Genomic DNA, 227951 nt, shown 5'->3' with positions numbered 1-227951 from the left:
GGCCAAAGGTGGCGCGTAATTCGCCGTCCACGAAGCGCTCGCCTTCGGCAAAGCACTGCGCGATCAGCGCCCACGGCAGGCCGGTCCACGCGTTGTACCAGGGCATCAGCAGCGGGTGTTCGCACAGGCCTTTTTTCTTGATGTCGCGCGCCTGCTTTTCGACGGTGGCCCAATCCCGCGGGTAGTCGGCGGCGTTGGCGGTGCCTTGGAAACCGGCTTCGCCCAGCATCTTCTCGTTGCGGAACAACGCGAAGGGCCCGCCGTTGTAATACGTCAGGCCCAGGTAGCGGCCGTCGGTGGCACGGGCATCATCGACGATGCCGGGAAACATCTGCTTCTGGATGTCGGCCAGGCCGGGCATGTCGTCGATGGCGCGTATCCATCCCGCCGCGTACCAGCGCGACGCCTGGCCGCGCTGCGCATAGAACATGTCCAGCGGGGCCTTGGCTGCCAACTGCGTTTCCAGCACGGCGGCGTAGTCGCCGGGGATGGGCGACAGGTTCACCGGCACTCCGCTTTCCTGGGTGAAGCGCGCAGCGCCCTGCTGCACGATTTCGCTGCCCCACGGCCAGAAGGCAAAGGTCAATGGCGATACGGGTTGCGCCAGGCCGGGCAGGGGCCAGCCGGTGGCGGCAAGCCCGGCCGCGCCGGCCAGACCGGCGGCGCCGCGCAAGAGGAAGTCGCGGCGGGCCGGGTCGGCGCTGCCATCAAGGGGAAAACGCTGGGGCATGCTGGACTTCCTTGTTGTGGGGACGACGACAAAGAGAGGGTGCAGCGACGACGGTGAAGAGGGGTTCCAGGCTAGATGTGACTACGTGGTCACATTGTGGTGATCAAGATATTGCTTTCGGCCCGGAGGCAGCAAGGGGGGAGTTTCCCTAGGGGGCCACGCAGCGGCGCTGCAAGGGCCTGGGTAGCGCGACGCCGCTGCGATCGAGGCGCCATGCAATGAAAAACGCCGCGCCGTGGCAAGCACGGAACGCGGCGTCTGGATGCCACCAGCCGAAGAAAAGCGGCGCGTTAGGTACCGGGTCCGTTTCCGCCGGCCAGCCGCGTCAGATCACGCCGCGAATGCCGGCGATACCGTGCGCGCCATGCCGCAATGCTTGGGACACGGTGCTGGTCGACTGGCCGCCCAACGCAAACACCGGGATGCCCGCATCCCGGTTGCCTTGTACAAAGCCTTCCCAACCCAGCGTGGCCGCGCAGGGGTGGCTGGGCGTATCCAGCACGGGCCCCAGCACTGCGAAGTCCGCGCCAAGTTCGCGCGCGTGCACCACCTGTGCGTTGTCGTGCGCCGACACGCCGACGAGCGCACCCGCCGGCAACTCCGGGCGCGCATGCAGGCGCGCGGCATCTGCCGTGCGCAGGTGCACGCCGTCCGCCTCTTTCCACCACGCCGCCGGGTGCGCGCTGTTGACCAGCAGCCGCGCGCCGGCCGCGCGGCAACGCTTCTTTACCTGATGCAGCACTTCATGCAGCGAGGCCGCGCCGGGGCCGTCGGGCCACTGCGGTTCACGGAACTGCACCAGCTTTACGCCGCGCGCCAAAGCGGCTTCCAACCGGCCCAGGAAGGCCGGCACGCCCGCGCGCGATTCGATGGAGCTGATGCCGTAGGTGGTGGGCAGTTGCAGCCAGCGCAGCGGCGGCAGCGTGGCGGGCAGCAAGTCGCCGACCGATGCCGCGTTGGCCGGGTCCACCCATTCCAGGCGCTGGTTTTCCAGCCCCCGCGGTTCGCCTTCCCAGGCGGTGACGTGGCAGAACGCCAAGCGCACCGTGGTGTGCGGATAGACGTGCACATACGTGACCCACGGGCGCGACTGCGTCACGCGGATGCCCAGTTCTTCCTGCAATTCGCGGGCCAGCGCTTGCAGCACGGTTTCGCCGGGCTCCAGCTTGCCGCCCGGCAGCTCCCACCAGCCCGACCAGGGCTTGCCCTCGGGCCGCTGGCCCAAAAGCAGCATGCCGTCGGGACGCAGGATCAGGCCCGCCGCAACGTCAACGATCTTTTCAGACATGGCGGGCCGCCCAATCGCGCGCGAACTGATAGGCCACGCGCCCCGAGCGCGACCCACGTTCGATCGTCCATTGCAGCGCCTCGGTGCGCGAGGGCTCGATGTGCGCCTCCGGGCAGCCCAGCTCGCGCAGCCAGTGGTAGACGATGTCCAGGTAGTCGTCCTGCTTGAACGGATAGAACGACAGCCACAGGCCGAAGCGTTCCGACAGTGAGATCTTTTCCTCGACGGTTTCGCCGGGGTGGATTTCACCATCGGGCTGATGCTTGGCCTGAAGGTTCTCGCTCATGTATTCCGGCATGAGGTGACGCCGGTTGGACGTGGCGTAGATCAGCACGTTGTCGCCCGAAGCCGACACCGAACCGTCCAGCACCGACTTCAACGCCTTGTAGCCGGGCTCGCCTTCTTCAAACGACAGGTCGTCGCAGAACACGATGAAGCGTTCGGGGCGCGACGCGACCAGTTCGACGATGTCGGCCAGGTCGCCCAGGTCGGACTTGTCCACTTCGATCAGGCGCAGGCCCTGGTCGCCATAGGCCGCCAGCATCGCCTTGACCAGCGAGCTCTTGCCGGTGCCGCGCGCGCCGGTCATCAGCACGTTGTTGGCCGGCTTGTTGGCCAGGAACTGCTGCGTGTTGCGGTCGATGGTGGCCTTCTGGCGCTCGATGTGCTGAAGGTCCTGCATGTCGATGCGCGCCACGTGGCGCACGGCGTCCAGCCAACCGCGCGAGCCGCGCTTGCGCCAACGGAACGCGTGCGCGCTCCAGTCGATCTCGGGCGTGGCCGGCGGCAGAAAGGCCTCAAGCTGCGCCAGCACGCGCTCGGCGCGCTGGATCAGGGTGGTGAACTCGCTAGCGCTCATGGCCGATCACGAACGGTAGTCGGCGTTGATGGACACGTATTCGTGCGAGAAGTCGCAGGTGTAGACGGTGTCAGACACCTGGCCGCGGCCCAGCGCGATGCGCACCAGGATTTCGGCCTGCTTCATCACGCGCTGGCCATCGGCTTCCTGGTAGTCGGGGTTGCGGCCGCCGTTCTTGGCCACCAGCACATCGTCCAGCCACAGGCGGATGTTGGACACGTCCAGGTCGTCGATACCGGCATAGCCCACGGCCGCCAGGATGCGGCCCAGGTTGGGGTCCGACGCGAAGAACGCGGTCTTGACCAGCGGCGAATGCGCCACGGCGTAGGCCACCTTCAGCGCTTCTTCGGTGGTGCCGGCTTCTTCGACGCGGATGGTCATGAATTTGGTGGCGCCTTCGGCGTCGCGCACGATCTTGGTGGCCAGTTCCAGCGCGGCGGCGGTCAGCGCGTCGCGCACGGCGGCGTAGGCGGCGTCCGATTCGCTGTTGACGTTCACGCCCGACTTGCCGGTGGCGGCGATGATGAAGGAATCGTTGGTGGACGTGTCGCCGTCAACCGTGATGCGGTTGAACGACGCGTCGGCGATTTCACCGGCCAGCTTGCGCAGCAGCGGCTGGGCGATGCCGGCATCGGTGGCCAGGAAGCTGAGCATGGTCGCCATGTTGGGGCGGATCATGCCGGCGCCCTTGCTGATGCCGGTGAAGGTGACGGTCTTGCCGTCGATCCGCACCTGGGCCGACGAGATCTTGGGCAGCGTGTCGGTCGTCATGATGCCGTGCGCGGCGCTGGACCAGTGGTCGGCGCCCAGGTTGGCGATGGCGCCCGGCAGGCCGGCGACCAGGCGGTCCAGCGGCAGCGGCTCCAGAATGACGCCGGTGGAGAACGGCAGGACTTCAGAGGCGGGCACGCCCAGCAGCTTGCCCAGCGCTTCGCAGGTGTCCTGCGCTTTCTTCAAGCCTTCCTCGCCCGTGCCGGCGTTGGCGTTGCCGGTGTTGATGACGAGCGCGCTGATGGGGCCGCCGGCGGCCAGGTGGGCCTGGCAGACCTGCACCGGGGCGGCGCAGAAGCGGTTGCGCGTGAACACGCCCGCCACGCTGGTGCCTTCGGCCAGGCGGAACACGGTCAGGTCACGTCGGTTGGCTTTGCGGATGCCGGCCTCGGTGACGCCGATTTCAACACCGGCTACAGGAAAAATTTCGGACTCGGAGGGGATCTGCAAATTAACGGCCATGACTTCGTCTCTTGAGTAGGCAGGACAAAATCGCCGCCGGTCAGGCGGCGCGCGGGGGAAAGCTTCGTATTATCCCACCGGTTTGCGGCAGGGGTTTGTCAGGCGGCGGTCAGGGGGCACGGGCGGTCACGGGGCACGGGCGGTCAGGGGGCCATCCGCATGGCCGCCACGTCCAGCACGCCGGCCTGGCGGTTGGTCAGCACGCTGCGCACCGTGCCGTCCGGCGCTTGCAGCACCGAGTTGCCGGCGTCGACATCTTCACCCCCGTTGCGGCGCGCCGAGCGCCCGCGCGACGGCGAAAACAACAGGTCGCCTGCTTGCGCACCGGGCAGGCGCGGGTTGGCGGCCAGCACGCGGGTGCCGGGCGGGTAGGTCATGGCGCCCAGCGTGGTCTCGCGGGCCAGCAGGCCTTCAAAATCCAGCAGGCGGCGCTGGCTGTCCAGCCGCATGTCTACCTTCAGCAAGGGCAGCTGGCGCAACGCCACCGCGTCGCTGCCCTCGGTACGCAGCAACCAGCGCGGCGTGCTTGCACCCGTGTCGGGCGCCGTGCCGCGCGCGGCCTCGTCCACTTTCAGCCAGGCGCCCGGGGGCACCGGCTGCTGGTCCAGCGTATTGCCCACCGCCAGATGGCAGCTGGCAAAGCGCGGCTGGCCGCCTTGCAACACGAATTCCAGCCGATGTCCGTGCGCGCACAGCCAGCCTTCCTGCGCCTGGTCGCGCGCAATTTCCACGGACAGGGTCTCGGGTTGCTTGGGCGTGGCGGCGTAGCGGAACAGGCGGGTGGCGGACACCCCCAGGATGGCGGCGGGTTGCGCGTCGGGGAAGACGGCGCGGTCGAACGAGGCCAGTTCGCCCGGCCGGGTCAGGCTGAGCACGGTGCCGGCGGGCATGTCCACGCCGGACAAGCGCGTGGCGTGGGCCAGCGTTGTCTTGCGGCCGGCGTCGGCCTCGGCGTCGCGGTGCGCGGCAAACCACAGGCTGAACTGCTGATAAGGAAAGATGGCGCCGACCAGCGCAAGTATGGTCATCAAGGTCGTGCCGAAGCGGCGGTGGTCGCCCAGCCACAGGCGCGCGCTGGGCGTGGTCGCCAGCACGGCCAGCCAGGTCAGCAAGGTCGCCAGGCAGGCCAGCGACGCCGCCATCAGCACGTAGAAATTACCGCCAGGAAGGGAAACCGGAATCATGGCGGCAATTATGCGCCAAACCGGGGGCGGTTTTCAGCGCCGGCGGCAGGCAAGGCGTGGGCTTATGGCTTGGCGGATTCCGAGCGGGTGGCCACCACTTGCAGCTTCAGTTCACCCAGCGCCTGGAACAGCGCGTTGCGGGTGGATTCGGGCAGGTCGCCAAACATGGACTTGACCCAGGTTTCATGGGCGCGCGCCATCCGGGCAAAGCTCTTCTTGCCCTGGGGCGTGAGCTTGATGAGCGAGCTGCGGCGGTCGGACTCGACCTTGGTGCGCACCACCAGCCCTTCTTTTTCAAGCTGGTCGGTAATGCCGGTGATATTGCCGTTGGTGACCATCATGTGCCGCGAGAGCTCGCCCATCTTCATGCCCTTGGGCGCGCGCTGCAATTGCGCCATCAGGTCAAAGCGGGGCAGGGTGGTGTCGAACTCGTTACGCAGGCGGCTGCGGATCTCGCTTTCGATGAGATTGGCGCAGGTCAGCATGCGCAACCAGAGGCGCAACGCATGGTGGTCGTCGGGCGCGGCGCGGGATTCGAGATCAGGGGCGTCAGTCATCGGCGTTTTCTTGAGGTTCGGCAAGATGTCGGGTACTGTCGCGCGTGCGCCGTACCCAGCGTGTCGTCGAAGTGGTCATCGTTGATGGGGGGCTGGTAAACCCGCGGTAGAAACCCCGCTGGTAAAAACCCTAGTCTTGTTTTGAAGAATACTTTAAACCTAAACTATGAACCGCGCCAGCTTTCCCTATGCCGCGCGCAGAAGTCATTCGAATCGCACCCTCAATAAGAACACCCTCTGCGCGGGCTCGCGCACGGAGCACACCACCATGCGTTTGATCACTTCCCTTATCGCCGCCGCCGCGCTGGTTCCGGCCGTGGCCATGGCCGACGCCGTCAAGGTCGGCATCGCCAACGATATCTCCGGCCCGTTCTCGGCGCTGGGCGCCGAAGCGCGCGACGGCTTCAACCTGGCCATCAAGCAATTGGGCAGCAAGCTGGGCGGACAGCCCGCCGAATTCGTGCAGACCGACATGGGCGGCAACCCCGACCAGGCCCGCCAATTGGTCACGCGATATATCCAGCGCGAAAAAATCGATTTCTTCACCGGCCCGATCGGCTCGAACGTGGCGCTGGCCGTCGGACCCGCCTTGTTCGCCGCCAAGGTGCCGTACCTGTCGAACAATCCGGGCCCCAGCCAGTTCGCCGGCGCCCAGTGCAACAACTACTGGTTCGGCACGTCGTACCAGAACGACGCCTTCCACGAAGCCGCCGGCAAGGTCGCCGCCGACCGTGGCTTCAAGAAAATGTTCATCATGGCCCCGGACTATCCGGCCGGCAAGGACGCGTTGACGGGCTTCAAGCGCGGCTACAAGACCGCCCCGGGCGACGAGGTCTACACCAAGCTGGGCCAGATCGACTACGCCGCCGAGATCGCGCAGATTCGCGCCGCCAAGCCGGACGCCGTCTACATCTTCCTGCCGGGCGGCATGGGCATCAACTTCGTCAAGCAGTTCGTGTCGGCCGGGCTGTCGCAAAGCGTCAAGCTGATCGGCCCGGGCTTCTCGGCTGACGAAGACGTGATCCAGGCCGTGGGCGAACCCATGCTGGGCATGTACAACACCGCGCAATGGGCGCACGACCTGGACGTGCCGCAGAACAAAGTGTTCGTGGACGCCTTCCGCAAGGAATACAACGGCCGCTATCCGTCGGTTTACGCCGCCCAGGCGTACGACGTGATCATGGCCATGGACGCCGCCGTCAAGCAGGCGGGCGGCAAGGCCTCGGATCGCGCGGCCGTCATCGCCGCCCTGGAAAAGGCCGACTACCCATCGGTGCGCGGCAGCTTCACCTACGGCAAGAACCACTATCCGATCCAGGCCTATTACCTGCGCGTCGTCGACAAGGACGGCAGCGGCCGCATCACCAACAAGCTGGTCGGCAAGGTGTTCGACAAGTACCAGGACGTCTACGTCGGCGAGTGCAAGCTCTGAGGTAAGACGCCCAAGCGCGCGTCAGCCGTGGTTTCCGGCCCTGCCGGATGCGGCCGGCGCGCGCCGCCGTCCCATGTAGGTTTGAATCGCACGCGCACCGCCATCAAGGCGCGCGGCAGGGGGAAGTGTTCATGACGTTTACGCTGATCGTCGAGCAATTGCTGAACGGTCTGCAGTTTGGGTTGATGTTGTTTTTGATCGCGGCCGGGCTGACCCTGGTTTTCGGCATCATGGACATCATGAATCTGGCTCACGGCTCGCTCTACATGGCCGGCGCCTATGTCGCCGCCGAAACCATGCAGCGCACAGGTTCATTCACCGCCGCCGTCCTGGTGGCGGCCGTCGCCACCGGCCTGGTCGGCGTGGTGCTGGAACTGACGCTTATCCGCCGCCTTGCGCTGCGCGACCATCTGGCACAGGTGCTGGGCACCTACGCCGTCATCCTTATCGCCAATGACCTGGTCAAGATGATCTGGGGCCCGGCGCCCGTCATGCTGAACATGCCGGCTGTGTTGTCAGGTCCGGTGCGCCTGCTGCCCGACTTGCTGTACCCGGCCTATCGGCTGATGATCATCGTGTTCGGCGTGGCCGCCGCCGCGGGGCTGTACTGGTTCGTGACGCGAACCCGCGCCGGCGTGCTGGTACGGGCCGGCGCGTCCAACCGCCAGATGGCCACGCTGATGGGCGTGCGCGTGCCCTTGCTGTTCCTGGGCGTGTTCGTGCTGGGCGCCATGCTGGCCGCCGTGGCCGGCGCGTTGCTGGGGCCGATCACGTCGGTGCAGGTCGGCATGGGTGAGGAAATCCTGATCCTGGTGCTGGTGTGCATCGTCATCGGCGGCATCGGATCCATCCGGGGCGCCTTTGTGGGCGCCTTGCTGGTGGGCATGGTGGACACGGCGGGGCGGGCCTTCCTGCCCATGCTGCTGCGCCAGGTCTTTTCGCCCGCTGTCGCTTCCAGCGTCGGTCCGACGCTGGCCGCCATCGCCATCTACGTATTGATGGCGGCCGTGCTGGTGTTCCGGCCCTCGGGCCTCTTTCCGGCGCGGGGTTGATGATGAAAAGCACACTCTGGACCGTGGTCCTGCTGCTGGCGCTGGCGGCATTTCCGCTGGTGGCGCCCGCGTTGGGGCTGGATTTCTACATTTCGTTCGTGCGCCGCGTGCTGATCTACGCACTGGCCGCGACCAGCCTGAACCTGATCCTGGGCTATGGCGGCATGGTGGCGCTGGGGCACGCGGCCTTCTTCGGCGCGGGCGCCTACGCCGTGGGCATCCTGGCGATGTCGGGCATCACGTCGGCGTTTATCGTCTGGCCGGTGGCGATGCTGCTGGCGGCCGTGCTGGCGGCGATCACGGGGGCGATTTCGCTGCGCACGCGCGGCGTTTACTTCATCATGATCACGCTGGCGTTCGCGCAGATGCTGTTCTACATCTTCATTTCGCTACGCCAGTACGGCGGGGAAGACGGGCTGAACCTGCCCGGCTATTCCACCTTGCCGGGCATCGACCTGGCCAATGACGTCAGCTTCTATTACCTGGTGCTGGTGCTGTTTGCGCTGTTGATGTGGGTGTTCAGCCGCGTGGTGTCGTCGCGCTTCGGCACGGCCTTGCAGGGCATCCGCGAGAACGAATCGCGCATGGAATCCATGGGCTATCCCGTCTACCGCATCAAGCTGGTGGCGTTCACGCTCAGCGGCGCGGCGGCTGGCCTGGCCGGGGCGTTGCTGGCCAATCACAATCTGTTCATTTCCCCCAGCCTGATGCATTGGACGCAGTCGGCCAACCTGCTGATCATGGTGCTGGTGGGCGGTATCGGGCTGCGCTGGGGCGGTGTGGCCGGCGCGGTGGTGATGCTGACGCTGGAAGAGGTGCTGCGCTTGTGGACGGAATACTGGCATCTGCCGCTGGGCGTGTTGCTGCTGTGCGTGGTGTTTGGCGCGCCGCGCGGCCTGGTGGGCCTGTTTGGCCCGATGTTCGGCGGCCGCGCCGCCGCCCAATCCGGCAAGGTGGGATCATGAGCCTGTCATCCATTGCACAAGCCGCCCCGGCGAATACGCCCGCCTTGCAGGCCACCGGCCTGGTGCGCCGCTTTGGTGCGCTGGTGGCCACCGACAACGTGTCGCTGTCCCTGAACCCGGGCGAAATCCACGCCTTGATCGGCCCCAACGGCGCGGGCAAATCCACGTTGATCCATCTGCTGTCCGGCACCTTGGCCGCCGACTCCGGCACGCTGACCGTCGGCGGGCGGGACGTGACCGGCCTGAACGCCCACCAGCGCGTGGCGGCCGGCTTGTCGCGGTCGTACCAGATCACCAATATCTTCAAGCAGTCCAACGTGCTGGACAACCTGGTGCTGGCGGTGCAGGCGCACGCGGGCAGCAGCTTCCGTTTCTGGAAGCCGCGCGCCGCCGAAGCCGCTCTGTACGAACAGGCGCGAGAGCTGGCGCGTGAATGCGCCATCGACGCCAGCCTGCTGGACCGCCCGGCCGGCACCTTGCCGCACGGTGAGCAGCGCAAGGTGGAATTTGCGTTGGCGCTGGCCGCGCGTCCCAGCGTGCTGCTGCTGGACGAGCCCATGGCCGGCATGGGGCCGGACGAAACCGTCCGCCTGACCGAACTGATCGAAAGCCTGCGCGGCCGCGCCGCCATGCTGCTGGTCGAACACGACATGCAGGCGGTGTTCCGCCTGGCCGACCGTTTGTCGGTGCTGGTGTATGGCCGCGTCATCGCCACCGGCACCCCTGACGACATCCGCGCCAATCCCGAAGTGCGCCAAGCCTACCTGGGCGACGAGGAGACCGCATGATGCTGACCATTGAATCGGCCAAGAGCGGCTACGGCGCCAGCCAGGTGCTGTTCGGCGTGGACCTGCAAATTGGCGCGGGGCAGGTGGTGACGCTGCTGGGCCGCAACGGCATGGGCAAGACCACGCTGCTGCGCACCCTGTTCGGCCAGTTGCCATTGCGTGGCGGCAAGATCCACTTCGCGGGCCAGGACATCAGCGGCTGGAGCACGGACCGCATCGCGCGTGCCGGCGTGGCCATCGTGCCGGAAGGTCGCCAGTGCTTTCCGAACCTGAGCGTGCGCGAACACCTGACGGCGTTCGTGGCGGCCCGCAATCCCGACATTACCGACCCCTGGACGCCCGACCGCGTCTTCGACCTGTTCCCGCGCCTGCGCGAACGCGCCCGCAACATGGGCAACCAGCTGTCGGGCGGCGAACAGCAGATGCTGGCCATCGGCCGGGCGCTGGTCACCAATCCGCGCCTGCTGATCCTGGACGAGGCCACCGAAGGCCTGGCGCCCAAGATCCGCGAGGAAATCTGGCACTGCCTGGCGCGTTTGCGCGAAGCGGGGCAGACCATCCTGGTCATCGATAAATATGTCGAAAGGTTGCTCAGCCTGGCGGATCAGCACGTCATCCTGGAACGCGGCAAAGTCGTGTGGACGGGTGACTCGCCCGCGCTGGACGCCGACCGTGGCCTATGGGAACGCTATCTGGGCGTGTAGTAATAAAGCCGCACCTTGGCGGGTGAGCGTGAACAAAATAAGAAAAAAGTAGGAAATAAAACGCAATAAACCGCCATTTTCATTTCTGCGTTGAAACACAAGGTGTCTGGCTCGATTCCAGACGTTTGCAGCTGTTTCAATTGCCCCCGCTGTTCTCTACACTTGTCGCGCCTGTCCCCATCGCGTGTGCCTGCCGAGTGGGTACGCACGTGACGCACGTTATGTCTTATCAAGCTGTCAGGAAGACTTCGCATGGCGAAATGGGGTTTGCGCAAAAAATCATTGATGGCGCTGTTGCTGGCCTGCGTGGTCGCCTTGGCGCCTGCCGCCGTCATCGGTTGGTTGGTGCTGGACGGGGTCCGGGACCACTTTGGACGGGCCTTCGCCGATAACTTCACGCAGCTGAACCGGCAGCGCATCCTGGCGCCGGTGTCGCGCGAGCTGGCCTTGTCCTTGCGGCTGGCCGACAGCGAGGTCACCCGCCGCTGGCTGCGTAACGAAAACGATCCCGCAGCCCGCGAGCTTTTCTTTCGTGAGGCCGACGGCTACCGGCGCGACTTGCTGGGGCGCGCTTACTTCATCGCCAGCGCCGCCTCCGGCAACTACTACTTCAACGATGAGCAGCCGCTGTCCGAAGCGCCGCGCTACACGCTCAGCCCCTCGGCGGCGGACGACGGTTGGTTCTACGCCACGCTGAAGTCCCCGGCCAAGTACAACATCAACGTCAACCCCGACCTGAAGCTCAAGACCACCAAGGTCTGGATCAACGCGCAGGTGCGCGACGGCGACAAGGTGGTGGGGCTGACCGGCGCGGGCCTGGATGTGGGCGGCTTCCTGCGGGAATTCGTCAACAGCGGGCAACCCGGCGTTACGCCGATCATCGTCGATGAAGAAGGCGCCATCCAGGCGCACATGGACCCCACGCTGATCGCCTACAACTCGGGCGCGGGCGGCGGCGCGGCGGATCGGGGGCGGGTCTTCAGCCTGCTGGACGCAGGGCCGGGCCGGGACGAATTGCGCGCGGCCATGCATGCCGCGCAGGCGGACCCGCAATCGGTGCAGACGGCGTGGGTCGTCATGGACGGCGCGCGCCAGCTGGTGTCGGTGGCGTATATGCCCGAACTGCACTGGCACGTGCTGACCCTGGTGGACCTGGGCGCCGCGCGCGTGCTGGACACCGACTGGCTGTGGCCGGCCGCCATCGGCCTGGTGGTGTTGTTCGCCGCCATGCTGCTGTGCTTCGGCTACGCCATTGAACGCTTGATGCTGCGGCCCTTGCGCCGCTTGCAGCAATCGGCGCGCGCCATCGCCGACGGCAGTTACGACGTGCGCCTGCCCCCGGGCGGCCAGGACGAAATCGGCGACCTCAGCCGCGCGTTCGGCGTCATGGCCGACAAGGTCCGCCAGCACACGGCCGAACTGGAAAGCAAGGTGCGCGAACGCACCTCCGCGCTGGAAGACGCCAACCGCGCCATGGCGGCCGCGCACAAGAAAATCGGCGATTCCATTGATTACGCCAGCCTGATCCAGCGCGCCATCCTGCCCGACCGCCAGCTGACGCAATCGTTGGGCGCACACCACTTCGTGCTGTGGAAGCCGCGCGATGTGGTCGGCGGCGACTTCTACGTGTTCCGTTCCGATGGCGCCAACTGCCTGCTGGGCATCATGGACTGCGCGGGCCACGGCGTGCCGGGCGCGCTGATGACGATGCTGGCGCGCGCCGCGATCGATCTGGCGATTACCGAGGTCGGCCCCGGCGATCCGGCCGGGGTCCTGACCCGCACCGACGGCGCCATCCGCGCCATGCTTGCGGATGCGCAATTGCCCCGCGCGCTGGCCACGAATACGGACGCGGGGCTGGTATATATTGACCGCCAATCCGCGCGCCTGCGCTATGCCGGCGCGAAGATCAGCCTGTACGCCAGCGACGGCGAGAGCCTGCTCGAAATCCCGGGCGGCAAGCGCGCGCTGGGCGACAAGCGGGTGGGCGTTTATGAAAACATCGAGGTGCCGCTGCAACCGGGCTGGACGTATTACCTGGCCACCGACGGCTTCCTGGACCAGGCGGGCGGCGAGCACGGATTTGGTTTCGGCAACACGCGTTTCGCGGAAATGCTCAAGAGACACGCGCAGCAGCCGTTAACCGAGCAAGCCGCCGCGTTTTCGCAGGCGCTGGCGCAGTACCAGGGTGGTCGTCCCCAGCGTGACGACATCACCCTGCTGTCTTTCCGTTTCGAATAAACGTTATCAGGGCGGTAACCCCCTATGAATGCCTCCGATCTCTACGCGCTGGGCGAAAGGTTCAACCAGAACCGGACCCTGCTTTGCTTTAACGGGCCGATCTCCCGCAGCCTGATCGAAGAAATCGGCAACGCGCTCAAAAATTACCTGAACGCGGAACATGCACGCCCGGCGGAAGCCATGGACGTCTTTTCGGTCTATATCGAAATGATCCAGAACATCCGCCAATACGCCGCCGCCAATGGCGATGCCGAAGCCTGCGCCACGGTGGTGATTGGCCGCCGCGACGAAAGCCGCTACGTGGTGTCGGCCGGCAACCGCGTCAAGGCCGAGGACGGCCATGCGCTGGTCGCGCGCATCCGCGAACTGGCCGCGCTGGACAAGGCGGCATTGAAAGCCGAATACAAGGCGCAGCTGCACAAGCCGCGCGCCCAGGGCGTGGCCTCGGGTGCCGGCCTGGGGCTGATCGATATTGCGCGGCGCGCGGGCGCTCCGCTGGAAGCCAGCCTGACGCCCACGGCGGGCGAGGGCATTGCGTTCTTCAGCCTTAGCGTTGTGATTTGAAGGCGCCGCGCGCATCCAAGAATCATTTTCGGAGTATCTGATGAAAGACCTGAACATTCCCGGGACGCAGTCCACGCCCGCCATCACCGCCGACGTCGCCGCCGGCGTGCTGGCGATGCGCGGCGACTCCTACCCCGAGAATTCCTTTGAACTGTTCGGTCCGGTGATCGAATGGGTCGAAGCGTACCTGCTGGGCGCGGCCGCCCCGCTGAAGCTGGAGCTGGAACTGCTGTACCTGAACACCAGCAGCATCAAATCCGTCATGGACATCTTCGACTTGCTGGAAGCGGCCCATTGCAAGGGCCAGCCGGTCAGCGTGACGTGGTTCTACGACAAGCGCAATGAGCGCGTCGGCGAGCTGGCCGAGGAATTCAAGGAAGACTGCACCTTTCCGTTTTCGGTGGTTGGCCGCGAATGAAACCGGGCGCCGCCGAGCTGGATCGCCGCATCGCCGAACTGCTGGCGGACCCCGCCCATACCGGCCACCCGCTGCGCGAGGCGCTTGAAGCGCTGTGGCGGCACACGGCCGAACAGATGGCGCGCATTGAACGCGTGACCCAGTTGTCGGACGCCTACCAATCGATGGCGCACGAGCGCGAGCTGGGCCTGTGCGACCAGTTCGACCGGCAACTGCGCCGATTGACCCGCATTGCCCGCATCTCCGATCACTACCAGAACATGATGCGCGACCTGAACGCGGCGCTTGAGGAAACCTCCAGCCGCGACCCGTTGACGGGTCTGTTGAACCGGCGCGCGCTGATGGACATGATCAAGCAGGAAGTCGGCCGCGCTTCGCGCAGCAACGAAAGTTTCGTTGTCGCCATGCTGGACGTGGACCATTTCAAGGCGGTCAACGACCGCCATGGGCACGAAACCGGCGACCGCGCGTTGGTGGAACTGGCCGGCGTGCTGCGCGAAAGCCTGCGCGTAGGCGATCTATGCGGACGGTGGGGCGGCGAGGAATTCCTCGTGATGTTGCCCAACACGCAACCCGAAGCCGCCCAAGGCGTCATGGACAGGCTGGTCGGCGCGGTGCGCGGGCTGGCGGTCGCGGCGGGCGAGAACGACGTATTGAGGCTGACGGTCAGCATCGGCATGGCGCACTACCAATCCGGAGAAACCTTTTCCGAAACGCTAAGCCGAGCGGACCAGGCGCTGTACCTTGCCAAGCAGGACGGACGCGATCGCGTCGCCCTTGGTTTTCCAAAGCGCTGAATGAAACCGGATCTGCTGTTATCCGGTATGGAGCCCCTTATGCTTGACACTCAGGCAAGCGTTTCAAGCGCGGGCCCCCAGGGCGCCGCGTGGCATACCCAGAACTACCTGGCGTCGATGGATCGGGCGCTGTTGCTGTTCGATTTTGACGTCGATGGCGCGCTGTTGACGGTCAACGCCAATTTTCTGACGGCAGTTGGCTATACCCGCGAAGAGGCGCTGACACTGCGCCACGACATGCTGTGCGACAGCATGGACGAAGGCAAGGGCATCGCCAGCGGCGAACGCATCTGGTCGCGCTTGCGTCGGGGCGAACATTTTTCGGGCACGTGCCGCTACCGCATGAAGGACGGCGCCAGCCTGTGGATCGAAGCGACGTACCTGCCCTTGCGGGACGAGCATGGCGAGGTCACCCGGGTATCCGTCGTGTCGCGCAAGTCGATCGCGGATGCGGAACGGCAGGAAGAAGTGCGCCTGCTGCTGTTGGGCATCAACGAAACGGGCAACGCGGTGGCGGTGTCCGGCTGCGACGGCCGCATCGTCTACGTGAACGACGGCTTTCAGCGCATGCTGGGATTTTCGCGCGGCGACGCGCTGGATCAAGAGCTGGGCGAGCTGCTGGCGGGCGGCCGCCCGGACGGCGGCACGCGCGAGGAACTGGACCGCCGCATCGCTTGCCGCGAAGGCTTCCATAAAGACGTGCTGGTCTATGACCGCTGCGGCAAGCCGTTGTGGGTGTCGGTCATGGCCAACTCGGTTTTCGATGACCGTGGCACGCTGGTGAACATCGTGGATGTGCTGACCGACATTACGCCGACCAAGGTGCACGAGGTGCTGCAACGCCGCGTGCTGCAAGCCATGGTGAACGAGGCGTCGGTGGTCGAGGTCATGAACATGGTGTGCCGCGAGGTTGAGCGCCTGGCGCCCGAAGTGGCGGCCACGGTGTTGCGGGTGGACGATACGGGGCATCTGCGGCCGCTGGCTTCGCCCAGCATGCCGGATGCTTACTCCAGCGCGCTGGACGGGGTGAAGATCGGCCCGAATGTGGGCGCCTGCGGCACGTCGGCGTTCCTGGGCCGACCGGTGATCGTGCCGGATATCGCGACGGACCCGCTTTGGGACGACTACCGCCATCTGCCGTTGCCGGAAGACATCAAGGCGTGCTGGTCGTCGCCCATCAAGTCCAGCGACGGCCGGGTGATCGGTACGTTCGGCTTTTATTTCCGTGAACGCCGTCTGCCGGATGATTTTCATCATCGGCTGGTGGATGTGTGCGTGTATCTGTGCGCGCTGGCATTGGAGCGCGAGGAAGCGCGCGCGCGGATTCGCCAGTTGGCGTTCTATGACGAGTTGACGGGCTTGCCGAACCGGAATCTGTTGCTGGCGCAGGCCGAGCAGGCGATTGCGCGGGCGGAGCCGGAACGCAAGCGGGTGGCGGTGCTGTTCCTGGACCTGGACCGGTTCAAGCAGGTGAACGATACGCTGGGGCATCCGATCGGCGATGCGTTGCTGCGGGATGTGGCGCAGCGCTTGCGCCGGCTGGCGCGGGCGTCGGACATCGTGGGCCGCTTGTCGGGCGACGAGTTCGTGATGTTGATGCCGGACTTCGAGCATGGCCGTCTGACGGCGGCGGCGGAACATATCCTGGTGGCGTTGGCGCAGCCGTTTTCGGTGGGCGGCGTGACGTTGAATCCGTCGGTCAGTATCGGGATCAGCGTGTTCCCGGAAAATGGCCGCGATATGGATACGCTGCTGCGCCATGCGGACATGGCGATGTATCAGGCGAAGACGGCGGGGCGAAACCGCATCTCTTTCTTCAGCGCGGAAATGAACCGGCAGGCGCAAGAGCGCCTGGCGCTGGAAGCGGCGTTGCGGGATGCGTTGGAAGCGAAAGCGTTACGGCTGCACTATCAACCGCAGGTGGGTTTGAAGAACGGCAGTCTGTATGGAGTTGAGGCGCTGGCGCGCTGGCGCCATCCGACGTTGGGCGATATTTCGCCGGCGCGGTTTGTGCCGCTGGCAGAGGAATGCGGGCTGATCGGCGACCTGGGAGACTGGGCGTTGCGCGAGGCGTGTTCGCAGTTGGCGATCTGGCGCAACAACGGGTTGCGGGTGCCGTCGGTGTCGGTGAACTTGTCGGCGACGAATTTCCATAATCTGAATCTGCCCAGGATGATTGCGGCGACGTTGGCGGAGTTTGGGCTGGCGCCGGCGGATCTGATGCTTGAGATCACGGAAGGGGTGGTGCTGGACGCCACGGCCGGGACGTTGCGGACGATTGCGGAGTTGCATCGCCTGGGGGTGCGGCTGTCGATGGATGACTTCGGAACCGGGTATTCCAGCTTGGGGCACTTGCGGCGGCTGATTGTCGATGAGCTGAAGCTGGATCGCAGCTTTGTGCAGGGGCTGGAAAGCGATGATGCGGCGCGGGCGTTGACCAGTGCGGTGATACGGATTGGTGAAAGCTTGAGCCTGCCTGTGGTGGCCGAAGGTGTTGAGAATGAAGAGCAGCGACGGTTTTTGATCGAGCAGGGGTGCGCGGCGGGGCAGGGGTTTTTGTTTTCGCCTCCGTTGCCGGCGGGGGAGTTGGAGGAGTGGTTGCGGGGGAGGTAGGTGGCTGTTTTGGGTTTTGGGTTGGCGTTGTTGGGCGGGTGTTGAGTGCTTGGGGCGGGTGTTGGGTTCTTTTGACGCCCGGCGATCGGGCATTGTGATCGGTCGCTGGGGCGGGTGGGGTTCTTAAGGGTGTAGCCACGGGTGGGGTGGGGCGGAAGGTCTTGCGGGGCTCGCCCCAGGCCGGCCGCGCGGGCGGCCTGGGGCTTACGCGCTTTTGTGCGTCGGTGGGGGGCGCTCTCGCGCTTTGGGGGGCGGATCTTGCGTGCGTTGCCGCGCTGACTCTGGCTATCGTTCTCTGCTTCTCTCCCCTGCTTCTATTCCTTTCTTTCAATTTGCCTTGCTGGCTCCGGCGACGGGTACGGCACTATTTTGTGGTCCGTGCGGTTTGTCTTTTCCGCGGTGACGTTCGTTGCCGTGTCCCTTTTTTCTGGTTTTCCTAATAGCTTTCCCGCATTTGCGCACCCCTCACTTCAGGTATATATTTCAAGCCTAAACTATCCAGACCTAAATATCCGCGGCGCCCCGCTCCGATACACGAGCGACTGTCGCGTACCTCGGAGCGTATACGGCAATGAAAATAGTCTGCATCGGCGGCGGTCCCGCCGGCCTGTATTTCGGTCTGCTCATGAAGTTGCAGAACCCCGCGAACGAAGTGACGGTCATCGAACGCAATCGTCCGTATGACACCTTTGGATGGGGCGTGGTGTTTTCGGATGCCACCATGCAGAACTTGCGTGAAGCCGATCCCGTTTCCGCTCAGACCATTGGCGACGCGTTCAACCATTGGGATGATATCGATATCCATTTCAAGGGCCGCAGCATCCGCAGCAGCGGGCATGGCTTTATTGGGATTGGGCGCAAGAAGCTGTTGAATATCTTGCAGGCGCGCTGCGAGGATGTGGGCGTGAAGCTGGTGTTCGAGAACTTTGTTCAGGACGATCAGGCCATCGCCCGCGAGTACGACGCGGATCTGGTGATTGCGTCGGACGGCATCAACAGCCAGATCCGGACGCGTTACGCGGATACGTTCCACCCGGACATCGATCAGCGCCGTTGCCGCTTTGTGTGGCTGGGTACGAAGAAGGTGTTTGATGCGTTCACGTTTGCGTTCGTGCAGACGGAACACGGCTGGTTCCAGGCGCATGCGTACCGCTACGAAGATGGGATGTCGACGTTTATTGTCGAGACGCCTGAAGAGACGTGGCAGGCGGCGGGCATTGAGCAGATGAGCCAGGAAGAGGGCATTGCGTATTGCGAAAAGCTGTTTGCGCCTTGGCTGGATGGCAATGCGCTGATCAGCAATGCGTCGCACCTGCGTGGCTCGGCGATCTGGATCCGTTTCCCGCGGGTGATCTGCAACACCTGGGTGCATTGGAATACGTTGGAGACGTCGCGCGGACAGCGTCGGGTGCCGGTAGTGTTGATGGGGGATGCGGCGCACACGGCGCACTTTTCCATTGGCTCGGGCACCAAGCTGGCGCTTGAGGATTCCATCGAACTGGCGCGCTGCCTGAGCGGCGCCGAGGGCAGTGTCGAGGCGGGTCTGAAGCACTACGAGGAAGTGCGTAGCGTGGAAGTGCTGAAGATTCAGAACGCGGCGCGCAATTCGACGGAATGGTTCGAGAACGTTGAGCGTTACGCGGAATTGGAGCCGGAGCAATTTGCGTATTCGTTGCTGACGCGTTCGCAGCGCATCTCGCATGAAAACCTGCGTTTGCGCGATCCGGCCTGGCTGGAAGGCTTTGAGCGTTGGATCGCGGAACGTGCCGGCGCGCAGGTAGCGCCGGGTCAGCGTCCGGCCATTCCGATGTTGACGCCCTATCAGGTGCGCGGCGTGCGCTTGAAGAATCGCATTCTGGTGTCGCCGATGGCGATGTATTCGTGCACGGACGGTGTGCCGGGTGATTTCCATCTGGTGCACCTGGGCGCGCGCGCCATGGGTGGGGCGGGGCTGGTCATGGTCGAGATGACTTGCGTGTCGCCGGATGGGCGCATCACGCCGGGGTGCCCGGGCCTGTGGAACGACGAGCAGACGCAGGCGTTCAAGCGAATTGTGGATTTCGTGCATGGCAATAGCGATGCGCGGATCGGTGTGCAGCTGGGCCATGCGGGCCGCAAGGGTTCGACGCAACTGGGCTGGCAGAAGATCGATCATCCGTTGGCGGAAGGGAATTGGCCGCTGTTGTCGGCGTCGGCGCTGCCGTACATCGAAGGGGTGTCGCAGACGCCGCGCGCGATGACGCGTGCCGACATGGACGATGCGCGCGACAACTTTGTGGCGGCGGCCCGCCGCGCGCAAGCGGCAGGGTTCGATTGGCTGGAGCTGCACTGCGCGCACGGCTATCTGCTGTCCAGCTTCATTTCGCCGCTGACGAACCATCGCGAGGACGAGTACGGCGGCAGCCTGGAGAACCGCTTGCGCTTCCCGCTGGAGGTCTTCAAGGCGGTGCGCGAGGCGTGGCCGCGGGACACGCCGATGTCGGTGCGGATTTCGGCCAGCGACTGGGTCGAAGGCGGCATCACCGCCGACGACGCGGTGGACATCGCGCGTCACTTCAAGGCGGCGGGCGCCGACATGATCGACTGCTCGTCGGGTCAGGTCAGCAAGGAAGAAAAGCCGGTTTACGGCCGCATGTTCCAGACGCCGTTCGCGGACCGCGTGCGCAACGAGGCGGGCATTCCGACCATTGCGGTGGGCGCCATCTTCGAAGCGGACCATGCCAACGGCATCATCGCGTCGGGCCGTGCGGACCTGTGCGCGCTGGCGCGCCCTCATCTGGCCGACGCCTCGTGGACGCTGCGCGAAGCGGCGCGCGTGGGCTATCGCGATGTGGCCTGGCCCAGCCAGTACTTCGCGGGCAAGCGCCAACTGGAAACCAACTTTGAACGCGCCGCGGCGATGGCGCAACTGGATATCAAATGATGAGTCTTGCGCAATCGCTGGCGGGGCGCCATGCCTTGGTGACGGGTGGCGCGCGCGGCATCGGGCTGGCCAGCGCGCGTGCGCTGCTGGCGCGTGGCGCACGCGTGACGCTGCTGGGCCGTGATGGCGCGGCGCTGGAAGCGGCCACGGATAGCCTGGCCGCGTTGGGGCAGGTGCAGTCCGTCAGCGCCGACATCGCGGACGAAGCATCGGTACGCGCCGCGTTTGCACAAGCCGAGGCGGAATTCGGGCCGGTGCTGGTGTTGGTGAACAACGCGGGCCAGGCGGTCAGCCAGCGGTTTGACCGCACCGACGCGGCGCTGTGGCACCAGATGATTGCGGTGAACTTGACCGGCACGTTCCACTGCATCCAGGCCGCGTTGCCGGGCATGCTGCAAGAAAAGTGGGGCCGCGTCATCAACGTGGCCAGCACGGCGGGCCTGATCGGCTACGGGTATGTCAGTGCTTACTGCGCCGCCAAGCACGGCGTGATCGGGCTGACCCGTTCACTGGCGCTGGAAACCGCGCAAAAGGGCGTCACCGTGAACGCGGTGTGCCCGGGCTATACCGAGACCGACATCGTGCGCGGCGCGGTGGCCAATATTGTGGACAAGACCGGCATGACGCCGGACGCCGCCCGCGCCAAACTGGCCGAGCGCAACCCGCAGGGCCGCCTGGTGCAGCCCGAGGAAGTGGCCGAAACGGTGGCCTGGCTGGCGTTGCCGGCCTCGGCCTCGGTCAACGGGCAGGCGATCGCCGTGGACGGCGGCGAAGTGATGACCGGCTAGGCCGGCGCCCCATCAACCCCTGGATAACGAACGGAGACACCATGAGCAAGCAGTCCGAAGAGCACACCATGAAGCACCATAAGCGTCCGCTGGCCGGCTATCAGGCCCAGACGTTTCTGTGGGAGGTGTCGGCCGACGGCAAGATCGGCACGGTTACGCTGAACCGGCCCGAACGCAAGAACCCGTTGACGTTCGATTCCTACGCCGAACTGCGCGACCTGTTCCGTTCGCTGGTGTATGCCACCGACGTGAAGGTGGTGGTGGTGACGGGGGCGGGCGGCAACTTCTGCTCGGGCGGCGATGTGCATGAAATCATCGGGCCGCTGACCAAGATGAGCATGCCCGAACTGCTGGACTTCACCCGCATGACGGGCGACCTGGTCAAGGCGATGCGGGCCTGCCCGCAGCCCATCGTGGCAGCGGTGGACGGCGTGTGCGCGGGCGCGGGCGCCATGGTGGCGCTGGCCGCCGACATGCGCTTGGGCACGCCTGCCGCGCGCACGGCGTTCCTGTTCACCCGCGTGGGTCTGGCGGGCGCGGACATGGGCGCGTGCACCTTGCTGCCGCGCATGATCGGCCAGGGGCGCGCGTCTGAATTGCTGTACACCGGCCGCGCCATGACGGCGGATGAGGGCGCAAGCTGGGGCTTCTTCAACGCGCTGCATGATTCCGCCAAGCTGGCCGAAGCGGCGCAGACGCTGGCGGCGCAACTGGCCGCCGGCCCGACGTTCGCACACGGCGTCACCAAGAAATTGCTGCATCAGGAATGGAACATGGGCGTAGACGAGGCCATCGAGGCCGAAGCCGAAGCCCAGGCCATCTGCATGCAGACGCGCGACTTCCATCGTGCCTACGAGGCCTTCGTGGCCAAGCAAAAGCCGGTCTTCGAGGGGAACTGATGATGCGTGACGCAAGCTGGCTGGACTGGCCCTTTTTTGACGATGCGCACCGCAAGCTGGCGCACGAGGTGGACGCCTGGTGCGAGGCGTCGCTGGGCGACGTTGACCATCACGACGCGGACGCGGCGTGCAAAAAGCTGGTCAAGGCCATGGGCCAGGCCGGCTGGTTGCGTTACGCGGTGGCGGGCGGCCCGGGCGGCGCCTGGGGCGGCGCGTTGCCCGAAGTCGATTCGCGCGCCGTGTGCATCCTGCGCGAAACGTTTGCGCGCCACGAAGGGCTGGCGGATTTTGCCTTTGCGATGCAAGGGCTGGGCAGCGGCGCCATCTCGTTGATGGGCTCGGACGAATTGCGCCAACGTTACCTGCCGCGCGTGGCGCGGGGCGAAGCCATTGCCGCCTTCGCGCTGTCGGAACCCGATGCCGGTTCCGACGTGGCCGCGCTGGCTTGCGAAGCCACGCTGGACGGCGAGCATTACGTACTGAACGGCGCCAAGACGTGGATCTCCAACGGCGGCATCGCGGATTTCTACGTGGTGTTTGCCCGCACCGGCGAGGCCCCGGGCGCGCGCGGTATCAGCGCCTTCGTGGTGGATGCCGACACGCCGGGGTTCGACGTCAGCGAACGCATTGAACTGATCGCGCCCCACCCGCTGGCCACGATCACGTTCGACAACTGCCGCGTGCCGGCCTCGCATCGGTTGGGCGACGCGGGCCAGGGCTTCAAGCTGGCCATGATGACGCTGGACATTTTCCGCGCCTCGGTGGCGGCGGCCGCGCTGGGCTTTGCGCGCCGTGCGCTGGACGAAGGCCTGGCGCGCGCCAAGTCGCGCCGCATGTTCGGCCAGACGCTGGCCGACCTGCAACTGACGCAAGCCGCGTTGGGCGACATGGCGACCGCCATCGACGCCTCGGCGTTGCTGACGTATCGCGCCGCGTGGATGCGCGACGTGCAAAAGCTGCGCACCACGCGCGAAGCCGCGATGGCCAAGATGACGGCCACGGAATCGGCGCAGACCGTGATCGACCGCGCCTTGCAGATGTTCGGCGGCGCGGGCGTGGTGTCGGGGATGCCGGTGGAGAAGCTTTACAGGGAAATCAGAGCGCTGCGTATATACGAAGGCGCCACCGAAGTGCAGAAGTTGATCATTGCCCGTGAATTGTTGAAGTCGTAAGGGGCCATCGAGCCCTCGCCTTCCAGCAAGAAAAAACCACACCGCACCGCATCGCACATCAAGGGGAATTTCATGGAAGTATCCGCCCACATCGACACCTTTGCCCGGGACAATCTACCCCCGGGCGATCAATGGCCTGAATTCCTGCTTGATGGCCCCGACGTGGCCTACCCCAAGCGGTTCAATTGCGCTGTTGAACTGGTGGATGCCATGGCCGACCGCGGCTTTGGCGATCGCGTTGCGCTGCGCTGGCGCGACGGCGACAAGCAGGCCACGATGAGCTATCGCGAATTGGCCGCGCTGACCAACCGCATTGCGCGCGTGCTGACCGAGGACATGGGCCTTGCGCCCGGCAACCGTCTGCTGCTGCGCGGCCCGAATAACCCGATGATGGCGGCGGCCTGGCTGGCCGCGATCAAGGCGGGGCTGGTGACGGTGCCGACGATGCCGCTGCTGCGCGCCAAGGAACTCAAGCAGATCATCGAAAAGGCGCAGGTCCAGGCGGTGTTGTGCGATGCGCGCCTGAAGGAAGAAGCGCAGTTCTGCGCGCAGCCGGACCACGAACATCATTGCCCGCAGCTGACGCAGGTGATGTTCTTCAATGATGCCGCGCCTGATGCGCTGGACGCACTGGCCGCCGCCAAGCCGGACGATTTCACCGCCTGCGATACCGCCGCCGACGACGTGTGCCTGATCGCCTTTACCAGCGGCACGACCGGGTCGCCCAAGGGCTGCATGCATTTTCATCGCGACGTGCTGGCGATGTGCGACTTGTTCCCCAAGCATGTGATCAAGCCCGGCCCCGACGACATCTTCTGCGGCACGCCGCCGCTGGCCTTCACGTTTGGCCTGGGCGGGCTGCTGTGCTTTCCGTTGCGCGTGGGCGCCAGCACCGTGCTGGCGGAAAAGCTGTCGCCGGAAACCCTGCTGGAACTGATCCAGGACTTTCGCGCCACCATTGTTTTCACCGCGCCTACCTTCTATCGGCAGATGGCCGCGCTGGTCGGCAAGTTTGATTTGTCGTCGCTGAAGAAAAGCGTGTCGGCGGGCGAAGCCTTGCCGGACGCTACGCGCCAGCTGTGGAAGCAGGCCAGCGGCATCGAAATGATCGACGGGATCGGTGGCACAGAAATGATCCACGTGTTCGTCTCCAGCCCGCCCGACGCCGTCAAGCGCGGCGCCATCGGCAAGGTGGTGCCGGGCTATGTGGCGCGGGTCGTGGACGATGACATGAACCCGGTGCCCAACGGCACGGTCGGCCGCCTGGCCATCAAAGGCCCCACCGGCTGCCGCTACCTGGCCGACGAGCGCCAGCGCCGCTTCGTGCAGCAAGGCTGGAACCTGCCGGGCGATACCTTCATGCAAGACGATGAGGGCTATCTGTACTATCAGGCGCGCAACGACGACATGATCGTCTCGGCCGGCTACAACATCGCCGGGCCCGAAGTCGAAGACGCGCTGCTGCGCCACGAAGCCGTGGCCGAATGCGGCGTGGTCGGCGCACAGGATGACGAGCGCGGCCAGCTGGTCAAGGCGTTCGTCGTGCTCAAGCCCGGCTACACGGCCGGCGATGCGCTGGTGGCCGACATGCAGGCGTTTGTAAAGGCCAGCATCGCCCCGTACAAATATCCGCGCGCCATTGAATTCGTGGCCGCATTGCCCCGAACCGAAACCGGCAAGCTGCAACGCTTTGCCTTGCGCAAGATGGCTTGAGCGCGAAGTCGGGAAATCAGGAAATCAGAGAAACTCAGGAACTCATCATGGCCGCCGCATTCACCAGCCAGGTAGAAGTCCGCTTTCGTCATTGCGACCCGGCGGGCATTGTGTTCTACCCCCGCTATTTCGAAATGATCAATGACTTTGTCGAAGAATGGTTCGACAAGGGCATGGGCCTGCCTTTCCATGCCCTGCATGTGGACCGGCATATCGGCACGCCCATGGCCTCGGTGACGTGCGATTTCAGCGCGCCCAGCCGCTGGCATGAACGCCTGCGCCAAACGCTGGAAGTTCAGCGGATCGGCGGCGCATCGTTCAAGGCGCTGGTGCGCTTTGAAGGGCCGGACGGACAGTTGCGCCTGTCGGCCACGCTGACGATCGTGACGGTGGATTTACGGACGATGAAGTCCATGCCCATGCCTGCGGACCTGCGGGAACGCATGCAGGCTTATCTGGTTCCCGCGGCCTGACGCCGCGAGACCACCCTGTCGTTTGTTTTTTATAAATAGGATGAGACGTTATGAAGATTCTGCAACCGCCGGATTGGATGGCGCCCCGGGGCTATTCGAATGGTGTGCTCACCGAAATGACGGTGGGCAGCAAGCTCGTGTTCGTGGGCGGGCAGGTGGGGTGGAATGGGCAGCAGCAGTTCGAATCGGATGACCTGGCGGACCAGGTCCGCCAGACGCTGTCGAACATTGTCGCCATCCTGGCCGAAGGCGGCGCCAAGCCCGAACACATCGTACGCATGACGTGGTATGTCACGGACAAGGAAGCCTATGTGGCGGCCTATCCGGCCATCGGCAAGCATTACCGCGAATACATCGGCCGGCACTTCCCGGCGATGACGGCGGTGGAAGTGGCGGACCTGGTCGAAGACCGGGCCAAGGTTGAAATCGAAGTGACGGCGGTGGTGCCGGCCGCCTGAACCGGGCGGGGTGCGGCGTCTTGATAGCCGGGGGCCTTGCCCCCGCGCCGCGTTCTATCCTTGCCCACGCCGCGTCTCGCGCGGCAGTTCGCCAAACCGTTCCCGGTAATACTCCGAGAACCTGCCCAGATGTCCAAAGCCCACGCCCAGCGCCACGTCGGTGACGCTGGCGTGGGCGTCTGTCTTGAGCTTTTGCCGGGCCGTATCCAGCCGCAACGCGCGCAGCGCGATCATGGGTGTGGTGTCCCGATGTTCCTGGAATAAGCGGGTCAGCGCCGTGGCGCTGGCGCCGGCGTGGCGGGCGATGTCGGTCAAGGTCAGCGGGGCCGAGAGGTGCTCGCGCATATACGATTCCGCCAGCGTCAGGCGGCGCGGCAGGCGCGGCGATTGGCCTGCTTGCGATTGCCAGCTGTTGGGCTGGTTGTACAGCAGGTGCAGCACCAGCGTGTCTTCCAGGTGTTCCAGCCATGCCGAGGGCGGGCGCAGGGCGCCGTCATCCAGCGTGGGCAGCAGGTGAATCATGCTGGTGACCATGCTGCGCCAGGCCGCGCCCACCGGGTTGTCCAGGCGCAGGGCGGGGCTGAAGTCCAGCGGCAGGGTGGCGGCGTCGCCAAAGGCGCGGCGGCCGATGGCTTCGAGCTTGCCGCGCGGAATCTTCAACAGCAGCTGTTCGCAGCCGGCTTCCCAGTGCAGCCGCAGCGGGCGATTCGGCGCGATGACGGCGGCGCAATCGGGATGGGCGTCCACGCAGTCGTCGCCGCATTGGATACGCGCGCGGCCACGCAGCGGCACCTGCACCAGCATGAAATCCTGCAAGCGGTCGGGTTCAATATGCACTTCGGCGCCGTAGCGCAACGTACAGACCGTCAGCGCGCCAAACCGGCCCCGGTTCAGCTCGGCGTCCACGCGGCCACCCTTCCAGGTCAGCCGGTGTTCCTTCAGCGCTTCGGACACGCGCGTGCGTGTCTCGTCCTGTTGCGTGGAGCTGAACACGCGGCGCTTGAATAGCGGCGCAAGTTCTAGTCGTGACCAGCCGTGCATGGAAGCCTCCGGAACGGGAACGCTCCCGTATCTGGGGCCAGAATAAATTAATCGTCCAGGGTTTGGAATTAAGTGAATCCCGGATAAGGCTGGGCGGAATCGGATAGAGCGGGGCGGCCGGGCGGCATACGCTAGCCCAAGCTCTCTTGCGGGTCTTGGAGGGCGTCGTCACGGCGCGTAAGCTTGGCGACTTCGATCGGCGGCATGCGTGTACCGACGGCAGACGGGATCTGTCAGCTTTGCGCCAGCGTGGCTGGCGGCGAAAACGGGGTGGCCCATGATTCAACATCTTTGGAGCCGGCGCGCGCTGGCGGCACTGGTCTGTATGTCCGCCATGGCAAGCGCCGGGGCGGCGGACAAGGTCAAGGTGGGGTTGCTGACGACGTTGTCCGGGCCGGGGTCGGCGCTGGGCAATGAGATCCGCGACGGCTTCAATCTGGCGCTGCAACATACCGGCGGCAAGCTGGGCGGCCTGCCTGCCGAAGTCATCGTGGCCGATGACCAGCAGAAGGCGGACGCGGGCCGCCAGGCGGTGGAACGCCTGCTCAAGCGCGACCGCGTGGACGTCATGACGGGCATTGTGTTCTCGAACGTGCTGCTGCCGGTGATGCCCGCCATCCTGCAATCGAACACGGTGTACCTCAGCACCAACACGGGCCCCGAGAACTACGCGGGCGCCGGCTGCAACCCCAACTTCTTCGCGGTGGCCTGGCAGAACGAGGACATCCCCGCCGCCATGGGCAAGTACGCCATGGACCAGGGCTACAAGCGCGTGGCGTTGATCGCGCCCGACTATCCCGGCGGGCGCGAATCGCTCAATGGCTTCAAGCGTCTGTACAAGGGCGGGCTGTCCGAGGAGATCTACACGCAGCTGGGCCAATTGGACTACGGCGTAGAAATTACCCGGCTGCGCGCCAGCAAGCCCGACGCGGTGTTTTTCTTCTTGCCCGGCGGCATGGGCGTGAACTTCATCAAGCAGTTCAACGGCGCGGGCCTGTCCAAGGACATCGCGCTATTGGCGCCCGGTTTCTCGGGCGACGAAGACACCATCGCCGCCGTGGGCGCGCCGATTGCGGGCATGCGCAACACGTCGCAGTGGGCGGCCGACCTGGACAACCCGGCCAACCAGAAGTTCGTCGAAGACTTCAAGAAGACCTACAAGCGCACGCCCACGCTGTATGCCTCGCAGGGCTATGACGCGGCCATGCTGCTGGACAGCGCCGTGCGGCAAACGGGCGGCAAGCTGGAAGCCGACGCGCTGCGTCCGGCGCTGCGGCGCGCGGATTTCAAATCGGTGCGAGGCGACTTCAAGTTCAACCGCAACCAATACCCCATCCAGAACTACTACCTGCGCGTCGTCGAGGCGGGCGCGGACGGCAAGCTGGCCAACAAGCTGTCGGGCACGGTGCTGACGCAGTACCAGGACCCGTTCGCCGCCGCCTGCCAGATGAAATAGGCGGCCGCGCGCATGGACCGTCGCGCACGGACTTTGCAACCCAGGCATCTTGCAACACAGGAGAACCGCATGACCCAATCCATCACGACGCGCGAGGTGACCGTTCCCTCGCACGACGGCAAGACCTTCAGCGCCTATCTGGCCGTGCCCGCCTCGGGCCATGGCCCGGGCCTGGTGCTGTGCCAGGAAATCTTCGGCGTGAACGACTTCATGCGCCGCGCCGCGCAGCTGCTGGCCGAAGAGGGCTACGTGGTGCTGGTGCCCGACCTGTTCTGGCGCCAGCAACCCGGCATTCAGCTGACCGACGGCCCGGCCGACATGCCGCGCGCGTTCGAGCTCTATCAGGGCTTTGACGTCGAGCAGGGCCTGAAGGACATTGCCTCTACCATCAGCTTGCTGCGCGACTTGCCCGAGCAGCAGGGCGGCGTCGGCGTGCTGGGCTATTGCCTGGGCGGCAAGCTGGCCTATCTGGCCGCCTGCCGCACCGATGTGGACGTGGCCGTGGGCTATTACGGCGTGGGCATCGAAGACAGCCTGGACGAAGCCGCCAACCTGCGCGGCCGCCTGGTGCTGCACATTGCCGAGCAGGACGGCTTCTGTCCGCCCGCCGCGCGCCAGCGCATCCTGGACGCGCTGGGCGGCAAGCCCGGTGTCGAGTTGTACGTGTACCCCGGCATGGACCACGCCTTTGCGCGCACGGGTGGCGATCACTACGACAAGCCCGCCGCGTTGATGGCGCACCAGCGCAGCATGGCCGCGCTGCAACGCGCCATCGGCCCCGAGTTCGATTATTCGTATTTGTGGGACAAGCATTGCGAATACGAATTCGGCACGCGCGACGTGGCGGCCACGATGGCAACGATGGTGGCCGAGCCCTACGTGAACCACATCCCCACCATGACGGGCGGCGTGGGCCACAAAGAGCTGTCGCGTTTCTACCAACACCATTTCGTCAACGGCAACCCGCCCGACACGCGCCTGATCCCGCTGTCGCGCACCGTGGGCGCCACCCAGATCGTGGACGAACTGCTGTTCTGTTTCACGCACACTACCGAGATCGACTGGATGCTGCCCGGCGTGCCGCCGACGGGCCGCACCGTGGAAATTCCGCTGCTTGCCGTGGTGAAGTTCCGCGGCGACAAGCTCTACCACGAGCACATCTATTGGGACCAGGCCAGCGTGCTGGTGCAGGTGGGCCTGCTGGACCCGACCGGCTTGCCGGTGGCGGGCCGCGAGACCGCCGCCAAGCTGCTGGATGAAACCCTGCCGTCCAACACGCTGATGGCGCGTTGGAAAGACAGCGAGAACAAGTAGGAGCGCCTGATGTCTTACACCGACCAACAATTGTCCGAGATGGTGCGCGGCGACAGCGTGCACCGTGGCGTCTACACCGATCCGGCTATCTTCGACCTTGAGATGCAACGCATCTACGGCCGCGCCTGGATCTACGTGGGCCATGAAAGCCAGGTGCCCAAGACGGGCGACTATCACACCACCCGCGTGGGCGATCAGGACGTGCTGATGGTGCGCGCGTCCGACGGCCGCGTGCACGTGCTGTACAACCGCTGCCCGCACAAGGGCGCCAAGGTGGTGGCGGACGGCGAGGGCTGCGTGGGCAAGTTCTTCCGCTGCCCGTACCACGCCTGGACATTCAAGCTGGACGGCAGCCATCTGGGCGTGCCGCTCAAGCAGGGCCTGGAAGGCACGTCGTATGACCCCACCGCCCCGGCGTTCTCGATGCGCCGCCTGGCGCGCGTGGAAAGCTATCGCGGCTTCGTGTTCGCCAGCCAGGCCAAGGAAGGCCCGGCGCTGGTCGACTTCCTGGGCGGCGTGCGCTCGTCCATCGACAACCTGTGCGATCGCTCGCCGGTAGGCGAGGTGGAAGTGGCCGGCGGAATTTTCCGCGTGATGCAGCGGTCGAACTGGAAGGTGTTCTACGAAAACCTGCACGACACGATGCACGCCCGTGTCACGCACGAATCGTCCTACGCCGCCGCGCGCGACGAGGCCAAGGAAATGGGCGAAATGCCACTTGAGCTGCACATCATGGACGGCAACGGCGAGCCCTACGAATTCTGGGAAAAGCTGGAGCTGCGCGCCTACGACAACGGCCACGGCTATATGGAAGGCATCTTCAACCCCGGCGCCGCCGAACGCGACCCCGTATCGCGCGCGCACTTCGACACGCTGAGCGCCGCGTATGGTGAAGACCGCGCGCGTGAAATCCTGGGCATGAACCGCCACAACACCGTGATTTACGGCAGCGGTTCGCCCCACACGGTGTTCCAGCAATTCCGCGTGATCCGCCCCATAGCCGTGGACCGCACGCTGATCGAAATCCAGACGTTCCGCTGCAAGGGCGCGCCCGACGGCGTCTTCAAGCGCGCGATGCTGTACGCCAACGTCATCAACTCGCCGTCGTCCAACGTCATGCCCGACGACATCGAACTCTACAACCGCTGCCAGGAAGGCAACGCCACGCGCGGCGGGGAATGGGTCAGCATGCACCGCTATCACGGCAGCGACCGCAGCGACGCGGACGGCATGGTGTCCGTCAACGGCACCAGCGAACTGCCCATGCGCAACCAGTTCCGCGCATGGAAGACTTATATGGAAGCCGGCGCGACGTCTAACGCGCCCGCCACGGGAGAAGGCGCATGCTGCTAGACCTGGATTTTGATGTCGGCACCACCGACCTGTCGCCCGCCGAGGTGCCCGCCGACGCCTATCACCGCATCGCGCAATTCCTGTATCGCGAGGCCCGGCTGCTGGACGAGCGCCGCTATGACGACTGGCAGGCGCTGTGGACGCAGGACGGCATGTACTGGATGCCGCGCGTGCATGGCCAGCAAAGCCCGTACGACCATATCTCGCTGTTCTGGGAAGACCGCATGCTGCGCGATGTGCGCATCCGGCGGCTGGAGCATCCGCGCAACTGGTCGCAACAGCCGCCCACGCGCAGCGTGCGGCTGGTGGGCGGCGTGCAGGTGGAAGGCGTGGACGCGGTCGGCAACCTGGTGGTGCACTCCGCGTTCCAGATGACCGAATGGCGCAAGCGTCAGCCGCGCCAGCTGGCGGGCCGCTACACGCACAAGCTGGCCGCCCAGGGCGACAGCTGGCGCATCCGCATGAAGCGCGTGGACCTGGTCAACTGCGACGACGTGCACGATGTGTTCGAGGTGTTCGTGTGATGCCCGCGGATACCGCGGTGCTGGCGCTGCACTACCAGAACGACGTGTTGCATCCCGACGGCAAGATCCGCGTCGGGCTGGACGCGGACAACGGCGCGCGCCAGCGCCTGCTTGATAGCGCGGCGGCGCTGCTGGACGGCGCGCGGGCGCGGGCGCTGCCCATCGTGCATGTGCGCATTGCGTTTCGTCCGGACTACGCCGACCTGCTGCCCAACTGCGCCATCTTTCGCAACGTGGCGTCCATCGGCGCGGTGCCCGAGGGGCAGTGGGGCAGCGAGTTCTACGACGGGCTGCAACCCGTGGCGGCAAGCCCGCGCGAGTTCGTGGTGAAGCACACCCGCATCAGCGCCTTTTACGGCACGCCGCTGGAGGAAACGCTGCGCGTGATCGGCGCGCGCCGGCTGGTGGTGGCGGGCGTGGCAACGCATTCGGTGGTGGAAGGCACGGTGCGCCACGCCGCCGATATCGGTTTTGACGTGATGGTGGCAGAAGACGCCTGCGCTTCCGCCGACCTGTCCGTGCACGAGGCCTCGCTGGCCAGCATGCGGCTGATTGCACAAACGGGCTCGGTGGCGGAAGCTGTGCGCTGGGCCGCCGCGCCGCACTGACCAAGGATTCTTCATGGACTTTTCTGGCTTTCCCGGCTTGACCGGCAAGACCGCCATCATCACCGGCAGTACGCAGGGGCTGGGCGCGGACATTGCGCGCGGCCTGGCGGCGGCCGGCGCCAACGTGGTGCTGGTGGGGCGCAACGCGCAGGCCGGGCAGGCGCTGGCGCAAGAACTGGACGGGCGCGCGCTGTATTGCGAAACCGACATCGGCGTGGATGCGCAGATTCAGCGCTGCATCGACGCCGCGCTGGCCCGCTTCGGGCGGCTGGACATATTGGTGAACAACGCCTGCCAGTACGCCGACCACGGGCTGGCGTCATCGCGTGAGCAATGGCATGCCACGCTGGACACCAACCTGGTGTCCGCCGCCATTTTCACGCAGCGGGTCGCGCCGCATCTGCCGCGCGGCGGCGTGGTGGTCAACATGGGCAGCACGGGCGGCAAGTTCGGGGCGGCCGGGCGTGCGCTGTATCCGGCGTCCAAGGCGGCGATGCTGCAAATCACCAAGAACTTCGCGGTGGAATTGGCGCCGGCCGGTGTGCGGGTGCTGGCGGTGTCGCCGGCGTGGACGTGGTCGCCCTCGGTTGAACAGCTGTCGGGCGGATCGCGCCAGGCGGCGGACGCCGTGGGGGCGCATTTTCATCCGCTGGGCCGGGTCGGGTCGGGCGACGAAATCGCCGCCGCCGTGTGCTTTGCGTGCTCGGACGCGGCCTCTTGGATGACCGGTGTGGACATCCCGGTGGACGGCGGCTTTTCCATCCTTGGCCCCGACCGCGGCATCTCGCCGCGGGTGTGGTTCAAGGAACTGGCGCCCTGAGCCAACCTAGCGGATAACGATTTCGCCTTCTTCAAGACCCGCCTTGCCGCCCACCTGGTCTTCCAGGAATTCCTGCACCTTGTTGCCCAGCTGAATCTTCGCGCCGCTGCAAAAGCGGCGTGTGGCGGTGACGGTGGCGGTGTGCAGCGGTTGCAGGTCGCGCACGAGTTGCCCTTCTTCTTCGTCCAGGGCGATCAGGTCGCCGCTGAGTTTGACGTGGGTGTTGCGCGCGCGCTCAACCACGTCGCCCGGGGCGCGCTGCGGGTTGGCCTGCAAGAACATCAGCAGCTGTTCCAGCTTGGCCTTTTCCTCGTTCATCTTCAGGCGCTTGCGCGTCAGCGCGGAACGCTTGATGTCGGCGTGCGGGTCCAGCCCGGCTTGTACCAGGGTGGGAATCCCGGACGGCGAGCCGATGGTGCCGGCGCGCACGGCGTTCAGCGCGCGGATCTGGCCGCCCGTGATGGCGCTTTGCTGCGTGTTGGGCGGCCCGACGTGTACGCTGCCGCCCGCTGCGATGCTGCTCTGGCGGATCTCGCGTTCCACGTCCACATCCTGTCCGGCGCTGATGATGGCGTTTTCAATGAACTTGGCGCGCAGCATGCCGCCACAGACGATGTGGGCGGTGCGCGCGGTGGCGGACGGGTCCTGCAAGGCTTCCGCCATGCCGATGATGCCGCCCTTGACCGTGACGCTGCCGCCGGCTTCCACCAGGGCCGCTTCGATGGTGCCGTTGACGACGACGTCGCCCGTCACGCGTACTTCCATCGTGGCGGCGATGTCGCCACGCACCTGCAACGAGCCTTCGAACGTGATGTTGCCGGTGGACAGGTTGACGGCGTCCACCTCGACCATCGGGTTCACCTGCACGCCGTGACTGATCAAGGTGGGCGTGCCGGCAATGCTGGCCCGCAGCAGCAGCGGGTCTTCGGGGTCGACCTCGACGCCGGACAGATCCCTGGAGAAAGGGGTGTCGGGCAGTTCGTCGGGCAGCACCGGTTCGCCCAGCACGTTGACGCCGTCCACGCCGGGCAATGGCGGAATGCGGCGCATCAAGGGCGTGCCGGGCGATACCAGCAACAAGCTGCCCAGGTCGCGGTAGTCCACCTGCGCCAGTTCGTCGATTTCCTGCGCGCGCGGTTTCAGGCGGTCCAGCAGGCTTTCAAAGCGGGTTGGGGTGCCGCGCGTGGGGGGCGTGCCCTGGGCAATGACCACCGTTTCGCGCGTGCCCTTTTCAACGGCCTCGGCCAGCGCCTGCTCCAGCACGCCGTGCACAATGCCGCGGTCGGCCACCGCCTGGCGCAGTGTGTCCAGCGTGACGGGCTGCCCGCCCTTGGGCGGGTGCAGCGTCAGCAACGCGGTCATGCGGGTGGGGTCCAGTTCCAGTTCGAACGCGCCGTCCACCACCATGCCCACGGGGAAGTGGACGGGCTCGGTGGCGCTGCGGCAGCGGTCGATGAAGGCCAGCACGGCGTGGTTGTCCAGCGCTTCGGCGCCCCAGCCGTTGGCGACGGCGGCGGCGGTCAGCGTGTCCCAGCTGGGGATGTCGGTATTGAAGGGCGGGGCGGGCTCGGCTTCGACGGCCAGGTCGGCGTCGGCCTGCTGCGCATCGCCGTCGCCGTCGGCGGAGTCGGAGCGGGAGCTGGAGCTGGAAACGGAATCGGCGGACGGCGCCGCGCTGTCGGTGGGAGAGGGGTCCGGGCGTGGGGGCGGCGTATAGGTTGCCGACAGGACGTTGGTGCTGGCTTCCAGCACCAGCTGGAGCGTGTTTTCTGCGTCCATCTTTGCCTCTCCGTGCCTGGCACGACCGGCCAGGTTCATTCATTTGGAAAATAATCGAAATATTACGACATATTGAGCGTCGCGTCCGCCGTATGTCCTAGGTATGTCCCCCAGGTTCCCAGCGGGCGCGCCTTCGGGCAAGGGACTAGGGCGTAGGGCCTAGCGACAAACCGGGTCGACCGCCGCAGCATAGGGGCTCGCCAACGCGTCTTCGGACGCCGCCGGAGCCCCAACCATGGACCCTCGACACCGACCCACTCCGCTGGCCTTCAACGCCTTTGTGGCACGTGCTGGCGGCATGGCGGTGCTGATGGTGATTGCGTTGGGCGCTCTGGCGCTGGCGCCCGCGCGGCCCGCCCAGGCGGCGGAGATCTACCGCTACAAGGACCCCTACGGCGTCTGGCGCGCCATGAAGGTGCCGACCGGCTACGCCAAGCATTACAAGCGGGCGCAGACGCGGGCGGCGTGGCGGGGCAATGGACTGAAGGTCTGTCTGGACTGTGCGCCGCAAGCCGGCGACGGCGCGCGGCTGGCGGCGCTGGCGCCGACGTCCCGCGCGCTGCGCTGGGGCGAGGCCAAGGTGCCCACCGCGCACGATGGCCTGATCGAACGGGCCGCCCAGGATTCGGGCGTGGACCGCGCCTTGCTGACGGCGGTGATCGCGATTGAATCGGGTTTTCGCAGCGATGCGCGTTCGCCCAAGGGCGCGCTGGGCTTGATGCAGCTGATGCCGGCGACGGCGGCGGCGGTGCTGGCGGTGGACGACATTGAGCGCGCGTTGGTGGACCCGGCAACGAATGTGCGGGCGGGTTCGCGACACCTGCGCCGCCTGATCGACCAATATCCCGGCCGGTTGGATCTGGCGCTGGCGGCGTATAACGCGGGGGAAGGGGCGGTGCGCAAATACGATGCGGTGCCGCCGTATGCCGAAACGCAGGCGTATGTGCGGGACGTGACCGCCCTGTACGAGCACTACAAAACGCCTTGAAAGAAACGGGCGGCAGGCTTGCCGCCCGACGCCCGTGCCGTCTGCATGCCTAGATGGCGGCGAAGACCTTTTCAGCGATATCCAGGGTGGACTGGATCACCGCGTCGTCGTGCGTGGCCGACACGAAGCCCGCTTCGAATGCTGACGGCGCGAAGTGCACGCCGTGATCCAGCATGGCGTGAAAGAAGCGGTTGAAGGCGGCGGTGTCGCATTGCGAGACTTCGGCGAACGACGTCGGGATCGTGTCGCTGAAGTAGATGCCGAACATGCCGCCCACCGAGTCAGCCGAAAACGGCAGGCCGGCGGCGCGGGCGCGCTCTTGCAGGCCCTGGGCCAGCTTGGCGGTTTGCGCGGACAGCTTGTCGTAGAAGCCGGGCGCGGCGATCAAGCGCAGCGTGGCCAGGCCGGCGGCCACGGCCACCGGGTTGCCCGACAGCGTGCCCGCCTGGTAGACGCCGCCCAGCGGCGCGATGTGCTTCATGACTTCGGCGCTGCCGCCGAAAGCGCCCACCGGCATGCCGCCGCCGATCACCTTGGCCAGCGTGGTGATGTCCGGCTTGACGCCGGTCAGCCCCTGCACACCTTGCGGGCCCACGCGGAAACCGGTCATCACTTCGTCAAAAATCAGCAGCGCGCCGTGCTGGGTGCAAACTTCGCGCAGGCCTTCCAGGAAGCCCGGCGCGGGCTTGATCAGGTTCATGTTGCCGGCAACCGGCTCGACGATGATGCAGGCGATGTCCGCGCCGTGCTGGGCGAAGGCTTCGCGCACGGCGTCCAGGTTGTTGTATTCCAGGGTCAGCGTGTGCGACACGAATTCCGGCGGCACCCCGGCCGAGCTGGGGTTGCCGAAGGTCAGCAGGCCCGAACCGGCCTTGACCAGCAGGCTGTCGGAATGGCCGTGATAGCAGCCTTCGAACTTCACGATCTTGGCGCGGCCGGTGGCGCCCCGCGCCAGCCGGATCGCCGTCATGGTGGCTTCGGTGCCCGAGCTGACCAGGCGCACCTGTTCCAGGGAGGGCAGGCGCGAAATCAGCACTTCGGCCAGGTCGATTTCGGCTTCGGTGGGGGCGCCGAACGACAAGCCGTTGACGGCGGCTTCCTGCACCGCGCGCACCACTTCAGGGTGCGAATGGCCCAGGATGGCGGGGCCCCACGAACCCACGTAATCGATGTACTGCTTGTCGTCCGCGTCCCACACGTACGGCCCTTGCGCGCGCTTGATGAAGCGCGGCGTGCCGCCCACGGAGCGGAAGGCGCGCACGGGCGAATTGACGCCGCCGGGAATGCTGCGGCAGGCGCGATCGAAAAGCTGTTCGTTACGGGACATGGCGTTCAAGGCTTGCGAAGAGGGTTGACGGAATAGGGCGCGGAGCAGGCCGCCGCGGCGGCTCGGATGCTGGGCGCTTCGAAAAGGGCGGTGATGACGGCGATGGCGTCGGCGCCGGCCTGGGCAACCAGCGGCGCGTTGTCTGGCGTGATGCCGCCGATGGCGACCACGGCGGGCCGGGGCGCATCGCGCTCATCGACCAGGCGGCGCGCTTCGGTCAGCACCGACAGCGGCGCGCGCACGGTGTCCGGCTTGACGGTGGACGCGAACATGGCGCCGAAGGCGATGTAGTCGGCGCCGGCGTCCAGCAGTTCGCGCGCGCGGGTCAGGTCGTCGTAGCTGGAGCCGCCCAGGATCAGGTCGGGGCCGGCTTCGGCACGGATATGCGCCAGGCTTTCGTCGTCGCGGCCCACGTGCGCGCCGTCGGCGCCCACGTCCAGCGCCAGGCGCCAGTCGTCGTTGATCAGGAACACCACGCCAAGCTCGCGGCACAGCGGCGCCAGGGCGCGCGCTTGCGCCGCGCGCACGGCATCAGGCACGTTCTTGCGGCGCAATTGCAGCGAACGCATGCCGCCTTCAGCGGCTTTGCGCACGGCTTGCAGCAGGCGGTCGGTGTCGTCCCATTCGGGCGTCACGCCATACAGGCCCGAAGGAAAGCGCAGGGGTTTCATTGCGGTTGGATCCGGTTGGGAATGCGCCGGCCCATGCCCGGCAGGAAGCTGGCGGCCACCGAGGCATCGGCATGCGCCAGGCCCTGGCGCACGGCTTCGGGCATGTCCAGCCCGCGCGCCAGCATGGCGGTGATGGCCGTGGCGGCCAGGCCGCCGGCGTCGCCGTTGCGGTCGGGCGGCGTCTGCCAGGGCCAGGTGTGGGTCTGGCCGCTGGGGCCGAGCAGCACGTTGGCAAAGTGCCCGGGCCGCTGCGGGCTGCCCAGCACCAGCACCCACTGCGCGCCGGCCGCCACCAGGGCGTGCATGGGCGAGGGGGCGTCCCCGATATCGATGTCGCCGTCGGCGTGCCACTGGGCCAGGCGCAGGTGCTCGATGACCAGCAGATTGGTTTGCGGCAGCACCAGTTCCAGCGTCGCGGCCAGCAGGTCGTCGGCGTCGTCTTCATCGGCCGCGTCGGCGGGCAGCGGGGCGCGCTGGCCCAGGTGCAGCACCAGCGGCACCTGGCTGTAGTCGGCCGCCACCTGCGCGGCCACGCTTGCCGTTTCCGCGGTGTATAGTCCGCCCACCTTGATGGCCTGCACGGACATATCTTCCAGCAGGCAGCGTGCCTGGTCGTCCAGCAGGTCGGGCGAAACGGGATGGATTTCTTCGATGCCGGCAGTGTCCTGCACGGTCAGCGCGGTCACGGCCGCCAGGCCATGACAGCCCAGGCGGGCGCAGGTAACGGCGTCCGCGGGCAGGCCGTCGGATCCCGAGGGATCAAACGGGCCGAAGACCAAAACGAGAGGGGGGGTAACGGGGGCCACGTGGACAGCGCTTGAGCTTTGAGCGGGGTACCCGGACTCATTTTGAGGTGAATCAGGGGAACCCCTATTGGGTTTCGGTAAGATTGTCCCCATTCTAATGGAAGCCCCCCACCTTTGCCCCACCACGGGGAACCGGGTCGGGATTTGATGTAAGAGAGAACTATGCGTACTTGGATGTGTCTGATTTGCGGCTGGGTCTATGACGAAGAGGCCGGCCTCCCCGACGAAGGTATCGCGCCCGGCACCCGCTGGGAAGACGTGCCGCCGAACTGGGTCTGTCCCGAATGCGGCGCCCGCAAAGAGGATTTCGAATTGATGGAAATCTGAACCCGACCCGCTGACCCATTCCGCCAGGGCTCGTAAGATGGGGCATCGCCCCATCCACCGCAACCGACGACGGTCTGCCGACAGGCAAGAAGGCCACACTGCCGTGTGCCACGTCGACGGTTCTTTCAGACTACCCAAAGGGGTTGCCATGACGGAAAAACACCACGAATCCGCCACCACGCAGGCGGCCAACTTTGCCAACCAGTTCCTGATCGCCATGCCCGGCATGGTCGAGGGCAGCCTGGCCGGCTCGGTCATCTACGTGTGCGAACACACCGAGCGCGGCGCGCTGGGGCTGGTCATCAACCGGCCTACCGACCTGACGCTGGGCACCTTGTTCGAGCGCATCGAACTGACGCTTGAAATCGGCCCCGTCAAAGACACGCTGGTTTATTTCGGCGGCCCGGTCCAGACCGACCGCGGCTTTGTGCTGCACGCGCCCGCGGGCGACTACAGTTCCAGCATCAAGATGGGCGCCATGGCGCTGACCACCTCGCGCGACGTGCTGCAAGCCGTGGCCGACGGCAACGGCCCCGAACGCATGCTGGTCACGCTGGGCTATGCCGGCTGGGGCGCGGGGCAGCTGGAAAGCGAGATGGGCCAGAACGCGTGGCTGAACGTGGGCGCCGACGATCACATCATCTTCGACGTACCCGCCGAAGACCGCTACCCGGCCGCGCTCAAGCTGCTGGGCATTGATCCGGTCATGCTGGCGGGCGATGCGGGCCATGCCTGAAGAAACCCTGCTTGGCTTTGACTTCGGCGAAAAAAAGATCGGCATCGCCATCGGCAACACGCTGACGCGGCAGGCGCGCCCGCTGGAAATCATCTTCAGTGAAATCCGCGATGCGCGCTTTGGCCGCATCGCGGCGTTGCTGCAGGAATGGCAGCCGCACCGCGTGGTGGTGGGGCTGGCGTTGGATGCCGATGGCGGCGAACAGCCCGCCACCGCGCGCTGCCGCCGCTTTGCCAATCAACTGCACGGCCGTTTTGGTATTGCCGTTGAACTGGTCGACGAACGCGGATCCAGCATGGAAGCGCAGCGGCTGCTGGGCACGCACGCCGCCGACGACGCGATGGCGGCGGCTGTTATCCTGCAACGATATCTGGATACCCTGCCAGCGCCGTGATACGCGCGGCCCGGCCTCTTCTATGCTCAATCCGCAACTTGATCGCCGCGGCGAACTCATTCATCTGCTGACAACGGAAGGGCTGCCCAAGCGCCACGTCCAGCGCTTGCTTGACGAGGCGCGCGGCTATGCCCGGGTGGCCGAGACGGCGCCGACGCTCTCCGCGCCTGACCCGGCCACGTCCGTCCCTGCCACACCCGTCCCTCCCACGCCCGACACGTCCGTCGCGCCATGCCCCGTGTTCCTGTCCCCGGGTGATGACCGCGAGGCGTACGCCGCCTGCGCGACGCGCCTGTCGCTGCTGCCCGTAGCGCTGGACGCGCAAGCCGTGGACGCGCACGCCGGCGACCCCCTGGCGCAGACCGTGGCCGGTTTGCAGCCGGGCGTGCTGGTATTGCGTCACGCGGCCAGTGGCGCGGCGCATTGTGCCGCCGCGCATGCCGCGCCGGGATTGCGCGTCCTGAATGCCGGCGACGGTACGCATGCCAACCCCTTGCCGGCCTTGGCGCTGGTGCAGGCGATGCTGAACGCGAAGTCGGACCTGACGAACCTGGCCGTGACGCTGGTGGGCGACGTGCGCCATTGCGGCGTGGCGCGTTCCGTCATCCACGCCATGACCACGCTGGGCGTGCCCGAAGTGCGCGTGGTGGCGCCGCGCACCTTGCTGCCGGAAGGCCTGCCGCAGTTGGGCGTGCGCGAATGCGGCAGCCTGTACGAAGGCTTGCTGGACGCCGACGTCATCATCGTCTTGCCGTTGAAGGTTGAGCAGATCAGCGGCGCGCTGCTGCCGTCCGCACGCGAATACGCACACGGCTATGGCCTGACGCCCGCCGCGCTTGCCGCCGCCAAACCGGATGCGCTGCTATTGCCCGTGGGCGCGTTGACGCCGGGCGTGGAGGTGGACGGTGACGTGGCCGCCGGCCTGGCGCCCGTGCAGGCGCAGTTGGCCGACCTGGAACAGCATCTGCGCCTGGCCGCCTTACGCCTGCTGGCCGGAGACGCGCCATGAGGCTGCATATCGCGAACGGCCGCTTGATCGATCCCGCCAATGCGGTGGACGGGCGGCATGATCTTTACCTTGCCGATGGCCATGTGGTCGCGGTGGACACCGCGCCCGACGGCTTTCACGCCGACCGCGTATTCGATGCGCAGGGCTTGGCCGTGTTGCCCGGGCTGGTCGACCTGTCGGCCCGCGTTGCACAGCCGGGCCACGCCACGGGCCTGGCCTTCGCGCCCGCCGAATTGCGCGCGGCATTGGCGGGCGGCGTGACGCGTCTGGTGATGCCGCCGGATGCCGACGCCGCGCCGGACGAACCGGGCAAGGTCGACGCGCTGATGCGCCAACAGGAAGCCGGCGAACCGCGCATCCACCCGCTGGGCGCGATGACGGTGGGGCTGGCGGGCCAGACGTTGACGGAAATGGGCTTGCTGGCGCAGGCGGGTTGCGTGGCTTTCGCACAGGGCGAACACGGCATCGCGGATACCCGGGTGCTGTGGGGCGCGATGCGTTATGCCAGCGGCCTGGGCCACACGCTGTGGCTACGCCCGCAAGACCCGTGGCTGGCGCCGGATGCCGTGGTGGCCAGCGGCGCCTATGCCGAACGGCTGGGGCTGGAAGGCCTGCCGCCGCAAGCGGAAACGATCGCGCTGAATACGATTTTTGAATTGCAACGGGCGACGGGCGCGCGCGTGCACCTGACGCGGCTGTCCACGGCGGCGGGGCTGGCGCTGCTGCGCGCGGCCAGGCGCGAGGGGCTGGCGGTGACGGCGGACGTGTCGGTTCACAACCTGCACCTGACCGACGTGGATATCGGTTTCTTCGACACGAACTACCACCTGCAACCACCGCTGCGCGGCCAGCGTGACCGCGACGCCATCCAGGCAGCGTTGGCCGAAGGCCTGGTTGCGGCGCTGTGTTCGGACCACGCGCCCGTCGACACATTGGGCAAGGCGGCGCCGTTTGCGTCGTCCACGCCCGGTGCAACGGCGTTGGAACTGCTGCTGTCCTTGACCTTGAAGTGGGCGCGCGACCATCGTGTGCCGCTGGCCGACGCGCTGGCGCGCGTCACGTCGGGCCCCGGCGCCGTGTTGAGCAACCTTGGCGCAACGCAGGCCGGGCAACTGGGCATCGGCGCACCCGCCGATGCCTGCGTGGTGGACCTGGACGCCGAATGGCTGGTGGCGCCGTCGGCGCTGCAAAGCCGCAGCCCGCACACCCCGTTCGCGGGTATGATGCTGCCCGGTCGGGTACGCGCCACCGTGGTCGGTGGCCAGCTGGCCTGGGAGACTTCAGTTTGAAGCTGCTGCGCTTTGTCCTACGGCTGGCCCTGGTGCTGCCGCTGATTGTCTATGGCCTGTTTTGCGTTGGCCTTGTCTACCCCTTCATCCGCCCTGCAACGCGCGCCTGGCTGAACCGTTCATGGTCCCGCGCGTTGATGGCCGTATGCGGCCTGAAGGTTACCTTCAAGGGCGATCCCCGCATGACCGGGCCCGTGCTGCTGGTGGCCAACCATGTGTCGTGGATCGATATCTTCGTGCTCAATTCCGCGCGCCCCACCTCGTTCGTCGCCAAAAGCGAGATCCGCAAATGGCCGGTGATCGGTTGGCTGGTGGCGGGCGCCGGCACCTTGTTCATCGAACGGGGCCAGCGGCACGCGGTGCATGCCATGGGCGAGGCCATGCAGGCGCGTTTCAAGCTGGGCGATGCGGTGGGGCTGTTTCCCGAAGGCACCACGACCGAAGGCTTCGACCTGCTTGGGTTTCATGCCAGCCTGTTCGAACCGGCGCGTTCGGCGGCCGTTGAAATTCAGCCGGTGGCGCTGCGCTTCTTGCGGCACGGCAAGCGCGACGGCTTTGCCGCCTTTGTCGGCGAAGAAAGCCTGGTGGCCAATCTGTGGCGCGTGTTGGGCGCAACGGGGCTGGCCGTTGAAGTGGTGTTTCTGCCGCCCCTGGCGGCGCGGCATCCGGACGGCAGCCTGCCCACGCGGCTGGAGCTGTCGCATCAGGCCCGCGACGCAATCCTGCGCGTGTTGTAACGCCCGCGCTAGACCCGCCGGCGCGCTTCAGATGCCGCCGGAAAACTCACAGCAACTCTCGGCCAGCTCGGCCACGCTTTCACAAAAGGCCACGTCCGCATCGCGCCGGAACATCGCGCTGTAGACCGATTGCGGCGGCGCGGTGCTGGTGCGCGCGATCACCAGCTGCTTCTTGCTGACCATGTCCGCAAAGTAATCGCGCGGCAGGCAGCTGACGCCAAAGCCGGCGGCCGTCAGCCCGGCCATTGCGATCAGGCTGTTGATCGTGAAGATGTTGCTGTCCGGCGTGTGCGGCCGCAGCCACCCGTCATAGATCATGTTCAAGCCCGATTCGCGGCTTTGCCGCAGCAGCGGCAGGCGCGCGATGTCGGCGGGCGTGTAGACGCGGCTGGCGTCGATCAGGTCGGGGCTGCCCATCCATGCGAATTCCAGTCGCTGTAGCGCGACCACCTGCAAGTTGGGTTCCGCGAATTCGCCATGCAGGAACGCCATGTCCAGCTGCCCGGCCTGCAAGCGCTTGAGCAGGTCGGCGCCCAGGTCGATGTGCGGCTCAAGCGTGATGCGCGGATAGTGCGCTCGCAGCAGGCGGATCAGCGCGGGCAGCCACGTCATCGCCGTGATCTCGGTGATGCCGAAGCGGAAGGTGCCCGTCAGTGTGTGCTGACCTTTCAACCGCACCAGCAAGCGGTCGCGATGCCCCAGCATGTCTTCGGCCAGCGCATAGACTTCGTGCCCGCGCGCCGTCAGTTCCGCGCGGTGGCCCGAACGGTCGAACAGCGCCACGTCGAAGTCCGCCTCCAGTTCCTGGATGCGCTTGGTGATGGCCGATTGCGTGGTGTGCAGCTTTTGCGCCGACGCCGAAAACGTGCCCAGTCGCACGGTCCAGTACAGCGCCTCGATCTGCTTGAATGTCAGCATGTCGCGCCCCGTGCAAGGGTGATGTTCATTCCGAAATTTCCGCCTAGGGCTAACCCGTATATTCCAAAAAGAGATAAAGCTCGTGGAAATTTAATCCCTTTTTCTGAAAACGAAAAGCTCGCAACATGCGATCTGAACCCACCCCGGCCGCCCGGCATCCCGAAGCCTTACACGCTTGCCACCGGCGGCTTTCGATAGAGGACGTTGCAGATCGTCATGGCCCAGATTCTTACCGGCGCACGCCAATTGCCGGCTTCCCCCGTTGCTCCCGCCGCCATACTCCAAGCCCTGGCCGGCATCGTCACGCCGCACCTTAGCGACAACCTGGCGCGCCGCGAAGGTATCTCGGGCCTGCACCGCTACAACCGCGGCGGCAAGCTGGTCGGCACTGCCCTGACCGTCAAGACCCGCCCCGGCGACAACCTGATGATCTACAAGGCCATGATGCAGATCCAGCCCGGCCACGTGCTGGTGGTGGACGCGGGCGGCGACTTGTCCAACGCCGTGTTGGGCGAAATCATGAAGCGCTATCTGCAAGTGCACGGCTGCGTCGGCGTGGTGGTGGACGGCGCGATCCGCGACGTGGCCGCCTTCGAGGCCGACAGCTTCCCCTGCTATGCGCGCGGCCACATCCATCGTGGCCCGTACAAGGACGGCCCCGGCGAAGTCAACGTGCCCGTGTCGATCGGCGGCCAGGTCATCCAACCCGGAGACATCCTGGTGGGTGACGAAGACGGCCTGGTCAGCTTTCCCGCGTCCGACGCGCAAAGCCTGATCGAGGCCGCTCACGCGCATGCCGCCAAGGAAGAACGCATCATGGCCGAGATCGCCAAGGGCGATAAGACGCAAAGCTGGATGCAGGCCGCGTTTGCCGCCAAGGGGCTGGCATGAGCGCCGCCGACACCGCCTTCCTGGCTGACCGCGCCCTGGCCATCAAGCCGTCGCCCAGCATGGCCGCCAAGACACGCGTGGACCAGCTGCGCGCGCAAGGCCGCGACATTGTGGACTTCACTGTTGGCGAACCCGACCTGCCCACCCCCGCGCACATCGTGCAGGCCGGCATCGACGCGCTGAACAGCGGCGACATCCGCTACACCGCATCCGTCGGCGCCAAGCCACTGCTGGAAGCGGTGCGCGCCAAGTTCCAGCGCGAGAATGGCCTGGACTACGGCCTGGACGAACTGATCGTGGGCGTGGGCGCCAAGCAGCTGATCTTCACGGCGCTGGCCGCTTCCGTGCAGGCCGGCGACGAAGTCATCATCCCCGCGCCGTACTGGGTGTCGTACCCGGACATGGTGCTGGTCAACGATGGCAAGCCGGTGGTGGTTGCCTGCCCCGAAGCCGACGGCTTCAAGCTGACGCCGCAAGCGCTGGAACAGGCCATCACGCCGCGTACGAAATGGCTGCTGCTGAACACCCCCGGCAACCCCACCGGCGCGATGTATGGCGAAGCGGAGCTGCAAGCGCTGGGCGAGGTGCTGGCGCGCCATCCCCAGGTGTGGTTGCTGACCGATGAAATCTACGAACACCTGGCGTACGGCGATGCGCGCCATGCCTCGCCGGCGGCCGTGGTGCCGGCGCTGGCGGGCCGCGCGCTGACGATCAATGGCGTGTCCAAGGCCTATGCGATGACGGGCTGGCGCCTGGGGTACGCGGGCGGTCCCAAGCCGCTGATCCGCGCCATGGCGACGCTGATCTCGCAAAGCACCAGCTGCGTCAGCGCCATCAGCCAGGCCGCCGCGCGCGTGGCCCTGACCGCCGACCAGCGCTGCGTGGGCGATGCCGCCGCTATCTTCCATGCGCGCCGCGACCGCATCGTGGCCTTGCTGAACGCCGTGCCGGGTCTACGTTGCCCGCAACCGCAGGGCGCGTTCTACGTGTATCCGTCGGTTCAAGGCTTGCTGGGCAAGCGCACGCCGGCCGGCCGCATGCTGCAAAGCGACCTGGACGTGGTGATGTACCTGCTGGATGACGCGGGTGTCGCGGTGCTGGACGGCGCGGCCTATGGCTTGTCGCCGTACTTGCGCCTGAGCTTTGCCACGTCGATGGAAAACATCGAAGAAGGATGCCGCCGCATCGCCCAGGCTTGCGCGGCGCTGGATTGACCTACATACCGATACTCAAGGGGAATAATCATGAAGACCACCATCGCCAGCATTCTTGCCGCCGTCGGCGTTGCCGCCACGCTGGCGCCCGCCGCGCACGCGGACACGTTGCAGGACATCAAGGCGCGCGGCAAGTTCATCTGCGGCACCATGGGCACCGCCGAGCCCTTCAGCTTTCAGGACCCCAAAACCCGCGCCGTGGTCGGCTATGAAGTGGACATGTGCCAGGCCGTGGCCGACAGCCTGGGCGTACCGCTGGAGCTCAAGCTGATCGCCGTCGAGGCCCGCATCCCCGAACTGATCGCCGGCCGCGTCGACGTGGTGGCCGCCAACCTGGGCTGGAGCCCCGAACGCGCGCAGCAGATCGATTATTCGCACCAGCATTTCGTCAGCCTGCAAAAGATCCTGGCCCGCGATGCCGAGAAAGACCTGAAGGCGCCCGCCGATCTGGCCGGCAAGCGCATCAGCGCCGTGCGCGGCTCGTCGTCCGAGCAAGGCGCGCGCAAGAACATCCCCAACGTAGACCCCGTGACGTTCAAGGACCCCAGCGGCGCGTTCCTGGCCTTGCAGCAAGGCAAGGTCAGCGGCTTTGTCGGGTCAGAGCTGATGCTGGTCAAGCTTCAGCATCAGGCGGCCACCAGCGCGGTGCCCGTCAAGATCCTGGAACCGGCGCTATTCGTCGAGCCCTGGGGCATGGGCGTGCGCAAGGGCGACACGGCAATGCTGAACCAGGTGAACAAGGTGCTGGACGGCATGGAGGCATCGGGCCAGGCCGGTAAGGTGTTCGACAAGTGGTTTGGCGCCGGTACGCAATTCAACATGAAGCGCGACTTCCGCATCGAAGCCATCAAGGGTTGACGCGCGGCGCGCGCTGGAGCCTGTCTCGATGCATTACGTCTTCGACTTCAACGCCATTTTCCAGGGCGAGTATCCGACGTGGCTGTTCAGGGGGTTCGTGACCACCCTGGCGCTGGCGGGGCTGTCCTGGGTCCTGGCGTTCTGCGTGGGCAGCCTGTTGGCGGTGATCCGCCTGACGGGCTCGCCCGTGGCCAACGCGGTGATCGCCACCTATGTGGCGTTTCACCGCAATGTGCCCATGCTGGTGCACATTCTTTTCTGGTACTTCGGCGTGCCGGCGCTGTTGCCGCAAGGGGTAAGCGACTGGCTCAACAGCCACGGCAGTGAATTCATCATGTCGTGCATCGCCATCGCGCTGGTGATGTCGGCCTACATCTGTGAAGACCTGCGCAGCGCCGTGCGCGGCATTGCGCCGGGGCAGGTCGAGGCCGCGCGGGCGCTGGGCCTGGGCTTTCTGCGCACCATGCGCTGCGTGGTGCTGCCGCAGGCGTTTCGCATCGCCATCCCGCCGCTGCTGAACCAGACGCTGCTGCTGTTAAAGAACACCAGCCTGGCAATGGCGATCGGGGTGACGGAGCTGACGGCGGCCGGGCGCGAAATCGAGAACTACACCTATCGTACGTTCGAGGCCTATGCGGTGGTGACGGTGATTTATCTGGTGCTGTCGTTCCTCATCATGGGTGGCGGCGCGATCTTGCAACGACGGTATCGTCCGCTGGGGGCGCGCTGATATGTGGGACATCCTGAAAGACAACTGGTTGCTGCTGCTGATCGGGCAGTATCCGCACGGCCCGGTGGGCGGCCTGGTGGCTACGCTGGGCCTGGCGGCAATCAGCCTGGCGTTGGCGCTGCCCTGCGGCGTGCTGCTGGCGCTGGGGCGGATCAGCCCTTACCGGATCTTCTATTGGCCGTCGTCGGCCGTGGTGTACCTGGTGCGCGGGCTGCCGCTGCTGATGTTCATTTTCTGGGCGTACTTTTTCGTGCCGCTCATCATCGGCCGCCCCGTGGCGGGCACGACCACGATGGTGGTTGCGCTGGTGTGCTACGAAAGCGCTTACCTGGCCGAGATCATCCGCGCCGGCATCCAGGCGTTGCCGCCCGGCCAGCAAGAGGCCAGCCGGGCGTTGGGCCTGTCGTATATGCAGACGATGCGGCGCGTGATCCTGCCGCAGGCGCTCTACAACATGCTGCCCAGCATGCTGAGCCAGTTCGTCTCGACGGTAAAGGAAACGTCGCTGGCCTACGTGATCAGCGTGCAGGAGCTGACCTACGCCGCCAACCAGATCAACAGCGTCTTGCTGACCAAGCCGTTTGAAGTGTTCGGATTGCTGGCGATGACCTATTTTGTTTTGAATTTTGGCCTGAGTTCATTGGTGCACCTGACCGAACGGCGTATCGGCAGACGGCGCGCCGGGCTGGGGGCCGCCCCTAAAGTGGTGCCGACATGATCCGATTTACACAAGTGCAGAAGTGGTATGGCGATTATCAGGCGCTGGCCGACGTGACCGAAGAGGTCAGGCAGGGCGAAGTTGTCGTGGTGTGCGGGCCGTCGGGGTCGGGCAAATCCACCTTGATCCGCACCATCAACCGGCTGGAACCCATCCAGAAGGGCCTCATTGAAGTGAACGGCCAGGACATCTACGGGCCGAAGGTGCACCTGGATCAGCTGCGCAGCCACATCGGCTTCGTGTTCCAGCAATTCAACCTGTTCCCGCATCTGTCCGTGCTTGAAAACCTGATGCTGGCGCCGCTGCAATTGAAACGCGCGCGGCGTCCCGAGGCGCGCGAGCGGGCGCTGCAATTGCTGGAACGCGTGGGCCTGTCTCACAAGGCGGATGCGTATCCCGCCCAGTTGTCCGGTGGTCAGCAGCAACGCGTGGCGATTGCGCGCGCCCTGGCGATGAACCCGCCCGTGATGCTGTTTGACGAGCCGACCAGTGCGCTGGACCCCGAGATGGTGGGCGAGGTGCTACAGGTGATGAAGGGCCTGGCCAAGGACGGGATGACGATGGTGTGCGTAACGCACGAAATGGGTTTCGCGCGTGAAGTCGCGGATCGGGTGTGGTTCATGGACGCGGGGCGCATCGTGGAAACGGGCACGCCCGACGTGTTCTTTAACCGGCCGGCAACGGTGCGGGCGCAAAAGTTCCTGGCCGAAATCCGTCACTAGCGCGCGGCGGCGTCAGTCCGAATGCGGGTCCTGGAATTGCGAGCACTTCACCTGGACCAGCTTGCGGTCTTGCAAGCGCAAGGCCGTCAGCGCACCGCCCCAGACGCAGCCCGTGTCCAGGCAGATCACGTCGGGGCGCTGTAGCAGCCCCAGCGTGGACCAGTGCCCGAACACCGTGGTGATGTCGCGCGTGGCGCGGTTGGGCACGTCGAACCAAGGCACCAGGTTGGGCGGCCACGCGCCGGGCGCGACCTTGGTGGCAAATTCCATGTGGCCATTGGGCGTGCACAGGCGGATACGCGTCAGCGCGTTGATGATGACCCGCATCCGCTTGCCGCCCTTGTGGTCTTCTTTCCACGTGGCCGGTTCGTTGCCGTACATTTTTTGCAGCGCCTTGTGCCAGTTCGGGCCGCGCAGCGCGTCCTGCACTTCGCCGGCCAGCGAAAGCGTCTTGGCCACGTCCCACTTGGCCAGCGTACCGGCGTGCACCAGCAGATGGCCTTGTTCAAAGTGGGCCAGCGGACGAAAGCGCAGCCAGTTGATCAGTTCGGCGGCGTCGGGCGCGCGCAGGATCGGATCCAGCGTGTCGGACTTGGACGGCTTGCGCACGCCCGCGGCGGCGGCCAGCAGGTGCAGGTCATGGTTGCCCAGGACCGAGGTCGCGCGCTCGCCCAGGTCGATGATGCGGCGCAGGGTTTCCAGCGATTGCGGCCCCCGGTTGACCAGGTCGCCCGCGAACCAGAAGCGCGAACGGGGGTCTCCGACCAGGTCGGGATGGGCCAGCAAGCGGTCCAGCGGCGAGCAGCACCCCTGCACGTCGCCGATCATCCAGATACTGCCGTTCATGCGGGACTCTTGCTCCAGGGCCAGCGTTGTTGGACCACGCGCGTGATGGTGTGGCGGTATTCCATGTAGCTCATCGCGCCCAAGGCCAGCGCCATGGCGCCGATGTTCGGACCCAGCGCCGTCAGCCAAGACGGCCATTTGCCCAACATGCCGACGTTAAGCGCCAGCTGGTTCAGCATGAAGAAGCCCACGCCCAGCAGGATGCCGATAAACACCTTGGCGCCGACGCCGCCTCGGCGGGTCTGCATCAGGCCGATCGGTGCGGCAATGGTGATCATCACCAGCAGCGTGAACGGATACGCCAGTTTGCGCCACAGCGCCACCACCTGTCGACCATATTGCAGCTGGTTGTCGCGCAGGTACTGCACGTAGTCCAGCAGGGTGACGATGGACATGCGTTCAGGTGTCAGTACGCGGGCCAGCAGGCGCTCGGCGCTAAGCGTGGTGTCCACCGTGCGCTCGGGCACCTTCGCGACCGAGGCGGGCGGGTTCTTGGGCTGGCGCGCGTTGGCCAGCGCTTCGGCCGCGTCGTCATCCAGGCGGGTTTCCGAGACGTCTTTCAGCACCAGGTCGCCATGCGCGAACAGGCCGGTGGGCGCCGTGGACAGCACGGTCAGCGTCTGGTCTTTCTTGAATTCGTAAAGGGTGATGCCGGCCACCTGGCCGTCGCCTTTGAGTTCGGCGATGTTGATGATGCGCATGCCGCCGTTGGCGGTGGGTTCCTTGAACCAGTAGCCGCTTTTCAGGCGGTCTCCGCCGGCCTTGCCGCGAAACATCAGGTTGGCTTCGCCGCTTTTGATTTCAGCCCAGGGCGTGACGTATTCGGACAGCAGGGCGGCGCCGATCATCAGCGGGATGGTCACCACCCACAGCATGCGCAACAGCCGCATGCCGCTGACGCCAGAGACGCGCAGGATGACCAGTTCGTTGCGCTGGGCCAGCCCGGCCAGCGCCAGGATCGCGCCGATCAACAGGCCAATGGGCAAGAGATCATACAGACGGGTGGGAATGGCCAGCGCCTGCATGTAGAGCAGGGCCATCATGGAGAACTTGTCGCCCACGTTGTCCAGGTCGTCTACCAGCGCGAAGAATGTGAAAAGGCCGAGCAAGGCCATAAGGACCACTGCACAAGAGCGATAGATTTCGCGGGCCAGGTAGCGACGGGCGGTACGCATGAAAATGTGGGGAAGCGCTAAACGTGAAAGCTTAACAAATCCCACCGCCCAGGGTGCGAAGAGTGCGGTGCGGGCGGCGGGTTCGGGATGTCAGGGGGGGTAAGAAAGTGCCGGGGGCATCTTTGGGGAAGGCACGGCGGATCAGGGGATGTCCACCATCTGCATCCGGCGCGTCAGCACGCCCACGCGGGAATTGAGGTAATTGGAGTTGCGCCGGGTGTCGTAGAAGCGGGGGTTGGGCAGCATGGCGGCCAGCCGCGCGGACTGGCTTGCGCTGAGGTTGGCCGCCGACGTATTGAAATAGTGCTGCGCGGCGGCTTGCGCGCCAAACACGCCCACGCCCCATTCCGCCACGTTCAGATACAGCTCAAGAATGCGTTCCTTGCTCATGACGTGTTCGATCATGTAGGCCAGCACCAGTTCCTGCCCCTTGCGGATGTAACTGCGCGAGCTGGACAGGAACATGTTCTTGGCCAGCTGCTGCGTAATGGTCGAGCCGCCCCGCATCTTGCTGCGGCCGGCTTCTTCCTGGCGCTGGTTGTATTCCCAGGCCTTGCGAATGGCGTCCCATTCGATACCGTCGTGTTCGGTGAACTTGGAATCCTCGGACGCCACCACCGCGCGCTTGAGGTTGCGGCTGATCTTGTCGTAGGGCACCCATTCGTATTTCAGCTGGAAGGCGGGGTTGCCTTCGCGCAGGCGCGAGCGTTCTTCGCGCATGATCGCGCTGCTGCCGGGGTCGCGGTAGTTGTACCAGACCACCTGTGAGAACAGCCAGAATTGGTACAACAGCACCGCGCACACCAGCGCCATCAGCACGCCGGTGATGATCCGGAACCAGGATCGGCCCTGCTTGCGCGTCGCCATGCCGCTTAGTGTCCGGCCACCAGGGCCTCGCGCAGCGCGGCCAGCACCGGCGCCGGGTCGGGGCGCACGCCATGCCAGATCAGAAAGCTCTCGGCGGCCTGGCCCACCAGCATGCCCAGGCCGTCTGCCGTCAAGCTGGCCCCGTCGGCCTCGGCCTGCTTCATGAAGGCGGTGGGCTTGGCGCCGTACATCATGTCGTAGGCGGCGGCGCCCGGCGCGTACAACCCGGGCGGCATGTCCGGCGCGGCATCCTGCAAGCCGCTGGCCGTGGCGTTGATGACGAGGTTCCAGCCGCCGGGCCGCGCGGCGTCGGCCAGGCCGCCCGCCGTGACGTGGGTGGCGGGCGACACGCCGGTGGCGCGCCAGGCATCGGCCAGTTCCAGCGCCTTGGACGCGGTGCGGTTCACGATATGGATGCGCGCGCAGCCGGCTTGCGCCAGCGGTTGCAGCACGCCGCGCGCCGCGCCGCCCGCGCCTACCATCAGCACGGCGGCATCGGCCAGCCGCAGGCCCAGGCGTTGCAGGTCCGACACCAGGCCCACGCCATCGGTATTGCAGCCGTGCCAGGCGCCATCGCGCCAGGACAAGGTGTTGACGGCGCCGGCCAGGCGCGCGCGGGCGGACAGGTGGCCCGCCGCCAGCGCGTACGCATCCAGCTTGAAGGGCACCGTGACGTTCAGGCCCAGCCCGCCCTCTGCCACGAATGCGGCCACCGCGTCGCCAAAGCCATCAACCGGCGCCAGCAGGCGCTCGTAGCGCAGCGGCTTGCCGGTCTGCTGGGAAAACATGGCGTGGATCTGGGGCGAGCGGCTGTGCGCGACGGGGTTGCCGATGACGGCGTAGCGGGCAAGAGGGGTCGCCTCGGTCATGGGGCTTGGGTTTCCAGGGTGTCGTTGACGAAATGCCACGTGCGGGTGATGACCAGCACGTCGGTATCGCGCGCGATATCGGGGGGGAAGGGCGGAAAGGGCGCGGCCAGCTGGACGATGCGGCGGGCCGCCTGATTCAGTACGGCGTGCGGGGACGGCTGGTCGATTTCCACATTGGCGATGCTGCCATCGGCGCGCACCGACACGGTGATGCGCAACGATCCGTAGATACGTCCGCGCGCTTCGTCCGGGTAATGCTGGGTGCCGACGGTTTCAATGCGGGCGCGCCACGCGTCCAGGTAGGCGGCGTAGCGCGAGGCTTCGGCGGACGGCGCCACGAATTGCTTGCGGGGTTCGTTGCTGTATTGCTGGACGCGGGCAGCCAGCGCGGCAACCTGGGCGTTCTGGATCACGCTGGCCTGGTCCTCGGCGTCCTTGCCCTGGTCGGCGCCGTCGGGCCACGGGTTGACGGCCTGGCGTTCGGCGCCGGCCTGTTGCGCCGAGCGCAATTGGGTCATCAACCGGGTCTGTTCGGCTTCCAGCTGCACTTGGCGGCGGCGCATGGCTTCCAGCACGATGGTCTCGGCGGCGGCACCGGTCTGGGGCAGCGGCGTGGTGGTCATGCCTTGTTCGGCATTGCCTCCACCCGTCATCTGGTTCTGTGCCTGGGCGCGCGGCGCCTCGGGCGGCGTTTCGCTGCGGGCGTTCAGCAGCACCACTTCCAGGCTGGTTACGGGCGGCCGGGTAAGCGCGGGCACGCCGAAGCGCCACGCCAGGGCGCCGGCGTGCACCAACAGCGATATTGCAATGCCGATGCGCAGGTAATGCTGGGCGGGAGCGCCCAGCCACCGCAGATAACGGCCTAGCGGGGAGGAGGAATCAGGGCGTGGCACGGACGCATTGTAAGGCGAGTCCGCGCCGCCCGGACAGGCCGGCCAACGGCTTGTAACAGCTATTGGACGGCATGCCGGGAAGGCGGGTGGGCGGCCGGCGCCCACGCCGCCCCGGTCGGATCAGGCCAGCTTGCGGGGGAACACCCACACCTTGCTGGCCGGCAGGGCCAGGCGGCTGGGACCGGGTTCGCGGCCTTCGGGACCATAGGCGCGCAGGGCCAGCGTGTTGGCCGGGTCGGCGTCGGGCGTGCGGAACAGGTATTCCCAACGGTCGCCCAGGTACATGCTGGTCAACAGCGGCATGTCGATGTGGTTGCCGTCGGGGTCGTCCGCCAGGCGCACTTGTTCGACCCGGATCACGGCGGTGCCGTCCTGGCCGGCCGACACGCCTTCGCCCGCCTTGCCCCACAGCGCCCAGCCACGGCCCTCGATGCGCGCACGGCCGTCGCGCACTTCAGTGACCTTGCCTTCCAGCCGGTTGTTGCTGCCCATGAATTCCGCCGTGAACAGCGTGGACGGCGAGCCGTACATTTCCTGCGGCGTGCCTTGCTGTTCGATCTTGCCGTTGTTCAGCAGCAGGATGCGGTCTGAGATGGCCATGGCTTCGCTCTGGTCATGCGTCACCATCAGGGCCGACAGCCCCAGGCGGATGATCAGTTCGCGCAGGAAGGCGCGGGCTTCTTCGCGCAGCTTGGCGTCCAGGTTGGACAGAGGCTCGTCCAGCAGGATGACGGGCGGGCTGTACACCAGCGCCCGGCCGATGGCCACACGCTGTTGCTGGCCGCCGGACAGCGCGTGCGGATGGCGGTGGCCCAGCTTGCCCAGCCCCAGCTGGTCCAGCACGGCCTGCACGCGTTCGCGCACTTCGGCCGACGGCACCTTGCGCAACTTCAGCGGGTAGGCCACGTTTTCAAACACGGTCTTGTGCGGCCACAGCGCGTAGGACTGGAACACCAGCCCCAGGTTGCGCTCTTCGGCCGGAATTTCTTTGCGCGCGCCGCCGTCATAGACGATGCGGTCGCCGATGGTGATGCGGCCGCGCTTGGGGCCTTCCAGCCCGGCCACGGCGCGCAGCAGCGTGGTCTTGCCGCTACCCGAGGGGCCCAGCAGCGACACCACTTCGCCCTGGCGCAATTGCATCGACACGCCCTTCAGCACGGGGTTGTCGCCGTAGTCCAGGTGCAGGTCTTCTACAGAAAGCTCAATCATGAAGTTTGACTCCGAATCGCAGGGCGATGCCCAGGCCGATCACGACCAGAACGATATTGATGAAGGAAAGCGCGGCCACGATGTCGATGGCGCCCGAGGCCCACAGCGACACCAGCATGGAACCGATGGTTTCCGTGCCGGGCGACAGCAGGTAGACGCCGGTGGAGTATTCGCGCTCGAAGATCAGGAACATCAGCAGCCACGAACCGATCAGGCCGTACTTGGCCAGCGGTACCGTGACGTGGCGCGTGACCTGACCACGGCGCGCCCCGGCGCTGCGGGCGGCCTCTTCCAGTTCGGGGCCCACTTGCAGCAGGGTCGATGAAATCAAGCGCAGCCCGTAAGCCATCCACACCACCGTGTAGGCCAGCCACACGCTGAAGATGGTGCTGCGCATGGCGCGTAGCCATTCAATGAAGTTCTCGCGCAGCCATTCGGCGAACGGCAGCGCCGACAGCCAGCCGTTTTCGTCCACGTCCAGGGCGTTGTCCAGCCACATCGGCACAAACAGGAACACCCACAGGAAGGCCAGGCCGGCCAGCAGGCCGGGCACGGCGCGCGGCACCAGCACGCTGTAGTCCATGAAGCGCGTCACGTTGTCGGGCTTGCGGTGCATGGCCAGGCCCACGAACATGTAGCACATCACTGCCAGCGCGCCGCCGAATACGCCGATAGCCACCGAGTTCACAATCGCGCGGATCAGGTTGGGCTGCGCGAAGACCGTACGGAAGGCGTCCAGCGACAGCACGTCGAACAGTGACACGCCCATGCCCCAGTTGGACACGAACGCGCGCAGCAGCACGCCCAGCAGCGGCACCACGATGGTGACCGCCAGCCAGAACGCCACGACCGCGCCCGCCGCCCAGCGCCACTTGCCCAGCGGCAGCGGGCGGGCGCGCGAGGCCTTGCCCTTGACGGTGACGAAGCGGTTCGCGGTGCGCATCAAACGGCGTTGCAGCATCACCAGCGGGATCGTCATGCAGATCAGGATCACGGCCACGGCCGCCATCAGGTGATACGACGGAATGCCCAGCTTGTTGGTCAGCTTGTACAGGTACGTGGCCAGCACCAGGTTGCCTTCCGGATCACCCAGCACCAGCACCAGGCCGAACACTTCCAGGCCCAGGAAGAACAGCAGCACGGTGGCGTACAACATGGCCGGGCGCACCATCGGCAGGCTGACCGACACCATCACGCGCAGCGGCGACGCCCCGGCCACGCGGGCGGCTTCTTCCACATCGGACCCCATGCTGCGCAGCGCCGACGAGATGTACAGGTACGCGTGCGGCACGTGCGTCAGGCCGGCGATGATGACGATGCTGGTCAGCGAATAGACGTTCCAGGGCACGAAGCCCAGGATGTTCTGCGCCCAGATCGAGAAAAAGCCCACCGGGCCGGCGGCCACGACGTAGCCAAAGCCCAGCACCATGGGTGACACGAACACCGGCACCAGGATCAGCGGTTCGATCCAGCGGCGGCCGGGCAGGTCGGTGCGGATCATCAGGAAGGCCAACATGCCGCCCAGCGGGATGGCGATGATGGCCAGCCCGAAGGCCAGGATGAAGCCGCTTTTCAGCGCCTTGTAGAAATCCGGGTCCGCGAAGATGAAGCGGAACGCGTCCAGGCTGAAGACCTTGGACGGGGCAAAGAAGGGCGCGGATAGAAAGCTCTGGATGATGATGAACGACAGCGGCACGTAGATAGCCAGCGCTGTCATCAACACCACCACGCCGCGCGGCAGGGACTGCCATTTTCTGCGCAATGACTGCATGGGGAAATCCTGTGTTCAAAGTGACGCGACGGTCGCGCCGCCCGGGTAGGGGCAGGCCCGCCCGGGGGGCGGTCAAGCGGGCGGCAGGCCGCCGTCCGCTACGCGTATGGGGCGCCGGGGCGGGCGCGCCGCGCCCCGGACCCGCGCGGCCTTACTTGCCGGCCGCGGCGCGCCAGTCCTTGATGAACTGAAGGCGCTTGGTCTGCTCAAGGTAGTCCAGCAGCGTTTCGTTGACCGGAATCGGCTTGAGCGAGGCGCCCAGCTTCTTAGTCATGCCGTCCACATCGTTGTCGCCGTCGATGTCATCGCGCACCGAGGCCAGGTCGGCCTGGTTGGCCATGATTTCCTGGCCCTTCTTGGACAGCAGGTAATCCATCCACAGCTTGGCGGCGTTGCGGTTCTTGGCTTTCTTGCTGATGAACGCCACGCGCGACAGCACCAGCGCGTAGTCGGTCGGGTAGGCCACGCCCAGCGACGGGTCGGCCTTGGCGCGGGTTTCGGCGTACGAACCCAGGATGTTGTAGCCGATCAGGTTTTCACCCGAGGACACGCGTTCCATCATGGTGCCGGTGGACGATTGCACGACCAGGCCGCCCTTGGCGATGTCTTTCAGCGTGTCGAAATACTTGGGGTCGTTGGCCTTGTCCTGCACTGCCAGCATGAAGCCCACGGCCGACTTTTCAATGTCGTAGGTGGTGACCTTGTTCTTGAATTTGTCGGGCTGGCTGGCTATCAGCTTGGCCAGCGCGCCGTGCGTGGTCGGCACTTCGGCGGCGGGGATCAGGCGCTTGTTGTAGATGAACACGGCGGGTTCGTAGGTCGTGCCGTAGGCCGAATCCTTCCAGACGGCCCAGGCCGGCAGCTTGCCGGCTTCGGGCGATTTGTATTGCAGCGCGTAGTCGGAGGCCAGCTTCAGGGCCGAATCCATCGACGAGCTCCAGACGATGTCGCCGCTGCCGCCGCCCGCCGCCTGTTCGCTGATGTAGCGGTTGTAGAGCTCGGTGCTGTTCATGTCGTTGTATTCGACCTTGACGCCCGGATACAGCGCTTCGAAGCCCTTGATGATGGGGCCGGCGGCCTTGGTGTCGGTGGTCGAATAGATGACGACCTTGCCTTCCTTCTTGGCGCCGTCCAGGATCTTTTGATAATCGGCCGGGTAACCCGCCGGCACGGCCTGCGCGAAGGCGCTGCCGGTGGCGATGGCGAAAGCTGCGGCGCAGGCGGCCGCCAGTTGGGACTTGGCAAGCATGTGTTCGTCTCCGATTGGAATTGGTCTGTAGCGGGATCTGGGTCCAGCCTGCGGCCATCTTAGGAGGCGGCGTCTGTCGTCGTCCTGTCATGGAGGCGGCAAGCGGCTAGGGGTAATCCCTGGGCCTGCTGCGCCCCGCCTACGGCCGCTTCGGCGTGTCCGTGACCAGCCGCACCCAGTTCTGAACGAAGCGCGAATGCCGCCGCTGGTCCAGCCCCACCAGCAACGCCGGGCTCAACACCACCGGCTGCACGATGCCCTGCGACCGCGCCAGCACCGCTTCGGAGGTCCAGCGGCCCGGCGTGTCTTCCATGATGGAACCCAGCGCCGCGTGGCTGGAGGCCACTTGCTGGCCGGCCGGCGACAGCAGCCAGTCCACCAGGGCGCGCGCCAGATCGGGGCTGGGCGCGCGCCGCGAGATCAGCACCGACCGCGCCAGCACCAGCACATAGTCCTGCGGAAACACCACGCCGATCTTGCTGCCCGCGGCCTGGCGCGACAGGGCGTATGAACCCAGGATGTTGTAGGCCAGGTCCAGTTCGTCGTTCTCGATGGCGTCCAGAATCTGGGCGCTGGTGGGCGACAGGCGCACGCCCACTTGCCCCATCGCGTTGGCCAGCCCCCAGAAGTTCGATGACACCAGCTCGTCTTGCTCGGCCAGCAGATAGCCCAGGCTGCTGGCGGCAATGTCATAGGTGCCCACGCGGCCTTGCAGGCTGGCTTGCTCGCGTTCCAGCAGGCGCAGAATGTCTTGCCGCGAGCGCGGCACGGAGGCCTCGGTAAAACGTTTGGGGTTGTAGACGATGACGGCGGGTTCGAACGTGAAGCCGTAGACCTCGTTGCGCCAGACCGCCCACGACGGCAGCTTGGACGCGTAGGGTGACGAGTACGCCTGTGCATAGCCGTCGTTGGCCAGCCGGATCTGCAAGTCCGACGCCGAACTCATCAGCACGTCCACATTTTTCAGGCGCCCGTCCACGGTCGCTTCGTACAGGTCGCGGCTGCTGATTTCGCGATACACCACCGACACGTCGGGCCGCAACGATTGAAAGCCCTGGATCAGCGGCGCGACCACGGGCGTGTCCGTGGGCCCGGCGATGACCAGCGTGCGCGACGTGGGTTGCGGCGCGGGGTAGCGCGTGACGATTTCTTCCAGCTCTGCCGCGCGCGTGTCCTGCGGCGCGGACACCAGCAGCATCGCCGCCGTGCACGCCGCGCCCAGCCACGCCGCCAGGCTGCGTCCGGCCGGCTGCTGTTGCAGCGGCAGGATGACGCGCGCGGACAGGCCGCCGCCGGGCCGATCATGCAGCCATAGCGAACCCCCGTGCGCCGTGGCCACCGAACGCACGATGGCCAGCCCCAGGCCCGATCCCGGCTGCGACTCGCCGGCCCGCCCGCGCGTAAAGCGCTGCTGCACGGCTTCTTTTTCGTCGTCCGAAATGCCCGGCCCACGATCCGACACCGTCAACGCCACGCGGAAACCGGCTACCGGGGTGGCCTGGATGTCCACGGTGCCGTCGGGCGCATAACGCAAGGCGTTGTCCACCAGGTTGCGCAGCATCTCGCGCAAGGCCACCCGGTCACCGGCCAGTCGCGCGCGGCGCACTTCCGGCGCGATCTCGATGCGCAGCCGTTCGGCTTCCACCGGGCCGATGCGCCGGCGCGTTTCGTTGATGGTCTCGGCCACGCCCACGGATTCCGGTGGGCCCTTGCCCAGCCGGTGCGTAATGGTGGCGTCCATCAACAGTTGGTTGATCAGCTGGCTGGCGTGCGTGGCGTTCTGGTGGATGCGCACGATGCGCTCGCGCAGCCGCTTGGGGTCGGTCTCGTCCAGCGCCACTTCGGCCTGCGCGCGCAGCGAGGCTAGCGGCGTGCGGACCTGATGCGTGGCATCGGCCACCAGCGTGTTCAGCGTGTCCATGATGACGGATAGGCGTTGCATGAAGGCGTTCAGCGCTACGACCAGGCGGCGTACTTCGCGGGGCACGGGCGTGGTCACGGGCGTCAAATCCTCGGGCGCGCGGGTGCGCAGGTCTCGTTCCAGCACGGCCAGGGGCGCAAACGCGCGCTGCACGCCAAACCACAGCAGGCCCAGCGCCACCAGCGACACCACCACCAGCGGCAGCACGCCGCGCCCCAGGATCTCGTCGGCCAGTTCATCCCGCGACCCCAGCGTTTCGGCGACGCGCACCGTGACCCAGCCGGCATGCTGGCTGGCCGACACCAGCCGCCCCACGGTCGCCACGCGCACAGGCTCGTCGTGGTAGGTGACGTAGGCGTAGACCGGCGTGGCGGCTTGCGCCAGCGGCAGGTTGGGCGCCAGGTCGCCATAGCCGGTGATCAGGCGGCCATTGGACGTGCGCGCTTCGTAGAAGACCCGCTCGCCGCCCGAGAGCATCGCCAGCGACGACACCGGCGGCTCGACGGTGACGCCTTCGTCATCGATCTGAACGGACCCGGCAATGGTCAGCGCCGATGCGGCAAGCAGGCGGTCGAATGCCTGCTCGGCGGCGCGTTGCGCATAACCGCGCAGGAAGAAAACCAGCCCGATCAGCGCGCAGGCCAGCAGCGCGGCGCCCAAGGTGAAGACGCGGCGCCGGATCGAGGCGCTTTCAGGGATGTTCATGGCTGCGGGCCTGATAGCCGACGCCGCGCACGGTGATGATGTCGATCGACGCGCCCGCCAGCTTCTTGCGCAGCCGCGAAATCAACAGTTCCAGCGCGTTCAGTGAACCGTCGTCCAGATCGAACAGCTGATTCATCAGCCGCTCTTTCGCCACGGTCTGGCCGATGCGGCCCACCAGGATTTCAAGCAGGCGGAATTCGCGCCGGCCAAGTTCCAGCGGTGTGCCCGCCAGCGTCACGCTGCGTCCGGCCAGGTCCAGGCTTAGATTGCCGTAGGCGGTGGTGCTGCTGGTTTGCCCGGCCGGCCGGCGCATCAGCGCGCGCAGCCGCGCCTCAAGTTCGCGCAGGTCGAAGGGCTTGACCAGGTAGTCGTCGGCGCCCAGGTCCAGCATGTCGATCTTGTCTTCGATTTCGGCGCGCGCTGTCATGACCAGCACCGGCGCTTCCAGCCCGGCGGCGCGCAATTCACGGATGACCGAGAAGCCGTCCTTGCCGGGCAGGTTGATGTCCAGCACCAGCGCGTCCCAGGTTTCGTCCAGGCCCCAGCGCAAGGCCGCGACGCCGTCGCGCACCCATTGCACGCTGTGGCCGGCCGACCGCAGCTTGCTCTCCACCGCATCGCCCAGATCAAGGTTGTCCTCGACCAGCAAAATGCGCATGTTGCGTCTCCGTCTTGTTATGGTCCTCTGCCGGGGGCAGCCCCTCTTGCGCGATGGCGAAAGGGGTTGCCCCCGGCAGGGACGTTTTTTTGCTTGCTTTGCTTTGCGCTAGCGCGCTGGATGCATCCTACGTGCTTGCCGGCTCGGGAGCCAGCTGGCCGACATACCGGCAATCCAGCTCCAGCCCCAGTTCATCCATGCCCAGGATGTCGATTTCCACCGGGGTGCCGCGTTCCAGTTCGGGCATGCCGCCCACGCGCGTCACCAGCGGCGCGTTGGCGAATCGCACGAGGTCGTCGCGCAGCACGTGCGCCACCGTGCGGGTAATGCCGTTCTGCTTCAACCAGCGCAGGCACCAGTAGCGTTCCATGGCGCTTTGGAATTCGGCCCAGGCCGCGTACTGCGCATCGAACGCGCCGATGATGGCGAACAGGTCGGCGTCGCGCGGCTTGAACGGCGCCACCAGACGCGCCGACACGCCGTGTTCCACCGCGGCGATCAACTGCCATTGGTTGACCAGGTCCACATAGCGGCGCAGCGGTGACGTGCTCCACGCATACTGCGGCACGCCGATAGCTTCGTGCGGCAGGGCCTGCGTGCTCATGCGCACGCGGCCGGCCTGCTGCGACCGATAAATACCCGGCACGCCATGTTGGTGCAGCAAGCCGCCCCACAGGTTGTTGGCCAGGATCATGTATTCGGCCACCATGCGGTCCAGCGGCGCGTTGCGCTGGCGCGGCACCAGGCGCACCGGCGTGTCCGGGTCGTCGGGGTTGCCGTCCAGGTAGAAGCTGTATTCCACGCGGGAATTGTTTTCGGGCTTGCCGCGCACGTTTTCGCGTTGCGCCGACAGCGCCTGCGCCAGCTTCCACAGCGGACGCAGCCAATGGCCGTAGGGAATGTCGGCCGACGGATCGGCCAGGCTGGCCTCGGTGACTTGCGCGTCCAGCATGTTGTGGCGCAGGTTTTCGCGCACCACCACACGTTCCAGGCGCGTGTCGGATTCGATGATCTCGCCGGTTTCCGGGTCGGCCACCACGTACAGCGACAGCACGGGCACTTCGCGCCCGGCATCCAGCGAGAACGCCTTGATAACGTTGTCCGGCTGCATCGGGATCTTGTCGCCCGGCATGTACACCGTGGACAGGCGGGCGCGCGCCAGCTTGTCGAATTCGCTGTCGCGGGTCACGGTCAGGCCGGGGGCGGCCACGTGCACGCCCACGCGCAGGCGGCCGTCGGGCAGCGTCGTCACGGACAGCGCGTCGTCGATCTCGGTCGTGGTGACGTCGTCCACCGAATAGATTTCGGCGTCCGACAACGGCAGTTCGCGGTCGATGGGCGGCAGTTCAAGTTCCGGAAATTCCAAGCCGCGCGGGAAGTTGACGGCCAGGAAGCGGCGCTTATGCAGGGCCAGCGCATGCGGCCATGCGCCCAGTTCCAGCAACAGGCGGTCGGGGCTTTTGCCCAGCTTGGCGCAGGCGGCGTCCAGCGCCTTCCATTGCTGCGAATTCTTGTCCGGGCGGATCAGCAGCGTTTCAGCAACCTGGGCAATGGGTTCGGGCAAACGGCCGGCCGCCATCTCGTCGACCCATTCCTGTTGCTGCTCGGCCTGGCGCTGCTTCTTTTCCAGCGCGGCCAGCGCGGCGGCCAGGATGTCGGGCGGGGCAGGGCGGTAGCGGCCCTTGCCACGGCGGTGAAAGTACGCGGGCGCGCTGTGCAGGCGCATCAGCAGCGCGGCGTGTTCCACCGGCGTGGGGGCGTGGCCGAAGTAGTCGGCGGCCAGCGCGGGCGTGTCGAATTCTTCTTGCGGCGCGCATTCCCACAGGAATTGCAGGTCCAGTTCGTCGGCGGCCGCAGCCGCCTGGCTCATCAGCGCCGCCGGTTCGGGCGACGCAAAATTGAACAGGGTGTTGGCGCGCTTGATCTTGCTGCGCTTGCCCGACTCTGACTCCACCTGCAAGCTGGCGTCGGTTTCGGACAGGATGTTGCCGGCCTTGAAGCTGCCGTCATCTTCGTAAAACACATACATGGTGGGGATCTTCCTGGGCGGCGCGTACGCACCGCCTTGCGCGGCGAAATAGAGTGTTGATGTCTGGTACTGATTATTGAGGGCTAACCTGCTTGCCGCCAAGGGCGAATTCAAGCACCTCGGGCATCCAACGTTCGAAGTCGGACAAACCGTGGTCGCTGCCTTCGACGATACGCTGCCGGCAACCCGCGTAGCGATCGCGCATTTCACGCCAATCCAGGACCTCGTCGCCCGTGGCCGCCAGCAGGAAGTACCGGTCGGGATGGGTGATGCGGGGCGCGTGGATGGCGGCCAGTTCGTCTACATATTCAGGCAAAAAGACGAACGGCGCGTCGGAATGATACATGTGGTGCTCGCCCACCTGGGTAGCCAGGTCGCGCGCGGCTTCGACGGCCGGGTTCAGCAGGACCGCCTTGCAATCCAGTTGTTCGGCCAGCCAGGTGGCGTAGAAACCGCCCAGCGACGAGCCCACGATGGTCAGCGCGCGGGGGCTCGCCGCGCCCTGCAATTGGCCTTGGGCGATGTCCATGGCCAGCGCAATGGCTTGCCGGGGGCTGGCGGGCAGTTGCGGGCAGGCCCACTGCGCGGCCAGCCCAAGCCCGGCCATGGCGTCGGCCATCTGCCGGGCTTTGGTGGAACTGGGCGAGGAACGAAAACCGTGCAGGTAGAGAATCATTTCGTGCTCGTCCAATAAAGGGGGATCAGCCGCGTGCCCGCAGCGCGTCCAGCAGCTTGCCGTGGATGCCGCCGAACCCGCCATTGCTCATGACCAGCACCTGGTCACCCGGGCGCGCGGCGGCGGTCACGGCCGCGACCAGCGCATCGATGTCATCGTAACTGGAAGCCCGGTTGCCCAGCGGGGCCAGGACCTCGGCCGGGTTCCAGCCCAGCGCATGCTTGCCGCTGTGGGCGCCGAAGCAGAACACCAGGTCGGCATCGGCCAGCGCGTCGGGCAGGCGCGCGGCCATCGTGCCCAGCTTCATCGTGTTGGAACGTGGCTCAAGCACCGCCAGGATGCGGGCCGACCCGACTTGGCGGCGCAGCCCTTCCAGCGTGGTGGCGATGGCGGTGGGGTGGTGGGCAAAATCGTCATAGACCTTCACGCCGTCGACCGTGCCGCGCAGTTCCATGCGGCGCTTCACGCCCGCAAAACGCGTCAGGGCCGCGATGCCTTCCAAGGCCGGGACGCCCGCGTGCTCGGCGGCGGCCAGCGCGGCCAGGGCGTTCATGCGGTTGTGCTCGCCGGTCAGGTTCCAGCGCACGGTGCCGATGTCGACGCCGCCGCGGATCACGGTGAAGGCGCCGTCGTCATCGGGCGGCGATGCCTGCCACGCGCCATCCGCGCCGAACGTGACGGTTTCGGACCAGCAACCGCGCGCAATCACGCGGTCCAGTGCGTTGCAATGGGCGGGTCGCACGATGCGGCCGGACGCGGGAATGGTGCGCACCAGATGGTGGAATTGCGTTTCGATGGCCGCCAGATCCGGAAAGATGTCGGCGTGGTCGTATTCCAGGTTGTTCAGGATGGCGGTGCGGGGGCGGTAATGGACAAACTTTGACCGTTTGTCGAAGAACGCCGTGTCGTATTCGTCCGCTTCGATCACGAAGGGGCGGCGCGCGGGGTCATAGCGGGCGGATACATGCAGGTCCGCCGCCACGCCGCCGATCAGGAAGTTGGGGGCCAGGCCGGCCGTTTCCAGGATCCAGGCCAGCATCGAACTGGTCGTGGTCTTGCCATGCGTGCCCGCCACCGCCAGCACGTGCGCGCCGGGCAGGATGTTGTCGCCCAGCCATTGCGGACCGGAAACGTAGCGCGCGCCGGATTCCAGAATGGCTTCCATCAGGGGGTTGCCGCGGCTGACGACGTTGCCGATCACGTATAGGTCGGGGGACAGCGCCATCTGGTCCACCCCAAAGCCTTCGATCAGGTCGATGCCTTGCTCGGACAGCTGCGTGCTCATCGGCGGGTATACGCCCGCATCGCAACCAGTGACCTTGTGGCCGGCGGCCCGCGCGATCAGCGCCAAGCCGCCCATGAACGTACCGCAGATGCCAAGAATGTGCAGGTGCATTGAAAACTCTCCTGTCCGGCATTGTATATATAGCGGCCACTGCTCATGCCGACCGGGCATCGCGCAAAATTCCCGGCAGCGGTTATGATCGCGCCATGAATCGACGCCTACTTCTATCCGCCGGCGTGGCCGTGGCCGCCACGGTCGCCGGGGGCTATACCCTGTTGGGGCAGAAGTCCCGCACGTCTTCCCCGCCCGCCGACGCCGGCGACCCTGTTGCCGCATTGATGCAATTGCAGTTGCCCGACTTGCGTGGCGCGACGCAGTCGCTGGCCAACTGGAAGGGGCAACCCATGGTGGTCAATTTCTGGGCAACGTGGTGCGCGCCGTGCGTGCGCGAGATGCCGGAACTGGATGCCTTGCAGAAAAAATATCCGAATGTCCGCTTTGTCGGCATCGGCGTTGATTCCGCTGCCAACATGCAAAAATTTGTCGAGAAAGTGCAAGTTTCATACCCCTTGTGGGTTATCGGGGCAGGCGCGATCGACACTTTGCGCAAGCTGGGCAACCCCAGCGGCGGCTTGCCTTTTACCATCGTGTTCAACGCTGATGGCGCGATTAACCGGAAGATACTGGGCGAAATCCAACCCGACGACCTGAATCAAACCCTATCCGGTTTGAAGGCATAAGTCTGTTGGACAAATAGTAGGAATTGGCGTAAAAAGCTGGTTTATCGGCTGTTTTGCCAACAATTCCACCGTTGGCAATCCACTCATTGGCAAGCGCATGGCGCAAAACATACTGGTATTGCATGGCCCGAATCTGAACCTGCTTGGCACCCGGGAACCTCATATCTACGGCAGTTTGACGCTGCCCCAGATCAATGAGCGACTGGAGCTGCTTGCAGGCGAACTGGGCGCCAAGCTGGCTGCTTGGCAAGGCAATCACGAAGGCGCGCTGGTTGACCGCATTCAAGCGGCCCGGCAAGACGGCACAGACTTCATCATCATCAACGCGGCGGCTTATACGCACACCAGCGTCGCTATCCGCGATGCGCTGGCTGGGGTCGCGATCCCATTTATTGAAGTACATTTGTCCAATCTGTATAAGCGAGAGCCCTTCAGGCATCACTCTTATCTGTCCGACTTGGCGGTAGGCCTTATCTCCGGCCTGGGCGCGGACGGCTACGAGGCGGCTCTGCGTTACGCAGTGCGGCACTGATCTCGCACCAAACTCACGGCTTTTACATCTTATACGGCGCGGACCCCACGCTGGGACGCCGCCGACACTATCTCGGGAAGCAGCTTCTATGGACCTTCGAAAACTCAAAACCCTGATCGACCTGGTGGCTGAATCGGGTATCGCCGAGCTGGAAATCACCGAAGGCGAAGGCAAGGTACGCATCGTCAAGTTCTCGCAAACCTTGCAGCCGGTGGCCTACCACCAGCCCGAAGCCGGCGTGCCCGCCGCGCCGGTTGCGCAAGCCGCCGCGCCTGCCGCGCCGGCCGCCGAAGCCGCCCCGGTCATTCAGGGCCACGTCGTCAAGGCGCCGATGGTCGGCACGTTCTACCGTTCGCCGAACCCGGGCGCCGCCCCGTTCATCGACGTGGGCGCCACCGTCAAGGAAGGCGATCCGCTGTGCATCATTGAAGCCATGAAGCTGCTCAATGAAATCGAAGCCGACAAGTCCGGCGTCATCAAAGAAATCCTGGTCGAAAACGGTGAGCCCGTCGAGTACGGTCAACCCCTGTTCGTCATTGGCTGATAGCTGAAAATGTTCGAAAAAATCCTGATCGCCAATCGGGGCGAAATCGCCCTGCGCATTCAGCGCGCTTGCCGCGAGCTGGGCATCAAAACCGTGGTCGTGCACTCCGAGGCTGACCGCGAGGCCAAGTACGTGCGCCTGGCCGATGAATCCGTGTGCATCGGGCCCGCGCCGTCGCGTGACAGCTACCTGAACATGCCGGCCATCATTTCGGCCGCCGAAGTGACGGATTCCGAGGCAATTCACCCGGGTTACGGGTTCTTGTCCGAAAATGCCGACTTCGCCGATCGCGTCGAAAAGAGCGGCTTCGTCTTCATCGGCCCGCGTCCCGACACCATTCGCCTGATGGGCGACAAGGTCAGCGCCAAGCGCGCCATGATCGAAGCGGGGGTGCCGGTGGTGCCCGGTTCTGAAGGCGCGTTGCCCGAAGATCCGCAGGAAATCATCCGCATTGCGCGCGAAGTCGGTTACCCGGTCATCATCAAGGCGGCAGGCGGCGGCGGTGGCCGTGGCATGCGCGTGGTGTACACCGAGGCCGCGCTGTTGAACGCCGTTACCATGACGCGTTCGGAAGCGGGCGCCGCGTTCAACAACCCGGAAGTCTATATGGAGAAGTTCCTTGAGAACCCTCGCCATGTGGAAATCCAGGTGCTGGCCGATGGCGGCCGCAACGCCGTCTGGCTGGGTGAGCGCGACTGCTCCATGCAGCGACGCCACCAGAAGGTCATCGAAGAAGCGCCGGCTCCCGGCATCGCCCGCCGCGCCATCGAGCGCATCGGCGACCGCTGCGCCGATGCTTGCCGCAAGATGGGCTATCGCGGTGCGGGCACGTTCGAGTTCCTGTTTGAAAACGGCGAGTTCTATTTCATTGAAATGAACACCCGCATCCAGGTCGAACACCCGGTCACCGAACTGATCACCGGCATCGACCTGGTGCAGCAGCAGATCCTGATCGCCGCCGGCGAGAAGTTCACGCTGCGCCAACGCGACATCGCCTTCAAGGGCCATGCGATCGAATGCCGCATCAACGCCGAAGATCCGTTCCGTTTCGTGCCCAGCCCCGGCCGCATCACCAACTGGCATACGCCGGGCGGTCCTGGCGTTCGGATTGATTCGCACGCCTACAATAGCTACTTCGTGCCGCCGAACTACGATTCGATGATCGCCAAGGTCATCACGTATGGCGATACGCGCGACCAGGCGTTGGCGCGCATGCGCATCGCGCTGTCGGAAATGGTGGTGGAAGGCATTTCGACCAACATCCCGCTGCATCGCGAATTGCTGCAAGATGCCCGCTTTATCGAAGGCGGCACCAGCATCCACTATCTGGAAAACAAGTTGGCTCAGCGTCCCTGACCGACGACCCGGGGCCTCACGGCCCCTTTTTACGTTTTATGGTCTATCGGGCCGCGGCGCGAGCCGCGGCCCGATGGCCAGATGGAAGAATAATCATGCGTGAACTCGTGCTCCATTGCCTGGAGGCGCAGGCCGAAGCCCTGTCGGATGCGTTGCTGGAAGCGGGCGTGCTGTCGGTGTCCGTGGAAGACGCCGACTTCGGCACCGATGACGAACGCCCCTTGTTTGGCGAACCGGGCACCGAGCCCGACGTGCAGGCCTGGGACCGCAACCGCGTCGTGGCCTTGCTGCCCGATGGCGCCGACCCCACGCAGATCATGGAAGAAGCCGCGTCGGCCGGTGAACTGGACCCGACGCTGTTTGCCGGCTGGACGCTGCGCGATGTGCCGGACGCCGACTGGGTGCGCCTGACGCAATCGCAGTTTGGCCCGATCCACATCGCCGAGCGCCTCTGGATCGTACCCAGCTGGCACCGCGACAATCCCGACGTGCCCGGTCTGGACCCCACCACCGCCGAAGAGGGCGCCATCCATATCGAGCTGGACCCGGGCCTGGCGTTCGGCACGGGCAGCCACCCCACCACGCACCTGTGCCTGGCCTGGCTGGAAGCCGAATTGCCCGCCGGCGCCACCGTGCTGGACTACGGCTGCGGCTCGGGCATTCTGGCGATTGCCGCGCGCAAGCTTGGCGCCGGCCCGACCTTGGCCGTGGACATCGACGCGCAGGCAGTGCAAAGCACGGCCTATAACGCCGAGGTCAACCACGTAGAACTGCAAGCCATGCTGCCCGACGCGCTGGCCGACGGCACGTTTCAGGTGGTGGTGGCCAACATCCTGTCCAACCCGCTGAAGGTGCTGGCGCCGATGCTGGCCGGCCGCGTGGCGGATGGTGGGCATCTGGTGCTGTCCGGCGTGCTGGAACGCCAGGCCGATGAAGTGGCTGCCGCCTACGCGCCCTGGATGGCGATGTCCGTCTGGCGCGCCCGCGACGGCTGGGTCTGCCTGCACGGCCAAAAGGCCTGAGCACCGCTTCGGCAGGATCGCATCACATGGCTTTGACCACCCGCTGCCCGCAATGCGGCACCACGTTCAAGGTGGTGCCGGACCAGCTGCGCGTTCGTAACGGCCTGGTGCGCTGCGGCGCCTGCTCGACGGTTTTCGACGGCCGCGCCTGCCTGTTGCCCGGCGCCGACGCGAAGGCGCTGCCGCCCATGCCGCAACCCGCGCGTCCCGCCGCGCCGGCCCCCGCCGCCGCAGCCGCCGCGCCGGTCCTCTCGCGGCCCTCGGTTGAACCGCGCCAGGTTCCGCCCTGGGAAGACGAGCCGGCCTCGCATCCGTATGCCCCGGCCGCCGCGCCGACGCCTGCCGCACCAAGGCCCGCCCCGGCAATGCCGCCAACGCCCGCCGCGCCTGCGTACGCCCCGATGACGCCGCCGCCGCCGGGCCGGGTTGAGCCGGCTATTCCGGCCGCTGTAGCTCCGGCCGCTGCGCCCGCCGTCCTGCGCGGGCGTGACTCAATGCGCCGCCACGTTGAACCCGACGATGAGCTGCCGGAAGACGGGTTTGACGACGAAGGCCCGTTGGACCGGGACCTGGACGACGACATGCGCGACGCCCGGCATGGCCGCGTCGAGACGTATCGGCCCGAACCCATCATCGCCACGCCGCGCGGCAACGAGCCGGTGTTCAACTGGACGGACCGGGACGACGAAGACAATCATGACGATCACCGCATCGGTGAGCGCCGCGAATCCCGGGATAGCACCCCGCGCCACCACGACGTTCGCCAGCCTTACGTCGCCGACCACGCGCTGCGCCGTCACGACGCATATCGTCAGGACGCCTATCGTCACGACGCCGATCGCCCCGATGACGACGAGCCCGGCTTTGACGACGACATCGAGCCCGTGCTGGGCGACGCGCGCACGCGCTATTCCAGCGCCACCGACGTGGGCCGCGCCCCGCCCGAGTTCCTGGATCAGGACCGCAGCGAACGCCGTGGCCTGTTGCGCAGGCTGTGGGGCTACGCGTGCCTGTTGGGCCTGATCGCGCTGGGTCTGCAACTGCTGTACGTTTACCGCACCGACATCGCCAATTCCGTGCCGGCCCTGCGTCCGGTGCTGGAAGCCGCGTGCAAGCCCCTGGGCTGCTCGGTGGGCTATGCGCGCCGCCTTGAGCGCATCGCGATTTCCTCGTCGTCATTGCAGCCGCCCACGGGCGCCGCCGCCATCGACGACGGCCGCAGCCGACTGGTGCTGAACCTGGTGCTGCGCAACCGTTACGACAAGCCGCAGCATTGGCCGGCACTGGTGCTGGACCTGACGGATCTGTCCGACACGGTCGTGGTGCGCCGCGTGTTGCGGCCCGAAGACTATCTGACGCCCGAGCAACTGCGCGGCCCATTCGCGCCGGCGGGCGAGCTAAAGATTTCCGTGCCCATTGAAGTGACCGGTGTTCAGGTCAATGGCTACCAACTTGATAAGTTCTTTCCTTAAAGGATGACACGCATGGCAACCCCCGTCCTGGTTTGCGGTTCGATGGCGTTCGACACGATCGCCGTGTTTGAAGGCCGCTTCAAAGAGCACATTCTTGCCGACCGCATCCAGTCGTTGAGCGTGTCGTTCCTGGTGCCCAGCATGCGCAAGGAATATGGCGGTTGCTCGGGCAACATCGCGTACAACATGAATCTGCTGGGCGGCAAGCCGCTGCCCGTGGCCACCGTGGGCGAAGACGCCGGCGAATACATGGAACGCCTGTCCGGCCTGGGCATCGACACGGCCCGCGTCAAGGTGATTCCCGACACGTTCACCGCGCAGTGCTTCATCACCACCGACCTGGACGACAACCAGATCACCGCTTTCCACCCGGGCGCCATGTCGTTCTCGGCCGACAACGACCTGAGCGATGCGGAAGCGGCCTGGGCCATCGTTGCCCCGGATGCCAAGGAAGGCATGTTCGCGCACGCCGAACGCCTGCACGCGCGTGGTATCCCCTTCATTTTTGATCTGGGCCAGGCGATGCCGTTGTTCGACGGCGCCGACCTGGAACGCATGCTGAAGATGGCGCGCGCCCTGACCGTGAACGACTACGAAGCCGGCGTTGTGGAACAGCGCACGGGCCGCGGCATGGCCGACATCGCCGCCACGCTCGAAGCCGTGGTCGTGACGCGCGGCGCCGAAGGCGCCACGCTGTTGACCGGCGGCAAGACGATCCAGATCGCGCCGGTGCGCGCCACGCAAGTGGTGGACCCGACCGGTTGCGGCGACGCGCAGCGCGGCGGTCTGCTTTACGGCCTGACCAGCGGCTGGAACTGGGAAGACAGCTGCCGTCTGGGCAACGTCATGGGCGCCATCAAGATCGCCTCGCGCGGCCCGCAAAACCACGCGCCGTCGCGCGCTGATATCGACGCGGTGCTGCACGCCACCTACGGCATTCACCTGCCTGCTTGATCGTCTGAACCGGGCTTGCAGACGCGGGAACCGCCGCGCGATTGCGTGGTCGAACGGACGTTGAAAATCACCGATGTGACGTCGTGAAAGACGCGCTGTCACAAGGTGATTGCCGGCTTTGGCCGTGAGTTTCAGTGTGTTGCAACCGCGCCTGCCCGGGGTAATGCGCGGGGTATGATCAGTTTTCGTCGGCAGTGCCCGATCGAGGAGTCCAAATGAACCAAAGTAAATCTCTTTCCCTGGTGACCCCGCGTACTGGCCGGTGGCTGGCCATCGCGGCCGTCGTGACGTCGATGGCTGTGCTTGGCGGCTGCGCGAATCGCAGCGCGTCCAGCGGGGTATATAGCTACGACCAAGCCCAGCGTGAGCAGATCGTCCGTACGGGCACGGTCACGGGCGTGCGCCCGATCGTGATCCAGAATGACAAGTCCAGCGGTGTCGGCATGTTGGCCGGCGGTGCGCTGGGCGGTGTGGCCGGCAATGCGGTGGGAGGCGGCACGGGCCGCACCATCGCCACGGTCGGCGGCGCCATCCTTGGTGCGCTGGCGGGCAACGCCGTCGAAAACCGGGTTGGCACCAACTCGGGCTATGAAGTTACCGTGCGCCTGGATAACGGCGAAACTCGCGTCGTGGCGCAAGAAGCCGACGTGCCGATCAGCGTGGGCCAACGTGTCCAGGTGATCAGCGGCGCCGGCCCCACCCGCGTCACCCCTATGTAATTCGGGAAACCCCGCGCAAGCGGGCTTTTTCGACCGCGCCGACGCGTATGAAGGCCCCGATTATCGGGGCCTTTTTTTGCCTGAAAGTGTCGCTCCGCCGCAACGAGGCCCCCGGGATTTACCCGCAGGCGTTACGTTTCCCTGCCTTTTCTCGCGATTTAGCCCAAAAGTTTCATGGCGATTCGACGGCCGAAATGCAATGATTGCGCCTGCGATCGACGTCAAGCTTTCGCGGTGATGTAACCAAGTGCGTCCCCAGATGCCGTCCCGACGTCGGTCTGGATCGCTGAATCCCGTCAGTTGAGCTTCAGCTTTTTTCTGTATTCTCGTCACCTGAATCCCAGGGGCGGGGATGTTTTGCCGACAAGGCAACTGCAATATCTATGCATACCGAGCAAGAACTCCACACCAAGATCGGCGAGATCGTCGAGTCGATCGTCATGAAGAAAGTCACCCCCGATACGCAATTGATTGCCACGGGTCTGGTTGATTCCCTGGCCGCCGTGGACATCACGCTGGCTGTCGAATCCGAGTACGGTTGCAGCATCCCGGCTCCTGAAATCGCGGAACACCTGCAGTCGGTCCGTACGCTTGCCGGCTATGTCGCTGCCCATACTGCATAACACCCGGTTCTTGTCCCACGTCGCGGCCGCCGCGACGGCAGTAGCACTGGCGATAGGGGTGTACTGGGGCGCGGACGATGTGCTCAGCCGCATCGTGACGCCCACGGCTTCGCCATCGGCCACTGCCGCCGACAAAAACAACTACCTGCCTAACCTTGGGCCGGACTGGGGCACCCAACACGTCAACCTGAATCGCCTGGGCAACGCCCTGAGCGACGGGACGCTGGTCGTGCTGGGTTCATCCGAGCTGTCCAGCCACGACCTGCGCTTCGTGCCTTACCGCTTCTTTCCTGAAGAACTGAAGGTGCCGACGCTGGCGTACGGACACGCCATGTTCCAGTCCTACGGCATCGTCAGCGTGCTGGAGTCGGTGGCCGATTCCCTGACGCCCAACACGCGGCTGGTCATCATGGTGTCGCCAGCCTGGTTTGCGTCGGGCGGCCAACTGCCGCGCAGCGCCTTTGCGGAACACGTGACCGGCCCGGTCTGGGACCGCCTGTGGGACCAGCCCAGCACGCGCGAGCAGATGCAGAACTGGATCAGCGACAACGCCAACTGGGGTCTGCTCTGGCTGATCGCCAATGGCCAGGTGGCCGAACTGAAAGACAAGCTGTCGCTGTGGTGGCACGCCCGCAAAGAGCCGGCGCCCGACCGTCCGCGCACCAAGCTGTCGGTGCCGGCGCACCGCTTCGTGTCCTGGCCATCCGCCGCGCGCCTGAACGCCGGGCAGTGGGGCCGGCTGACGCACGAAGCGCGCGAAGTCGAAAGGCAGCTGGGCGGCAACAACCCGTACGACGTGCGTGACGATTACTACAAGCAGTATCTGGCGCCGCTGTATTCGCCAGCTCGTAACGAGTTCGCCGACGTCGACCCGATCACCCGCACCGAGCTGGGCGATCTGTCGCGCGTGATGGCCCTGCTGCAGAAGCGCAAGGTCAAGGCGTACTTCGTCATTCAGCCGTTCAACCCCAAGCTGATCCTGGATGTCGAGCGCTTCGACCCGGTGGTGGCCGCCATCACCGGCATGTGCGAGCGCTATCAGATGGGGTGCCTGGACCTTTACAGCATCCCGTTTGAACCGGGCATGGTGCGCGACGACATGCATCTGGCCGAGCTTGGCTGGGCCATGGCGGACCAAGGTATTGCGGAGTATTTTTCCCGATGAAATTTTTTCGCAAGGACGGCGCCGGGCGCCGCTTCTTCTGGCATTTGTGCCTGTACATCGGGGTGATCCTCGTATTCGTGCTTCAGGCTCAGCCCACCACGGGCAGCGGCGGACCGATCAAGGTCGAATTCCAATACCAACAGTTCTGAGCGCGCCATGGAATTGTTCGCAAGCTTGAGCTTTTTTGGCGGCGCTCTGTGCGGCGGCCTCGGTCTGTTGGCGTATCGCTCGTTCGGCATGCCGCTGCACATCGGTTATCGCCACATCATCGGCGTGATCTGCCTGGGCGTATGGATGGCGGTATTCTGGGCGCGGCCGTATCAGCCCATCGCGCTGCTGGCCATTTCGGGCAGCGCCCTGTGGGCTGTGCGCCGCAACTACATTCCGACCTGGCTGGCCGTCATCATCACCATGACGCCGCTGCTGCTGGTCAAGACGGGCGTGTCGCATCTGGGCGCCATGCTGGGCCTGTCGTTCGCGACCTTTCGCGCCATCGATGTGCTGCTGTTCGCGCAGCGCAACGAACGCGTGTCGCCGCTGGACTACTTCATCTACCTGTTCTTCCCGCTGACGTTGCTGGCCGGCCCGATGTACCGCTGGCGCAATTTTCAGGCCGACCTGAAGCGCGGCTATGAAGGCGTGAACCTGAACACGTGGCTGATCGGTCTGGAACTGATCATGGTGGGCGTGATCCAGAAGTTTGGCCTGGCCGAACTGATCTGGCGCTATGGCCTGGCCACGCTGGACGCGCACGATTATTCGTTCACGGGCGTGGCGTTGAACGCGTCGCTGTACAGCGCGTATCTGTTCTTCGACTTCGCCGGCTATTCGACGATGGCAATCGGCATCGGCATGCTGTTCGGCTTCACCTTGCCGATCAATTTCCGTAATCCGCTGGCCACGCTGAACCCGCAGGACTTCTGGCGCCGTTGGCACATCAGCCTGTCCGAGTGGCTGCGCGACGTGGTGTTCATGCCGATCTACAAGGCGCTGAGCAAGACCAAGTTCTTCGGACGCCATCGCATGGCGGCGCAGAACATCGGCATCTTCGCCACGCTGCTGGCCATGGGCGTGTGGAACGGCCTGTCGCTGCACTACATCGTCAGCGGGCTGATGTTCGGCGCGTATTCAGTGGGTCACAACCTGCTGATCAACGCGTCGCGCACCCGCCCCGCGTTGCAGGCCACGCTGGCGCATCCGGTGATGCGCTTTCTGGGCCGCGTGCTTACCTTGATTCTGGCTGCGCTGGCGCTGTACGTGTTCAGCGGCCGCAGCCCCATCTGACGCCGGGAGTTTCGGCATGCGTTTCGATCTGAAATCGTTCCAGTTCGTGGATACGGACATCTCGCCCGACGCCTTGGCCGTTGCCGCCGCCGACCGCTCGCTAAGCTGGTCGCAGTTGCGCGACGAAGCCCACGCCTGGGCGGACGTGGCGCGCAAGCAGGGCGTGGCCCCCGATGTGCCGGTGGCCATCTACGGCCACAAGGAAGCCTCGTTCTTCGTCGCCATGGTGGGCGCGCTGCTGATCGGCGCGCCGTTCGTGCCGGTTGACACCATCTACCCGGCCGACCGGCTGCGCCGCATCGTCGAGATCGTGCGCGCCGCGGCCGTCTATGACGCGGCCTCGGGCACCTTCACGCGCGGCCAAGGCGCGATGCTGGTCGAACGCGGCCTGGCCTATGTGATGTTTACTTCTGGCAGCACGGGCGACCCCAAGGGCGTGCAGATCGGCCGCGAAAGCGTCGGCTTGCTGGGCGACTGGATGCTCGGCAGCTTTGGCCTGGGCGAGGCGCCGGTGTTCATGAACCAGGCGCCCTTCAGTTTCGACCTGTCGATGTATGAAGTGTTCGCCACGCTGGCCTCGGGCGGCGCCTGTGTGTTGAACGCACGCGAGCAGATCGCGGCGGCCGGCACGTGGATGCCGCGCCTGGCGCAGCATGGCGTGACGGTTTGGGTGTCGACCCCGTCGTTCGCGCACCAGCAGTTGGCCAACCGCGACTTTTCCCCCGCGACCTTGCCGGCGCTGCGCACGTTCCTGTTTTGCGGCGAGCCCTTGCCGGCCGCGCTGGCCAAGAAGCTGCGGCAACGCTTTCCCGATGCGGTCATCCTGAACACGTACGGCCCCACCGAAGCCACGGTGGCCACCACCTGGATCGAAGTCACCGACGCCGTGCTGGCCGCGCATGATCCGCTGCCCGTGGGCCATGCCAAGCCCGAAAGCGTGCTGATCGTGGACGAAGGCGAAATCTGCATCGTGGGCGACCACGTGATGCGCGGCTACCTGAACCGGCCCGACCTGAACGAGGCCAAGCTCTACACCTATGAAGATGGCCGCCGCGCGTTTCGCACCGGCGACCTGGGGCTGATGCAGGAAGGTGGGCTGCTGTTTTGCCGTGGCCGCATGGACGACCAGATCAAGCTGAACGGCTATCGCATCGAGCTGGCCGAGATCGACGAGGCATTGCATGGCCTGCCGGGCGTGGAGGGCGGGGCGTGCGCGGTGCTGCGCCGGCCCGATGGCACGGCGGTGCGCTTGATTGGTTTCGTGGCGGGTGTGGCCCAAGAGCCCGATGCGCGTTTTCTGGCACCGGACGCGCTGGCCGGCTGGAAAGAGCGGCTGGCCCAGCGGCTGCCGCCGTACATGGTGCCGTCGGAACTGGTGGCCTGCCCGGCGCTGCCCATGTCCAACAACCACAAGATCGACCGCAAGAAGCTGGTCGAGATCTACGCCGGCATTCCGGCCTAGCGGGCAAAAAAGAACGGGGCGCAATGCCCCGTGTCTTGGTTTACAGGCCCATCATGCGCTGGCTTAGATTGGCCAGCACCATCAGCAGGATCTGCGCCACGATCAGCAGCACCAGCGGCGAAAAGTCGATGCTGGTGCGCGGCAGGATGCGGCGGATGGGGTCAAGCATGGGCGCCGTCAGCGCCTGCAACAGCGGCATCATCGGTGCCGTCGGATTGACCCAGGACAGCACGGCCTGGATCAGCGTCAGCCACACCACCAGGTTCAAGGCCCACTTGACGGCCATGATCAGCGCCGAGCCCATGGCGGCCGGCAGCAGCGCGGCGGGAATCAGCGCACCCAGGGCCACCAGCCAGATCAGCACGATGTAGAACAGCGCGGCCAGCCAGGCGGCAACCAGGCTGGTCCAGTCAATCTTGTTGCCGGCGGGGATGATCTTGCGCAGCGGCAGCACCAGCCAGTTCGTGGCCTGATAGATGGTGCGCGCCAACGGATTGAAGGCGTGAAGGCGGATCGCGTGCATCCAGGCGCGGGCAATCAATGCCGCGCCAAACAGCGTGAACACGATTTCGAGGAGGAAGCGGAAGATTTCACCGAGCATGGACGCGATCACCCAAAAAAAGAGGAGTCAATTGTCGCACGCTGCGCGCACATATTGCCGCCGCATTTGGCGGATGGCGCAGGCGCAAAAAAGCCGCCCGGCCAAGGCCAGGCGGCTCTAGTGAAGCTATTGCTTCGAACCGTCCGGATTAGGGACGGCCACCCGTGGGAAAGGGCCACGACGCGGCGGGATTCAGCGCGGTCTTTGCACCCGGGGCAGCAGCCGTGGAGGGCGGCGTTGCGGGCTTCTTGGGAGCGGCCTTCTTTGCAGCAGGCTTCTTGGCAGCGGCGGGCTTGGCGGCAGCAGCCGGCTTGGCAGCGGCAGGAGCCTTCTTCGCAGCAGCAGGGGCCTTCTTTGCAGCAGGCGCCTTCTTGGCGGCAGGAGCCTTTTTGGCAGCGGGGGCCTTCTTGGCTACCGCTTTCTTGGCAACGGCCTTCTTGGCGGCGGGAGCCTTCTTGGCAACGGCCTTCTTGGCAACTGCCTTCTTGGCGACGGCCTTCTTGGCTACCGCTTTCTTGGCGGCAGGCGCCTTCTTGGCAACGGCCTTTTTGGCGACGGCCTTCTTGGCTACCGCTTTCTTGGCAACGGCCTTCTTGGCAACTGCCTTCTTGGCGACGGCCTTCTTGGCTACTGCTTTCTTGGCGGCAGGCGCCTTCTTGGCGACGGCCTTTTTAGCGACGGCCTTCTTGGCTACCGCTTTCTTGGCGACGGCCTTCTTGGCTGCCGGCTTCTTGGCGGCAACCTTCTTCACTGCCGGCTTCTTCGCGGCGGCGACTTTCTTGACTGCTACCTTCTTGACAGCGGCTTTCTTGGCCGGTGCGGCCTTCTTAGCGACTGCCTTCTTGGCGGCGGGCTTCTTCGCCGCTGCTTTCTTTACGGCTTTCTTGGCTGTTGCCATGGTCATGCTCCTTAGGTTCAGGGGTCCCAGAACTTAAACCCGTGCCCCGACTCGCCAACAAGGCGAACCGTGCCCGGGCTATTCATCGGCGCATGCCGCTGTTCTGTGCGAGCAACAGCTACTACGGTTTGCGCTAATGAATTCGGCACAGCCATTTGATATGGCCCCCGCTCCTTTGGCGCGAGCCATTTCAAATGGCGCCGGTCGCAGCCTGATCACAGGCCGCCGACCGCTTGTTCTACGTGTTCGAAAACACCCTGACCAGGAAGCGCGTCATCAAGCCTGTCGCGAACGCGACGCTCTGTATTCGCAGAGCGTGCCCGCGCCGGGCCTGATGACGTACTGCTTTACTCCCAGCTCAGCGTGCCACCGGTTTGGTATTCGATCACGCGAGTTTCAAAAAAGTTGCGTTCCTTTTTAAGATCGATCATTTCCGCCATCCAAGGGAAGGGATTTTCTTCCTGCGGGTACAGCGGTTCGATACCGATTTGCTGGCAACGACGGTTGGCGATGAAGCGCAGGTAGGATTTGAACATAGGTGCGTTCAAGCCCAACACGCCGCGCGGCATCGTGTCTTCGGCGTAAGCGTATTCGAGTTCGACCGCTTTGCGGAAGAGTTCTCGAATTTCTTCGCGGAAAGCCGGCGTCCACAGATGCGGATTTTCCAGTTTGACGGTGTTGATCAGGTCGATGCCGAAGTTGCAGTGCATGGATTCATCGCGAAGGATGTACATGTACTGTTCGGCGGCGCCGGTCATCTTGTTCTGGCGACCCAGCGCCAGGATCTGCGTGAAGCCAACGTAGAAGAACAGGCCTTCCATCAAGCAAGCGAAAACGATCAGCGACTTCAGCAGCGTCTGGTCGGCTTCGGGCGTGCCCGTCTTGAAGTTGGGGTCCGCGATCGCGTCGATGAACGGGATCAGGAACTGGTCTTTGGCGCGGATGGACGGAACTTCGTTATAAGCGTTGAAGATCTCGGCTTCGTCCAGGTCCAGGCTTTCGACGATGTATTGATAAGCGTGCGTGTGGATCGCTTCCTCGAATGCCTGGCGCAGCAAGAACTGGCGGCATTCGGGAGCCGTGATGTGGCGGTAGGTGCCCAACACGATGTTGTTCGCGGCCAGCGAGTCGGCCGTGACGAAGAAACCCAGGTTGCGCTTGACGATGCGGCGTTCGTCTTCGGTGAGCCCGTTGGGGTTCTTCCAAAGCGCGATGTCGCGCGACATGTTGATCTCTTGCGGCATCCAGTGGTTGGCGCACGTGGCCAAATACTTTTCCCACGCCCACTTGTACTTGAACGGCACAAGCTGATTGACGTCGGTTTCGCCGTTGATGATGCGCTTGTCGGCAACCTTCACGCGCTGCGAGGTAGCGGCGCCGCTGGCAGCCAGACCCGCCGCGTGTTCAGGCGCGGCAGGAGTCGGCATGGCGGTGTCGCCGAATACACCCGTCGCCGCCCGGACTTCGGGCGCAGCCTGCTGGCCGCCCGCGGGGGCGGGGGAAGCAGGTTGCGTGGCGGTGGTGTCGTCTTCCCAATTAATCATTTCAATTCTCCGGAGGCGGTTATTGGCAGGCTTCGCACTCTTCGAAGCCGGGGTCGCCCGGCCGCATGGTGCAAACCGCCCCGAGAACTTCGGGTTCCGGCAAAACAGGTGCGGCGCCCACGGCCGCGGTCGTGGATTGACCACCAGCGGTGACGGCGTTCAGTTCGCCGCCGCGGCCCGTGGACTTCTCGGCGCTGGTGGCGCCCAGGGTACGCAGGTAGTACGTGGTCTTCAGGCCACGCAGCCATGCCAGCTTGTAGGTGTCATCCAGCTTCTTGCCCGATGCGCCCGACATGTAGATGTTCAGCGACTGGGCTTGATCGATCCACTTCTGACGGCGCGACGCGCATTCAACCAGCCAGCTCGGTTCGACTTCGAACGCGGTGGCATAGAGTTCGCGGAGTTCGGAAGGTACGCGATCGATGCGGGACAGGCTGCCGTCGAAGTACTTGAGGTCGGCGACCATGACTTCGTCCCAGAGACCGAGTTTCTTCAGGTCACGCACGAGGTAATCGTTAACGACCGTGAACTCGCCGGAGAGATTCGATTTGACGTACAAGTTCTGGAAAGTAGGTTCGATGCACGCAGATACACCAATGATATTGGAAATAGTCGCGGTTGGGGCAATTGCCACGCAATTGGAGTTGCGCATGCCGTGTTGTTTGATGCGCGCGCGCAACGTATCCCAATCGAGCGTGCTCGATTCATCAACTTCAACATGACCACCGCGTTCATCACGCAGCATCTTCAACGTGTCTTGCGGCAAGATGCCACGCGACCACAACGAACCTTCATACGATTGATAGCGACCACGTTCTTCGGCGAGCAGGCTCGACGCGAAGTACGCGTGATAGCAAACGGCTTCCATCGAACGATCGGCGAATTCAACGGCGGCTTGCGATGCGTAAGGCACGCGCATCATTTGCAGGCAGTCCTGGAAACCCATGATGCCCATGCCCACCGGACGATGGCGCGCGTTGGAATTGCGAGCCTTCTCGACGGCGTAGTAGTTGATGTCGATGACGTTGTCGAGCATGCGCATCGCAATGCTGACGGTGCGCTTGATCTTGTCGTGATCCAGTTCGAAACCACCACCGGCAGCCGGCTTCATGTGCGCGACCAGGTTCACGGAACCCAGGTTGCACACCGCGATTTCGGATTCGTTGGTGTTCAGCGTGATCTCGGTGCACAGGTTCGAGCTGTGGACCACGCCCACGTGTTGCTGCGGCGAACGGATGTTGCACGGATCCTTGAACGTGATCCACGGGTGGCCGGTTTCGAACAGCATCGACAGCATCTTGCGCCACAGCGTCAGCGCCGGCATCTTCTTGTACAGCTTGAGCTCGCCGCTGGCGACGCGCTTTTCGTAGCCGATATACGCTTCTTCAAACGCGCGGCCAACCTTGTCGTGCAGGTCGGGGCAGTCGGACGGCGAGAACAGCGTCCATTCACCGCCTTCCATGACGCGCTTCATGAACAGGTCGGGAATCCAGTTCGCCGTGTTCATGTCGTGCGTGCGGCGGCGTTCGTCGCCGGTGTTCTTGCGCAGTTCCAGGAATTCTTCGATGTCCAGGTGCCACGATTCCAAGTACGTGCACACCGCGCCCTTGCGCTTGCCGCCCTGGTTCACCGCGACGGCGGTGTCGTTGACGACCTTCAGGAACGGAACCACGCCCTGGCTTTCGCCGTTGGTGCCCTTGATGTGGCTGCGCAGTGCGCGCACCGGGGTCCAGTCGTTGCCCAGGCCGCCGGCGTACTTGGCCAGCAGCGCGTTTTCCTTGATGGCGTCGTAGATGCCTTCCAGGTCATCGGAGACGGTCGTGAGATAGCACGACGACAGCTGCGAGTGTAGCGTGCCCGAGTTGAACAGCGTCGGCGTCGAGCTCATGAAGTCGAACGAGGACAGGATCTCGTAGAACTCGATGGCGCGCGTTTCGCGGTCGGCTTCGCGCAGCGCCAGGCCCATGGCCACGCGCATGAAGAACACCTGCGGCAGTTCGATGCGGGTGCCGCGGATGTGCAGGAAGTAGCGGTCGTACAGCGTCTGCAGGCCCAGGTAGCCGAATTGCAGATCGCGCTTGGCGTTCAGGGCCTTGCCCAGGCGGGTCAGGTCATAGTTGGCCAGTTCGGGCGACAGCAGGCCGCCTTCGATGCCGCGTGCGATGAACGTGGGGAAGTATTCGGCGTAACGCGCGACCATGCCGTCTTGCGAGACTTCTTCGCCCAGCACTTCCTTGCGGATCGTGTGCAGCAAGAGGCGAGCGGTGACCTGGCTGTAGGCCGGGTCTTTTTCGACCAGCGCCCGCGCGGACAGGATGGCGGACTTGAACACTTCGTCGACGGGGATGCCGTCGTACAGGTTCTTGACCGTTTCCTTCAGGATGGATTCGCTGTCGATGAATTCGTCCAGGCCTTCGCCGGCGGCGACGATGGTCGCGCGCAACTCAGCCAGGTCCAGCGGACGGCGCACACCGGCGTCGGTCACGTTCAGCACATGTTCTTCGGGCGCGGCGGCGGCCTTTTCCTGGCCTTCGGCGGCAGCGGCGGCGGCGCGCTCTTGCGTGCGCTTCTCGCGATACAGGACGTAGGCGCGGGCAACGTCATGTTGGCCCGAGCGCATCAACGCCAGTTCAACCTGGTCCTGGATGTCTTCAATATGGAAGGTGCCGCCGTTGGGGCGGTTGCGCACCAGGGCGTTCACGGCCTGGCTGGTCAGGTTCTCGACCAGTTCGCGCACACGCGCGGACGCGGCGCCCTGGCCACCGTTGACGGCCAGAAAGGCCTTGGTCATGGCGATGGCGATCTTGCTGGGTTCAAACCCAACCACCGAGCCATTGCGGCGAATGATGTTGTAGCTGGCCCATTGCCCGCCATTGGCGTCGGCAGGGGAATCGGTTTGCGAGGGCGGCACGGCCGAAGGCCGGGTCACAGAGGCGATCGAAGTCTGCATGGAAGCTCCTGTGCGAAAACGCGTAGATAGCGACATGACGGCGGTCATGCCGGGTACGAATGTGGATCTTTTGAGGGGGTCGGAACGGCTTGGACGGCTTAGTCCAAAAGGCGTGGCCGACGAGAATCAGCGCTTGGGCGACCACAACATGTAGTGTAGCACCCCTCGTTGGACACTAATTCTAGTGATCGAGACCTACTGGAACAAGAAGAAGATATGACGAAGCTCACAAAAGATTGTAACTAAATGCACTGGGCGCGCCCAGTAAGGCGCGCCCAGGAGTGCACGGCTCAAAGCGACTGTTTATGCGGTTTTCCGCAGGGGTATGTCGCGCGGGGCCGGTGCTGTATAGCTCTGCATCAATCGACCCAATTGTGTCCGGTACTTCTCGACGCTTGCCGCCTTCACGTGGCCGTAGCCGCGGATGGTTTCTGCAAGGCCGGCGATTGTAGCTGCTTGCGCGATGTTGTCCCGGGTCAACCCTACAAGAAGCTGGTCTATGGTCTGACGATACTCGGTGACCAGCGCCCGTTCCATCTTGCGTTCGGCAGTGTGGCCGAAGGGATCGAACCAGGTGCCGCGCAGGCCTTTCAGACGTGTCAGCAATTTCAGTGCCGACATGGTGCGCGGCCCCAGCGTCATCTTGCGCGGCACGCCGGTGCGCGGGTCCTTGCGGGCGAAGATCGGCGGGGCCATGTGAAAGCGCAGGCTGTAGTCGCCTTCAAACTGCCCCTTCAACTGCGCCTGGAACGCGTCGCCGGTGTAGAGCCGCGCCACTTCGTATTCGTCCTTGTAGGCCATCAGCTTGAACAGGCCGCGCGCCACCGCCATCGCCAGGCGCGGCGACTTGGCGTCGGGCGCCAGCTCGCGTTCGCGCGCGGCGACGGCTTCGACCACGTCCTGGTAGACGCGTGAATAGCGGGCGTCTTGATACGCGGTCAGGTCCGCGATGCGGCGGGCCACGGCGCGTTCGAAGGTTTCCGGCACGTGCAGCTGTACCACCTGGGCGCGCGGACGCAGGGCGCTTTCCAGCGCGTCGGGTTGATGCGCCGCCAGCCGGCCGCTGTCGAATGCCGCGCGGTTCGCGGCCACGGCTACCCCGTTCAGTTCGATGGCGCGGTTGATGGACGCCTGCGACAACGGCACGCCGCCGCGCTGCCAGGCATAGCCCAGCATGAACATGTTCGACAGGATGCTGTCGCCGAACAATGCCAGCGCGGCGTCGTGCGCGTCGATGGCGGCCGTGTTGGCATCGCCCGCGGCGTGGCGGATCTTTGCCAGCAGTGCTTCGGGACGCATGGCGGCATCGGGGTCACGCGTGAACTCGGACACGGGCGCCACATAGGTGTTGACCGTGACCTGCGTGTGCCCGCGACGCAGCGCGCCCAGCGAATCCGGCGCTACCGAGGCTACCGGGTCGCACAGGATGGCGGCATCGGCTTGCTGCCAGTCCAGTCGGACCGGGCCCGCCGGCGCGCCGGCCGGCGCCAGGCGGATATGGCTGACAACGGTGCCGCCTTTTTGCGCCAGACCGGTCAGGTCCAGCACCGCCGCCGACAGGCCTTCCAGGTGGGCGGCCATCGATACGATGGCGCCGATGGTGATGACGCCCGTGCCGCCCATGCCCGCGACCAGCAGGCGGTAGGGGCGGTCCAGCGACGGCGTGGCGGGTTGCGGCAACTGCTCGATCAGGCGTTGCAGGCGTTCCTGGTCCGTCTTGGGCGCGGCGCTCTTGCGCGGCTTGCCGCCCATGACCGACACGAAGCTGGGGCAGAAACCTTCCGCGCAGGAATAGTCCTTGTTGCAGCTGGATTGGTCGATCGCGCGCTTACGGCCGTACGGCGTTTCCAGCGGCACCACCGACAGGCAGTTCGATTGCACGCCGCAGTCGCCGCAGCCTTCGCATACCGCGCTGTTGATCAGCATGCGGCGCGCCGGGTCGGGGAACTGGTTCTTCTTGCGGCGGCGGCGCTTTTCGGCGGCGCACGTCTGGTCATGGATCAGCACGGTCACGCCGGCAATCTCGCGCAGCTCGCGCTGCAACGCGTCCAGCTCGCGGCGGTGGTGCACCTTGATGTTGGGGCCCAGGTCCACGCCCTGGTACTTTTCGGGCTCGTCGCTGGTGACCACAATGCGCGCCACGTTCTCGCCGCGCAGTTGCTGGCAGATCTGCGGCACGGAGATCGGGCCGTCCACGGGTTGCCCGCCCGTCATCGCAACCGCGTCGTTGAACAGGATCTTGTAGGTGATGTTGGCGCGCGCGGCGACCGCCTGGCGAATCGCCAGGTAGCCCGAGTGGTAGTAGGTGCCTTCTCCCATGTTCTGGAAGATGTGCGGCATCTTGGTGTAGCGCGACAAGCCGATCCAGTCCACGCCTTCGCCGCCCATCTGCGTCAACCCGCCCGTGTCGCGGTCCATCCACGCAGCCATGTAGTGACAGCCCACGCCGGACAAGGCCTGGCTGCCCTCGGGCACCTTGGTCGACGTGCTGTGCGGACAGCCCGAACAGAAATACGGCCGGCGGCGCATGCCGTCGGCGTCGTTCGATAGCGCCGACTGGCAATCGAAAGCGGCCAGGTCCGCGCCCAGCGGCAGGCCCGCGCTGCGCGACAACCATGCCGCCAGCGGCCGCGCCAGCAGCGACGGGCGCAATTGACCCGCCGAGGGCACCACCGTTTCGCCGGCCAAGCCCTTCTTGCCGATGACCGTGGGGCGGTCCGGCAGGTTGAACAGCAGATCCTTGATCTGGCTTTCGACCACGGCGCCTTTTTCTTCGATCACCAGGATGTGCGACAGCCCACGCGCAAACTCCAGCAGCCGCTCGCCGTCCATCGGCCAGGTCAGGCCCGGCTTGTAGATGCGCACGGGTGCGTTGGCGGTGACGGTGTCCACGCCAAGGCGCGCCAGCGCTTCCATGGTGTCCAGATGCGCTTTGCCGACGGTGACGATGCCCACCGTGGCGCGCGGCGCCGGACAGGTCAGGCGGTCGATGCTGTGGCGGCGCGCGAAGGCGGCCACGGCTTTCATGCGCAGGTTCATGCGCGCTTCGACAGCCAGCGACAGGAAGTCGCGCGCGGAATACTCCAGCGACTCGGGCGGCATGTCGGGGTTGGCCGGCATGTCGTAGTGCTGCACGGGGGTGGGGCTGAACGAGTGGCCGCTTTCAATGGTTTCGGACACGGCCTTGAATGCGACCCACGTGCCCGAATAGCGCGACAGCGCCCAGCCCCATAGCGCAAACGTCTCGTACTCGTCGATCGACGTCGGATGCACGATCGGCATCTGCCAGCCGATCAACGACGCTTCGCTGGCGTGCGGAATCGAGGACGACACGGCGGTGTGGTCATCGCCCACCACCACCAGCACGCCGCCGTTGCGCGATGCGCCCGCCGCGTTGCCGTGGTGCAGCGCATCGCCCGCGCGGTCCACGCCCGGGCCTTTGCCGTACCACATGGCGAACACGCCATCGACGTTGCGGTCGGCGCGTACGCCGGCCTGCTGTGTCCCCATGACGGCAGTGGCGGCCATGTCTTCGTTGATGCCGGGCAGGAACGAGATCTTGCTGGCGTCCAGCGCCTTCTTCGCCTTCCACATCGCCATGTCCACGCCGCCCAGCGGCGAACCGCGGTAGCCCGAGACAAAGCCCGCCGTGTTCAGCCCGCGCTCACGGTCGACCCGTGCCTGGGTCAGCATGATCCGCACAAGCGCCTGCGTTCCGGTCAGAAAGATGCGGCCGGACTCCCGCGTGAGGTTGTCGGCAAGCTGGTAGTCAAGGTCCAGCTGGGGTTCGGGGGCGGGAGTGCCGTCCATAATGAATGCTCCTGGTATTTCGCACCATGATAGGTTCGCGCGGCATCCGATTTATTGCGTTTTTGGATCGTGCTATCCCTATAATTCGCAATGAACATTTCGTGTTCGACAAAAACCAGGAGACAAAGCGATGGACAAGACCGATATCGGCATCCTCAAGGCCTTACAGGAGGACGGCCGGGCTTCGGCGCAGCAGCTGTCCGACAAGGTAGGGCTATCGGCCGCGCCGGTGTGGCGGCGGGTCAAGGCGATGGAAGCCAGCGGGGTGATCCAGGGCTATAGCGCCCAGGTGGACCGCAGCAAGGTGGGCCTGGGCTGCATGTTTGCGCAGATCAGCCTGGAGCGGCATTCGTCGAACACGGTTGAACACTTCGAACGCTCGGTGCGCGACGCGCCCGAAATCCTGGAGTGCTACGCGGTCACCGGCGATTCGGATTTCCTGTTGAAGATCCTGGTGGAAAGCCCCGAGGCCTACGACCGCTTCCTGCATCGCTTCTTGTTCAACATGCCCGGCATCCGGCAGACGCGCACCATCGTGGCGCTGCGCGAGATCAAGCACGAACAACGGCTGCCGTTGTGACCGAGGCCAATCGCAGCGCCCTCTATATATAGAGGGCGTAGAAAGAGAACCCGTGGAGACGCGCGCGGTGTCGCTTGAAACCAACGCATTCGTGCGCGTTCCATGGCTAAACCAGCGGCTTTGCGACGCGGACTGTTGCGCAATTGCACACCGCGCGGATCGTCGTTGATTCTTCCCCAACGGCTCTTTAGAGTGCGTGATGTTTGCTGCGCGAAGGACGTGCCGGTGTGATCGGCGCGGCGCGTCGACAGACGTGTTGAGGAAGTCATGAGCAGTGTGTATTTGCGTTCGGCCGGCATCGCCTGCGCCGTTCTTATCCTGGCCGGATGCGTTGCCAGAAAGCCCGCCGTCATCACCGAGGCCCAGCCCGCCGACCCGCCCAAGCCGGTCGTCTGCGTGCCGGCTAAAAACGGCGATCCCATGATCGGAACCTGGCTGTCGAACACGCGCCCGCGCGATGTCAGCGGCGAATTGCAATCGCTGATCGTGTTGTCCGCCGATGGCTCGATGGCCTATGAGTCTTTGCTCAAGATCGGGCGCAAGTCGCGTCCGGCGCTGCGCGAGACCGGCTGCTGGACGGTGGCCGACAACGTCTACACGATGCAGACGACCAAGTCCGCCGGCGAGCCCGTGGACGCCAACGACCCCATTTACGTGAACCGCTATCGCGTCGAAAAGGTCGAGCGCGCCAAGCTGACGCTGCGCGAACTCAAGAGCGGTGGCCAGGTCGTCACCGCGCGCCGCATGCCGCAGGGCTACCGCCTGCCGTATTGATCGTTGCGCGGGGATGGCGCGTGCCGGCGCTGCGCCAGAACAAAGCCGCGCCTGACGCACCGTTGCGCGAGGCGGACACTGTGTTCGCCCACCGCGCCAAGATGGCCGGGCTGCGGTAAGGTGCGGGCTTCGACTTTTGCCTAGCCGCCGGTTTCCCATGCCCGCCATGTCCTCTGAAGCACGCGCCATCGCGCTGCTTGCCCTGGCCGCCTTTGTCAGCGCCAGCGCCTTTCGCATCTGTGATCCCATGCTGCCGCAGCTGGCAGCGGAATTCGGCACCACCACCGGTCAGGCCGCGCGCGCCGTGACGGCGTTTGCGGTGGCCTATGGCGTGTTGCAGATGTTCTTCGGTCCCGTGGGCGACCGCTACGGCAAATACCGCGTGGTCAGCGTGGCCACCGTGGCCTGTGCGTTAGGCAGCGCGGGCGCCGTCATGGCTGAATCGCTGGATGTGCTGGTGCTTTGCCGCGCCCTTTCCGGCGCGGCAGGGGCGGGCATCGTACCGTTGTCGATGGCCTGGATTGGCGACAACGTGCCCTACGAGCGCCGGCAGGCGACGCTGGCCCGCTTTTTGACCGGCACCATCCTGGGCATGTCCGCGGGCCAGTTGGCCGGCGGCATTTTCGCGGACACCGTGGGCTGGCGCTGGGCCTTCGCGGCCCTGGTGGTGGGCTACCTGATCGTGGGCGTGCTGCTGCACCTGGAGGTTCGGCGCCAGCGCGTGGCGGGCTTTGCGCAGGTTGATCCTAACGCCGCACGGCAGGGTTTTATCGGACAGGCGCGGCTGGTGCTGGGCACGCCATGGGCACGCATCGTGTTGGCCACGGTGTTTGTCGAAGGCTTGCTGGTCTTTGGCGCGCTGGCGTTCGCGCCGTCTTACCTACACGAACGGTTTGATATTTCGCTGACGGCCGCCGGTGCACTGGTGGCCGTGTACGCGGTGGGCGGGCTGCTTTACACCGTGGTGGCGGGCCGCATACTCAAGCGGTTGGGCGAACGTGGCCTGGCCGTCGCGGGTGGCCTGGTGCTGGGCGTCGCTTTCCTGTCGTATCTGCTGGGGCCGGTCTGGATGTGGAGCCTGCTTGCCAGCGTGCTGGCGGGTTTCGGCTATTACCTGCTGCATGCGACGTTGCAAACGAATGCGACGCAGATGGTCCCGTCCGCGCGCGGCACGGCGGTGGCGTGGTTCGCGTCGTGCCTGTTCATGGGGCAGGCGGCGGGTGTGGCGTTGGCGGGCGCGGTGGTGGACGAGATCGGCGCCGCGGCACTGTTTGGCGGGTCGGCGGTGCTGCTGCCGCTGTTGGGCGCGTTCTTCGCCCGGGCGTTGAAGGCGCGGTCGGCGATCACGAACGCGTAGGCCAGGGCCGATGGCAAGGCAACAGCCAGCCCATAGCCAGCCCATAGCCAACCCCTAGCCACCCTATAGCAAAAGAAACGGCGTTCCGAAATTGGGAACGCCGTCTTGTGGCCACCGGATCGGATCCGACCTGGATCGTCTTGGCTTGAGCCGATCTGGCTTCAACCGGACCGGCCTTGACCCGGCCCGACTTGAAGCCCGTCTTGCTTAGATGGCCGCCAGGCGAGCCAGCACCGTTTGCTTGCCCAGCAGGGCCAGCACGGCATCGACGGCCGGGGTTTGCGTTTGGCCCGTCACCGCCACGCGCAGCGGAATCGCCAGTTGCGGCATCTTCATGCCACGGTCGGCCAGCACGGCCTTGATCAGCGCCGACAGGGCCTCGCGGGTCCAGTCGGTGTCTTGCGCGCGCTGGGCAAAGTCGGCCAGCGCTTCGCGCGCGGTGGCGGTCAGGTGCTGCTCGACCAGTTCCGGCGCGGCCGGCGTGAACGGCGCGCAGAACAGCATCGCGCCATCGGCCAATTGTTCCAAGGTTTCAGCGCGGTCTTTCAGCAGGCCCATCACGCCCGGCAGATCGATTTTTTCAGGATGGCCGCCCCGGTTCGCCACGCGCGGCGCCACGCGTTCGGCCAGTTCCGCGTTGTCCATCTGCTTGATGTAGTGGGCGTTGACCCAGTTCAGCTTCTTCGGGTCCCATTGCGACGCCGACTTCGACAGGTGCTTGGTGTCGAACCAGGACACCAGCTGCTCGCGCGAAAACAGTTCGTCGTCGCCGTGGCTCCAGCCCAGGCGGGCCAGGTAGTTGATCATGGCCTCGGGCAGGTAGCCGTCGTTGTCGTATTCCATGACGTTGACCGCGCCGTGGCGCTTGGACAGCTTTTCGCCGTCCGGGCCCAGGATCATGGGCACGTGGCCGTATTCGGGCAAGGTGGCGCCCAGCGCGCGCAGGATGTTGATCTGGCGCGGCGTGTTGTTGACGTGATCGTCGCCGCGCAACACGTGCGTGATGCCCATGTCCCAGTCATCGACGACCACGCAGAAGTTGTACGTGGGCGTGCCGTCCGGGCGCGCGATGATCAGGTCGTCCAGCTCGGTGTTGTCGAAGCTGATGGTGCCCTTGACCATGTCGTTCCAGGACGTGGCGCCTTCTTGCGGGTTCTTGAAGCGCACCACCGGCTTGCGGCCTTCGGGGATGGCGGGCAGCGTCTTGCCGGGTTCGGGGCGCCACGTGCCGTCATAGCGCGGCTTGTCGCCGCGCGCGCGGGCGGCTTCGCGCATGGCTTCCACTTCTTCGGGCGAGCTGTAGCAATGGTAAGCGGTGCCGGCGGCCAACATCTGCGCGACCACTTCGCGATAGCGGTCCATGCGCTGCATCTGATAGAAGGGGCCTTCGTCGGGCTGCATGCCCAGCCACTGCATGCTGTCCAGAATGGCCTCGACCGCTTCCGGCGTGGAGCGTTCCACGTCCGTGTCTTCGATGCGCAGCACGAACGTGCCTTGATGGTGGCGCGCGAACGCCCAGGAGAACAGCGCGGTGCGCGCGCCGCCCAAATGCAGAAAGCCCGTGGGCGAAGGCGCAAAGCGCGTACGGATGGGGGAGGTGGCGTTGGAAGTCATAGGTGGCAATGATAGCGGCTGCGGCGCCACAAAAGCGGCGTCAGGCTGGGTCCACATCAAGCGGACGGCGGGCTTGTCTTGTTACGATGAACGGTATTTTAGATTAGGGCGTATCCCCTATGCTGCGACACGCGCTTGCCCCCATGTTCGAACCCAGTTCGCTGGTGATCGTTGCCGACCGGCCACTGCCGGCGGCGGGTTCTTTGTCGCCCGCGCTCAAGGCCAAGACCACGGTGGTCGATTGCCAGGCGGGCGCCGCCCCGGAACTGCCCACCGCCCTGGAAGGCCTGGCGGCGGGGGCGCGGCCTGATCTGGCCCTGGTTTGCGTGTCGCCCGCCGTGCTGCCGGAAACGCTGCGCCGCCTGTCGCCGCTGGCGCCGCGCGCCGTGATTCTGTTGCCGCACGAACTGCCCGACCCGTATCCGCGCGGCACCTGGGCGTTGTGCCGCGCGTGGGCGGAAGAGAACCGCTGCGAACTGCTGGGGCCGCGTTCGTTTGGCGCGCAGCGCCCGCACGCCGGCCTGAACTTCAGCCAGCACCCGGTGCTGGCGCGCGCGGGGCGCGTGGCGCTGGTGGCGCAGTCGCGCTCCATCATGGCCGCCGTCATGGACTGGGCCGAAGATGTGCACATCGGCTTTTCCACCGCCGTGTCGCTGGGCGACGAAGCGGTGGTGGGGCTGTCGAAAGTGCTGGATTACCTGGCCAGCGACCCGCGCACCGACAGCATCGTGCTGTATCTGGAAGACGTGGGGCCGGCGCGCGAATTCATGAGCGCGCTGCGCGCCGCCGCCAGCGTAAAGCCCGTCATCGTGCTCAAGGCGGGTCGGTCCGACGCCGACAGCGCCGACGCCATTTTCGATGCCGCCCTGCGCCGCGCGGGCGCGGTGCGCGTGCGCTACTTCGTGCAGCTGTTCTCGGCCGTGAAAGTGCTGGGCTATACGCGCCGCCCCAAGGGCCGGCGCGTGGCGCTGATCTCGAACGGCAGCGGGCCTCCGCAGCTGGCCATGGACCTGATCGGCCCCGATGCCGCCGTGCTGCGCGCCGACCTGGCGCCCACCACCCGCCGCGCGCTGGAGGCCATGCTGGAGCCGGACGCCGCCTGTGACAACCCCGTCATCACTTACACGCCACTGACGCCCGAACGCATCCGCGCCATTCTGGAAACGGTGCTGGACGACACGGGCGTGGACGGCGTGCTGGTGCTGCTGGCGCCCGACGCGCTGGCCGACATGCCCGCCGTGGCGCGCGAGCTGGCGCAGATTGCGCCCAGCGCCAAGAAGCCCGTCGTGACCTGCTTCATGGGCGACGCCGGCATGCGGCCGCTGCGGCGTATGTTGGACGACGCCGGAACCTCTGCTTTCCGCACGCCGGAATCGGCCGCCGACGCGTTCGGCGTGCTGGCCTCGCACCACTACAACCAGCAGCTGCTGCTGCAAACGCAACCGCAAGAGCCGCCCAGCCATGTGCCCGACCTGGCCGCCGCGCGCGAGCTCATCGCGCGCGTGCGGGCCGACTGCCGGCGCGAACTGAACACGTCTGAAATCCGAACCTTGCTTGGCCTGTTCTACGTGCCGCTAAGCGACACGCCGGTGGACGTGGCGTCGGCGGAACCCGAGTCCCGCCCCATGGCGATCCGCGTGCGGCGCGATCCGCAGTTTGGTCCGGTCATTCGCTTTGGCGCGGGCGGCCCCGACGCGGTGCTGTCCGTGGCGGATCGCGGCATGGACCTGCCGCCGCTCAACGGCTTCCTGGCCCGTCAGCTGATCGAACGCAGCCGGTTGTGGCGTCGTGTGCTGGCGCCGCGCGTGGGCCACATGGCGGCCGAATCACTGCAACAGGCGGTGGTGCTGGTGTCTGAGATGGTGTCGGAATTGCCTGACATCGAAACGCTGGATATCGACCCGCTCTACGCCGGCGAAACGCACTTGCGCGCAGGCGGGCTGCGCATGATGCTGACCGAAACGCCGGGCTGTGAAACGCCGCAGACGTCCGGTTATCCGCACATGGCGATCCACCCGTACCCCACGCGGCTGGTGCACGTGCGCCGCTTCAATGACGGCATTCCGTGGGTGCTGCGCCCCATTCGCCCGGAAGACGGCGAGGCCTTGCAGGAGTTCATACGCGGCTTGTCCGAGCGGTCGCGCTATATGCGCTTTGTGTCGATGATGCGTGAGCTGACGCCGCGCATGGTGTCGCGCTACACGCAGGTGGATTACCACCGTGAATTGGCGCTGGTGGCGGCCACGCAAGTGCCCAATCCGGCCAACCGCGGGCATCCGCGCGAGGTGATCGTGGGCTTTGCCCACTATCTGCGCAACCCGGACGGGCGCGGCGCGGAATACGCGCTGGTGATCGGCGACGATTGGCAGCGGCGCGGCCTGGGCCGCCAGCTGATGACGGCGCTGATCGACGCCGCGCGTGAGCAGGGCCTGGAATACATCGACGGGCTGGTGCTGTCGACCAACCGGCCCATGCTGGCGCTGATGACCAGCCTGGGCTTTACCAACGACGCCGATCCGGAAGACCCGACGATGCGGCGCGTGTGGCTGGGCTTGGCCTGAACGCTGACAACCGAGCGCATCGGGTTGGCCCGGCGTGGATTGGCTGGGCCTGGCTTGGCCCGGCCCGGCCCGGCCCGGCCCGGCCCGGCCTGGCCTGGCCTGCCGGTGATGCGCCGCCCGTTGCCGCGCGTGGCCCGACGCGCCGTCGCCGTCAGGCGGTTTTGCGCACCGCCTCGGCCGGCGTCAGCCGCGCCGTGACCTCGCCCACCGACAGCACGTCGCCAAAGAAGAGCATCCAGCCTTGCAAGGCATGTTCGTGTTCGGCCGGCGTGACCGCCGCCAGCGCGTCGTCGACCATGATGGTGCGAAAGTCGCGCATCATCGCGTCGCGCGCGGTGGATTCGCAGCACACGTTGGTCACGGTGCCCGTGATCAGCAGCGTATCCACCCCCAGCCCGCGCAGCAGCGGTTCAAGCTCTGACGAGCCCGGCGCCATGGCGCTGTAGAACCGCTTGACCACGCGCGGATCGGCGTCGTCCACGTGCAGGTCGGGGTGCAATTGAAACCCCGGCGAGTCCCGGCGCAGTGTCTCCAGGCGTCGCTTGCTGCGTTCCGGAGTCAGCATCACGCCGTGGTGGTGCGACCAGAATGCGTCGGCGTTGTCCGACGCCGTCTGCACCCACACCACCGTTCCGCCCGCCGGGCGCACCGCGTCGCACAGCCGGTTGATCGGCGCGATGATGTCACGGGCGGGCGCGCATTCGCCTTGATAGCCGGGCAGGGTGAAGTACTGCTGCATGTCGATCACGACCACCGCGCAACGCGCGGCCGGCAGGGTGTCGTAGGGATGCAGGCAGCCCTGTCGGGCCACGACGCGGTCTTGTACCCATTGCGGAAATTCCATGACGCCTCCTTAGCCGTAGCGCCGCGCCACGGCGGCTTCGACGCGATAGATGATCAGGTACATGACGCTGGAGATCAGCGCCAGCATGGCAATTGCCGTCATGACGATATTCAGCTTGAATACCTGGCTGCCGTTCATGATGAGGAAACCCAGGCCGGAATCGGCCGACTGGAATTCCCCCACGATCACGCCCACCAGCGCCAGGCCGATGTTCATTTTCACGGCCGCGATCAAGGTGGGCACGCTGCCCGGCAGCACCACCTTGGTCAGCACCTGCCAGCGGCTGGCGCCAAAGGTGTGGGCCAGCTTCACCTTGTTCTGGTCGATGCCGCGAAAGCCCGCGTACACGACCATGATGGTGACGAACACCGCGATGGCGACCGCCATGCCGTACACGGCGTAGTCAGACCCCAGCCATAGATAGAAGATCGGCACGAAGGCAATCTTCGGCATGGCGTTGGCCACCACCAGGAAGGGGTCCAGCACCTTGTACAGAAAGTCCGACCACCACAGCGCGGCGGCCACCACGATGCCGATCGCCATGCTCAGGGTGAAGCCGACCAGCGTGGCCGACAGCGTGGTCATGATGTGCTTGGCCAGGTGGCCGTTGTTCCACAGGTCAATGAACGTGGGCCACAGCGCGCTGGGATAGCTGGTCAGCAGCGGGTTCACGATGTGCATGCGCGGCAGGATTTCCCACGCGCACAGGAACACGACCAGCAGCAGCGCCTGGCTTAAGCGGATATTGCGTTTCTTGGCGCGGTCCCGGCGCAGGTAGTCCAGGTATTTGGCGCTGGGCGCGGGCACGGCGCGCAGGGGAACGGTGTTGGCAACGGGGGAATTCATCGATCAACCCTCCACGTGTACGTCCAGCTCATCCCAGAGCTGTTTGAAATAAGCGTTGAATTCCGGCCGCGAGCGCGCCTGGAAGGGCGTGGGACGCGCGCCGTCGCCATAGTGGATGCGGTACTGGCTTTTCAGCCGGCCGGGGCGGCGCGACAGCACGATGACGCGATCCGTCATGGCGATGGCTTCGCCGATATCGTGCGTGACCAGCACCACGGTCTTGCCCTCGCGCCGCAGGATGTCCACGACTTCGTCCGAGATGGCCAGGCGGGTCTGCGAGTCCAGTGCCGAAAAGGGTTCGTCCAGCAAAATCACGTCGGGCTCGGTGACCAGCGTGCGCGCCAGTGCGGCGCGTTGGCGCATGCCTCCCGACAACTGGCGCGGCGTGTGCGTCAGGAACGCGCCCAGCCCGCACTTTTCAAGAATGTGCACGGCGCGCGCCTCGCTGCGCGCATCGCGCCTGCCCTGGATCTCGGCACCCAGCATCACGTTGTCCAGGATGGTGCGCCATTCAAACAGATAGTCCTGCTGCAACATGTAGCCGATGCGCGGGTTCGGCTTGGTCACGCTTTGGCCATCGACCATCACGGCGCCCGATGTGGGTGGAATCAGGCCCGCAATCAATGACAGCAAGGTGCTCTTGCCGCATCCGCTTTGGCCGATGAGGCTGACGAATTCGCCCGGCGCCAGCGAGAACGACACGTTCGACAGCGCCTCGGTCTCGCCTTCGGTCGTGAAGTAGGACAGGCAGACGTCGCGCAGTTCGATTTTTGCCGTGGCGGTGGCCGGCTTCAGATTATGGATGGCGGCCCCCATCACTGCACCTTCTTGGCAAAGTCGGCCACCACCACGTCTTCGTATTTCACGCGGGCAGAGTCCTTCATGACGGCGCTGGCGATCAGCATGTCCTGCAACTGGCTCATGGCCTCGGCCGTGACCAGCGGAGTCGTCTTCCAGATCTGGTATTTCTTGTAGCGTTCGATGGCCTCGGTGACCGCGCCCTGGTCCATGCCCGGAAAGAACGTCATGATCTGCGGCGCAAGCGTCGCGGCCGGCGTGTCCTTCACGTATTTCTCGGCGCGCGCGACCACATTGGTCCAGGCCTGGATCACCTTGGGGTTGTCGCGAATGTACTTGTCGGTGGCGGTGAAGACGGTGTAGTCCACCTGGCCGACTTCATGGCCCACCGACGCCACGATGTAGCCCTTGCCGTTACGCACCAGCTCGCCGGCCTCGGGCTCCAGGAAGATGCCGTATTCCCCCTGGCCCGCCATCCAGGCGCCGGCCCGCGCCGGAATGCCGATGTTGTTCAGCAGCTTGACGTCTTTTTGTGGATCCAGGCCGTGCTTGCGCAAGGCGGTTTCCAGGAACACGATGGGATTCGAACCAGGTCGAAAACCGATCACTTCCTTGCCCTTGAGCATCGACCAGTCAAACTTGTCGATCGGTTTGCGCGCCAGCAGGAAGAAGCCGTCGGTGGCGGTCAGCCCGGCAAAGATCTTCGGCTTGACCGGCGATTCGCTGTTCTGCACATAGATGGACGCCTCGGGCCCGATCAGTACGATATCGGCGCTGCCCGACAGCAGGGCGGTCATGCCCTTGTCGGTGCCCTGCGAGGTTTTCATGGACACGTCCAGTCCGGCGTCCTTGAAGTATCCCTGCGACAGGGCCACGTATTTGGGCACGTAAAGCACGGATCGCACCACTTCTTCGTAGCGCACCTTCACGGGGGGATTCAAAGCTTCGGCCTGAGCGGCCAAGGGAGCAAACAGCGCAAGCAGCGCCGCGCCCGCCAGGCGGGGAAGTGGCATGGATTTCACGGAACTTTCTCCTGCGTCTTGTATGGCACGCCGAAACCCGGCGCAGCACGGCCAATGGGGTTGAATCGACAGCAACAACAGGGAAGCCCGAACACCAGCAGCCCGGGCCGATAAGGCATGGATCGAATACTATATTCAAGCAGCGGCCGCAGACAAGCTTTTTGGGATTGGCGTTTTTCTCTATGGACGAGCGCCATTGAAGCCCGGAAAATTCAAGGCTTGAATACCACTTGGTATACCAAAAGGAATTTTGCCGGATCGTCGGCAGGGGGCTGGAGCTAGCCTTGCCTGGGGCAAGGCCCAGGCCCAGGCTACGGGGGCGCGCACGAAGCGGGTTCTTGCAGCCGGCAAGATCAGGCGCGGCGGGGCGGTAAGCCCGGCGCGCGCCTCAACATCACGGCTGCCTCAAGCCAGCACGCTATTCAAGAACGCCGAGATATCCCGGACTTCTTCGGCGCACACCGAATGCGGCATCGGGTACGTGTGCCAGCGCACGTCATAGCCCAGCCGCTTCAATTCCGCTACTGACGCCTCGGCGCGCGCCAACGACACAACCGGGTCGTGCAGGCCATGCGCCATGAAGATCGGCGTGGCGTGGTTGGCGTTGTGGCGTTCGGCTTCGGCCGTATTCAGCAACGGCAGATACCCCGACAGCGCCATCATGCCCGCCAGCTTTTCGGTCAGCCGCAAGCCGGTGTGCAAGGTCATCGCGCTACCTTGTGAGAAGCCCGCCAGCACGATGTTCGACGTCGGGATGCCGCGCGCGTTTTCCCGTGCGATCAGCTTGTGGATGGCGGCTTCGGACGCGCGGATGCCCTTGGCGTCTTCCACGCGGACCAGGTCCATGACCAAAATGTCATACCAGGACCGCATCGACATGCCGTTGTTGATCGTCACGCGCTGCACCGGCGCATTCGGAAATACAAAGCGCACGCCCAGGCCCGCGGGCAGGTCCAGTTCCGGCACGATGGGGGCGAAGTCGTTGCCATCCGCGCCCAGGCCGTGCAGCCAGATGACGGCGTGCGTGGGGTTGGGCGCGGTTTCGATCTCGATGCAGTCGAGCAGGTCGTTGGAAGCGTTCATGGACGGCCGAAAAAAATCAAAAGGGGAGAATCAGAGCGTCAAGGTCTTCAAGGCCTGGAACAGCGCGCGATAGTGCTTCTTTTGCGGCTCCTGGCCTTGCAGCAGCGAGGCATTGCCCAGCTTTTCCTTGCGCGCGGCGCGAATCAGCGTGCGCAATTGCTGCGCATCGGCCTGTGGATTGTTTGCGAGCAGCTTGGTCAGCGTGTCGTCGTCGTCCAGCAGGCGGTCGCGCAGGGCTTCCAGCCGGTGCATGGCGGCGGTTTCTTCGCGCGAGCCGTTTTCCCACACATCCAGCTGCGCGCGGATTTCTTCGGCGGGCGCGTCGCGCATCAGCTTGCCCACAAAGTGGACTTGCCGGCGGCGGCCTTCGCGGCCCGTCGTGCGCTGCGCCGTGCGGATTGCCTCATAGAGGCGCTCTGCCAGCGGCAATTGCTTGAGGCGTTCGGGGGACAGTTCGATCAGCTGTTTGCCCAGGTCCAGCAAGGCGTGCATTTCACGCTTGACCTGGGACTTGCTGGGACGGTCGTAGCCGTTCTCGTCGTAACCGTCGTCGACGGATTCTTCTTCAGTATGGGAATTCATGGAAAACTGCGCAATGACAGACTTGGCTATGATAACCGTCTCTGCAAATTGGACAGCAATGGTTAAAACCTCCTCATCCTTGCCGCTGGCGGCGAATCACGCGCGTTTTTCCGAACTCGTTGAGCAAACCCTCGCCTACGCGCGCCAGATCGGCGCCTCGGACGCGGCGGCGGAAGTCTCGGAAAGCCTGGGGCTGTCGGTCTCGGTACGCAAGAACGACATCGAAACCGTTGAGCAGACGCGCGATCGCTCGCTGGACCTGACGGTCTACGCCGGCCAGAGCCGCGGGTCGGCCTCGACCTCCGACTTTTCTGAAGCCGCCCTGCGCCAGACGGTCGAAGCCGCCTGGCACATCGCCCGCCACACCGCCGCCGACCCGGCCGCGGGCCTGCCCGACGCCGACCAGCTGGCCACCGAATTCCCCGACCTGGACCTGCACCACGCCTGGACGGTGTCCACCGAGGAAGCCGCCGAACTCGCCTTGCGCGCCGAACGCGCGGCGCGCGACGTCGATCCGCGCATCACCAACACCGACGGCGCCACCGTGGGCACCTACGAAGGCCAGTTCGTCATGGGCAACAGCCGTGGCTTTCTGGGCGGCTACCCGTATTCGCGCCACAGCCTGTCCGTGGCGCCCATCGCGGGCCGGGGCAACGGCATGCAGCGCGACTACTGGTACACGTCCGAACGCGATCCGGCCAACCTGGCTTCGCCCGAAGCCATCGGCCGCTACGCCGCCGAACGCACGCTGTCGCGCCTGTCGGCCCGCCGCATCCGCACCGGCAAGTTTCCGGTGCTGTTCGAAGCGCCGCTGGCGCTGGGCCTGGTCGGCGCGCTGACGCAAGCCGTCAATGGCGGGGCGCTGTATCGCAAGGCCAGCTTCCTGCTGGACGCGCTGGGCAAGCCCATTTTCCCCACGCACATCAACCTGACCGAAGATCCGCACATCCCCGGCGCGATGGGCAGCTCGCCGTTTGACGACGAAGGCGTGCGCACCCGCCGCCGCAACGTCGTGTCGGCCGGCGTGCTGGAAGGCTACTTCCTGTCCAGCTACACCGCGCGCAAGTTGGGTATGGCCACCACCGGCAACGCCGGCGGCTCGCACAACCTGGTGTTCAGCTCGACGCTGACTAAACGCGCTGACGACTTTGAAGCCATGCTCAAGAAAATGGGCACCGGCTTCCTGGTCACCGAACTGATCGGCCAGGGCGTCAACTACGTCACGGGCGATTACTCGCGCGGCGCGTTTGGCTACTGGGTGGAAAACGGCAAGATCCAGCACGCGGTCCAGGAAATCACCATCGCCGGCAACCTGGCCGACATGTTCCAGCAGATCGTCGCCGTGGGCGCGGACACTATTTCGCGCGGCACGAAAACCACCGGCTCGATCCTGATCGAGCAAATGGCCATCGCCGGGACCTGACCCATGAGCGCGCCCGCGGGCGCGCTCATCCATCCTGCCGAATGCATCGGGATGGGTGCCGCGCGGCTGGGGAATTCCTCTAGCGCCCGGCATGGTCTCAACGTGTAATATCCGGCGGGTATTGCTCGACGTCCCCGAAGCTGCTGAGGAGCATTGCGATGCAACGACGTTCATTCTTGAAGCATGCCGGGCTGGGCGCCGTTGCAACGGGCGCCGCCGTCAGCGCGCCCGCGTTTGCGCAAGACATGCCTTCCTTGAGCTGGCGGCTGGCTTCGGCGTTTCCCGGCACGCTGGACTTGCGCATCGGCGCGGGTGAACAGTTCTGCAAGTTCGTCACGGAATCCACGGGCGGCAAGTTCAATATCCGCCATTTTCCGGAAGGCGAAATCGTACCGGCCGCCGACCTGCTTGAAGCCGTCTCCACCAACAAGGTGGAATGCGGACACGGCTCGTCGCGGGCCTATCACGCCAAGAACCCCGCCTTTTCTTTTGACGCCGCCGTGCCCTTCGGGCTGACGGCTCGCCAGATGAACGCGTGGATGAGCGAAGGCGACGGCCTGCGCCTGACCCGCGAACTGTTCAAACCCGAAAAGATCATCAACTTCCCGCTGGGCAATACGGGTGCACAGATGGGCGGCTGGTATGCGCGGGAAATCAAGCGCCAGGCTGACCTGAAAGACCTGAAGATGCGCGTCTCGGGCCTGGCCGCCGATGTGCTGGCCCGGCTGGGCGTGGCGCCGCAGGCCGTCAACCAGGTGCCGCTTGCCGAAGCTTTCAACAAGGAAGGGCTGCAAGCCATTGCGGGCGCGGGCGCCTATGACGACGCCAAGCTGGGCTTCGATAAAGTAGCTAAGTATTACTACGGACCCGGCTGGTGGGTACCCGGGGAGCAACTGTCGCTGTATATCAATGACGAGGCCTGGAACAAGCTGCCCAAGCATTACCAGTCCATTGTGCAGGCGGCCGCCTTGGCGGCGCACGTGTCGCTAACCGCCCGCTACGACGCGCGCAACCCGTCCGCGCTGGCGCAACTGGCGGCCAGCGGCGCCCAAGTGCGCGCATTTCCCCGATCCATCATGGACGTGGCCTTCGAGGCCACGCAGCAGGTCTACAAGGACTTGTCCGCCAAAGACCCGAAGTTCAGGGCAATACACGACAGTTACATGGGCTTTCGCGACAGCGAGATGCCGTGGTTCCGCCTGACTGAAAACGCTTACGGCCAGTACGTAGCCGTGGCGTTGTCGGGCAGGTAGAAGGAGGGCGCCGGACGCCGAATGGCATTCGGTGCGAAGTAGGGTTTTTGCTAGTAATAGCGCATTTTTTACAAAAAAATGGGCGGTTTTCGGGCTTTTCTCGAACCACATTCGAGTTTCGGCCTGATACAAAGGAGTAATATCCCGGGTCTTGACGCGCAATCATGGCGCCTTTAGGCGGCATATGACGTCAATCCGGCGGGATTACACCAGCCCGGATTACCAATATTCCGAGACAGACTTTAAGGTGGTATCAACCATGCAATCCAAGACCAAGAAGCTGCTGGCTGCGCTGATCGCCGCTGGTATCGTCCCGGCTGCGCACGCGGCCGACATCAAGCTGGGCGTGGCGGAAGCCCTGTCCGGCGGCGCCGCCCAGTACGGCGTGTCGATCCGTAATGGTTTCCAGCTTGCCGCTGATGAAATCAACGCCGCGGGTGGCATCAATGGCAACAAGCTGGTGCTGGTTGTCGAAGACGAACAAGGCAAGAAAGAAGAGGCCATCAACGTCTTCAAGAAACTGATTTTCAAAGACAACGTCCTGATGGTCTTCGGCCCGACGCTGTCCAACTCGGCCCAAGCCGCTGACCCGATCGCGCAAGCGGCCAAGACGGTCGCCTTCGGTACGTCCAACACCGCCGACGGCATCACGTCCATCGGCAACTACGTGTTCCGCAACTCGGTCACGGAAGCCGACGTGCTGCCGGCTACGATTTCCACCGTGAAGGCGAAGACCGGCCTGAAGAACGTGGCCGTACTTTACGGTAACGACGACGTCTTCACCAAGAGCGGCTACGACAACTTCAAGAAGGCGCTGGAAGACCAGAAGATCCCGGTCACCACGACCGAAACGTTCGCCAAGGGCGACGTGGACTTCAAGGCACAGCTGACCAAGATCAAGGGCACCAACCCCGACGCCATCGTGCTGTCCGCACTGCTGGCCGAAGGCGCCCCGATCATGGTGCAAGCGCGCCAACTGGGCCTGAACGTGCCCGTCATTGGCGGCAATGGCATGAACTCGGTCAAGATTTTCGACCTGGCCCCTGGCGGCGCATCGAACAATCTGTGGATCGGCAGCCCGTGGTCGATCGAGAACAAGGCCCCCGAGAACGTCAAGTTCATCGACGCCTACAAGGCCAAGTTCAACGGGTCGCCGGACCAGTTCGCCGCCCAGTCGTATGACGCCATGTACATCGTGGCCCAGGCGCTGAAGAACACCAAGATCACCGGCGAATTGCCCAAGGACCGTGCCGCGCTGCGCGACGCGCTGCCGTCCGTGACCTGGACCGGCGCCACCGGCGCGTTCAAGTTCCGCCAAGCCAACGACCGCGCCGGCAAGCCCGCCGGCTATGACGCCGACCAGGCGCCGATCGTCAGCGTGACCAAGGACGGCAAGTACGTCATCGAGAAGTAAGCGCTACGCATCCCCGCGCGGGGGGATGCGCCTTGCGGGCAGCCGTCCGGCTGGCCGCAAGGCGCTTTTTATCGCAGGGCCGTCCCAATAAAAGCCATGCCGTCTTCGCGGGCGGTGTCAGGCCATGCAGTGGGCGCTGCATGGGGCCCTCATAGATCTGGAAAGTCCCATCATGTTCGAACAACAATTCGTCAATGCCTTGTCGCTGGGCTGTGTGTATGCACTGTTCGCGCTGGGCTTCACGCTGATCTTCGGCGTGCTCGGGGTGATCAACCTGGCGCATGGCGCCGTCTTTATGGTTGGCGCCTACGCGGCACTGTTCGTGGTTCAGCAATTCGGCCTGCCCTTGTGGGCGGCGCTGATGGTCGCGTTCTTCGTGGCCGGCTTCACCGGGGTCATCATCGATTACCTGGTCCTCAAGCCGCTGCGCAAGCGCAACGCACCCCACCTGATCCCCATGATTGCCACGATTGGCGTGGGCATCATTCTGAATAACGGCGCCCAGAGCATCTTTGGCGCCAGCAACCTGCGCTTTCCGCACGGCACCGTGCCCGAGGAAGTGATCGAGGTCGCCGGCCTGCACCTGACCGTGATCGAGCTGGGCATCATCTTCCTGTCGTTCGCGCTGATGGCCGTGCTGATGTACGTGATGCGCCGCACGCAGTTCGGCCGCGCGCTGCGCGCCATCGCCGAGTCGCCCAAGGCCGCGTGGCTTTTGGGCATCAACGTTGAAAAGCTGTTCGTCACGACCTCGTTCGCCGCCGCTGCCCTGGGTGGCGTGGCCGGCGTGCTGATCGGCCTGTATTCGAACGCGCTGTTCCCGCTGATGGGCCAGCCGATGCTGCACAAGGGCATCGCGGTCATCATCCTGGGCGGCATGGGCGACATACGCGGCGCCATGCTGGGCGGTCTGTTCCTGGGATTCGCCGAGGTGCTGTCGGTGGCCTACATCGGCTCCACCATGCGCGACGCGGTGGCTTTCGGCCTGCTGTTCCTGATCCTGCTGGTGCGCCCGCAAGGTCTGTTCGGCAAAGTGGTTCAACGCAAGGCTTAAAGAATGAGCGGATTCGAAAACTTCTGGGCCATTTACGGCAACTTGGTGCTTACGCTGGGCACCAACGCATTGCTGGCCCTCTCCATCTGGCTGACGCTGGCCTGCGGCATGCTGGCCATGGCCAACGCCGCCTTCATGGGCATCGGGGCGTACACCGCCGCGCTGCTCACCATGAACTACGACGCGCCGTTCACGGTCGCGCTGGCCGGGGGCATGGCCGCGCCCGCGCTGGTGGCGGCGTTGATCGGCTTGCCAACCTTGCGCCTGTCCGGGGTCTATCTGGCCATGGCCACGCTGGGCTTTGGCGAAGTGGTGCGCGTCACCATCCTGAACACCGAATCCATCACCGGCGGCGCGCTGGGCCTGAACGGCATCCCGCAGCTGACGCAGTGGTGGCATGTGGTGCTGGCGGTGGTCATTGTGCTGTTCGTGCTGTGGCGTGTGCGCGCCTCCAAGATCGGACGTTCGTTCGACGCCATTCGTGGCGACGAAACGGCGGCCGGGCTGATGGGCATCGACGTGCGCGCCAACAAGATGCTGGCCTTCGTGGCCGGCGCGATGATCGCGGGTCTGGCCGGCGCGCTGAACGCGCACCTGACCTTCTTCATCGGTCCCAATGAATACGGTTTCGACCGTGGCGTTGAAATCCTGACCATGGCCATCCTGGGCGGCATCGGCGGTTTGGCCGGTCCCGTGCTGGGCAGCTTCATCATCACCGTGTTGCCTGAGCTGCTGCGCGGTTTTGCGGATCTGCGCCTGGTCGCCAACGGAGTGATTCTGGTGGTGATTGTGTTGTTCCTGCCGCAGGGCATCTGGGATCCGGCGCGCTTCAAGCGCTGGATGCGTCAAGGCCGGGGCGGCCAGGGGGGCAAGCGCCATGCTTGAGCTTTCTTCCGTCTCCAAGAGCTTCGGCGGCCTGCATGTGCTGCATGACGTCAATCTGTCGGTGCCCGAGGGTTCCATCTTCGGCTTGATCGGCCCCAACGGCGCCGGCAAGACTACCGTGTTCAACCTGATCACCGGCCTGTTGCCGCCCAGCGGCGGCACCATTACGTTCAACGGCCAAAGCGTTCTGTCCAAGAAGCCGCACCGCATCACGCGCATGGGCATCGCCCGCACTTTCCAGAACATTCGTCTCTTCAAAGAGATGACGCTGCTGGAAAACGTGGTGGTGGGCGCCTATCGGCACATGAACTACGGCTTTCCCAGCCTGCTGCTGGGACTGCCGGGTTACCGCGAACACGAAAAGCGTGCCCGCGAGCGCGCGCACGAACTGCTGACGTGGATGCGCCTGGATCACAAGGCAAACGATCTGGCCGACAACCTGTCCTACGGCGAACAGCGCCGCCTGGAGCTGGCGCGCGCGCTGGCCACCGAGCCCAAGCTGTTGCTGCTGGACGAGCCGGTCGCGGGCATGAACACCGGCGAACGCGCCGAGCTCATGCGCGAGATCCTGGCCATCCGTGATCGCGGCTACACCATCCTGATGATCGAGCACGACATGCGCTTCGTCATGGGCCTGTGCGAACGCATCGCGGTGCTGAACTTCGGCAAGATCATTGCTTGCGGCGGCCCCGACGAAATCCGCAACAACGAGCAGGTCATCGAGGCCTATCTGGGTCGCGAAGACGACGAAGACACCGAACAAGTGGAGGCCGCCAAATGAGTTGCCGGGCTGCTCCCAAGATGAATACCGTAGCGCGTTGCGCGGAGGCTGCACAATGAGCGCGATGCTTGAAGTCCGCGGGCTCGAAGTCAACTACGGCCATATCGAAGCCGTGCGCGGCATTGACCTGGACCTGAACGCCAAAGAGATCACCGCCCTGGTCGGCGCCAACGGCGCCGGCAAGTCCACCACGCTGCTGGCGCTGTCGGGCCTGTTGCCCAAGGCGCGCGGCCGAGTCCTGTTCGAAGGCGAAGACATCACCAACCTGGCGCCCCACCAACTGGTGGCGCGCGGGATCGTGCAGGTGCCGGAAGGCCGCGCCATCCTGACCACCATGACGGTGCTGGAAAACCTGGAGCTGGGCGCGTACCGCCGTGGCCTGAAGAACGTGGCTTCCGACCTGGAATACGTGTTCAACCTGTTTCCGCGCCTGAAAGAGCGGATCGCGGGCATTGCCGGCAACCTGTCGGGTGGCGAACAACAGATGCTGGCCATTGGCCGGGCCCTGATGGCCAAGCCGCGCCTGCTGCTGCTGGACGAACCGTCCATGGGCCTGGCGCCGATCGTCGTGCAGGAAATTTTCCGTTCGCTGCGCGCCATCAACGCCGATGGACTGACCCTGTTCCTGGTGGAGCAGAACGTGCGTCAGGCACTGAAGATCGCGCAAAGCGGATATGTGTTGGAAAACGGCGCCATGGCGCTGACCGGCACGGGCCGCGAACTGCTGGGCCACCCGCGCGTGCTGGAAGCCTACCTGGGCGCCTGACCGCGCCGGGCTCGCGCCGGCCCGGGCGCCGGCGATTTGTCCCCGGATTTTCCTGTGCGCTGGCTGCAACGTTGCTTGCGGCCAGCCGCCACCTGACTTCTTTTCGCTTGCCCAATCTTTGAGCAGCCGTGTTAGAATTTCAGGCTTTCCCTCATTTTGACTATTGCACGGGCGGGTAATAACGCTTAGGCGGGACGTCGATAAAGGCAAAAACCAAGGGCAAAAACCAAAGGCAAAACCATAGGCAAACCCCGATCTGAATATCACGGGTGGCTCGTTCATCAGGGTTCAGGTAGTAGGTTGCTGGTTGCTGGTTGCAGGTTGCAGGTTGTAGGTTGCTGGTTGTAGGTTTTGCCCAGTCTGGGAAAGAACACTGGCTAGACGTTCTAGTCAGCAAGAACTTTTTATTCTTAGGAACCATCATGAAGACCTTTGTGGCCAAGCCGCATGAAGTCCAACGTGACTGGTTTGTGATCGACGCCAAGGGCAAAGTCCTCGGTCGTGTGGCCAGCGAAGTCGCACGTCGTCTGCGTGGCAAGCACAAACCTGAATTCACGCCGCACGTTGATACTGGCGATTACATCGTCATCATCAACGCTTCCGATATCGTCGTTACCGGTACCAAGGCGAAGGACAAGAAGTACTTCCGCCACACCACGTACCCGGGCGGTATCCGCGAAACGAACTTCGAGAAAATGCAAGAGCGTTTTCCCGGTCGCGCCATTCAGAAGGCCGTCAAGGGCATGCTGCCCAAGGGTCCTCTGGGCTACGCCATGATCAAGAAGCTGAAGGTCTATGCTGGTGCCGAGCACCCGCACACCGCCCAGCAGCCCAAGACGCTGGATATCTAAGGAAACGCCATGATCGGTAACTGGAATTACGGAACCGGCCGTCGCAAAACTTCGGTGGCTCGCGTTTTCATCAAGAAGGGCACGGGTAAGATCGTTGTCAACGGCAAGCCCGTTGACGATTTCTTCGCCCGCGAAACTGGTCGCATGATCGTGCGCCAACCGCTGGAACTGACCGGCCACCTGGAATCGTTCGACATCAAAGTCAACGTCCACGGCGGCGGCGAAACCGGCCAGGCTGGCGCAGTCCGTCACGGCATCACGCGTGCCCTGATCGACTACGACGCGACCCTGAAGCCCGCACTGTCGCAAGCTGGCTTTGTGACCCGCGATGCCCGCGAAGTCGAACGTAAGAAGGTCGGCTTCCGCAAGGCACGTCGTCGCAAGCAGTTCAGCAAGCGTTAATGTTGCTGCAAAAAACCCGCTTCGGCGGGTTTTTTGTTTTTGGGCGTTGATGGCGGGCAGGTGTCCGATTTGTCCTGCTCGCCTTCTGCAACGCGGAACTCCGCGCCGCCTTTTTCGGTCGGATGAGTCTAGATCGCCCGTCGCGATGCTTGCGTCGGCGCAACCCTGTATTCTCCGGGCGATACAATCTGTTTTCGTCCTACGAAGAGTTCATACCTATCATGGCCCAAGCATCGAATACCCGTATCAAGGTTGGTATTGTCGGCGGCACCGGATACACCGGCGTCGAGTTGCTGCGCTTGCTGTCGCAGCATCCCAATGTGGAATTGACCGCCATCACGTCCCGCAAGGAAGACGGCTTGCCGGTCGCTGATATGTATCCGAACCTGCGCGGCCGCGTGAATTTGGCCTTCTCCGCGCCGGAAAAGGCGTCGCTGACCGAATGCGACGTGGTGTTTTTCGCGACCCCGCACGGGGTGGCGATGGCGCAAGCGCAAGAGCTGTTGGCCGCGGGCACCCGCATCATCGATCTGGCGGCGGATTTCCGCCTGCAAGACATCCCGACGTTCGAGCGTTGGTACAAGATCCCCCACACGTGTCCCGATATCCTGGCTGAAGCGCAGTACGGCCTGGTTGAACTGAACCGCGAAGCCATCGCCAAGGCCCGCGTGATCGGCAACCCCGGCTGCTACCCGACCACGGTGCTGCTGGGCTTGGCCCCGTTGCTGGAAGGCGGCAAGGCCCTGGTCGACACGCAATCCCTGATTGCCGACTGCAAGTCGGGCGTGTCGGGCGCTGGGCGCAAGGCCGAGGTTGGCTCGCTGTTCTCCGAAGCGTCCGACAACTTCAAGGCATATGGCGTGTCGGGTCACCGTCACCACCCGGAAATCTCGTCGCAGCTGGAAAAGATTGCCGGCGGCAAGGTCGGCCTGACGTTCGTGCCGCACCTGGTGCCGATGATCCGCGGCATGTTCTCGACGTTGTACGCGCGCATCCTGCCCGAAGCGCGCGACACCGACTTCCAGGCCCTGTTCGAACAGCGTTACGCCAACGAGCCTTTCGTTGACGTCATGCCCGCCGGCAGCCTGCCCGAGACCCGGTCCGTGCGCGCGTCCAACAACCTGCGCATCGCCCTGAGCCGCCCTGACAACGGTGACCTGCTGATCGTCATGGTCGTGCAGGACAATCTGGTCAAGGGCGCCGCCGGACAGGCTGTGCAGAACATGAACCTGATGTTCGGCATTGCCGAATCCACGGGCCTGGATCAGGTGGCTATCCTGCCTTGAGGCTTTGCACGGGCCGCCTGCGCAAGCGGCCGGCCCTGCGCGCTTTATGTCCGTCGACGCCCCGTCCTCCCACCCGCCATCCCGCCCTGCCGGCGGGATGCTGCGCATATTCGCGGGGCTGCTGATTGGCGTGCTGCTGGGAGGCGCCGTCGGTTATGGCTATGCGCTGCGCCAGGCTCGTCCGCCGGACGCCTTGGTGATCAGCACACAACAGGCCGAGGCGCAGGCAGAGGCCATGCGCCAGCAAAGCGCGCAGCTGCGCTACACGCAAAGCCAGCTCGATACGGCGGACGGCGAACTCGTCATCGAACGATCGGCCCGGCAAGAGCTTGAAACGCAGTTGCGCGTGGTCCAGGCCGAGGTCGGTCGGGTACGCGATCAGTTGGCGTTCTACGAACAATTGTTGCCCGCCGGCCCGGAGGGGTCGGTGGATATTCGAGGCGTGCAGATTGACCGTGAAGGCGGCGGCCTGCGCTACAAAGTCCTGCTGATGCGTAGTGGCCGCAATGGCGGCACGCCGTTTGCGGGCGCGTTGCGGTTTCAAGCCACGGGCGTGCTCAAGGGCGAAACTGTTACCGTGGACCTGGCGCCGATGCAGGTCAGGGCCGAGACCGGCCCCGTAACCGCCACAGGCGAAACCACCACGGCGGCTTCGCTGGCATTGCAGTTCGATCAGTACCAACGCAGCCAGGGCATCCTGGCCGTACCCGAGGGATTTGTCCCCGAAAGCGTGACCGTCAGCGTCCTGGAAGGCGAAACCGTCCGCGCATCGCGAAGTGTCAAACTGGAACTTTGAGTCTAGTCAAGCCCTGCGCTATAGTGACACTATGCGAGCGCCGTTGCCGCTCACCGAAATATGGCCGACCCGGCCAGGAGTGAACCATGAATGCAGTAACCGAAACCGTCGATCTTCAGGCCGCCCCGCCTGTGCCCCTGGTCTTTACCGACTCGGCTGCCGCCAAAGTGAAGGATTTGCTGGCCGAAGAAGGCAACCCTGATCTGAAGCTGCGCGTCTTTGTCCAAGGTGGCGGCTGTTCGGGTTTCCAGTACGGCTTCACGTTCGACGAAGTCGTCAACGAAGACGACACCGTGCTGGACAAGGCTGGCGTCCAACTGCTGGTTGACCCGATGAGCTTCCAGTACCTGGTCGGTGCCGAAATCGACTACAAAGAAGATCTGGAAGGCGCGCAATTCGTCATCCGCAATCCCAACGCCAGCACTACGTGCGGCTGCGGTTCCTCGTTCTCGGTGTAATAACCCTGGCAGGAAAGTAAAAGCCCTTCGGCATGCCGAAGGGCTTTTTGCATTGCATTGGCCGCGCGATCAGGCCGGATACAGCGCGCCCAGAATACGCGCCCCGAGTGCCCCCGTCACCGCGGGATGTCCGGCCGGCCGCCGCTGCACGAAAGCCTGCGCCAGCCACGCGAACGCCAGCGCCTCGACCTGTTGTGCCGGCACGCCCAACGCGTCGGTTGGCTGTACGGGCCGTTGCAGGCAGTACGCCAGTTCTTGCATCAGGCCCGCGTTGCGCGCGCCTCCTCCGCATACGAAAACGTCCTGTGTGCCCGCCGCCGCTGCGTCGATGGCGTTTGCCACGGTGCGGGCGGTCAGGCGTTGCAGCGTGGCCTGCACGTCCTGGGGCGCGGGCTTGGGGCCGTCAAAGGCGGCCAGGCGATCATCAAGCCATTGCAGGTTGAACAAGTCCCGCCCGGTGGACTTGGGAGCGGGCAGCGCAAACCACGGCTCGCTGGCGATCAATTGTTCCAGCAGCGGCGCCACCACCTGGCCGGTGGCGGCCCAGCGGCCGTCTGCGTCGTACGGTTGGCCCAGGTGACGCTGACACCACGCGTCCAGGAATACGTTCGCGGGGCCGGTATCGAAGCCGCGCACGGGCTGGCCCGGAACAAGCAGGGTGACGTTGGCGATGCCGCCCAGGTTCAGGACGGCACGGCCATGCGGCGCGCCGAATATCGCCGCGTGAAAGGGAGGCACCAACGGGGCGCCCTGGCCTCTGGCGGCCACGTCGCGGCTGCGAAAATCCGCCACCACGTCAATCCCCGTCAGTTCGGCAAGCAGCGCGGGCGCGTTCAATTGCACCGTATACCCGCTGCCGGGGCGGTGCCTGACGGTTTGGCCGTGCGCGCCGATGGCAATCACATCGCTGGCGTTCGCTCCGGCGTCTTGAAGCAGCGCGGATACCGCCTGGGCATACAGCCGGGCAAGCGCATTCGCGGCCAAGGCGGCGCGAGCCAGCTCATCGTTGCCGGACACGTTCAGCGCCAAGAGCTCGCGCCGCAGATTTTCCGGCATGGGCAGGCTGGCGCTGGCCAGCACTTGGGGCGGCTGCGCCTGCGCCAGGCGCACCAGCACGCCGTCCACGCCGTCGACGCTGGTGCCGGACATCAAGCCGATATAAAGCCCTTGTCCGGCGGGCGATGCGGTTGAAGTGGAGTTCACGGGCGCCTCGTTAAAAAGAAAAAGGCGGCCGGCAGAGTCTGCACGGGCCGCCTTTCTGGACGTTTGCGGGTCTGGCCGCCTAGCGGCTGGCCACGTTGGTCAACGCGTCGGGCAGCGTCTGCTGGAACTGGGTCAGCAGCTGGATCTGTTGCTTGTAGGGCGCCACGGCATTGTTGAACGCACGTAGTTCAGCGGGTTCCAGGGCACGCGCAACAGGCAGGTCTACGGCCAGCGGGTCGATCGGCTGGTTGTCCACGCGGAACTCGTAATGCAGGTGCGGGCCGGTGGCCCAGCCGGTGGAGCCGACATAGCCCAGCAGTTGGCCCTGCGAGATCTTGGAGCCCTTGGTAATGCCTTCGGCGATGCGGCTCTGGTGCGCGTACAACGTCGAATACTTACCGTGATGCTTCACGATGACGACGTTGCCGTAACCGTTCTGCCAGCCCGAGAACTCGACCGTGCCGTCCGCCGTGGCGTGGATCGGCGTGCCCGAGGGCGCGGCGTAGTCCACGCCCTTGTGACCCGTCCACGTTTTGTGGATGGGGTGCATGCGCATGCCGAACGTGGAGCTGATGCGGCTGAACTTCAACGCAGTGCGCAAGAAGGCGCCGCGCAGGCTGGTGCCGTCGAAGTCGTAGTACGAACCGGATTTTTCATCGGGGCTGAACCAGACGGCGTTGTATGTCTTGCCGCCGTTGATGAATTCCAGGGCCAGCACGCGGCCCGCGCCGGCATAGCGCCCGTCGTGCGAGCGAACTTCGTAGACCACGCGGAATTGGTCGCCTTGGCGCAGGTCCCGCAGGAAGTCGATCTTGGCGCTGAGGATATCGGCCATCTGCATGGTGACCGAGTCAGGAATGCCGGCGGAGTCCGTCGCGCCAAAGAGCGACGACTTGATCGTGCCCACGGCAACGCGCGTCTGGCGCTCGGTGCTTTCGGTGATTTCCTCGGCCTTGTAGGTGTCGCCGGCAGGGGCGACGTGCAACATGCGCGTGACGACCTGGCCGTCCGTCTCGTTGCCCGGCGTGTGGATGTAACGCAGCCAGATCAGGTTGCCCTGTTCGTCCGTGGCGGCCTGCACCGAGCGGCCCGGGTACAGCTTGTAGATGCTGCGAGCGCTGGCGTCATGGGTCAGGAACGTTTGCAGGCTGGGCGCGTCCAGCTCCAGCCGCTGCAACACCGCGGCCAGCGTGTCGCCGGAGCGAATGCGGGTTTCGCTAATGTACGGCGCGGCGCTGGGCGTGCTGACTTCGACCTGCTCGGCGGTCAACGGCAGAACGCTCTGGATGATGCGGGACGGGGGGAGTTCGGAGCGGTCGGGTTGCTGCACCATGCCCAGGGCGGCGGCGCCGGCAAACAGACCAATAGCGGTGACGAGAACAGTGCGACGGAAAAGTCCCGAGCGATGCGGCTTGGGCTCAACGGGCGCAAACAGGGCAGCAACTTTGCGCTTGATGCTACTCGCCAGTTCGTGGAGGCCACGATTCATCGTGAAGATACCCTCTCAGGTGGCATGAGCTCGCAGGGTGCGTGACACGAACGGCCCCCGCGCGCCACGATATCCGGGGCAAGGGCTGGCGCGGGGCGCATCTTGTGAACAACGGGTGGTAGACCGAACCACAACTGCGTATATATGGCAGTTGCGTATGATTGGGCGGTATCCTAGCTGATTCGGCTAGAATTTTCGATAGTTTTCGTCACTTTTTACACCTTTTTGTCGGCTGAAGCCGCTTTGGTCCCCCTGCCATGTCTCCCTCTGAAGCCCCTATCACTCCTGAAGTCGAAGCTGATCTGCGTATAGCGAAGCGCGGTTGCGACGAACTGCTGGTTGAATCCGAATTCGCGCGCAAGCTGGCCAAGAGCCGCGCCACCGGTGTGCCGCTGCGCATCAAATTGGGGCTGGACCCCACCGCGCCCGACATCCATCTGGGCCACACGGTGGTGTTGAACAAGATGCGCCAGTTACAGGACCTTGGGCACAACGTCATCTTCCTGATCGGCGATTTCACTTCGACCATCGGCGACCCCAGCGGCCGCAACAGCACCCGCCCGCCGCTCACGCGTGAGCAGATCGAATCCAACGCCAAGACGTACTACGCGCAGGCCAGTCTGGTGCTGGATCCGGCGCGCACTGAAATTCGCTACAACTCGGAATGGTGCGATCCGCTGGGCGCTCGGGGCATGATCCAGCTGGCGTCCCGTTATACGGTTGCCCGCATGATGGAACGCGAGGATTTCACCAAGCGTTTCAAAGGTGGCATCCCGATTTCGGTGCACGAATTCCTGTATCCGCTGATGCAGGGCTATGACTCCGTGGCGCTGAAGTCCGATCTGGAGCTGGGGGGCACCGATCAGAAATTCAACCTGCTGGTCGGGCGCGAGCTGCAAAAGGAATATGGCCAGGAGCCCCAGTGCATTTTGACGATGCCGCTGCTGGTCGGTACCGACGGCGTCGAGAAAATGTCCAAGTCCAAGGGCAACTACATCGGCATTTCGGAGTCGCCCGATTCGATGTTCGGCAAGCTGATGTCCATTTCCGACACGCTGATGTGGCGCTACTTCGAACTGCTGTCGTTCCGCTCGCTGGAAGACATCGCCGCCCTCAAGCAAGAGACGGATGGCGGCCGCAACCCGCGTGATGCCAAAGTCATGCTGGCTCAGGAAATCATCACGCGCTTTCATTCCGCCAAAGCGGCGGACGATGCGCTGGCGTCGTTCGAGGCGCGCTTCCGTGACGGCGCCATCCCCGAAGACATGCCTGAGGTGAATATCGGCGGCGCGCCCGTCGGTATCCTGAAGCTGCTGCGTGAGGCCGGCCTGGTCGCATCCGGTTCCGAGGCGCAGCGCAACGTCGAGCAGGGCGGGGTGCGAGTCAATGGCGATCGGGTGGAAGATAAATCGTTGCAATTGCCTGCGGGCACCTACGTGGTGCAAGTGGGCAAGCGCAAGTTCGCGCGTGTTAACTTGAACCCATGATTGCGAAGTTTTGATACGCTGAGGGTACGGACGAAGGCTGGTACGCCTTTGCGGCATTTCAAGGAGCACGACATGAAACTTTCGAGTTTGTCTTTTTCCGATCACGAGTCGATTCCCGAGCGTTACGCGTTCGGCAAAGTCGATGCGCAATCGCACGTCGCGCTGGCAGACAACTACAACCCGCAGTTTTCCTGGGACGACGTCCCGGCGGGAACGCAGTCGTTCGCGTTGATCTGCCATGATCCGGACGTGCCGTCGCAGCCCGATGACGTCAATCAGGACGGCCGCGAAGTGCCCGCCGACCTGCCGCGCGTTGATTTTTTCCATTGGGTGCTGGTGGACCTGCCGGCGGATCTGCGGGAAATCGACGAAGGCGCGTTCTCCAATGGCATCACGCCGCGCGGAAAGGGCGGCCCGCTGGCGCCGATGGACGCCCGCCAGGGGATCAACTCGTATTCGTCCTGGTTCGCCAACGATCACGACATGAGCGGCGACTATTTCGGCTACGACGGTCCGTGCCCGCCCTGGAACGATTCCATCGTGCACCGCTATGTGTTCACGCTATATGCGCTGGACGTCCAGAGCCTGAACCTGAACGGCTCGTTCACGGGCGAAGACGCGCTGCGCGCCATGCAAAAGCACGTGCTGGCACAGGCCTCGGTCACCGGCACCTACACGCTGAACCCGCGGCTGGCGCCTAAACAGATCGGCGCAACGTCAGCGACCTGACGCCGTTGCATGAACCGAGAGGGCCGCACGCCGAGTGCGGCCCTTTTTTTATGCGGCCTTGTTCCGCCCGGCATCGTTTTGCGCGGCTCGTACTTATGTGTCCCTTTTTATTGGCGCGCTTGCATGAATCTTCTTCAAGTCGGCATGAGCGGGATTTTCCGCCGCTAGCCGGCGCCGTGGTTTTCACGCCCGTCGGCCGAAAATTGCCTGCCTTCGGCGTATTTTGGCGGTAATCGATTCCGGCTGACGCGGTAAACTACGCAGATTCTTCGGGTTTACCCACCCGACACTGCTTTCTCCTCTCTTACCGCCTCAGGAATCCCCCGTCATGTTTGACCGCAACCTTACCTTGTCCAAGGCTGACCCGGACGTTTGGGCCGCCATCCAGAAGGAAGACGTTCGCCAAGAGCAGCACATTGAGCTGATCGCTTCGGAGAACTACGCCAGCCCGGCCGTCATGGAAGCCCAAGGCACGCAGCTCACGAACAAGTACGCCGAAGGCTACCCGGGCAAGCGTTACTACGGCGGTTGCGAATACGTGGACGTGGTCGAGCAGCTGGCTATCGACCGCCTGAAGCAGATTTTTGGCGCTGAAGCCGCCAACGTGCAGCCGAATTCTGGCTCGCAAGCCAACCAGGGCGTCTACATGGCTGTGCTCAAGCCGGGCGACACCGTGCTGGGCATGAGCCTGGCCGAAGGCGGTCACCTGACGCACGGCGCGTCGGTCAACGCGTCCGGCAAGCTGTACAACTTCATCTCGTACGGTTTGGACGAAAATGAAGTCCTGAACTACGCGCAAGTCGAGCAGCTGGCCAAGGAACACAAGCCCAAGCTGATCGTGGCCGGCGCGTCGGCGTACGCCCTGCACATCGACTTCGAACGCATGGCCCGCATCGCTCGCGAGAACGGCGCGCTGTTCATGGTCGACATCGCCCACTACGCGGGCCTGGTCGCCGGCGGCGCTTATCCCAATCCGGTTCCCCATGCCGACTTCGTCACGTCGACCACGCACAAGTCGCTGCGCGGCCCGCGCGGTGGCGTCATCATGATGAAAGCCGAGCACGAGAAGATCATCAATTCGGCCATCTTCCCCGGCATTCAAGGCGGCCCGCTGATGCACGTCATCGCCGGCAAGGCCGTAGCCTTCAAGGAAGCGCTGGAACCCGGCTTCAAGGATTACGCGCAGCAAGTCGTCAAGAACGCCAAGGTGCTGGCGGACACGCTGGTCAAGCGCGGCCTGCGCATTGTGTCCGGCCGTACGGAAAGCCACGTCATGTTGGTTGACCTGCGCTCCAAGGGCATCACGGGCAAGGAAGCGGAAGCCGTGTTGGGCCAGGCCCACATCACGGTCAACAAGAACGCCATCCCGAACGACCCGGAAAAGCCCTTCGTGACCAGCGGCATCCGCCTGGGCACGCCGGCCATGACAACGCGCGGCTTCACTGAAGCCGAGGCCGAACTCACCGCCAACCTGATCGCCGACGTGCTGGACAACCCGCGCGACGAAGCCAACATCGCCGCCGTGCGCGCCCGCGTCAATGAACTGACCTCGCGCCTGCCTGTGTACGGCAAGCGTTAAGCCATACGCGGTAAACAGTCACCCCGCGCGGTCCGCCGCGCGGGCGACGAACAAAGGGACGGCCCCGCAAGGCGCCGTCCCTTTGCTTTGCGCGGTACTGCGGTATCCTCGCGCAATTCAAAAAAATAAGAGGGACAAATTAATCCCTGTCGGCGCTTCCCACGGGCGCGTCGTTACAATATGCTCAAATTTTGCTATTCGTGCCTATAGGGAACACACATGCGGTGTCCATTTTGCGGCAATGCCGAAACGCAGGTCGTCGACAGCCGGGTTTCGGAAGAGGGCGACGCCATTCGTCGCCGCCGCCGTTGCCTGTCCTGTGACAAGCGATTCACCACCTATGAACGGGTGGAGCTCGCCATGCCTTCCATCGTGAAGCGCAATGGCAGCCGCAGCGACTACGATCCCGTCAAGCTGCGCGCCAGCCTCAGCCTGGCGCTGCGCAAGCGCCCCGTCAGCACCGAAGACGTGGACGCCGCGGTCGCGCGCATCGAAGAGCAATTGCTGGCCAGCGGGCTACGCGAGGTGCCGTCCGAGCACATCGGCGAACTGGTCATGAACGAACTGCGCAAGCTGGACAAAGTGGCGTACGTGCGCTTTGCCTCGGTCTACAAAAGCTTCGAGGACATCGGCGAATTCGTCGAGGCCATTCGCGAGATGCAAGGCCCGCTGCTGCCCGGCAAGCTGCGCAAGGAATAAATCAGCATTGGCGCCTGGTGGCGATATGGCGGTGGAATAGCGGCGCTTCGGCGCCGCTATTGCATGGGAGTCGATCGCGCCAGGCTCGGAGATTGCGGCTGAAATTTTCGCCACACGCGGCGCATGTGCTGGGCGGATCCGAACCCGGATTTTTCGGCCACGCGTTCCAGGTCCAGCCGCGTTTCGCGCAGCAAGTCGCGCGCCAGCGCCACCCGGATCTGGTACAGGTAGTCCATCGGTGTGCAGCCGGCATGCTCGCGAAACAACCGTGTCAGGTGCCGCGGGCTGGTGTGCGCCTGGTCCGCCAGCGATTGCGCGGACCACGGGGCGGCGGGATCGCGGATCACCGCGTCCTGCACGCGATGCACGGTCGGGTGCATGTGGCTGCGGTGTTCCAGCCAGGGCGACAGCGCGGTATCGGTGCCTGCGCGGCGCTGATAGACGACCATCTCGCGCGCGACCTCGCTGGCCACGCGCGGCCCACAATGACGCGCGACCATATGCAGCGCCAAGTCGATGCCCGCTGTAATGCCGGCGCTGCTGACCAGGTTGCCGTCTTCGATGAAGATGCGGTTGTCGTGCACGCGGGCGCTGGGATCAATGCCGGTCAATTGCGCCAGGCATGAGTGGTGGGTGGTGCAGTCGCGCTGGCGGGTCAACCCCGCCGAAGCCGCGAACAGCGCGCCCGCGCACACCGTCATCAGCGTAAAGCCGTCCGCGGGGTGGCGTACGGCCAGCCATTTGATGATGGCGTGCGCGTCAGCGTCCTCCAAACGGGTGTGCTGGCCGACCACGCCCGAAATAATGACCAGCGCATTGGCCGGCAGCGCCGACGGCAGTGGCCGGATGCGCGCCAGATGCAAGCCGGCAATCCCGCTTTCCACTTCCGGCGTGGGGCCGCAAAAATGCTGTTCGAACGTACCCGGGCACAGCTTGTTGGCCACGCGGAACGCTTCCGCGGGCCCGGCCAGGTCCAAAAGAACTATGCCGCGGGGTAGAACGAAATACACCGGAATCATGGCGGGGACGCCTTCTATTAGCCGGCCAGCGCGTCCGCTGCCCGCGCAATGCGCGCGAACCGACCGTTCAACACCAGTTCGGTATGGTCGCGAATTTCGGCCGGGCTGTAATGCTTGCCCGATGGGCTTTGCATCGCGAAGGTCAGGGTGGCGTCCGTCGGGAACACCACTTTGAAGCCCGCGTCGCTGGCGTGGCGCGACGTGGTTTCGCAGCATTGTTCGGTACGGATGCCGCTGACGATGACGCCTTCCACGCCGTGTTCACGCAGCCAGTCGTGCAGCGTTGCGCCGTTGGCATCGACCGCAAACAGCGACGAATGCACGGTTTTGTGGAAGACGGCGGTGGGCGAAATACGCAGTTCGGCAAGCGTCTTGACGTGTCCCGACGCCAGCGAGAACGGGTTGGACGCATCGTCCGACGGGCTTTTGTGAAACACCTGCAGCACCGGAATGTCCTTGGCGCGGGCCGCGTCGATCAGGCCTTGGAGTTGCTTGAGGAACGCGGGGTATTCGGTTTCGTCCCAAAACGGACGTTGCCGGAAAGACTCTTGGACGTCGATGACGATCAGTGCTTGTTTCATGGTCCGGGCTCCAGGCCTAGGGTTTTTGAGGGGGTGGCGGTATTTTGCGACGCCTTGCGGCGGTCGGCGAGCCATTCCCGGGCCAGTTATCGGCCCAAAACGGACATTCCTGTTGCAAAGGCCCCGGCAGCAGCTTACCCCTATCCGCATCGCGTCGGAACGACCGCATGCGCGTCGCCGGACATACAATTCCGCCATGACGACCCCAAGCGATCCCAACGATATTTCCTGGATGCAGCGCGCCCTGGCGCTGGCCGAAAGCGTGCTTTACACCACCGCGCCCAACCCGCGCGTCGGCTGCGTCATCGTCCGTGATGGCCGTGTGCTGGGGGAGGGCGCCACGCAGCCTCCGGGCGGCCCTCATGCCGAAATCGGCGCGCTGCGAGACGCCAAGGCGCGTGGCAACGACGTAACGGGTGCCACGCTGTATGTCACGCTTGAGCCCTGCAGCCATTTCGGGCGTACGCCGCCCTGTGTTGATGCCGTGCTGGCGGCCCGGCCGGCGCGCGTGGTCGTGGCCATTGGCGACCCCAACCCGCTGGTCAACGGACAGGGGCTGGCGCGCTTGCGTGCTGCCGGCATCCAGGTGACGACGGGCGTGTGCGAGCAAGAGGGGCTTGCGCTGAATGCCGGTTTTATTTCACGCATGAGCCGGGGTCTGCCCTGGGTGTGGATGAAGATGGCGGCGTCGCTGGATGGGCGCAGCGCGCTGCATAACGGGATGTCCCAATGGATCACCGGTCCCGAAGCCCGCGCCGACGGCCACCGGTGGCGTGCGCGCAGTTGCGTCGTGCTGACCGGGATGGGCACCGTGATGAAAGACAATCCGCTCCTGAATGTGCGGGAGGTCGACACGCCGCGCCAGCCGCGCAAAGCGGTCGTGGATGGCCAGTTTTCCATTCCCGAAGATGCCCGCCTGTTCGATGGAGGGCCGGTAATTCTCTTCACCGCGCGCGAAGATGCCGCCAAGGCCGGGCGGCTGGCCGACAAGAATGCGCGTGTGGTTTACATGCCGGGCGCCATGCCGGGCCGCGTGGACCTTGCCGGCATGATGCGCTGGTTCGCGCAAGCCGAGTTCAACGAAGTGCACGTCGAGGCCGGCGCGGGCCTGAGCGGCGCGTTGGTTGCCGCAGGCTGCGTCGACGAATTGCTGTTGTACCTGGCGCCCGTATTGCTTGGCGATGCGGCGGGCATGGTTCGTTTGCCCATGCTTGAGCACCTGGATGCCGCGCGCCGCTACGAGTTTATCGACAGCGTTATGGTGGGCTCGGATCTGCGTCTGCGCGCACGCGTTCAAGCCACCTGGCGCGAACTGACGCGGCGCGTTGCGTTGTCGACGTTGGCTTGATGCGGTCTTTGTTTGAACATCGTCGCACCTTCAAGACAAGGTGCTAGCACTCGTCCCAGGCGGCTGCCAATCACGTCTTGCACGACGCATTGACGATGCTTCGCGTCGTGTTCGGCACGGCAATTGCGGCGAAGTTTGCGACCGTAGTTGACGCGGCGAATGCCTGCTGAAAACCCGCATTACGATTTTGATCGAACCGCCAAATGAATTGCCACAAAACCGTCAATTGGCTTTAGCATAGACACATGACTTGGCGATTTTTGCCTGCGGCCATCACCGCACAGTGCTATGCGCCCACGTCACCACGGATTCCCGTGCCGCGGTATCGGCGCTGTTTCATAACCGATCCGGCACGCTGCTGAATGAAGCGCAACGCGCTCTTCAGAACGCCCGCCGCCATCGCATGGCGGGCGCATCGAGCAACTGCTCGAATCATAAGAATCCACCGGGATATCGCTCATCCCTTCAAATCATTGCCGTCCATTTCATGTGCGGTCGCACCACGCATGGCTGCCATAGCAATATGCTGAAGACGAGCGAGTTAACTTATTCACGTAAGTTGCATTCCCTGACGGAACTTGTGTCAGGCGCGTGCAGCCTAAATGGAAAGGGTCCGACCGTGCTTCATGGTTGATGTGTGGCGAAAGCAACATAACAACTGGCCGACAACGCCAAACGCGAGATTGACTGGCAATGCGTAGGCGCTAAGGCACAATGGGGACACGTAGGCGTAGTGAATTTTTCGCGTGTTGTAGGAGGTTTCCGTGCAAAACATCGTCGAAGGCTTCAAGTCGCAGTATGCAAGAGAGCAGGAGTCAGAGCTTTCTCTTGAGGAATATCTGAACCTCGCCAAACGTGATCCCATGGCGTATGCCAGCCCCGCTGAGCGCATGCTGGCGGCGATCGGCGAACCCGAAGTCGTGGATACGCGCAACGACCCACGTCTTTCGCGTTTGTTTTCCAACCGGACCATCCGGCGCTATCCGGCGTTTCAGGAGTTCTACGGCATGGAGGACGTGATCGGTCAGATCGTCGCGTTCTTCAAACACGCCGCGCAAGGGCTGGAAGAGCGCAAGCAAATCCTTTATCTGCTGGGCCCCGTCGGTGGCGGTAAGTCGTCCATCGCCGAACGGCTGAAGGCCCTGATGGAAAGCTATCCCATCTATGCCCTGCAAGGCTCTCCCGTCAACGAATCGCCGCTGGGCTTGTTTCATCCGGAACGTTTTGGCGACACGCTTGAAAAGGAATACGGCATTCCGCGCCGGTACCTGACGGGCATCATGTCGCCGTGGGCGGTCAAGCGGCTGAAGGAGTTCGACGGCGACATCTCGCAATTCCGTGTCGTGCGCTTGAACCCGTCGGTGTTGCGTCAAGTGGCCATTGCAAAGACCGAACCGGGCGACGAAAACAACCAGGACATTTCCTCGCTGGTCGGTAAGGTCGACATCCGAAAGCTGGATCGACATTCGCAGGACGACCCGGACGCGTACAGCTATTCCGGAGGCTTGTGCCTGGCGAACCAGGGGCTGCTGGAATTCGTGGAAATGTTCAAGGCCCCGATCAAGATGCTGCACCCGCTGCTGACGGCCACGCAGGAAGGCAACTTCAAGGGCACCGAGGGCTTTTCCGCGATTCCGTTCAACGGCACGATCCTGGCCCACTCGAACGAATCCGAATGGCAGACCTTCCGCAACAACAAGCACAACGAAGCGTTCCTTGATCGTATCTACATCGTCAAGGTGCCGTATTGCTTGCAGGTGTCTGAAGAAGTCCGCATCTACGAAAAGCTGTTGCATCACAGCTCGTTGTCGGCCGCCCCGTGCGCGCCGGGAACGCTGGATATGATGGCTCAGTTCTCGGTGCTGACGCGTCTGAAGGAACCGGAAAACTCCAGCATCTATTCCAAGTTGCGCGTCTATGACGGCGAAAGCCTGAAGGACGTGGACCCGAAGGCCAAGGCGCTGCAAGAGTACAAGGACTACGCGGGTACCGATGAAGGCATGAACGGGGTGTCTACGCGCTTCGCGTACAAGATCCTGTCCAGCGTCTTCAATTACGACCAGACCGAGGTGGCCGCAAATCCGGTGCACCTGATGTATGTGCTTGAGCAACGTATCGGGCGCGAGGACTATCCGGAAGAAATCCGCCGCCGGTATCTTGAATTCATCAAGGGGTTCCTGGCGCCGCGTTATGCGGAATTCATCGGCAAGGAAATTCAGACGGCCTATCTGGAATCGTATTCCGAGTATGGCCAGAACATCTTTGACCGCTACGTCACGTTTGCCGATTGCTGGATTCAGGACGAAGAATTCCGTGATCCGGAAACGGGCGAAAGCTTCGACCGAAGCGCGTTGAACGACGAGCTGGAAAAGATTGAGAAGCCGGCGGGGATCGCGAATCCGAAGGACTTCCGCAACGAGATCGTTAACTTCGTGCTGCGGGCGCGCGCCAATAACAATGGCCGCAACCCGACCTGGACCAGCTATGAAAAGCTGCGCGAAGTGATCGAGAAGAAGATGTTCTCGAATACGGAAGATCTGCTGCCGGTGATTTCGTTCAACGCCAAGGCTTCGGCCGAGGACAAGACGAAACACCAGAGCTTCGTGGATCGCATGGTGGAAAAGGGCTACACGGAAAAGCAGGTCAGGCTGCTGTGCGAGTGGTACCTCCGAGTGAGGAAGTCTTCCTGAGCGAGGTGAATCATGAATTCACTGATCGATCGCCGTCTTAACGGGCGCAATAAAAGCGCCGTCAACCGCGAGCGTTTTTTGCGGCGCTACAAGGACCAGATCCGCAAGGCGGTTCACGGGATGATCCGTGACCGCTCCATTCAGGATATGGATCAAGGCGGAGAGATCAACCTGCCCGCCCGGGATATTTCCGAGCCAACTTTCCGGCACGGATCGGGCGGCGACCGCGAGATGGTGCACCCTGGCAATCGCGAGTTTGCCAAGGGCGACACCATCGACCGGCCGCAGGGAGGCCAAGGCGAGGGCGGTTCCGACCCGGGCGAAGGAGAATCGGTAGACCAATTCACCTTCAGCCTGTCGCGGGCCGAGTTTCTGAACCTGTTCTTCGAGGATCTGGAACTGCCGCATCTGGCGCGTAACCAGTTGGGCGAAGTCAGCCAGAAGAAGTGGCAGCGCGCGGGCTACACCACGACCGGTTCGCCCAGCATGTTGAGCATCAGCCGTACGCTCAAGTCATCGCTGGCCCGGCGCGTCTCACTGAACGTAAAGGCCCGCGCCGATCTCGAAGACGCCGAAAAGGCGTTGGCCGATGCCCGGGCAGCCGGTGCGCCCGCCGCGAAGATCCGCACGCTGGAACAGGATGTCGAAGACTGCCGCGAGCGCCTTGCCCGTGTGCCGTTCCTGGATGACCTTGATCTGCGTTACCGCAATCGCGTGTCCGTGGCCATTCCGATGGCGCGCGCCGTCATGTTCTGCCTGATGGACGTGTCCGGTTCCATGGACGAAGGCAAGAAAGACCTGGCCAAGCGCTTCTTCACGCTGCTGTATCTGTTCCTGTCGCGCAAGTACGAACACGTGGACCTGGTCTTCATCCGCCACACCGACAACGCCGAGGAAGTCGACGAACAGACCTTCTTCTATGACCCCAAGAGCGGAGGCACGATCGTGTTGTCCGCATTGGAACTGATGCGCGAAATTCTGGAAAAGCGCTATCCGCCGTCGGCCTGGAACGTGTACGCGGCGCAAGCCAGTGACGGCGATTCGTTTGGCGCCGACGCGGGTAAAAGCGCGCGCTTCCTGGCGGAACACTTGCTGCCGTCGACACGGTATTTTGCCTATATCGAAATCCCCGACTCGCAAGAGGCTCGCAAGAGCAGCCTGTGGGCCGAGTATGAACAGAAGCTGGAGCCGCATTTCGTTATGCGGCGCATCTGCGATCGCGGCGAGATCTTTCCCGTGTTCCATGACCTGTTCAAGAAGGAAACCGCATGAATGCCATCGTGGGTGCTCTCGTGGAGCCGAAATCGGCCGGCGGGGCTCGGCCGATTTCTCAAGGTTCCGAATGGACGTTCGAACTGATCCAGTCCTATGACGACGCGATTTCCAAGGTCGCGGCCGAGTACGGCCTGGACACGTATCCGAACCAGATCGAGGTGATCACCTCGGAACAAATGCTGGACGCCTATGCGTCGGCTGGCCTGCCCATCGGCTATCCGCACTGGTCGTACGGCAAGGAATTCATCCGCAACGAGCAATACTATCGGCGCGGCATGCAGGGCCTGGCTTACGAAATCGTCATCAATTCCAACCCCTGCATCTCGTACCTCATGGAAGAAAACTCCATGACGATGCAGGCGCTGGTGATCGCGCATGCGTGCTACGGCCACAACTCGTTCTTCAAGGGCAACTACCTGTTCCGGCAATGGACCGACGCAGATGGCGTGCTGGACTACCTGGTGTTCGCGCGCAAGTATGTGATGTCGTGCGAAGACCGCTACGGCATCGACGCCGTCGAGGCGTTGCTGGATTCCTGCCACGCGCTGTCCCACCACGGGGTGGACCGCTACAAGCGCCCAGCGCCCATGTCGCTAAAGGAAGAGGCCGCGCGCCAGGCCGAGCGCAAAGAACATGCGCGGCTGCAATACAACGACCTGTGGCGCACCTTGCCGCGCCTGGAAACGGACAAGGACACGCGTACGGATACGTCGGTGTTCCCGCCTGAGCCCGAAGAGAATCTGCTGTACTTCATTGAAAAGTACTCGCCCAAGCTGGCGCCGTGGCAGAAAGAGCTGGTGCGTATCGTGCGCAAGATCGCCCAGTACTTCTACCCGCAGACGCAGACCAAGGTCATGAACGAAGGGTGGGCCACGTTCTGGCACTACACCATCCTGAATCGCTTGCATGAAAAAGGCCTGGTCAACGACGGCTTCATGATGGAGTTTCTGCAAAGCCATACCAACGTGGTCAGCCAGCGCGGCTTCGATGAGCGCGGTTATGGCGGTATCAACCCGTATGCGCTGGGGTTCGCGATGATGACGGACATCCGCCGCATCTGCGAAGCGCCCACCGACGAGGACCGCCGGTGGTTCCCCGACATCGCGGGCGGCGACTGGCAAAAAACGTTGGACTTTGCCATGCGCAACTTCAAGGACGAGTCGTTCATTTCGCAGTACCTGTCGCCGCGCCTGATCCGGGAGTTCCGCTTCTTTGCCATCTCGGATCATCAGGCCAATCCGAAACTGGAAGTGGCCGCCATTCACAACGACGAAGGCTATCGTGACATCCGCCGCCTGTTGGCCGCGCAGCATAATCGCGACAATCAGGTGCCCGATATCCAGGTGGTGCGCTTTAATCGCGACTCGGATCGTTCCTTGGTGCTGCGGCATTTAAAGAGCCGTGGCCGTCCCTTGGCGGGCGAGGATGCCGAGCAGGTGATGAAGCATCTGGCGCGTCTGTGGGGCTTCAAGGTTCGCCTTGAAGAGACCGAGCCGGATGGCACCATCAGCTCTTACCGCGAACAAGAACCACCGGCCGCGCATTAAGAATAGGGACGCGCACGGCAAGCCGGCGGTGCGTCCCTGTTTCTTCCCCGGCTTGCCTCGCCGCTTCGAAACCTGCTAGAATCGCGGATTCGCAATTTTCGCAGCGTTTGTTTGCTTCGCGAAGAATGTCGATTAGGACAGGTGGCCGAGCGGTTGAAGGCGCACGCCTGGAAAGCGTGTATACGTCAAAAGCGTATCGGGGGTTCGAATCCCCCTCTGTCCGCCAAGAATGCATCTAAGCCCTTGATTTCGTTGAGAAATTAAGGGCTTTTTGTTTGCCGCTTACAAAACGACTATCAAAAATTTGGCGGTTGGCTCTGGAACATCCTGGATTTTGCTGGAAAATTAGCATAAAATAGGGACATATCAAAGAGTCTGTGCAAGTTCTTTGCCCTGACTCTTGCAAGGCTGACGTCGTTACGTCCTCAGCCCGCCTCATGGGCCTCTCGCGCCCGTTCTCCCTTTCCCAAGAAACTTCCCCCAGCCCAATCGATCGGCGTCGCCATGGCGCGCGTTCGCTCGTCCATACAAGGAATCATCCTATGAATCGCCAGAGCCGTTCATCGTTCTGTCTTGGCCGCATCGTCGCGACCAAAGGCGCGCTCGCCGCTTGCCAGAATTATTCCGTCTCGCCTTTGGATCTACTTCGGCGTCATGCTGCGGAAGATTGGGGCGACCTCTGCATCGAAGAGTTGCAGGCGAATAGCCAAGCAATTAGAAGCGGGGAGCGTTTGCTGTCTGCGTATCGACTTTCGCCACAGGAGCGGATTTGGATCACCACCGAGGCCGATCGAAGCGCGACAACGCTTCTTCTGCCCGAGGAGTACTGAACAGATGCCCAAGACTTCAGCAAAACGGAGCACGGTGATGGTGGCAAGAGATCGAACAGATGAAAGGCTGCAAAAGACCCTAAGTTTTTGCGCTTTGAGTTCCGATTTGGCATGGTGGTTCGACGAAGAGCATTTCGGGCAGGCTCATTTTTCCCAGGGTGTCTATGCCGGATCGTGCGGGATCTGCTGCCTGAGCTCTGTGCTTGCATTGCATGGCCTTGTGCCACCGCGTTCGTTACGTGACATGGCCTATCGAACTCGTGGCCTGCCCGCGAGAATATGGCGGGCCCTGGGAGGCGCGTTCTTTACAGGGCTTGGCGCGAAAGAACTGATAGCGGCGTGCTCGGAGTTGGACCTTCCTCTTCAACTGCGTAGCTCGTTCGAGGTTGGTCAGTCGAAGTGCGCGTCCGTCTTCATGTTGGAACAACTGCTGGATGGCAGACTGACGATGGTTCAGTTGGTGAGCACAAGTGGCGCCTTCTTGAATCATTGGAGTCTCGGTGTTGGCATCGCGACAATTGGTGCAATGTCGGATACTCGGCCGGCACAAATCCTGCTCATGGATTCAAGCTCCGAGGCCTCGAAGTTTGGCCATTACAACGCGTGGCTGACGATGAAGCCGCGGCCTCGGCGAGGGATGAGGGCCCAACATCCAAGATGGATCTATCGAGTGCCATCCTCTCATCGCGCTGAGGTAAGAATTGCCACGGCAGTGTCGTTCGAATACGTGGCCTCTTGACTCACTTGCTGCCATCAAGCGGCGCAAGCAGTTCACCCATCGAGACGTTCAATGCAACGGCGATCCGCTCGATGTTGCAGATGGAGATATTGCGTTCGCCGCGTTCTACCGAGCTTATGTAGTTCACATGTAGTTCCGCCGCTTCAGCCACCTTTTCCTGGGTGAGCTTCTGCAGCAAGCGGATGCGTCGCATGTTGGCGGCGAACAGTTGTTGCGCCCCACACTTATACGTTGGGTTGACCATGCCGGCAGTGTTTCCGACAGGCTCGCCCATTTCCACACACTTTAAGTTTGGTTTGGTGTAAATTCGCGGAGAAACCAAACGTAAAGTGTGTATTTCAATCAATGGAGTCTTGATGAAGTCATCTCATGTGCTGATTGCCCAAGGCATTGTCGTAATCGCTGGATTGGTTGCAGCTTTTGCATGGTTTGATCGGATTCGCTGCCCGGAGATTCATGGTCAGGCCATGTGGGTCCTGTTTGATCACCAAGCTGACAAGGCTGCTGCGTTCAAAAAAGTGCTTACGGAAATTCCGAAGGGGTTGAAATGACGTTGTTCAGATGCGCAGGTGCACGAAAGCCCAGCATAGTTGCTCTACTACTCTGCGCAATGCCAGCACTCACCCAGGCGGCAACCTCTACGCACTGCATGCCGGAAGAGCTGGTGATCTTTTCGTGCAGCGTGGGCAAGAAGATTGTGTCGATCTGCGCGAGCGATACCCTTGGCCCAGCATCAGGAACGGCACAATACCGCTTCGGTGCTTTAGGGAAGATTGAGCTTAAGATCCCCACGCAACCGCAGCACCCGACGATGTTCAGTAGATTGGGTGTGATGCGTGGACCGGCATGGGCCGACACTCACATACGGGTAGCCAACGGTGAGTTTGCCTATACCGTCTATGAAGGGGAGGGGAAGGGTTGGCAGCGTTCAGGGGTGCTCGTTACCAAGAAAGATCAGGCGTTGGCAAACTTGTCTTGCGTTTCGCCTAGGCAAGGGCTCTTCTCCGAAATCGTCTACTCGGATAGCAAAGCCTTCGCCAATGAAACGGAAGATCAGATGGAAGCGTGGCTCGACACAGTGATTGCCGCGCAAAAAACTGCAGAGAACGCCAATCAGAAAACTCAAGCAGGAAAGGCCTCGTCCCCCGGAAAGCTCCGCCCAGGGAAGGGAAAGAACTTTGTGTTGGAGGACTTCAATCCGGGGATAATTCTTCCTGCGGCTGCCGCAAATGGGTGTGAAGTTGATTCGCCGGCGAGATTCTCTCTGCAAACAGAGATCGGTACTGTCCATGTAGATGAATATCAGTTTCCGTATGGATGCTTCGGTACTACGAAGACTGACGCGCTGTTCGGCGTGGGTTTTGTTGTCCCACAGAGTGGAACTCCTCCACTTGGATTTCGTTATCGAGAAGGTGGTCGTAGGGAGTTGCTAGAGTTTTTGAAAGGGCAGTGAGCATCGCTTGACAAGTGCCCCCGGATTTCCTGGTCATGCCGCGTCCTGCCCGAGCGCAGAATTGACCTTCCCCCGGAAAGTGGGCAGTGCAACTTGTTCGGGGACCGGAGCCAGGTCCCCTAATGTTCTGGCCTAAACTAGGTTCGAGAGCAGTACCTCGCATGCTGTCTAGTGTGGACAAAATTGTGAGCGGCTGGCCCACGTTCAACATGATCGCTGCCACTACCTTGTAGGGCAATCACAAGGTAGCATCGTTCGTATAGCATCTGGCTTGCCGGGTTGCGTGGACTTGAAAGGGCATACCGCTCCAGTCGCCACCGGCGTCTTATGCCAATTGGACATGAAGAACGCAACATAGCATGGACACTCTTTCATTGGAGGCCAGGTCCCGCCTCATGAGCCGGATCCGCGGCAAGGATACCAAGCCCGAGCTCATCGTTCGGTCGATGTTGCACCGGATGGGCTACCGATTCCGGATTCACCGGAAAGACCTCCCTGGCCGGCCAGATATTGTCCTTCCAAAGCATAAGAAGGCCGTGCTTGTACACGGATGCTTCTGGCATGGTCACCTCTGTAAGATTGCTCCGGGGCCGAAGTCCAACACAGCGTATTGGTTGCCGAAGATCGACGCGAACCGTGCCCGGGATGAGCGTAACCGAGCCGCGCTCATAGGCTTGGGTTGGGATGTACTCGAGCTGTGGGAGTGTGAAATTCGCGACGTCCAAAGGACCGAGGGGCGGCTGCTCGCATTCTTGGCAGCGGAGCCAATATCGCGTTTGTAGGGGCGCTCCGAGCACCCATGGCGATACCCTTTGGGCGGATCATATGTGCCAATCTGTTCACCACGGTGGTGTAAAATGGTGAATCAGATCTTCAGCTCGGGGGGAACCATGCGAACTCAGGCAAAGCGCCATGACAGCGGTGCGCACGAGCGCACGGTCCGCGCTTCCATCAGTTTCCCGGAGGAGCAGTACCAAGTCCTGGAAAGGATCGCCGCGGAGAACAAGGTTTCTCTCGCCTGGGTCGTACGCGACGCGATCAATGGCTACCTGCAGTCCAGGTGGCCCCTTCTCCCGCAAGTCACCGATGTTGAAGATGCGCAGCAGAGAAGCGAGGGATCGTGAAGAAGATTTTTGAAAAAAATGATGAAGAGATTAGGGTGCTATCCCTGTTCTCAGGTTGCGGCGGCATGGACTTTGGCGTGGAAGCAGCAGGCGGCCATGTCATCTTCTCGAACGATATCCTTGCAGACGCTTGCAAGACACTGCAGAAATACTTTCCTGGGGCCGACATCCGCAACGCGGATATTTCCGGAATCCAGGCATTTCCCGACGCAGATATAGTCGTAGGGGGCTACCCGTGCCAATCTTTTTCGATGGCGGGCAACAGAGACCCCGAGAAGGATGAGCGCACGAACTTATACAAGCAATTCCTGCGGGTAGTGGGCATCGTCCGTCCCAAGTATTTTGTTGCGGAGAATGTCTCTGGCCTCAAGGCGTTGAGCAGTGGTACCTTCCTGAGGGAGCAGCTCGACGCTTATGGCAAGGCGGGCTATAACGTTACGTACCAAGTCCTAAACGCCAAAGACTACGGCGTGCCGCAGTCGCGCAAGCGGCTCTTCATAGTAGGCGTCAGGAAAGACCTGAATCAGGCCTTCGAGTTTCCGAAGCCTACTCACGGCAAAGCTACCAAGGCATCGGGTCCGCTCGAGCCCTACGCATCCCACGGCGACGCTCTCAAGGGCTTACCGCTTTGGCCAGAGGGCGAGTTCTATGAACGTCCGCACGATCCCGAGGGCCACTTTTCCTGGTACTACATGTCGCGGAACCGTAAAGCCAAGTGGGCGGATCCTGCGTACACAGTCGTAGCGAATTGGCGGCACATCACGCTCCATCCAGCAAGCCCGGTAATGACCCTCACTTGGTCGAACCTTGCGGATGGCTGGAAGCAGCGCTGGGATTTCTCCGACCAATACGAACACACCGAAGCCGATCCTAAGCGCCCTGTGTTGGACACGCCGCGCAGGCTTTCCTGGCGCGAGTGTGCTCGGATCCAGACTTTCGGAGCCCGCTTTACGCCAGTGGGCGACACGGAGTCCAAGTTCACCCAGATCGGGAATGCCGTTCCGCCAAAGCTGGCCGAAGCCATATTTACCCATCTCTTCTCAGGTGCCGGCCTGGTTGCGCGTGATGCAAAGCCCATCCGCAAAACGGCCTAGAACTGTATGCACTTGCCCAGTAAGTCTGCACAAGGATGGCTGTGAGCACCACAAGTATCACTTCCCTCGTCAGCGCTGTCGCATCCGCCGCCGAGATTTCGAAGAACGAAGCGCAACTGCGGCACGAGCTAGAAAAAGCGCTTGAGCAGGCCTGCTTGGAGCTATCGATTCCTTGGACGCCATTCCAGCTCGAGCGTGCCCTCAAGGCAAAGGGAAAGCCCACAAAGTTTGCGGACGTGGCGCATGGCGCTGTGGTCATTGAGTACGAACCACCCAAGTCGTTCAGCGGCCGTGCTGGGGGTAAGGCAAATCATGCGCGGCTGCAAGCTGAAGAGTATGCAGAATTAATTTCCGCTGAGGAAGGGCGAGCGCTTCAAGAGTACGTCCTAGTTGCCTGGGACGGTGCCCACATTACATTTGGCTGCTTCGATGGCGCAACCGCCGCCTGGGAAGATGTTGTCGCGTTCGACAAGGTTTCCGCAGACCGTTTGCTCGCGGCATTGGAAAACAATGGCCGTCCGTTCGTTCACCCCCAGCTTTTGCAGGCACTGGTGGGACCTGACTCGGTGTATGGAGCAGCGCTGATTCCAGAGTTTTACGCCAGCATCTGTAAGGCGGACGCATCAGCAGCCACGACGAAAACCAAGATGCTGTTTTCCGAGTGGCGTAGGCTTTTCAGCCAGGTCGTAGGCTTTCAGCCGGCGCATATGAAAAAGCTCCTCGCCAGACAGGAGATTTCGCACGATCAGCCGTACCAGGACAACCCAGCGGCCTACCTATTCGCGCTGAATACTTACATCGCCATCATTGCCAAGGTAGTTGCCGCGTGTGCGCTGCCCCGAGCTAGCCAAGACGTACTCGCGTCAGCTGTTCCAGTTGCAGAGCGGCTACGTGCCGTTGAAACCGGCGAGCTATTCGAACACGCCGGCATCCTGAACATGCTGAGCGGCGACTTTTTCTGTTGGTACTTGGACGACGGAGATTGGTGCCGCTATCAATCTCATCTAGGCGCCATGCTGGGAAGACTAGGTGGCGTCGATTTCACCGTATCCAAGAAGCATGCAGATACGACCCGGGACCTCTTCAAAGGCATCTACGAACGATTTATTCCCCGGGAGATCAGGCATGCACTCGGCGAGTTCTATACGCCGGACTGGCTGGCAGAACATGGGATGGATCTGCTCGAATGGCAGCCGTCTGATTCGCTGACCGACCCCACATGCGGGTCGGGTACGTTCTTGCTGGAAGCCATCCGGCGCCGGCGCAAGGCAGACAGCAGTGCTACGGCCCAATCGCTGCTCGCGGGAATCCATGGAATCGACCTCAACCCCCTCGCCGTTTTGGCGGCGAAGGGGTCGCTTGCCGTTTTCCTCTCGCCACACTTGGACCCTGCGAATCCCATTCGGCTACCTGTGTACTTGGCGGATGCCGTCTACCCGGCTGCCGTCGACCTCTTCTCGAACTACAACCACGTCCTACACACGGAAGTGGGTCCCAGGGAGTTTTCCGTTCCTGAGAGGATGATCGGACACCAGGATTTCTTCCGCATCTTTGCTAAGGTGCGGATGCTGATCGATGCAGACTATCCCGCAGCGAAGATTTGCAGTTCGATTCTTCCCGACCTGCAAGCCATGGGGCTTGATCCTTCCGACGTTTCTATTTTCAGCACGACGGTCGGCAACCTAGCTGAACTCCACGACCAAGGGTGGAACGGTATTTGGTGCTCGATCCTGGCCGACCGCTTTGCGGCTGGCGCAATCCCACCCTCATCACATATCTGCGGCAATCCGCCATGGGTCAAATGGAGCAACCTGCCAAAGGACTATGCCAAGTCGATCCAGCAGCATTGCCGCGGGCTTGGCGTGTTCAGCACCGACAAATGGGTAGGCGGTATCGAGTCAGATATCTCGACTGTAATCACCTACCAGGCCGTGAAGCATTACCTTGCCCGTGACGGACGTTTGGGATTTTTCCTACCCGGCTCGGTATTCACTACCGAGTCCAGTGCCGGCTTCAGGCGCTTCTCGATCGACAACGGCCTGTTGCAGTGTCGGGTCCTGCTGGTCGAGGACTACCAGGACATCAAACCTTTCGATGGCGTTAGCAACCATCCGACTTTCTTGATGCTCCAAAGGGATGCGGCCACCGCGTTTCCCGTTCCCTACCGTTCATGGGCCGCGGATGTGAAAAGCAGTGCCAGCCAACGGACCTATGCTTCGGCGGACCAATTCCGCCGTACGGCCAAGCTTATCGACGGAATTGCAGTGCCAGTGCCAGGGGGCGATGGAACGCGCCCATGGCTTGTCGGATCTGCGCAGGACCATGCAGTGTTCTCGAAGGTTTTTGCGGCGGGTGCCAAGCCCGAATACAAGGCACGGAAAGGCGTCACGACGGACCGAAATGGCATTTTTTGGGTCCACCCCGTTGAGGCTGTGGGAACCAACATTGTGACGGTACGGAACGCGGCAGACATCGGCAAGACGAAGGGCATTCCCCAGATCACGGCAACGGTGGAGTCGGAGCACCTTTTCCCGCTTTTGCGCGGGCGCGGTGTCGCACCGTTCAACGCCGTGCCTGAGGCAGACCTTCGTATCCTTGTCCCGCAGCGAGGCATGCATGGTGATCCGGACCTGCCGGAAGCAAGCCCGCACACTTTCAAGTTTCTCAATCGCTTCAAGCGCCATCTCGAGCAACGGTCCAGCTTGAAAAGATTCCAGAAGGGACAGGAGTTCTATTCGCTTTGGAGCACTGGCCCCTACACGTTTTCTCCCTTCAAGGTGCTTTGGCGCGAGATGGGCAACACATTTGCAGCAGCCTATATCGGAAATGCCTCCATCGAACATGCAGGCGAAAAGACCGTGGTGCCTGACCACAAACTCTATTTCATCCCGATCGAATCGGAGCCTGAGGCGGCTTATCTCACAGGTTTTTTAAATGCCCCCACCATTGCCAAGGCGGTTTCTGCGTATGCGGCGCAGCTGAGCCTTGGCGTAAGCGTTGCGGAATACCTAAATATTCCGAAGTTCGATGGGACAGATGAACGAATGGCTGCAATTGGCAGCATTGCTCGAGATTTGACACACCGCTCGGGAGACATCCAGCCGGAGGAGCTTTCACTCCTAGACACAAAAGTGCGCGCACTTCTAGAAATCGGAGTATGCCAGGGGTTAGATAGCTGTAGTTAGGGCTGCACGCGTAGAAATCCAAAGAATGAAGAGGATGCTCTTGCTCGTACGTTTATCGTATTGCGTACTACAACCTGGCAGCGAACGCTATGACGAAGTACTGGTGGGTCAATCACAATCAGACTTTTGCGCACGAGCGTGGGGGAGGCTACCTATGGTCTCCAAAGCGTGAAGCCAGCGGTGCTCGAAGTCAGTTCTATGAAAACATGCGCAGCGCACGCGCGGGCGACATGGTAGTGTCGTTTGCAGATAGGCGTATCAAGGCCATAGGCCGTGTCGCAAGTGAAGCGGCTACAGCTCAAAAGCCCACGGTGTTCGGAGGCGCCGGAGCGAACTGGGCAAACAGCGGTTGGTTGCTACCCGTCAGCTGGAGCTCAGTACATCATGAGCCTAGGCCTGTGCATTATCTAGCCGATATCGGCCCACTCCTCCCAGGAAAGTACTCGCCGATCAATCCCAAGAACGGTTTTGGCAATCAGAAGGCCTATTTAGCGGAGATCAGCGAGGCGTTGTTTCACAAAGTCCTTGTACTCACGGGGGGGCCAGTTGCCGACGCAACGCCGGCTTGCGAGGCGGAGACCGTGATCATCCTAGCCGAGGATGCGGAAGTGCAGCAGCTATATCAGGACATGGTGCTGTCCGACACGGAAAGAGTGAACATCATTGCTGCACGATGGGGACAGGGAATCTTTAGAGCTGCGCTGCTAGCGCTTGACGGTGCCTGTGCCATCACAGGAGTTACTGATCCCCGGCTGCTGCGGGCCAGCCACATCAAGCCGTGGCGACTCTGTGAAACCGCGGCGGAGCGCCTTGCTGCCACAAACGGCCTATTGCTAACGCCCACGTTTGACCATTTGTTCGATAAAGGGCTGATGACGTTCGACGTGAATGGTCAGGCAGTGCTGTCTACCGCCCTTTCTAGCGTCGATGTGGACAGGCTTGCTTTGGAAGGGGCAAAAGCCAAGTACTCATTGGATCCCCATGCGCAGTATTTAGCCTTCCACCGGCAAGAGATATTTCTCCCCTGATAGTTCTGTTATGCGGCGCTAACAGCTAGTCAAGCCTGTCACAGCCTTCAACACGGCGCCGAAGCATGGCCTGGCCGTAACAGAGAATCACGGCAAGGCTGGCTAGTCCGTCGCGAGTACCAGGACAAGGCTTCTTCCGAAGACGCCAGGATGACAAGGCGGCCGGTAGCCCTCGTGCACGCAACATACAAATCGTCCGCGCTGAGCGCTGGAATCTTTTCCGGGACCTCGGCATCCACTAGAACAATATTCATTCCTTCAAGACCTTTGAACGACCTGATGGTGGAGAAATAGACAAAGCCGGGCTTTCCGAGTAGAGCGATGTCTTCGGTCACCTCCAACCCGTAGGCCTTCCTTGCCGAGTTCAGGCAGGAATTCTCGAGCCGGTACGGTGAAAGGAAGACCGCCCCTCCCTCGGGGCTTAGTTCATGCGCAGCCGCCCAGGCCGAAGCTGCAGCGTTGGCGCCCCATCCTTTCTTGACGAGCGGGGCGGCACCCAATGGGACGCCCGGCATATGCTCCACCGCAAGTTCGCAGCAGCCATTCGTGGCGGCATTTACCAACTGGGTATTGCGGCAGTTGTGGTATAGCCTGAAGGTAGCTTCCGCGCCGATCGGCTCTTGCTTCGAAGCTTTGTAGACGTTCTGCGCCCAATCGGCGAAAAAGAGCCATTGGCCGGACGGCGTGAGCAGCTCAAGCAATGCAAGCAGGCGGAGTTCCCCGAAATCTTGGCCTTCGTCTACGATGATCGCCTCGTATTTCGACGACAGCGGTAGTTCCGATGCCACGTCCTGCACGAGCGAAGGAAGCTCTTCCTTAAAAAAACGCTCGCCGACGCGGCGTCCATCGGGTATCTCGGCAAGCCGATAGAAAAGCTGGTCGACGGAAATAATCGCCATCGACATTTCCGGGTTGGCTTGCCTTAAGTATTCGGCAAGGGCCTTGTTGAAACAGACGTACAGCGCACGCTTACCCTCCTCTAGCAGCGCATCAAGTTTCCAGAGTGCGAGCAAAGTCTTGCCGGATCCCGCCGGACCAACGATAGCGACCCGTGGCAACTCGAACGCTCCGCGCAACGCTGCGAACTGCTGCCGAGTCAATTCATCGATATCGACGGTATCGTCGATGGCATCAAGGGTAGTATCCCGTGGCGCAACACGGAAGGAGGCGTTCGAGAGGATTGCCGCAACCCTACCCGCCATATCGGCCGAGAACTCGTCAGCCCCCCGCGGATGCATACGCGCCTCAAGTGCACCTCTTATCCTTCGTGCCAAGCGCGGCATATCCTGGGATGACACCACCGTGCTGGGGTCGTAGAGCGTGGAAGAGCTCTCAACCTGTCCGTTGGGATAAGCGACAAGAAACGCAAACGCGCCCGGGAATGCTTGGCGGGGCAGACGGTCGCACACGGCTTTCGCAAGCGTGTGCATATTCCTGCAAGCCTGCTCAGGCGGCGGCTCGTCGATAGGCACTTCAGCTCCAACCTGCCCTGTGCGGCGATTGGTTTCTTGCCGGTACCAAACTCCGTCGTCTCCGACCCTGACGGAGCGAGACCCCTTTACCTCCAGGATGGCCATTCCAAGGCCGGGCACTAGCACCACGAAATCGCACTGCCCATCCCGCACCAGGCCATAGTCATTCTGCAGTGCCCAAGCGACGTTGCACACCACGATCCAGTCTTGAGGTAACTGGTCCGTAAGCAGCCGACGCACCTCGCGCTCCCAGCGATCGACGCTGTTCTGTCCAAGGATCTTCGGCATATCAGGAACTCCCGTCGCCGGAGCGGAACGCAATCAGTGGCAGGCTAGGGCAAGATTGACGGTCCAGATATGCGGCCCCGATCACTTTGATCCGCAGGCCAGCTCCTGCGAAGTTGGAAATGTTCACCTTGACCGGCTGGCCTTTGACGTCCGCGAGCCAGACCCCTGGCTGAGCTGCCCAGCCATCGCCGCCAGCTACTTTTTTCCAACTCCACCCTTCGTGAGCCAAGACCCCGCCTTCTTGCATACCCATTAGCTCCCGCATCCACGCTTCTATTGGGGGGGGGACTGACTCGCCCCCTCGTTCTGCGCCAAACATACTGGTGTCGATCTTCGGGAAGAGTTCCAGATGGCCCCGGACCCATGCCATCCGGCGCGATAAGTTGAATGAATCGACTAGGCAGATCGCCGTCGCGCCAAGGGTACGGGCCCAAGCCACAAGCTCGGGATTAATAGGCCCGAAGTCAGTAACGCAAGCGGCCCACAGCGGATGGCTAACCAAGTACAGAGCTGTTGATTCTTGTCCGGCCACACCGGTTAGGGCCGTCCAACCGTGCACGCCCCCAGGTCCATTCTTTCGCGCCTGTGTGCCCTTCTCATAGGCTGAGCAATAGGTGTCGGCAAGTTCTGATGCAAGCGCACGCCAGCTGCATAGTCCCACGCCCCAATCCTCAAAAAATTGGTCTTGGCCAGGCACAAAGCCAGGGTCGTGCATGACACGCAGCAGCTCGAGTCCGAGCCGCCATTCGATCAGCCCATGGAGCTGCCGATTCCGGAAGCCTCGAAGCAATATGTCCGGTGAACGCCATACCTGTCCGCTTTCGCCTGCGCGCCTGCATTCCTCCCGGACCATAGAGCCAAGCCTTGCGTGGTTGCCGGAGGCGCTAATGCAACCAGCCAGCAGAGCTGTCCAGTTGCGGTTGGCCCAATCGACTAGCCCCGCGCCGTTGGGATGGTCGTCTGCGAGATAAAGCTCGGCTCCTGAAACACAGCTGTCCTCGATGTACCTGTGGACAGATGCGATCTCGATATCAAGAGAGTCAACGTCGAGTTCTAGTGCAATCGCGCGCTGCAAGATAGTTGCTGCCGAATACCAAGCAGCACGCCTAGCGCAAAGCTCCTTGGTTGCGTCGAAGAATGCCAGCCCATGTTCATCGAGAAGCCTGACGCTCAGAATGTCAGTGTTCTTTGGCGATGTAATGCTTGCGGAAATGTCTGGACTGGCATCGGTGGCCTTCCAGATCTCGCCATCCAGCCACTGTCCCCCTCTCTTTTGGCGAAGTGACGCCGCACGTTGAAATCCAAACGGCTTGCCGCCTGGCCCCTTCGCGATTCGGAAAACGCGCCCCTGGTGGCTCAGACTCAAGTGGGCCCTACCAGTCTGGCACTGTTTCATCACAGGTAATGAAGGTGAAGCTACGAACGACCTCGGTCCTCCGTTACGCGATGATTCTGTAGACCTGACTGGCTTCTCAATGTCGAAATCGGTGATAAAGCCATTAGGCGCAACCGCCAGGCACAGATTCGCCGCAACGCCGCACTTGGGGCAGGGCAGTAACGGCGGATTTCTGATCCAAGAATCATTCCACCCCACGAGAGGCTCCGTCGGACGCAACGTTGCAGGATCGGCAGGGTACACGGCGAAGTTGCGGCATCCTTCGCAGAAGAGGTGCCAGGTTGTGTTCCCTATGGGCCTGTCGATCGTCTCCCACTTATAGCTGCGGTTATGTGCAATGGATCCAGCGAGGCCAATTGGCGACAGGAGACGCTTGTCCCAGACCCGTTCCGAGCCTGGAGCAAAATCGGTAATGGCATGGTCGAGGGTCCGGTCAAGGACTTTCGGCTCGCGCGATTGGCCCGCAGGCTCAGGCGGGAGATGGAAGTACAAGTTTCGCACCGAGGTCGGCATGCCATACATTGGGAGCACACCCGCTTCGGCGAGTGCCGTAGCAAGTCCCCGACTCGGATCAGGGTCTGAACTCGCCACTGTCTCAAGGCGCCTCGGCAACTTGTTGGCTTCATTGACAAGCTGCACAGGATCGATGCTTGTGCCTCTCGATACCATCTGCGCAATATTGGAAAGCTGAGCGCCTTGGTCCAAAAACCACTGTTCCACCGAGCTTTTACGCTGGTCGCCATAGTCACGGACAAGCCCCATTTCACCATGCGTATCGACTGGCTTACCTGAATCGTGCCAGGTACAGCCCGCCGACTGGAACGCCCGGCGTAGAACCTCTTTAGCAACCAGCCGTTCAGCCAGTATCCGCTGATCATCAGTGGTCGACACCGTCGGCTGAGGAGGAATACCACCCGTCATTTCATCGGGATGGTCGAAGTGAATCCGATCGTGAGTTTGCCCGCGGCAGTAGGTGAGAACCACCGAGAAAGCTTGCCCCTTGCGGCCGGCACGGCCGGCGCGCTGTTGGTAGTTAAAGCGTTCGGGAGGCATGTTGGCCTGGAACACGGACTGGAGTGCACCGATGTCTACGCCGACCTCCATGGTGGTGGTCACGGATAGCAAGTCGATCGTGTCGACCTGGGGGATAACTTCCCGGAGCACTACGTCCTCAACGTTTTCTTCTGCAAAGAAGATGTCGCGGAAGTGGCGCTGGCGCTGGGCCTGGTTGCTTGTCTGCCCGGTCAGCTCTTCAGCATGGATCCGGAATTCAGACCTGGTATCGGCCGCGAGGTAAGCGTAGTAGTGGTCGCGCTCAACTTCGGCCGCCGAGCGCTGACCATTCGGGGCTGCAGACAGATGCGCCGTGCAGCGGGAGCAGACTCCCCCCGATGGCTGCCAGTGGACCTGTCCGCAACGGTCGCATACCCAGGGAAGGGCATCGCGTGGTGCGACCTTCACCCAGAGAGAAGAAAGCGACACGATACCCCACGCATCGTTGGTGCCATGACCAACTTGAGCTAAGGTCTCTCGCACGCCATCCCTAAGGCCTTCCCAGTCAACTCCTAGCCTGCTAGCACAGGCAGTTAGGAACTTTGCAATGCGCGCCTTGTCTGCACCCTCCCGGCGGTCCCTGCGCGGCTGGTCCCGAGACCAAGGCTCTGGTAACCAATCTCTTTGGGGGGGATTCGTGCGTCTCTGTTCAGTGAGGATGCGGATGACACTCTCACAGATGCCCCGGAAAGTCTGTTCATCCACTCTGGGATGCTGAAGCTTGCCTGCCGAAGGCGGCAGGCAAAGGTTGCCGACTCCTTGCGCCTCCAGGTCGTAGAGCAGCCGCCCGGAAATAGCTCGCCAGGACTGTCGGCGCAGAGCATTGCCGAACTGCTCAAGCTTGTCTGCTTTCGCTTGCGGAAAATCAGTCGATGAAAGGCTGGGACTGCCGGTTGGAGAATTGAAGTCGAACAGCGACGTCCAATCCTCGGCTTCCCCGACACGCTTGGAATCGATCCCCGGTCCTGCAGGATTGACTCCTAGGCGTGCAAAGTACTCCCATAGGGGAGGGAGCATTTTCTTCGCTGGATTCGGCTGCGAAAGGAACTCATCGAAGCGTACGCACCCGGGTTTCCAGTGAAGCAGCCGGTCGATATTCGATTTGGCCTCTTCGCTAGCGAACTCAGGCTCATCCTGTACAGACTTGGCGTCTTGCCAGAACGCAGCGAGGACCTGGAAAAGGGCTGGCGAAAGCGACTCCTTGCTGGTGCGCAGGAGAGCTTGTGCTTTGGGCACGTCGCCTTCAGTCAAGGCATCGAGAAGCTGCCGCTTTATACGTTCGATGCCCCCATTCGCTCTCAGCCGGATTTCGCGCAACACCGCGACTCGCAATAGGTGCTCCCATTGCTCGGATTCCACACTATTCGCCAATCTAGCTGCTGACTGGCGGCTGTCAGAGAAAGCGACCAGCTTCCTGCCAGCGCCAACGGGCATGACGCCCATGAGATGCTTCGTCAGCAACAGGGATGTCTGGTTCAAGCCGGTCGCAAACGATCGGATCGGCGCTGGCTTACCACCTTTCCACACCGAGTAGTCGATCTTGCAAGAAGGGCAGCGCTGCGGCATTGCAGGCAGTACATCGCCATATTCCTCCAGGCGGAACCAAAGGCATGGAACTGCATCGCCCGTTGCATTCTTCCCCACTTCTACGATGCCGGTCGACGGATCTAGGCAAGCGAGCAGCCAACTCCCTTGGGATTTGCACAAAGGTTGCCGGGTGATTTCATTGCGCTCCTCTGATCCCTGCATCCACTGCAATTCGGATGGATCGGAGGCTCCCTCCCAATCGTCAGGCAGCAAATGCACGACACCCAACACGTCATAGCTTTGCGCGTCGGTTCTGGTCTGGGGTGTTGCCTCCGGCAACCCCTCAATTGCCGGAGGCATGGGCGCAAGCTCGTAGCGGTCGATGCTTCCGGGAATAGATGCGGAAGTTTTGTAGCCCGCAAGTAACTGCGTTCCACAGCACTCGCAATACAGTACCTCGAGAGCCCGCTTGCCCTCAACTTCCATTCGGGGTTCGGCCAGCAAGCGGCCAACCCTCCTACGTCGGTCTTGGCCCACGCGTTGGGCTGTGGCCCAAAGCCCATCGATGTTCTTAACCATCCAGTGGAACCGTATCCGTGGCAGAGGATGTGCAGGCTGGATCTTTTTTTCTGATACGAGCTTTGCTGCCCTTCCTGCAGCTAAGAACAACCCATGCACCGCATCGGCAGCTTCTGGTGTGGCCATGTGGGGGAACAAGCTATGCGAGAGGCTGGAAAGCGATATGGCCCGGTGGCGGCCGTGCCCTGCTTCCTCCCGCCAGAACGAGTCTGCAAGGTACTGTGCAGGACTGCGGCCACTCATGTTTGAAGCAAATTCGCCCGCAAGTCCATCAATGGGCTTGGCCCGATCAGCTTGCCGGGCTGCGTCCATGCAGTCTTTTGCAAAGGAAGGCGGAATTTCGGCGGCACCTTTAGGAGGTCCATTCACGCTGACGCCTCCCTCGACATGGAACCGGGCACGTGCCATTTCGGAGCCCATCCCGAAGAACTCTCCCAGGAATTTGTACGTATTATCTGATCCCGCCTCCAACGAAGCGCTGGAGGCCAGGATCTGAAGCTGGCTGCTTCCAGGCTCTAAGCCGAGGCGCTCCAGCAGCAGCCGGATCAAGTATCCGACCTCGGTCCCGGCCGCGCCGCGGTAAAGGTGGAGTTCGTCAAGGACCAGTTGGAAAACATGGTTGTCCCGATCTTCGGCAAGCCAACTGCGCGTGGCTTCGAAAATGTCAGCATCTGCGCGGTCATCTACCACGGCTCGGCTAGCTTGGCGCATGAGCATGATGGAAAGCATGCTCACGTTGGTGATCAGCAGGTCAGGAGGTGCCGCCTGCATTTCCCAGCGGTGGAACATCTCGGCCGAGTTAGGAGACATCCGGGGTACGAACGACGCCTGGTCCTTCAGGTTGTCGAGCTGCCGCTTGGCTTCATCGGTATCTCCACCAGCATCTTCCATCGAGCTAAGATGGTCTTGTGCTGCGCCCGTCGCTGTGACCAGTTGTTGGTACTGATCGATAGCTTGCTTTAGCGCTGCCTTGAGCTTGTCGTGCTTAGGCCTATTCAGCTCTCGCTGGCCCTGGTCATCGAGCCGCCACGGATGGCCTGACACGGGAGTAGTTCCGTTATAGCGACCGAATCGCACGCGGTTAGCGCCCCAGTGCCCATCAAGCGCAGCATGCGCAGCATCGGAGTCGAGAGCGCGGCGCAGGCGGGACATTTGGTCCTCCACCAACGCGTTCATTGGATACAAGAGCAGGGCCCTGACTGCAGGCTTTCGCTGCTCGCCACGCGCAGCCGCCCGGTCAAAATTCCATGGTGGAACGCTTTTCCAGTGGGGCAGCAATCCTGAAGGAGGTGCAGCAGCCGTCCATCCGCCAGAGGGCCGGAGTGCTTCCCTTGCGATAGACGCGAATACCGGCAGCAAGAACGATTCCGTCTTGCCTGAGCCCGTTCCGGTAACGACCACGCAGTGCTTGCCTTGCATAGCGGCTTGGAGCATCCGCTGCTGGTGCATGTATAAATCCGCACCAGCTGGCATTAGTCCCGCCCCTGCTAGTGCGATGAATCCGCGCCTGGCCGCCGCATCCAACCCCGGCAAGTCCGTTTCGTCTAGGTCTACAAGCTTCTTGGCAGTTGCATAGGAAGGCAAAAGTTCGAGGTAGGGCTCCTGGAATAGGACACCCGCAGTATTGAGAAGTGCTTCACGGTCGGCCTCGAAAGATGGCGAGTCGGTGCCGAATGCCGATTGGATGTAGCGCTTCAAATGTCCCTTGAGCTGTTCCCAGGAACCGATCGGATCTTCGCCTATGGTTTCTTCCACTTTTGCCGTCCTTCTAAGCAGTCATCGTTTCCAGGCCTGTCGCCGCGCCCGCGCAGGCGAATGGCTTCAAGGTGCACCCGAGCAGTTCTGCGACCTGGCGCGCCGTCTCTTCAGGAACCCAACTGTATCGAAGCCAGTGGCCCGGGAAAAACTCCCCATACACGAGGCTGGCAGCTCCCACAATCCGTCCGGAATTGGCGTCGAAAATGGTTAGCCCGTCGCCGGCACTGCCGCCAGGAGAAAGGAAGTGAACCTCCGGCCCCCTTCCGGAACTAAGCGCGAAGGCCCGCTCCAACACAGTGGGCGGACGTAGCCGCGCAGGCACCCATACGTCGCGTGTTACTGGTTCGTAGTGGAGAGGCCACGGAAATGCATCGTTGCGGCCATGCTTTTCCTTGAGCATTTGCGCAAAGGCCAGCTGCGAGATCCAAACGCCCCAGCGAGAATCGTGCACATGCGAATACCTTGACGTTCCGTCTGCACGGCGCACACCAAGTACGTAGAGCTGCAGACCTACAGCCTGCGGATCGTCAAAGCGGAAGAGCTGCGCGCCAGACTCCCGGTCGATGACCATGTACGACTCCCTGACCGGAATAAATCGCGCGGAGTCCGCCTTTAGGCGATGCAGATGCTCAAGCTCAGCAGCAACCGACTCTGCCCCTCCGGATTCCGCGGCCTCCCTAGCCTGCCTCAGAGATCCGGACCAACGGGCGATGTCGCGCGCCGGATTGGCCGAAAATTGGAAACCTATAGCGCTGCATGCGTGCTCGACAGAACGGGCATCGACTGCAGCCAACCGCAACGTCGGCAGATGGTCCGCGGTGGTACTTTGGACAGTGGGTAGGAAGTCTCCAATGCCCTGGAGCACTGCCCATTGGGCGAGCCGCAGGGTTCCAGACACTCCGAACAACGGCAGCCCATCTTGCGTGGCAGGCAGCGCATAGAGCGACGGAACCACGCTGTGGATGCGAACAAAGTGGCCCTTTCCATCGGTCTCTATTTCGAGGCAACCTCTCGCCCGGAGGTCCATCAGTAAAGAAATGGGAGAGGAACTGCGGGAGAGCCTTGAGAGCTGGTCCCTAGCCGCACCGTACGACGTCGATCCGCGCGATGCCAGTGTGTCTAGGAATTGGGCCGCCGCCGAATCTTCAATGGAAGCTTCTGCCTGAATCAAAGAGGCCGAAACATGCAACATTTCGTCATCGTGCCAGCCGCCTGCTCGCGGACTTTGGCGCGAATCCCCTATGCTGACTCCACGCAACCCGTCAGGATCGGACCGAGGAAATCCCAGGAACCCAAGTGAAAAATTCCGCATCTCACCACGGCCCTCTCCGTCGGCGTCGGCCACCCGTAGCCGCACCCTCGCCAGTTCGATTCCGTTCGACAAGACCTTGATGTCGAAGCTACTGCGGCTCCTGTCAAACGCTTTGACCACGAAGCGCCTGACCCCGGAGCGTTCACCATCAAGGACAGGTTGCGGTAGTTCCGCAACTTGCAGCCCAGGGGTCTCAAGAAGCGAGTTTGGATGGCAGTCAACCTCAATGTCAGGTAGATCGTAAGCACCGAACAATCGTGCGCCACCGCGTAGTAACCGACTTCCGCCCAAAAGCCGGAGCCTAGCGGGCGGAACCTCGACCACATTGGGGGCGTCAGCCAAATGTTGCCTATGCTCTAAATCGAGAGTTTCAGCTTCGTGGATACACGCCATCTGCCAGCCCTCTGGTAGTCCGCGTACCAGCATAGGCTCGAAGGGAATTCTCTCCCGTTGCAGCCAAGGTTCAGTCGTAGTCCAATCGGCCGGACTGCAAACGATATAGAAAACGCCGTGAAGCGGGATTTCGCGCTCCACGAGCTGGTGCCCAAAACGGGGGTCGGTGGAGTTCCATGCCAGTATCCGGCGGGCCGCCTGAGTGATCTGCTCTCTGCGGCATTGCTCGCCCAACGTACCGTCGCCCTCGTCTTCAAACCGGATATCCACGTCTACCCTTGATGTCGCGGAGGCGGAAAGGGCTGATGTAGATCGAATGACTGCAGAATCCGACGGGTCCGTTATAAAGCAGGCACTTGGGCGGTCAAGTACAGCACGCAGCCTTTGGCCCGCGATTTCAAAGATGCAGTGGGGCGCATCAACCATCGCCGGAAACTTCCAGCGGACGTTCCACCCGTTTTCGATTTCGTCGGAAGGCGATAAAGCGAGGGTAATGGTCGCAGCCACCTCATCTTGCTCTTGGATCGACCGTCCGGCATGATGTTTCTCGGTATCCTCGCTACCAGTTTTTGGCAGGCTTCCATCCCAGGATTCGAGAAGGTTCCTGAGCAAGGCTGCCAGAGGTACTTCATACTCGCGCCTCGCCATCGCAGAGCGAAGGGGTTTCGTGAGAAAGCGAGCCTCGCAGCCGCGCTCGAGCATGTCCGCGAGCGTTGTGTCCAACAGATTCTGGCCTGGCCGGAGCCTGAATTCCCGGAAGAGCCTGTGAAGGTTCCGTTCGTCGTGTCGGCTAATCAGGCATTGCGAGCGAGGAATCCCGACGAAGCGATGCTCTCCCAGAACGCGGCAGTAAAAATTTCCAAATCGGCCAGCGGATTCCGTGGTCGACCATGCTTCGAGGTCTCCCCATGCTCTAGACATGGCCTCGGTGAGCCTCGGTCCACGTCTGAAGGGACGACCAAGCAGATCTTCCACAGAAGCATAGAAGCCTCCTTCCAACTGCTCGCCGGAAGCCGCCAACACCCATAGGGCAAGGATAGGAAGATATGCCGGCGCTTGCATACCAGCGTACCGAGGATTCAATGTTCCAGGGTCTTGGTAGGAAGGCGGACGTAGGGTGTCCCGACGCTGTTGGAGCAAGATGCGGGCGGCGTCCGAACAATTGGCAAGGCCAGCCGGTAACCAAGGCGCCCCGAGTGCAACAGCGTTGATAAGGCCTTGGGCACCCCCGAGGTGCAAGCCGAAAGAATCTAGTTCAGCGCGTGTTGCGCGGATCCATACATCTTCATTTTCCGACGCCGTCGAAAAAAACTCTGACAACAGCAGATCATTCCAGGCAACGAACCGGGACATCGCTGGTGCCAGCTAGTAAACGGTGATTGACTGTGTCCCAACCGCCAAAGCAGGATTCCCATCCTGGTCTATGAGATTGGCTGCTGCTCCGTACCTCCAGCTCAGTGACATGCTTTCATCTCCTTTGATGCTGTAGCTTAATTCTGTAAAGATATCTTACAACACCATAAGAAACCCCTCGTGTTGTAAAAAAATTTAGGGGAAGGCGGATTCCATCTAGGAGGAGTCTGACCATTTCGCCGTGTGCCTGACCGTGTAGTTCAGCGTAATGGTCAAGTTCAGCCAGTATCGTCGAATATGCGAAGAGGAGTTTGACACTCTCAGTTCTCGGTAGCAGCCCCAACGGACCAAATTCAGGTTAACGATGATGCGTGCCGGCAGTCCCAGCCGTCAAAATGAGCTGGAAGTTGCGATCGCGTCGGGTCATTTCCTTGTCGACTGGGTTCACACGGCGGGTTGCCCAGCCACTTACACAACGAAGAGCTGGCTGCGCAACACCGTCCATCAGATGGCGAATATGCGGAAATGGATTGTTTACCCTCGACCGAAATGGGGCTCGCGTTCACCCAAATATGCACATAGTCCAGGAGGATCTCTATCTAAAGTGGGGCCGAGAGTCGAGCGGGTCCGCCGCCTAAGTCTATGTAACACGCGTTGTTCGGCTCTACCGATCTTCTTCAATACGCCGGGCGCCCTGCCTGCAGCCAGCATCCATTCAGGCACAGTCGCGATTCGATTCGAAGCGGAAAACAGCTCGCCAAGTTGTAGGGCTTCTGCGGTAGCACTAGGCACATTGAGATCAATGCCAAACGATCGGAACTTCGCCATGTACTTGCGGATAATTCTTGGGGCGTAATGCTCATCTAGCGGTGCGCCAAGCTTGTACAGCGAATAGAAGCGCCTCTCTGCCATCGAAAAGGCTCCCAGCTCCTCAGCTCTAATGGGCCCCCAAGCTACGTTGAAGATAGGTAGCCTTTCGAAGTATTTCCGGAAGAGCCTGCGTGGCGTGTTGGCCTCCCAGGCTGTTAACGCAGTCAGTCCAAGCTTTTCTAATTCGGGTTTGCGTAAACGGAGTTCGATGCGAACTATGCCGTTCGCTTCGTCAGTAATCTTGTCCAAAAATTCGTTCTTGGTTTGCATTCGCTGTCGCTTCGCCTGCAGTTGCAGGCCTTTCGCGTAGCAAATCACTTGGTAGCTCTTGCCCTTTCCTGGGTTCCAGTACGCGCTTGTCGCATATATGGCTACAGACTTATGCTGTGCTGCGAACTGCAGCCCAAGTTGCTTGAGTACTTTGGCCGCTTCGCGGTTATCTTCGAAGCGAAGATTGATGAACAGGTCTACCCGATCAACTGACGCAGATCTCCAACTGTTCGTCGTGAAGACGCAAGCGAGTCGATCGTCCCTGGACATGCGACGTAGCATGCGTTCACATGATGCGTGTATGTTCGAATCTGAGAACAAATTCTGCCCATATACGTACCCATTGGGGGTTCCTTCAATCTTGAGTTCCTGCGAGTTCGGAAGATGCCAAGCTTTGACAGTATGGGCTCCATTCTTGCCCTTAAGCGATATGGAATGGCTTGCCCCCGGGCGAACTTCTCCATCTGACGTGATCGTTTGGCAGTAAGAGGTGGAAAGCCGATCGCCGACATAGGGGAGTCGAAGAGTAACGGTGTCGATGCCGACATCTTCTGAACGCGGGATAGAGATCTTCATGGTCGTAGTCATCCTGGCTCTATGGAGAATAGAGGCCCTTATGTGTATATAGATGATGTAGTTACCTCCTGCCACAGTGGAGGCACGAGGCTTACGCGAAAGCTGGCCGCACGTCTACACGGCGAGATGCTATCTAGCGGAGATCTTTGCCACCATCCATGCGTGAATCTCGGTGTCGACCCAGCGGACAGCTTTCGTGCCAACAGTAATTGGCCTGGGGAAGGTTCCCTTAGCCATCAGGTCGTATAGGGTGGATCGGCTCAGGCCGGTCATTTCCTGCACCGAGGTTCGTCGCAAGAATTTGCTGGGGGACGGGTGAAGGGAATTCTCAAGCAGGGTAGCGGCTTGTATTGACATCTTTTGTGCTCCGGGATGTGGTGGGGCGCGTCGCACCCACACCTGCATCATCCCGGATGCCCGACTTCCCGTCGCAGGGCACTAAATGTGCACTTACAGCTTCTTGCCGTCTTCCCCGGCCGATCTAGTAATTGATGTTCTTTAGGCTCTTGTCCGAACGGTCTTTTTGAACAGCGAACTTCTTAAGACGAGGTGCGTATTCAAGTGCCATGGCGAGATAGCGCCGCTCTGCATAATCCTGGGCTGTCGCGAGCAGATCTCTATGTGCCTGCTGACGTTCGTGCGGCAATCGAGGATCTGGTGTGCCGTAGTCAATTGGGGAGATCTTGGCCAACGCCTCCATAGGATCAATTTTGTTGTTGTGCGCGTCCAGGATACGCAGCCAAACAATTCGACGTCGATGGTCGCCTTTCGCCCTGATTCTGCGGGATGTCGTTTTTTTCAACGATGAATCAGCTTTTTCCTCATGGAGCTTCTTTCTCTCCATTTCCAGAATTTGCAGCGCGCTTGCTAGTTGAACCATGAGAGATTTTTCATCGGTGAGAGCAGGCCTCACATCGAATCGGAGCAGAACCTGCCCCTCCCGAAGTGTCGCAGTGTGCTTTAGAACTTCATCTTTCGATTCGGGGAATCGCCAACGAGCCAATGGATTGAAAATTGGTCGCCGCTCTCCAGCGGCACCGTAGCGTTCGTCGCAGTGCTTGAATCTCCGCAATCCAAAGTCACGCGCTATCAGACGTTCCTGGGTTCTGCGTTCTAGATCGTCGCGGTTCGCTAGTTCTGCGCATCTTCTACGGAATTCGGGATTGCGACGAAGAAATATCCACGCCCACCCTGCACCTGGGACTTTCTCGAAATTCTTATAGTCTGCGTCATTCATTCCATCTGGAGGAGGGCAATGCTTGGCGGGAGGGAGGGGCATGAATATGGGGATGAATGGTATTGAAGTAAGGGCGTTGGGGCGACCAGTACTTTAGTCGCTTCTTACGGTTTGCTGCGCCAGAAAGTCAGCCCAATCTTCCATCAGGCCTCGCCGTTTCAGGAAAAGATCACCGCGAGCGTACGCCGCCTCCGACTTGTCCTTGATCGTATGTGCGAGCGCTGCTTCGGCGATTTCCCGTGCGTGATGCGTGACTTCCCCTACCCAGTCTCGAAAGGTCGAGCGGAATCCATGCGCAGTGATGTCGCCGCGGTCCATCCGTTTCAGCAGTTGGAGGAACGCCATATTTGAAAGAGGGCGCCCCGCCTTCTGCCCGACGAACACATAGTCATCGCTGGTCACGAGCTCCGTCCGCGCTTCATGCAGAAGCTCAAGGGCAGCTTTGGACAGAGGTACACGATGCTCTTTGCCCGCTTTCATGCGCTCAGCAGGAATTGTCCAAGTGCCAGCCGACAGATCGATCTCCTTCCATTGAGCCCCAATCGTCTCGTTGGTACGGGTCGCGGTGAGGATGAGGAAGGCCAAAGCCTTATGCGAGTTGCTGGATTGGGCCCGCAGCGTCTGAAAGAACGCAGGGGCATCCGTATACGGCAATGCTGGATGATGTTTGACGCGTTGCACCTTGGATCGCTTGGGCAGCAGATGATCTAGATGTCCCTTCCAGCGTGCGGGATTCTCGCCAGTCCGATAGCCGCGAACGGTCGCCCAGTCCAGGATGGATTCGATCCGGCCGCGTACCCGCGTGGCGGTTTCTGTCTTCGTTTGCCAGATAGGCTCAAGTACCTTGAGGACGAGCGGGGTATCGATGAGGGAGACAGTTGCCGCACCGAAGACTGGGCCTGCGTATGTCCTCAGCGTGTTGGTCCACTGATCAGCATGTTTGGCATTCCGCCAGCCCGCCTGGTGGGCGGCGATGTATGCGTCGGCGCATTGATCGAACGTGATCGACTTGGCCGCGGAGAGCTTTTCCGCTATTTTGGCGGCGCTCTTGGCTTCCAGGGGATCGATCCCTTTGAGCAGTTGCTGACGGCAGGCGAGCGCCTTGGAGCGGGCCTCGGCGAGGCTGATCGTATGAAGGGGCCCCAGGCCCATCCCTCGGGCGCGCCCGTTGCGCATATAGCGCAGTAGCCAGGACTTCACGCCAGCCGCTGTAATCTGCAAATAGAGGCCGCCGCCATCGCTGTACAGCCCCGGCTTTTCCAGGCGGGTAGCCCCAATGGCCGTGAGCCTGTTGATTGATCGCGCCATGTATTCAACTCACAAATTGACTATCAAAATTGTAGCTGATTTGATAGGAATTTATCGGAATCTGGCGGACAGTATTTTCTGGAAATCCGTTGTTTTTAAAGGGAAATTTAGTATATCCCGGACTGCTTTGGAACTAATGTTGGCGGCCCCTCTGTCCGCCAAGAACACTGGCAGCAAAACAATTTCCATCCCCGCTATACCGATCTGATTGGTACGGGACGAAATACATAAGGCCCTCGACTTCGATGAAGTCGAGGGCCTTTTGCATGACGTGTCCGAAGAAGGGGCGCGGCGTCAAAGATACCGCAAAGTAAAGGTCACCGAGCCATCCAACTGGATCTCTTGGGACTTTGGCAAAACCGACGTCCGGTTCAACATCGGCGTTACCGCCAGGCTAACGGACGCGGTGGTGATGGCCACGGCTCCCGCGTCGGTGCCGAAGGAGTATTCGTCCGCGGGATTCACATTAATGGAGTCCATTCGGGATTGAACGGGCCACGTGGAGGTGCCGCCAGGCCGGGCAAGGACCATGGAGGTTTGGAGGAAAGGAGCCATGCCATCGATCACGGTGGCTTCCGGGCGTACCAGCAAAACCAAGGCGCCGATCCGGACATCCTCGACACGTCCCAGGCCCCACGCGTGCGGCGTGCCGTTGGACGGATGCTGGTATGGCCACGGCATGTCGTTCGCCGAAGCTTCGTGATGCGTGATGGCGGTGTCCGGGCGATTTTCCTGAACCGTGAAAGCGACCCGCGTCGGTCCGCCGCAGACGATTTTCAGGCGCGGCCGTTGTTCATTCAACAGGGTGCCGTTGGCTTGCAAGCCGTTAAAAGGCAACGTGCCGAAGTCAATCGAGCTTGCCCCATCAAAGCCTAAATGGCATGCGGGTGGCGTCAACCGGCCGCCTATGGCAAGTTCGGATTGATCGCCAGCATGCGCAACGTTGACAGCCGCCAGCGCCAACCCGGCGCAAAGAGGGATCAGATTTTTCATCGTGAACGAAGTGTGGGTCAGTATCAGTCAGTGTTGCCAGAAGCGCTACAGGTAGCGCAACGTGAACGTGATCGAACCGTCCAAGGGAATTTCGTTGGCAGCCGGCAGCGTTGAGGGCGATGCGATCATGGGGGCGATACCCAGCGCCAACTGAGCGTTCGTGATCGGTGCGGCGGGGCCGCCTGTCGGGCCGAACGAGTATTCAAGGTCGGGGCTGAGGTTTACCGAGTAGTGCGAGGATACGATCGGCCAGTTGGTGCTGCCTTTGGGGCGCGCCAAGACCTTTTGCGCGCCTGTTTCGGTCAGAAGAGCTCCGTCGACCGTAGTGGTCGGTGGGTTGATCAGTGCGATCAATGCGCCCGTCTTGATCTGTTTGGACTCGTCCGCAAAACCCAATCCCCAGGAATATTTGGAGCCGTTCTCGGGGTTTTGGTAGGGCCAGTTCAATTGGGGCGCTTCTTGGATCGTGATTCCAGACCCTGCTCGATTGTCGATCGCGGTAACACTGACGCGCGTGGGGCGGCCGCAATCGATCTGTAGTTGTGTGTTTTTGCTGCCCAGATTCGTGCCGTTTTTGTCCAAGGCATTGAACGCGATGGTGTCAAAGTCCAGTGTGGCGTTGCCGCCGAAATGGACGTTACATGCTGGCGGCATGAGTTTGCCCGTCACGGCAAGGTCGCTATTGCCCGCAGCATGTGTCGTGGCCGCCAGCGTGGCCAACGCGACGCCGACAAAGAGTTGTTTTTTCATAATGAACGTTCCTGATGTCAACAAATGCCGTCCTCGGAAGGCAAAGAACAACCTGATCCTGATCCTGCTCTCTCACGAATGCAGCCGCGCCGTACGACCTTGGAAGGTCGTACGGTCCTACACTGGGCTCGTTCAGGGATATGCGATTGCGAGAGCGCGCCACAGCGCGCCCTCTGCGGTACGCTTACAGGTAGACCAGTGAGATCGTGGCGCTGCCATCCAGGTTGATGGCTTCGGTGGTAGGCAGAGCAGCGGCGCGGTTGATCGTCGGGGTGACGGTAAGCGAGCCGGCAACCGATTCGACCGCCACCGGCGTGGCGTTGGCGCCCGGCGAACCCAGGAAGAACGAATAGGTGAAATTGGGGCTGATGAACTGCCGCAAGATGGCTTCGGAAGACCACGTGCGTTTGTCCGCGCTGTAGAGGACGGTGGCTTTGTTGCCGCCGGCTTGGACGTCGCCTTCCTTGAAGCCGAACATGTAGCCGCCGATGGGAATCTGCGTGTTGTCGGGGCCCGCAACGGAGCCCAGGCCGAAGATGAAAGCGTCGGTGATGGTGGAATTGATCGATCCCCACGCATTGACGTTCAGCGAGCTTTTCAGAACTTTGCTGCTGGCACGGTTGTCTACCACGTGCAGGCCGACACGCGTCATGCCCGTGCACTTGATGTTCAGCCCGATCGTCTTGGGCTCCAGTTTGGTGCCGTCGTACGCCAGTGAATTGAATGCGTGCTCACCAAAATTGAGGGTGCCTCCGCCGTCAAGCGACAGATCGCAGGACGGGGGAGTGATGCGGCCGATGACCTTCAAATCAGCGGTAGGAGCAGCTTGCGCGGATGCGGCGATCAAAAAACTTGCGGCCAGGAGGTAACGCAGAGCGGGCAGGGGGCGTGCCGAGTGATTCATGACTATCCAGTTTCTGGTGGGACAAAGGGACCACTCTAGGAAACGGATGACTTTTGGTATATAGGCGCCCGCCTAATCTTCGCTACGGCTGCGCAAACGGCTGCGTTACTATTTGTCCACGTTGAGTTTTCCCTTCAACGAAAACCAGTGGAAAATCTTGGCTCTAACTGGGAATTCCATATTGTCAGCCTTCAACTATCATCCATTGCGCATCGCAATCCTGGATGACCATCCGGTAGTGCGGGCCGGCATGTCTGCCTATCTGTCGCAGAACCGAGACATTGTTGTCATTGGTGAATTCGAGACCAGCCGGGACATGATCCGGACACTTGGGGGCCAGTCCGTCGACGTGCTGTTGATCGACTATTCGTTAGGCCCGGCCGAGGTCGACGGCATTTCGCTGATCAGGACGTTGCGCATCAAGTTTCCCAACGCGCGCATTCTGGTGTTCTCCGCGCTTTACGATCCGGCCACAGTGGCGTTGGCCTTGCGATCCGGCGCGCACGGCTTTGTGGGCAAGGGCGGGCGCGAAGACGAAATTGTGCTGGCGGTGCGCAAGGTGGCCGCCGGCGGCACCTACTGCGATCCCCAGATGACCTACCTGCTGTCTGGCGCAAGCACCGAGCAAGTCGAACCCACGGCTACCGATACACCGGCGGACGATTCGGCCTTGCCCGCATCGACAAGCAGCGTGCTCGATGGCGCATCCCTGTCTGGCCGCGAGCGCGAAGTCATTCGGTGCCTGCTTGCGGGCATGTCAATTTCCGATATTGCCACCAAGTTCGGGCGCAGCCCCAAAACCATCAGTGCACAAAAGGGCACCGCCTATCGCAAGCTGGGCGTGGCGACGGACAACGGCTTGTTCAAGCTGTGCGGGCTCTTGTGAGATCCACCCGTCGGCCCCGAGCTCACCGACGCGGCGGGCGAGCGGCCACAAGCGGCTACCTATCCACCAATTCAAACTGCAAGGTCGTCGACCATTCCGTCTGATCGGCGACGCGGACGTCGGCGTCGTCCACTTCCGGGTTCAGCGCGATCTGAGCGGTAAGGCTACGTCCGGATCGGGCATGCTCCATCATTACGGTGTCGCCGGGCCGCATGCTGATCTGTGGTTGGGCGCCATGGGGCGTGTCCGGGTTGACGACTCGGATTTCGTCGCCGTCGACCCGAACGTGGCTCAGCACGACGTGCAAGGCACCATTTGCCGCGAACTTCGCGGCGCCGGTCTGGCCTGCGGGGGCGTTCAGTCGCAGAGCAATAGGGCGGGCGGATGGGCAACTGATCGTCAACGGCACTAAGCGTGGCTCGAGCTGATAGCGCCGCTTGCCGTCCAGCGTCAGTTGTCCGGCCGTGAAGCTGCCGTAGTCCACGGTGGTTTGGCCGAATGACACCATGCAACCCGTTACCGGGGCCATGGCAGTTGTCCGCATCGGGGGCGGGGAAGGCGACGTTTGCGCCGCAGACGTGGTCCAGGCGGCGGCCGGCAGCAGCGCGGCCATCGCCAGTGCGGGCCGGCACCATCGCACAAGGCGAAAGGTTGCGATAGTCATGGCGTTCTTTCTCAATAGGTTCAGGCGCGTCTAAGGGGTACACGTCGCTTGGGCGCGTTCGTACAACGCGTTCAGGTCCGGCGTATCGGCGATGTCGAATTCAAGTGTGCATGGCGCCGCTTCCGATGGCGCTACGCTGAACGGCGTGGCGCCGGCCAACATGTCGGGCAGGAATATCTGGCCACCGCTGCCCACCAGCGTGATGAACACGCCGTTGGCGTCCAGCACGGCCGCGCCCTTGGGCACCGGCGCGCCATCCGGAAAGGAGGCGGTCACCAAGGCGCGGCGCACGGTAACCACCGAAAAGTCCACCTTCGATACCGAGCCGCGCGACGGATCCAGGCTGTAGCGACCATTGATCAGGTCTACGTTGCGCGCCAGCGACGTCGTGGCGACCTGGATCTGGCCGTGACGGTACGCAGGCAGCGACGGGATGACGGCGCGGCCCCAGGGGTCCGTCCATACACTACCCGCCGGCGTGCTCAGGCGCACGCCGGACAGGCCGCCCACCGATGCGATGGCGAACGTGTCCTGCACCCGATAGGGCGAAAAGCTCAAGCCTTGAGCATGTCCGACCAGACCGCCCCGCACGCGAGCGGAATGGCTGTATCCGCCCGTGAAGCTGCTGGCAGCCAAGTTCAGCTGGGTATAGGCTGAATTGACGCCGAGCGAGCCGGAATAGCTGGCCTGGCCGTGCGAACCGGAGTTGGCCGACAGGGTGTAGTTGCTGCGCTCATTGATGGGGGCGCTGGTATTGACGCCGTAGCTTGTGCCGGTGTCCTGTGTCTGCATCGACGCGCTGACGCTTTGCTTGCCTAAAGGCAAGCTCAGGTTCAAATACATAAGGTTGCCCTGATTGCGGTAACTGGAACCCATGTCGCGTTCGAATGACAGCGACAGGCTGGCCCGGTGGAAGCTCTTGCCCCAGCTGAAAATGCCGCGTCGTGATGAATTGCCGCGCACGCTCTGGGATTCGCTGACATTCATGCTGAAGCCCCCCAGCGCGGATCCCCCCCAGGCCAACCCCGCGCTGATCTGCTGTTTGATGCGGTCCTCGCGAAAATGGGGATACCACTGCCTGTCGTCCGACGGCCCGTGCCGCGAGCGGCTGCGGGCGTGATCCAGCACTTCGCTGTAGCCGTCGGTGCGCCGCAATAGGGATAAGTTCGACGACACGCCTGGCAGCAATTGAGCCGAGACGGATGCGATGTGCTGCGCGCCGCTGCGCCCGGTCCGCGAGTTTTGCGAGAAGGTGCTTTGTACGCCGGTCTGGATGCTGCCGGGCAGGACCAGATCCGAGCGGGCGCCCAGCGAGCGATAGTTCTGGGTCAGCAATAATCCGGCCGCGACGTTGGCGCGCCTGCTCAACGCGATGCCGTACTCCGCCGCCGCGACCGGCATGGACTCGTCACCTACCCCACCCATTTTGCGCAGCATGCCGAAGCCGCCGGTGAATCCGGCGGCCGCGCCGACGCGGTCGACCTGCAACGCAGCCGCCGGCACGTAGAACACGCGCTCTTCGCCCGAAGTTTCGTGGATGACAACCTTGAGGTCTTGTGTCAATGACCGGGGCAGCACATCGGTCATGGTGAAGGGGCCGGGGGGCACGATGGCGGAGGCGAGCGGAACGCCGTTCTGCCATACCTCGACGCGTGCCTGCGTGTGGGCGATGCCGCTGATAGGCGGGCCTTCGTGCTTGCTGTCTTGCAAGGCGGTTTCGGGAAACAGCTGCATTCCGGTAACCGGAACGCCGGAAAACAGCGCCCCATGCAGATTGATTTGCCCAGCTTGAAAGGTGGTGCGCCAGGTCGGCAATGTGCGCTGAGCGTAAGCATCGACGTGGTTCCACGTCGACTTTCCGCCGATGGCAGAGTAGGTGCTGTTGCTACGCAGAATCCAATCGTTCGCATTCAGGCCCAGTTCGGTATAAGCCTGCAGATAATTCGACTTTCCACCGATATGGCGCGTCTGGCTGGAAAGCACGTCGTAGTTCAGGATGGCTGCGCGGCCACCCGATTGATACGTTGTAGCGGTGGCTGTTCTGTTCACGGCGCCCGGTGGCGCGACGATGTCCACCGCCAACCGTTCGGGCTGTAGCGCGATAGTGGTGGTGGGCCAAGCCTGAAGAAATGCGTCCGGGCAGGCCTGTGACTGACCGTCTTGTGCTGCGGGCGACTTCAACTCGGCCAAGGTCAGTAATTCCGGAGTCAGGCAGAGTTTGCCGCTGGCGTCGAAGGTGGCCAGAGTGCGGCCGACGTGCCGGCCGTTGACGTTCAGGTGCACGGTGTGCTGACCAGGCAGAAATTGCGGCCCGTTCTTGAAGTGCGATGCGATGGCCGGATTCAAGCCGCGGCTTTTGAGGGTTTCAAGGTCGAACCCGGTAGCCCCGGGCTGCGCGATGGCAGCCCAAGGCAGGCACAGCAGTAGGCTCGCGGCGACGACGGCGCCACCGCGAGCATTGCGTAAGCGGTTGCAGAACATGAAAGCCATGAGTTGACCTGGCGCACAACGCTCGCAAGGCCCTGGGTGCAGGGGCTTGCGAGCATGGCCAAGCGTGTTGATGCCCCGTCGAGGGGGGCCGTGATGCCGTCAGTTCTTGATGGGCGCGTCGAACGACGAAACTTGATAGCCGTAGACGGTGGCGGGGTACAGACGAACGCTTGTCTGCCCAACTTGCAGAGGGGCGTCCGCGCCAACCAGCTGTAGCGTTTCACCGGGCAAAATGTAGGTCTTGGGCAGGGTCAGCGCTTGATTCGACGGCTGCGCGTGGACGCGTTGATCCATGCGCACGACGTAGGGGCTGGGGTTGCGCACGGTCAGCTTGCCGTCTTCGGTGGTCCACAGCAGTGAACGCCAGGGGGCATTGTCGTTCGCGACCTTCTTGGGCAGCGCGATCAGCGGCAGATCCTGCCGAATGGTCAGGCGCAGCTTATTGCTTTGTTCGCCGGTTTGCGGAATGCCTTCGAATATGGCGCGCTTCATGCGCTGCGCGTCCAGCGGCTTGTCGTGGGTGAGCAGAAATCGCACCAGCTGCGTCTTGCCGGGAGCCAGCACGGCAGCGGGGGGAGACACCGTGACCCAATCATCCTGGTCTTCGGCGATGTGTTCAATGGTGGAGATCAGCAGCACGGGTTCGTCACCCGTGTTCTTGATGCCGATCGTGCCTTCGCCGGCACCTTCGTGCACAAGCACGACCGACGTTTCAGGCTGGATGCCCATTGCAAAGGCTTGGCTGGCGGGAAAAAGGACAGCAAAGAGAGTTGCCGCGACGATTCGCGGAAAGGAATTCTTGAACATGGGGATATCGTTAAAGCATCGGCCGGAAGAGCCTGGAAAGCGTTGCAGTGTAGAAACCCGCTACCCGGCTTGATATAGGCGAGCGCCTATTTCCGAATGTTCAAGTGCAGTGGGCCGGACCGTTGCCGGTCCGGCCCACTCTTGCGCCGCGTGCCGCAAGCTGGCGTATCATCGGCCGCTTTGCGACGTCAGCGTTGCGCTTTCGATTGCGCCTTTACGATTGCGCCTTCACGATTGCGGCGTCACGTTTTGCGGTTTTCGTAGGATGTTTCCAGAATGTCGTCCTCGGGCGTGATGACGCCGGGTTCGCCCGGCTGCGCGACAGCGCGTCCGTCGCGCGGCATGCCCGCCACGGTCTTGCTTTGGTCCGGCATCGGAAGCGTCTCCGTGCCTTTGCGCGGGTCGGTCGGCGGACGCGGGTCGACGTCTTTCGCGTTGGTGGCGGCGTTCGGGTCAGGGGCAGTTTTCAACATGGCTCATGCTCCGCTTGCGGGCGTCCCAGGATGGCGACGCGCCTGGTTGCTGGCTTTTATCTTAGTCGCTGCGCGCGCCGTCGCGGCCGTCCGGCGTGTCACGTTTGCAAGGGGCTGTTGCAGGAACAGAACCTTATAATTTCCGGCGTCTCTTGCCGCCTTTCATCGGGCCTTTCATCCCGCCTTTCTTCCCGCTATTTTTCGCGCCATTCAACTCGCCTTTCAACCTTCTCTGCCACCATCCTTGACCGACTCCATCGAACGCTCCGTCCATACCGAACTTGTTGCCGTGCTTGTCGCCGTGACGCATGGCGAGCCGCGTGTGTTGACGACGGATGACGCCAGCGCCTTGCCGGCCGGCCCTTTCGAGTTGTCGCATCGCTCGTTGCAGGCGGGGCTGCGCGCGTGGGTGGAAACCCAGACCCATCACCCCCTGGGTTACGTCGAGCAGCTCTATACCTTTGCCGATGGCGATCGCTCCGACGAATCCGGCGCGCGCGTCATGTCGGTCAGCTATCTGGGGCTGACGCGTGAAGCCGGCGAAACCGGCGTGGCGCAGGTGGGCTGGCAAGACTGGTATCGCTACTTTCCTTGGGAAGACCGGCGCACCGGCACGCCGGCCCTGGTCGACGAACTGATCGTGCCGCGCCTGGCGCAGTGGTGCGCCGCCAGCGATGACGCCGATGTGCGCACGCGTCGTCAGCAGCGGATCGCCATCACATTTGGGCTGGACGGGGCCGCCTGGAACGAAGACATGGTGCTGCAGCGCTACGAACTGCTGTTCGAAGCCGGCTTGGTGCCCGAGGCCGCGCGGCGCGGCGATGGCAACTTTGCAGCCGCCATACCCGGCCAAGCGATGCGCCACGACCACCGCCGCATTCTGGCAACCGGCATCGCCCGCTTGCGCGCCAAGATCAAGTACCGCCCCGTCGTGTTTGAACTGATGCCGGCCCAATTCACCTTGTTGCAGCTGCAAATGGCGGTCGAGGCGCTGGCGGGGCGCGCCTTGCACAAGCAGAATTTCCGGCGGCTGATCGAGCAACAGGCGCTGGTCGAAGAGACCGGCGAAATGGCCACGGGCACGGCGGGCCGCCCCGCCAAGCTGTTTCGATTCCGGCGCGACGTGCTGCTTGAACGCGCCATCGCGGGCAGCAAATTGCCCCTGTCTCGCGCGTTATGACGCTTGACAAGGGTTATGCTCGTCTCTAGCATAAGTGCTGCGCAATCTCTGCGCGCCTTTTTTTAACTCAAAAATACTCAAAATGAGCATTAATGCCGAAGCGCCCTTGACCGCCTCTCGCCTGGCGGTGCCTCCCCTGCCGGACGTCATGCTTGAGCCCCTGGTGCGAGCCGCCTTGTTGGAAGACCTGGGCCGCGCCGGCGACCTGACCACCGACGCCATCGTGCCGCACGACGCCGTGGCAGAAACGCGGCTGGTATCGCGTCAGGCCGGCGTGTTGGCCGGCCTGGATCTGGCGCGCCTGGCGTTTCGCGCCATGGACCCCGCCATCGAATTCGATGTGTCTCAGCGCGACGGCAGCGACCTGGCGCCCGGTACCGAGATCGCGCGGTTGCGCGGCAACGCCCGCGCCATGCTGGCAGCCGAACGCGTGGCGCTGAACTTCCTGTGCCACTTGAGCGGCGTGGCCACTGCTACCGCGTCCATCGCGCGCGCCATCTCGGGCTACGGCGCACGCGTCACCTGCACGCGCAAGACCATGCCCGGCCTGCGCGCGGTGCAAAAGTACGCGGTTCGCGTGGGGGGCGGCAGCAATCACCGGTTCGGGCTGGACGACGCGGTGCTGATCAAGGACAACCACATCGCCCTGGCAGGCGGGGTGGCCACGGCGGTGCAGCGGGCACGCGCGGGCGTGGGCCACATGGTCAAGGTCGAGCTTGAGGTCGACACCCTGGCGCAGCTGGAAGTTGCGTTGTCGCTGGGCGTGGACGTGGTGTTGCTGGACAACATGAGCCTGGATGATTTGCGGCGCGCCGTCGCCATGGCGCGTGGGCGCGCGATCACGGAAGCCTCGGGCCGGATCACACCGGAGACGGCCGCTGCCGTTGCCGCCACGGGCGTGGATCAGATCGCCGTCGGTTGGCTGACCCACAGCGCCAAGGTGCTGGACATCGGCCTGGACGCCTGAGAGCCCATCATGAAATGCCTGCTTCAAGCCAGCCTTGCGTTGTTGACCCTGCCGCTGGCGTCATGCGGCAACTCGCCCTCGGGCGAAGCGCCGATGGACGCGGCGTATCCCGCGCACCCGATCACCATCGTGGTCACCTTCCCGCCGGGCGGCGGCACCGATCTGCTGGCACGCCGCATCGGCGCCAGCCTGCAAGCGCAGCTGGGCCAGGCGGTGGTGGTTGAAAACCGCCCCGGCGCCAGCGGCAACATCGGCGCGCGTATCGTGGCGGAAGCACCGCCCGACGGTTACACGCTGCTGATGGTGAACAGTTCATTCGCCATCAACCCGGGCGTGTATCGCAACCTTGGCTTTTCGCCTAAGCAGGATTTCGCCGCCGTGATCAATGTGGCGTTTGTGCCGTCGGTGTTCGTGGTGCCGGTGGGCTCGCCGCTGCACAAGCTGGACGATGCGCTGGCGGCGGCGTTGCCCGCCAAGCCGCTAGCGTTTGCCTCTTGCGGCAACGGCACGCCGCAACACCTGGCGGGCGAGATGCTGGCGCGCGCCACGGGCGCGGTTTTGCAGCAGGTGCCCTACAAGGGATGCGGCCCGGCGTTGACCGACGTGGCGGCCGGGCAGGTGGCGATGGGTGTCGTCACGGCGTCCAGCGCGGCGCCCTTGATTGCCGCGGGCAAGCTGCGCGCATTGGCGGTGACTTCGCCCAGCCGTTCACCGTTAATGCCAACGGTGCCGACGGTTGCCGAGCAGGGCGTTGCGGGCTACGCGATGGATCAGTGGCATGGCCTGTTGGCGCCGGCCGCCACGCCGCGTGCCGTCATCGACAAGCTGAACGCAGCGGTGGCAAAAATCGTCAGCCAGCCCGATACCCAGGCTTCGCTGCGGCAACAGGGCTTCACGCCGGCGAGCAGTACGCCGCGCGAATTCCAGTCGATGATTCATGCGGACATCGACCGGTACACGGCGCTGACGGCTTCAATCGGCTTGCGGGCGGACTGAGGGCGCAGTAAGCGGCGAATCAAGCGCGCTCAGGCCACCGCGCTCTTGGCGTGCTGTTCCAGCTTTTCCTTCAAGCTGGGTTCCAGCTTGAGCTGTCGCGCCAGCTCGTCCAGATAGGCGCGTTCCATATAGCTTTCTTCGTCCACGACGAGCAGGCTGGCCAGATACATTTCGGCGGCCATCTCGGGGGTTTTGGCGGATTGCGCCACCGCCGCGGGGTCCAGCGGCCGCGACAGCTCCGTTTCCAGCCACTGGCGGTCTTGGGCGTCGGAGGACAGCTTGGCCAGCTCCGTTTCCAGCAGGCCGCGTTCTTCAGGGCCGATATGGCCGTCCGCCTTGGCCGCGCCGATCATGGCGGTCAAAACGGCGTTGCTGTGCTGCTCGGCCTCGGGCGCGGGCAGACGGTCCAGGGTTTGGGGCGGGGCGGCTTGCGCGCCACCGGCCTGGTTACGCTGCCAGTCGCCATAAGCCCGGTAGGCCAGCGCGCCCAGCGCCGCCATGCCGCCGTACATGGCGACCTTGCCGCCGATCTTGCGTGCCTTCTTGCTGCCCATCAACAGCCCCAACGCACCGGCGCCCAATGCGCCGCCGCCCAGCCCGGTCAGGAACGAGCCCTTGCCGCCGCCGGCGCCGCCCGTTGCGCCTTGCACGCGGTTGGTGGCGTCGGCCAGAAGGCCCTGGCCCGATTGCAGCAGTTGGTCAAGAAGTTGTCTGGCGCTCATGCGGCCCCCTTTTTGTCGATACAGTCGGTGCGTTCAGTTCGTGAACGCGGATAGGGATATCCGACCGCCGCGCGCGCAATAAGTTCAGCTTGTTGTCAGCCGTCAAAATCTGTCGTCGGATGCTACAACGTCAGCTTCAGGCGTCCACCACGGCCGCCCATCCAAGAGACCCTACCCATGAGCATCCGAGTCCGCCAGAATGCGCCCGACATCCTGCAATTCACCGCCACGGCCGAAGGCCACACCCTGCCCGTGGCGATGCCCAAGCCGCAGGGCGATGGACCCGATCCGCATGATTATTTCGACACCGCGCTGGGCGGTTGCAAGGCGTTGACGCTGATGGTCTACGCGCAGCGCAAGGGCTTGCCGCTGACGTCGGTGGATGTAGAAGTGGTGCGTGATGCCAGTGAAGAGCGCAAGGGCGTCTATCGCTTGACCGCAAAGCTGACGCTCAATGGCGAGCTGTCGGATGCCCACATCGATGAACTGCTGGCGGTGGCCGAAAAGTGCCCGATCCACAAGCTGATGACGGCGGTCGACGTGCAGGTGTCCACGCTGGTGGTGCGCGCGGCCTGATACGGCCGGCGGGTGGCCATGTTGCCGCCCGCCCGACCGCTGCAAAATCAGTCTTCCATGCCCGGAACGACGGTCGAGAAGCCGGCGTCCACGTGGGTGATCTCGCCGGTAACACCCGCCGCCAGATCCGACAGCATGAATGCCGCCACGTTGCCGACGTCGTCGATGGTGACGTTACGGCGCAGCGGCGCCTGCGCTTCCACGAACTTCAGGATGGCCGAGAAGTCCTTGATGCCGCTGGCGGCCAGCGTCTTGATGGGGCCGGCCGAAATGCCGTTGGCGCGAATGCCGCGGGGGCCCAGCGCCGTGGCCAGGTAGCGCACGCTGGCTTCCAGCGACGCCTTGGCCAGGCCCATGGTGTTGTAGTTGGGGACCACGCGTTCGGCGCCCAGGTACGTCAGCGTCAGCACCGAGCCGTTGCGGCCTTCCATCAGGGGCAGCGCGGCCTTGGCCATCGCGGCAAAGCTGTAGGCCGAAATGTCATGGGCAATGCGGAAGCCCTCGCGTGACAGCCCGTCCAGGAAGTTGCCGGCGATGGCTTCGCGCGGGGCGAAGCCGATGGAGTGCACCAAGCCGTCCAGGCCGTCCCAGTGCTTGCCCAATTCCGCGAAGGCGCCTTCGATCTGGCTGTCTTCAGCCACGTCGCAAGGCAGCACGATCTTGCTGCCGAATTCGGCGGCAAATTCAACAACGCGTTCCTTGAAGCGATCGCCCACATAGGTGAACGCCAGCTCGGCGCCTTGCTGGTGACAGGCGCGCGCAATGCCGTAGGCGATGGATCGGTTTGAAAGCACCCCGGTGACGAGAATGCGCTTGCCGGCGAGAAAGCCCATGATGATTCCTTTGATTTTTTCCTGCTGAAAGACCGCCCATTTTAAGGAGTTTGGCGGCGTCGCGTACTTGTAAAAACGGCGCCGTTACCGGGCGCCGTTTTTGGGGACCGCGGGCTGGGATCAGCCCCGGGCGTTGGTGCCCGGCACGCGCAAGGCGGTACCGACCTTGAGCGCGCTGCCCTTCAAGTTATTCAGCGCGCGCAGGGCGTCCACCGATGTGCCGTACTGCTTGGCCAGCGAGAACAGCGTGTCGCCCTGCCGAACCTTGTGCGTGCGCACATTGGGTCGGGCGCTGGCGACGCGGGCGGCGGGCGCCGGGGCGGCACGGCCGCGCGGCGCGGCGGCCTTGGTGTCGGCGGGGGCCTGTTCCAGCGCGCCCACGGGGGCCGCCAGGGACGCCAGTTGCACGCCACCACCGGTGCCGGGCTCGCCGGGCACCAGCAGTGCCTGGCCCGACGCGGACTTCTGGCGCGAGCCGATGTCGTTGGTTTCGCGCAGCTTGGCCTCGGTCACGCCAAAACGCTTGGCAATGGACGCGTAGGACTCACCACGGCGCGAATGGTAGATCTTCCAGGCCGACAGGTCGCCCTTGTAGTTCGTCAGGTTCGCGTTGAAGATCTCGACACGGTCGGCCGGCAGCAGCAGCGTGGGGCCATGGTCGCCGCGGATGACGGGGCGGTTGAACGAGGGGTTCAGCGCCTTGAATTCGTCCAGCGGCATTTCGGCCAGCTTGGCGGCGATTTCAAGATCGATGTCGCTGTTCTTTTGCACCGTCACGAAGTAGGGCGTGTTGCCCACCGGCGGCAGCGCCACCGCGTAGCGTTGCGGGTCGGCAATGATGTTCTTGATGGCCTGCAACTTGGGCACGTAGTTGCGGGTCTCGTCGGGCATGTTCAGGGACAGGTAGTCCGTGTTCTGGCCGGCCGCTTCGTTCTTGGCCATGGCGCGTTGCACCGAGCCTTCGCCCCAGTTGTAGGACGCCAGGGCCAGATACCAGTCGCCCTGCATCTCGAACAGCTTTTCAAGATAGTCCAGCGCGGCGTTGGTCGATGCGATGGGATCGCGGCGTTCGTCGCGCCACCAATCCTGCTTCAAGTTGAAGTGCGTACCGGTGGCCGGCACGAACTGCCACAGGCCGGAAGCCTGGGCGCGCGACAGGGCGGTGGGGTTGTACGCGCTTTCCACGAAGGGCAGCAGCGCCAGTTCCGTGGGCAGGCCGCGGCGGTTGATCTCGTCAACGATGAAGTACAGGTACTTGCCCGCGCGCTCGGCCATGCGCTGAACGGCCTCGGGGTGGGACGCGTAATAGTCGGTCCACTGCTGCGAGAGATCGGTATTCAGGTTGGGGATGGCGAAACCGCGGCGGATGCGGTCCCAGGCGTCGCTGGGCGGGTTGGTCAGGTCAACCGTTCTGGACGTATCCCGGGCGATGTAACGCCCTTGGGAATTGGTGGTGAGGTTCTTGCTATCGGGGGCTTTCGTTCCTGCGCAACCGGCGAGGACTGCCAACATGAGCGGCAGAAGGAGTCGGGATAGATTCATCAGGCGGTCACTTGAAATCGTTCTTCCATTCACGCAGGGAGGCAAACACCTCTACCGGCGTAGGTTGATTGTTTCCGGCCCAGTTGGCTGCGGCACGGATCACGTCCACTTGCTGCGTACGCAAAAACGGGTTCGTCGCGCGTTCCTGGCCGATAGTCGACGGAAGCGTGGGAAGACCTTCTGCTCGTAATTGCTGGGCTCGCTGATACCACTGATGCAGGGTGCGATTGGCGGGATCCACGGCCAATGCCCAGCGCAAGTTGGCTAGAGTGTACTCGTGCGCGCAAAAAACCTGTGTATCTGGCGGTAAAACGGAAAATTTTTCCAAGGAATCATGCATTTGCGCGGGAGTTCCCTCGAAAAGCCGGCCGCAGCCGCCCGCAAACAGGGTGTCGCCACAGAACAAGACCGGTTCTATCCCGGCTGCCCGGCCCGTGTAGGCGATGTGCCCGGCGGTGTGTCCCGGCACATCCAGCACCCGCAGATCCAGGTCCAGTTCGGGCAGCGTCACCCGGCCGCCCTCGGTCAGCGGCACGTCGCAGCGCGGCAATGTTTCGCGGGCCGGACCGTATACGGTAAGGTCCGCCATGCGTGACAATTCAAGTACACCGCCCACATGGTCGCCATGATGGTGCGTGAGTAGAATGGCGCGCAGCCTCAAGCCTTCCTGCTCAAGCCATCGCAGCACCGGACCCGCTTCGCCCGGGTCCACCACGGCGGCATTTTCGCCATGGACGATGGCCCAGATGTAGTTGTCGGTGAAGGCGGGTAGAGGCAAGACCGCGGCATGTTGCTCGCGGCCGCCTGCGGGGGCGGTCAAGGCTTGCATGAGATTCGAAGGAATAGAACGTGGCAGAAGAAACACCGCCGATTGTAGAACTGGCCGAATGGTTCCAGACGCCACCGGGGCAGTACGCCCTGGCCTGGGAACGGGCCCAGTTCGACGCGGCTGTCGCGGATGTGTTTGGCTATTATGCCTGGCAGGTTGGCCTGGCCGACATGAATCTGCTGCGCGCCAACCGCATGCCCTTCAAGGGCTATGTGGGCACCGAGACCCCGTCGCCGGAGAGCACCGCCGCCTGGCAGTCGCGCGTGGTGCTAGCCGAACCCGAAGCCTTGCCGTTCGAATCCCAAAGCGTCGATCTGCTGATCCTGCCGCATGCGTTTGAATGCACGCAGGACCCGCACAACGTGCTGCGCGAAGTGGAACGCGTGCTGGTACCCGAAGGGCGCGTCGTGATTTCGGGCTTCAACCCCTGGAGCATGTGGGGCGCACGCACGCGCATGCCCGGCATGGAACCCTGGCTGCCGCAGCCGCCGTCGGCCCAGGTGTCGCTGGCGCGCTTGAAAGACTGGTTCAAGCTGTTGTCCCTGGAAGTCGACGACAGCCATTTCGGCTGCTATGCGCCGGCTTGCCGCAGCGAAAAATGGCTGCAACGCTGGGGCTTTCTGGAATCCGCCGGCGCTCGCTGGTGGAGCCTGGGTGGGGCGGTGTATATGGTGTCGGCCGTGAAACGCGTGGCCGGCATGCGTATCATCGGGCCGGCCTGGAAAACCAAGCCCAAGCGGGCGCGCGCCGCCTCGGTGGTGGTCAACCGCCAGGCGGACGACGGCTTCGACCCTTCCTGAAGGCGGGCGACGTCCGTTTCACATTGCACGAACAAGGATTTCAAAGCAGCACCATGCAGGACAACAAAGCGATCGATCAGAAAGTGGACATGTGGACCGACGGGGCCTGCAAGGGCAACCCCGGTCCGGGCGGTTGGGGCGTATTGCTGCGCGCCGGCGGCCACGAAAAGACCCTGCATGGCGGCGAACTGCAAACCACCAATAACCGCATGGAGCTGATGGCGGTCATCGAGGGCTTGCGGGCGCTCAAGCGCACCTGCGTTGTCACCATACACACGGACTCGCAGTACGTGATGAAGGGCATGACCGAATGGCTGGTGAACTGGAAGCGGCGCGGCTGGATGACGGCTGAAAAAAAACCGGTCAAGAACGCCGAGCTCTGGCAGGCGCTGGACGAGCAGGTGCAGCGGCACCAGGTGTCGTGGCGCTGGGTGCGTGGCCACAACGGCGACGAAGGCAACGAACGCGCCGACCAATTGGCCAATCTGGGCGTGGATCTGGCCCGCCGGGCCTGACCGCGCCCACTGACGGCATCGGGATATACCCTGAAATCCGCCTTGAGAGGGGGATTTAGTCGTTTCATCCGGCGTCTGGATTGTTCCAGTATGTAAATTCGGGTGCTACAGTGCCTTCCCCCATTCCAGTTCTCGCGGCGCCGTCCAGGTGGGGAATATGGTGCGCGCCGCACCACCGCCACATACGCGCATGAAAAAAGCTGTACTGCTGGCCGCCGTCGCGGCCGGGTTGGCCGCGGGGGCCGCATTGGGCGTGTTCGTGCCGCGCTGGCTCGCGCCCGGGGCCTCGCCCACCGTCCAGGCGGCCGCCAAGCCGGCCGCTGCGCCGGCCGCGCCCGTTCGGGTCGAGGTCGCTTCCGTGAAAGAAATTCCGTTCGCCCGGGGCTTGTCCGCCGTGGGCAGCCTGCGTTCGGACGAGTCCGTCGTGCTGCGGCCCGAGGTGGTGGGCCGGATCCAGGCGATTGAATTCAAGGAAGGCCAGCCGGTGGCCCGGGGCCAGGTGCTCATCCGGCTGGATGATTCCGTGCCGCGCGCCGAGCTGGCGCAGGCCCATGCCAACCTGACGCTGGCGCAAAGCCATTACCGCCGCGCCGTGGAATTGCAGGGCAAGGGTTTCGTCAGCCAACAGGCGCGCGACGAATCCGCCAGCACGCTGAAGGTGCAGGAAGCCGCCGTGGCGCTGGCGCAGGCAAGGCTGGACAAGATGACGATATCGGCGCCGTTCGCCGGCATCGTGGGGCTGCGCAGCGTGTCCGTGGGCGACTACGTCAACCAAGGGCAGGACCTGGCGCCGCTGGAAGCCATCGACCCCCTGAAGGTGGACTTTCGCGTGCCCGAAATGTACTTGAGCAAAGTGGGCGTGGGCCAGCAGCTGACGCTGCGCCTGGACGCGCTGCCGGGCCAGGAACGTCAGGGGCTGGTGTACGCCGTCAGCCCGCTGGTCGACGCGGGCGGCCGGTCCATCCTGTTGCGCGCCACCGTCGCCAACAAAGACGCGTTGTTGCGGCCCGGCATGTTCGCCCGCGTGCAGCTGCTGTTTAACCAGGACAAGGCGCTGGTCGCGCCGGAAGCGGCGTTGTCGCCGTCGGGCGAAACGCAGTACGTTTACCGGGTCAAGGACGGCCGCGCCGAGAAGCGCGAAGTGACGATCGGCGAGCGCCGCGAAGGCCGCGTCGAAATCCTGACCGGCGTAGCAGCGGGCGATCAATTAGTGGTGGCGGGCATACAGCGCGTCACGGACGGCGGCGCGGTGACCGTCGTGGGCAGTGGCTCGTGAGCCCGGCCACCTACTCTTTTTAGCGGTGACGCAATGCGTATCTCGGAAACCTGCATCAAGCGGCCGGTGTTTGCGTCGGTCCTGTCGCTGATCATTGTCCTGATCGGCCTGATCTCTTATTCGCGCCTGACGGTGCGCGAATATCCCAAGATCGACGAGCCCATCGTGTCGGTGGACACCACCTACAAGGGCGCCTCGCCCGAGGTGATCGAATCGCAGGTGACCAAACCGCTGGAAGATCAGCTGGCGGGCATCGAGGGCGTGGACGTGATGACCTCGCGCAGCCGTTCCGAACGCAGCCTGATCAACATCAAGTTCAACCTGTCGCGCAACCCGGATGCCGCGGCGGCCGAAGTGCGCGACAAAGTCTCGCGCGCGCGCCGCTTCCTGCCGGACGAAATCGACGAGCCCATCATCGGCAAGGTCGAGGCCGACTCGCAGCCCATCATCTATATCGCGGTGGAATCGGGCTCGTACTCGGCGATCCAGACGTCCGACTACATCAACCGCTACATCAAGACCCGCTTGTCCGTGCTGCCCGGCGCGGCCGAGGTGCGTGTGTTCGGCGAACGCCTGCCATCCATGCGCATCTATGTGGACCGCGACAAACTCGCTGCATACGGCCTGACCGTGCAAGAGGTGGAAGCCGCGCTGCGCAGCCAGAACGTCGAGATCCCGGCCGGCCGTATCGAATCGCGCGCGCGTGAATTCTCGGTGGTGTCGTCCACCGACCTGCAAACGCCCGCACAGTTCGAAGACGTGATCGTGGCCAACGTGAAGGGCTATCCGGTCAGGCTGCGCGATGTCTCCAAGGTCGAGATCGGCGCGGCCAGCGACCGGGTGCTGTCGCGCTTTAACGGCAAGCCGGCCATCAACATCGGCGTGACGCGGCAGTCCACGGCCAACCCCTTGGAACTGTCCAAGGCGGCGCGCCACGAGGTCGAACGCCTGAACGAGACCTTGCCGGCGGGCATGAAGCTGACCATCGCGTACGACTCGTCGGTATTCATCGAACGGTCCATCGATTCGGTTTTCCACACCATCGGCGAAGCCATCATCCTGGTGGTGCTGGTGATCTTTTTCTTCCTGCGCAACCTGCGCGCCAGCATCATCCCCATCGTCACCATCCCCGTGTCGCTGGTGGGCGCTTGCGCCCTGATGTATTTCTTCGGATTCTCGATCAACACACTGACCTTGTTGGCCATGGTGCTGGCCATCGGCCTGGTGGTGGACGACGCCATCGTGGTGCTGGAGAACATCTATCGGCACATCGAAGAAGGCATGCCGCGCAAGGAAGCGGCGCTGCGGGGCTCCAAGGAAATCGGCTTTGCGGTGGTGGCCATGACGATGACGCTGGTCACCGTGTATGCGCCGCTGGCGTTCGCCACGGGCCGCACGGGGCGCCTGTTCATTGAGTTCGCGCTGGCCCTGGCCGGCGCCGTGCTGGTGTCGGGCTTCGTGGCGCTGACCTTGACGCCGATGATGTGCTCGGTGTTGCTGCGCCATCAAAGCAGTCACAGCCGCTGGTACAACCTGATCGAAGGCTGGCTCAACGCCATGAGCAATGGCTACCGCCGCCTGCTGGGGGCGTCGTTGCGTCACCGCTGGCTGGTGGTGATGATCGGCGTGGTGGTGGCGTTGGGCAGCGGCGTATTGTTCAAGGTGGTCAAAAGCGAATTGGCGCCCATCGAAGATCGTGGGGTGGTGTTCGGCATCGTCAGCTCGCCGGAAGGCGCCACGTTGAACTACACGCTGGACAGCATGCTGGGCATCGAAAAGTTCTATTCAGAAATTTCGGAAGCCAGCGGCAGCCAGGTCACGGTGGGCTTTCCAACCGTGACGGACGGCACCGCCATCCTGCGCCTGAAACCGTGGGAAGAACGCGACCGCAAGCAGCAGGCCATCACGCAGCAGTTGCAGCCGCAATTCGCGTCATTGCCGGGCGTGCGCGCGTTTCCGACAAACCCGCCCTCGCTGGGGCAGTCCGCGCGCTCAAAGCCGGTGGAATTCATCATCATGAGCCAGGCGTCGTACGCCGAACTGGCCCGCCTGACCGATGTCTTCCTGACGGAACTGCGCAAGTATCCGGGCCTGTTGAATCTGGACACGGACCTGCGTCTGAACACGCCTGAACTGCGCGTGCGGGTTGACCGGGACAAGATGGCGGACGTGGGCGCCAACGTGGACACGGTGGGGCGTACGCTGGAGACGATGCTGGGCGGGCGCCAGGTGACGCGTTACAAGGACGAGGGCGAGCAGTACGACGTGATCGTGCAGGTCACCCCGCGCGACCGCGCCACGCCCACCGATATTTCCGGTATCTATGTGCGTGCCCGCGATGGCAGCATGGTGCAGCTGGACAACCTGCTGGGCGTGCACGAAGGGGTGTCGCCGCAATCGCTGAACCACTTCAACCGCCTGCGCGCCGTCAAGATCGATGCGGCGGTCGCGCCCGGGTATGCGCTGGGCGAGGTGCTGACGCACATGCATCAGGTGGCGCGCGACGTCCTGCCCAATACGACCATCACGGATCTGGACGGGCAATCGCGCGAATTCCGCGATTCGTCCGGCAGCATCTACCTGGTGTTCGGCATGGCGCTGGCCTTCATCTACCTGGTGCTGGCGGCGCAGTTCGAAAGCTGGCGTAACCCATTCATCATCATGCTGTCGGTGCCCCTGTCGATGACGGGCGCGTTGCTGGCGCTGTGGCTGACGGGCGGCACGCTGTCGATCTACAGCCAGATCGGCCTGATCACGCTGGTGGGGCTGATTACCAAGCACGGCATTTTGATCGTGGAATTCACCAACCAGCTGCGCGACGAGGGCCGCGAACTGTTCGCTGCCGTCACCGAGGCCAGCGTTCTGCGCTTGCGCCCCATTTTGATGACGACGGGCGCGATGGTGCTGGGCACGGTGCCGCTGGCCCTGTCGTCCGGCGCGGGGGCGGAATCCCGCCAGCAGATCGGCTGGGTCCTGGTGGGCGGCCTCTTGCTGGGTACACTACTGACCTTGTTCGTCGTGCCGGTGGCCTACACGCTGATTGCCACCGCACGCAAGAAACCCGGCCATGCCGGCAGCGCAGAGCACCCTCCGGCCCACCCGCCGGGCGGTCAGACGCCGCCGGCCTCGGCCAATGCAGCGTCGGAATAAGTCATGCGCCAGATCATCTTTGACACGGAAACCACCGGACTGGACCCTGCCCAGGGTCATCGCATCGTTGAAATCGGTTGCGTGGAAATGGTCAACCGGATGTCCACCGGCAACAACCTGCACATCTACCTGAACCCGGATCGCGACAGCGACCCCGAGGCCTTGGCGGTGCACGGACTGACCACCGAGTTCCTGTCCGACAAGCCACGCTTTGCCGACGTGGCGGACGAGTTCGTCAAATTCATCCAGGGCGCGGAACTGATCGCGCACAACGCCGCGTTCGACGTGAAGTTCTTCAACGCCGAGTTGGCGAAGACGGGCCGCGGCCCGATCACCGATTACTGCGAGACGGTCACCGATTCCCTGCTGCACGCCCGCTCGCTGTTCCCCGGCAAGCGCAATTCGTTGGACGCCCTGTGCGACCGCTTCGGCATTTCCAACGCGCACCGTACGCTGCACGGCGCATTGCTTGACTCGCAGTTGCTGGCGGAAGTCTGGCTGGCCATGACGCGCGGGCAGGATGCGTTGCTGATCGACGTGGACGACAACGACGGCGCGGGCAGCGATGGCATCGTGCTGGCCAAGTTCGACGCGTCGGGGCTGGTTGTCATCAAGGCCAGCGACGAAGAACTGGCCGAACACGAGGCCTATTTGGCGGCGTTGGACAAGTCGGTGAACGGCGAATGCGTCTGGCGCAAGCTGGATGCGCCGGTGGCGGCATAAAGGCTATTGCCGGCCCGGGTTGCCGTGCGCGAATTTCGACTTGCGCACGTTTTAAAAATCATGCTATTATTTCGCCTCTTTCAGGGTGGTTAGCTCAGTGGTAGAGCACTGCCTTCACACGGCAGGGGTCACAAGTTCGAAACTTGTACCACCCACCAAAGACCCTTGGAAGGCAACACGAAGGCTTGTAGATAGCATTAGTTGTTGCTGACCCGCTTGGCGTCTTTGGCATAAAGACTGAAAGAGAAAAAAGAAAAAAGAAAGCAAAACAGGCCAACCTTAATCGGTTGGCTTTTTTGTGCCCGTCAGCTTTGCTGCGGGACCGTGCTGCGGGATCTAAGCTTGTTGATCTGGCGCAATATTGCCTTTCTGGCCTGCGTGCCGACGCCTTATTACGCGCTTATGATGGTTTCACGGTGCCGCCTTCGAAAGAACTCCTTTTGACGGCCTGCCGGATGCCCGAGCATAGGAGACGTCCATGCCGCCGAACACCAATACCATGTTGATCATCATTGTCACGGGCGTGGCGATGATGCTGATCGGTTTCGGGCTGCGCGACCGCAATATCGGGATGGGCTTGATGGGCCTGGGCTTGATCACCGCCATCGGCACCATCATCTACAAGGCCTACGTCACGTTTTACTAAGGCCGTTCTGGCTAAGGCGCTTTCGGGTTAAGGCGCTTTCTTGTTAAGGCGTGCCAGCAAGGTGTCCAGCTGGTTGGCGAACGCCTTGCGGTCGGCTTGGCTGAATGATGACGGGCCGCCCGTATCGACCCCGCTTGCCCGCAATTCTTCCATCATGTCTCGCACCGCCAGCCGTTCACGGATGGTTTCGGGTGAATAGCGTTCGCCACGCGGGTTCAACGCCATCGCCCCTTTGGCTAGCACGTCGGCGGCCAGCGGGATGTCCGCGGTGATGACAAGATCCCCCGGCTCGGCGCGTTCAACGATATGCGCGTCCGCCACGTCAAAACCGCGCGGCACCTGCACCGCGCGGATCAGCGGCGAAGGTGGCGTGGACAGCGGCTGGTTGGCGACCAGGGTCACCGGCACCTGCCAGCGCTGCGCGGCGCGGAACAAGATGTCCTTGATGACCACGGGGCACGCGTCCGCATCGACCCAGATGTGCATAAGCGCTTATTCGCCCAGCGCTTTTTGCAGGACTTCGGCCACGATGTCGTTCGTGGACACGCCACGTTCGGCGGCCAGCGCGCGCAGCTTGTCGGCGTGCGCCTGCGACAGCTTCAACGGAAACGGCACCAGGCCGGCCGCTTGATCCAGCTTGCGCTGCTCGCGGCGGTCGGGCGCTTGCGACGCTACCCCGAAGCGGTCGGGGGTGGCGGATGCCTTGAGCTGGCCGGCCAGCTTCAGGGCCTGGGTTTTTTGGAGATCGAATTTATTCATGGAAATTCCTGATTAGGAGCGCAATCATAAGCGCATCCGGGATCAGCGCGGTTTGGCGAGTTCCAACGCGGCCAGGCCTTCCTCGGCGCCGTCGTGCAGCGGGACGGTCAGGCCGCGTCGCGCATTGGCGATGGACACCTGCGCTCCCTGCGCCGAGCCGGCCGCCAGCAAGTCCTGGCCGGTCTGGTAGACGGCACGAACCACCATCAGCGCTTCATCGCGGGTCAGGTTTGCCGTGGTCAGCATGAGCGCCGCCGTGCCCACGGTGGCAACCGGCGCGGCCTGGTTGGGATAGGTGTCCGCGGCAATTTCCAGGGGCATCAGGGCGCTGTCGCCGCCGGTCAACGACTTGATGGCGGCCGGGTCCAGCGGCAGCAGCTTCAAGCGCGCCTCGGTCAGCGCGTCGCGCAGGGGCGTGGCGGGCACGCCGATGACTTGCGCGGCGGCATCGACCGTGCCGGCGTTCAGCGCGGGCAAGGACGCCGCGAATGGCGTGTCGACGACGGTGTAGTCGCGCCCCGGCTCCAGGCCATGGGCGGACAGCACGGCTTGCAGCGTGGCGCGCACCGCCGAACCCTCGGGGCCCAGCGCAATCTTCTTGCCCTTCAAGTCGCGCACGCTGCGCAATGCCGGATCGTCACGTACCACGATGTGGACCAGTTCGGGATACAGGCTGCCCAGCGCGCGCAGGCCGCTGAACGGCCCCTGGTCGGCGAATGGGCCGCGACCCTCGTAAGCCAGGCGTGCCGTGTCGGCCTGCGCCAAGCCAACCACGGCGTCGCCGCTACGCAGCAGGGCGATGTTTTCCGCGCCGCCACCGGTGATCAGCGGGGTGACGCGGATCTGCCGGGCGCGCGCCACGGCGCTCAGCGCGCGGGCAAACGCAACGTATTCGCCGCGGTCAGGTCCACCGGCCAGCGGATAGCCTTGCTGCAAACGAGCCAGCCGCCCATTGATGCGCGCCACCGAGCGTTCCAGCTCTTGCTGCACCACGTTCTGCGCGGTGCTGGAGGCGCTATAGGCGACGGAATGGGTGATCTGGTCCAGCGTATCCAGCAACTGCCGCGTAACAGGCGGGGGCGCGCCCGTATCCAGCGACGGCGCCTCGGCCGCTTTGAAGCCGGCAGGGGTGATGAGATTCCAGGTATCGCCTTCTTTGCGATAGATGGCGCTGGCGTGCGCGACGATGCGGTCTCCGGCCTGGTTGCCGCCGGATTTCACGCCGATGATGCTGCGCGGGCCGGCGCCCAGCAACGTTACCAGCGAGGCCGCGCCGGGCTGGTCCCAGGCGCCCAGCGTTATATCCCGGCCCAACGTCAATTCGACGTCGTAATACACGACGCGTCGGCTTTCACCGGCGGGGGCCGTGCTGTCGCTGGCGGAACCCCTGCGCTTCAGATCGGTGATGCGGAACAGGCCTTGGCCGTATGTGGTGGCCAGGGCGGTGTCGACGTCCGTGCGCAGCTTGTCGGCATCGGGCGCGCGGCCGCAGGCGGCGAGCATCAGGCAGAACGCGATCAGTACCAGGCGTTTGAACATGGTCACATCCCCCCGACGAAGGGCAAGGAGATCAGCGACGTCAGCACGATCACGTTCAGGATGTCGACCAGGAACGCACCGGTGACCGGCACCACGATGAAGGCTTCCGGCGCGGGTCCGTGACGGCGCGTCAGGGCCTGCATGTTGGCGATGGCGGTGGCGGTGGCGCCAAGGCCAAAGCCGCAGAACGCCGCCGACATGATGGCCGCCTCGTAGTCGCGCTTGAGCAATCGGAACACCACCCAGGCGGCGTACAGCGCGCAGAACAGGGTTTGCACCACCAGCATCAACGCCAGCGGGCCGGCCAGGCGGGCCACGCTGGAAAGGTCCAGCGTCATCATCGTCATGCCCAGGAACAGCGACAAGGAAATCGTGCCGATGATTTCCGTGGCGCGGTCGTCCAGCTTCAGGCCCAGGCGCGCGCCGCCGTTGCGGATCAGCACACCGGTGGCCAGGCACCACAAGAAATTGGGCAGGCTGACGGGCGCGCCCTCGACCAGCATCGCCAGGTAGCCGCCGACGACCAGGCAGACGAAGGCGGCCGTCATCGACACAATGAAGGAACCGGCGGTGGGCGGTTCAGCGGGTTCGGCAAGGTCGGGCGCCAACTGGCCGTCGCCTGCCTTGTGGTCCAGGCTGCCTTGCAACTTGTGCCGGCGCATGAGCCATTCCGCGACGGGTCCGCCCACCACGCCGCCCAGCACCAGGCCCAAGGTGGCGGAAGTCATGGCCAACGCCATGACGTCCTGGATGTTGTTGAAGTCGGCAAAGCGCGTGGCATAGGCCGCGCCGGTTCCGTGCCCGCCCACCAGCGTGATCGTGCCGCCCAAAAGGCCCATCAATGGGTGCATGTCCAGCAGCCAGGCCATGCCCAGCCCCACGGCGTTTTGCAGAATCAGAAAGGGAATCAGCGCCAACAGAAAGGCGATCAGACGGGGGCCGCCCTTGGCCAGCAGTTTCAGATTGGCGGTCAGCCCGATAGAGCCGAAGAACAGCAGCAGCAGCGTGGGCCGGATACTGGTTTCCAACGAAACGGAGACGCCGCCCCAGTTCGCCAGCGCATACGCCAGGATCGCAAACAGCAGGCCGCCGACAATCGGGTCGGGGATGCTGTATCGGCGCAGGACGCCGATACGGGTGGTTAGCACGCGGCCGATGACCAGCACCAGGCAGCAGGCAAGCAAAGATTGAACGGGCGAAAGGGAAATCATAAGAACCTTCGCGCCCCGGCAGGGCGCAGCAAGTCGGACTATCGGAACCGTTGCCGCCACATCGTTCGGATTGCGGCCCTATATTACGGCCGCGAATTGGCGATGTATAGGAAAGCGGCGACTGGCGGGGCCTGTCATGCAGGGCCCTCGCAAATAAGGGGCTACAGCGGGAAGCCGCGCGTCATGTAGCGGGCGTCGGGGCCATAGTCCGCCAACTTGGCGGCCAGATCGGCCATGCCGTCCATGCCGTCCATGCCGTCCATGCCGTCCATGCCGTCCATGGCGGACACCGGCCGATAGCCGTGGCGCAGCCAATAGCCCACGGCGGACTGCAATGAAACAAGGCTGGCGCGACGCAAGCCGCTTTGCACAGCGCGCGCGGCGCCTGTCTGCATCAAGGACTTGGCCACGCCATGCCCTTGCGCGCGCGGGACCACGGCGCAGTCGTGCACGAACCAGTGTTCGGCCGGCGAAGGCAATGCCGTCAACGCGACGCCCAGCGCCGGGGGCAGGCCGGCGTTCCAGGGATACGAAACCAGGTAACCCAGCAGGGTGCTGCTATCTGATGCACACGCCACCCAGCAATGATCGGGCGCAAGCTGCAAGCGGTTCAGGAAGAACTCCGCGCTTTCAAGCAGGAAGTCGGGATAGGCCAGCGTCTGGGCATGCAAGATGCCGTCCACGTCGCTGGTCAGCATAGGGCGGACTCGGTATTGCATGACTACCTGTAAGGACAAAACAGCCGCGCATTTTAACGATGCCGGCAAACACGTCGGTTCGGCGGCGCCTGGAAATAGGGGGCGCATCCACATTGTCCCGGCCCGATACGCTGCCGCGCGCCACGCGGCGATCGAACGAAATGCACGGCTTTGCCGGCGATGCCGCGTTGCGGGCATTTCATGAAAATTCGACGAGACGCTACGCATACTGCCGGTCATAGCATTCCTGTATTCCCAGACCTTTCGTCTTATGCACATCCAATACCGGCCCGATCCGATTCCTTCGCAAGTGCTGGCCAAAACGTATCCGCTGGAAGCGCTTTGGTCCGGCAAGGCTGCCGTGGTGCCATACGACGCTTGCGTGACCTGCGTCATTCCGTGCCTGAACGAAGCGGAAAATCTGCGCGTCTTGTTGCCGCTGCTGCGCAGCCGTTTGCAGGCGCTGTGCACGCGTTGGGAAATCATCGTGGCGGACGATGGCAGCACGGACGGCACGGAATCGCTGATGGGCGAATGGACTCAGCACGAGGGCTTTCGCTACGTTCAGCTATCGCGCAACTTCGGCAAGGAAGCCGCGCTTAGCGCGGGGTTGGAAGCGGCCGCCGGGGACGCGGTGATCTGCCTGGACGCTGACTTGCAACACCCGCCGGCGTTGATCGAACAGATGCTGGCGCGGTGGGCGGCAGGCGCCGAAATGGTTTATGCCGTGCGCGAAACGCGCCAAGACGAATCGTGGTTGAAGCGATCCGGCGCGCGTTGGTTCTACAAGCTGCTGAGCAGCGCGCGCGGCGTTGATGTGCCGGCGCACGCCGGTGACTTTCGCCTGATGGACCGTGGCGTGGTCGATGCGCTGAACGCACTGCCCGAGCGCACGCGCTTCATGAAGGGCTTGTACGCCTGGGTCGGCTTCAAAGGCGAAGCGCTGCCCTACACACCGGACGAGCGCATGCATGGCGACAGCCGCTTCAGCGGCTTGCGCCTGTTCCGCTTGGCCCTGGATGGCTTGACGGCGTTTACGACCTGGCCGCTGCGTCTGGTCAGCCTGGTGGGCGTGGCGTTTGCGCTGGTGGCGATGTCTTACGCCGCCTATCTGGTGGGCGATTACCTGCTGTCGGGCAATCCCGTGTCGGGCTGGACCACCATCGTCACCGCCGTGCTGTTCTTTGCCGGCGTGAACCTGATCTCGCTGGGTGTGGTGGGCGAGTACGTTGCGCGCATCTTTGACGAAGTCAAAGGGCGGCCGCTATACGTGGTGCGCCGTCGCCAAGGGCGATCCGCCGACAGTGGGGCGCGGCCCTTCTGATTCTTGCGCCGCTGCGCGGCGCGCCGGCTCCTTGCATCACTTCTATCACGCGCCGGGCTTGCGGAAGGCCCACAAGCGGCTCGCGACAAACGTGGCAAACGCCAGCCCGATCAAGATCAATGCCAGCAACACGTCGTAGCGGATGCTGGTGGTGTGCAGCAGCAGCGCGTAGGCCGATTCATTGATGAAAAAGCCCGCCGCTGAAATGAAAAAGAAACGGCGGATCGCTATGGTCCAGGGTATTTGGGCATGTCTGAACGTAAGCCGATAGTGGCCGGCAAAGGATACGACGAAGGCGACCAGCCAGCCGATCAGGTTGGCGGCCAGCGGCGGCAGTGCGAAGGCTTCGACGCAGCCGACGGCCACCGCCCAATGGGTTGCGGCAGCCGCGCATCCGACGGCAACAAACAGGCTGATCTGACGAAGCAAGGCGCGCATGAGTGCCGAAGTGGAATGGAACCGCGAGGAAACGCAATGAGCAAACGAGTCATAGTCTGCGGCGACGATTTTGGCATGAATGCCGACATCGATGAAGGCATGATTGCGTTGGCCGACATGGGGCGCATCAGCGCGGTCAGCTGCTTGTCGCTTGGCCCCACGTTCGCCGCAAACGCCCGCCGGCTTGGTGCGCGCAACGTGGATATCGGCTTGCATGTGAACCTGTCCGAGACGTTGGCCACGGATGCCGAGCCGATGCCGTCCTTGAGCAAGCTCATCATCAGCGCGTACACGGGGCGACTGGACGCAGCCTGGGTGCAGGCGCATTTGAACCGCCAGTTTGACGCCTTTGAGGCCGCGCTGGGACGCGCGCCCGATTACATCGACGGCCATCAACACGTGCACCAGCTGCCCGGCGTGCGCGATCAAGTGCTGGCGCAACTGAAGCGGCGCTTTGGCGAACGGCGCCCGTGGCTGCGCCAGACGGCGCCGGGCATGCTTAGCGGCATCCCCATGAAGGAAGCGATCAAGGCGCGCATCATCGGCGCCTTGGGGGCGGCCGCGCTGGCGCGTCAGGCAAGCCGTGATGGCCTGCGCACCAATCGCCGGCTGCTTGGCGTATATGGATTCGACGGCGGCAAGCGACGCTATGCCGGGCTGCTTCAGAACTGGTTGTTCAACGCGCGCGATGGGGATCTGCTGATGTGCCATCCCGCCATGAACGGCCAAGAGGGCAGTGCCATGTCGCGACAACGGCGCGCCGAATTCGACGTGTTGGCCAGCCCCAAACTGGGCGACTGGATGAATGCCAACGGCGTGCGCATTTCGCGGCTGCCCATGCACTGATCGCCGCGCGACGCGGCATCACGCGGGCGTGGTGTCTGCCCGCGTCAGGCTTTCCAACAGCCAAGCCCCCGCCGGCCCAAGCGCGCGCCGGGTAGACCAGACGGCGTCAACGCGTATGTGGCGCGGCCAGCCGGGCACCGTCAGTTCCACCAACTGGTCGCGGCCAAAACGCTGGACCATCCAGCGGGGCAGTTCGGTCCAGCCAAATCCCAGGCTGGCCATTTCCAGCAGCATCAGATAACCGGGCGCGGACCACGTTGCGTGGGGCGGCGCCGCGTCTTTGTCGTCCAGTTCGTACGTGCTGAGCCGCAATTCGCGTTGCGTCTTGAGCTCGTCGTTGCTGACCGTAGGGCGATCGGCCAGCGGATGGCCGCGGCCCACGCACAGCACGATTTCTGAACGCTCTGGCAGCGTGGCGTGCGCCACATCGGGGGGGTAGTCGTCTTGTGCCGCCATCAGGCCCAGGTGCGCGCGGCCTTGCTGAACCAACGCCACCACGTCTTCGTATTCCGCAATCAGGCATTCGAAGCGCAGCGCCGGGTAACGCTGGTCGATCTGACTAAGCATGTTCTCAAACGTCTTGGACTGGAACGTGTCCGACAGCACCACCGTCAGCCGGGGTTCAAGCCCGTCGGCCAATTGGTTGGCGCTGCGGTTGAAGCGATCGTTCGCGGCCAGCACCTGCAAGGCCTGGCCCAGCAGCACCTGGCCTGCTTCGGTCAGCGCGGGTTGCCGCTGGCTGCGGTTGAACAGGGTGACGTTAAGGTCCACTTCCAGGTTGGCGATGGTTTCGCTGATGGTGGACTGGCTCTTGCCCAGTTTCCGGGCAGCGGCCGAAAACGAGCCTTCAGAGGCGACTTGCGCGAACGCGGCCAGGGATTCAAGAGAGTGGCGCATAAGTTATCGGTATTTCCGATGGATAGTATCTTTATCGTAACGGAAATATCGTCGAAAATCGCTTCCATTCTGACAAATCGACCGCAGGCGGGTCATGCAAGCCACTCACACCCCTCCCCAAAAAACGCAAGTCACCAAAACGCTCAAAGAGCGTTTTTTTCACGCCTTCCTTTTTGAAATCCTGGCCATCGGCCTGTGCGCGCCGGCCGCTGCCTGGGCCATGGGCAAATCCCTGTTTGAAATGGGCGTCCTCACCGCTGTCATCGCCTGGATCGCGCTGGTCTGGAACATGATCTACAACGCCGGCTTCGACCGCCTGCAAAACCGCCTGGGTTTCGTTCGCAACATGCGCATGCGCGTGGTGCACGCGTTTGGATTTGAACTGGGCCTGATCCTGATCGTGATTCCGCTGGCGGCCTGGTGGCTGGACATCAGCCTGTGGGAAGCCTTTGTGCTGGATATCGCGCTGGTGCTGTTCTATCTGCCCTACGCATTCCTGTACAACCTGGCCTATGACCGTTCCCGTCCGCGCGTCATGGCGTGGCTGGGTCGCGGCAAGGCGCAGCCCGCGCCGGCCGACACAGCCGGTATCGCGCCGGCAGTGGCGCCGGCGGGGGCTGCCGCCGTTACGCGTCAATCACCTTGCGCGTAAACATTTCCAGGTAGTCCATCAACGAATCGGCGCCCTTGATGGCGTCGGCTTCGTTGCCGGTGGCAATGCCCTGCGCCATCAGCATGTGGCGGCGCGCGCCTTCGGCGATGTCGCCTTCGTGCTGATAGGCGTACCAGAAGCGCCGGCACTGAATGATCAGCGGTTCGACCGCATTCACGGCAGACACATTGCGGCAAGCCAGATGGCAGACGTGGTCCAGCAATTGGTCCGCGTGCATGTAGTCGTCAAGGTTGCCGCCTTCCGAGGCGCGAATCATCTGCGCGGCGCATTCCACGATCTGGGTGCGCTGCGCGGGCGTGGCACGGCGGGCGGCGCTGGCGGCAATCAGTTGTTCCAGCGCGCGGCGCGTCTGGATCAGATCCATGTGGTCGGCCAGCTGGATCATCGATACGCGCAGGCCGCGCCGGGGCTCCTGGCGGATCAGGCCAGCCGCCACCATGCGTAGCAATGCTTCGCGCAGGGGCGTGCGCCCCAGGCCGGTTTTCTCGACAAGTTCCGCTTCCACGACCGCGCTGCCAGGCTGCAATTGCAACGTGGCGATCATGCTTTCGATCTGGTCGTAGGCGACGTCCGCGGCGCGCCGTTTGGGTTCTGCTCCTGCCATCAATTATTGTTTTCCTTCGTTTTGCGCCACTGCGTGTACGCCAGCCATTCGCCGACGAACCCGCGTCGGAAGAACGACACGCACAACACGAAAATCAGCCCGATGACGATGGTGACAACATCGCCCAGGGTGGCAAGATAGTTCTGCAAGCTGACCACCAGCGTAGCGCCCACCACGGGGCCCCACACCGTGCCGATGCCGCCTAGCAGCGTCATCAGCAATACTTCGGTGGAGGTGGCCAGCGACACGTCGTTCAGGGCCACCAATTGCAGCACCAGCGCCTTCAAGGACCCGGCCAGGCCGGCAACCGACGCGGACAGCACGAAGGCCAGCAGCTTGCACCGATCCGTATCGTAACCTAGCGAAATGGCGCGCGGCGCGTTGTCCCGGATCGTCTTCAGTACCTGCCCGAAGGGCGAATGAATCACCCGGTAGACGAACAGAAAGCCCAGCACGAACACGCCCAGCGCGAAGTAATACATGTTGGTGTCCAGGCTCAGGTCCACCAGCCCCAGGAACTTGCCACGCGGAATGCCCTGCATACCGTCCTCGCCGCGCGTCCAGCCGACCTGCACCGCCATGAAGTACGCGACCTGTGACAGCGCCAGCGTGATCATCGCGAAATAAATGCCGGTGCGGCGGATGGCCAGCCAGCCGATTGCATACCCGATGGCGGCCGCCATGGCCACGCCGCACACAATGGCAAGCTCGGGCGGCAGGCCGCGTGCGCCGAACAGGATCATCATTTCGCCCGTGGCGTAGGCGGCCCAGCCAAAAAAGGCGGCGTGGCCGAAAGACACCAGGCCGGTAAACCCGGTCAGCAGGTTGAAGGCCAGCGCAAACAGCGCAAAGCACAACACCTTCATGACGAACACCGGGTACACGACCTGGGGGAAGAACGGCACCAGCAGGGCGGGCACCAGCAGCAAGGCCAGGATGCGAATGGAAAACGGAATGCGCGACACCTTATTTCTCCTTGCCGAACAAGCCCGCGGGGCGCATCAACAGCACGACGGCCATCACGATGAACACGACAACGGTGGACGCTTCGGGATAAAACACCTTGGTCAACCCTTCCAGCAGCCCGAGCGCCAGGCCGGTGACGATGGCGCCCATGATGGAACCCAGCCCGCCGATGACCACCACGGCGAACACGATGTTCAGCAGGTTGGACCCCATCAGCGGGTTGATCTGCATGACGGGGGCGGCCAGCACGCCCGCCACGCCGGCCAGTGCCACGCCGAAGCCGTACGTCAGCGTGATCATCACCGGAACGTTGACGCCGAACGCCTGTAGCAGCTTCGGGTTTTCAGTGCCGGCGCGCAGCATGGCGCCAAGGCGGGTGCGCTCGAACAGGTACCAGGTGGCGATGCACAGCGTCAGCGATGCCACCACCACAAAACCCCGGTACGCCGGCAAGAACATGAAGCCCAGATCGAAGCCGCCTTGCAGGATCTCGGGCGGCTCATAGCCCACCCCTGAAATACCGTAGAAGTATCGGAAACCGCCTTCCATCATCAGCGCGATACCGAAGGTCAGCAGCAGCCCATACAGGTGGTCCAGGTGGTACAGCCGCTTGAGCAGCGTCTTTTCGATCAGGACGCCCACCGCGCCCACCACCAGGGGCGCCAGGATCAGCGCGGCCCAGAAGTTGACCTGCACGCCGGGGCCCAGCAATTGCGGCAGCTGCGTGAAGCCGATCCACGCCAGGAACGCCGCCATCATGAACTGCGCGCCGTGCGTGAAGTTGACGATGTTGAGCAGGCCGAAAATGATGGCCAGCCCCATGCTGAGAATGGCGTAGAAGCAGCCGTTGATCAGGCCGACCAGCAATTGGGCCAACAGGGCGGGGAGCGAGATGTCGAACATGGCGCGGGCTTAGGACTTGTTCAGCGGGCAGGCGGCCTGGGGCTTGGGGAACACGTCCTCGCCCTTGAGTACCGACTTCACGTTGTAGTAGTCCCACGGGGCCTTGGACTGCGCGGGCGTTTTCACCTGCAAGAGCAGCATGTCGTGCACCAGTGCGCCGTCCGCGCGCAGATGGCCGTTGCGGATCACGGCGTCATTGATGGTCATCTCGCGCAGCTTGGCCATCACGGCGGGCGCGTCGTCGGTGCCGGCGGCTTCGATCGCCTTCAGGTAGGACAGCGTGGCGGAATACACGCCGGCCTGCGAGGCCGTCGGCATCTTCTTGGCTTTTTCGAAGAACTTCTTGGCCCATGCGCGCGAGGCGTCGTCATAGTCCCAGTAGAACGCTTCGGTCAGGTACATGCCCTGCGCCTTGGGCAGGCCCATGCTGTGCACGTCCGAAATATACGTCAGCAGCGGCGCCACGATCTGCTTCTTGTTGATGCCGAATTCGTTGGCTTGCTTGACGGCGTTGACCGTGTCGTTGCCCGCGTTGGCCAGTGCGATCACGTCGGCCTTCGATGCCTGGGCTTTCAGCAGGAACGATGAAAAGTCGTTGCCGGGGAAGGGGTGGCGCGACACGCCCACGACCGTTCCGCCGTTTTCCTTGATGACTTCGGTTGCGTCCTTTTCCAGCGAATGGCCAAAGGTGTAATCGGCCGTGATGAAATACCAGGTCTTCTTGCCTTCTTGCACCAGCGCGCGTGCCGTGCCAGCGGCCAGGGCGTACGTGTTGGTGGTCCACTGCGCGTTCAGCGGTGAACATTTTTCGCCCAGGATGGCGGTGGACAGGCCCGCCGAGGGCATCGTCACGCGGTTTTTCTGCTTGGCGATTTCCATCACGGCCAGCGCGGTGGACGCGGTGGGAAAGTCGGTGATCATGTCGACCTTGCCCTGGTCGAACCATTCGCGCGCCAGGTTGGCGGCCACGTCGGGCTTGTTCTGGTGGTCTGCCGCCACCACTTCCACCGGTTTGCCCAGCACCTTGTTGCCCATCTCTTCGGTGGCCAGGCGCGCGGCGATCACCGAGCCGTTACCGGCCAGGTCGGAATACACGCCGGACAGGTCGGTCAGCACACCCACCTTGACGACGTCGTCGCTGATCTTGGCCTGCGCGTGGGCGGCGCCGGCGACGCCCAGGGTTAGCAACGCTGCTGCAATTCGGTTCAATTTCATCTGACTACGCTCCGTGTAGGAAGGGGCACTGCGGTCGGAAGGAATACGGAAAAAACCAATACGGCAAGACTTCAAATGCCCAGCAAGGTGTTCAGCTTGTCCTGCGATTGCTGGACGTCGGCACGGTCGATCACGGCAACCACCTGGCCGTGTTCGATGACGTAATGGCGGTCGGCCAGGTGCTGGGCGAAGCGGAAATTCTGTTCGACCAGCACGGTGGTGTAGCCGCGCTCTTTCAATTGCCGGATCACGCGACCCAGCGACTGCACGATCACAGGCGCCAGCCCTTCGGTGATTTCGTCCAGCAACAGCAGGCGAGCACCGGTGCGCAGGATGCGCGCCATCGCCAGCATCTGCTGTTCGCCGCCTGACAGCCGCGTGCCGGGGCTTTGCGCACGCTCTTTCAGGTTGGGGAACATCGTGTAGATCTCTTCCACCGACATGCCGCCCGGCCCGACCGAGGGCAGCAGCATGAGGTTTTCCTCCGCGCTCAGTGACGCGTAGATGCCGCGCTCTTCAGGGCAATAACCGATGCCCCGGCGCGCGATCTTGTGAGTGGGCATGCCCACCGTTTCCTGGCCCTGCACCTTGATCGAGCCGCTGCGGCGGCCCACCAGGCCAAGGATGGCTTTCAGCGTCGAGCTACGGCCCGCGCCGTTGCGGCCCAGCAGCGTCACGCATTCGCCGGGCTTCACGTCCAGGTCGATGCCATGCAGGATGTGCGATTCGCCATACCAGGCGTGCAGGTTACGGATTTCAAGCAGGTTGCCGGACCCGCCGGCCAGGGCGTTATTCATCGTCGGCTCCCATGTAGGCTTCGCGCACCGCCGGGTTCATCGAGACGGTGGCGTACGGGCCTTCAGCCAGGATCTCGCCCCGTTGCAAGACGGTGATGGTGTCGGAGATGTCCGCCACCACCTTCATGTTGTGTTCGACCATCAGGATGGTGCGCCCCGCCGATACCTGCTTGATCAGGTGCTTGATGCGGTCCACGTCCTCGTGGCCCATGCCCTGCGTGGGTTCGTCCAGCAGCAGCAGTTCGGGCTCAAGCGCCAGCGTGGTGGCGATTTCCAGGGTGCGCTTGCGGCCATAGGGCAGGTCGCCCGCGGGCACCTCCAGATGGGTGCGCAGGCCAACCTGGTCCAACAGTTCCTCGACGCGGTGGTGCAGGCTTTCCAGCGTGCGTTCCGACCGCCAGAAGCAGTAGTCCACCCCCAGCTTGCGCTGCAAGGCGACGCGCACGTTTTCGCGCACCGACAACTGCGGGAACACGGCGGATATCTGGAACGATCGAACAATGCCCCGGCGCGCGGTCTGGGCGGGGCGCTCTGCCGTGATGTCCACGCCGTCGTACAGGATTTCGCCGCGCGTGGGGATGTGGAACTTGGTCAGCAAGTTGAAAAACGTGGTCTTGCCCGCCCCGTTGGGCCCGATCAGTGCATGGATGGCGCCGCGCCGGACGCTCAGATCGACGTTATTGACCGCCACGAAGCCGCGGAATTCCTTGGTCAGGCCACGGGTCTGAAGGATGATGTCGCTTTGCATGGTGTCCGATGGGCGTGCGTGTAGGCGGCCCCGGAACACCGCGGCGCGCGGCCTTCCGGGGATGGTGCTGCGGGCGGGTGGGGCGGCTTACGTCGACTGGTAGGCTTTGGGGCGCTTGGAGATCGCGGCCTGGATGATGGCGGTGCAGCGCTCGCGTTCCGCGCCGACCAGGGGCAGGCGCGGCTTGCGCACATGCTCGTTGCCAACGCCGGCCAGCGTTTCTGCCAGCTTGATGTTCTGCACCAGCTTGGTGGAAACGTCCAGGTGCAGAAGCGGCGTGAACCATTGGTACAGCGCCAACGCTTCTTGCCACTTGCCGGCTTTCATCAGGTCATACAGCGCAACGGTTTCGCGGGGGAATGCGGTCACCAAGCCCGCCAGCAGCCCGTCGGCGCCCAACGCCAGCGCCTCGAACGACAAGTCGTCCACGCCGATGAACAGCTGATAGCGCGTGCCCAGCGCATTGCGCAGGTCGGTCAGGCGGCGGATGTCGTCACTGCTTTCCTTGATGGCGACCAGCCAGGGGCAATCGGCCAGCTCAACCATGTGTTCGGGCTTCAGATCCACGCGGTAAGCAACCGGGTTGTTGTAGATCATGCAGGGCTTTTGCGCGGCTTCGGCCATGGTGCGGATGCTTTGCATGGCTTCGCGCGCGTCGGCGACGTAGATCAGCGACGGCATCAGCATGAAGCCATCCACGCCCAGTTGAACTGCCGCCCGGATAAAGCGCAACGCTTCGCGGGTGCTGGTCTCGGACACGTTGGCCAGCACGGGGATGCGACCGGCGCTGACTTCGACGGCGCAGCGCGTGACTTGCAGCTTTTCTTCCAGGGTTAGGGTGCTGGCTTCGCCCAGCGAGCCGCAGGTGACCAGACCATGAACTCCGTTGTCGATCAAGAAGCCGAAATGCTTGCGCATGGCTTCAAAATCCAGTGATTCGTCGGCGTGGAACTTACTGGTTACGGCAGGATATACGCCCTGCCAACGCACGTTACTCAACTGGCTTCTCCTGAAGATGCCGTCGCTTCAAGGGGAGCGGCGAACAGGAGAAAGTCTAATATCCGCTAAATATATTTAGTAGATATTTTTATATGGGAGTTTCCCCATACCGGGTTTTCCCGGCGCGCGTCAGCCCGATTTACGGGAATAGGCGCGCGACGCATCCTGCATGAAGGTTTTGACGGCCGCGTCGTATTGCGGGCCGCTGCGGAAGGCGCCCGAGTGCGACGCCCCTTCGATCTTGACCAGCCGCTTCAATTCGGGCGCCACGTTGCGCGCGGCGGCGAAGAGTTCGTCGCTCATGGTGTGCGGCACAACGCGGTCGGCGGTGCCGTGCATGAACAGCATCGGCGTGTGCAGCTGCGCCAGCTTCTGCACGGAGTCGAAGGGCTGCGTGACCAGCAGGCCGGCGCCCGGGACCTTGCCCCAACGCAACGTGCCCAACATGGCGCCGATGCTGGTGAAGCTGGATTCCACGATCAGGCCCGCAAAGTCAGGTTGCTCGGGGCGCGCCGCCAGGTCGATGGCGATGGCGCCGCCCAGGCTATGGCCGTAGACGAAGCGGCGAGCGGGGTCGGGTTGCAGCCGCGCCAGCTCTTTCAAGCCGGCCATGGCGTCTTCCAGCGCGCTATCTTCGGACGGCAGACGCGGGGTGGACGCGCCGAAGCCGCGATAGTCGATGGCCAGCACGGAATAGCCCATGCGGGTCCAACCGTCGATGCGAAACGCGCTGCCGTTCAGGTTCCAGCGCGCGCCGTGCAGATACAGCACAGTAGGGGCGCCCGCGCTGGGGCTTTGCCAATACCAGGTGCGAATCTTGTCGCCATTGGCCAGCGCCAGGTCGTAGACCTTGGTGCCGGCGGCGGGTTCGCGCCACCAGGTCTGGGGTTCGGACTGCGGCGAAAAGATCGTCTGGCGTTGCCAGGAATCCAGCTGCGAGCAGCCGACCACGCTGGCGGCGGCCAGCACGGCGGCAATGAACAATCGGCGGGGGGAAAAACGAGGCAGGGCGGGCATGGACGATATGACCCTGTCGGGCCGGCTGGGTTCCGCCGTCAGCATACTCCCGGACGTGGCGCGCCCGTCAATGAGAGGGTGCCCGGGGCTGCCGGCCGCCATCCCTGGCCGCGCCTGCTGTCTGCGCGGCCACGGCTCAATGCATCAAATCCAGCGCCACCGGATACAGGGAAGCCACCAGCAGCAGCGCCATGCCGACGTTGAACGCGCGCACGGCCCAGGGCTTGTGCAGCACGCGACGCAGCGCCGTGCCGAAGGTTACCCACACGCCGATGCTGGGCAGGTTGACCACGCCGCACACCACGGTGGCGATGATCAGGTTGGCAAAGAAGCCGTTTTGTGGCGTGTAGGTGGCTACGACGCCCACTGCCATCACCCACGCCTTTGGGTTGACCCATTGGAAGGCGGCGGCTTGCAGGAACGTGAAAGGTTTGCCGCGGGCTTCGCCATCTTCCATGTCGCCGGAATTGGCGATCTTCCAGGCCAGGTACAGCAGATAGGCCGCGCCGGCATATTTCAGCACCGTGTACAGCGCGGGCACCTGCTGGAACACCGATCCCAGGCCCACGCCCACCAGGAAAATCATCAAGGTGAAGCCCAGGTTCACTCCCAGCAGGTGCGGCAGGCTGCGGCGAAATCCAAAGTTCAGTCCGGACGAAGCCAGCATCACGTTGTTGGGGCCCGGCGTAATGGAGCTGACCAGCGCGAACAGCGCCAGCGGCCCCAGCAGCGATGCAGAAGCCAGGGGCACGTCGGCCCAGTTGGTCGGGAACAGATTCATTTTTTGGTCCTTACGATGGCGCGGCGTCCGCCGGCGATAACGGCGATCACGGTAGCGGCGAACACGAATGTCGACGCCTCTACGGATTCACCAAACAACAATGCGGCCGCCAGGACAGTCAGGAACGGTTGCAACAACTGAACTTGCCCCACGCGGGCGATGCCGCCCACGGCCAGGCCGCGATACCACGCGAAGAACCCTAAAAACATAGATCCGAACGCCAGATACGCGCAAGCGGACACCGCGGCCGCGCTGGGCCAGTGGGCCTGCGCCGCCATCCATCCGACGGGCGCCACCACCACAGGCGCGCTGATTGCCAACGCCCAGCAGATGGTGCGCGATCCGCCCAACGTGCGCGCCGCGCGGCCGCCTTCGGCGTAACCCATGCCGCCCAGCACCACGGCAACCAACAGCCAAAGGTAGCCAGTCGTCAACGTGCCGTTGCCCTGGCGCAGCGCATACACCGTGACCAACGCGGCCCCGGCCGTGGCCCACGCCCAAAAGGCCGCCGACGGCCGCTCTCCGCTGCGCAGCGCGGCAAACGCGGCGGTCGACAGGGGCAGCAAACCATTGAACACCGCGCCCTGCGCGGACGGCACGGTCTGCATTGCCAGTGACGAAGCCAGCGGCCACCCCACCACAATGCCCAACGCCGCCAGGATGACGCCCGGCCATTCCTGCCGGGTTGGCCGCCGACTGCGCGTGATCCACAGCAGGGCCACTGCCGGTACGGCCGCCACCAACGCGCGCCCCAGGCCTACGAGCAGCGGCGCGAGTTCCGCGACGGCCAGGCGGGTCATGGGCAGCGTCAACGAAAAGACCAGTACACCCAGGAACCCGTAGCCATAGCCCTCCCAGACAGGGGGAGTCGCGGCGGGCGCCGTCTGGGCCGAAGGGTAAAGCGCGGATCGAGACATGATGGTTTGCCAAGAAATTCTGAATGGAACGGCAGGGTGGTTGCGGGCCGTTCGTATTGCTGTCACTCTACGCATAGTTATCGGTACAGTACCGGTACACTTCTGCATGTCACTTTAATCACTGGCCTGGTCGAATTCCCATGACAGTTGCTCCGCCTCCCCTTTCTGCCTCTTCCCTGCCTTGGATGCCCGTGCGGCAGGCCGACGCCTCGTTGGTCACGCAGTTGGCCGATGGCCTGGCCCGCCGCATCGACGAACAGGGCCTGCGTCCGGGCACCCGCTTGCCTTCCATCCGCAAAATGGCCGAACAGTCGGGCGTCAGTCGCTTCACGGTGGTTGAAGCCTATGACCGTCTGGTGGCGCGCGGGCTGGTGCAATCGCGACGCGGCGCGGGCTTCTTTGTGCGCGCGCGCAGTGGCCCGCTGGCGGCGGTGGCCGCCGCGCCGGCCGCGTCGCTGGCGCCGCCCGCGCGTATCGATATTGCGTGGTTACTGCGCAGCATGTTTCGCGAAACCAGCTCCCTGGGCATGCCGGGCGGGGCCGGATTGCTGCCGGCTGACTGGCTGGACCCCGACATGGTGGCCGGCGCGGTGCGTGCGGTGGGCCGATCGGTGCGCGCGAATCTGGTCAGCTATGGACATCCGCAAGGGTTCGCCCCGCTGCGCCAGCAGATTGCTGCGTCGTTGCAGAACGACGGCGTGCCCGCGCACCCCGAACTGAACCTGCTGACCACGAACGGCGTCACCCACGGGCTGGATCTGATCGCCAGGCACTTCGTCAAACCGGGCGACACCGTCCTGGTGGAAGACCCCGCGTGGTTCGTCATCTTTGGCCGGCTGGCCGCGTTTGGCGCGCGCCTGATCGGCGTTCCGCGCGGGCCGGACGGCCCTGATATCGCACAGCTGGAACAGCTGGCCGCCGAGCACAAGCCCAAGTTGTTCATTATCAACAGCGCCGTGCACAACCCCACCGGCCACACGCTGTCGGCCGGCGTGGCCTACGACATCCTGCGCATCGCCGAACGGCACGATTTCGTCATCGTCGAAGACGACACCTACGGCGAACTGCATCCCGGTGGTGCGATGAAGCTGGCGGTGCTGGACCGGTTGAACCGCGTCATCCTGGTCAGCGGTTATTCCAAGATGCTGGCGGCCAGCCTGCGCGTGGGTTATGTGGCCGCCAACCCCGACATCCTGCAAAAGCTGGCCGACCTGAAAATGCTGGCCGGCCTGACATCCCCGGAACTGGGCGAACGCGTGATCCACCGGGTGTTGATGGAGGGGCAGTACCGACGCCACATCGAGCGCGTGCGCGCCCGCGTGGACGAGGCGCGCCAACGCTGTCTGAAAGCGCTGTTGAAACTGGGCCTGACGGTGCCGCACGAACCGAACGCGGGGATGTTCGTCTGGGCCGACTGCGGGCGCGACAGCGAGGTACTGGCGCGTGAGGCCGCGGACCAGGGCATGCTGCTGGCGCCGGGCACGCTGTTTTCACCGTCCCAGGCGCCGTCCACGATGCTGCGCTTTTCGGTGTCCATCGCGGACGACCGCCGTATCTGGACCCAATTGGAAAAACTCTTCGCGCAAAACGGCTCCTACAATCAATAATATGCAGCTATCTATCTGAAGGAACCGCCATGTCCGCACCCATCAAGCCCCTGACCGAAAATTTTGCCGTTGCGCCGCAACTCGGCCCTGACGACATGGCCGATGTCGCCGCCGCCGGCTATAAAAGCGTCATCATCAACCGCCCCGACTTCGAAGGCGGCCCCGATCAGCCCACCGCCGCCGACGTGTCCAAGGCCGCAGAAGCCGCCGGCCTGAAGATCGAATATCAGCCGGTGGTCGGCAGCGCCATGACCGTGTCCGACGTGGTCCGTTTCGCCGAATTGCTCAAGACGCTGCCGGGCCCCGTGCTGGCCTATTGCCGCACCGGCACGCGCTGCACCAACCTGTACGCAGCCGCCCAGCAATTGGGCAGTTGAACCCAAGCTTGACGCGCATCAAGAGCGCCGGGTTCCCTTGATGTGAACCTGGCGGCTTTCCAGTAGCATAAAGATTCCTCTCAAACAGGAGCAGGCAAGATGTTCAAGAAGATCCTGATTCCCACCGACGGTTCGCCCCTGTCGGCCCAAGCCGCCAACGCGGGCATTTCCTTTGCCCGTTCGGTTGGCGCCGAAGTCGTTGCGCTGTACGTGACTCAGCCGTTTGCGGCCACCATCGGTTTCGACGGCATGGCCGCCGCGTACGCCATCACCGACGAGGACTACGAGAAGGCATCGGCCGAACAAGCCGACAAGTACCTCAAGCAGATCACCGACCGCGCCGACACCGCCGGCGTCAAGTCCGAGGCGCGCGCCGTGTCCAACTTCAACGTTGCCGACGGCATCGTGCAAGCGGCGTCCGACGCCGGCTGCGACCTGATCTTCATCGGTAGCCACGGCCGCAGCGGCCTGTCGCGCCTGCTGCTGGGCAGCGTCACCGCCAAGGTGCTGTCGCTGGCCACCACCGCCGTGCTGGTGTACCGCGTCAAGGAAGAAAAGAAGTAAGCGCGCTGCACATAGCGCGCTTGGTTCTCGCCGCCGCCTCTCGCGGCGCACCGAAGCCCCTCTGTCCGAGGGGCTTTTTTTGTGCACGCGGGCACCGCAGCCGGTGCCGCGATGAGCGGGTGTCCCCGGACGACCCGTGAATCCTTATCGCGCGTAGTGGCAAAGCTTGAAAGTTGACGCGCCGCGCGTAATATTTACGCATCAGCGCGGGCGCGGTTACGCATTACCCCTACGAAACGCGGCATGGCGCCCGCCGCGGCAGCGCCCGGTCGGGCTTGCCGTACTGCCCAGTGGTTCCCTGCAAGGAAGAGGCCATGACCCGCAAGACGCGTATCGAGCTTTACCGCAATATTGGCATCAGCGCCCATATCGACGCGGGCAAAACGACGACCACCGAGCGCATCCTCTTCTATACCGGCATCACGCACAAAATCGGCGAAGTCCATGACGGCGCCGCCGTGATGGACTGGATGGAGCAAGAGCAGGAACGCGGCATCACCATTACATCGGCAGCTACCACCGCCTTCTGGAAGGGCATGGCGGGCAATTATCCCGAACACCGCATCAACATCATCGACACCCCGGGCCACGTGGACTTCACCATCGAGGTGGAACGGTCCATGCGCGTGCTGGACGGCGCCGTCATGGTCTATGACGCGGTGGGCGGCGTGCAGCCGCAATCTGAAACGGTTTGGCGTCAGGCCAATAAGTACAAGGTGCCGCGCCTGGCCTTCGTGAACAAGATGGATCGCGTGGGCGCGGATTTCCTGCGTGTGCAACGCCAGATCGCTGAACGCCTGAAGGGCGATGCGGTGCCGATCCAGTTGCCGGTGGGCGCCGAAGACCACTTCGAAGGCGTGATCGACCTGGTCAAGATGAAGGCCATCATCTGGGACGACGCCAGCCAGGGCGTGAAGTTCCAGTACGAAGACATTCCGCAAGCCATGCAGGCCGAGGCGCAGAAGTGGCACGACAAGATGGTCGAGAAGGCGGCCGAGGCCAATGAGACGCTGCTTGAAAAATACCTGTCGGGCGAAACGTTGACCGAAGACGAGATCAAGCAGGGTCTGCGCGCGCGCACCATCGCTAACGAAATCGTGCCCATGCTGTGTGGCAGCGCCTTCAAGAACAAGGGCGTGCAGGCCATGCTGGACGCCGTGATCGACTACATGCCATCGCCCGTCGACGTACCCGCCATCAAGGGGCACGACGAGCGCGACCGCGAAATTGAACGCCATCCGGCCGATAACGAGCCTTTTTCGGCGCTGGCCTTCAAGATCATGACGGACCCGTTCGTCGGCCAACTGGTGTTCTTCCGCGTGTATTCGGGCGTGGTGAAGTCGGGCGACTCGGTTTACAACCCCATCAAGGGCAAGAAGGAACGGCTGGGCCGCATCTTGCAGATGCACGCCAACGAGCGGCGCGAAATCACCGAGGTGTACGCCGGCGACATCGCGGCGGCGGTGGGCATCAAGGACGTGACCACGGGCGACACGCTGACCGATCCGGCCCACATCATCGTGCTGGAGCGCATGGTCTTCCCCGAACCCGTGATCTCGCAGGCGGTAGAGCCCAAGACCAAGGCCGACCAGGAAAAGATGGGCATCGCCCTGAACCGGCTGGCGCAGGAAGACCCGTCGTTCCGCGTGCGCACCGACGAAGAATCCGGCCAGACCATCATTTCGGGCATGGGCGAGCTGCACCTGGAAATTCTGGTTGACCGCATGAAACGCGAGTTCAACGTGGAAGCCACCGTGGGCAAGCCGCAGGTGGCTTACCGCGAAACCATCCGCAAGCCCTGCAACGAAGTCGAAGGCAAGTTCGTCAAGCAGTCGGGCGGGCGCGGCCAGTACGGTCACGTGGTGCTAAAGCTTGAACCGCAGGAGCCCGGCAAGGGCTACGAGTTTGTCGACGCCATCAAGGGCGGCGTGGTGCCGCGCGAATTCATCCCGGCGGTCGACAAGGGCATCCGCGAATCGCTCAATGCGGGCGTGCTGGCGGGCTACCCCGTTGTGGACGTGAAGGCCACGCTGTTCTTCGGGTCGTACCACGACGTGGACTCGAACGAGAACGCCTTCAAGATGGCGGGCTCGATGGCGTTCAAGGAAGGCATGCGTCGCGCGGACCCGGTGTTGCTGGAGCCCATGATGCAGGTTGAGGTGGAAACGCCCGAGGACTTCACCGGCAACGTGATGGGCGACCTGTCTTCGCGGCGCGGCATGGTGCAGGGCATGGAAGACATCGCGGGTGGGGGCGGCAAGGTGGTGCGTGCCGAGGTGCCGCTGGCCGAGATGTTTGGCTATTCGACGTCATTGCGTTCGCTGACGCAGGGGCGTGCCACCTACACGATGGAGTTCAAGCACTACGCCGAAGCACCGCGCCAGGTCGCGCAGGAAATCATCGCGGCACAGGGAGCCGGCCGCTGACGCGGACGGTGTGCGCGCTCAAGAGCGTGGCGCGCCGGCGGGCGTGGGCTTGCGCCGGCCGTGCCATGCCGGCGCGAACGGCTACCGCTTTCAGCCGCCGATGAATTCCTGGATGGCGTTGTTGAACACGCGCGGGTTGCCCAGGTTCATGCCATGGGACGAGCCCACCACCGTTACGCGGTGCGCGTGCGGCAGCCATTGCGACAAGGCGTCCAGGACAGCCGGGTAGGGGGCGGGGCTTAATGCCCCTCCGATCAGCAGCGTTGGCATCTTCAGGGTGCCTATCTGCTGTGGCGTCAGCGCTTCCGGCTTTTCGTCGGCCTGGCCGAACAGCGTGCCGACGTTGTCGCGCACCATCTCCTTGAACCACGGCACCATGCGCTGCCAGGTGTTCGGCCCTGTTACGGTGTCCACGAACAGGGCCAGGCCTTCTTCGACATCGCCTTGGCGGATCAGCCCCAACGCGCGTTGGCGAAAGCCGCCGCGCGCATCGTCGCCGCCGGGCAAGGGCAGGCCGGGGTCGGCCAGGGTCAGGCTGCGCACGGCATCGGGCTGGGCCAGTGCCGCTTCCAGCGCGACACGGCCGCCGCGTGAGTGGCCCACCAGATGGGCGGGGCCACCCGCCACGGTATCGATGAATTCCAAGACGTCGGCGGCGTGTTGCTCGACCGAAAAGCCTTCGCCTTCACCGTCCCAGCTTTCCGGCCAATAGCGGCGCAGACACACCGCCAGCACGCGAAATGTGTTGCCCAGCGGCGCCATTTGCGACTTCCAGTAGCGGCAGTCGGACAGCGATCCGTGCACCAGCACCAGCGGCACGCCGCTGCCGTACTCGGTGTAGGACATGGCGTAGCCGCCGATCAGGGCGGTTTGCAGGGGAAGGACGGGTTCGGAACGCATGAGGGGCATAAACGGAAAAGCCAGGTCCGCATTCTAGCGTGGGCCGTGGCGAGATCCGCCCGCCAACGCCAGGGAAGGCCCGGGGGCGCCGCTGATACACTCGTCGTCGGCATTTAACAGGGCAGCGTCAGCAGCGCTGCCGCCCGTCTTTCATGGAGTCGCCACGATGTCCCCCGAGTCACTTGCCGCGTTGCCTGAATCCGCCCAGCGTGTTGCCCGCCTGTTACTGGAAATTGGCCATGACAAGCCGGTTGTGGTCCTGCCGCAATCCGGCAGGACGTCGGCCGAGGCGGCGGCGGGCCTGGGTTGCGAGGTGGCGCAGATTGCCAAGTCCATCATTTTCCGTCGGGCCTCTGACAATGCGCCGGTGCTGGTCATCGCCAGCGGCGCCAACCGCGTGGACGAAGCGAAGGTGGCGGAGCAGGTTGGCGCGTTGGCCAAAGCCGATGCCAAGTTCGTGCGCGACATGACGGGCTACGCCATTGGCGGCGTGTGCCCCATCGGGCATGCCGTCAAGCCGGTGATGCTGCTGGACGCCGATCTGTTCAATTACGACAGCCTGTGGGCCGCCGCCGGCCACCCGCACGCCGTCTTCAACCTGACGCCGAAACAGCTTGCCGACATGACGGGCGCGCCAGTGGTCGACGTCGCCCAACGCATTTGAGCGCAGTGGCCGGGCTGGGGGTGTGCGCCAGCGGGGCTATCGGGAGCTAACGTACGTTATCGGGGCCAACGGCGGCTATCGGGGGCGTTCATTAAGCCCGTCGATGAGCACCTGGCGCAGCCCGCGCGTACACGCTTCGACACGGCCTTGCACGCCATACACCGCCGCCAGGGATTCGGGCGTGATCACGTCGGCCGGCGCGCCTTGCGCGTGCAGGCGTCCGTGCTGGATCATCACCGCGCGATCCGCGTGCTGCAAGGCCACGTTCAGGTCGTGCAGCACGATGACGCTGATCAGCCCGTGTTCCTGGGTTTCCTGTTTCAGCAGCCGCATCACGTGGAACTGGTAATTCAGGTCCAGCGCGGACAGAGGCTCGTCCAGTAACAGCACGCGGGGCTGGCGGATCAGCGCTTGCGCCAATCCCACCAGTTGCTTCTGGCCACCCGACAGCGCATCCAGGTAATGCAATGCAAGGTGGGCAATGTCCAGGCGCGCCAGCAGGCGGTCGATATCCGACAAGTGCAGCGGCGGCGCCAGGGCATCGCGGCTGGCCCGGGCCGCCACCAGCACCGATTCAAACACCCGCAAGTGCACAGCGGCCGGCAGGCTTTGCGGCAGATACACCATATGACGCGCGCGTTCGCCCACGCCCAGCCGGGTCATGTCCTGGCCATCCAGCATGACGCTGCCGCCCCGAGTGCGAACCAGCCCTGCCAGTGCCTTGAGCAAGGTGGACTTGCCGCTGCCGTTCGGCCCAAGCAGGGCGGTGACTTCGCCCGCCACCAGCGACGGGATGGACAGCCCATGCAGCACGTCTTCGCGGCCGTAGCCCGCGTTCAGTTCGTGTACGTCCAAGGTGGCGTGCCGCGTCATGGCAGCTGTCGGCGCAACACGACCGCCACAAAAAAAGGAATGCCGACCAGCGCCGTCACGATGCCCACCGGCACCACCACGCCCGGCACCAGATTCTTGGAAACGACGGAAGCCAGCGACAGGATCAACCCTCCCACCAGCGCGCTGCCGGGCAGATAAAAGCGGTGATCTTCGCCGAACAGCCGGCGTGCGATATGCGGCGCGACCAGGCCGATGAAGCCGATGGTGCCCACAAACGCCACGGCCAGCGCAGACAGCAGGCTGACACGCGCCAGCGCGGCGACCCGAACGCGGCGCACGTCCACGCCAAAGCTGGCCGCGCGATCTTCACCCAGCCGCAGCGCCGTCAGCTTCCACGACTGGCGTATCGCCAGCGGCATGGCCACGGCGACGGCCAAGGCCACCACGCCGGCCGTGGTCCAGTTGGAGCGGGACAGGCTACCCATGGTCCAGAAGACCAGGCTTTGCAGGGCCTCGGCGCTGGCCAGGAATTGCACCAGCGACACCAGGGCGTTGAAAGAGAACACCATGGCGATGCCGAACAGCACCACCCCCGAGGTGTTCATGCCGCTCCAGCGCGCCACCACGTCCAGCAACAAGGCCGCAAGCATCGCAAATAGAAAGGCGTTGCCGGCGATCAGCCACGCGTCCGGAATGCCGGGCACGCCAAGCTGCAACACAATGGCCAGCGACGCGCCGAACGCGGCGGCGGATGAGACGCCCAACGTGAAAGGGCTGGCCAAGGGGTTGTTCAAGATGGTCTGCATTTCGGCCCCGGCCAAGCCCAGCGCCATGCCGACCAGCGCCGCCATCAACGCTGAGGGCAGGCGAATGTCCCAGACTATGACGCGCACCGTCGCATCGGCCGAGGCGGGCGTGGTCAGGGTCAGCCATAGCTCGCGCCAGGGCAGGCCCGACGGGCCGACGGTGAAGTCAATCAGCAGCGCAATGAAAATCGCCGCCAGCAACAGGGCGATAAGCCCCGTGCGGCGGCGCACGATGCGCCGGTAGGCGCTGACCGCGCTTGCGGCGTTTGGCATTACTGCAGCAGTTGCAGGCGGCTCTTGGCCGTGCTGGCGGCTTGGGCGTTGGGGTAATCGCGCACGATGCGTTGCAAGGTGGCCTTGGCGCCCGCGCGGTTGTTCAGTTCGATCTGGCCGCCTGCGATGATGAGCAGGGCGTCCGGGGCGCGCGCGTTGTCGGGCGACTTCTGCACCATGGCGGTCAACTGTTCGATGGCGCCCTTGAAGTCTTTCATGCCGTAGCGGCTGCTTCCCAGGTAGAACTGCGCGCTGGGGGCCAGCTGGCTGTTCGGATACAGGGCAGTGAAGGCGGCCAGCGATTCGGCGGCCTCCTTGTATTGGCCCTTGCGGAACAGGTCCATGGCGCCGTCATAGGCGGCTTGCTCCTGCGGATCGCCGGCGGCGGTGCCCGGCGGGTTGGTGCCGCTGGGGGCGCCCGGCTTGGCGCTGGGCTGCTGGCGCGACACCAGTTCGAGCTGATCGCGCAGCTGCGCGACTTCTTGCTGCAGGGATTGAATCTGATCAGCCAGTTGCAGCTTGGCCCGTTGGCTTTGCTCGTTCTGCTGCTGCACCTGCTGGCGCAAATCCAGGATGGCCTTGCGGGCTTCATCGTCGGAAAAAGCGTGGGCGGGCGCCGCCAATGCCGCAAGCACAAGGCCGGAGGCCACAATCAGAGGACGCAGGGACAGAACTTTATCGCGCATGAATATTCCCGGGTATAAAAACAAACGTCGGGACGGCCGGCTGACCGTCCCGACGCGTGGTAGGGCTCTTTGACTTAAGCGAAAAGCTTAACGCAGATAGTTGATATCGGCGCGGCGGTTTTCAGCAAAGTCGGCTTCCGACGTACCCGTCGACTTCGGCTTTTCTTTGCCGAAGCTGATGGTTTCGATCTGGTTGTCGCTGACGCCCAGCAGGGTCATCATGCGACGCACGGCGTCTGCACGACGCTGGCCCAGGGCCAGGTTGTACTCAGCACCGCCGCGTTCGTCGGTGTTGCCTTCGATCTTGACCTTCTGCTGCTGGTGCGAAGCCAGGTAGCGGGCGTGGGTTTCGACCAAGCCGCGGTACTGGTCCGACACGGTGTAGCTGTCGAAATCAAAGTACACCGAGCGCTGTTGCGCCAGGATGCTTTGGGGGTTAAAGGGATCAAGGATTTGGCCAGAGGCCGAAGATCCTTGGCCAGCGCCTCCGCCCTGACCCGCTTTATCGTCGAGAGGGACGGAGCTGCAAGCTGCCAGAGTGGCAGCCAGAGCGGCAATGGTCAGGCTTTTGGCAATGCGCGACTTCATGATAGTTCCTTTGCAAAGAGAGTCACACGTGTTATCGGGTAAATGGGCCCCAAGTCGGTTCACGTATTTCCCCGTTCAGTACCGAAAGCGTCTGCCGTACGCGGCCATCGCTCGAGACACCCGCAAGCACGCTACGTCCATTTTGGATGGCGGCGTAAAGCACTTGCATGCCATTCGGCGCGAAACTTGGCGACTGATCGTCACGACCATCAGTGATCAAGGATTCGGAGCCTGAGGACAGGTTCAACGACGCGATTCGAAACGCGCCGTCGCGTCTTGCAACGTACAGCAGCGTCGATCCATCGGGGGAAATTCGGGGTGATATGTTGTAACCACCATTAAACGTGAGGCGGCGAGCTTCGCCACCTGTCGAGCCGGTCTGATAGATTTGCGGCCCGCCGCTGCGGTCACTCGTAAAGATAATGGATGCACCGTCTGGCGTAAAGGTCGGTTCAGTGTCAATCCCGGGAGAACGCGTAACTCGCGTGGGATTGGCGCCATCTGACGCTCCAACGATGTAAATTTGCGACAAACCATCGCGCGTCAGGGCCACGGCCAGCTTCGAACCGTCAGGCGACCAGGCTGGTGCGCTGTTGTTGCCCTTGAAGTTGGCAACCGGTACGCGGGCGCTGGTAGCCAGCGTGTGCACGTACACAACGGGCTTGCCGGACTCGAAGCTCACGTAGGCCAGCTTGGCGCCGTCGGGCGACCACGAGGGCGAAATGATGGGCTCGCGCGAGCGCAGCGCAACTTGCGGATTCTGCCCGTCGGCGTCGGCCACTTGCAGTTCGTAGGTGGCGCCCTTCTTCAGCACGTAGGCGATGCGGGTCGAGAACACGCCGCGAACGCCGGTGATCTTTTCGTAGATCCGGTCGGCGATCTGGTGAGCGACTCGGCGCAGTTCCTGCTCGGTGCCCGAAAATGCCACGCCATCCAGCTGACCCTTCTTGACCGTATCGGCCAGGCGGTAGCGCACGTCGTAGCGGCCATCGGCGCCACGGGTGATGCTGCCGTACGCCAGGAAGTCGGCGCCTTTGCCGCGCCAGTCGTCGTGGGCGATCGGGGAATCAACGTTCAAGCCGGAGCCCGCGGCGTTGATCAGACGGAACTGGCCCGTACGGGTCAGGTCGGCGCGGATCACTTCGGCCAGGGCACGGCCGTGGGTGTCGTCAACGGCAAAGTCGGCAATCGCGACCGGATATTGCGTGGCGCCCGTGCCGGAAATATCGACACGCAATTGCGCATGGGCGGGCTTGGCGGCCATCAGGCACAGCGCAAGCATCAACAAACCGAGCCCATACGATCGCCAGAGAGCGAGGACGGAACCTCGTCGGCTATAAGCGGGAGTCATATTCATCAATCTCCTGTCAATCATACATTTTGTGCACTACGTCAATGAACTTGTCGTAGCCGCCCGTGGAGGGCTTGGGGAAGGGGTTGCAACGGCGGATACCGGTTTCGACCGCGCGGTCGAATGCCGGGTTGCCCGAAGAATCGGTCAGGGTCACGCCGTTAACCTTCCCGTCAGTGCCTAACTGTACCCGGTATTGTGCGGTCGGATTGGCCGAGCCGTTGCGCGGCGGGGGCTGGTAAGCCACACCGGGAAGGATGCAGGCGCGGACCTTGGCGGCATAGCCGTTGTCGCGTCCGCCGCCCGCCTGGTTGCGATCCGCCGTGCCGCCGGGAATGCCGGCAGCGCCCAGGGCGTCGTTGCGGAATGCATCCTTGAGCGCCTTGTCGGCAGCAGCCTTCTTGGCTGCGGCGGCTTTCTCGGCAGCGGCCTTTTCGGCAGCCGCTTTGTCAGCGGCCGCCTTTTCAGCAGCGGCCTTATCGGCAGCCGCCTTTTCAGCGGCCGCCTTTTTGGCGGCGTCTTCCTTGGCCTTTTTCTCGGCGGCAGCCTTGTCGGCAGCTGCCTTTTCGGCGGCTTTCTCGGCGGCTGCTTTGTCAGCCGCGGCCTTTTCAGCGGCAGCCTTCTCGGCCGCTTTCTCGGCAGCGGCCTTCTCAGCCGCCTGGCGTTCCTGCTCCAGGCGCTTCTTTTCTTTCAGCTCGGCCTGCTTGCGCTCTTCTTCCAGGCGCGCCTTTTCCTTGGCTTCAGCGGCCTGCTTCGCCTTTTCTTCCTGCTCGCGCTTCTTCTTGGCTTCCTGGATGGCGATCTCGGGATCGACTTCCTCGGTCTTGGGCTGAGCCGCGGGCTCGGGCTTCGGAGGAGGGGGAGGCGGAGGAGGAGGAGGTGGCGGCGGCTCGGGCGCCTTGTCGGGCTCGGGCTTGGGCTCGGGTTTCGGTTGCGGCTTGGGCTGTTCGGGTTGCGGCGTGGGCGGCGGGGAGACGGGCGAATTGCCGTCGGCCCAGAGCTGGACTTCGACGGGGCCGGGGGCCTCCGTGCGCCAGTTCACGCCAAAAATCAGGGCGACGAGCAGCAGCAAGTGCACCGCCACGGCCAGAATGAGCGCATTCCGGTTGTCGTTGTTGGGCGGGGTGGCCGGTGGGCCGCTGCGGTGTCGAATAATGGGTGGCGTCATGGGCGTTGCATGCCGGCATAGCCGGCGGAAGGCGGCGCGTTAGCGTTTTTTCGCGGATGCGGGCTGGGACGTGCCTGCGGCGGACTGGTCCACCAGCAAGCCCAGGCGGGTGATGCCGTTGGTGCGTAGCTCGTCCATTACCTTGACGACCGTCTCATAGGGCACCTTGCCGTCGGCGGCAATCACCACCGGCGTTTCCGCGGTAATACGCGAACGCACCTGCGCCACGAGCTCGGGGCGGGCGATGTCCTGCATCGTCGCGCCGGGCTCGCGCAGACGCAGCGCGATCTTGCCGTCTTCAGAGATCTGCACTTCAAGCGGCTTGACCGGCACATCCGAGGCCGCGCCAACCGAAGGCAGCTGGATCAGCCCGGGCGTGATCAGCGGGGCGGTCACCATGAAGATGACCAGCAGCACCAGCATCACGTCGATGTACGGCACCACGTTGATGTCGGCCTTCATGCGGCGGCCGGACCTGCCGCGTGAGCTTACCGAGGGCATTAGCGCACCTGCCGTTGCAGAATGTTCAGGAATTCGTCGACGAAGCTATCGAAACGGATCGAGATGCGGTCGATGTCGTTCGTGAAGCGGTTGTAGGCGACCACGGCGGGAATGGCGGCAAACAGGCCGATGGCGGTAGCGATCAGGGCTTCGGCAATGCCGGGAGCCACCGAAGCCAACGTGGCCTGCTGCATGTTCGACAGGCCGATGAAGGCGTGCATGATGCCCCAGACCGTGCCCAACAGGCCGATGTAGGGCGACACCGAACCGGCCGACGCCAGGAAGTTCAGGTGCGATTCCAGTGCGTCCATTTCGCGCTGGTAGGCGGCGCGCATGGCGCGGCGCGGGCCGTCCAGCAATGCGGTGGCATCGCCGGCCGAATTGCCGCGTCGGGCCTTCAGGAACTCGGTCATGCCGGCATCGAAGATGCGGGCCAGCGCGCCTTGCTCGTCGCGGCGCGAAGCCACGGCTTGCTGCAGCATGGACAGGTCGCCGCCCGACCAGAAGTCGTCTTCAAAACGGCGGGTTTGGGTGTGCGCCCGCTTGATGGCAAGGCGCTTGGCGAAAATGTACGTCCAGGACATGATCGAAATGCCCAACAGCATCAACATGATCAGCTGGACCGGCACGCTGGCGTGCGAAATCAGCGAAAGCAACGACATGTCGTTGGTGACTTGCATGGTTATTCCTGAATGAATTCCAGTTTTGCGCGAACGGCGGCCGGCAACTCTGCCGGCCGCATGTGAATGGCGTCGACACAGCAGACTTGGATGTTGCCTTCGGCAAGCAGTTCCCCGTCGCGTTCCGCGCGCTGCGCGAAGTGTATCGAAGCGCGGCCGAGTTTGGTGATTCGGCTGCGTATGGTAAGCAAATCGTCCAGTTTGGCCGGTTTCCGGTAGGACATGTCCAAGGAGCGGACAACGAATAAGCGTTGTTCGCTGACGGCCAGCCCGGACTGGTTGACTCCCAGGGCGCGCAACCACTCCGTGCGGGCGCGCTCCAGGAATTTCAAGTAGTTGGCGTAGAAAACCACCCCGCCCGCATCCGTGTCTTCGTAATAGACACGGACTTGCAGGAGGAATTCGTTGGACTTCGGATCGGTCACGGTGCGGGCAGGCAATGAAGCGGGTCGGGACGCGGTTAAGTCCGTATCTACTATAGGGTTTAAAGGGTGTCGAGTTTCGTCAGCACCGCTTCAAGCGCGGACTCTACCGGAATCTTGGCAGCTTCGGTTTCCCGACGCGCTTGCAATTCCACCACACCATCGTTCAAGCCGCGTTCTCCAACTGTTACACGCAGCGGTGCGCCGATCAATTCCCACTCGGCGAACATGACGCCGGGGCGGGCATCGCGGTCATCAAGAATGACGTCCACGCCGCGCGCCAGCAGGGATTCATAGAGCTTTTGCGCGGTGTCACGCACCGTTTCACTTTTGCCCCAGCCCACCGGGCAGATCACGACTTCAAAAGGCGCGATCGCACGGGGCCAGATGATGCCGCGCGCGTCGTGGTTCTGCTCGATGGCAGCGCCAACGATGCGGGTCACGCCGATGCCGTAGCAGCCCATTTCCAGCACCGCCGGCTTGCCGGTCTCATCCAGGAAGGTGGCCTTCAAGGCTTCGGAGTACTTCTTGCCCAGGTAGAAGACGTGGCCCACTTCGATGCCGCGCTGGATGGACAGCGTGCCCTTGCCGTCCGGCGACGGGTCGCCGGCGACGACGTTGCGCAGGTCGGCCACCAGTTCGGGCTCGGGCAGGTCGCGACCCCAGTTCACGCCCTGGATGTGGAAATCTTCTTTATTGGCGCCGCAGACGAAATCGGCCATGTTGGCGACCGTTCGGTCGGCAATCACATGCACCGGCTTGGCCGTCTTTACGGGGCCGAGGTAGCCAGGCTTGCAGCCGAAGTACTCGACGATTTCGCTTTCCGTGGCAAAGCGGAAGCCCGCCAGGCCAGGCAGCTTTCCCGCCTTGATTTCGTTCAGTTCGTGGTCGCCGCGCAAGAGCAGCAGCCAGATGTCTACGCGGCCCTTGTCGCCGTCGGTGGCAAGCACGATCGATTTGATCGTCTTGTCCAGCGGCAGCCCCAGCAGCTTGGCCACGTCTTCGCACTTGGCTGCGCCCGGCGTTGCCACGTCGGCCATGGCTTGCGTGGCCGCGCCCCGGGTGGGGTACAGCGACACGGCTTCGGCCAGTTCGATATTGGCGGCGTAGTCGGTTTCGGCGTTGTAGACCAGCAGGTCTTCGCCGGTGTCGGCAATGACCTGGAATTCGTGGCTGCGCGTGCCGCCAATGGAGCCCGTATCGGCGGCCACGGCGCGGAATTGCAAGCCCAGGCGGCCGAAGATACGCATGTACGCGGCGTACATGGTGTCGTAGCTCTTGAGCGCGCCGGCTTCGTCGCGATCAAACGAATAGGCGTCCTTCATCGTGAATTCGCGGCCACGCATCAGCCCGAAGCGCGGACGGCGTTCGTCGCGGAACTTGGTCTGGATGTGATAGAAATTCAGCGGCAACTGGCGGTAGCTGTGGATTTCGTTGCGCGCGATGTCGGTGATCACTTCCTCGGACGTGGGCTGCAGCACGAAGTCGCGCTGGTGGCGGTCCTTGATGCGCAGCAGTTCGGCGCCGTATTGCTCCCAGCGGCCCGATTCCTGCCATAGTTCGGCGGGTTGAACCACCGGCATCAGCAGTTCGATAGCGCCCGACGCGTTCATTTCTTCCCGGACGATCGCCTCGACCTTGCGGATGATCTTCAGCCCGAGGGGCATGTAGGTGTAGATGCCGCCCGCGAGCTTGCGGATCATTCCGGCCCGGGTCATCAGCTGGTGGCTGGCGACTTCGGCTTCGGAAGGGGCTTCTTTGAGGGTGTTGATGTGGTAGTTGGATGCGCGCATGTTTAAAGGTGGCAGCAGATACGTATAATCGACTGTAATTGTATTGAATTCGGTGGGGGTGGCCCATGCTTGACCGCGAAGGCTACCGCCCCAATGTCGGCATCATTCTCGTCAACAGTCGAAACGAGGTCTTTTGGGGCAAGCGTATCAGGGAACATGCATGGCAGTTCCCCCAGGGCGGCATCAAATATGGCGAAAGCCCGGTGCAGGCCATGTATCGCGAACTCCATGAAGAGGTGGGCTTGAAGCCCGAGCATGTCCGTATTTTGGGGCGTACACGCGATTGGTTACGTTATAACGTGCCCGATCACTTCGTCCGGCGTGAGTGGCGTGGCCACTATAAAGGACAAAAACAGATTTGGTTCTTGTTGCGCCTGGTGGGACGTGACAGCGATGTGTGCTTGCGCGCGACGCAGCATCCGGAATTCGACGCCTGGCGCTGGAGCCAGTATTGGGTACCCCTGGACGCTGTTATCGAGTTCAAGCGCGACGTCTATACCCAGGCGTTGAACGAGTTGTCGGCGATCCTCTTTCGGCGTCATCACGAAACCCGCTATCTGCGCCAACGCGTGCACGGACAGCGGGCAGCAGAGAATTTGCCCGAAGGAACGGACGGTCATGCGCATATTGTTGGTTGAAGACGAACGGGACATGGCGTCCTGGTTGATGCGCGCGCTGGCCCAAAGCGGGTTTGTGCCGGACCATGCGGCAGACGCCCGCACCGCCGAAGCCTTCATGGCGGGCACGGAATATGACGCAATCGTCATGGACCTGCGCCTGCCCGACAAGCACGGCCTGGTCGTCCTGCGCGAAATGCGCAACCGCGACGACCGCACGCCGGTCTTGCTGCTTACTGCCCAAGGCGCGCTGCAAGACCGGGTGCGCGGGCTGAACCTGGGCGCGGACGATTTCCTGACCAAGCCCTTCGCCCTGGAAGAACTGGAAGCACGCCTGACCGCCCTGGTGCGTCGCAGCCGCGGCCGCCAGCATCCGCGCCTGCAGTGCGGTTCACTGTCCTACGACAGCGAGAGCCGCGCGTTCACATTGGATGGCTCTTTGCTGTTCCTGACCCCGCGTGAACATGCCGCCCTGGCGGCATTGCTGACCCGCAGTGGCTACCCCGTGGACAAATCCCAGCTATTCGGCAAGGTTTTTACGCACGATAGCGAAGCCAACCCCGACGCCATCGAAGTCGTGCTGCACCGGCTGCGCAAGAAGTTGGCCGGCAGCGACGTGCGTATCGTGACCGTTCGCGGCCTGGGCTACATGCTGGAAAGCGTCGCCAGCGAGTCCACGGAAACCTAAGTGAGCCTGCGGATCCCCGGGTTGCCGCGCGTGGGCATCCGCGCGCTGCTTATCATTTTGCTGCTGCCCGGCGTGGTGGTGCTGCTGGTCATCGACAGCCTGAACGACTACCGCACGCTGTCCGAAATTACCAACGAAGCCTATGACAGCGCGCTGGTCGAGCCGGCCCGCGTGCTGGAAAGCAGCCTGGAATTCACGCCCGACGGCAATCTTCAAGTGGCCACGCCGCTGTATGCGCAAGTCATGTTGGAATCCCGGGCCGGCCTGCGCAAGTACTTCCGCATCGAACAGATGGACCCGCCCGTGCCCGATGGCTCGCCCGTGCCTACCGAGCAGGGCAAGACCCTGTTGGGCATGCCGGAAATGCCGCGGCCGCCAAGCTGGCCTCGCTCTAACGGGCAACCTATTTTCTACGACGGTGTCTACCGCAACGATCCGGTCCGGGTCGTGGCGGTGGTGCGCGATCTGTACTACCAGGGCTTGCATCGGCAAGTAATGGTGGTGGTGGCCGAAAGCACGGGCAAGCGGATCGAAGCCGAGAACAATGCGCGTCGCCAGGAAATCCTGCGCGACGCCCGCATGTTGGCGTTGGTGGTGGTGCTGGTGTGGTGGGGCGTGTCATGGGCGCTCAAGCCCTTGCGACGTTTGCGTGCCGACATCCGCAACCGCCGGCCCGATGACCTGACACCGCTGGACGCCTCTCGCGTACCCAGTGAAGTGGCGCCGCTGGTGGACGCTGTCAATCACCATATCGCCCGATACCGCCGCGTGCTGGACGAACAATCGCATTTTCTGGCCGATGCCTCGCATCAGCTGCGCACACCCTTGGCCATCATGTTGACCCAGGCGCAATATGCGCTTCGCGAACGCGACCCCGCCCGCACGCGCGAAGGGCTGCGCGCCATCGTTGACCAGCTGGGTCGCACCCGACGCTTGACCGAGCAGTTGCTGTCGCTGGCACATGCCAACCAGGCGGAACCCCTGCCGCGCCAGCTGCTCGACATGAACGCGGTGTCGCGCGAAGTGGTGCTGCAATACCTGCCCTTGGCACACGAAAAGCAGCAGGACCTGGGCTGGGTGCAGGCCGGTTCCGAAGAAGGCCTGGAGACGTCCGCGCCGGTGTCGGGCAATGAAGCCGAGCTGCATGAAGCGTTGTCCAACCTGGTGCACAACGCCATCAATTACGCGCCCGTGGGCGCACGCATCACGGTGTCGGTCAGCCGCCTGGATAGCCGTGCCGAGGTGTCGGTGTCGGACAACGGCCCGGGCCTGGACCCGGTGCTGCGCAGCCGCGCCTTTGCGCGGTTTGAACGGGTCGGCACGGACAAGCCGGTGGCGTCATCGGGGTCCGGCCTGGGCCTGGCGATCGCGCGGGCCTATGCCCGCCGCAACGATGGCGACATCGAATTGCGAGACGGCGAGCCCAACGCACAGGGCGGCGTCGGACTGGCATCGGTGTTGTGGCTGCCGTTGGCGCCGACCGTTTCGCAGTATCCGCGTCCGCTTGATGTGGATCTGAAAGGCGAGCAATAAGCCTCGCGGCCGGGCGGGCACTCCCCCGCCGCCTTTCAAATTTTTTTCTTGTTTCCCCCTTTCTCGTGCTGCCGATCCTCAGGGATAACCCCCGAATTCAGGAAGGCGACAGCGCACAGAAAGCGAATTAGCAGCTTCCCTCCGTAATCTGCGCTCCGGTTCGTTGTAAAGGGCCGGGCGAGGCTCGTGTCGAGCGGCGCATCAAGGGCCGGCACGGTCCTGCACCGGAAGGAGGAAGCAAGTGCAAAAAAATATCAACAGAAAGGACTACTACGGCGGCGCGCTGATGGTCCTGATCGGGTTGGGGGCGATATACGGCGGCACCGACTATCACATCGGATCGCTTAGCCACATGGGACCCGGATTTTTCCCCGCCGCATTGGGTGGCCTGCTGGCGCTGACCGGTGTGCTGATCGCGATGTCCGCGCGCTCGGGCGACGCGACGCCGCCCGCGCCGGGCGACGGCCACGCCCATGGTTTGCCGGACATGCGGGGCAGTGCCTGCATCCTGCTCGGCATCCTGGCGTTCTTGCTGCTGGGCCACTACGGCGGCCTGCTGCCCGCCACCTTCGCCATCGTCTTCATCTCGGCATTGGGTGATCGCAAGAACACCATCAAGCAGGCAATTCTGCTGTCGGTTGCCATGTCCGCGATCGCGGTCGTCGTCTTCTGGTGGGCGCTGCAATTGCAGCTGCCGCTGTTTCGTTGGGGTTGAAGCGCCATGATCTCTCAGTCTTTGATGGACCTTTGGTACGGCTTCGGCGTTGCGTTCCAGTGGCACAACCTGATGTGGTCGTTCTTTGGCGTGCTGGTCGGAAACCTGATCGGCGTGCTGCCCGGCATGGGCGCCTTGTCGGCCATTTCGATCCTGCTGCCGTTGACCTACGTCATGCAGCCGGTGCCCGCCATTTTGATGCTGGCCGGTATCTTCTACGGTTCGCAGTATGGTGGCGCCATCGGTGCCATTCTGCTCAACCTGCCTTCGCACCCGCCGCATGCAGTCACCTGCCTTGACGGCTATCCCTTGACCAAGCAAGGCAAGGGAGGGACCGCGCTGGGCATCACGATGATCTGTTCGTTCTTCGCGGCCTCGGTCGGCATCATCGTCATGATCTTCGCGTCGCCCTTGCTGGTGGAAGTGGCCTTCAAATTTGGCCCGACCGAGATCTTCTCGATCATGTTGCTGGGCTTGCTGGCCGGTGCGACGATGTCGCGCGGCTCGCCATTGAAGGGCGTGGCGATGACGCTGTTCGGCTTGATGTGCGGCGTGGTCGGCACCGACGTGAACACGGGCACTATCCGTTTCTCGTTCGGCCTGCTGGACTTGTCCGACGGCCTGGAACTGGTGGCGATTTCGATGGGCCTGTTCGGGGTGGCCGACTTCCTGATGAGCGTCAATCGCATGACCATCATCGGCAGCGGCGCCAAGCTGCGCATCCGCGACATGCGGCCGACCAAGCAGGAATTGAAGACGGCTTTCTGGCCGATGGTCCGCGGTACCGCGGTGGGCACGCTGTTCGGCGCCATGCCGGGCACCGGTCCCACCATCACGACCTTCGTCGCCTACGCGCTGGAACGCAAGATTTCGAAGACGCCCGAAAAGTTCGGCACCGGCATGATCGCCGGCGTGGCGTCGCCGGAAGCGTCGTCGCACTCAAAGACGCAGGTCGACTTCATTCCCACGATGAGCCTGGGCATTCCCGGCGACGCGGTGATGGCGCTGATTCTGGGCGCCTTGCTGATCCAGGGCATCCAGCCGGGTCCGCAGCTGATCACCGAGCATCCGGACATTTTCTGGGGCCTGATTGCCAGCTTCTGGGTGGGTAACGTGCTGCTGATGGTGCTGAACGTGCCGCTGATCGGCGTGTGGGTCAAGCTGCTGCAAGTGCCGTATCGCTATCTGTTCCCGTCCGCGCTGTTCTTCATTGCGGTGGGCGTGTTCAGCACGCAGAACAGCCTCTTCCAGATTTGGGAAGTGCTGGCCTTCGGCGTGATCGGCGCGATCTTGATGACGCTGGAATTCTCGGTGGCGCCCATTCTGCTGGGTTTTGTGCTGGGCCCCATGGTGGAAGAGAATTTCCGCCGCGCTCTGCTGTTGTCGCGTGGGGATCTGATGGTGTTCGTGCAACGCCCGATCAGCGCGTGGTTCATCGGCGCCAGCGCCTTGCTGATCTTGCTGCAAGTGTGGGCGTTCGCGCGCCGTGGAAAGGGCAAGGACAAGACCAAACCGGAAGTGCCGCAAACGGTTTAAGCGGCGCTTACGTCAGTACGGCGACGGCCCGGCTTCATGCCGGGCCGTTTGATTTGTGTGGCGCCATCCTGCATGCTTGCGGTTTCCGATACGCCTTGCAGAGCCGCCAACATGCATATTCTTTTCGCTTGCCCCCACCACGATCCCGACGTCTGGGTGCCGCCCTTGGAAGCCGCGATGCCCGGGTGCCGCATCTCGGTCTGGAATCCCGACGGCCCGCCGTCAGGCGCCGAAGTGGCGTTGGTCTGGCGTCCTCCGGCAGAGCTTTTCAAGCACGAAACGCGCATCACGACGCTGTTCAATCTGGGGGCGGGCGTAGACGCCTTGTTGAAGATGCCCGAGATTCCCGAGCACGTTCGTATCGTGCGCCTGGAAGATGCCGGCATGTCGGTGCAGATGGCCGAATATGCGTTGTACGCGTTGCTGCGCGTGTCGCGAGACTTCCAGGCATTTGACGAAGCACAGGCGCGCCAGCATTGGGATACGCGTGAAGGCACCTCACAGTCGGATTGGCCCGTGGGGGTGTTGGGGCTGGGGCAGGTGGGCGCGCGCGTGGCGCAAACCCTGGCGGAATTTGGCTACCCGGTGGCGGGCTGGTCACGGTCGCCGCGCGATATTCCCGGCGTCGAGTCGTTTGCCGGCGAAGCCGCGCTGCCGGCATTTCTGGCTCGCACACGCTTTTTGGTCAATGTGTTGCCGCTGACGCCCGACACGCGCGGCATCCTCAATCGCGACACGCTGTCGCAATTGCTGCCCGAGGCGCATCTGGTCAACGTCGGCCGTGGCGAGCATCTGGTTGAAGACGACCTGGTGCAGATGCTTGAAGAAGGCGAGATCGCCGGCGCGACGCTGGACGTATTTCACACCGAGCCGCTGCCGCGCGATCATCCCTTCTGGCGCGACCCGCGCGTGCACGTCACGCCGCACATCGCGGCCCGTACGCTGCGCGACGAAAGCATCGAGCAGATTGCAGGCAAGGTCGCTCAACTGATGCGCGGCGAAGCGATCACCGGCGTGGTCGAACGCACGCGCGGCTACTGAGCTGCGGGCGCCACGGCTTTTTCCAGCCGCTGGTACATCGACGGCAGGCGTTGCGACAAAAAATCCAACAGCGTCCGCACGGCGGGCATCATGCCCCGCCGCGATGGATAAATGCAATGCACGATGCCTTCCGGCGATTGCCATTGCGGCAGCACCGGCACCAACTGGCCACGGCGCAGCTGCTCTTGCGTGGCGATCGACGGCAAGAGCGCAATGCCACGTCCGCGCACGGCCGCTTCGGTCAGCACGATGAAGTCGTTGCACGATAGCTGCGGCTTCAGCTCGATCTGCACTTCTTCCCCCTTGTCATTGCGCAGCGGCCATCGCACTTCGTTCTGTGGGTCGGAAAAGCTTAACGTGGTGTGCGAGGCCAGGTCTTGCGGCGTGTCCGGGCTGCCCCGGCGCTGCAAGTAGCCCGGGCTGGCAACCAGCGTGCCGCGGGCCGTGCCTAGATGGCGCACGACCAGCTCGGCGTCGGTGTCCAGCTTGGTTCGCACACGCAGCGCCAGGTCCACGCCTTCGCGTATCAAATCAACCCGCCGGTTGGTTACCAGCAACTGCACGGAAATCGCCGGCCACGCATCCAGGAATTCGGGCAACAGCGGCGCTAGCACATCCTGGGCAATCGATACCGGGCAACTCACGATGACGGGGCCGGCTGGTTCCGATTGCAGTTGGCGCATGGCATCGTCAGCGGCGCGCGCGGACGCCGCCATTTCACGGCAGTAGTGCAGATACCGTTCCCCGGCGGACGTCAGCCGCAGGCGCCGCGTCGTGCGTTGCAGCAGGCGTACCCCCAAGCTTTCCTCCAAATGCGAAATCCGCCTGGAAAGGCGGGATTTGGGGATGTCCAGAGCGCGGGCGGCAGCGCTGAAGCCGCCTTGCTCAACGACTTGGGAGAAATAATAAAGGTCGTTTAGATCTTGCATGATTGTTCTATTCCTGGAACGAACAGTTCATCATATCCCGGTTTATGCGAATAATGAACCGGTCTACAGTGACGCCATGCATTCGGGATCTGCCACCGCCACCCGGCGCCCAGCCCAGTCCGGACTTCCCTTTGAACCGGACGTGGCGCTGACAGATTCCGACGCCCGCCCCAGGCGGGTCCACTGGAGAAATTCGCTATGAAGACCCTTGTTATTCTTTCCTCGATTCTTGGCAACCGTTCGCACAGCAAGGAATTGGCCGACCACCTGATCGCACGCCTCAAGGCAACCAACCCGGCCGCCAGCGTGAAGATCCGCGACATCGGCGCACAGCCCATTCCTTACTTTGACGGCAACACGGCGGGCGCGCTGTTCACCCCCGCCGATGCCCGCAGCGTGGAGCAGCAACGCATCGTTGAGTTGAGCGATTCGCTGGTCGCGGAGCTGATGGAAGCCGACCGCATCGTGTTCGCCGTGCCCGTGTACAACTTCAACTTGCCGGCGCAGTTCAAGAGCTACCTGGACTACCTGGCCCGCGCCGGCGTCACGTTCCGTTATACGCCCGAAGGCGTGCCGGAAGGCCTCGTCAAGGGTAAGCAGGTGTTCGTGTTGACGGCACGAGGCGGCAAGGCCGAAGGCACGCCGTCCGACACGATGACGCCTTACCTGCGCCAGATGCTGGGTTTTCTGGGCATGGATTCCGTGACGTTCATCGCGGCCGAAGGCATGGCGATGGGCGAAGTGGCAGCCTTGGAAGGGGTGACCCTGGCCAAGCAGCGCATCGATGCACTGGTCCTGGACGCGGTGCCGGCGGGCCTGGCAGCCTGATCGCTGGATGCAGGCAGCCACGTGTGCGCGATTCGTGAAGTCGTGAAATCGTGAAGTCGTGATGCCGTGATGAAGAAACAAAAAGGCGAGCCATTCGGCTCGCCTTTTTTGTCGCCCCGTTACGGCGACGTTGCCCGCGCTGCGCTTAATCGCGCAGGCGCTTCACCAGGCTGGAAGTATCCCAACGGCCCCCGCCCATCTTCTGGACGTCGCCATAAAATTGGTCCACCAACGCCGTCACCGGCACACGGGCGCCGTTGTTGCGGGCCTCGGCCAGTACCAAGCCCAGGTCCTTGCGCATCCAGTCGACCGCAAATCCGAATTCGAATTTGTCGTCGACCATGGTGCCGCCCCGGTTCTCCATCTGCCAACTTTGCGCAGCGCCTTTGCTGATCACGTCCAGCACCAGCTTCATGTCCAGATCGGCGGCCTGGCCAAACGCCACCGCTTCCGACAGGCCCTGAACGATGCCCGCAATGCAGATCTGGTTGACCATCTTGGCCAATTGGCCAGAGCCCGGGGGGCCGACCAACGTGACCGCGCGGCCGAAGCTCTGCGCGACCGGCTTGATGGCGTCGAACACCGCCGCTTCGCCACCGCACATGATGGTCAGAACGCCGTTCACGGCGCCGGCCTGGCCGCCTGAGACGGGCGCGTCCACGAAGTTCAGGCCCAGATCCTTGGTCTGGGCATAGAGCTCGCGGGCAACGTCCGCCGACGCGGTGGTGTGGTCCACGAAGACTGCGCCTGGGGCCATGCCCGCAAAGGCGCCGTCGGGCCCCAGGACCACACTGCGCAGGTCGTCGTCATTGCCCACGCAGGCAAACACGATTTGTGCGCCGGCCACCGCTTCACGCGGCGTGGCCGCGTGGCCGCCGCCGAATTCAGCGGCCCAGGCTTGCGCCTTGGCGGGCGTGCGGTTGTACACCGTCACGTCGTGGCCCGCGCGGGCCAGGTGGCCGGCCATGGGCAGACCCATGACGCCCAGGCCGAGGAAAGCGACTTTCTGGGCTACGACCGCGTCGTAGCTCTTGGTACCGATCGTTGCCATGCAGGAAACTCCGCTCTATGTGAGTAAGGTCTGTCCGAGGACACTAACCTTAACGCAATCAAAAGCCGGCGGCGAGCCCATCGCGTCGGCTATCGCTGGCGCTGACATAGCCATCAACGGCCGGATCCCCCAGCCGCCAGATGAACTGACCGGATCCGAAGTCCATGTAAGGATCGTCCACGCTTTCCAGCACGTGGCCGCGCGCGCGCAGGCCCTGCGCCACCGCGGTCGACAGAGTGGGTTCGGCGTCAATGGTCAGCCCGTGGCTCCACTTCCAGCGTGGTGCGTCGCAGGCGGCTTGCGGCTGCTGACCGTAGTCCAGCATGCGCACCAGCGTCTGCACCTGTCCCTGCGGCTGCATGTTGCCGCCCATGACGCCAAAGCTCATTACGGGTGCGCCGTCCCGCATCAGGAACGCCGGAATAATCGTGTGAAACGGCCGCTTGCCGCCGGCCACCACGTTCGGGTGCTCGGGGCGGGTGCTGAAGCAATGTCCGCGATTTTGCAGGCTGACCCCGGTGCCCGGCACCACTACTCCAGAGCCGAAGCCCATGTAGTTCGATTGAATGAAGCTGACCATCATGCCGCTCTTGTCGGCGGTGGTCAGGTACACCGTGCCGCCTTGAGGTGCATGGCCTGACAGGAAATCCTGCGCCGCGTTTCGATTGACCAGGCGTGCGCGTTCAGCCAGGTAATCGGGCCGCAGCATCTGTTCGGGCGTCATGCGCATATGGCGCGAGTCGGCAACGTGGGCATAGACGTCGGCAAACGCCAGCTTCATGGCTTCGATCAGCAGATGCTGGGTCTCGGGATGATCGACGGGGCGGGCGGCCAGGTCAAAGTTCTGCAGGATACCCAGCGCGATCAGCGCCGCGATGCCCTGGCCGTTGGGTGGAATCTGGTGCAGCGTGTGGCCGCGGTAAGGCTGGCTGATGGGCGCAACCCATTCGGGGGAGTAGTCGCGCAGGTCCGCCAAGGTCAGCGCCGCGTCATGCGCCTGCGCGTGCGCTACCAGCTTGTGGGCGGTTTCGCCGTCGTAGAAATCGCGTCAGCCCGTTGCGGCAATGCGCTTGAGGGTGGCGGCGGCGCCCGCCAACACGAAATGTTCGCCGACGTGGGGAACCCGGCCGCGCGGCAGGAAATGGTCGGCAAACCCCGGCTGGGGTTGCAGAAGGTCGGCTTGCGCCGCCCATTTTTCATGCACCATGGGGGACACGGCGTAACCGCGCTCGGCGTATTCGATGGCGGGCCCCAGTACCTCGGTGAACGGCAGGCTGCCCAACTTTTCATGCAGTGCGGCCCAGCCGGCCACCGATCCGGGCACGGTGACACTGTCCCAGCCGCGCATGGGAATCGCCCCTTGGTGCTTGCGCCGGAAATAATCCAGGTTCCAGGAGTTTGGGGCGGGGCCGGAGGCATTCAGGCCATGAAGCTTTGCGCCGTCCCAGATGACGGCGAAGCAGTCGGAACCCAGGCCGTTGCTGACCGGTTCGGTCAGCGTGAGGGTCGCGGCGGTGGCGATGGCCGCGTCAACGGCGTTGCCGCCCTGGGCCAGGATGCGCAAGCCCGCCTGCGCCGCCAGCGGCTGCGACGTGGCGACAACGTTGCGAGCGAAAACGGGAATGCGGGTGGTGCGGTACGGGTTGTTCCAGTCGAAATTCATGCCGAATCATCGCGTGGGGTAAACCCGTACTTTACCGTAGCGGCTGTCCGTATCCGGCCGCCCGTAGTCCGGCGTAGTCTTTGGCAGCTTTCTTGCCGGGTGGGCCAATGAAAAAACCCCTGGGGCAAGCCCAGGGGTTTGGATAGCTCCGGCACCGCCGCCCAAGGCGGCGGATTCGCGTCTTACTCTTCTTCGACGAAGGTCTCTTCGCGCTTCTTGCGGATGGCGGGCAGGGCCACCAGGATCACCAGGAAGGCGGCCACGGCCAGCAGCGATGCCGACAGCGGACGCGTCACGAAGGTGCTGAAATCGCCACGCGACAGCAGCAATGCACGGCGGAAGTTCTCTTCCATCATGGGACCCAGAACCAGGCCCAGCAGCAGCGGTGCGCCTTCGCACTTGAGCTTCGACCACACGTAGCCGATGACACCGAAGATGGCCGTTGTGAAGATGTCGAACGAGTTGTAGTTCAACGAATACACACCGATCGTGCAGAACACCAGAATTGCCGGGAACAGGATGCGGTAGGGCACCTTCAGCAGCTTGACCCACAGGCCGATCAGCGGCAGGTTCAGCACCACCAGCATCAGGTTGCCGATCCACATCGAGGCGATCAGGCCCCAGAACAGCTCCGGGTGGCTCGTCATGACTTGCGGGCCGGGCTGGATGTTGTGAATCGTCATTGCGCCGACCATCAGCGCCATCACGGCATTACCCGGGATACCCAGCGTCAGCAGCGGGATGAACGAGGTTTGTGCCGCGGCGTTGTTCGCCGATTCCGGGCCCGCCAGGCCGGCCGGGTGGCCCTTGCCGAAGCGTTCCGGATTCTTCGAGATCTTCTTTTCCAGGGTGTAGGAAGCGAAGGACGACAGCACGGCGCCACCGCCAGGCAAGATACCCAGGGCCGAACCCAGGGCCGTTCCGCGCAGCACGGCGGGAGCGGCTTCCTTGAATTCCTGCTTGTTCGGGTACAGCGAGCCGATCTTGTCGGTGATGTCGACGCGGTTTTCCTTCTGCTCCAGGTTGGTCATGATTTCGGCAAAGCCGAACACACCCATGGCCACGATGGCGAAGTCGATACCGTCTTGCAGTTCGGGGATGCCGAAGTCGAAGCGGGCAACGCCCGAGTTGACGTCGGTGCCGACCATGCCCAACAGCAGGCCCAGGATGATCATCGAGATCGCCTTGGGCAGCGAGCCCGAAGCCAGCACCACGGCGCCGACCAGACCCAGGCACATCAGCGAGAAGTACTCGGCGGGACCGAACTTGAAGGCCACTTCAGCCAGCGGAGGCGCGAACGCGGCCAGCAGCAGCGTAGCCACGCAACCGGCAAAGAACGAGCCCAGCGCGGCGATAGCCAAGGCGGCACCGGCACGGCCGTTACGGGCCATCTGGTGACCGTCCAGCACGGTCACCACCGCGGACGTTTCCCCTGGCAGCGCCACAAGAATTGCCGTAGTGGAACCGCCGTATTGCGCGCCGTAATAGATGCCCGCGAGCATGATCAGGCCGGCAATCGGGGGCAACACATACGTGATCGGAAGCAGCATCGCGATGGTCGGGACCGGGCCAATACCCGGCAACACGCCAATCAGCGTGCCCAGAATGCAGCCCAGCAGTGCATAGGCCAGGTTCTCGGGCGTGAACGCCACCGAGAAGCCCAACATCAGGTTGTCAAACAATTCCATGACCGGTTGCTCCTTAGTTCATGCCCAGAAAGGACGGCCACAGCGGGAAGATCAGCCCCAGCCCCTTGACGAATGCCAGATACGAGAACACCACCAGGAAGATCGCGTTGGCGACGGCGACCTTCAAGCTGAACTCATGGCTGGCCAGGCTGCTTACGACAACCAGGATGAATACCGAAAGGTAGATGCCCAGCGGCTTCAGGATGAAGCCGTACAAGACGACCGAACCCACGACGAGAAAAACGATGCGCCAGTCGAACTTGTCGATGTGCGTTTCGTGCGCTTTCTTGGAAAGCGAGCCAAGCAGCACGATGGCGCCCAGCAAAGCCAGAACAATGCCTAGCCAGAAAGGAAAGTACCCTGGGCCCATTCGGGCAGCAGTACCCATTTGGTAGCTGCTGGCCTGCCAGGCGAATCCCAGTCCAAGGGCGATGAACATCACCCCAGACCAGAAGTCCTGTCGATTGCGTAGCTGCATGATTGGTTGGCTCCTGTTTACAGCATGTAGATAAAAAAGTTTGTAGCCGGAGGGGACTCGCCGAAAGGCGAGTGACAGGCACAAAAAAGGCACTTCAGGGTGCCATTAGTTATTCTGAAAGCGACGGCGTGGTTTCTTGAAAGGGCGAATGGTAATGGACGCCTGCCACGCTGCAAACCCTGTAAGGTCCGTGAAAGGCTGGGGTTTTCCCTAGAATTCGGGTACTCCCGACCCCCAGATGTAACGGCGCGGGAAGATTGAGCGCTTTTTGAAAGCTAAGTGAAAGTTTATAGAAAGAAATGCGAAAGCCGGATCGGCCGGATGCGGGGATTTTGGAGGAGGGGGACTTTTCTTCTGGGGCCGGAATCGGTTAGCCTCGCGCCGCCGACATCACAACCGTAATTCCTACCGAATATTGCCGGGTTTCTCACCTTGCGTGAAGAGGCCCGGTCTACCTCAGGATGGTTTACGATAGCGCCCATGCTGCAAGATCTAGACCAACTCGCCGCCCGAATCGGGCAATTGGTGCAACGCACCCGCCAACTCCACGCAGAGCGTGATGCGTTGCGCCTACGCTTGAACGACTTCGAAGCTGAGCAGCGTGTGCTGAAGCAGCGCGCCGCCGAGCGCGAGGCCGACATCGTCACGTTGAAATCCAAGCTTCAGGATCACGACGGCGCCGTCACCGCGATGCTCGAGCAAGCCCAGCAGGCCGAAGTTGCCTTGCGCGAACAGCTTGCCCGCGAATCCGCCGAACGCCAAGCGCTTGAGTCGCGCTTCGCCGCCCGCGAATCTGAACTGCAAGGCACCTTGCAATCTCGCGACAACGAACTACAGCGCTTGCGCGTGGCCGCCGCTTCGGCCCGCGAGCGCATTGACGCCGTGCTGGCCCGCCTGCCGGGCGCACCGTCTGGAGAGCAACACTGATGGAACGCGTAGACGTAACCATATTAGGACGCGACTATTCGCTGGCTTGCTCCGCGGAAGAGAAGCCCACGTTGATGGCCGCCGTGCGCCATGTCGACCAGTTGATGCTTCGTATCCAGGGAACCGGCAAGATTTCCAGCAACGAACGCATTGCTGTCATGGCCGCATTGCAGGTGGCCGGCGAGCTGCTTGCGATGAAGGCGCCCGATGGTCCGCTAGGGGGTTTGGCGGTTGGCGACTTCAAGCGTAGAATTGAGGACATGAACGCAGTACTCGATGACGCCTTGTCGGGTCAGGAAAAACTGCTCTAACGTTCATAAAGCTGTATTCAAGAATTTTCAGTTTGTCCCTGCCGTGTCCGTGACTAGGCCATACATTCTCTGAACCTATGTCTTTTGGCATATTGGTTGCGGGAGTGCAGAGCTGGAGTGATTGTCTCTCGTAGACGAACCCGACGCTCTTCGGAACGCGACCACCTTGAACCTCAGGGTTCGAGATGCCGGCCTTGACGGCACAGGCGGGGCATCTATCCCAGCGGGCCTGCCAACAGCGCAGGTCCGCGTCGGGTGCCAAAAATCCCCCAAGTTATTCCCCTCTGTCCTCTATCCTAGGACCCGTCCATGTTCAAACACCCTGTTTTTTCGCTGACGAAACTCGGCGCAGCGTGCGCAGCCGTGGCCGCCATCGCCGCCGTGCAACCGGCATACGCGCAAGCGCAAGGCGCCGTGGCGCCCGCCGCAACGGAAGCGTCCACGAATCGTTCTCCCGAAATGACGCTGCAAGCCGCGGCCTCGTCAGAAGTCAAGCAGGACACCGTCCGCATTTCCTTGACGGCTGAAGTCGATGCTCCCGATCAGCCGGCCGCCGGCAAGAAGCTGACGGCCATCCTGGATGACGTCGTCAAACGCGCGCGTGACACCAAGGGTGTTGAAGTCCGCACGGGCGGTTTCAACGTGTGGCCTAACACGAGCAGCAAGGGCAAGATCAGTTCGTGGCGTGGGCAGGGCGAAGTTGTGTTGGAGTCCAAGGACTTCGACGCGGCGGCCGCGTTGGCTTCCAAGCTGTCGGACAAGACGGCCATCTCGAACATCGCGTTTTCGCTGTCGCGTGAAGCGCGCGAGGCCGAAGAGCGCAAGCTGCTGAAAGAAGCGGCGCAGGCGTTCAAGGACCGTGCCCTGGCCGCGGCAAACGCGTTCGGATTTTCAGGCTACCGCCTGTCCAAGCTGGAACTGGGTGGCTCAGGCGGCCCGGTGCCGATGCCGCGCATGCTGGGCGCGGCCGCCATGGCCAAAGACGCATCCGGCGGCTTCAGTCCGGACGTCCCGCTGGAAGCGGGAGACGTCACGGTCAGCGTCGCCGTTAACGGGACGATCGTTTTGCAGTAAGGGTGAACATGATGGCGCCCAAGGCGACCATCGGCACGGACAGCCACTGTCCCATGCTCAAGCCCCCCGCGAGCAGGCCCAGGAAGTTGTCCGGCTCGCGGGTGAATTCCACTAGGAAGCGGAACGTTCCGTAGCCCATCAGGAACAGCCCGCTAACTTGGCCCAGCGGCCGCGGCTTGCTGGAAAACCACCACAGCAACGCAAACAGCACGATGCCTTCCAGGCCCAGCTCATACAGCTGGGACGGATGGCGTGCCAGCCCGTCGCCGCTGTCCGGGAACACCATGGCCCACGGCACATCGGTCGGGCGACCCCAAAGTTCGCCATTGATGAAGTTGCCCAGTCGGCCAAAACCCAGGCCCAGCGGGATCAGCGGCGCGATGAAATCACTGATGGCGAAAAACGGCAGCTTCTTCTTGCGGGCGAACAACAGCATGACGACGATCACGCCGATCAGCCCGCCGTGAAACGACATGCCGCCCTGCCATAGATAGGCCACTTCCAGCGGGTGCGCCAGATAGTACGCAGGCTTGTAGAACAGCACGTAGCCCAGCCGGCCACCCAGCACCACGCCCAGCACGCTGTAAAAAATCAGGTCTTCAAGATCGCGCATGTTCAGCGACGTGGTGTGGCCGCTTGTAATGCGCCGACGCCCAAGCACATACACCAGGGCGAAACCCGCCAGGTACATCAGCCCGTACCAATGAATGGCCAGCGGCCCGATCTGCAAGGCTACGGGGTCGAATTTTGGATATTGCAGCATGTTCTGCCCGACACAATAAAGTTGAATGATAATAACCGGCGAGCACTGAAGATTCGCACGCATGCAAGCGAGCCAGCTTCCCGGGCGCGTTCGCCATGTCCGCACCCCGACGGCCGACAGGAGAGACAGACCATGCCGAACAATGAACGTTCCCGCCACATCACCCACGGCGTCGCGCGCGCGCCCAACCGCGCCATGTATTACGCGCTGGGCTACAAAGAAGCCGACTTCGACAACCCCATGATCGGCGTGGCCAACGGCCATTCCACGATCACGCCGTGCAACAGCGGGCTGCAAAGGTTGGCGGACGCGGCCATCGATGCAATCCGTGCATCCAGCGCGAATCCCCAGGTGTTCGGCACGCCCACCATCTCGGACGGCATGTCGATGGGTACGGAGGGCATGAAGTATTCACTGGTGTCGCGCGAGGTCATCGCCGACTGTATCGAGACCGCAGCGCAAGGCCAATGGATGGACGGCGTGGTGGTCATCGGCGGCTGTGACAAGAACATGCCCGGTGGCATGATTGCCCTGGCGCGCACCAACGTGCCCGGCATCTACATCTATGGCGGCACCATCAAGCCCGGCCATCACAAAGGCAACGACCTGACCATCGTGTCGGTGTTCGAGGCCGTGGGCGAATACACCATGGGGCGCATGCCAGAAGCCGATTTCAAGCAGATCGAAAAATGCGCGATACCGGGCTCGGGTTCCTGTGGCGGCATGTACACCGCCAACACCATGAGCTCCGCCTTCGAAGCCATGGGCATGAGCCTTCCGTATTCCAGCACGATGGCCAACGAGGACGACGAGAAAGTCGTGTCGGCTGCCGAGTCGGCCCGTGTGCTGGTCGATGCGGTGCGACGCAATCTGCGACCGCGCGACATCATTACGCGCGAGTCCATTGAAAACGCCGTGTCCGTCATTATGGCCACGGGCGGTTCCACGAATGCCGTGTTGCACTTCCTGGCTATCGCTCATGCCGCCGAGGTGCCGTGGACCATCGACGACTTCGAACGCATCCGCAAGCGTGTGCCGGTTCTGTGTGATTTGAAGCCGTCGGGCAAATACGTCGCCACCGATCTGCACCGCGCGGGCGGCATCCCGCAGGTGATGAAGCTGCTGCTGAATGCCGGCCTCTTGCATGGCGACTGCATCACCATCACAGGCAAGACCATCGCAGAGACGCTGGCGGATGTGCCGGATGCGCCGCGCACGGATCAGGACGTCATCATGCCGCTGGACCGCGCGCTGTATCCGCAGGGGCATTTGGCGATTCTGAAGGGAAATTTGTCGCCGGAAGGCTGCGTGGCCAAGATCACGGGGCTGAAGAATCCAGTCATGACCGGCCCGGCGCGCGTCTTCGATTCCGAGGATGACGCGATGACGGCCATCATGGCGCGGCAGATCAAGGACGGTGACGTCGTTGTCATCCGTTATGAGGGTCCCAAGGGCGGGCCCGGCATGCGCGAAATGCTGGCGCCTACGTCCGCGCTGGTGGGGCAGGGCCTGGGCGAAACGGTTGGGCTGATCACCGATGGCCGTTTTTCCGGCGGCACGTGGGGAATGGTCGTTGGCCACGTCGCGCCTGAAGCCTTCGTTGGTGGCCCGATCGCCCTGATCCAGGAAGGCGATTCGGTTACCATCGATGCCCACAAGCTGTTGCTGCAGCTGAACATCAGCGACGAAGACTTGGCGGCTCGTCGCCAGGCCTGGGTCCAGCCCAAGCCGCGTTATACACGCGGTGTGCTTGCCAAATTTGGCAAGCTCGCCAGCACCGCGAGCCGTGGGGCAGTTACCGATGCATTTGAAGATTAGTCTGTGGGCGGCTGCGGCCTGCGTGTTGAGCGCAGGCGCGGTCCAGGCACAAACCACCGGCCTGGATTTGGCCAAAAGCAAGGCCTGTATGGCTTGCCATCAGGTAGAAGCCAAACGCGTGGGGCCACCCTTGAAGAGCGTGGCGGAACGTTATGCGGGGCAGGGCGAGGCCATGGTGGATTACCTGGCCGGCAAGATTCGTGGTGGTGGTCGTGGCGCGTGGGGCGCGGTTCCCATGCCTGCCCAAACGCATGTCAGCCAGGAAGACGCCCGCCTGCTGGCCGAATGGATATTGTCGCTGGCGCCCGCCAAGCAGTAGTCTTAATCTTTACGTCCCGCGCACGATGCGCGGGGGCGCGGCCCGCAATGAGGTCGCCTATAAGAGAGGAATTGTCATGGCAGAACAACCTTCCCCCGGCAACGAGGTCGCCGTCCTTGGCGGCGGCTGCTTCTGGTGCGTCGAAGCGGTCTTCGTCGATCTGCGTGGGGTCAAAAGCGTCTTGCCCGGCTACAGCGGCGGGCATGTCGACAACCCGAGCTATGAACAGGTATGCGGCAAAGACACCGGGCATATCGAAGTGGCCCGAATTGAGTTCGACCCGTCGGAATTGTCGTTCAGCGATTTGCTACGTGTGTTTTTCGCTACCCACGATCCCACTACGCCGGGGCGCCAGGGCAATGACATTGGCCCGCAGTACGAGTCGGCCATCTTCTGGCAGAACGAATCGCAGCGCGAGCAGGCCGAGGCCGTCATGGCCGAGGTCGAGGCGCAGCAGGTGTATGACGCGCCCATCGTCACCAAACTGCTACCGCCCGCGCGGTTCTGGCAAGCCGAGGACTACCACAGCAATTACTTTGCTTTGCATCCCGAACAAGGCTATTGCCAGTTTGTGATCGCGCCCAAGGTCGCGAAGTTCCGTAAGCAATTCCAGGATCGCCTGAAGCGCTGAGTCCATCTTCGCGATGCCCTCGCGTGTGCCGCGGGCAAAAAAAAACCCCACCATTTGGTGAGGCTTCAAAGCCAGCGCCGATGCGTGGGCACTGCGCGCTGGCAGGGGAAGTGATTACTCGACGTTCTTTACAACGCCGCGACGCATCTGGTCCAGCTCGATCGATTCGAACAAAGCCTTGAAATTGCCTTCGCCGAAACCGTCGTTGCCCTTGCGCTGAATGATCTCAAAGAAGATCGGCCCGATCTGGTTTTCCGTGAAGATCTGCAGCAACAGGCCACCACCCGGTGCGCCGTCCAACAAGATGCGGTTTTTCTGCAGGCGTGCAACGTCTTCACCGTGGTTGGGCAGGCGGCGGTCCAGCAGCTCGTAATACGTTTCCGGCGTGTCCAGAAACACGACGCCCGACTCGCGCAGCGCCTCAATAGTGCTGTAGATGTCATCCGTAGCCATCGCGATATGCTGGATGCCTTCGCCACGGTACAGGTCCAGATACTCCTGGATCTGTCCTTTTTCTTCCGTGCCTTCTTCGTTGATCGGAATGCGGATGTTGCCGCAAGGCGAAGTCATGGCCTTCGACTTCACGCCCGTCACCTTGCCTTCGATATCGAAGTAGCGCACTTCGCGGAAGTTGAACAGGCGCTCGTAGAACTCCGACCACTCGGCCATGCGGCCCTTGTGGACGTTGTGTGTCAGGTGATCCACAAGCGTCAGGCCAGCACCGCGATGGTTCAGGTCGGCCTGTGCATTGTCTGGGTCGACGGGCACGAAGTCCACGTCATAGATGCTGATGTCGCCAATACCACCGTGGCCTTCCTTGCCGGTCCAGCGGTCAACCAGGTAAATCAGCGAATCGCCAATGCCCTTGATGGCCGGGATGTTCAGTTCCATCGGACCACTGTGCGAATCGAAGCCCCACGCACCCAGCTCTAAGGCGCGCTTGTATGCGGCATTGGCGTCTTGCACGCGAAACCCGATCGCACAGATCGACGGTCCGTGCAGCCGTGCGAAACGTTGTGCAAACGAATCCGGTTCGGCGTTGATCAAAAAGTTGACGCCGCCCTGACGATACAGCGTGACATCCTTGTGGCGGTGCTTGGCAATTGCCTTGAAGCCCAGCAGCTCGAACACCTTGCGCAACGCGGCGGGGTCCGGCGCGGCGTACTCAATGAACTCGAACCCGGCGGTGCCCATCGGGTTGTCCCACGGTTGGAATGCGCTGCTCATATGTCTGCTCCCTTGCATCATTTTTCAGGACGACTTGTCCTTCAAGTCTAGAAGGAGATTGTAGGTAGGATCGACGGGCAGACAATTGCAAACATGGCTTCGAAGCCCGGGTCTTGGGCAATAATATTGCTGCATTGGAAACTTATGGGGCAATAAATGTCTGATATCGAGCTCGATAGGACAGATCTAAGGATTCTGGCCGAGCTGCAACGCGACGGCCGCTTGAGCAATCAGGAACTAGCGGACCGGGTTTCCCTATCCCCCAGCCCATGCCTGCGCCGGGTCCGGCGGCTGGAAGAGAAAGGCTTCATTAAAAAGTACGTAGCCTTGATCGACGCCGAGAAGGTGGGCTTGGGGCTGTTGGCATATGTGAATATCCGCCTGAACAAACACAGCGGTTCCAGCCATGCCCCAATGAGTGACTTCGCCCGCGACGTGCAACTGTGGCCAGAGGTCGTCGAATGCTATGCGATGTCGGGTGACATGGATTACCTTCTGCGAATTCAGGTGGCCGATCTTGCGCATTTTTCCCGCTTCGCAATGGACACGCTGATGCGCCACCCGGCAGTTGTCGACATGCGGTCCTTCTTTGCGCTTCAGCAAATCAAAGAAACGACAGAGCTGCGTCTGTAGGCGTGGCGTTGGTCTCTCTATATATAGACCCTATACAGAAGGCTTTCTATATAGACATAGAGGGGCGGGCAAGACCCGGCCTGCTGCGAGGGCCTTCCTATGGTCCGCACGACGGCGTCAGCGGCCCGTTAACAGGGTGTGTCCCTTTAAATGTTCACTTTTCTGCAAAATGGGTGTCAACTTGGACAGCGCCCTGAAAATTCCGTGCTATAGTCTCGCTCCTTCGCAGTTCAGACACTTTGAACCGCGAAGCCAAGCAGTACGACGGGCTTCGGCCTGCCGCCAAGTAGCCAGTGATGGCCGCCAAGCGGGATTGCAAGGATCGGTGCAAATCAGGCAAAAGCCAGTTGCACTTTCTGCAAAAATCGTGCTATAGTCTTGGGCTTGGCTGGTGATGAAGAGTAAGGGTTTACCCGGATCGATATCACAAGTCATCTGAGCAGTAACCGACCTCTGGTCTTCAGGGTCGCCGCTAGCGAAAGCCGGTGGCGGGTTGCAAGATAGGATGCAAATTAGGCAAGAGCCGGTTGCATAATCTGCAAAAGTCGTGTTATAGTTTCAGGCTTGGCAGTTGCCGAAAACTTAGGGTTTACCCGGATGGGTGGTTCTGATGTTTCGATAGCTGCTAAAGAGAGCGGACCTGAAGAGGTCGCGGGCAAGAAAGCGGTGGCGCGAAAGCGAACGAAGCTGACTTGACAAGCGATAAAAACTTCTTCATAATCTCGCCTCTCTGCTGCTGAAAACAGCAAGCGACGCAAGGCGAAAGCCGCGCAGCGCTGGCAGGATCAGCAGGTAGCAGTAAGTAGTTTGTAGTACCGAATTTGCAGTACCGCTCTTTAACAATTAAACAACCGATAAGTGTGGGCGCTTGATGCGATGCACTGTGATTCAGGTCCGGGGTTAAACCTAGGCTTGTCTCACAAGCACAATGAAATCAAGTGCTCACTAGAAGTGAA

General features: G+C 63.4%; 209 protein-coding genes, 2 tRNA genes, 1 other RNA gene and 2 pseudogenes (1 of these 214 running past the window's edge). 119 read left to right on the top strand and 95 right to left on the bottom strand.

Going from position 1 to position 227951, the window contains the following annotated elements; all coding sequences use genetic code 11:
• The 6 genes from V6F88_RS22415 to V6F88_RS22390 all read right to left on the bottom strand — a co-directional run.
• A protein-coding gene (locus V6F88_RS22415; protein ID WP_332612324.1) for an ABC transporter substrate-binding protein crosses the window boundary here: on the bottom strand, positions 1-730 show its 5' portion. The gene continues 692 nt to the left of window position 1, outside the view; the window shows 730 of its 1422 coding nt (coding positions 1-730); the start codon lies at positions 728-730; the stop codon falls past the left edge of the window.
• 325 nt (positions 731-1055) lie between these two features.
• A complete protein-coding gene (locus V6F88_RS22410) occupies positions 1056-2018 on the bottom strand; it encodes a Nudix family hydrolase (RefSeq protein WP_332612322.1) in 963 nt (320 codons plus the stop codon).
• On the bottom strand, positions 2011-2877 hold the full coding sequence (locus V6F88_RS22405; protein ID WP_332612320.1) for an ATP-binding protein: 867 nt from the start codon (positions 2875-2877) through the stop codon (positions 2011-2013). The genes V6F88_RS22410 and V6F88_RS22405 overlap by 8 nt, the downstream gene beginning before the upstream one ends.
• Before the next feature lie 6 nt (positions 2878-2883).
• Complete coding sequence (gene argJ / locus V6F88_RS22400) at positions 2884-4110, bottom strand: bifunctional glutamate N-acetyltransferase/amino-acid acetyltransferase ArgJ (protein WP_332612318.1); 1227 nt, start codon at positions 4108-4110, stop codon at positions 2884-2886.
• 143 nt (positions 4111-4253) lie between these two features.
• Entirely contained in the window at positions 4254-5294 is a 1041-nt protein-coding gene (locus V6F88_RS22395; protein ID WP_332612317.1) for a hypothetical protein, read from the bottom strand.
• Positions 5295-5356: 62 nt separating this feature from the next.
• Positions 5357-5851, bottom strand: a complete 495-nt coding sequence (locus V6F88_RS22390) for a MarR family winged helix-turn-helix transcriptional regulator (protein ID WP_314365364.1) — start codon at positions 5849-5851, stop codon at positions 5357-5359.
• A 268-nt stretch (positions 5852-6119) separates the two neighbouring features.
• Here V6F88_RS22390 and V6F88_RS22385 point away from each other — a divergent pair, with 268 nt between their 5' ends.
• From V6F88_RS22385 to V6F88_RS22305, 17 genes are all read left to right on the top strand, one after another.
• A complete protein-coding gene (locus tag V6F88_RS22385; RefSeq protein WP_046807391.1) occupies positions 6120-7283 on the top strand; it encodes an ABC transporter substrate-binding protein in 1164 nt (387 codons plus the stop codon).
• A gap of 131 nt (positions 7284-7414) precedes the next feature.
• Positions 7415-8335, top strand: coding sequence for a branched-chain amino acid ABC transporter permease (locus V6F88_RS22380; RefSeq protein WP_046807392.1), 921 nt, complete (start codon positions 7415-7417; stop codon positions 8333-8335).
• Complete coding sequence (locus V6F88_RS22375; protein WP_332612310.1) at positions 8335-9300, top strand: branched-chain amino acid ABC transporter permease; 966 nt, start codon at positions 8335-8337, stop codon at positions 9298-9300. The genes V6F88_RS22380 and V6F88_RS22375 overlap by 1 nt, the downstream gene beginning before the upstream one ends.
• Positions 9297-10088, top strand: coding sequence for an ABC transporter ATP-binding protein (locus V6F88_RS22370; protein ID WP_332612309.1), 792 nt, complete (start codon positions 9297-9299; stop codon positions 10086-10088). The genes V6F88_RS22375 and V6F88_RS22370 overlap by 4 nt, the downstream gene beginning before the upstream one ends.
• A complete protein-coding gene (locus V6F88_RS22365; protein ID WP_332612603.1) occupies positions 10088-10792 on the top strand; it encodes an ABC transporter ATP-binding protein in 705 nt (234 codons plus the stop codon). The genes V6F88_RS22370 and V6F88_RS22365 overlap by 1 nt, the downstream gene beginning before the upstream one ends.
• Positions 10793-11044: 252 nt before the next feature.
• Positions 11045-13033, top strand: coding sequence for a biofilm regulation protein phosphatase SiaA (gene siaA, locus V6F88_RS22360; RefSeq protein WP_332612307.1), 1989 nt, complete (start codon positions 11045-11047; stop codon positions 13031-13033).
• Positions 13034-13057: 24 nt separating this feature from the next.
• Entirely contained in the window at positions 13058-13597 is a 540-nt protein-coding gene (gene siaB, locus V6F88_RS22355) for a biofilm regulation protein kinase SiaB (RefSeq protein ID WP_332612306.1), read from the top strand.
• A gap of 40 nt (positions 13598-13637) precedes the next feature.
• Positions 13638-14015, top strand: coding sequence for a biofilm regulation phosphoprotein SiaC (siaC, locus tag V6F88_RS22350; protein WP_332612304.1), 378 nt, complete (start codon positions 13638-13640; stop codon positions 14013-14015).
• On the top strand, positions 14012-14812 hold the full coding sequence (gene siaD, locus V6F88_RS22345) for a biofilm regulation diguanylate cyclase SiaD (protein ID WP_332612303.1): 801 nt from the start codon (positions 14012-14014) through the stop codon (positions 14810-14812). Before siaC ends, siaD begins: the two co-directional genes overlap by 4 nt.
• Positions 14813-14851: 39 nt before the next feature.
• Entirely contained in the window at positions 14852-17425 is a 2574-nt protein-coding gene (locus V6F88_RS22340) for a sensor domain-containing protein (RefSeq protein WP_332612301.1), read from the top strand.
• 571 nt (positions 17426-17996) lie between these two features.
• Positions 17997-20348, top strand: coding sequence for a bifunctional salicylyl-CoA 5-hydroxylase/oxidoreductase (locus tag V6F88_RS22335; RefSeq protein WP_332612299.1), 2352 nt, complete (start codon positions 17997-17999; stop codon positions 20346-20348).
• Positions 20345-21136, top strand: a complete 792-nt coding sequence (locus V6F88_RS22330; protein WP_332612297.1) for an SDR family NAD(P)-dependent oxidoreductase — start codon at positions 20345-20347, stop codon at positions 21134-21136. The genes V6F88_RS22335 and V6F88_RS22330 overlap by 4 nt, the downstream gene beginning before the upstream one ends.
• A gap of 41 nt (positions 21137-21177) precedes the next feature.
• Positions 21178-22035, top strand: coding sequence for an enoyl-CoA hydratase family protein (locus tag V6F88_RS22325; RefSeq protein WP_046806569.1), 858 nt, complete (start codon positions 21178-21180; stop codon positions 22033-22035).
• A gap of 2 nt (positions 22036-22037) precedes the next feature.
• Positions 22038-23207 (top strand): acyl-CoA dehydrogenase family protein, encoded by a 1170-nt coding sequence (locus V6F88_RS22320; protein WP_332612602.1) that lies wholly within the window; start codon positions 22038-22040, stop codon positions 23205-23207.
• 72 nt (positions 23208-23279) lie between these two features.
• The gene (locus V6F88_RS22315; protein ID WP_332612295.1) at positions 23280-24920 is read left to right on the top strand and encodes an AMP-binding protein; all 1641 of its coding nucleotides are present in this window, start codon (positions 23280-23282) and stop codon (positions 24918-24920) included.
• A 47-nt stretch (positions 24921-24967) separates the two neighbouring features.
• On the top strand, positions 24968-25393 hold the full coding sequence (locus V6F88_RS22310) for an acyl-CoA thioesterase (protein ID WP_046806567.1): 426 nt from the start codon (positions 24968-24970) through the stop codon (positions 25391-25393).
• A 50-nt stretch (positions 25394-25443) separates the two neighbouring features.
• Positions 25444-25851: a RidA family protein gene (locus tag V6F88_RS22305; RefSeq protein WP_332612294.1), complete on the top strand. Its 408-nt coding sequence runs from the start codon at positions 25444-25446 to the stop codon at positions 25849-25851.
• A gap of 54 nt (positions 25852-25905) precedes the next feature.
• On the opposite strand, the gene V6F88_RS22300 is transcribed toward V6F88_RS22305, so the two are convergent.
• Entirely contained in the window at positions 25906-26892 is a 987-nt protein-coding gene (locus V6F88_RS22300) for an AraC family transcriptional regulator (protein ID WP_332612293.1), read from the bottom strand.
• 277 nt (positions 26893-27169) lie between these two features.
• Between V6F88_RS22300 and V6F88_RS22295 the strand changes: the two genes are divergently transcribed.
• From V6F88_RS22295 to V6F88_RS22270, 6 genes are all read left to right on the top strand, one after another.
• Positions 27170-28348, top strand: a complete 1179-nt coding sequence (locus tag V6F88_RS22295) for an ABC transporter substrate-binding protein (RefSeq protein WP_332612292.1) — start codon at positions 27170-27172, stop codon at positions 28346-28348.
• A gap of 69 nt (positions 28349-28417) precedes the next feature.
• A complete protein-coding gene (locus V6F88_RS22290; RefSeq protein ID WP_332612291.1) occupies positions 28418-29662 on the top strand; it encodes a dienelactone hydrolase family protein in 1245 nt (414 codons plus the stop codon).
• Between the two features lie 9 nt (positions 29663-29671).
• Entirely contained in the window at positions 29672-31015 is a 1344-nt protein-coding gene (locus V6F88_RS22285) for an aromatic ring-hydroxylating dioxygenase subunit alpha (RefSeq protein WP_332612289.1), read from the top strand.
• Positions 31006-31539 carry an aromatic-ring-hydroxylating dioxygenase subunit beta gene (locus tag V6F88_RS22280; protein ID WP_332612287.1) on the top strand — a complete coding sequence of 178 codons (534 nt, stop codon included), beginning with the start codon at positions 31006-31008 and terminating at the stop codon, positions 31537-31539. Before V6F88_RS22285 ends, V6F88_RS22280 begins: the two co-directional genes overlap by 10 nt.
• Positions 31539-32147: an isochorismatase family cysteine hydrolase gene (locus V6F88_RS22275; protein ID WP_332612285.1), complete on the top strand. Its 609-nt coding sequence runs from the start codon at positions 31539-31541 to the stop codon at positions 32145-32147. The genes V6F88_RS22280 and V6F88_RS22275 overlap by 1 nt, the downstream gene beginning before the upstream one ends.
• A gap of 13 nt (positions 32148-32160) precedes the next feature.
• On the top strand, positions 32161-32967 hold the full coding sequence (locus tag V6F88_RS22270; RefSeq protein WP_332612284.1) for an SDR family oxidoreductase: 807 nt from the start codon (positions 32161-32163) through the stop codon (positions 32965-32967).
• Between the two features lie 6 nt (positions 32968-32973).
• Here V6F88_RS22270 and V6F88_RS22265 read toward each other — a convergent pair whose 3' ends face one another.
• Entirely contained in the window at positions 32974-34746 is a 1773-nt protein-coding gene (locus tag V6F88_RS22265) for a DUF342 domain-containing protein (RefSeq protein ID WP_332612283.1), read from the bottom strand.
• A gap of 235 nt (positions 34747-34981) precedes the next feature.
• Between V6F88_RS22265 and V6F88_RS22260 the strand changes: the two genes are divergently transcribed.
• A complete protein-coding gene (locus tag V6F88_RS22260; protein WP_332612282.1) occupies positions 34982-35734 on the top strand; it encodes a lytic transglycosylase domain-containing protein in 753 nt (250 codons plus the stop codon).
• A 49-nt stretch (positions 35735-35783) separates the two neighbouring features.
• Here V6F88_RS22260 and hemL read toward each other — a convergent pair whose 3' ends face one another.
• From hemL to V6F88_RS22245, 3 genes are read right to left on the bottom strand one after another with little or no spacing between them, the layout of a single operon-like run.
• The gene (gene hemL / locus V6F88_RS22255) at positions 35784-37061 is read right to left on the bottom strand and encodes a glutamate-1-semialdehyde 2,1-aminomutase (protein ID WP_332612280.1); all 1278 of its coding nucleotides are present in this window, start codon (positions 37059-37061) and stop codon (positions 35784-35786) included.
• 5 nt (positions 37062-37066) lie between these two features.
• On the bottom strand, positions 37067-37732 hold the full coding sequence (thiE, locus tag V6F88_RS22250; RefSeq protein WP_332612278.1) for a thiamine phosphate synthase: 666 nt from the start codon (positions 37730-37732) through the stop codon (positions 37067-37069).
• Complete coding sequence (locus tag V6F88_RS22245; protein WP_104145197.1) at positions 37729-38538, bottom strand: hydroxymethylpyrimidine/phosphomethylpyrimidine kinase; 810 nt, start codon at positions 38536-38538, stop codon at positions 37729-37731. The genes thiE and V6F88_RS22245 overlap by 4 nt, the downstream gene beginning before the upstream one ends.
• Before the next feature lie 162 nt (positions 38539-38700).
• Between V6F88_RS22245 and V6F88_RS22240 the strand changes: the two genes are divergently transcribed.
• From V6F88_RS22240 to V6F88_RS22215, 6 genes are all read left to right on the top strand, one after another.
• Positions 38701-38865 (top strand): rubredoxin, encoded by a 165-nt coding sequence (locus V6F88_RS22240; RefSeq protein WP_003814980.1) that lies wholly within the window; start codon positions 38701-38703, stop codon positions 38863-38865.
• Between the two features lie 148 nt (positions 38866-39013).
• Positions 39014-39601 (top strand): YqgE/AlgH family protein, encoded by a 588-nt coding sequence (locus V6F88_RS22235; RefSeq protein WP_046806555.1) that lies wholly within the window; start codon positions 39014-39016, stop codon positions 39599-39601.
• A complete protein-coding gene (ruvX, locus tag V6F88_RS22230; RefSeq protein ID WP_046806574.1) occupies positions 39594-39995 on the top strand; it encodes a Holliday junction resolvase RuvX in 402 nt (133 codons plus the stop codon). Before V6F88_RS22235 ends, ruvX begins: the two co-directional genes overlap by 8 nt.
• 22 nt (positions 39996-40017) lie before the next feature.
• Complete coding sequence (locus tag V6F88_RS22225; RefSeq protein ID WP_332612276.1) at positions 40018-41004, top strand: aspartate carbamoyltransferase; 987 nt, start codon at positions 40018-40020, stop codon at positions 41002-41004.
• Complete coding sequence (locus V6F88_RS22220) at positions 41001-42293, top strand: dihydroorotase (RefSeq protein ID WP_332612275.1); 1293 nt, start codon at positions 41001-41003, stop codon at positions 42291-42293. The genes V6F88_RS22225 and V6F88_RS22220 overlap by 4 nt, the downstream gene beginning before the upstream one ends.
• Complete coding sequence (locus tag V6F88_RS22215) at positions 42290-43030, top strand: lysophospholipid acyltransferase family protein (RefSeq protein ID WP_332612274.1); 741 nt, start codon at positions 42290-42292, stop codon at positions 43028-43030. Before V6F88_RS22220 ends, V6F88_RS22215 begins: the two co-directional genes overlap by 4 nt.
• A gap of 27 nt (positions 43031-43057) precedes the next feature.
• On the opposite strand, the gene V6F88_RS22210 is transcribed toward V6F88_RS22215, so the two are convergent.
• Positions 43058-43948, bottom strand: coding sequence for a LysR family transcriptional regulator (locus V6F88_RS22210; protein WP_332612273.1), 891 nt, complete (start codon positions 43946-43948; stop codon positions 43058-43060).
• 216 nt (positions 43949-44164) lie between these two features.
• Between V6F88_RS22210 and V6F88_RS22205 the strand changes: the two genes are divergently transcribed.
• The 6 genes from V6F88_RS22205 to V6F88_RS22180 are packed head-to-tail and all read left to right on the top strand — an operon-like array spanning position 44165 to position 49081.
• Positions 44165-44839 carry an RraA family protein gene (locus V6F88_RS22205; protein WP_332612272.1) on the top strand — a complete coding sequence of 225 codons (675 nt, stop codon included), beginning with the start codon at positions 44165-44167 and terminating at the stop codon, positions 44837-44839.
• Positions 44836-46053 (top strand): aminotransferase class I/II-fold pyridoxal phosphate-dependent enzyme, encoded by a 1218-nt coding sequence (locus V6F88_RS22200; protein ID WP_332612271.1) that lies wholly within the window; start codon positions 44836-44838, stop codon positions 46051-46053. Before V6F88_RS22205 ends, V6F88_RS22200 begins: the two co-directional genes overlap by 4 nt.
• Positions 46054-46083: 30 nt before the next feature.
• A complete protein-coding gene (locus tag V6F88_RS22195; protein ID WP_332612270.1) occupies positions 46084-46911 on the top strand; it encodes an ABC transporter substrate-binding protein in 828 nt (275 codons plus the stop codon).
• Positions 46912-46939: 28 nt separating this feature from the next.
• Positions 46940-47641 (top strand): amino acid ABC transporter permease, encoded by a 702-nt coding sequence (locus tag V6F88_RS22190; protein ID WP_332612269.1) that lies wholly within the window; start codon positions 46940-46942, stop codon positions 47639-47641.
• 1 nt (position 47642) lies between these two features.
• Positions 47643-48359 carry an amino acid ABC transporter permease gene (locus V6F88_RS22185; protein ID WP_046806546.1) on the top strand — a complete coding sequence of 239 codons (717 nt, stop codon included), beginning with the start codon at positions 47643-47645 and terminating at the stop codon, positions 48357-48359.
• A complete protein-coding gene (locus V6F88_RS22180; protein ID WP_332612267.1) occupies positions 48356-49081 on the top strand; it encodes an amino acid ABC transporter ATP-binding protein in 726 nt (241 codons plus the stop codon). Before V6F88_RS22185 ends, V6F88_RS22180 begins: the two co-directional genes overlap by 4 nt.
• A 12-nt stretch (positions 49082-49093) precedes the next feature.
• Here the strand turns inward: V6F88_RS22180 and V6F88_RS22175 are convergent, their stop codons facing one another.
• From V6F88_RS22175 to mpl, 13 genes are all read right to left on the bottom strand, one after another.
• The gene (locus tag V6F88_RS22175; protein ID WP_332612265.1) at positions 49094-49927 is read right to left on the bottom strand and encodes a symmetrical bis(5'-nucleosyl)-tetraphosphatase; all 834 of its coding nucleotides are present in this window, start codon (positions 49925-49927) and stop codon (positions 49094-49096) included.
• Positions 49924-51102, bottom strand: coding sequence for an LPS export ABC transporter permease LptG (gene lptG, locus V6F88_RS22170; RefSeq protein ID WP_104145191.1), 1179 nt, complete (start codon positions 51100-51102; stop codon positions 49924-49926). The genes V6F88_RS22175 and lptG overlap by 4 nt, the downstream gene beginning before the upstream one ends.
• A 141-nt stretch (positions 51103-51243) precedes the next feature.
• Positions 51244-51969, bottom strand: a complete 726-nt coding sequence (mtgA, locus tag V6F88_RS22165) for a monofunctional biosynthetic peptidoglycan transglycosylase (RefSeq protein WP_046806542.1) — start codon at positions 51967-51969, stop codon at positions 51244-51246.
• Positions 51970-51974: 5 nt separating this feature from the next.
• Positions 51975-52838 (bottom strand): shikimate dehydrogenase, encoded by an 864-nt coding sequence (gene aroE / locus V6F88_RS22160; protein ID WP_332612264.1) that lies wholly within the window; start codon positions 52836-52838, stop codon positions 51975-51977.
• Complete coding sequence (locus V6F88_RS22155) at positions 52835-53731, bottom strand: TonB family protein (RefSeq protein ID WP_332612263.1); 897 nt, start codon at positions 53729-53731, stop codon at positions 52835-52837. The genes aroE and V6F88_RS22155 overlap by 4 nt, the downstream gene beginning before the upstream one ends.
• A 120-nt stretch (positions 53732-53851) precedes the next feature.
• The gene (locus tag V6F88_RS22150) at positions 53852-54940 is read right to left on the bottom strand and encodes an ABC transporter ATP-binding protein (RefSeq protein ID WP_332612262.1); all 1089 of its coding nucleotides are present in this window, start codon (positions 54938-54940) and stop codon (positions 53852-53854) included.
• Entirely contained in the window at positions 54933-56711 is a 1779-nt protein-coding gene (locus tag V6F88_RS22145) for an ABC transporter permease (protein ID WP_332612260.1), read from the bottom strand. Before V6F88_RS22145 ends, V6F88_RS22150 begins: the two co-directional genes overlap by 8 nt.
• A 151-nt stretch (positions 56712-56862) precedes the next feature.
• Positions 56863-57960 (bottom strand): ABC transporter substrate-binding protein, encoded by a 1098-nt coding sequence (locus V6F88_RS22140; protein ID WP_332612259.1) that lies wholly within the window; start codon positions 57958-57960, stop codon positions 56863-56865.
• A gap of 139 nt (positions 57961-58099) precedes the next feature.
• Positions 58100-60586 carry a sensor histidine kinase gene (locus V6F88_RS22135; protein WP_332612258.1) on the bottom strand — a complete coding sequence of 829 codons (2487 nt, stop codon included), beginning with the start codon at positions 60584-60586 and terminating at the stop codon, positions 58100-58102.
• Positions 60573-61244 carry a response regulator transcription factor gene (locus V6F88_RS22130; protein WP_332612256.1) on the bottom strand — a complete coding sequence of 224 codons (672 nt, stop codon included), beginning with the start codon at positions 61242-61244 and terminating at the stop codon, positions 60573-60575. Before V6F88_RS22130 ends, V6F88_RS22135 begins: the two co-directional genes overlap by 14 nt.
• A 127-nt stretch (positions 61245-61371) precedes the next feature.
• On the bottom strand, positions 61372-63273 hold the full coding sequence (locus V6F88_RS22125) for a ribonuclease catalytic domain-containing protein (RefSeq protein WP_332612254.1): 1902 nt from the start codon (positions 63271-63273) through the stop codon (positions 61372-61374).
• Positions 63274-63346: 73 nt separating this feature from the next.
• Complete coding sequence (locus V6F88_RS22120) at positions 63347-63949, bottom strand: YqiA/YcfP family alpha/beta fold hydrolase (protein ID WP_332612253.1); 603 nt, start codon at positions 63947-63949, stop codon at positions 63347-63349.
• A 25-nt stretch (positions 63950-63974) separates the two neighbouring features.
• Positions 63975-65345: a UDP-N-acetylmuramate:L-alanyl-gamma-D-glutamyl-meso-diaminopimelate ligase gene (mpl, locus tag V6F88_RS22115; RefSeq protein ID WP_332612251.1), complete on the bottom strand. Its 1371-nt coding sequence runs from the start codon at positions 65343-65345 to the stop codon at positions 63975-63977.
• Positions 65346-65440: 95 nt separating this feature from the next.
• Between mpl and V6F88_RS22110 the strand changes: the two genes are divergently transcribed.
• From V6F88_RS22110 to V6F88_RS22050, 14 genes and pseudogenes are all read left to right on the top strand, one after another.
• On the top strand, positions 65441-65974 hold the full coding sequence (locus tag V6F88_RS22110) for a TlpA family protein disulfide reductase (protein ID WP_332612250.1): 534 nt from the start codon (positions 65441-65443) through the stop codon (positions 65972-65974).
• Between the two features lie 97 nt (positions 65975-66071).
• Positions 66072-66506, top strand: a complete 435-nt coding sequence (gene aroQ / locus V6F88_RS22105; RefSeq protein ID WP_120153729.1) for a type II 3-dehydroquinate dehydratase — start codon at positions 66072-66074, stop codon at positions 66504-66506.
• 88 nt (positions 66507-66594) lie between these two features.
• Positions 66595-67050, top strand: coding sequence for an acetyl-CoA carboxylase biotin carboxyl carrier protein (gene accB, locus V6F88_RS22100; RefSeq protein WP_050730943.1), 456 nt, complete (start codon positions 66595-66597; stop codon positions 67048-67050).
• 9 nt (positions 67051-67059) lie between these two features.
• Positions 67060-68406: an acetyl-CoA carboxylase biotin carboxylase subunit gene (gene accC / locus V6F88_RS22095; RefSeq protein ID WP_046806529.1), complete on the top strand. Its 1347-nt coding sequence runs from the start codon at positions 67060-67062 to the stop codon at positions 68404-68406.
• 95 nt (positions 68407-68501) lie between these two features.
• A complete protein-coding gene (prmA, locus tag V6F88_RS22090) occupies positions 68502-69428 on the top strand; it encodes a 50S ribosomal protein L11 methyltransferase (RefSeq protein ID WP_332612248.1) in 927 nt (308 codons plus the stop codon).
• A gap of 26 nt (positions 69429-69454) precedes the next feature.
• Positions 69455-69559, top strand: a pseudogene (locus V6F88_RS27930) (zinc-ribbon domain-containing protein); the annotation flags it as partial.
• A gap of 270 nt (positions 69560-69829) precedes the next feature.
• Entirely contained in the window at positions 69830-70900 is a 1071-nt protein-coding gene (locus V6F88_RS22085; RefSeq protein WP_442880381.1) for a DUF3426 domain-containing protein, read from the top strand.
• Between the two features lie 12 nt (positions 70901-70912).
• Positions 70913-71854, top strand: coding sequence for a carbohydrate kinase family protein (locus V6F88_RS22080; protein WP_332612245.1), 942 nt, complete (start codon positions 70913-70915; stop codon positions 71852-71854).
• Positions 71855-72069: 215 nt separating this feature from the next.
• Positions 72070-72573, top strand: coding sequence for a glycine zipper 2TM domain-containing protein (locus V6F88_RS22075; protein WP_046806525.1), 504 nt, complete (start codon positions 72070-72072; stop codon positions 72571-72573).
• Positions 72574-72956: 383 nt separating this feature from the next.
• Entirely contained in the window at positions 72957-73196 is a 240-nt protein-coding gene (locus V6F88_RS22070; protein ID WP_046806524.1) for an acyl carrier protein, read from the top strand.
• Positions 73174-74361 carry a D-alanyl-lipoteichoic acid biosynthesis protein DltD gene (locus V6F88_RS22065; protein ID WP_332612244.1) on the top strand — a complete coding sequence of 396 codons (1188 nt, stop codon included), beginning with the start codon at positions 73174-73176 and terminating at the stop codon, positions 74359-74361. Before V6F88_RS22070 ends, V6F88_RS22065 begins: the two co-directional genes overlap by 23 nt.
• Positions 74358-74510, top strand: coding sequence for a hypothetical protein (locus tag V6F88_RS22060; protein WP_104145181.1), 153 nt, complete (start codon positions 74358-74360; stop codon positions 74508-74510). Before V6F88_RS22065 ends, V6F88_RS22060 begins: the two co-directional genes overlap by 4 nt.
• A gap of 7 nt (positions 74511-74517) precedes the next feature.
• Positions 74518-75645: an MBOAT family O-acyltransferase gene (locus tag V6F88_RS22055; RefSeq protein ID WP_332612242.1), complete on the top strand. Its 1128-nt coding sequence runs from the start codon at positions 74518-74520 to the stop codon at positions 75643-75645.
• 16 nt (positions 75646-75661) lie between these two features.
• The gene (locus V6F88_RS22050; RefSeq protein ID WP_332612241.1) at positions 75662-77107 is read left to right on the top strand and encodes a D-alanine--poly(phosphoribitol) ligase; all 1446 of its coding nucleotides are present in this window, start codon (positions 75662-75664) and stop codon (positions 77105-77107) included.
• Positions 77108-77147: 40 nt separating this feature from the next.
• Here V6F88_RS22050 and V6F88_RS22045 read toward each other — a convergent pair whose 3' ends face one another.
• The 5 genes from V6F88_RS22045 to V6F88_RS22025 form a co-directional block, all read right to left on the bottom strand.
• Positions 77148-77708: a YggT family protein gene (locus V6F88_RS22045; protein WP_332612240.1), complete on the bottom strand. Its 561-nt coding sequence runs from the start codon at positions 77706-77708 to the stop codon at positions 77148-77150.
• A gap of 148 nt (positions 77709-77856) precedes the next feature.
• Positions 77857-78606 carry a histone H1-like DNA-binding protein gene (locus tag V6F88_RS22040; RefSeq protein ID WP_332612238.1) on the bottom strand — a complete coding sequence of 250 codons (750 nt, stop codon included), beginning with the start codon at positions 78604-78606 and terminating at the stop codon, positions 77857-77859.
• Between the two features lie 347 nt (positions 78607-78953).
• Complete coding sequence (locus tag V6F88_RS22035) at positions 78954-80150, bottom strand: ribonucleotide-diphosphate reductase subunit beta (protein WP_332612236.1); 1197 nt, start codon at positions 80148-80150, stop codon at positions 78954-78956.
• 19 nt (positions 80151-80169) lie between these two features.
• Entirely contained in the window at positions 80170-83100 is a 2931-nt protein-coding gene (locus V6F88_RS22030) for a ribonucleoside-diphosphate reductase subunit alpha (protein WP_332612234.1), read from the bottom strand.
• A 303-nt stretch (positions 83101-83403) separates the two neighbouring features.
• The gene (locus tag V6F88_RS22025) at positions 83404-86910 is read right to left on the bottom strand and encodes an indolepyruvate ferredoxin oxidoreductase family protein (protein WP_332612232.1); all 3507 of its coding nucleotides are present in this window, start codon (positions 86908-86910) and stop codon (positions 83404-83406) included.
• A 130-nt stretch (positions 86911-87040) separates the two neighbouring features.
• On the opposite strand from V6F88_RS22025, the gene V6F88_RS22020 reads away from it, so the two are divergent.
• The 3 genes from V6F88_RS22020 (at position 87041) to V6F88_RS22010 (ending at position 89621) form a co-directional block, all read left to right on the top strand.
• A complete protein-coding gene (locus V6F88_RS22020; RefSeq protein WP_046806515.1) occupies positions 87041-87490 on the top strand; it encodes an Lrp/AsnC family transcriptional regulator in 450 nt (149 codons plus the stop codon).
• 267 nt (positions 87491-87757) lie between these two features.
• Entirely contained in the window at positions 87758-88264 is a 507-nt protein-coding gene (locus V6F88_RS22015; protein ID WP_332612230.1) for a hypothetical protein, read from the top strand.
• 157 nt (positions 88265-88421) lie between these two features.
• Positions 88422-89621, top strand: a complete 1200-nt coding sequence (locus tag V6F88_RS22010) for an MFS transporter (RefSeq protein ID WP_332612228.1) — start codon at positions 88422-88424, stop codon at positions 89619-89621.
• A gap of 207 nt (positions 89622-89828) precedes the next feature.
• Here the strand turns inward: V6F88_RS22010 and gltX are convergent, their stop codons facing one another.
• Positions 89829-91235 (bottom strand): glutamate--tRNA ligase, encoded by a 1407-nt coding sequence (gene gltX / locus V6F88_RS22005; RefSeq protein WP_332612226.1) that lies wholly within the window; start codon positions 91233-91235, stop codon positions 89829-89831.
• 119 nt (positions 91236-91354) lie between these two features.
• On the opposite strand from gltX, the gene V6F88_RS22000 reads away from it, so the two are divergent.
• On the top strand, positions 91355-93796 hold the full coding sequence (locus V6F88_RS22000; protein ID WP_332612224.1) for a bifunctional acetate--CoA ligase family protein/GNAT family N-acetyltransferase: 2442 nt from the start codon (positions 91355-91357) through the stop codon (positions 93794-93796).
• Positions 93797-93947: 151 nt separating this feature from the next.
• Here the strand turns inward: V6F88_RS22000 and V6F88_RS21995 are convergent, their stop codons facing one another.
• The 6 genes from V6F88_RS21995 to yjgA form a co-directional block, all read right to left on the bottom strand.
• Positions 93948-94640, bottom strand: coding sequence for an isochorismatase family cysteine hydrolase (locus V6F88_RS21995; protein ID WP_332612222.1), 693 nt, complete (start codon positions 94638-94640; stop codon positions 93948-93950).
• 9 nt (positions 94641-94649) lie between these two features.
• On the bottom strand, positions 94650-95486 hold the full coding sequence (locus V6F88_RS21990) for an ABC transporter permease (RefSeq protein ID WP_332612220.1): 837 nt from the start codon (positions 95484-95486) through the stop codon (positions 94650-94652).
• 3 nt (positions 95487-95489) lie between these two features.
• Complete coding sequence (locus V6F88_RS21985) at positions 95490-96302, bottom strand: ABC transporter ATP-binding protein (protein ID WP_332612218.1); 813 nt, start codon at positions 96300-96302, stop codon at positions 95490-95492.
• Entirely contained in the window at positions 96302-97297 is a 996-nt protein-coding gene (locus V6F88_RS21980) for an ABC transporter substrate-binding protein (RefSeq protein ID WP_442880380.1), read from the bottom strand. The genes V6F88_RS21985 and V6F88_RS21980 overlap by 1 nt, the downstream gene beginning before the upstream one ends.
• Before the next feature lie 414 nt (positions 97298-97711).
• Positions 97712-98389 carry an alpha/beta hydrolase gene (locus tag V6F88_RS21975; RefSeq protein ID WP_332612214.1) on the bottom strand — a complete coding sequence of 226 codons (678 nt, stop codon included), beginning with the start codon at positions 98387-98389 and terminating at the stop codon, positions 97712-97714.
• A gap of 30 nt (positions 98390-98419) precedes the next feature.
• Positions 98420-98971, bottom strand: coding sequence for a ribosome biogenesis factor YjgA (gene yjgA / locus V6F88_RS21970; RefSeq protein WP_332612212.1), 552 nt, complete (start codon positions 98969-98971; stop codon positions 98420-98422).
• 58 nt (positions 98972-99029) lie between these two features.
• On the opposite strand from yjgA, the gene pmbA reads away from it, so the two are divergent.
• From pmbA to erpA, 12 genes are all read left to right on the top strand, one after another.
• Complete coding sequence (gene pmbA / locus V6F88_RS21965; protein WP_332612210.1) at positions 99030-100394, top strand: metalloprotease PmbA; 1365 nt, start codon at positions 99030-99032, stop codon at positions 100392-100394.
• A 158-nt stretch (positions 100395-100552) separates the two neighbouring features.
• Positions 100553-101647 (top strand): TRAP transporter substrate-binding protein, encoded by a 1095-nt coding sequence (locus V6F88_RS21960; RefSeq protein ID WP_332612208.1) that lies wholly within the window; start codon positions 100553-100555, stop codon positions 101645-101647.
• 259 nt (positions 101648-101906) lie between these two features.
• Entirely contained in the window at positions 101907-103061 is a 1155-nt protein-coding gene (locus V6F88_RS21955; RefSeq protein WP_006226687.1) for an ABC transporter substrate-binding protein, read from the top strand.
• 172 nt (positions 103062-103233) lie between these two features.
• Entirely contained in the window at positions 103234-104115 is an 882-nt protein-coding gene (locus V6F88_RS21950; protein WP_046806103.1) for a branched-chain amino acid ABC transporter permease, read from the top strand.
• A 3-nt stretch (positions 104116-104118) separates the two neighbouring features.
• Positions 104119-105000, top strand: coding sequence for a branched-chain amino acid ABC transporter permease (locus V6F88_RS21945; RefSeq protein WP_332612205.1), 882 nt, complete (start codon positions 104119-104121; stop codon positions 104998-105000).
• Positions 104993-105781 carry an ABC transporter ATP-binding protein gene (locus V6F88_RS21940; protein ID WP_332612203.1) on the top strand — a complete coding sequence of 263 codons (789 nt, stop codon included), beginning with the start codon at positions 104993-104995 and terminating at the stop codon, positions 105779-105781. Before V6F88_RS21945 ends, V6F88_RS21940 begins: the two co-directional genes overlap by 8 nt.
• Positions 105782-105836: 55 nt before the next feature.
• Positions 105837-106547, top strand: coding sequence for an ABC transporter ATP-binding protein (locus V6F88_RS21935; RefSeq protein ID WP_332612201.1), 711 nt, complete (start codon positions 105837-105839; stop codon positions 106545-106547).
• 422 nt (positions 106548-106969) lie between these two features.
• Positions 106970-107398, top strand: a complete 429-nt coding sequence (rplM, locus tag V6F88_RS21930) for a 50S ribosomal protein L13 (protein ID WP_006217309.1) — start codon at positions 106970-106972, stop codon at positions 107396-107398.
• Positions 107399-107407: 9 nt separating this feature from the next.
• Entirely contained in the window at positions 107408-107800 is a 393-nt protein-coding gene (rpsI, locus tag V6F88_RS21925; RefSeq protein ID WP_006217310.1) for a 30S ribosomal protein S9, read from the top strand.
• 221 nt (positions 107801-108021) lie between these two features.
• Positions 108022-109086, top strand: coding sequence for an N-acetyl-gamma-glutamyl-phosphate reductase (argC, locus tag V6F88_RS21920; RefSeq protein WP_332612198.1), 1065 nt, complete (start codon positions 108022-108024; stop codon positions 109084-109086).
• A gap of 46 nt (positions 109087-109132) precedes the next feature.
• On the top strand, positions 109133-109882 hold the full coding sequence (locus V6F88_RS21915; RefSeq protein WP_442880375.1) for a DUF6776 family protein: 750 nt from the start codon (positions 109133-109135) through the stop codon (positions 109880-109882).
• Between the two features lie 86 nt (positions 109883-109968).
• Positions 109969-110340, top strand: a complete 372-nt coding sequence (erpA, locus tag V6F88_RS21910) for an iron-sulfur cluster insertion protein ErpA (protein WP_006217313.1) — start codon at positions 109969-109971, stop codon at positions 110338-110340.
• 69 nt (positions 110341-110409) lie between these two features.
• On the opposite strand, the gene V6F88_RS21905 is transcribed toward erpA, so the two are convergent.
• Together V6F88_RS21905 and V6F88_RS21900 are read right to left on the bottom strand one after the other, a co-directional pair.
• Positions 110410-111543 carry an anhydro-N-acetylmuramic acid kinase gene (locus V6F88_RS21905; protein WP_332612195.1) on the bottom strand — a complete coding sequence of 378 codons (1134 nt, stop codon included), beginning with the start codon at positions 111541-111543 and terminating at the stop codon, positions 110410-110412.
• Between the two features lie 79 nt (positions 111544-111622).
• The gene (locus V6F88_RS21900) at positions 111623-113032 is read right to left on the bottom strand and encodes a M23 family metallopeptidase (RefSeq protein WP_332612193.1); all 1410 of its coding nucleotides are present in this window, start codon (positions 113030-113032) and stop codon (positions 111623-111625) included.
• 257 nt (positions 113033-113289) lie between these two features.
• Here V6F88_RS21900 and tyrS point away from each other — a divergent pair, with 257 nt between their 5' ends.
• The 4 genes from tyrS (at position 113290) to nrdR (ending at position 117526) form a co-directional block, all read left to right on the top strand.
• Entirely contained in the window at positions 113290-114519 is a 1230-nt protein-coding gene (tyrS, locus tag V6F88_RS21895; RefSeq protein ID WP_120153768.1) for a tyrosine--tRNA ligase, read from the top strand.
• A 72-nt stretch (positions 114520-114591) separates the two neighbouring features.
• Positions 114592-115248, top strand: coding sequence for a YbhB/YbcL family Raf kinase inhibitor-like protein (locus V6F88_RS21890; protein WP_332612192.1), 657 nt, complete (start codon positions 114592-114594; stop codon positions 115246-115248).
• A gap of 328 nt (positions 115249-115576) precedes the next feature.
• Complete coding sequence (gene glyA, locus V6F88_RS21885) at positions 115577-116827, top strand: serine hydroxymethyltransferase (protein WP_332612191.1); 1251 nt, start codon at positions 115577-115579, stop codon at positions 116825-116827.
• Positions 116828-117046: 219 nt separating this feature from the next.
• Positions 117047-117526 carry a transcriptional regulator NrdR gene (gene nrdR / locus V6F88_RS21880; RefSeq protein ID WP_046806113.1) on the top strand — a complete coding sequence of 160 codons (480 nt, stop codon included), beginning with the start codon at positions 117047-117049 and terminating at the stop codon, positions 117524-117526.
• A 56-nt stretch (positions 117527-117582) separates the two neighbouring features.
• Here the strand turns inward: nrdR and V6F88_RS21875 are convergent, their stop codons facing one another.
• Both V6F88_RS21875 and V6F88_RS21870 read right to left on the bottom strand, forming a co-directional pair.
• Entirely contained in the window at positions 117583-118545 is a 963-nt protein-coding gene (locus V6F88_RS21875) for a GlxA family transcriptional regulator (protein ID WP_332612190.1), read from the bottom strand.
• 17 nt (positions 118546-118562) lie between these two features.
• Positions 118563-119126 (bottom strand): cysteine hydrolase family protein, encoded by a 564-nt coding sequence (locus V6F88_RS21870; protein ID WP_332612189.1) that lies wholly within the window; start codon positions 119124-119126, stop codon positions 118563-118565.
• A gap of 196 nt (positions 119127-119322) precedes the next feature.
• Between V6F88_RS21870 and ribD the strand changes: the two genes are divergently transcribed.
• The 7 genes from ribD to V6F88_RS21835 all read left to right on the top strand — a co-directional run bounded on the left by ribD (position 119323) and on the right by V6F88_RS21835 (position 127555).
• Positions 119323-120474 carry a bifunctional diaminohydroxyphosphoribosylaminopyrimidine deaminase/5-amino-6-(5-phosphoribosylamino)uracil reductase RibD gene (gene ribD, locus V6F88_RS21865; protein ID WP_332612188.1) on the top strand — a complete coding sequence of 384 codons (1152 nt, stop codon included), beginning with the start codon at positions 119323-119325 and terminating at the stop codon, positions 120472-120474.
• A 773-nt stretch (positions 120475-121247) separates the two neighbouring features.
• Complete coding sequence (locus V6F88_RS21860) at positions 121248-123164, top strand: PrkA family serine protein kinase (RefSeq protein ID WP_442880379.1); 1917 nt, start codon at positions 121248-121250, stop codon at positions 123162-123164.
• Between the two features lie 12 nt (positions 123165-123176).
• Complete coding sequence (locus tag V6F88_RS21855; RefSeq protein WP_332612184.1) at positions 123177-124436, top strand: YeaH/YhbH family protein; 1260 nt, start codon at positions 123177-123179, stop codon at positions 124434-124436.
• Entirely contained in the window at positions 124433-125986 is a 1554-nt protein-coding gene (locus V6F88_RS21850; protein ID WP_332612183.1) for a SpoVR family protein, read from the top strand. The genes V6F88_RS21855 and V6F88_RS21850 overlap by 4 nt, the downstream gene beginning before the upstream one ends.
• Positions 125987-126121: 135 nt before the next feature.
• Positions 126122-126212: transfer RNA gene (locus V6F88_RS21845), tRNA-Ser, on the top strand.
• A 316-nt stretch (positions 126213-126528) separates the two neighbouring features.
• The gene (locus tag V6F88_RS21840) at positions 126529-126816 is read left to right on the top strand and encodes a hypothetical protein (protein WP_332612181.1); all 288 of its coding nucleotides are present in this window, start codon (positions 126529-126531) and stop codon (positions 126814-126816) included.
• A 4-nt stretch (positions 126817-126820) separates the two neighbouring features.
• The gene (locus tag V6F88_RS21835) at positions 126821-127555 is read left to right on the top strand and encodes a hypothetical protein (protein WP_332612179.1); all 735 of its coding nucleotides are present in this window, start codon (positions 126821-126823) and stop codon (positions 127553-127555) included.
• 1 nt (position 127556) lies between these two features.
• On the opposite strand, the gene V6F88_RS21830 is transcribed toward V6F88_RS21835, so the two are convergent.
• Positions 127557-127799, bottom strand: a complete 243-nt coding sequence (locus V6F88_RS21830) for a helix-turn-helix domain-containing protein (RefSeq protein ID WP_332612178.1) — start codon at positions 127797-127799, stop codon at positions 127557-127559.
• Positions 127800-127911: 112 nt separating this feature from the next.
• Here V6F88_RS21830 and V6F88_RS21825 point away from each other — a divergent pair, with 112 nt between their 5' ends.
• The 7 genes from V6F88_RS21825 (at position 127912) to V6F88_RS21795 (ending at position 135439) form a co-directional block, all read left to right on the top strand.
• Entirely contained in the window at positions 127912-128106 is a 195-nt protein-coding gene (locus tag V6F88_RS21825; protein ID WP_332612177.1) for a hypothetical protein, read from the top strand.
• 98 nt (positions 128107-128204) lie between these two features.
• A complete protein-coding gene (locus V6F88_RS21820; RefSeq protein ID WP_332612176.1) occupies positions 128205-129008 on the top strand; it encodes a hypothetical protein in 804 nt (267 codons plus the stop codon).
• Between the two features lie 359 nt (positions 129009-129367).
• Positions 129368-129790, top strand: coding sequence for a very short patch repair endonuclease (locus tag V6F88_RS21815; RefSeq protein WP_332612175.1), 423 nt, complete (start codon positions 129368-129370; stop codon positions 129788-129790).
• A gap of 75 nt (positions 129791-129865) precedes the next feature.
• Complete coding sequence (locus V6F88_RS21810) at positions 129866-130132, top strand: hypothetical protein (RefSeq protein WP_332612174.1); 267 nt, start codon at positions 129866-129868, stop codon at positions 130130-130132.
• Positions 130129-131226 carry a DNA cytosine methyltransferase gene (locus V6F88_RS21805; protein ID WP_332612173.1) on the top strand — a complete coding sequence of 366 codons (1098 nt, stop codon included), beginning with the start codon at positions 130129-130131 and terminating at the stop codon, positions 131224-131226. The genes V6F88_RS21810 and V6F88_RS21805 overlap by 4 nt, the downstream gene beginning before the upstream one ends.
• 41 nt (positions 131227-131267) lie before the next feature.
• Positions 131268-134411, top strand: a complete 3144-nt coding sequence (locus tag V6F88_RS21800) for an N-6 DNA methylase (RefSeq protein WP_332612172.1) — start codon at positions 131268-131270, stop codon at positions 134409-134411.
• A gap of 89 nt (positions 134412-134500) precedes the next feature.
• Positions 134501-135439: an HNH endonuclease gene (locus V6F88_RS21795; protein ID WP_332612171.1), complete on the top strand. Its 939-nt coding sequence runs from the start codon at positions 134501-134503 to the stop codon at positions 135437-135439.
• A gap of 47 nt (positions 135440-135486) precedes the next feature.
• On the opposite strand, the gene V6F88_RS21790 is transcribed toward V6F88_RS21795, so the two are convergent.
• The 10 genes from V6F88_RS21790 to V6F88_RS21740 form a co-directional block, all read right to left on the bottom strand.
• A complete protein-coding gene (locus tag V6F88_RS21790) occupies positions 135487-137199 on the bottom strand; it encodes an NERD domain-containing protein (protein ID WP_332612170.1) in 1713 nt (570 codons plus the stop codon).
• A gap of 1 nt (position 137200) precedes the next feature.
• On the bottom strand, positions 137201-143509 hold the full coding sequence (locus V6F88_RS21785) for a DEAD/DEAH box helicase (RefSeq protein WP_332612169.1): 6309 nt from the start codon (positions 143507-143509) through the stop codon (positions 137201-137203).
• Between the two features lie 13 nt (positions 143510-143522).
• On the bottom strand, positions 143523-145940 hold the full coding sequence (locus tag V6F88_RS21780; protein ID WP_332612168.1) for a hypothetical protein: 2418 nt from the start codon (positions 145938-145940) through the stop codon (positions 143523-143525).
• Positions 145941-147104: 1164 nt separating this feature from the next.
• A complete protein-coding gene (locus tag V6F88_RS21770; protein ID WP_332612167.1) occupies positions 147105-148286 on the bottom strand; it encodes a phage/plasmid replication domain-containing protein in 1182 nt (393 codons plus the stop codon).
• Positions 148287-148415: 129 nt separating this feature from the next.
• Positions 148416-148643 carry a helix-turn-helix transcriptional regulator gene (locus V6F88_RS21765; RefSeq protein ID WP_332612166.1) on the bottom strand — a complete coding sequence of 76 codons (228 nt, stop codon included), beginning with the start codon at positions 148641-148643 and terminating at the stop codon, positions 148416-148418.
• Positions 148644-148767: 124 nt separating this feature from the next.
• The gene (locus V6F88_RS21760; RefSeq protein WP_332612165.1) at positions 148768-149523 is read right to left on the bottom strand and encodes a transcriptional regulator domain-containing protein; all 756 of its coding nucleotides are present in this window, start codon (positions 149521-149523) and stop codon (positions 148768-148770) included.
• Between the two features lie 93 nt (positions 149524-149616).
• On the bottom strand, positions 149617-150831 hold the full coding sequence (locus V6F88_RS21755; protein ID WP_332612164.1) for a tyrosine-type recombinase/integrase: 1215 nt from the start codon (positions 150829-150831) through the stop codon (positions 149617-149619).
• A gap of 294 nt (positions 150832-151125) precedes the next feature.
• Positions 151126-151824 (bottom strand): DUF1120 domain-containing protein, encoded by a 699-nt coding sequence (locus V6F88_RS21750; RefSeq protein WP_332612163.1) that lies wholly within the window; start codon positions 151822-151824, stop codon positions 151126-151128.
• A gap of 45 nt (positions 151825-151869) precedes the next feature.
• Positions 151870-152574, bottom strand: a complete 705-nt coding sequence (locus V6F88_RS21745) for a DUF1120 domain-containing protein (protein WP_332612162.1) — start codon at positions 152572-152574, stop codon at positions 151870-151872.
• A 184-nt stretch (positions 152575-152758) separates the two neighbouring features.
• The gene (locus tag V6F88_RS21740; protein ID WP_332612161.1) at positions 152759-153478 is read right to left on the bottom strand and encodes a DUF1120 domain-containing protein; all 720 of its coding nucleotides are present in this window, start codon (positions 153476-153478) and stop codon (positions 152759-152761) included.
• Positions 153479-153590: 112 nt separating this feature from the next.
• On the opposite strand from V6F88_RS21740, the gene V6F88_RS21735 reads away from it, so the two are divergent.
• Positions 153591-154364, top strand: a complete 774-nt coding sequence (locus V6F88_RS21735; protein ID WP_332612160.1) for a response regulator transcription factor — start codon at positions 153591-153593, stop codon at positions 154362-154364.
• 55 nt (positions 154365-154419) lie between these two features.
• On the opposite strand, the gene V6F88_RS21730 is transcribed toward V6F88_RS21735, so the two are convergent.
• The 4 genes from V6F88_RS21730 to V6F88_RS21715 all read right to left on the bottom strand — a co-directional run bounded on the left by V6F88_RS21730 (position 154420) and on the right by V6F88_RS21715 (position 158798).
• Positions 154420-155028 (bottom strand): hypothetical protein, encoded by a 609-nt coding sequence (locus tag V6F88_RS21730; RefSeq protein WP_332612159.1) that lies wholly within the window; start codon positions 155026-155028, stop codon positions 154420-154422.
• 30 nt (positions 155029-155058) lie between these two features.
• On the bottom strand, positions 155059-157518 hold the full coding sequence (locus V6F88_RS21725) for a fimbria/pilus outer membrane usher protein (RefSeq protein WP_332612157.1): 2460 nt from the start codon (positions 157516-157518) through the stop codon (positions 155059-155061).
• Positions 157519-157617: 99 nt separating this feature from the next.
• On the bottom strand, positions 157618-158325 hold the full coding sequence (locus tag V6F88_RS21720; protein ID WP_332612155.1) for a fimbria/pilus chaperone family protein: 708 nt from the start codon (positions 158323-158325) through the stop codon (positions 157618-157620).
• Between the two features lie 242 nt (positions 158326-158567).
• On the bottom strand, positions 158568-158798 hold the full coding sequence (locus V6F88_RS21715; protein WP_332612154.1) for a hypothetical protein: 231 nt from the start codon (positions 158796-158798) through the stop codon (positions 158568-158570).
• A 244-nt stretch (positions 158799-159042) separates the two neighbouring features.
• On the opposite strand from V6F88_RS21715, the gene V6F88_RS21710 reads away from it, so the two are divergent.
• The 3 genes from V6F88_RS21710 (at position 159043) to V6F88_RS21700 (ending at position 161941) form a co-directional block, all read left to right on the top strand.
• Positions 159043-159978, top strand: a complete 936-nt coding sequence (locus V6F88_RS21710) for an NUDIX hydrolase (protein WP_332612153.1) — start codon at positions 159043-159045, stop codon at positions 159976-159978.
• 82 nt (positions 159979-160060) lie between these two features.
• Positions 160061-160945 carry a carboxylating nicotinate-nucleotide diphosphorylase gene (gene nadC, locus V6F88_RS21705; RefSeq protein WP_332612151.1) on the top strand — a complete coding sequence of 295 codons (885 nt, stop codon included), beginning with the start codon at positions 160061-160063 and terminating at the stop codon, positions 160943-160945.
• A gap of 9 nt (positions 160946-160954) precedes the next feature.
• Complete coding sequence (locus V6F88_RS21700; RefSeq protein WP_332612149.1) at positions 160955-161941, top strand: tripartite tricarboxylate transporter substrate binding protein; 987 nt, start codon at positions 160955-160957, stop codon at positions 161939-161941.
• Positions 161942-161970: 29 nt separating this feature from the next.
• On the opposite strand, the gene V6F88_RS21695 is transcribed toward V6F88_RS21700, so the two are convergent.
• Positions 161971-162663 (bottom strand): tellurite resistance TerB family protein, encoded by a 693-nt coding sequence (locus V6F88_RS21695; protein WP_332612146.1) that lies wholly within the window; start codon positions 162661-162663, stop codon positions 161971-161973.
• A 177-nt stretch (positions 162664-162840) separates the two neighbouring features.
• Between V6F88_RS21695 and V6F88_RS21690 the strand changes: the two genes are divergently transcribed.
• Positions 162841-163239 carry an OsmC family protein gene (locus tag V6F88_RS21690; RefSeq protein ID WP_332612144.1) on the top strand — a complete coding sequence of 133 codons (399 nt, stop codon included), beginning with the start codon at positions 162841-162843 and terminating at the stop codon, positions 163237-163239.
• A 47-nt stretch (positions 163240-163286) separates the two neighbouring features.
• On the opposite strand, the gene fabI is transcribed toward V6F88_RS21690, so the two are convergent.
• From fabI to gloB, 3 genes are all read right to left on the bottom strand, one after another.
• The gene (gene fabI / locus V6F88_RS21685) at positions 163287-164072 is read right to left on the bottom strand and encodes an enoyl-ACP reductase FabI (RefSeq protein ID WP_046806130.1); all 786 of its coding nucleotides are present in this window, start codon (positions 164070-164072) and stop codon (positions 163287-163289) included.
• 120 nt (positions 164073-164192) lie between these two features.
• Positions 164193-165614, bottom strand: a complete 1422-nt coding sequence (locus V6F88_RS21680) for a transglycosylase SLT domain-containing protein (protein ID WP_332612141.1) — start codon at positions 165612-165614, stop codon at positions 164193-164195.
• A 7-nt stretch (positions 165615-165621) separates the two neighbouring features.
• On the bottom strand, positions 165622-166443 hold the full coding sequence (gloB, locus tag V6F88_RS21675; protein ID WP_332612139.1) for a hydroxyacylglutathione hydrolase: 822 nt from the start codon (positions 166441-166443) through the stop codon (positions 165622-165624).
• Positions 166444-166463: 20 nt separating this feature from the next.
• Here gloB and V6F88_RS21670 point away from each other — a divergent pair, with 20 nt between their 5' ends.
• The 7 genes from V6F88_RS21670 to V6F88_RS21640 all read left to right on the top strand — a co-directional run bounded on the left by V6F88_RS21670 (position 166464) and on the right by V6F88_RS21640 (position 173553).
• Complete coding sequence (locus V6F88_RS21670) at positions 166464-167243, top strand: class I SAM-dependent methyltransferase (RefSeq protein WP_046806133.1); 780 nt, start codon at positions 166464-166466, stop codon at positions 167241-167243.
• A gap of 53 nt (positions 167244-167296) precedes the next feature.
• Entirely contained in the window at positions 167297-167758 is a 462-nt protein-coding gene (gene rnhA, locus V6F88_RS21665) for a ribonuclease HI (RefSeq protein ID WP_046806169.1), read from the top strand.
• A gap of 190 nt (positions 167759-167948) precedes the next feature.
• Complete coding sequence (locus tag V6F88_RS21660; protein ID WP_332612137.1) at positions 167949-169034, top strand: efflux RND transporter periplasmic adaptor subunit; 1086 nt, start codon at positions 167949-167951, stop codon at positions 169032-169034.
• Between the two features lie 33 nt (positions 169035-169067).
• Entirely contained in the window at positions 169068-172184 is a 3117-nt protein-coding gene (locus V6F88_RS21655) for an efflux RND transporter permease subunit (protein WP_332612136.1), read from the top strand.
• Positions 172185-172187: 3 nt separating this feature from the next.
• Entirely contained in the window at positions 172188-172907 is a 720-nt protein-coding gene (dnaQ, locus tag V6F88_RS21650) for a DNA polymerase III subunit epsilon (protein WP_046806136.1), read from the top strand.
• An 83-nt stretch (positions 172908-172990) separates the two neighbouring features.
• Positions 172991-173065, top strand: a tRNA-Val gene (locus tag V6F88_RS21645).
• 320 nt (positions 173066-173385) lie between these two features.
• Positions 173386-173553: a hypothetical protein gene (locus V6F88_RS21640; protein WP_332612134.1), complete on the top strand. Its 168-nt coding sequence runs from the start codon at positions 173386-173388 to the stop codon at positions 173551-173553.
• A 27-nt stretch (positions 173554-173580) separates the two neighbouring features.
• Here V6F88_RS21640 and V6F88_RS21635 read toward each other — a convergent pair whose 3' ends face one another.
• From V6F88_RS21635 to V6F88_RS21615, 5 genes are all read right to left on the bottom strand, one after another.
• A complete protein-coding gene (locus V6F88_RS21635; RefSeq protein WP_332612133.1) occupies positions 173581-174039 on the bottom strand; it encodes a YaiI/YqxD family protein in 459 nt (152 codons plus the stop codon).
• A 6-nt stretch (positions 174040-174045) separates the two neighbouring features.
• The gene (locus V6F88_RS21630; protein WP_332612132.1) at positions 174046-174312 is read right to left on the bottom strand and encodes a hypothetical protein; all 267 of its coding nucleotides are present in this window, start codon (positions 174310-174312) and stop codon (positions 174046-174048) included.
• A gap of 42 nt (positions 174313-174354) precedes the next feature.
• Positions 174355-175857, bottom strand: coding sequence for a TAXI family TRAP transporter solute-binding subunit (locus V6F88_RS21625; RefSeq protein ID WP_332612131.1), 1503 nt, complete (start codon positions 175855-175857; stop codon positions 174355-174357).
• Positions 175854-177062: a sodium/glutamate symporter gene (gene gltS / locus V6F88_RS21620; RefSeq protein ID WP_332612130.1), complete on the bottom strand. Its 1209-nt coding sequence runs from the start codon at positions 177060-177062 to the stop codon at positions 175854-175856. The genes V6F88_RS21625 and gltS overlap by 4 nt, the downstream gene beginning before the upstream one ends.
• Positions 177063-177223: 161 nt before the next feature.
• On the bottom strand, positions 177224-177760 hold the full coding sequence (locus tag V6F88_RS21615; RefSeq protein WP_332612128.1) for a GNAT family N-acetyltransferase: 537 nt from the start codon (positions 177758-177760) through the stop codon (positions 177224-177226).
• A gap of 271 nt (positions 177761-178031) precedes the next feature.
• On the opposite strand from V6F88_RS21615, the gene V6F88_RS21610 reads away from it, so the two are divergent.
• Complete coding sequence (locus tag V6F88_RS21610; protein WP_332612127.1) at positions 178032-179084, top strand: glycosyltransferase family 2 protein; 1053 nt, start codon at positions 178032-178034, stop codon at positions 179082-179084.
• 45 nt (positions 179085-179129) lie between these two features.
• Here V6F88_RS21610 and V6F88_RS21605 read toward each other — a convergent pair whose 3' ends face one another.
• Positions 179130-179522 (bottom strand): GtrA family protein, encoded by a 393-nt coding sequence (locus tag V6F88_RS21605; RefSeq protein ID WP_332612126.1) that lies wholly within the window; start codon positions 179520-179522, stop codon positions 179130-179132.
• 36 nt (positions 179523-179558) lie between these two features.
• On the opposite strand from V6F88_RS21605, the gene V6F88_RS21600 reads away from it, so the two are divergent.
• A complete protein-coding gene (locus V6F88_RS21600) occupies positions 179559-180368 on the top strand; it encodes a ChbG/HpnK family deacetylase (RefSeq protein ID WP_332612124.1) in 810 nt (269 codons plus the stop codon).
• A gap of 18 nt (positions 180369-180386) precedes the next feature.
• Here the strand turns inward: V6F88_RS21600 and V6F88_RS21595 are convergent, their stop codons facing one another.
• Positions 180387-181265: a LysR family transcriptional regulator gene (locus V6F88_RS21595; protein ID WP_332612123.1), complete on the bottom strand. Its 879-nt coding sequence runs from the start codon at positions 181263-181265 to the stop codon at positions 180387-180389.
• Positions 181266-181359: 94 nt separating this feature from the next.
• Here V6F88_RS21595 and V6F88_RS21590 point away from each other — a divergent pair, with 94 nt between their 5' ends.
• Positions 181360-181917, top strand: a complete 558-nt coding sequence (locus V6F88_RS21590; protein ID WP_332612122.1) for a multidrug/biocide efflux PACE transporter — start codon at positions 181360-181362, stop codon at positions 181915-181917.
• Here the strand turns inward: V6F88_RS21590 and V6F88_RS21585 are convergent.
• From V6F88_RS21585 to V6F88_RS21540, 10 genes are all read right to left on the bottom strand, one after another.
• Complete coding sequence (locus tag V6F88_RS21585) at positions 181892-182542, bottom strand: GntR family transcriptional regulator (RefSeq protein ID WP_046806146.1); 651 nt, start codon at positions 182540-182542, stop codon at positions 181892-181894. The genes V6F88_RS21590 and V6F88_RS21585 overlap by 26 nt on opposite strands.
• Complete coding sequence (locus tag V6F88_RS21580) at positions 182542-183507, bottom strand: branched-chain amino acid ABC transporter permease (protein ID WP_332612120.1); 966 nt, start codon at positions 183505-183507, stop codon at positions 182542-182544. Before V6F88_RS21580 ends, V6F88_RS21585 begins: the two co-directional genes overlap by 1 nt.
• 1 nt (position 183508) lies before the next feature.
• The gene (locus V6F88_RS21575) at positions 183509-184411 is read right to left on the bottom strand and encodes a branched-chain amino acid ABC transporter permease (protein WP_104145139.1); all 903 of its coding nucleotides are present in this window, start codon (positions 184409-184411) and stop codon (positions 183509-183511) included.
• Between the two features lie 9 nt (positions 184412-184420).
• Positions 184421-185626 (bottom strand): ABC transporter substrate-binding protein, encoded by a 1206-nt coding sequence (locus tag V6F88_RS21570; protein WP_332612119.1) that lies wholly within the window; start codon positions 185624-185626, stop codon positions 184421-184423.
• Positions 185627-185697: 71 nt separating this feature from the next.
• Positions 185698-186423, bottom strand: a complete 726-nt coding sequence (locus tag V6F88_RS21565) for an ABC transporter ATP-binding protein (protein WP_332612117.1) — start codon at positions 186421-186423, stop codon at positions 185698-185700.
• Entirely contained in the window at positions 186416-187171 is a 756-nt protein-coding gene (locus V6F88_RS21560; RefSeq protein ID WP_046806150.1) for an ABC transporter ATP-binding protein, read from the bottom strand. Before V6F88_RS21560 ends, V6F88_RS21565 begins: the two co-directional genes overlap by 8 nt.
• Positions 187172-187258: 87 nt before the next feature.
• On the bottom strand, positions 187259-188170 hold the full coding sequence (locus tag V6F88_RS21555) for a dihydrodipicolinate synthase family protein (RefSeq protein WP_332612114.1): 912 nt from the start codon (positions 188168-188170) through the stop codon (positions 187259-187261).
• 129 nt (positions 188171-188299) lie between these two features.
• A complete protein-coding gene (locus V6F88_RS21550; protein ID WP_332612113.1) occupies positions 188300-189187 on the bottom strand; it encodes an alpha/beta hydrolase in 888 nt (295 codons plus the stop codon).
• Positions 189188-189323: 136 nt separating this feature from the next.
• The gene (locus V6F88_RS21545; RefSeq protein ID WP_332612111.1) at positions 189324-189968 is read right to left on the bottom strand and encodes a LysE family translocator; all 645 of its coding nucleotides are present in this window, start codon (positions 189966-189968) and stop codon (positions 189324-189326) included.
• On the bottom strand, positions 189965-190885 hold the full coding sequence (locus V6F88_RS21540) for a DMT family transporter (protein WP_332612109.1): 921 nt from the start codon (positions 190883-190885) through the stop codon (positions 189965-189967). The genes V6F88_RS21545 and V6F88_RS21540 overlap by 4 nt, the downstream gene beginning before the upstream one ends.
• A gap of 140 nt (positions 190886-191025) precedes the next feature.
• Here V6F88_RS21540 and V6F88_RS21535 point away from each other — a divergent pair, with 140 nt between their 5' ends.
• From V6F88_RS21535 to fusA, 4 genes are all read left to right on the top strand, one after another.
• The gene (locus tag V6F88_RS21535) at positions 191026-192492 is read left to right on the top strand and encodes an aminotransferase-like domain-containing protein (RefSeq protein ID WP_442880374.1); all 1467 of its coding nucleotides are present in this window, start codon (positions 191026-191028) and stop codon (positions 192490-192492) included.
• 29 nt (positions 192493-192521) lie between these two features.
• A complete protein-coding gene (locus V6F88_RS21530) occupies positions 192522-192869 on the top strand; it encodes a TIGR01244 family sulfur transferase (RefSeq protein ID WP_332612107.1) in 348 nt (115 codons plus the stop codon).
• A 99-nt stretch (positions 192870-192968) separates the two neighbouring features.
• A complete protein-coding gene (locus V6F88_RS21525; RefSeq protein WP_332612105.1) occupies positions 192969-193433 on the top strand; it encodes a universal stress protein in 465 nt (154 codons plus the stop codon).
• A 314-nt stretch (positions 193434-193747) separates the two neighbouring features.
• Positions 193748-195859 carry an elongation factor G gene (gene fusA / locus V6F88_RS21520; protein ID WP_332612103.1) on the top strand — a complete coding sequence of 704 codons (2112 nt, stop codon included), beginning with the start codon at positions 193748-193750 and terminating at the stop codon, positions 195857-195859.
• A 90-nt stretch (positions 195860-195949) separates the two neighbouring features.
• Here the strand turns inward: fusA and V6F88_RS21515 are convergent, their stop codons facing one another.
• Positions 195950-196759 carry an alpha/beta fold hydrolase gene (locus V6F88_RS21515; RefSeq protein WP_332612101.1) on the bottom strand — a complete coding sequence of 270 codons (810 nt, stop codon included), beginning with the start codon at positions 196757-196759 and terminating at the stop codon, positions 195950-195952.
• 166 nt (positions 196760-196925) lie between these two features.
• Between V6F88_RS21515 and V6F88_RS21510 the strand changes: the two genes are divergently transcribed.
• Entirely contained in the window at positions 196926-197423 is a 498-nt protein-coding gene (locus V6F88_RS21510) for a YbaK/EbsC family protein (protein WP_332612099.1), read from the top strand.
• A 75-nt stretch (positions 197424-197498) separates the two neighbouring features.
• Here V6F88_RS21510 and V6F88_RS21505 read toward each other — a convergent pair whose 3' ends face one another.
• The 10 genes from V6F88_RS21505 to V6F88_RS21460 form a co-directional block, all read right to left on the bottom strand.
• Positions 197499-198296, bottom strand: coding sequence for an ABC transporter ATP-binding protein (locus tag V6F88_RS21505; protein ID WP_332612098.1), 798 nt, complete (start codon positions 198294-198296; stop codon positions 197499-197501).
• Positions 198293-199336: a FecCD family ABC transporter permease gene (locus V6F88_RS21500; protein WP_332612096.1), complete on the bottom strand. Its 1044-nt coding sequence runs from the start codon at positions 199334-199336 to the stop codon at positions 198293-198295. The genes V6F88_RS21505 and V6F88_RS21500 overlap by 4 nt, the downstream gene beginning before the upstream one ends.
• Positions 199336-200022, bottom strand: coding sequence for a tol-pal system protein YbgF (gene ybgF / locus V6F88_RS21495; protein ID WP_046806162.1), 687 nt, complete (start codon positions 200020-200022; stop codon positions 199336-199338). The genes V6F88_RS21500 and ybgF overlap by 1 nt, the downstream gene beginning before the upstream one ends.
• Positions 200023-200109: 87 nt before the next feature.
• Positions 200110-200610: a peptidoglycan-associated lipoprotein Pal gene (gene pal, locus V6F88_RS21490; RefSeq protein ID WP_006217420.1), complete on the bottom strand. Its 501-nt coding sequence runs from the start codon at positions 200608-200610 to the stop codon at positions 200110-200112.
• 31 nt (positions 200611-200641) lie between these two features.
• The gene (gene tolB / locus V6F88_RS21485; RefSeq protein ID WP_332612600.1) at positions 200642-201961 is read right to left on the bottom strand and encodes a Tol-Pal system beta propeller repeat protein TolB; all 1320 of its coding nucleotides are present in this window, start codon (positions 201959-201961) and stop codon (positions 200642-200644) included.
• 16 nt (positions 201962-201977) lie between these two features.
• Positions 201978-203129 carry a cell envelope integrity protein TolA gene (gene tolA / locus V6F88_RS21480; protein WP_332612094.1) on the bottom strand — a complete coding sequence of 384 codons (1152 nt, stop codon included), beginning with the start codon at positions 203127-203129 and terminating at the stop codon, positions 201978-201980.
• Between the two features lie 39 nt (positions 203130-203168).
• Positions 203169-203630: an ExbD/TolR family protein gene (locus V6F88_RS21475; protein WP_332612093.1), complete on the bottom strand. Its 462-nt coding sequence runs from the start codon at positions 203628-203630 to the stop codon at positions 203169-203171.
• Positions 203630-204310, bottom strand: a complete 681-nt coding sequence (gene tolQ, locus V6F88_RS21470; RefSeq protein WP_046807611.1) for a protein TolQ — start codon at positions 204308-204310, stop codon at positions 203630-203632. The genes V6F88_RS21475 and tolQ overlap by 1 nt, the downstream gene beginning before the upstream one ends.
• Before the next feature lie 2 nt (positions 204311-204312).
• The gene (gene ybgC / locus V6F88_RS21465; protein WP_332612091.1) at positions 204313-204735 is read right to left on the bottom strand and encodes a tol-pal system-associated acyl-CoA thioesterase; all 423 of its coding nucleotides are present in this window, start codon (positions 204733-204735) and stop codon (positions 204313-204315) included.
• A gap of 59 nt (positions 204736-204794) precedes the next feature.
• The gene (locus V6F88_RS21460) at positions 204795-206525 is read right to left on the bottom strand and encodes a proline--tRNA ligase (RefSeq protein ID WP_046807612.1); all 1731 of its coding nucleotides are present in this window, start codon (positions 206523-206525) and stop codon (positions 204795-204797) included.
• Between the two features lie 65 nt (positions 206526-206590).
• Between V6F88_RS21460 and V6F88_RS21455 the strand changes: the two genes are divergently transcribed.
• The 6 genes from V6F88_RS21455 (at position 206591) to V6F88_RS21430 (ending at position 212655) form a co-directional block, all read left to right on the top strand.
• Positions 206591-207163 carry an RNA pyrophosphohydrolase gene (locus V6F88_RS21455; RefSeq protein WP_006217428.1) on the top strand — a complete coding sequence of 191 codons (573 nt, stop codon included), beginning with the start codon at positions 206591-206593 and terminating at the stop codon, positions 207161-207163.
• Positions 207144-207830, top strand: a complete 687-nt coding sequence (locus tag V6F88_RS21450) for a response regulator (RefSeq protein ID WP_046807613.1) — start codon at positions 207144-207146, stop codon at positions 207828-207830. Before V6F88_RS21455 ends, V6F88_RS21450 begins: the two co-directional genes overlap by 20 nt.
• A 30-nt stretch (positions 207831-207860) precedes the next feature.
• Positions 207861-209363: a sensor histidine kinase gene (locus tag V6F88_RS21445; RefSeq protein WP_332612599.1), complete on the top strand. Its 1503-nt coding sequence runs from the start codon at positions 207861-207863 to the stop codon at positions 209361-209363.
• Positions 209364-209649: 286 nt separating this feature from the next.
• Complete coding sequence (locus V6F88_RS21440; RefSeq protein ID WP_332612598.1) at positions 209650-210078, top strand: tripartite tricarboxylate transporter TctB family protein; 429 nt, start codon at positions 209650-209652, stop codon at positions 210076-210078.
• A 6-nt stretch (positions 210079-210084) separates the two neighbouring features.
• Positions 210085-211614 (top strand): tripartite tricarboxylate transporter permease, encoded by a 1530-nt coding sequence (locus V6F88_RS21435; protein ID WP_332612090.1) that lies wholly within the window; start codon positions 210085-210087, stop codon positions 211612-211614.
• Positions 211615-211725: 111 nt separating this feature from the next.
• Positions 211726-212655, top strand: a complete 930-nt coding sequence (locus V6F88_RS21430; protein ID WP_332612088.1) for a 2-hydroxyacid dehydrogenase — start codon at positions 211726-211728, stop codon at positions 212653-212655.
• Here the strand turns inward: V6F88_RS21430 and V6F88_RS21425 are convergent.
• Positions 212649-213584, bottom strand: coding sequence for a LysR family transcriptional regulator (locus V6F88_RS21425; RefSeq protein ID WP_332612087.1), 936 nt, complete (start codon positions 213582-213584; stop codon positions 212649-212651). The genes V6F88_RS21430 and V6F88_RS21425 overlap by 7 nt on opposite strands.
• Positions 213585-213782: 198 nt before the next feature.
• Here V6F88_RS21425 and V6F88_RS21420 point away from each other — a divergent pair, with 198 nt between their 5' ends.
• The gene (locus tag V6F88_RS21420) at positions 213783-214412 is read left to right on the top strand and encodes an FMN-dependent NADH-azoreductase (RefSeq protein ID WP_332612086.1); all 630 of its coding nucleotides are present in this window, start codon (positions 213783-213785) and stop codon (positions 214410-214412) included.
• Positions 214413-214557: 145 nt separating this feature from the next.
• Here the strand turns inward: V6F88_RS21420 and V6F88_RS21415 are convergent, their stop codons facing one another.
• The 4 genes and pseudogenes from V6F88_RS21415 to V6F88_RS21400 all read right to left on the bottom strand — a co-directional run bounded on the left by V6F88_RS21415 (position 214558) and on the right by V6F88_RS21400 (position 219292).
• Positions 214558-215463, bottom strand: coding sequence for an NAD(P)-dependent oxidoreductase (locus V6F88_RS21415; protein ID WP_332612084.1), 906 nt, complete (start codon positions 215461-215463; stop codon positions 214558-214560).
• 58 nt (positions 215464-215521) lie between these two features.
• Positions 215522-217126: pseudogene (locus V6F88_RS21410) on the bottom strand (gamma-glutamyltransferase family protein).
• Between the two features lie 182 nt (positions 217127-217308).
• The gene (locus V6F88_RS21405) at positions 217309-218814 is read right to left on the bottom strand and encodes a tripartite tricarboxylate transporter permease (RefSeq protein WP_104145126.1); all 1506 of its coding nucleotides are present in this window, start codon (positions 218812-218814) and stop codon (positions 217309-217311) included.
• A gap of 13 nt (positions 218815-218827) precedes the next feature.
• Positions 218828-219292 (bottom strand): tripartite tricarboxylate transporter TctB family protein, encoded by a 465-nt coding sequence (locus tag V6F88_RS21400; RefSeq protein ID WP_314360825.1) that lies wholly within the window; start codon positions 219290-219292, stop codon positions 218828-218830.
• A 480-nt stretch (positions 219293-219772) separates the two neighbouring features.
• Here V6F88_RS21400 and V6F88_RS21395 point away from each other — a divergent pair, with 480 nt between their 5' ends.
• The 4 genes from V6F88_RS21395 to V6F88_RS21380 all read left to right on the top strand — a co-directional run bounded on the left by V6F88_RS21395 (position 219773) and on the right by V6F88_RS21380 (position 221604).
• Positions 219773-220219, top strand: a complete 447-nt coding sequence (locus tag V6F88_RS21395; protein ID WP_332612079.1) for a hypothetical protein — start codon at positions 219773-219775, stop codon at positions 220217-220219.
• A complete protein-coding gene (locus V6F88_RS21390; RefSeq protein WP_006217444.1) occupies positions 220219-220530 on the top strand; it encodes a cell division protein ZapA in 312 nt (103 codons plus the stop codon). The genes V6F88_RS21395 and V6F88_RS21390 overlap by 1 nt, the downstream gene beginning before the upstream one ends.
• A 32-nt stretch (positions 220531-220562) precedes the next feature.
• Positions 220563-220747: non-coding RNA, 6S RNA (gene ssrS, locus V6F88_RS21385), on the top strand.
• A 92-nt stretch (positions 220748-220839) separates the two neighbouring features.
• Entirely contained in the window at positions 220840-221604 is a 765-nt protein-coding gene (locus V6F88_RS21380) for an SIMPL domain-containing protein (protein ID WP_332612077.1), read from the top strand.
• Here the strand turns inward: V6F88_RS21380 and lgt are convergent.
• Entirely contained in the window at positions 221579-222367 is a 789-nt protein-coding gene (gene lgt / locus V6F88_RS21375) for a prolipoprotein diacylglyceryl transferase (RefSeq protein ID WP_046807624.1), read from the bottom strand. The two genes, V6F88_RS21380 and lgt, sit on opposite strands and share 26 nt — an antisense overlap.
• 132 nt (positions 222368-222499) lie before the next feature.
• Between lgt and ilvD the strand changes: the two genes are divergently transcribed.
• From ilvD to msrA, 3 genes are all read left to right on the top strand, one after another.
• The gene (ilvD, locus tag V6F88_RS21370) at positions 222500-224185 is read left to right on the top strand and encodes a dihydroxy-acid dehydratase (protein ID WP_332612076.1); all 1686 of its coding nucleotides are present in this window, start codon (positions 222500-222502) and stop codon (positions 224183-224185) included.
• Positions 224169-224504 carry a c-type cytochrome gene (locus tag V6F88_RS21365; RefSeq protein ID WP_332612074.1) on the top strand — a complete coding sequence of 112 codons (336 nt, stop codon included), beginning with the start codon at positions 224169-224171 and terminating at the stop codon, positions 224502-224504. Before ilvD ends, V6F88_RS21365 begins: the two co-directional genes overlap by 17 nt.
• 76 nt (positions 224505-224580) lie before the next feature.
• A complete protein-coding gene (msrA, locus tag V6F88_RS21360) occupies positions 224581-225135 on the top strand; it encodes a peptide-methionine (S)-S-oxide reductase MsrA (RefSeq protein WP_332612073.1) in 555 nt (184 codons plus the stop codon).
• A gap of 114 nt (positions 225136-225249) precedes the next feature.
• Here the strand turns inward: msrA and hppD are convergent, their stop codons facing one another.
• Positions 225250-226362 carry a 4-hydroxyphenylpyruvate dioxygenase gene (gene hppD, locus V6F88_RS21355; protein WP_046807628.1) on the bottom strand — a complete coding sequence of 371 codons (1113 nt, stop codon included), beginning with the start codon at positions 226360-226362 and terminating at the stop codon, positions 225250-225252.
• 156 nt (positions 226363-226518) lie between these two features.
• Here hppD and V6F88_RS21350 point away from each other — a divergent pair, with 156 nt between their 5' ends.
• Positions 226519-226995, top strand: coding sequence for an Lrp/AsnC family transcriptional regulator (locus V6F88_RS21350; RefSeq protein ID WP_175134542.1), 477 nt, complete (start codon positions 226519-226521; stop codon positions 226993-226995).
• The last annotated feature ends 956 nt before the right edge of the window (positions 226996-227951 follow it).

This window comes from Achromobacter sp. ESBL13, from assembly GCF_036668755.1.
Classification (GTDB): Bacteria; Pseudomonadota; Gammaproteobacteria; order Burkholderiales; family Burkholderiaceae_B; genus Achromobacter.
Note: the sequence above shows the minus strand (reverse complement) of the source record. Positions and strands in the feature narration are given on the sequence as shown.

Excerpts from the sequence above, each read along its gene's own strand:
- V6F88_RS21985 (WP_332612218.1), bottom strand. The coding sequence starts at position 96,302 with ATGGGGGCCGCCATCCATAATCTGAAGCCGGCCACCGCCACGGCAAAA.
- V6F88_RS21690 (WP_332612144.1), top strand. The coding sequence starts at position 162,841 with ATGAGCATCCGAGTCCGCCAGAATGCGCCCGACATCCTGCAATTCACC.
- V6F88_RS22080 (WP_332612245.1), top strand. The coding sequence starts at position 70,913 with ATGGCAACCCCCGTCCTGGTTTGCGGTTCGATGGCGTTCGACACGATC.
- V6F88_RS22125 (WP_332612254.1), bottom strand. The coding sequence starts at position 63,273 with ATGTATGTGTTTTACGAAGATGACGGCAGCTTCAAGGCCGGCAACATC.
- V6F88_RS21695 (WP_332612146.1), bottom strand. The coding sequence starts at position 162,663 with ATGAGCGCCAGACAACTTCTTGACCAACTGCTGCAATCGGGCCAGGGC.
- V6F88_RS21950 (WP_046806103.1), top strand. The coding sequence starts at position 103,234 with ATGTTCGAACAACAATTCGTCAATGCCTTGTCGCTGGGCTGTGTGTAT.
- lptG (WP_104145191.1), bottom strand. The coding sequence starts at position 51,102 with ATGCGTACCGCCCGTCGCTACCTGGCCCGCGAAATCTATCGCTCTTGT.
- V6F88_RS21830 (WP_332612178.1), bottom strand. The coding sequence starts at position 127,799 with ATGGTCAACCCAACGTATAAGTGTGGGGCGCAACAACTGTTCGCCGCC.
- V6F88_RS21770 (WP_332612167.1), bottom strand. The coding sequence starts at position 148,286 with ATGAAGATCTCTATCCCGCGTTCAGAAGATGTCGGCATCGACACCGTT.
- yjgA (WP_332612212.1), bottom strand. The coding sequence starts at position 98,971 with ATGAATTCCCATACTGAAGAAGAATCCGTCGACGACGGTTACGACGAG.
- V6F88_RS22035 (WP_332612236.1), bottom strand. The coding sequence starts at position 80,150 with ATGATTAATTGGGAAGACGACACCACCGCCACGCAACCTGCTTCCCCC.
- V6F88_RS22385 (WP_046807391.1), top strand. The coding sequence starts at position 6,120 with ATGCGTTTGATCACTTCCCTTATCGCCGCCGCCGCGCTGGTTCCGGCC.
- V6F88_RS21740 (WP_332612161.1), bottom strand. The coding sequence starts at position 153,478 with ATGAATCACTCGGCACGCCCCCTGCCCGCTCTGCGTTACCTCCTGGCC.
- mtgA (WP_046806542.1), bottom strand. The coding sequence starts at position 51,969 with ATGGCGACGCGCAAGCAGGGCCGATCCTGGTTCCGGATCATCACCGGC.
- V6F88_RS21815 (WP_332612175.1), top strand. The coding sequence starts at position 129,368 with ATGGACACTCTTTCATTGGAGGCCAGGTCCCGCCTCATGAGCCGGATC.
- V6F88_RS21615 (WP_332612128.1), bottom strand. The coding sequence starts at position 177,760 with ATGCTGACCAGCGACGTGGACGGCATCTTGCATGCCCAGACGCTGGCC.
- V6F88_RS21825 (WP_332612177.1), top strand. The coding sequence starts at position 127,912 with ATGAAGTCATCTCATGTGCTGATTGCCCAAGGCATTGTCGTAATCGCT.
- V6F88_RS21380 (WP_332612077.1), top strand. The coding sequence starts at position 220,840 with ATGTTCAAACACCCTGTTTTTTCGCTGACGAAACTCGGCGCAGCGTGC.
- V6F88_RS22060 (WP_104145181.1), top strand. The coding sequence starts at position 74,358 with ATGAAATTTTTTCGCAAGGACGGCGCCGGGCGCCGCTTCTTCTGGCAT.
- V6F88_RS22085 (WP_442880381.1), top strand. The coding sequence starts at position 69,830 with ATGACGCCGCCGCCGCCGGGCCGGGTTGAGCCGGCTATTCCGGCCGCT.
- V6F88_RS21475 (WP_332612093.1), bottom strand. The coding sequence starts at position 203,630 with ATGCCCTCGGTAAGCTCACGCGGCAGGTCCGGCCGCCGCATGAAGGCC.
- V6F88_RS22270 (WP_332612284.1), top strand. The coding sequence starts at position 32,161 with ATGGACTTTTCTGGCTTTCCCGGCTTGACCGGCAAGACCGCCATCATC.
- V6F88_RS21400 (WP_314360825.1), bottom strand. The coding sequence starts at position 219,292 with ATGCAGCTACGCAATCGACAGGACTTCTGGTCTGGGGTGATGTTCATC.
- V6F88_RS21680 (WP_332612141.1), bottom strand. The coding sequence starts at position 165,614 with ATGAATCTATCCCGACTCCTTCTGCCGCTCATGTTGGCAGTCCTCGCC.
- lgt (WP_046807624.1), bottom strand. The coding sequence starts at position 222,367 with ATGCTGCAATATCCAAAATTCGACCCCGTAGCCTTGCAGATCGGGCCG.
- V6F88_RS22335 (WP_332612299.1), top strand. The coding sequence starts at position 17,997 with ATGAAAATAGTCTGCATCGGCGGCGGTCCCGCCGGCCTGTATTTCGGT.
- V6F88_RS22055 (WP_332612242.1), top strand. The coding sequence starts at position 74,518 with ATGGAATTGTTCGCAAGCTTGAGCTTTTTTGGCGGCGCTCTGTGCGGC.
- V6F88_RS21795 (WP_332612171.1), top strand. The coding sequence starts at position 134,501 with ATGACGAAGTACTGGTGGGTCAATCACAATCAGACTTTTGCGCACGAG.
- V6F88_RS21610 (WP_332612127.1), top strand. The coding sequence starts at position 178,032 with ATGCACATCCAATACCGGCCCGATCCGATTCCTTCGCAAGTGCTGGCC.
- V6F88_RS21585 (WP_046806146.1), bottom strand. The coding sequence starts at position 182,542 with ATGGCAGGAGCAGAACCCAAACGGCGCGCCGCGGACGTCGCCTACGAC.
- V6F88_RS22110 (WP_332612250.1), top strand. The coding sequence starts at position 65,441 with ATGAATCGACGCCTACTTCTATCCGCCGGCGTGGCCGTGGCCGCCACG.
- V6F88_RS21875 (WP_332612190.1), bottom strand. The coding sequence starts at position 118,545 with ATGATTCCGGTGTATTTCGTTCTACCCCGCGGCATAGTTCTTTTGGAC.
- V6F88_RS21560 (WP_046806150.1), bottom strand. The coding sequence starts at position 187,171 with ATGCAAAGCGACATCATCCTTCAGACCCGTGGCCTGACCAAGGAATTC.
- V6F88_RS21765 (WP_332612166.1), bottom strand. The coding sequence starts at position 148,643 with ATGTCAATACAAGCCGCTACCCTGCTTGAGAATTCCCTTCACCCGTCC.
- dnaQ (WP_046806136.1), top strand. The coding sequence starts at position 172,188 with ATGCGCCAGATCATCTTTGACACGGAAACCACCGGACTGGACCCTGCC.
- V6F88_RS21790 (WP_332612170.1), bottom strand. The coding sequence starts at position 137,199 with ATGCCGAAGATCCTTGGACAGAACAGCGTCGATCGCTGGGAGCGCGAG.
- hppD (WP_046807628.1), bottom strand. The coding sequence starts at position 226,362 with ATGAGCAGCGCATTCCAACCGTGGGACAACCCGATGGGCACCGCCGGG.
- V6F88_RS21405 (WP_104145126.1), bottom strand. The coding sequence starts at position 218,814 with ATGGAATTGTTTGACAACCTGATGTTGGGCTTCTCGGTGGCGTTCACG.
- V6F88_RS22235 (WP_046806555.1), top strand. The coding sequence starts at position 39,014 with ATGACGGAAAAACACCACGAATCCGCCACCACGCAGGCGGCCAACTTT.
- V6F88_RS22120 (WP_332612253.1), bottom strand. The coding sequence starts at position 63,949 with ATGATTCTCTACCTGCACGGTTTTCGTTCCTCGCCCAGTTCCACCAAA.
- V6F88_RS22365 (WP_332612603.1), top strand. The coding sequence starts at position 10,088 with ATGCTGACCATTGAATCGGCCAAGAGCGGCTACGGCGCCAGCCAGGTG.
- argJ (WP_332612318.1), bottom strand. The coding sequence starts at position 4,110 with ATGGCCGTTAATTTGCAGATCCCCTCCGAGTCCGAAATTTTTCCTGTA.
- V6F88_RS22340 (WP_332612301.1), top strand. The coding sequence starts at position 14,852 with ATGCTTGACACTCAGGCAAGCGTTTCAAGCGCGGGCCCCCAGGGCGCC.
- V6F88_RS21440 (WP_332612598.1), top strand. The coding sequence starts at position 209,650 with ATGGTCCTGATCGGGTTGGGGGCGATATACGGCGGCACCGACTATCAC.
- V6F88_RS22030 (WP_332612234.1), bottom strand. The coding sequence starts at position 83,100 with ATGCAGACTTCGATCGCCTCTGTGACCCGGCCTTCGGCCGTGCCGCCC.
- V6F88_RS21980 (WP_442880380.1), bottom strand. The coding sequence starts at position 97,297 with ATGCCACTTCCCCGCCTGGCGGGCGCGGCGCTGCTTGCGCTGTTTGCT.
- hemL (WP_332612280.1), bottom strand. The coding sequence starts at position 37,061 with ATGTCCCGTAACGAACAGCTTTTCGATCGCGCCTGCCGCAGCATTCCC.
- V6F88_RS21630 (WP_332612132.1), bottom strand. The coding sequence starts at position 174,312 with ATGAATAAATTCGATCTCCAAAAAACCCAGGCCCTGAAGCTGGCCGGC.
- V6F88_RS21835 (WP_332612179.1), top strand. The coding sequence starts at position 126,821 with ATGCCCAAGACTTCAGCAAAACGGAGCACGGTGATGGTGGCAAGAGAT.
- V6F88_RS21525 (WP_332612105.1), top strand. The coding sequence starts at position 192,969 with ATGTTCAAGAAGATCCTGATTCCCACCGACGGTTCGCCCCTGTCGGCC.
- V6F88_RS21390 (WP_006217444.1), top strand. The coding sequence starts at position 220,219 with ATGGAACGCGTAGACGTAACCATATTAGGACGCGACTATTCGCTGGCT.
- V6F88_RS22410 (WP_332612322.1), bottom strand. The coding sequence starts at position 2,018 with ATGTCTGAAAAGATCGTTGACGTTGCGGCGGGCCTGATCCTGCGTCCC.
- V6F88_RS22015 (WP_332612230.1), top strand. The coding sequence starts at position 87,758 with ATGAGCAGTGTGTATTTGCGTTCGGCCGGCATCGCCTGCGCCGTTCTT.
- V6F88_RS22195 (WP_332612270.1), top strand. The coding sequence starts at position 46,084 with ATGAAGACCACCATCGCCAGCATTCTTGCCGCCGTCGGCGTTGCCGCC.
- V6F88_RS22205 (WP_332612272.1), top strand. The coding sequence starts at position 44,165 with ATGGCCCAGATTCTTACCGGCGCACGCCAATTGCCGGCTTCCCCCGTT.
- V6F88_RS21700 (WP_332612149.1), top strand. The coding sequence starts at position 160,955 with ATGAAATGCCTGCTTCAAGCCAGCCTTGCGTTGTTGACCCTGCCGCTG.
- V6F88_RS21760 (WP_332612165.1), bottom strand. The coding sequence starts at position 149,523 with ATGAATGACGCAGACTATAAGAATTTCGAGAAAGTCCCAGGTGCAGGG.
- V6F88_RS21750 (WP_332612163.1), bottom strand. The coding sequence starts at position 151,824 with ATGAAAAATCTGATCCCTCTTTGCGCCGGGTTGGCGCTGGCGGCTGTC.
- V6F88_RS21420 (WP_332612086.1), top strand. The coding sequence starts at position 213,783 with ATGAAGACCCTTGTTATTCTTTCCTCGATTCTTGGCAACCGTTCGCAC.
- V6F88_RS22380 (WP_046807392.1), top strand. The coding sequence starts at position 7,415 with ATGACGTTTACGCTGATCGTCGAGCAATTGCTGAACGGTCTGCAGTTT.
- V6F88_RS22285 (WP_332612289.1), top strand. The coding sequence starts at position 29,672 with ATGTCTTACACCGACCAACAATTGTCCGAGATGGTGCGCGGCGACAGC.
- V6F88_RS22325 (WP_046806569.1), top strand. The coding sequence starts at position 21,178 with ATGAGCAAGCAGTCCGAAGAGCACACCATGAAGCACCATAAGCGTCCG.
- V6F88_RS22265 (WP_332612283.1), bottom strand. The coding sequence starts at position 34,746 with ATGGACGCAGAAAACACGCTCCAGCTGGTGCTGGAAGCCAGCACCAAC.
- V6F88_RS21550 (WP_332612113.1), bottom strand. The coding sequence starts at position 189,187 with ATGCCCGCCCTGCCTCGTTTTTCCCCCCGCCGATTGTTCATTGCCGCC.
- gloB (WP_332612139.1), bottom strand. The coding sequence starts at position 166,443 with ATGCAAGCCTTGACCGCCCCCGCAGGCGGCCGCGAGCAACATGCCGCG.
- V6F88_RS22070 (WP_046806524.1), top strand. The coding sequence starts at position 72,957 with ATGCATACCGAGCAAGAACTCCACACCAAGATCGGCGAGATCGTCGAG.
- V6F88_RS21940 (WP_332612203.1), top strand. The coding sequence starts at position 104,993 with ATGCTTGAGCTTTCTTCCGTCTCCAAGAGCTTCGGCGGCCTGCATGTG.
- V6F88_RS22025 (WP_332612232.1), bottom strand. The coding sequence starts at position 86,910 with ATGGACGGCACTCCCGCCCCCGAACCCCAGCTGGACCTTGACTACCAG.
- V6F88_RS22175 (WP_332612265.1), bottom strand. The coding sequence starts at position 49,927 with ATGAACGGCAGTATCTGGATGATCGGCGACGTGCAGGGGTGCTGCTCG.
- V6F88_RS22220 (WP_332612275.1), top strand. The coding sequence starts at position 41,001 with ATGAGGCTGCATATCGCGAACGGCCGCTTGATCGATCCCGCCAATGCG.
- ruvX (WP_046806574.1), top strand. The coding sequence starts at position 39,594 with ATGCCTGAAGAAACCCTGCTTGGCTTTGACTTCGGCGAAAAAAAGATC.
- V6F88_RS21850 (WP_332612183.1), top strand. The coding sequence starts at position 124,433 with ATGAATGCCATCGTGGGTGCTCTCGTGGAGCCGAAATCGGCCGGCGGG.
- V6F88_RS22225 (WP_332612276.1), top strand. The coding sequence starts at position 40,018 with ATGCTCAATCCGCAACTTGATCGCCGCGGCGAACTCATTCATCTGCTG.
- V6F88_RS21575 (WP_104145139.1), bottom strand. The coding sequence starts at position 184,411 with ATGTTCGACATCTCGCTCCCCGCCCTGTTGGCCCAATTGCTGGTCGGC.
- V6F88_RS22330 (WP_332612297.1), top strand. The coding sequence starts at position 20,345 with ATGATGAGTCTTGCGCAATCGCTGGCGGGGCGCCATGCCTTGGTGACG.
- V6F88_RS21660 (WP_332612137.1), top strand. The coding sequence starts at position 167,949 with ATGAAAAAAGCTGTACTGCTGGCCGCCGTCGCGGCCGGGTTGGCCGCG.
- V6F88_RS21415 (WP_332612084.1), bottom strand. The coding sequence starts at position 215,463 with ATGGCAACGATCGGTACCAAGAGCTACGACGCGGTCGTAGCCCAGAAA.
- ribD (WP_332612188.1), top strand. The coding sequence starts at position 119,323 with ATGACGACCCCAAGCGATCCCAACGATATTTCCTGGATGCAGCGCGCC.
- V6F88_RS21840 (WP_332612181.1), top strand. The coding sequence starts at position 126,529 with ATGAATCGCCAGAGCCGTTCATCGTTCTGTCTTGGCCGCATCGTCGCG.
- V6F88_RS22305 (WP_332612294.1), top strand. The coding sequence starts at position 25,444 with ATGAAGATTCTGCAACCGCCGGATTGGATGGCGCCCCGGGGCTATTCG.
- thiE (WP_332612278.1), bottom strand. The coding sequence starts at position 37,732 with ATGAAACCCCTGCGCTTTCCTTCGGGCCTGTATGGCGTGACGCCCGAA.
- V6F88_RS21565 (WP_332612117.1), bottom strand. The coding sequence starts at position 186,423 with ATGAATAACGCCCTGGCCGGCGGGTCCGGCAACCTGCTTGAAATCCGT.
- V6F88_RS22065 (WP_332612244.1), top strand. The coding sequence starts at position 73,174 with ATGTCGCTGCCCATACTGCATAACACCCGGTTCTTGTCCCACGTCGCG.
- pal (WP_006217420.1), bottom strand. The coding sequence starts at position 200,610 with ATGAAGTCGCGCATTGCCAAAAGCCTGACCATTGCCGCTCTGGCTGCC.
- V6F88_RS22000 (WP_332612224.1), top strand. The coding sequence starts at position 91,355 with ATGCTGCGACACGCGCTTGCCCCCATGTTCGAACCCAGTTCGCTGGTG.
- V6F88_RS21590 (WP_332612122.1), top strand. The coding sequence starts at position 181,360 with ATGCAAGCCACTCACACCCCTCCCCAAAAAACGCAAGTCACCAAAACG.
- tolB (WP_332612600.1), bottom strand. The coding sequence starts at position 201,961 with ATGACTCCCGCTTATAGCCGACGAGGTTCCGTCCTCGCTCTCTGGCGA.
- fabI (WP_046806130.1), bottom strand. The coding sequence starts at position 164,072 with ATGGGCTTTCTCGCCGGCAAGCGCATTCTCGTCACCGGGGTGCTTTCA.
- V6F88_RS21455 (WP_006217428.1), top strand. The coding sequence starts at position 206,591 with ATGCTTGACCGCGAAGGCTACCGCCCCAATGTCGGCATCATTCTCGTC.
- siaB (WP_332612306.1), top strand. The coding sequence starts at position 13,058 with ATGAATGCCTCCGATCTCTACGCGCTGGGCGAAAGGTTCAACCAGAAC.
- V6F88_RS22405 (WP_332612320.1), bottom strand. The coding sequence starts at position 2,877 with ATGAGCGCTAGCGAGTTCACCACCCTGATCCAGCGCGCCGAGCGCGTG.
- V6F88_RS21425 (WP_332612087.1), bottom strand. The coding sequence starts at position 213,584 with ATGCAAGATCTAAACGACCTTTATTATTTCTCCCAAGTCGTTGAGCAA.
- V6F88_RS22320 (WP_332612602.1), top strand. The coding sequence starts at position 22,038 with ATGCGTGACGCAAGCTGGCTGGACTGGCCCTTTTTTGACGATGCGCAC.
- V6F88_RS22290 (WP_332612291.1), top strand. The coding sequence starts at position 28,418 with ATGACCCAATCCATCACGACGCGCGAGGTGACCGTTCCCTCGCACGAC.
- V6F88_RS22315 (WP_332612295.1), top strand. The coding sequence starts at position 23,280 with ATGGAAGTATCCGCCCACATCGACACCTTTGCCCGGGACAATCTACCC.
- V6F88_RS22185 (WP_046806546.1), top strand. The coding sequence starts at position 47,643 with ATGTGGGACATCCTGAAAGACAACTGGTTGCTGCTGCTGATCGGGCAG.
- V6F88_RS22075 (WP_046806525.1), top strand. The coding sequence starts at position 72,070 with ATGAACCAAAGTAAATCTCTTTCCCTGGTGACCCCGCGTACTGGCCGG.
- V6F88_RS22130 (WP_332612256.1), bottom strand. The coding sequence starts at position 61,244 with ATGCGCATTTTGCTGGTCGAGGACAACCTTGATCTGGGCGATGCGGTG.
- V6F88_RS21960 (WP_332612208.1), top strand. The coding sequence starts at position 100,553 with ATGCAACGACGTTCATTCTTGAAGCATGCCGGGCTGGGCGCCGTTGCA.
- V6F88_RS21500 (WP_332612096.1), bottom strand. The coding sequence starts at position 199,336 with ATGCCAAACGCCGCAAGCGCGGTCAGCGCCTACCGGCGCATCGTGCGC.
- V6F88_RS21605 (WP_332612126.1), bottom strand. The coding sequence starts at position 179,522 with ATGCGCGCCTTGCTTCGTCAGATCAGCCTGTTTGTTGCCGTCGGATGC.
- aroE (WP_332612264.1), bottom strand. The coding sequence starts at position 52,838 with ATGACCGAGGCGACCCCTCTTGCCCGCTACGCCGTCATCGGCAACCCC.
- V6F88_RS21350 (WP_175134542.1), top strand. The coding sequence starts at position 226,519 with ATGTCTGATATCGAGCTCGATAGGACAGATCTAAGGATTCTGGCCGAG.
- V6F88_RS22140 (WP_332612259.1), bottom strand. The coding sequence starts at position 57,960 with ATGCTTGCCAAGTCCCAACTGGCGGCCGCCTGCGCCGCAGCTTTCGCC.
- V6F88_RS21730 (WP_332612159.1), bottom strand. The coding sequence starts at position 155,028 with ATGACTATCGCAACCTTTCGCCTTGTGCGATGGTGCCGGCCCGCACTG.
- V6F88_RS21655 (WP_332612136.1), top strand. The coding sequence starts at position 169,068 with ATGCGTATCTCGGAAACCTGCATCAAGCGGCCGGTGTTTGCGTCGGTC.
- V6F88_RS22020 (WP_046806515.1), top strand. The coding sequence starts at position 87,041 with ATGGACAAGACCGATATCGGCATCCTCAAGGCCTTACAGGAGGACGGC.
- V6F88_RS21545 (WP_332612111.1), bottom strand. The coding sequence starts at position 189,968 with ATGAATCTGTTCCCGACCAACTGGGCCGACGTGCCCCTGGCTTCTGCA.
- siaA (WP_332612307.1), top strand. The coding sequence starts at position 11,045 with ATGGCGAAATGGGGTTTGCGCAAAAAATCATTGATGGCGCTGTTGCTG.
- V6F88_RS21745 (WP_332612162.1), bottom strand. The coding sequence starts at position 152,574 with ATGAAAAAACAACTCTTTGTCGGCGTCGCGTTGGCCACGCTGGCGGCC.
- V6F88_RS22180 (WP_332612267.1), top strand. The coding sequence starts at position 48,356 with ATGATCCGATTTACACAAGTGCAGAAGTGGTATGGCGATTATCAGGCG.
- V6F88_RS22145 (WP_332612260.1), bottom strand. The coding sequence starts at position 56,711 with ATGCAGTCATTGCGCAGAAAATGGCAGTCCCTGCCGCGCGGCGTGGTG.
- nadC (WP_332612151.1), top strand. The coding sequence starts at position 160,061 with ATGAGCATTAATGCCGAAGCGCCCTTGACCGCCTCTCGCCTGGCGGTG.
- siaC (WP_332612304.1), top strand. The coding sequence starts at position 13,638 with ATGAAAGACCTGAACATTCCCGGGACGCAGTCCACGCCCGCCATCACC.
- V6F88_RS21995 (WP_332612222.1), bottom strand. The coding sequence starts at position 94,640 with ATGGAATTTCCGCAATGGGTACAAGACCGCGTCGTGGCCCGACAGGGC.
- argC (WP_332612198.1), top strand. The coding sequence starts at position 108,022 with ATGGCCCAAGCATCGAATACCCGTATCAAGGTTGGTATTGTCGGCGGC.
- siaD (WP_332612303.1), top strand. The coding sequence starts at position 14,012 with ATGAAACCGGGCGCCGCCGAGCTGGATCGCCGCATCGCCGAACTGCTG.
- V6F88_RS22390 (WP_314365364.1), bottom strand. The coding sequence starts at position 5,851 with ATGACTGACGCCCCTGATCTCGAATCCCGCGCCGCGCCCGACGACCAC.
- glyA (WP_332612191.1), top strand. The coding sequence starts at position 115,577 with ATGTTTGACCGCAACCTTACCTTGTCCAAGGCTGACCCGGACGTTTGG.
- V6F88_RS21935 (WP_332612201.1), top strand. The coding sequence starts at position 105,837 with ATGAGCGCGATGCTTGAAGTCCGCGGGCTCGAAGTCAACTACGGCCAT.
- V6F88_RS21535 (WP_442880374.1), top strand. The coding sequence starts at position 191,026 with ATGACAGTTGCTCCGCCTCCCCTTTCTGCCTCTTCCCTGCCTTGGATG.
- V6F88_RS21955 (WP_006226687.1), top strand. The coding sequence starts at position 101,907 with ATGCAATCCAAGACCAAGAAGCTGCTGGCTGCGCTGATCGCCGCTGGT.
- accC (WP_046806529.1), top strand. The coding sequence starts at position 67,060 with ATGTTCGAAAAAATCCTGATCGCCAATCGGGGCGAAATCGCCCTGCGC.
- erpA (WP_006217313.1), top strand. The coding sequence starts at position 109,969 with ATGAATGCAGTAACCGAAACCGTCGATCTTCAGGCCGCCCCGCCTGTG.
- V6F88_RS21365 (WP_332612074.1), top strand. The coding sequence starts at position 224,169 with ATGCATTTGAAGATTAGTCTGTGGGCGGCTGCGGCCTGCGTGTTGAGC.
- V6F88_RS21820 (WP_332612176.1), top strand. The coding sequence starts at position 128,205 with ATGCCGGAAGAGCTGGTGATCTTTTCGTGCAGCGTGGGCAAGAAGATT.
- V6F88_RS21755 (WP_332612164.1), bottom strand. The coding sequence starts at position 150,831 with ATGGCGCGATCAATCAACAGGCTCACGGCCATTGGGGCTACCCGCCTG.
- V6F88_RS21715 (WP_332612154.1), bottom strand. The coding sequence starts at position 158,798 with ATGTTGAAAACTGCCCCTGACCCGAACGCCGCCACCAACGCGAAAGAC.
- V6F88_RS21595 (WP_332612123.1), bottom strand. The coding sequence starts at position 181,265 with ATGCGCCACTCTCTTGAATCCCTGGCCGCGTTCGCGCAAGTCGCCTCT.
- V6F88_RS22375 (WP_332612310.1), top strand. The coding sequence starts at position 8,335 with ATGATGAAAAGCACACTCTGGACCGTGGTCCTGCTGCTGGCGCTGGCG.
- V6F88_RS21900 (WP_332612193.1), bottom strand. The coding sequence starts at position 113,032 with ATGAATCGTGGCCTCCACGAACTGGCGAGTAGCATCAAGCGCAAAGTT.
- tolQ (WP_046807611.1), bottom strand. The coding sequence starts at position 204,310 with ATGCAAGTCACCAACGACATGTCGTTGCTTTCGCTGATTTCGCACGCC.
- V6F88_RS21990 (WP_332612220.1), bottom strand. The coding sequence starts at position 95,486 with ATGAATTCCCCCGTTGCCAACACCGTTCCCCTGCGCGCCGTGCCCGCG.
- V6F88_RS21975 (WP_332612214.1), bottom strand. The coding sequence starts at position 98,389 with ATGAACGCTTCCAACGACCTGCTCGACTGCATCGAGATCGAAACCGCG.
- tyrS (WP_120153768.1), top strand. The coding sequence starts at position 113,290 with ATGTCTCCCTCTGAAGCCCCTATCACTCCTGAAGTCGAAGCTGATCTG.
- msrA (WP_332612073.1), top strand. The coding sequence starts at position 224,581 with ATGGCAGAACAACCTTCCCCCGGCAACGAGGTCGCCGTCCTTGGCGGC.
- V6F88_RS22260 (WP_332612282.1), top strand. The coding sequence starts at position 34,982 with ATGGACCCTCGACACCGACCCACTCCGCTGGCCTTCAACGCCTTTGTG.
- V6F88_RS21505 (WP_332612098.1), bottom strand. The coding sequence starts at position 198,296 with ATGACGCGGCACGCCACCTTGGACGTACACGAACTGAACGCGGGCTAC.
- accB (WP_050730943.1), top strand. The coding sequence starts at position 66,595 with ATGGACCTTCGAAAACTCAAAACCCTGATCGACCTGGTGGCTGAATCG.
- nrdR (WP_046806113.1), top strand. The coding sequence starts at position 117,047 with ATGCGGTGTCCATTTTGCGGCAATGCCGAAACGCAGGTCGTCGACAGC.
- V6F88_RS22300 (WP_332612293.1), bottom strand. The coding sequence starts at position 26,892 with ATGCACGGCTGGTCACGACTAGAACTTGCGCCGCTATTCAAGCGCCGC.
- V6F88_RS22310 (WP_046806567.1), top strand. The coding sequence starts at position 24,968 with ATGGCCGCCGCATTCACCAGCCAGGTAGAAGTCCGCTTTCGTCATTGC.
- V6F88_RS22210 (WP_332612273.1), bottom strand. The coding sequence starts at position 43,948 with ATGCTGACATTCAAGCAGATCGAGGCGCTGTACTGGACCGTGCGACTG.
- rplM (WP_006217309.1), top strand. The coding sequence starts at position 106,970 with ATGAAGACCTTTGTGGCCAAGCCGCATGAAGTCCAACGTGACTGGTTT.
- gltX (WP_332612226.1), bottom strand. The coding sequence starts at position 91,235 with ATGACTTCCAACGCCACCTCCCCCATCCGTACGCGCTTTGCGCCTTCG.
- V6F88_RS22050 (WP_332612241.1), top strand. The coding sequence starts at position 75,662 with ATGCGTTTCGATCTGAAATCGTTCCAGTTCGTGGATACGGACATCTCG.
- V6F88_RS22200 (WP_332612271.1), top strand. The coding sequence starts at position 44,836 with ATGAGCGCCGCCGACACCGCCTTCCTGGCTGACCGCGCCCTGGCCATC.
- V6F88_RS21435 (WP_332612090.1), top strand. The coding sequence starts at position 210,085 with ATGATCTCTCAGTCTTTGATGGACCTTTGGTACGGCTTCGGCGTTGCG.
- V6F88_RS21725 (WP_332612157.1), bottom strand. The coding sequence starts at position 157,518 with ATGGCTTTCATGTTCTGCAACCGCTTACGCAATGCTCGCGGTGGCGCC.
- V6F88_RS22010 (WP_332612228.1), top strand. The coding sequence starts at position 88,422 with ATGCCCGCCATGTCCTCTGAAGCACGCGCCATCGCGCTGCTTGCCCTG.
- rnhA (WP_046806169.1), top strand. The coding sequence starts at position 167,297 with ATGCAGGACAACAAAGCGATCGATCAGAAAGTGGACATGTGGACCGAC.
- V6F88_RS21460 (WP_046807612.1), bottom strand. The coding sequence starts at position 206,525 with ATGCGCGCATCCAACTACCACATCAACACCCTCAAAGAAGCCCCTTCC.
- pmbA (WP_332612210.1), top strand. The coding sequence starts at position 99,030 with ATGGTTAAAACCTCCTCATCCTTGCCGCTGGCGGCGAATCACGCGCGT.
- fusA (WP_332612103.1), top strand. The coding sequence starts at position 193,748 with ATGACCCGCAAGACGCGTATCGAGCTTTACCGCAATATTGGCATCAGC.
- V6F88_RS21450 (WP_046807613.1), top strand. The coding sequence starts at position 207,144 with ATGCGCATATTGTTGGTTGAAGACGAACGGGACATGGCGTCCTGGTTG.
- V6F88_RS21515 (WP_332612101.1), bottom strand. The coding sequence starts at position 196,759 with ATGCGTTCCGAACCCGTCCTTCCCCTGCAAACCGCCCTGATCGGCGGC.
- V6F88_RS21890 (WP_332612192.1), top strand. The coding sequence starts at position 114,592 with ATGAAACTTTCGAGTTTGTCTTTTTCCGATCACGAGTCGATTCCCGAG.
- V6F88_RS22395 (WP_332612317.1), bottom strand. The coding sequence starts at position 5,294 with ATGATTCCGGTTTCCCTTCCTGGCGGTAATTTCTACGTGCTGATGGCG.
- V6F88_RS21640 (WP_332612134.1), top strand. The coding sequence starts at position 173,386 with ATGCCGCCGAACACCAATACCATGTTGATCATCATTGTCACGGGCGTG.
- ybgF (WP_046806162.1), bottom strand. The coding sequence starts at position 200,022 with ATGCGCGATAAAGTTCTGTCCCTGCGTCCTCTGATTGTGGCCTCCGGC.
- V6F88_RS22295 (WP_332612292.1), top strand. The coding sequence starts at position 27,170 with ATGATTCAACATCTTTGGAGCCGGCGCGCGCTGGCGGCACTGGTCTGT.
- V6F88_RS22280 (WP_332612287.1), top strand. The coding sequence starts at position 31,006 with ATGCTGCTAGACCTGGATTTTGATGTCGGCACCACCGACCTGTCGCCC.
- V6F88_RS21540 (WP_332612109.1), bottom strand. The coding sequence starts at position 190,885 with ATGTCTCGATCCGCGCTTTACCCTTCGGCCCAGACGGCGCCCGCCGCG.
- V6F88_RS21915 (WP_442880375.1), top strand. The coding sequence starts at position 109,133 with ATGTCCGTCGACGCCCCGTCCTCCCACCCGCCATCCCGCCCTGCCGGC.
- tolA (WP_332612094.1), bottom strand. The coding sequence starts at position 203,129 with ATGACGCCACCCATTATTCGACACCGCAGCGGCCCACCGGCCACCCCG.
- V6F88_RS22370 (WP_332612309.1), top strand. The coding sequence starts at position 9,297 with ATGAGCCTGTCATCCATTGCACAAGCCGCCCCGGCGAATACGCCCGCC.
- V6F88_RS21395 (WP_332612079.1), top strand. The coding sequence starts at position 219,773 with ATGCTGCAAGATCTAGACCAACTCGCCGCCCGAATCGGGCAATTGGTG.
- V6F88_RS21570 (WP_332612119.1), bottom strand. The coding sequence starts at position 185,626 with ATGAAATTGAACCGAATTGCAGCAGCGTTGCTAACCCTGGGCGTCGCC.
- rpsI (WP_006217310.1), top strand. The coding sequence starts at position 107,408 with ATGATCGGTAACTGGAATTACGGAACCGGCCGTCGCAAAACTTCGGTG.
- mpl (WP_332612251.1), bottom strand. The coding sequence starts at position 65,345 with ATGCACCTGCACATTCTTGGCATCTGCGGTACGTTCATGGGCGGCTTG.
- V6F88_RS22190 (WP_332612269.1), top strand. The coding sequence starts at position 46,940 with ATGCATTACGTCTTCGACTTCAACGCCATTTTCCAGGGCGAGTATCCG.
- V6F88_RS21530 (WP_332612107.1), top strand. The coding sequence starts at position 192,522 with ATGTCCGCACCCATCAAGCCCCTGACCGAAAATTTTGCCGTTGCGCCG.
- V6F88_RS21720 (WP_332612155.1), bottom strand. The coding sequence starts at position 158,325 with ATGTTCAAGAATTCCTTTCCGCGAATCGTCGCGGCAACTCTCTTTGCT.
- V6F88_RS22275 (WP_332612285.1), top strand. The coding sequence starts at position 31,539 with ATGCCCGCGGATACCGCGGTGCTGGCGCTGCACTACCAGAACGACGTG.
- V6F88_RS21855 (WP_332612184.1), top strand. The coding sequence starts at position 123,177 with ATGAATTCACTGATCGATCGCCGTCTTAACGGGCGCAATAAAAGCGCC.
- prmA (WP_332612248.1), top strand. The coding sequence starts at position 68,502 with ATGCGTGAACTCGTGCTCCATTGCCTGGAGGCGCAGGCCGAAGCCCTG.
- gltS (WP_332612130.1), bottom strand. The coding sequence starts at position 177,062 with ATGATTTCCCTTTCGCCCGTTCAATCTTTGCTTGCCTGCTGCCTGGTG.
- V6F88_RS21430 (WP_332612088.1), top strand. The coding sequence starts at position 211,726 with ATGCATATTCTTTTCGCTTGCCCCCACCACGATCCCGACGTCTGGGTG.
- aroQ (WP_120153729.1), top strand. The coding sequence starts at position 66,072 with ATGGCGCAAAACATACTGGTATTGCATGGCCCGAATCTGAACCTGCTT.
- V6F88_RS21600 (WP_332612124.1), top strand. The coding sequence starts at position 179,559 with ATGAGCAAACGAGTCATAGTCTGCGGCGACGATTTTGGCATGAATGCC.
- V6F88_RS22045 (WP_332612240.1), bottom strand. The coding sequence starts at position 77,708 with ATGCTCGGTGAAATCTTCCGCTTCCTCCTCGAAATCGTGTTCACGCTG.
- V6F88_RS22040 (WP_332612238.1), bottom strand. The coding sequence starts at position 78,606 with ATGGCAACAGCCAAGAAAGCCGTAAAGAAAGCAGCGGCGAAGAAGCCC.
- V6F88_RS21635 (WP_332612133.1), bottom strand. The coding sequence starts at position 174,039 with ATGCACATCTGGGTCGATGCGGACGCGTGCCCCGTGGTCATCAAGGAC.
- V6F88_RS21810 (WP_332612174.1), top strand. The coding sequence starts at position 129,866 with ATGGTGAATCAGATCTTCAGCTCGGGGGGAACCATGCGAACTCAGGCA.
- V6F88_RS21945 (WP_332612205.1), top strand. The coding sequence starts at position 104,119 with ATGAGCGGATTCGAAAACTTCTGGGCCATTTACGGCAACTTGGTGCTT.
- ilvD (WP_332612076.1), top strand. The coding sequence starts at position 222,500 with ATGCCGAACAATGAACGTTCCCGCCACATCACCCACGGCGTCGCGCGC.
- V6F88_RS22150 (WP_332612262.1), bottom strand. The coding sequence starts at position 54,940 with ATGATTGAGCTTTCTGTAGAAGACCTGCACCTGGACTACGGCGACAAC.
- V6F88_RS21870 (WP_332612189.1), bottom strand. The coding sequence starts at position 119,126 with ATGAAACAAGCACTGATCGTCATCGACGTCCAAGAGTCTTTCCGGCAA.
- V6F88_RS22135 (WP_332612258.1), bottom strand. The coding sequence starts at position 60,586 with ATGAACATCCCTGAAAGCGCCTCGATCCGGCGCCGCGTCTTCACCTTG.
- V6F88_RS21510 (WP_332612099.1), top strand. The coding sequence starts at position 196,926 with ATGTCCCCCGAGTCACTTGCCGCGTTGCCTGAATCCGCCCAGCGTGTT.
- V6F88_RS22240 (WP_003814980.1), top strand. The coding sequence starts at position 38,701 with ATGCGTACTTGGATGTGTCTGATTTGCGGCTGGGTCTATGACGAAGAG.